The sequence below is a fragment of the Streptomyces sp. NBC_01216 genome (genome assembly GCF_035994945.1).
Classification (GTDB): Bacteria; Actinomycetota; Actinomycetes; order Streptomycetales; family Streptomycetaceae; genus Streptomyces.
Genome location: NZ_CP108677.1, coordinates 4452013 through 4682698 on the forward strand (window position 1 = coordinate 4452013; position 230686 = coordinate 4682698).

185 protein-coding genes, 4 tRNA genes, 3 rRNA genes, 1 other RNA gene, 3 pseudogenes and 1 riboswitch (1 of these 197 cut by a window edge) are annotated in these 230686 nt (G+C 71.7%); of the genes and pseudogenes, 131 read left to right on the forward strand and 65 right to left on the reverse strand.

The annotated features are described in order from the left end of the window. The 4 genes in view from hutU to hutI are tightly spaced (at most 17 nt apart) and all read left to right on the forward strand, a layout consistent with a single transcriptional unit that may run on beyond the window. Window positions 1-276: the end of a urocanate hydratase gene (hutU, locus tag OG393_RS19815; RefSeq protein WP_327376007.1), read on the forward strand. It extends 1389 nt beyond the left edge of the window; only the last 276 of its 1665 coding nucleotides appear in the window; the start codon falls outside the window, past its left edge; it ends in the stop codon at window positions 274-276. Further along, a complete protein-coding gene (locus tag OG393_RS19820) occupies window positions 273-1484 on the forward strand; it encodes an allantoate amidohydrolase (RefSeq protein ID WP_442817331.1) in 1212 nt (403 codons plus the stop codon). The genes hutU and OG393_RS19820 overlap by 4 nt, the downstream gene beginning before the upstream one ends. Further along, entirely contained in the window at window positions 1475-2830 is a 1356-nt protein-coding gene (locus OG393_RS19825; protein WP_327376008.1) for a formimidoylglutamate deiminase, read from the forward strand. Before OG393_RS19820 ends, OG393_RS19825 begins: the two co-directional genes overlap by 10 nt. A 17-nt stretch (window positions 2831-2847) precedes the next feature. Further along, window positions 2848-4092, forward strand: a complete 1245-nt coding sequence (gene hutI / locus OG393_RS19830; RefSeq protein WP_327376009.1) for an imidazolonepropionase — start codon at window positions 2848-2850, stop codon at window positions 4090-4092. A gap of 25 nt (window positions 4093-4117) precedes the next feature. Here the strand turns inward: hutI and OG393_RS19835 are convergent, their stop codons facing one another. Both OG393_RS19835 and OG393_RS19840 read right to left on the reverse strand, forming a co-directional pair. After that, a complete protein-coding gene (locus OG393_RS19835; RefSeq protein ID WP_327376010.1) occupies window positions 4118-4465 on the reverse strand; it encodes a VOC family protein in 348 nt (115 codons plus the stop codon). Between the two features lie 275 nt (window positions 4466-4740). Beyond that, window positions 4741-5631: an RNA polymerase sigma factor SigF gene (locus tag OG393_RS19840; protein WP_327376011.1), complete on the reverse strand. Its 891-nt coding sequence runs from the start codon at window positions 5629-5631 to the stop codon at window positions 4741-4743. Window positions 5632-5842: 211 nt separating this feature from the next. Between OG393_RS19840 and OG393_RS19845 the strand changes: the two genes are divergently transcribed. Together OG393_RS19845 and OG393_RS19850 are read left to right on the forward strand one after the other, a co-directional pair. After that, on the forward strand, window positions 5843-6211 hold the full coding sequence (locus OG393_RS19845) for an STAS domain-containing protein (RefSeq protein ID WP_327376012.1): 369 nt from the start codon (window positions 5843-5845) through the stop codon (window positions 6209-6211). 89 nt (window positions 6212-6300) lie between these two features. Beyond that, window positions 6301-6777, forward strand: coding sequence for an ATP-binding protein (locus OG393_RS19850; RefSeq protein WP_327376013.1), 477 nt, complete (start codon window positions 6301-6303; stop codon window positions 6775-6777). A gap of 65 nt (window positions 6778-6842) precedes the next feature. On the opposite strand, the gene OG393_RS19855 is transcribed toward OG393_RS19850, so the two are convergent. Further along, entirely contained in the window at window positions 6843-8861 is a 2019-nt protein-coding gene (locus OG393_RS19855) for an NHL repeat-containing protein (protein WP_327376014.1), read from the reverse strand. A 320-nt stretch (window positions 8862-9181) separates the two neighbouring features. On the opposite strand from OG393_RS19855, the gene OG393_RS19860 reads away from it, so the two are divergent. The 4 genes from OG393_RS19860 to OG393_RS19875 are packed head-to-tail and all read left to right on the forward strand — an operon-like array spanning window position 9182 to window position 13105. Beyond that, on the forward strand, window positions 9182-9865 hold the full coding sequence (locus tag OG393_RS19860; protein WP_327376015.1) for a peptidase: 684 nt from the start codon (window positions 9182-9184) through the stop codon (window positions 9863-9865). Further along, entirely contained in the window at window positions 9865-10698 is an 834-nt protein-coding gene (locus tag OG393_RS19865; protein ID WP_327376016.1) for a COG1470 family protein, read from the forward strand. Before OG393_RS19860 ends, OG393_RS19865 begins: the two co-directional genes overlap by 1 nt. Then, window positions 10695-11813, forward strand: a complete 1119-nt coding sequence (locus OG393_RS19870) for a hypothetical protein (protein ID WP_442817332.1) — start codon at window positions 10695-10697, stop codon at window positions 11811-11813. The genes OG393_RS19865 and OG393_RS19870 overlap by 4 nt, the downstream gene beginning before the upstream one ends. A gap of 14 nt (window positions 11814-11827) precedes the next feature. Further along, complete coding sequence (locus OG393_RS19875) at window positions 11828-13105, forward strand: hypothetical protein (RefSeq protein ID WP_327376018.1); 1278 nt, start codon at window positions 11828-11830, stop codon at window positions 13103-13105. Window positions 13106-13186: 81 nt separating this feature from the next. On the opposite strand, the gene OG393_RS19880 is transcribed toward OG393_RS19875, so the two are convergent. Next, window positions 13187-14707: a peptide MFS transporter gene (locus tag OG393_RS19880; RefSeq protein WP_327376019.1), complete on the reverse strand. Its 1521-nt coding sequence runs from the start codon at window positions 14705-14707 to the stop codon at window positions 13187-13189. Between the two features lie 431 nt (window positions 14708-15138). Between OG393_RS19880 and OG393_RS19885 the strand changes: the two genes are divergently transcribed. Then, a complete protein-coding gene (locus tag OG393_RS19885) occupies window positions 15139-15816 on the forward strand; it encodes a response regulator transcription factor (protein ID WP_327376020.1) in 678 nt (225 codons plus the stop codon). A gap of 117 nt (window positions 15817-15933) precedes the next feature. Further along, on the forward strand, window positions 15934-17202 hold the full coding sequence (locus OG393_RS19890) for an ATP-binding protein (protein ID WP_327376021.1): 1269 nt from the start codon (window positions 15934-15936) through the stop codon (window positions 17200-17202). Between the two features lie 121 nt (window positions 17203-17323). Here OG393_RS19890 and OG393_RS19895 read toward each other — a convergent pair whose 3' ends face one another. Further along, entirely contained in the window at window positions 17324-17839 is a 516-nt protein-coding gene (locus OG393_RS19895; protein ID WP_327376022.1) for a GtrA family protein, read from the reverse strand. Window positions 17840-18002: 163 nt separating this feature from the next. On the opposite strand from OG393_RS19895, the gene OG393_RS19900 reads away from it, so the two are divergent. From OG393_RS19900 to OG393_RS19915, 4 genes are all read left to right on the forward strand, one after another. Then, window positions 18003-19142: a 5-(carboxyamino)imidazole ribonucleotide synthase gene (locus tag OG393_RS19900; RefSeq protein WP_327376023.1), complete on the forward strand. Its 1140-nt coding sequence runs from the start codon at window positions 18003-18005 to the stop codon at window positions 19140-19142. After that, window positions 19139-19678, forward strand: coding sequence for a 5-(carboxyamino)imidazole ribonucleotide mutase (purE, locus tag OG393_RS19905; RefSeq protein ID WP_327376024.1), 540 nt, complete (start codon window positions 19139-19141; stop codon window positions 19676-19678). The genes OG393_RS19900 and purE overlap by 4 nt, the downstream gene beginning before the upstream one ends. Beyond that, entirely contained in the window at window positions 19675-20922 is a 1248-nt protein-coding gene (locus tag OG393_RS19910; RefSeq protein ID WP_327376025.1) for a dipeptidase, read from the forward strand. The genes purE and OG393_RS19910 overlap by 4 nt, the downstream gene beginning before the upstream one ends. Before the next feature lie 170 nt (window positions 20923-21092). After that, a complete protein-coding gene (locus OG393_RS19915; protein ID WP_327376026.1) occupies window positions 21093-22013 on the forward strand; it encodes a membrane dipeptidase in 921 nt (306 codons plus the stop codon). 132 nt (window positions 22014-22145) lie between these two features. Here the strand turns inward: OG393_RS19915 and OG393_RS19920 are convergent, their stop codons facing one another. Together OG393_RS19920 and OG393_RS19925 are read right to left on the reverse strand one after the other, a co-directional pair. Continuing rightward, window positions 22146-23474 carry a UDP-glucose dehydrogenase family protein gene (locus OG393_RS19920; RefSeq protein ID WP_327376027.1) on the reverse strand — a complete coding sequence of 443 codons (1329 nt, stop codon included), beginning with the start codon at window positions 23472-23474 and terminating at the stop codon, window positions 22146-22148. Window positions 23475-23669: 195 nt separating this feature from the next. Continuing rightward, a complete protein-coding gene (locus OG393_RS19925) occupies window positions 23670-24947 on the reverse strand; it encodes an LCP family protein (protein ID WP_327376028.1) in 1278 nt (425 codons plus the stop codon). A 142-nt stretch (window positions 24948-25089) separates the two neighbouring features. Between OG393_RS19925 and OG393_RS19930 the strand changes: the two genes are divergently transcribed. Then, window positions 25090-25623: an acyl-CoA thioesterase gene (locus tag OG393_RS19930; RefSeq protein ID WP_327376029.1), complete on the forward strand. Its 534-nt coding sequence runs from the start codon at window positions 25090-25092 to the stop codon at window positions 25621-25623. Between the two features lie 109 nt (window positions 25624-25732). Here the strand turns inward: OG393_RS19930 and OG393_RS19935 are convergent, their stop codons facing one another. Further along, complete coding sequence (locus OG393_RS19935) at window positions 25733-27208, reverse strand: LCP family protein (protein WP_442817333.1); 1476 nt, start codon at window positions 27206-27208, stop codon at window positions 25733-25735. Between the two features lie 169 nt (window positions 27209-27377). Here OG393_RS19935 and OG393_RS19940 point away from each other — a divergent pair, with 169 nt between their 5' ends. After that, entirely contained in the window at window positions 27378-28397 is a 1020-nt protein-coding gene (locus tag OG393_RS19940; protein WP_327376030.1) for a glycosyltransferase family 2 protein, read from the forward strand. 107 nt (window positions 28398-28504) lie between these two features. Here the strand turns inward: OG393_RS19940 and OG393_RS19945 are convergent, their stop codons facing one another. The 4 genes from OG393_RS19945 to OG393_RS19960 form a co-directional block, all read right to left on the reverse strand. Further along, window positions 28505-30223 (reverse strand): LCP family protein, encoded by a 1719-nt coding sequence (locus OG393_RS19945; protein ID WP_327376031.1) that lies wholly within the window; start codon window positions 30221-30223, stop codon window positions 28505-28507. A gap of 50 nt (window positions 30224-30273) precedes the next feature. Then, entirely contained in the window at window positions 30274-32091 is a 1818-nt protein-coding gene (locus tag OG393_RS19950; protein WP_327376032.1) for an LCP family protein, read from the reverse strand. A 236-nt stretch (window positions 32092-32327) separates the two neighbouring features. Continuing rightward, complete coding sequence (locus OG393_RS19955) at window positions 32328-33533, reverse strand: LCP family protein (RefSeq protein ID WP_442817334.1); 1206 nt, start codon at window positions 33531-33533, stop codon at window positions 32328-32330. A 195-nt stretch (window positions 33534-33728) separates the two neighbouring features. After that, on the reverse strand, window positions 33729-34481 hold the full coding sequence (locus tag OG393_RS19960; RefSeq protein ID WP_327376034.1) for a TIGR03089 family protein: 753 nt from the start codon (window positions 34479-34481) through the stop codon (window positions 33729-33731). A gap of 136 nt (window positions 34482-34617) precedes the next feature. On the opposite strand from OG393_RS19960, the gene OG393_RS19965 reads away from it, so the two are divergent. From OG393_RS19965 to OG393_RS19975, 3 genes are all read left to right on the forward strand, one after another. Continuing rightward, window positions 34618-35997 (forward strand): peptidoglycan recognition protein family protein, encoded by a 1380-nt coding sequence (locus tag OG393_RS19965; protein WP_327376035.1) that lies wholly within the window; start codon window positions 34618-34620, stop codon window positions 35995-35997. A gap of 112 nt (window positions 35998-36109) precedes the next feature. Beyond that, a complete protein-coding gene (locus OG393_RS19970; RefSeq protein ID WP_327376036.1) occupies window positions 36110-37192 on the forward strand; it encodes an NDP-sugar synthase in 1083 nt (360 codons plus the stop codon). A gap of 129 nt (window positions 37193-37321) precedes the next feature. Continuing rightward, window positions 37322-38350, forward strand: coding sequence for a DNA-3-methyladenine glycosylase family protein (locus tag OG393_RS19975; protein WP_327376037.1), 1029 nt, complete (start codon window positions 37322-37324; stop codon window positions 38348-38350). 39 nt (window positions 38351-38389) lie between these two features. Here the strand turns inward: OG393_RS19975 and OG393_RS19980 are convergent, their stop codons facing one another. The 3 genes from OG393_RS19980 to OG393_RS19990 all read right to left on the reverse strand — a co-directional run bounded on the left by OG393_RS19980 (window position 38390) and on the right by OG393_RS19990 (window position 41303). Beyond that, the gene (locus OG393_RS19980) at window positions 38390-39751 is read right to left on the reverse strand and encodes a coenzyme F420-0:L-glutamate ligase (protein ID WP_327376038.1); all 1362 of its coding nucleotides are present in this window, start codon (window positions 39749-39751) and stop codon (window positions 38390-38392) included. Further along, window positions 39748-40704 (reverse strand): 2-phospho-L-lactate transferase, encoded by a 957-nt coding sequence (gene cofD, locus OG393_RS19985; RefSeq protein ID WP_327376039.1) that lies wholly within the window; start codon window positions 40702-40704, stop codon window positions 39748-39750. The genes OG393_RS19980 and cofD overlap by 4 nt, the downstream gene beginning before the upstream one ends. A gap of 89 nt (window positions 40705-40793) precedes the next feature. Next, window positions 40794-41303, reverse strand: a complete 510-nt coding sequence (locus OG393_RS19990; RefSeq protein ID WP_327376040.1) for a cysteine dioxygenase — start codon at window positions 41301-41303, stop codon at window positions 40794-40796. A gap of 666 nt (window positions 41304-41969) precedes the next feature. Between OG393_RS19990 and OG393_RS19995 the strand changes: the two genes are divergently transcribed. The 3 genes from OG393_RS19995 (at window position 41970) to OG393_RS20005 (ending at window position 47658) form a co-directional block, all read left to right on the forward strand. Continuing rightward, entirely contained in the window at window positions 41970-42233 is a 264-nt protein-coding gene (locus tag OG393_RS19995; protein WP_015033978.1) for a WhiB family transcriptional regulator, read from the forward strand. A gap of 194 nt (window positions 42234-42427) precedes the next feature. Beyond that, the gene (locus OG393_RS20000) at window positions 42428-46120 is read left to right on the forward strand and encodes a glycosyltransferase family 2 protein (protein ID WP_327376041.1); all 3693 of its coding nucleotides are present in this window, start codon (window positions 42428-42430) and stop codon (window positions 46118-46120) included. Further along, window positions 46117-47658 (forward strand): DUF5719 family protein, encoded by a 1542-nt coding sequence (locus OG393_RS20005; protein ID WP_327376042.1) that lies wholly within the window; start codon window positions 46117-46119, stop codon window positions 47656-47658. The genes OG393_RS20000 and OG393_RS20005 overlap by 4 nt, the downstream gene beginning before the upstream one ends. Before the next feature lie 48 nt (window positions 47659-47706). On the opposite strand, the gene OG393_RS20010 is transcribed toward OG393_RS20005, so the two are convergent. Then, window positions 47707-48219 (reverse strand): metallopeptidase family protein, encoded by a 513-nt coding sequence (locus OG393_RS20010; protein WP_327378486.1) that lies wholly within the window; start codon window positions 48217-48219, stop codon window positions 47707-47709. A 306-nt stretch (window positions 48220-48525) separates the two neighbouring features. Here OG393_RS20010 and OG393_RS20015 point away from each other — a divergent pair, with 306 nt between their 5' ends. From OG393_RS20015 to OG393_RS20050, 8 genes are all read left to right on the forward strand, one after another. Further along, complete coding sequence (locus OG393_RS20015; RefSeq protein WP_327378487.1) at window positions 48526-48957, forward strand: DUF3499 domain-containing protein; 432 nt, start codon at window positions 48526-48528, stop codon at window positions 48955-48957. A gap of 233 nt (window positions 48958-49190) precedes the next feature. Continuing rightward, a complete protein-coding gene (locus OG393_RS20020; RefSeq protein WP_327376043.1) occupies window positions 49191-50558 on the forward strand; it encodes a phosphomannomutase/phosphoglucomutase in 1368 nt (455 codons plus the stop codon). 117 nt (window positions 50559-50675) lie between these two features. Further along, entirely contained in the window at window positions 50676-50858 is a 183-nt protein-coding gene (locus OG393_RS20025; RefSeq protein WP_327376044.1) for a Trm112 family protein, read from the forward strand. 370 nt (window positions 50859-51228) lie between these two features. Further along, window positions 51229-52380 carry an SIS domain-containing protein gene (locus OG393_RS20030; protein WP_327376045.1) on the forward strand — a complete coding sequence of 384 codons (1152 nt, stop codon included), beginning with the start codon at window positions 51229-51231 and terminating at the stop codon, window positions 52378-52380. Window positions 52381-52425: 45 nt separating this feature from the next. Next, window positions 52426-53577 (forward strand): mannose-6-phosphate isomerase, class I, encoded by a 1152-nt coding sequence (gene manA, locus OG393_RS20035; protein ID WP_327376046.1) that lies wholly within the window; start codon window positions 52426-52428, stop codon window positions 53575-53577. Between the two features lie 95 nt (window positions 53578-53672). Continuing rightward, window positions 53673-54650, forward strand: coding sequence for a cation diffusion facilitator family transporter (locus tag OG393_RS20040; protein WP_327376047.1), 978 nt, complete (start codon window positions 53673-53675; stop codon window positions 54648-54650). 431 nt (window positions 54651-55081) lie between these two features. After that, complete coding sequence (gene ahcY, locus OG393_RS20045; protein WP_327376048.1) at window positions 55082-56539, forward strand: adenosylhomocysteinase; 1458 nt, start codon at window positions 55082-55084, stop codon at window positions 56537-56539. A gap of 173 nt (window positions 56540-56712) precedes the next feature. Beyond that, window positions 56713-57336: a hypothetical protein gene (locus tag OG393_RS20050; RefSeq protein ID WP_327376049.1), complete on the forward strand. Its 624-nt coding sequence runs from the start codon at window positions 56713-56715 to the stop codon at window positions 57334-57336. Window positions 57337-57405: 69 nt separating this feature from the next. Here OG393_RS20050 and OG393_RS20055 read toward each other — a convergent pair whose 3' ends face one another. Next, window positions 57406-58350: an RDD family protein gene (locus tag OG393_RS20055; protein ID WP_327376050.1), complete on the reverse strand. Its 945-nt coding sequence runs from the start codon at window positions 58348-58350 to the stop codon at window positions 57406-57408. Window positions 58351-58486: 136 nt separating this feature from the next. Here OG393_RS20055 and OG393_RS20060 point away from each other — a divergent pair, with 136 nt between their 5' ends. The 4 genes from OG393_RS20060 (at window position 58487) to rrf (ending at window position 65255) form a co-directional block, all read left to right on the forward strand. Next, window positions 58487-59494 carry a stage II sporulation protein M gene (locus tag OG393_RS20060; RefSeq protein ID WP_327376051.1) on the forward strand — a complete coding sequence of 336 codons (1008 nt, stop codon included), beginning with the start codon at window positions 58487-58489 and terminating at the stop codon, window positions 59492-59494. Window positions 59495-60123: 629 nt separating this feature from the next. Then, a 16S ribosomal RNA gene (locus OG393_RS20065) occupies window positions 60124-61649 on the forward strand. Window positions 61650-61937: 288 nt separating this feature from the next. Beyond that, window positions 61938-65058, forward strand: a 23S ribosomal RNA gene (locus OG393_RS20070). 80 nt (window positions 65059-65138) lie between these two features. Then, window positions 65139-65255, forward strand: a 5S ribosomal RNA gene (gene rrf, locus OG393_RS20075). The 16S, 23S and 5S rRNA genes sit together here, the layout of an rRNA operon. Window positions 65256-65395: 140 nt before the next feature. Here rrf and OG393_RS20080 read toward each other — a convergent pair. From OG393_RS20080 to OG393_RS20100, 5 genes are read right to left on the reverse strand one after another with little or no spacing between them, the layout of a single operon-like run. After that, window positions 65396-66709: a DUF58 domain-containing protein gene (locus OG393_RS20080; RefSeq protein WP_327376052.1), complete on the reverse strand. Its 1314-nt coding sequence runs from the start codon at window positions 66707-66709 to the stop codon at window positions 65396-65398. A 12-nt stretch (window positions 66710-66721) separates the two neighbouring features. After that, a complete protein-coding gene (locus OG393_RS20085) occupies window positions 66722-67723 on the reverse strand; it encodes an AAA family ATPase (RefSeq protein ID WP_327376053.1) in 1002 nt (333 codons plus the stop codon). Then, a complete protein-coding gene (locus OG393_RS20090) occupies window positions 67720-68925 on the reverse strand; it encodes a DUF4350 domain-containing protein (RefSeq protein ID WP_327376054.1) in 1206 nt (401 codons plus the stop codon). Before OG393_RS20090 ends, OG393_RS20085 begins: the two co-directional genes overlap by 4 nt. After that, window positions 68922-69617 carry a DUF4129 domain-containing protein gene (locus OG393_RS20095; RefSeq protein ID WP_327376055.1) on the reverse strand — a complete coding sequence of 232 codons (696 nt, stop codon included), beginning with the start codon at window positions 69615-69617 and terminating at the stop codon, window positions 68922-68924. Before OG393_RS20095 ends, OG393_RS20090 begins: the two co-directional genes overlap by 4 nt. Window positions 69618-69621: 4 nt before the next feature. Further along, complete coding sequence (locus tag OG393_RS20100; protein ID WP_327376056.1) at window positions 69622-70830, reverse strand: DUF7544 domain-containing protein; 1209 nt, start codon at window positions 70828-70830, stop codon at window positions 69622-69624. 509 nt (window positions 70831-71339) lie between these two features. Here OG393_RS20100 and mtrA point away from each other — a divergent pair. The 6 genes from mtrA (at window position 71340) to OG393_RS20130 (ending at window position 78877) form a co-directional block, all read left to right on the forward strand. Then, window positions 71340-72017, forward strand: a complete 678-nt coding sequence (gene mtrA, locus OG393_RS20105; protein ID WP_053727253.1) for a two-component system response regulator MtrA — start codon at window positions 71340-71342, stop codon at window positions 72015-72017. A 1-nt stretch (window position 72018) separates the two neighbouring features. Further along, a complete protein-coding gene (gene mtrB / locus OG393_RS20110) occupies window positions 72019-74028 on the forward strand; it encodes an MtrAB system histidine kinase MtrB (RefSeq protein ID WP_327376057.1) in 2010 nt (669 codons plus the stop codon). Window positions 74029-74209: 181 nt separating this feature from the next. Continuing rightward, complete coding sequence (locus tag OG393_RS20115; protein ID WP_327378488.1) at window positions 74210-75982, forward strand: LpqB family beta-propeller domain-containing protein; 1773 nt, start codon at window positions 74210-74212, stop codon at window positions 75980-75982. 100 nt (window positions 75983-76082) lie between these two features. After that, entirely contained in the window at window positions 76083-76895 is an 813-nt protein-coding gene (locus OG393_RS20120) for a ComF family protein (protein WP_327376058.1), read from the forward strand. Window positions 76896-77239: 344 nt separating this feature from the next. After that, window positions 77240-77920 carry a ribosome hibernation-promoting factor, HPF/YfiA family gene (gene hpf, locus OG393_RS20125; protein WP_442817426.1) on the forward strand — a complete coding sequence of 227 codons (681 nt, stop codon included), beginning with the start codon at window positions 77240-77242 and terminating at the stop codon, window positions 77918-77920. Window positions 77921-78121: 201 nt separating this feature from the next. Continuing rightward, window positions 78122-78877, forward strand: coding sequence for a response regulator transcription factor (locus OG393_RS20130; protein WP_327376059.1), 756 nt, complete (start codon window positions 78122-78124; stop codon window positions 78875-78877). Between the two features lie 127 nt (window positions 78878-79004). On the opposite strand, the gene OG393_RS20135 is transcribed toward OG393_RS20130, so the two are convergent. Together OG393_RS20135 and OG393_RS20140 are read right to left on the reverse strand one after the other, a co-directional pair. After that, window positions 79005-80168 carry a winged helix-turn-helix domain-containing protein gene (locus OG393_RS20135; protein ID WP_327376060.1) on the reverse strand — a complete coding sequence of 388 codons (1164 nt, stop codon included), beginning with the start codon at window positions 80166-80168 and terminating at the stop codon, window positions 79005-79007. Window positions 80169-80198: 30 nt separating this feature from the next. Continuing rightward, on the reverse strand, window positions 80199-80780 hold the full coding sequence (locus OG393_RS20140; RefSeq protein ID WP_327376061.1) for a GNAT family N-acetyltransferase: 582 nt from the start codon (window positions 80778-80780) through the stop codon (window positions 80199-80201). A gap of 240 nt (window positions 80781-81020) precedes the next feature. On the opposite strand from OG393_RS20140, the gene secA reads away from it, so the two are divergent. Continuing rightward, window positions 81021-83834 (forward strand): preprotein translocase subunit SecA, encoded by a 2814-nt coding sequence (gene secA / locus OG393_RS20145; RefSeq protein ID WP_327376062.1) that lies wholly within the window; start codon window positions 81021-81023, stop codon window positions 83832-83834. A 57-nt stretch (window positions 83835-83891) separates the two neighbouring features. On the opposite strand, the gene OG393_RS20150 is transcribed toward secA, so the two are convergent. After that, window positions 83892-84443 carry an Rv3235 family protein gene (locus OG393_RS20150; protein ID WP_327376063.1) on the reverse strand — a complete coding sequence of 184 codons (552 nt, stop codon included), beginning with the start codon at window positions 84441-84443 and terminating at the stop codon, window positions 83892-83894. A gap of 334 nt (window positions 84444-84777) precedes the next feature. Here OG393_RS20150 and OG393_RS20155 point away from each other — a divergent pair, with 334 nt between their 5' ends. Together OG393_RS20155 and OG393_RS20160 are read left to right on the forward strand one after the other, a co-directional pair. Continuing rightward, on the forward strand, window positions 84778-85284 hold the full coding sequence (locus OG393_RS20155; RefSeq protein WP_327376064.1) for a DUF6912 family protein: 507 nt from the start codon (window positions 84778-84780) through the stop codon (window positions 85282-85284). Window positions 85285-85385: 101 nt separating this feature from the next. Continuing rightward, window positions 85386-86057: an HAD family hydrolase gene (locus OG393_RS20160; RefSeq protein WP_327376065.1), complete on the forward strand. Its 672-nt coding sequence runs from the start codon at window positions 85386-85388 to the stop codon at window positions 86055-86057. Window positions 86058-86134: 77 nt separating this feature from the next. Here OG393_RS20160 and OG393_RS20165 read toward each other — a convergent pair whose 3' ends face one another. Continuing rightward, window positions 86135-86692, reverse strand: a complete 558-nt coding sequence (locus OG393_RS20165) for a DJ-1/PfpI family protein (RefSeq protein WP_327378490.1) — start codon at window positions 86690-86692, stop codon at window positions 86135-86137. Window positions 86693-87106: 414 nt separating this feature from the next. Between OG393_RS20165 and OG393_RS20170 the strand changes: the two genes are divergently transcribed. Beyond that, window positions 87107-92077 (forward strand): NAD-glutamate dehydrogenase, encoded by a 4971-nt coding sequence (locus OG393_RS20170; protein ID WP_327376066.1) that lies wholly within the window; start codon window positions 87107-87109, stop codon window positions 92075-92077. A 120-nt stretch (window positions 92078-92197) separates the two neighbouring features. Here the strand turns inward: OG393_RS20170 and OG393_RS20175 are convergent, their stop codons facing one another. The 5 genes from OG393_RS20175 to OG393_RS20195 form a co-directional block, all read right to left on the reverse strand. Next, window positions 92198-93574: a glycosyltransferase 87 family protein gene (locus tag OG393_RS20175; protein ID WP_327376067.1), complete on the reverse strand. Its 1377-nt coding sequence runs from the start codon at window positions 93572-93574 to the stop codon at window positions 92198-92200. Window positions 93575-93658: 84 nt separating this feature from the next. Then, window positions 93659-94462, reverse strand: a complete 804-nt coding sequence (locus tag OG393_RS20180) for a carbohydrate ABC transporter permease (protein ID WP_327378491.1) — start codon at window positions 94460-94462, stop codon at window positions 93659-93661. 74 nt (window positions 94463-94536) lie between these two features. Beyond that, on the reverse strand, window positions 94537-95871 hold the full coding sequence (locus tag OG393_RS20185) for a carbohydrate ABC transporter permease (RefSeq protein ID WP_327376068.1): 1335 nt from the start codon (window positions 95869-95871) through the stop codon (window positions 94537-94539). A gap of 4 nt (window positions 95872-95875) precedes the next feature. After that, window positions 95876-97255 carry an ABC transporter substrate-binding protein gene (locus tag OG393_RS20190; RefSeq protein ID WP_327376069.1) on the reverse strand — a complete coding sequence of 460 codons (1380 nt, stop codon included), beginning with the start codon at window positions 97253-97255 and terminating at the stop codon, window positions 95876-95878. A gap of 257 nt (window positions 97256-97512) precedes the next feature. Next, window positions 97513-101103: an FHA domain-containing protein gene (locus tag OG393_RS20195; protein WP_327376070.1), complete on the reverse strand. Its 3591-nt coding sequence runs from the start codon at window positions 101101-101103 to the stop codon at window positions 97513-97515. Between the two features lie 455 nt (window positions 101104-101558). Here OG393_RS20195 and OG393_RS20200 point away from each other — a divergent pair, with 455 nt between their 5' ends. The 4 genes from OG393_RS20200 to OG393_RS20215 all read left to right on the forward strand — a co-directional run bounded on the left by OG393_RS20200 (window position 101559) and on the right by OG393_RS20215 (window position 107318). Next, window positions 101559-103304 carry a serine/threonine-protein kinase gene (locus tag OG393_RS20200; RefSeq protein ID WP_327376071.1) on the forward strand — a complete coding sequence of 582 codons (1746 nt, stop codon included), beginning with the start codon at window positions 101559-101561 and terminating at the stop codon, window positions 103302-103304. A 107-nt stretch (window positions 103305-103411) separates the two neighbouring features. After that, on the forward strand, window positions 103412-104647 hold the full coding sequence (locus OG393_RS20205) for a serine/threonine-protein kinase (RefSeq protein ID WP_327376072.1): 1236 nt from the start codon (window positions 103412-103414) through the stop codon (window positions 104645-104647). Between the two features lie 200 nt (window positions 104648-104847). Then, window positions 104848-105954: a peptide chain release factor 2 gene (gene prfB, locus OG393_RS20210; protein ID WP_327376073.1), complete on the forward strand. Its 1107-nt coding sequence runs from the start codon at window positions 104848-104850 to the stop codon at window positions 105952-105954. A 467-nt stretch (window positions 105955-106421) separates the two neighbouring features. Further along, window positions 106422-107318, forward strand: coding sequence for a hypothetical protein (locus OG393_RS20215; protein WP_327376074.1), 897 nt, complete (start codon window positions 106422-106424; stop codon window positions 107316-107318). Window positions 107319-107394: 76 nt separating this feature from the next. On the opposite strand, the gene OG393_RS20220 is transcribed toward OG393_RS20215, so the two are convergent. After that, window positions 107395-107586: a hypothetical protein gene (locus tag OG393_RS20220; RefSeq protein ID WP_327376075.1), complete on the reverse strand. Its 192-nt coding sequence runs from the start codon at window positions 107584-107586 to the stop codon at window positions 107395-107397. A gap of 236 nt (window positions 107587-107822) precedes the next feature. Between OG393_RS20220 and ftsE the strand changes: the two genes are divergently transcribed. From ftsE to ssrA, 5 genes are all read left to right on the forward strand, one after another. Beyond that, window positions 107823-108512: a cell division ATP-binding protein FtsE gene (ftsE, locus tag OG393_RS20225; protein WP_147978208.1), complete on the forward strand. Its 690-nt coding sequence runs from the start codon at window positions 107823-107825 to the stop codon at window positions 108510-108512. A gap of 20 nt (window positions 108513-108532) precedes the next feature. Beyond that, window positions 108533-109450, forward strand: coding sequence for a permease-like cell division protein FtsX (ftsX, locus tag OG393_RS20230; RefSeq protein ID WP_327376076.1), 918 nt, complete (start codon window positions 108533-108535; stop codon window positions 109448-109450). Between the two features lie 78 nt (window positions 109451-109528). Further along, window positions 109529-110728, forward strand: coding sequence for a S41 family peptidase (locus OG393_RS20235; RefSeq protein WP_327376077.1), 1200 nt, complete (start codon window positions 109529-109531; stop codon window positions 110726-110728). An 18-nt stretch (window positions 110729-110746) separates the two neighbouring features. After that, window positions 110747-111277, forward strand: a complete 531-nt coding sequence (smpB, locus tag OG393_RS20240; protein WP_327376078.1) for an SsrA-binding protein SmpB — start codon at window positions 110747-110749, stop codon at window positions 111275-111277. A 140-nt stretch (window positions 111278-111417) separates the two neighbouring features. Beyond that, window positions 111418-111810: a transfer-messenger RNA gene (gene ssrA, locus OG393_RS20245) on the forward strand. A gap of 176 nt (window positions 111811-111986) precedes the next feature. Here ssrA and OG393_RS20250 read toward each other — a convergent pair. Further along, window positions 111987-113354 (reverse strand): MFS transporter, encoded by a 1368-nt coding sequence (locus OG393_RS20250; protein ID WP_327376079.1) that lies wholly within the window; start codon window positions 113352-113354, stop codon window positions 111987-111989. Window positions 113355-113436: 82 nt separating this feature from the next. Here OG393_RS20250 and OG393_RS20255 point away from each other — a divergent pair, with 82 nt between their 5' ends. From OG393_RS20255 to OG393_RS20265, 3 genes are all read left to right on the forward strand, one after another. Next, window positions 113437-114492, forward strand: a complete 1056-nt coding sequence (locus tag OG393_RS20255; protein WP_327376080.1) for a LysR family transcriptional regulator — start codon at window positions 113437-113439, stop codon at window positions 114490-114492. Window positions 114493-114746: 254 nt separating this feature from the next. After that, complete coding sequence (locus OG393_RS20260) at window positions 114747-116114, forward strand: nitrate/nitrite transporter (RefSeq protein ID WP_327376081.1); 1368 nt, start codon at window positions 114747-114749, stop codon at window positions 116112-116114. A gap of 75 nt (window positions 116115-116189) precedes the next feature. After that, entirely contained in the window at window positions 116190-117329 is a 1140-nt protein-coding gene (locus OG393_RS20265; protein WP_327376082.1) for a uroporphyrinogen-III synthase, read from the forward strand. A gap of 53 nt (window positions 117330-117382) precedes the next feature. Here OG393_RS20265 and OG393_RS20270 read toward each other — a convergent pair whose 3' ends face one another. Then, window positions 117383-117883: an anthrone oxygenase family protein gene (locus OG393_RS20270; RefSeq protein WP_327376083.1), complete on the reverse strand. Its 501-nt coding sequence runs from the start codon at window positions 117881-117883 to the stop codon at window positions 117383-117385. A 138-nt stretch (window positions 117884-118021) separates the two neighbouring features. On the opposite strand from OG393_RS20270, the gene OG393_RS20275 reads away from it, so the two are divergent. The 7 genes from OG393_RS20275 to OG393_RS20305 all read left to right on the forward strand — a co-directional run bounded on the left by OG393_RS20275 (window position 118022) and on the right by OG393_RS20305 (window position 126054). Beyond that, window positions 118022-118564, forward strand: coding sequence for a GNAT family N-acetyltransferase (locus OG393_RS20275; protein WP_327376084.1), 543 nt, complete (start codon window positions 118022-118024; stop codon window positions 118562-118564). A gap of 178 nt (window positions 118565-118742) precedes the next feature. Continuing rightward, window positions 118743-119294, forward strand: a complete 552-nt coding sequence (locus OG393_RS20280) for a CGNR zinc finger domain-containing protein (protein WP_327376085.1) — start codon at window positions 118743-118745, stop codon at window positions 119292-119294. A 127-nt stretch (window positions 119295-119421) separates the two neighbouring features. Then, a complete protein-coding gene (locus OG393_RS20285) occupies window positions 119422-120009 on the forward strand; it encodes a sigma-70 family RNA polymerase sigma factor (RefSeq protein ID WP_327378492.1) in 588 nt (195 codons plus the stop codon). Next, window positions 120006-120860 (forward strand): zf-HC2 domain-containing protein, encoded by an 855-nt coding sequence (locus tag OG393_RS20290; protein WP_327376086.1) that lies wholly within the window; start codon window positions 120006-120008, stop codon window positions 120858-120860. Before OG393_RS20285 ends, OG393_RS20290 begins: the two co-directional genes overlap by 4 nt. 61 nt (window positions 120861-120921) lie before the next feature. Continuing rightward, the gene (locus OG393_RS20295) at window positions 120922-123363 is read left to right on the forward strand and encodes a HelD family protein (protein ID WP_327376087.1); all 2442 of its coding nucleotides are present in this window, start codon (window positions 120922-120924) and stop codon (window positions 123361-123363) included. Between the two features lie 663 nt (window positions 123364-124026). Next, window positions 124027-125463: an NAD-dependent malic enzyme gene (locus OG393_RS20300; RefSeq protein WP_327376088.1), complete on the forward strand. Its 1437-nt coding sequence runs from the start codon at window positions 124027-124029 to the stop codon at window positions 125461-125463. A gap of 309 nt (window positions 125464-125772) precedes the next feature. Beyond that, entirely contained in the window at window positions 125773-126054 is a 282-nt protein-coding gene (locus OG393_RS20305; RefSeq protein ID WP_017237029.1) for an HU family DNA-binding protein, read from the forward strand. Between the two features lie 93 nt (window positions 126055-126147). On the opposite strand, the gene murA is transcribed toward OG393_RS20305, so the two are convergent. Next, window positions 126148-127488, reverse strand: coding sequence for a UDP-N-acetylglucosamine 1-carboxyvinyltransferase (gene murA / locus OG393_RS20310; protein ID WP_327376089.1), 1341 nt, complete (start codon window positions 127486-127488; stop codon window positions 126148-126150). 254 nt (window positions 127489-127742) lie between these two features. Between murA and OG393_RS20315 the strand changes: the two genes are divergently transcribed. From OG393_RS20315 to OG393_RS20380, 14 genes are all read left to right on the forward strand, one after another. Beyond that, complete coding sequence (locus OG393_RS20315; protein ID WP_327376090.1) at window positions 127743-128303, forward strand: YqgE/AlgH family protein; 561 nt, start codon at window positions 127743-127745, stop codon at window positions 128301-128303. 72 nt (window positions 128304-128375) lie between these two features. Then, window positions 128376-128666, forward strand: a complete 291-nt coding sequence (locus OG393_RS20320; protein WP_327376091.1) for a DUF3039 domain-containing protein — start codon at window positions 128376-128378, stop codon at window positions 128664-128666. A 458-nt stretch (window positions 128667-129124) separates the two neighbouring features. After that, the gene (locus tag OG393_RS20325) at window positions 129125-130789 is read left to right on the forward strand and encodes a beta-N-acetylhexosaminidase (protein WP_327376092.1); all 1665 of its coding nucleotides are present in this window, start codon (window positions 129125-129127) and stop codon (window positions 130787-130789) included. A 222-nt stretch (window positions 130790-131011) separates the two neighbouring features. After that, window positions 131012-131887 (forward strand): FAD binding domain-containing protein, encoded by an 876-nt coding sequence (locus OG393_RS20330; protein ID WP_327376093.1) that lies wholly within the window; start codon window positions 131012-131014, stop codon window positions 131885-131887. Then, on the forward strand, window positions 131884-133344 hold the full coding sequence (locus OG393_RS20335) for a 2Fe-2S iron-sulfur cluster-binding protein (RefSeq protein WP_442817335.1): 1461 nt from the start codon (window positions 131884-131886) through the stop codon (window positions 133342-133344). The genes OG393_RS20330 and OG393_RS20335 overlap by 4 nt, the downstream gene beginning before the upstream one ends. Continuing rightward, entirely contained in the window at window positions 133341-135650 is a 2310-nt protein-coding gene (locus OG393_RS20340; RefSeq protein ID WP_327376094.1) for a xanthine dehydrogenase family protein molybdopterin-binding subunit, read from the forward strand. Before OG393_RS20335 ends, OG393_RS20340 begins: the two co-directional genes overlap by 4 nt. A 117-nt stretch (window positions 135651-135767) precedes the next feature. After that, window positions 135768-136277 (forward strand): hypothetical protein, encoded by a 510-nt coding sequence (locus tag OG393_RS20345; protein ID WP_327376095.1) that lies wholly within the window; start codon window positions 135768-135770, stop codon window positions 136275-136277. Between the two features lie 46 nt (window positions 136278-136323). Continuing rightward, window positions 136324-137859: a hypothetical protein gene (locus tag OG393_RS20350; RefSeq protein WP_327376096.1), complete on the forward strand. Its 1536-nt coding sequence runs from the start codon at window positions 136324-136326 to the stop codon at window positions 137857-137859. Window positions 137860-137876: 17 nt separating this feature from the next. Beyond that, on the forward strand, window positions 137877-139097 hold the full coding sequence (mycP, locus tag OG393_RS20355) for a type VII secretion-associated serine protease mycosin (protein ID WP_327376097.1): 1221 nt from the start codon (window positions 137877-137879) through the stop codon (window positions 139095-139097). A gap of 306 nt (window positions 139098-139403) precedes the next feature. Further along, window positions 139404-140894, forward strand: a complete 1491-nt coding sequence (locus OG393_RS20360; protein ID WP_327376098.1) for an MFS transporter — start codon at window positions 139404-139406, stop codon at window positions 140892-140894. Between the two features lie 139 nt (window positions 140895-141033). After that, window positions 141034-141414: a type II toxin-antitoxin system death-on-curing family toxin gene (locus OG393_RS20365; protein WP_327376099.1), complete on the forward strand. Its 381-nt coding sequence runs from the start codon at window positions 141034-141036 to the stop codon at window positions 141412-141414. A 108-nt stretch (window positions 141415-141522) separates the two neighbouring features. Further along, window positions 141523-143313 (forward strand): DEAD/DEAH box helicase, encoded by a 1791-nt coding sequence (locus OG393_RS20370; RefSeq protein WP_327376100.1) that lies wholly within the window; start codon window positions 141523-141525, stop codon window positions 143311-143313. Window positions 143314-143728: 415 nt separating this feature from the next. After that, window positions 143729-144370: an IclR family transcriptional regulator gene (locus OG393_RS20375; RefSeq protein ID WP_327376101.1), complete on the forward strand. Its 642-nt coding sequence runs from the start codon at window positions 143729-143731 to the stop codon at window positions 144368-144370. 223 nt (window positions 144371-144593) lie between these two features. Then, window positions 144594-145388 carry a S16 family serine protease gene (locus tag OG393_RS20380; protein WP_327376102.1) on the forward strand — a complete coding sequence of 265 codons (795 nt, stop codon included), beginning with the start codon at window positions 144594-144596 and terminating at the stop codon, window positions 145386-145388. A 20-nt stretch (window positions 145389-145408) separates the two neighbouring features. Here the strand turns inward: OG393_RS20380 and OG393_RS20385 are convergent. The 4 genes and pseudogenes from OG393_RS20385 to OG393_RS20400 form a co-directional block, all read right to left on the reverse strand. Beyond that, window positions 145409-146436 (reverse strand): annotated as a pseudogene (locus OG393_RS20385) (MFS transporter); the annotation flags it as partial. Further along, window positions 146433-146618: a hypothetical protein gene (locus OG393_RS20390; RefSeq protein WP_327376103.1), complete on the reverse strand. Its 186-nt coding sequence runs from the start codon at window positions 146616-146618 to the stop codon at window positions 146433-146435. The gene OG393_RS20390 and the pseudogene OG393_RS20385, both read right to left, overlap by 4 nt. 195 nt (window positions 146619-146813) lie before the next feature. Next, on the reverse strand, window positions 146814-147395 hold the full coding sequence (locus OG393_RS20395; protein ID WP_327376104.1) for an ArsR/SmtB family transcription factor: 582 nt from the start codon (window positions 147393-147395) through the stop codon (window positions 146814-146816). Window positions 147396-147529: 134 nt separating this feature from the next. Then, complete coding sequence (locus tag OG393_RS20400; RefSeq protein ID WP_327376105.1) at window positions 147530-148006, reverse strand: Lrp/AsnC family transcriptional regulator; 477 nt, start codon at window positions 148004-148006, stop codon at window positions 147530-147532. Window positions 148007-148142: 136 nt separating this feature from the next. Here OG393_RS20400 and hppD point away from each other — a divergent pair, with 136 nt between their 5' ends. After that, window positions 148143-149282, forward strand: coding sequence for a 4-hydroxyphenylpyruvate dioxygenase (hppD, locus tag OG393_RS20405; RefSeq protein ID WP_327378494.1), 1140 nt, complete (start codon window positions 148143-148145; stop codon window positions 149280-149282). Between the two features lie 163 nt (window positions 149283-149445). On the opposite strand, the gene OG393_RS20410 is transcribed toward hppD, so the two are convergent. Continuing rightward, window positions 149446-151056, reverse strand: coding sequence for a tetratricopeptide repeat protein (locus OG393_RS20410; protein WP_327376106.1), 1611 nt, complete (start codon window positions 151054-151056; stop codon window positions 149446-149448). Window positions 151057-151165: 109 nt separating this feature from the next. Here OG393_RS20410 and OG393_RS20415 point away from each other — a divergent pair, with 109 nt between their 5' ends. Next, the gene (locus OG393_RS20415) at window positions 151166-152545 is read left to right on the forward strand and encodes an FAD-binding oxidoreductase (protein ID WP_327376107.1); all 1380 of its coding nucleotides are present in this window, start codon (window positions 151166-151168) and stop codon (window positions 152543-152545) included. Between the two features lie 148 nt (window positions 152546-152693). Here the strand turns inward: OG393_RS20415 and OG393_RS20420 are convergent, their stop codons facing one another. After that, window positions 152694-153185, reverse strand: a complete 492-nt coding sequence (locus tag OG393_RS20420) for an SsgA family sporulation/cell division regulator (RefSeq protein WP_327376108.1) — start codon at window positions 153183-153185, stop codon at window positions 152694-152696. 389 nt (window positions 153186-153574) lie between these two features. Here OG393_RS20420 and OG393_RS20425 point away from each other — a divergent pair, with 389 nt between their 5' ends. Both OG393_RS20425 and OG393_RS20430 read left to right on the forward strand, forming a co-directional pair. Next, entirely contained in the window at window positions 153575-155023 is a 1449-nt protein-coding gene (locus tag OG393_RS20425; protein ID WP_327376109.1) for an RDD family protein, read from the forward strand. Window positions 155024-155463: 440 nt separating this feature from the next. Continuing rightward, a complete protein-coding gene (locus OG393_RS20430) occupies window positions 155464-156207 on the forward strand; it encodes an RDD family protein (protein ID WP_327376110.1) in 744 nt (247 codons plus the stop codon). 115 nt (window positions 156208-156322) lie between these two features. Here the strand turns inward: OG393_RS20430 and OG393_RS20435 are convergent, their stop codons facing one another. After that, a complete protein-coding gene (locus OG393_RS20435; protein ID WP_327376111.1) occupies window positions 156323-156610 on the reverse strand; it encodes a hypothetical protein in 288 nt (95 codons plus the stop codon). A gap of 419 nt (window positions 156611-157029) precedes the next feature. Between OG393_RS20435 and OG393_RS20440 the strand changes: the two genes are divergently transcribed. Together OG393_RS20440 and OG393_RS20445 are read left to right on the forward strand one after the other, a co-directional pair. Next, window positions 157030-159459 carry an immune inhibitor A domain-containing protein gene (locus tag OG393_RS20440; RefSeq protein WP_327376112.1) on the forward strand — a complete coding sequence of 810 codons (2430 nt, stop codon included), beginning with the start codon at window positions 157030-157032 and terminating at the stop codon, window positions 159457-159459. A 123-nt stretch (window positions 159460-159582) separates the two neighbouring features. Further along, window positions 159583-159885: a hypothetical protein gene (locus OG393_RS20445; RefSeq protein ID WP_327376113.1), complete on the forward strand. Its 303-nt coding sequence runs from the start codon at window positions 159583-159585 to the stop codon at window positions 159883-159885. A 45-nt stretch (window positions 159886-159930) separates the two neighbouring features. On the opposite strand, the gene OG393_RS20450 is transcribed toward OG393_RS20445, so the two are convergent. Both OG393_RS20450 and OG393_RS20455 read right to left on the reverse strand, forming a co-directional pair. Continuing rightward, window positions 159931-160527: an isochorismatase family protein gene (locus OG393_RS20450; protein ID WP_327376114.1), complete on the reverse strand. Its 597-nt coding sequence runs from the start codon at window positions 160525-160527 to the stop codon at window positions 159931-159933. 116 nt (window positions 160528-160643) lie between these two features. Further along, complete coding sequence (locus OG393_RS20455) at window positions 160644-162023, reverse strand: nicotinate phosphoribosyltransferase (RefSeq protein WP_442817336.1); 1380 nt, start codon at window positions 162021-162023, stop codon at window positions 160644-160646. A gap of 104 nt (window positions 162024-162127) precedes the next feature. On the opposite strand from OG393_RS20455, the gene clpS reads away from it, so the two are divergent. The 9 genes from clpS to OG393_RS20500 all read left to right on the forward strand — a co-directional run bounded on the left by clpS (window position 162128) and on the right by OG393_RS20500 (window position 168352). Next, window positions 162128-162433: an ATP-dependent Clp protease adapter ClpS gene (clpS, locus tag OG393_RS20460; RefSeq protein WP_260229635.1), complete on the forward strand. Its 306-nt coding sequence runs from the start codon at window positions 162128-162130 to the stop codon at window positions 162431-162433. After that, window positions 162433-163011 (forward strand): DUF2017 domain-containing protein, encoded by a 579-nt coding sequence (locus OG393_RS20465; RefSeq protein ID WP_327376115.1) that lies wholly within the window; start codon window positions 162433-162435, stop codon window positions 163009-163011. The genes clpS and OG393_RS20465 overlap by 1 nt, the downstream gene beginning before the upstream one ends. 130 nt (window positions 163012-163141) lie before the next feature. Beyond that, window positions 163142-163582, forward strand: coding sequence for a M67 family metallopeptidase (locus OG393_RS20470; protein WP_327376116.1), 441 nt, complete (start codon window positions 163142-163144; stop codon window positions 163580-163582). 138 nt (window positions 163583-163720) lie between these two features. After that, a riboswitch (cobalamin riboswitch) is annotated at window positions 163721-163838 on the forward strand. 39 nt (window positions 163839-163877) lie between these two features. Beyond that, entirely contained in the window at window positions 163878-164849 is a 972-nt protein-coding gene (locus OG393_RS20475) for an ABC transporter substrate-binding protein (protein WP_327376117.1), read from the forward strand. Window positions 164850-164905: 56 nt separating this feature from the next. After that, window positions 164906-166006 carry a FecCD family ABC transporter permease gene (locus OG393_RS20480; RefSeq protein ID WP_327378496.1) on the forward strand — a complete coding sequence of 367 codons (1101 nt, stop codon included), beginning with the start codon at window positions 164906-164908 and terminating at the stop codon, window positions 166004-166006. Further along, complete coding sequence (locus tag OG393_RS20485) at window positions 166003-166800, forward strand: ABC transporter ATP-binding protein (RefSeq protein WP_327376118.1); 798 nt, start codon at window positions 166003-166005, stop codon at window positions 166798-166800. The genes OG393_RS20480 and OG393_RS20485 overlap by 4 nt, the downstream gene beginning before the upstream one ends. A 44-nt stretch (window positions 166801-166844) precedes the next feature. Then, complete coding sequence (locus OG393_RS20490) at window positions 166845-167018, forward strand: putative leader peptide (protein ID WP_327376119.1); 174 nt, start codon at window positions 166845-166847, stop codon at window positions 167016-167018. A 101-nt stretch (window positions 167019-167119) separates the two neighbouring features. Further along, a complete protein-coding gene (locus OG393_RS20495) occupies window positions 167120-167398 on the forward strand; it encodes a MoaD/ThiS family protein (protein WP_327376120.1) in 279 nt (92 codons plus the stop codon). Window positions 167399-167401: 3 nt separating this feature from the next. After that, window positions 167402-168352, forward strand: coding sequence for a PLP-dependent cysteine synthase family protein (locus OG393_RS20500; protein WP_327376121.1), 951 nt, complete (start codon window positions 167402-167404; stop codon window positions 168350-168352). A 52-nt stretch (window positions 168353-168404) separates the two neighbouring features. Here OG393_RS20500 and OG393_RS20505 read toward each other — a convergent pair whose 3' ends face one another. Further along, window positions 168405-168863: a type II toxin-antitoxin system PemK/MazF family toxin gene (locus OG393_RS20505; RefSeq protein WP_327376122.1), complete on the reverse strand. Its 459-nt coding sequence runs from the start codon at window positions 168861-168863 to the stop codon at window positions 168405-168407. A 211-nt stretch (window positions 168864-169074) separates the two neighbouring features. Between OG393_RS20505 and OG393_RS20510 the strand changes: the two genes are divergently transcribed. Continuing rightward, on the forward strand, window positions 169075-169827 hold the full coding sequence (locus tag OG393_RS20510) for an MBL fold metallo-hydrolase (RefSeq protein WP_327376123.1): 753 nt from the start codon (window positions 169075-169077) through the stop codon (window positions 169825-169827). A 200-nt stretch (window positions 169828-170027) separates the two neighbouring features. On the opposite strand, the gene OG393_RS20515 is transcribed toward OG393_RS20510, so the two are convergent. Both OG393_RS20515 and OG393_RS20520 read right to left on the reverse strand, forming a co-directional pair. Then, complete coding sequence (locus OG393_RS20515) at window positions 170028-171293, reverse strand: PTS transporter subunit EIIC (RefSeq protein WP_327376124.1); 1266 nt, start codon at window positions 171291-171293, stop codon at window positions 170028-170030. A 273-nt stretch (window positions 171294-171566) separates the two neighbouring features. Next, window positions 171567-172868: a PTS transporter subunit EIIC gene (locus OG393_RS20520; protein ID WP_327376125.1), complete on the reverse strand. Its 1302-nt coding sequence runs from the start codon at window positions 172866-172868 to the stop codon at window positions 171567-171569. A gap of 158 nt (window positions 172869-173026) precedes the next feature. On the opposite strand from OG393_RS20520, the gene OG393_RS20525 reads away from it, so the two are divergent. The 4 genes from OG393_RS20525 to rdgB all read left to right on the forward strand — a co-directional run bounded on the left by OG393_RS20525 (window position 173027) and on the right by rdgB (window position 175316). Then, a complete protein-coding gene (locus OG393_RS20525) occupies window positions 173027-173332 on the forward strand; it encodes a PTS glucose/sucrose transporter subunit IIB (RefSeq protein ID WP_327376126.1) in 306 nt (101 codons plus the stop codon). 142 nt (window positions 173333-173474) lie between these two features. Further along, window positions 173475-174206 (forward strand): ribonuclease PH, encoded by a 732-nt coding sequence (rph, locus tag OG393_RS20530; protein ID WP_327376127.1) that lies wholly within the window; start codon window positions 173475-173477, stop codon window positions 174204-174206. A gap of 77 nt (window positions 174207-174283) precedes the next feature. Continuing rightward, a complete protein-coding gene (locus OG393_RS20535; protein ID WP_327376128.1) occupies window positions 174284-174661 on the forward strand; it encodes a hypothetical protein in 378 nt (125 codons plus the stop codon). Window positions 174662-174713: 52 nt separating this feature from the next. Further along, on the forward strand, window positions 174714-175316 hold the full coding sequence (rdgB, locus tag OG393_RS20540; protein WP_327376129.1) for an RdgB/HAM1 family non-canonical purine NTP pyrophosphatase: 603 nt from the start codon (window positions 174714-174716) through the stop codon (window positions 175314-175316). A 73-nt stretch (window positions 175317-175389) separates the two neighbouring features. On the opposite strand, the gene OG393_RS20545 is transcribed toward rdgB, so the two are convergent. Beyond that, a tRNA-Leu gene (locus OG393_RS20545) sits at window positions 175390-175472 on the reverse strand. A 128-nt stretch (window positions 175473-175600) separates the two neighbouring features. Then, entirely contained in the window at window positions 175601-176068 is a 468-nt protein-coding gene (bcp, locus tag OG393_RS20550; RefSeq protein WP_327376130.1) for a thioredoxin-dependent thiol peroxidase, read from the reverse strand. A gap of 121 nt (window positions 176069-176189) precedes the next feature. On the opposite strand from bcp, the gene OG393_RS20555 reads away from it, so the two are divergent. Then, window positions 176190-176510 carry a DUF3618 domain-containing protein gene (locus OG393_RS20555; protein ID WP_327376131.1) on the forward strand — a complete coding sequence of 107 codons (321 nt, stop codon included), beginning with the start codon at window positions 176190-176192 and terminating at the stop codon, window positions 176508-176510. A gap of 46 nt (window positions 176511-176556) precedes the next feature. Continuing rightward, window positions 176557-176895 (forward strand): GroES family chaperonin, encoded by a 339-nt coding sequence (locus OG393_RS20560; protein ID WP_327376132.1) that lies wholly within the window; start codon window positions 176557-176559, stop codon window positions 176893-176895. A 137-nt stretch (window positions 176896-177032) separates the two neighbouring features. On the opposite strand, the pseudogene OG393_RS20565 reads toward OG393_RS20560, so the two are convergent. After that, window positions 177033-178018: pseudogene (locus OG393_RS20565) on the reverse strand (IS5 family transposase). Between the two features lie 661 nt (window positions 178019-178679). Between OG393_RS20565 and OG393_RS20570 the strand changes: the two are divergent. From OG393_RS20570 to OG393_RS20580, 3 genes are all read left to right on the forward strand, one after another. After that, on the forward strand, window positions 178680-178973 hold the full coding sequence (locus OG393_RS20570) for a hypothetical protein (protein ID WP_327376133.1): 294 nt from the start codon (window positions 178680-178682) through the stop codon (window positions 178971-178973). Between the two features lie 88 nt (window positions 178974-179061). Further along, a complete protein-coding gene (locus OG393_RS20575; RefSeq protein ID WP_327378430.1) occupies window positions 179062-180297 on the forward strand; it encodes an IS701 family transposase in 1236 nt (411 codons plus the stop codon). A gap of 127 nt (window positions 180298-180424) precedes the next feature. Then, complete coding sequence (locus tag OG393_RS20580) at window positions 180425-180745, forward strand: DMT family transporter (RefSeq protein WP_327376134.1); 321 nt, start codon at window positions 180425-180427, stop codon at window positions 180743-180745. A gap of 52 nt (window positions 180746-180797) precedes the next feature. On the opposite strand, the gene OG393_RS20585 is transcribed toward OG393_RS20580, so the two are convergent. Continuing rightward, on the reverse strand, window positions 180798-183197 hold the full coding sequence (locus OG393_RS20585) for a transglycosylase domain-containing protein (protein WP_327376135.1): 2400 nt from the start codon (window positions 183195-183197) through the stop codon (window positions 180798-180800). A gap of 362 nt (window positions 183198-183559) precedes the next feature. On the opposite strand from OG393_RS20585, the gene OG393_RS20590 reads away from it, so the two are divergent. The 5 genes from OG393_RS20590 to OG393_RS20610 all read left to right on the forward strand — a co-directional run bounded on the left by OG393_RS20590 (window position 183560) and on the right by OG393_RS20610 (window position 189882). Beyond that, window positions 183560-184918: a DUF445 domain-containing protein gene (locus OG393_RS20590; protein ID WP_327376136.1), complete on the forward strand. Its 1359-nt coding sequence runs from the start codon at window positions 183560-183562 to the stop codon at window positions 184916-184918. Between the two features lie 308 nt (window positions 184919-185226). Continuing rightward, window positions 185227-185679, forward strand: a complete 453-nt coding sequence (locus tag OG393_RS20595; RefSeq protein WP_327376137.1) for a very short patch repair endonuclease — start codon at window positions 185227-185229, stop codon at window positions 185677-185679. A gap of 143 nt (window positions 185680-185822) precedes the next feature. Next, a complete protein-coding gene (locus OG393_RS20600) occupies window positions 185823-187931 on the forward strand; it encodes a helix-turn-helix domain-containing protein (RefSeq protein WP_327376138.1) in 2109 nt (702 codons plus the stop codon). Next, window positions 187928-188914: a hypothetical protein gene (locus OG393_RS20605; RefSeq protein WP_327376139.1), complete on the forward strand. Its 987-nt coding sequence runs from the start codon at window positions 187928-187930 to the stop codon at window positions 188912-188914. Before OG393_RS20600 ends, OG393_RS20605 begins: the two co-directional genes overlap by 4 nt. Beyond that, a complete protein-coding gene (locus OG393_RS20610; protein WP_327376140.1) occupies window positions 188911-189882 on the forward strand; it encodes a DUF6339 family protein in 972 nt (323 codons plus the stop codon). The genes OG393_RS20605 and OG393_RS20610 overlap by 4 nt, the downstream gene beginning before the upstream one ends. On the opposite strand, the gene OG393_RS20615 is transcribed toward OG393_RS20610, so the two are convergent. The 5 genes from OG393_RS20615 to OG393_RS20635 form a co-directional block, all read right to left on the reverse strand. Continuing rightward, window positions 189873-190886, reverse strand: a complete 1014-nt coding sequence (locus OG393_RS20615; protein ID WP_327376141.1) for a DNA cytosine methyltransferase — start codon at window positions 190884-190886, stop codon at window positions 189873-189875. The genes OG393_RS20610 and OG393_RS20615 overlap by 10 nt on opposite strands. Before the next feature lie 231 nt (window positions 190887-191117). Beyond that, complete coding sequence (locus OG393_RS20620; protein ID WP_327376142.1) at window positions 191118-194111, reverse strand: Z1 domain-containing protein; 2994 nt, start codon at window positions 194109-194111, stop codon at window positions 191118-191120. 48 nt (window positions 194112-194159) lie between these two features. Further along, window positions 194160-195143, reverse strand: a complete 984-nt coding sequence (locus OG393_RS20625) for a PD-(D/E)XK motif protein (protein ID WP_327376143.1) — start codon at window positions 195141-195143, stop codon at window positions 194160-194162. After that, entirely contained in the window at window positions 195136-196683 is a 1548-nt protein-coding gene (locus tag OG393_RS20630) for an ATP-binding protein (protein WP_327376144.1), read from the reverse strand. Before OG393_RS20630 ends, OG393_RS20625 begins: the two co-directional genes overlap by 8 nt. 94 nt (window positions 196684-196777) lie before the next feature. After that, complete coding sequence (locus tag OG393_RS20635; RefSeq protein WP_327376145.1) at window positions 196778-197791, reverse strand: SEC-C domain-containing protein; 1014 nt, start codon at window positions 197789-197791, stop codon at window positions 196778-196780. A gap of 63 nt (window positions 197792-197854) precedes the next feature. Here OG393_RS20635 and OG393_RS20640 point away from each other — a divergent pair, with 63 nt between their 5' ends. The 4 genes from OG393_RS20640 to OG393_RS20655 all read left to right on the forward strand — a co-directional run bounded on the left by OG393_RS20640 (window position 197855) and on the right by OG393_RS20655 (window position 200914). Next, a complete protein-coding gene (locus tag OG393_RS20640) occupies window positions 197855-198634 on the forward strand; it encodes a class E sortase (RefSeq protein ID WP_327376146.1) in 780 nt (259 codons plus the stop codon). Between the two features lie 172 nt (window positions 198635-198806). Continuing rightward, complete coding sequence (locus tag OG393_RS20645) at window positions 198807-199100, forward strand: DUF6412 domain-containing protein (protein WP_442817337.1); 294 nt, start codon at window positions 198807-198809, stop codon at window positions 199098-199100. A gap of 89 nt (window positions 199101-199189) precedes the next feature. Next, window positions 199190-199918, forward strand: coding sequence for a YidC/Oxa1 family membrane protein insertase (locus tag OG393_RS20650; protein ID WP_327376148.1), 729 nt, complete (start codon window positions 199190-199192; stop codon window positions 199916-199918). Between the two features lie 138 nt (window positions 199919-200056). Continuing rightward, on the forward strand, window positions 200057-200914 hold the full coding sequence (locus OG393_RS20655; protein WP_327376149.1) for a fumarylacetoacetate hydrolase family protein: 858 nt from the start codon (window positions 200057-200059) through the stop codon (window positions 200912-200914). A gap of 132 nt (window positions 200915-201046) precedes the next feature. Here the strand turns inward: OG393_RS20655 and OG393_RS20660 are convergent, their stop codons facing one another. Further along, window positions 201047-202141 carry a Gfo/Idh/MocA family oxidoreductase gene (locus tag OG393_RS20660; protein ID WP_327376150.1) on the reverse strand — a complete coding sequence of 365 codons (1095 nt, stop codon included), beginning with the start codon at window positions 202139-202141 and terminating at the stop codon, window positions 201047-201049. A gap of 56 nt (window positions 202142-202197) precedes the next feature. Here OG393_RS20660 and OG393_RS20665 point away from each other — a divergent pair, with 56 nt between their 5' ends. The 10 genes and pseudogenes from OG393_RS20665 to OG393_RS20710 all read left to right on the forward strand — a co-directional run bounded on the left by OG393_RS20665 (window position 202198) and on the right by OG393_RS20710 (window position 211289). Then, a complete protein-coding gene (locus OG393_RS20665) occupies window positions 202198-203412 on the forward strand; it encodes an ROK family transcriptional regulator (RefSeq protein ID WP_327376151.1) in 1215 nt (404 codons plus the stop codon). 203 nt (window positions 203413-203615) lie between these two features. Continuing rightward, window positions 203616-204620 (forward strand): hypothetical protein, encoded by a 1005-nt coding sequence (locus OG393_RS20670; RefSeq protein ID WP_327376152.1) that lies wholly within the window; start codon window positions 203616-203618, stop codon window positions 204618-204620. Window positions 204621-204713: 93 nt separating this feature from the next. Beyond that, window positions 204714-205502, forward strand: coding sequence for a GntR family transcriptional regulator (locus OG393_RS20675; protein WP_327376153.1), 789 nt, complete (start codon window positions 204714-204716; stop codon window positions 205500-205502). A 361-nt stretch (window positions 205503-205863) separates the two neighbouring features. Further along, the gene (locus tag OG393_RS20680; RefSeq protein WP_327378497.1) at window positions 205864-207000 is read left to right on the forward strand and encodes a TIGR03364 family FAD-dependent oxidoreductase; all 1137 of its coding nucleotides are present in this window, start codon (window positions 205864-205866) and stop codon (window positions 206998-207000) included. Between the two features lie 5 nt (window positions 207001-207005). Further along, the gene (locus OG393_RS20685) at window positions 207006-207752 is read left to right on the forward strand and encodes a phosphonatase-like hydrolase (RefSeq protein ID WP_327376154.1); all 747 of its coding nucleotides are present in this window, start codon (window positions 207006-207008) and stop codon (window positions 207750-207752) included. A gap of 44 nt (window positions 207753-207796) precedes the next feature. Beyond that, window positions 207797-208270: an ATP-binding cassette domain-containing protein gene (locus OG393_RS20690; protein ID WP_442817427.1), complete on the forward strand. Its 474-nt coding sequence runs from the start codon at window positions 207797-207799 to the stop codon at window positions 208268-208270. Further along, window positions 208222-208844 (forward strand): annotated as a pseudogene (locus OG393_RS20695) (hypothetical protein); the annotation flags it as partial. The gene OG393_RS20690 and the pseudogene OG393_RS20695, both read left to right, overlap by 49 nt. 245 nt (window positions 208845-209089) lie before the next feature. After that, a complete protein-coding gene (locus OG393_RS20700; protein ID WP_327376155.1) occupies window positions 209090-209869 on the forward strand; it encodes an HAD-IIA family hydrolase in 780 nt (259 codons plus the stop codon). Window positions 209870-210009: 140 nt separating this feature from the next. Then, window positions 210010-210624 (forward strand): hypothetical protein, encoded by a 615-nt coding sequence (locus OG393_RS20705; RefSeq protein WP_327376156.1) that lies wholly within the window; start codon window positions 210010-210012, stop codon window positions 210622-210624. Continuing rightward, window positions 210621-211289 (forward strand): class F sortase, encoded by a 669-nt coding sequence (locus OG393_RS20710; RefSeq protein ID WP_327376157.1) that lies wholly within the window; start codon window positions 210621-210623, stop codon window positions 211287-211289. Before OG393_RS20705 ends, OG393_RS20710 begins: the two co-directional genes overlap by 4 nt. A gap of 462 nt (window positions 211290-211751) precedes the next feature. On the opposite strand, the gene OG393_RS20715 is transcribed toward OG393_RS20710, so the two are convergent. Further along, a tRNA-Lys gene (locus tag OG393_RS20715) sits at window positions 211752-211825 on the reverse strand. 204 nt (window positions 211826-212029) lie between these two features. Here OG393_RS20715 and OG393_RS20720 point away from each other — a divergent pair. The 3 genes from OG393_RS20720 (at window position 212030) to OG393_RS20730 (ending at window position 217099) form a co-directional block, all read left to right on the forward strand. Further along, on the forward strand, window positions 212030-213364 hold the full coding sequence (locus tag OG393_RS20720; protein ID WP_327376158.1) for a peptidoglycan-binding protein: 1335 nt from the start codon (window positions 212030-212032) through the stop codon (window positions 213362-213364). 1581 nt (window positions 213365-214945) lie between these two features. Continuing rightward, window positions 214946-216358 (forward strand): SPFH domain-containing protein, encoded by a 1413-nt coding sequence (locus tag OG393_RS20725; protein WP_327376159.1) that lies wholly within the window; start codon window positions 214946-214948, stop codon window positions 216356-216358. Between the two features lie 150 nt (window positions 216359-216508). Continuing rightward, on the forward strand, window positions 216509-217099 hold the full coding sequence (locus OG393_RS20730) for a lytic polysaccharide monooxygenase auxiliary activity family 9 protein (protein WP_327376160.1): 591 nt from the start codon (window positions 216509-216511) through the stop codon (window positions 217097-217099). Between the two features lie 410 nt (window positions 217100-217509). Here the strand turns inward: OG393_RS20730 and OG393_RS20735 are convergent. Together OG393_RS20735 and OG393_RS20740 are read right to left on the reverse strand one after the other, a co-directional pair. Further along, a tRNA-Lys gene (locus OG393_RS20735) sits at window positions 217510-217583 on the reverse strand. 159 nt (window positions 217584-217742) lie between these two features. Further along, window positions 217743-218501: an IclR family transcriptional regulator gene (locus tag OG393_RS20740; protein ID WP_327376161.1), complete on the reverse strand. Its 759-nt coding sequence runs from the start codon at window positions 218499-218501 to the stop codon at window positions 217743-217745. A gap of 358 nt (window positions 218502-218859) precedes the next feature. Between OG393_RS20740 and OG393_RS20745 the strand changes: the two genes are divergently transcribed. Both OG393_RS20745 and OG393_RS20750 read left to right on the forward strand, forming a co-directional pair. Continuing rightward, window positions 218860-219930, forward strand: a complete 1071-nt coding sequence (locus OG393_RS20745; protein ID WP_327376162.1) for an LLM class flavin-dependent oxidoreductase — start codon at window positions 218860-218862, stop codon at window positions 219928-219930. A gap of 256 nt (window positions 219931-220186) precedes the next feature. Further along, the gene (locus OG393_RS20750) at window positions 220187-221887 is read left to right on the forward strand and encodes a glycosyl hydrolase family 18 protein (protein ID WP_327376163.1); all 1701 of its coding nucleotides are present in this window, start codon (window positions 220187-220189) and stop codon (window positions 221885-221887) included. 152 nt (window positions 221888-222039) lie between these two features. Here the strand turns inward: OG393_RS20750 and OG393_RS20755 are convergent, their stop codons facing one another. Next, window positions 222040-223986 (reverse strand): putative bifunctional diguanylate cyclase/phosphodiesterase, encoded by a 1947-nt coding sequence (locus OG393_RS20755; RefSeq protein WP_327376164.1) that lies wholly within the window; start codon window positions 223984-223986, stop codon window positions 222040-222042. Between the two features lie 326 nt (window positions 223987-224312). Here OG393_RS20755 and OG393_RS20760 point away from each other — a divergent pair, with 326 nt between their 5' ends. Then, the gene (locus OG393_RS20760; protein ID WP_442817338.1) at window positions 224313-225596 is read left to right on the forward strand and encodes a M6 family metalloprotease domain-containing protein; all 1284 of its coding nucleotides are present in this window, start codon (window positions 224313-224315) and stop codon (window positions 225594-225596) included. 80 nt (window positions 225597-225676) lie between these two features. Here the strand turns inward: OG393_RS20760 and OG393_RS20765 are convergent. From OG393_RS20765 to OG393_RS20780, 4 genes are all read right to left on the reverse strand, one after another. Next, window positions 225677-225750: transfer RNA gene (locus OG393_RS20765), tRNA-Lys, on the reverse strand. Beyond that, window positions 225741-226412 (reverse strand): bifunctional DNA primase/polymerase, encoded by a 672-nt coding sequence (locus tag OG393_RS20770; protein WP_327376165.1) that lies wholly within the window; start codon window positions 226410-226412, stop codon window positions 225741-225743. The genes OG393_RS20765 and OG393_RS20770 overlap by 10 nt, the downstream gene beginning before the upstream one ends. A gap of 231 nt (window positions 226413-226643) precedes the next feature. Further along, the gene (locus tag OG393_RS20775; protein ID WP_327376166.1) at window positions 226644-227000 is read right to left on the reverse strand and encodes a hypothetical protein; all 357 of its coding nucleotides are present in this window, start codon (window positions 226998-227000) and stop codon (window positions 226644-226646) included. A 79-nt stretch (window positions 227001-227079) separates the two neighbouring features. Further along, on the reverse strand, window positions 227080-227694 hold the full coding sequence (locus OG393_RS20780) for a TetR/AcrR family transcriptional regulator (RefSeq protein WP_327376167.1): 615 nt from the start codon (window positions 227692-227694) through the stop codon (window positions 227080-227082). Between the two features lie 70 nt (window positions 227695-227764). On the opposite strand from OG393_RS20780, the gene OG393_RS20785 reads away from it, so the two are divergent. Next, window positions 227765-228358, forward strand: coding sequence for a peroxiredoxin-like family protein (locus tag OG393_RS20785; RefSeq protein WP_327376168.1), 594 nt, complete (start codon window positions 227765-227767; stop codon window positions 228356-228358). 237 nt (window positions 228359-228595) lie between these two features. After that, complete coding sequence (locus tag OG393_RS20790) at window positions 228596-230215, forward strand: recombinase family protein (protein ID WP_327378500.1); 1620 nt, start codon at window positions 228596-228598, stop codon at window positions 230213-230215. The last annotated feature ends 471 nt before the right edge of the window (window positions 230216-230686 follow it).

The window sequence follows — 230686 nt, forward strand, 5'->3', positions numbered from 1 at the left end:
TGGCCGCTGCTGAACGCCATGGTCAACGTCGCCTCCGGCGCCTCGTGGGTCTCGCTGCACCACGGCGGCGGCGTCGGCATGGGCCGCTCCCTCCACGCGGGCCAGGTGACGGTCGCCGACGGCACCCCGCTGGCCGGCGAGAAGATCCGCCGCGTCCTGACGAACGACCCGGGCATGGGCGTCATCCGACACGTCGACGCGGGGTACGACATCGCCGAGGAGGTCGCGGAAGAGAAGGACGTCCGCGTCCCGATGCGCGAGGACGGCCTCGCGTGAGCGACTCCTTCCACGCCATGTGGCGGTCGCTGCGGCCCATCGGCCGCAGCGCCGCCTCGGGCGGCTACCGCCGCTACGCCTGGACCGAGGCCGACGCCGACTGCCGGCTCTGGTTCCGCATGCAGGCCGAGGCCCGCCGCCTGGACTACGAGGTCGACCGGAACGGCAACCAGTGGGCCTGGCTCGGCGACCCCACCGCAGGCGACGCCGTCGTCACCGGCTCCCACCTGGACTCCGTACCCGACGGCGGAGCCTTCGACGGCCCGCTCGGCGTCGTGTCCTCCTTCGCCGCGCTCGACGAACTCCGCTCCCGCGAGGTCCGCTTCACCCGCCCGCTCGCCATCGTCAACTTCGGCGACGAGGAGGGCGCCCGCTTCGGTCTCGCCTGCGTCGGCTCCCGGCTCACCGCCGGGCAGCTGACCAAGGAGAACGCCTTCGCACTGCGCGACGGCGACGGCACCAGTCTGCCGCGTGCGATGGAGGCGGCAGGCTACGACCCCGAGACCATCGGGCCCGACCCCGAGCGCCTCGCCCGGATCGGCGCCTTCGTCGAACTCCACGTCGAACAGGGCCGCGCCCTGGACCTGTCCGGGGATGCCGTCGGCCTCGCCTCCGCGATCTGGCCGCACGGCCGCTGGCGGTACGACTTCGCCGGTGAGGCCAACCACGCCGGCACCACCCGCCTCGTCGACCGCCGCGACCCCATGCTCGGTTACGCGGAGACCGTTCTCGCCGCCCGGCGCGAGGCCGAACTCGCGGGCGCCGTGGCCACCTTCGGCAAGATCGCGGTCGAACCCAACGGCGTCAACGCCATCCCGTCCCTGGTCCGCGGCTGGCTCGACGCCCGAGCCGCCGACCAGGAGTCGCTCGACACGGTGATCGCCGGCATCGAGAGCGCCTCCCGCGCCCACGCCGCCCGGCACGGCGTCGACCTCACCGTCGTCCGGGAGTCCTTCACCCCGGTCGTCGAGTTCGCCCACGCGCTGCGCGACGAGATGGCGGCCATCCTCGGGGAGAAGACCCCGGTCCTCGGCACGGGTGCGGGACACGACGCCGGAATCCTCTCCGGTTCGATCCCGACCGCCATGTTGTTCGTACGGAACCCCACCGGCGTCTCGCACTCTCCGGCCGAGTCCGCGGCCGAGGACGACTGCGTGGCCGGCGTCCTCGCACTCGCCGACGTACTGGAAGGGCTGGCGTGCAGCTGACGACCTACTGGGCGGAGTACGCCTGGCTCGACCAGCGGGTCGAGCCAGGCGTGGCCCTCGACGTGGCGGCCGGCCGGCTCGCAGCCGTGCGCACGGGGGTCGCGGAGCCCCCGCCGGGCGCCGTCGTCCTGCGCGGCCTGACCCTCCCCGGCCTCGCCAACGCCCACTCGCACGCCTTCCACCGCGCCCTGCGCGGCACGGTCCAGGTCGGCTCGGGCACCTTCTGGACCTGGCGCGACGTGATGTACGGCGTCGCCTCCCGGCTGACCCCGGACACGTACCACGCGCTCGCCCGGGCGGTGTACGCCGAGATGGCGCTGGCCGGCATCACGGCCGTGGGCGAGTTCCACTACCTCCACCACGCTCCCGACGGCACTCCCTACACCGACCCCAACGCGATGGGCGAGGCGCTGATCGCGGCGGCGGCCGAGGCCGGTATCCGGATCACCCTCCTCGACACGGCCTACCTCTCCTCGGGCTTCGGAGCCGCCCCCGAGCGGCACCAGCTCCGCTTCTCGGACGGGACCGCGGACGCCTGGGCGCGGCGGGTCTCGCTGCTCGATGAGCACCGCACCGGCGGGGACGAGTCCGCCGTACGCGTCGGCGCGGCGATCCACTCCGTACGGGCCGTCCCCGCGGACCAGTTGGCCACGGTCGCCTCCTGGGCGGCCGAGCGCGGTGCCCCGCTGCACGTCCACCTCTCCGAGCAGACGGCGGAGAACGACGCCTGCCTCGCCGCCCACGGACGCACCCCGACCCAGCTCCTCGCCGACCACGGGGTGCTCGGCCCCCGGACGACCGGCGTCCACAGCACCCACCTCACGGACACCGACATCGCGCTGATCGGGTCGTCGGCCACCGGCACCTGTATGTGCCCCACGACGGAACGCGACCTCGCGGACGGTATCGGCCCGGCCGTCGCCCTCCAGCGGGCCGGCTCCCCCCTGTCGCTCGGCAGCGACAGCCACGCCGTCGTCGACCTGCTGGAGGAGGCCCGCGCGATGGAACTGAACGAACGCCTCCGCACCCGGACCCGCGGCCACTGGACGGCCGCCGCCCTGCTGACGGCCGCCACCGCCGACGGTCACGACGCGCTCGGCCGGCCCGACGCGGGCCGCATCGAGGCCGGAGCGCTCGCCGACCTGACGACGATCTCGCTGGACTCGGTCAGGACAGCGGGAGCGCTGCCGCGTCTGGCAGCCGAGACGGTGGTATTCGCAGCGTCGGCGCCGGACGTCCGGCACACGGTCGTGGGCGGCCGTCACGTCGTACGGGACGGGGCCCACCGGTCCGTACCGGACGTGCCCCGGGCCCTCGCGGACTCGATCGCCGCCCTGCGCGGCTGAAGGAGACAGCTCTGACCATGAACGGCCCCGTGGCAACGAACAGTCCGGTGGCGACCTCCGCCCCCGCCCACGCGAAGAGCACCGTGGCGACGCCCGCCACGGCCATCGTCAACATCGCGAGTCTGGTCACCAACGATCCCTCCCTCGGTGATGGAACGCCCCTGGGCCTGATCCAGGACGCGGCCGTCGTCATCGAAGGCGACCGTGTCGTCTGGGTCGGTGGATCCAGCAAAGCACCGGCCACTGACAACCGGGTCGACGCGGCCGGCCGGGCGGTGATCCCCGGATTCGTCGACTCCCACTCGCACCTGGTGTTCGCCGGCGACCGCACGGCCGAGTTCAACGCCCGGATGTCGGGCCAGGCGTACGCGGCCGGCGGCATCCGCACCACGGTCGCCGCGACCCGGGCGGCCTCGGACGCGGACCTGGAACGCAACGTCACCCGCTACCTGGCGGAGGCCCTGCGCCAGGGGACGACCACCTTCGAGACCAAGTCCGGCTACGGCCTCACGGTCGAGCACGAGGCACGCGCTCTGCGGATCGCCGCCGCCCACACCGACGAGGTGACCTACCTCGGCGCCCACATCGTCTCGCCGGACTACGCCGACGATCCGGCCGGATACGTGGCCCTGGTCACCGGTGAGATGCTCGACGCCTGCGCTCCGTACGCCCGTTGGATCGACGTGTTCTGCGAGAAGGGCGCCTTCGACGGGGACCAGGCCCGCGCGGTCCTGGCCGCGGGCAAGGCGAAGGGCCTGCACCCCCGGGTGCACGCCAACCAGCTCTCCTACGGCCCCGGTGTCCAGCTCGCCGTGGAACTGGACGCGGCGAGCGCCGATCACTGCACACACCTGACCGACGCGGACGTCGACGCGCTGGCCGACTCCGCGACCGTGGCCACGCTGCTGCCCGGCGCCGAGTTCTCCACCCGCGCCGCGTGGCCGGACGCCCGCCGCCTCCTGGACGCGGGCGTGACGGTGGCCCTGTCCACCGACTGCAACCCGGGCTCGTCGTTCACCTCCTCCGTCCCGTTCTGCGTCGCGCTGGCGGTACGGGACATGCGGATGACCCCGGACGAGGCCGTCTGGTCCGCCACCGCGGGCGGTGCGGCGGCACTCCGCCGTACCGACGTCGGCCGGCTGTCACCGGGCGCGTACGCGGACCTCACCGTCCTGGACGCTCCGTCGCACGTCCATCTGGCCTACCGGCCGGGCGTGCCCCTGGTGGACCAGGTCTGGCGCCGCGGCGTCCGCGCGGTCTGAACGGGACGCCCCGGGCCCGGGACGGTCAGCGGTGCCCCAGGACGTTCACCACCCGGCCCGCGGGGTCCCGCACGAAGAACCGCCGCACACCCCACTCCTCGTCACGGAGCGGGTGGACGATCTCGGCGCCGCGAGCGCGCAGCAGCGCGTACGCGGCGTCGACGTCGTCCACCTCCACGCTGAGATCCGGGTCGACGGGCGCCGTCCGGTCGCCGCTCATGAGACTGATCTGAGCGGTGGGCGCCTCGGGCGGGGCGAGGGTCACGATCCAGCCGTGGTCCATGACCGGCCGGAACCCCAGCAGTCCGTAGAACTCGGCGCTCGCGGGGAGGTCTTCGCTCCGGAGGTTGGGGACGACGCGTCGGACGGTCATGGCGTACTCCTGGCGGGGGAAGGGAAGGGAAGGGGAGGCGGATGCCGATAGGCCCCACTCTGCCGCCGCTCGCGTGACGTGCCGGCCGTTTTCCCCGGAACTCCCGGCCGCGCCCCCCCCCGCGCGTGTGCCGGAGGGGGGGGGGGACCGGGCCCGATGCCTCCGGGGGCCGCGCGCCGTGTCCGTCCGCACGGAAGGGCCCGTCCGCGCGGACGGGCCCTTTCCCGTGTCCTTCGGTGGCGGCCGGGGCAGGACGGTGCCCGGTCCGCCCGGGGTCATTCCTCCAGGGTCAGACCCTTGCGCAGCCTGCCGAGGGTGCGGGTGAGCAGGCGGGAGACGTGCATCTGCGAGATGCCGAGTTCCTCACCGATCTCGGACTGGGTCCGGCCGGCGACGAAGCGGAGCGAGAGGATGCGCCGCTCACGCGCGGGCAGCGCGGCGATCATCGGCTTGAGGGACTCGACGTACTCGACGCCCTCGATGGCGTGGTCCTCGTAACCGATCCGGTCGGCGAGCGCGCCCTCGCTGTCGTCCTCGTCCGCCTGGGCGTCCAGCGAGCTCGCCGTGTAGGCGTTGCCCGCCGTCATGCCCTCGACGATCTCCTCGCGGCTGAGGCCGAGCTCCTGGGCGAGTTCTCCGACGGTGGGCGCGCGGTCGAGCTTCTGGGCCAGCTCGTCGCCGGCCTTCGCGAGGTCGAGGCGGAGTTCCTGGAGCCTTCGCGGGACGCGCACGGACCACGAGGTGTCGCGGAAGAAGCGCTTGATCTCGCCGACGATCGTCGGCATCGCGAAGGTGGGGAACTCGACGCCCCGGGAGAGCTCGAAACGGTCGATGGCCTTGATCAGGCCGATCGTGCCCACCTGGACGATGTCCTCCATCGGTTCGCTGCGGGTGCGGTACCGGGAGGCGGCGAACTTCACCAGGGCGAGGTTGAGTTCGACCAGGGTGTTGCGGACGTAGGCGTACTCGTGGGTGCCCTCCTCAAGCGTGTCGAGGCGGGCGAAGAGGGTCTTGGAGAGGGCCCGCGCGTTGACGGGTCCGACCTCGTCGAAGGGCGGGATCTCGGGCAGGTCCTCGGGAAGGCCGAGAGCGGGGGCCGGAGTTGCTGCCGACGGCGCGTCGGGGGTACGCGTGGCGTCGAGCCGGGGTGACATGGTCTCCTCCATCAGTTCGTCTCGCTGCGGTTTGCGGCGCCTCCAAAGCCGGCCGTGTCGGATGTTCCTTACTAGCCCTACCCGCTCGACAGGGTCGGTCGCAAGTGCCAATTGTCTGATTTGTATGACTATGTGGCGGAGTTCGGGTACCGTAGAGGGCTTTGAACTTGTATGGTTCTTCGCACGTCAACGGGCATCCGCGACAGCGAGAAGAGGCACGGACATGGACCGCCAGAGCGTCGGCAGCGCGCAGCCGGGACGGCTGCGGGTCGAGGTCCGGACCGAGGGGGTGAGCGAGATCCTGACGCCGGTGGGTGAGCTCGATCACCACACCGCCGAACTGTTGAGTACGCCACTCGACAGGGCGCTCGCCGCCGGTCGCTCACGGCTCGTGGTCGACTGCTCACGGCTCGACTTCTGCGACTCCACCGGGCTCAACGTGCTCCTCGGGGCCCGCCTGAAGGCCGAAGCCGCGGGGGGCAGCGTCCACCTGGCCGGGATGCGGCCGGTCGTCGCCCGGGTCTTCGAGATCACCGGTGCGGATGTCGTCTTCACCGTGCACGACTCGCTCGCGGCGGCCCTCCCCGGTTGAGCGGGTGTTTTCAGGAAGAGATCGGGCAGGAGAGCCCCGATCGGGTGCGTTGTCGGTGATATCGGTCGAATCGGTGAGGTGAAGCGCTGATGGACACTGCCGCTGGGGGCAGGAAGGTCGAGGACGTCGTGGGCCCGGTCGCGGGCACCGCCGCCGATCTCGACGTACGGACGCTCGCGCTCGGCGCGACCAGCGGCACCGTCCCGCTCGCCCGTGACTTCACGCGGTCCGCCCTCTACACGTGGGGCTGGCTGCCGGCCGTCACCGCGGACGCGCGCGCCGCCGCCGAGGACGTCCTGCTCGTCGTCTCCGAGCTCGTCACCAACGCCTGCCTGCACGCCGGCGGCCCCGAGGAGCTGCGCGTCCGGCGCCGCCCCAAGGTGCTGCGCCTGGAGGTCACCGACCGCGGGGCCGGTCAGCCCGCGCCCCGTTCCCCGCAGCGGGTGGGGCGCCCCGGCGGCCACGGCATGTTCATCGTGCAGCGGCTCTGCCTCGACTGGGGCATCCAGCGCACCCCGGGAGCCCCCGGGAAGACCGTCTGGGCCGAACTGGCCGCTCCCGCGTAGACGCGGCGGGAAGCGGCCGGGTGGCGGGCCCCGGCACTGCCGGACGACCCGCCATCGGGGCTCCCTCAGAAGTGTCGCGGCGCGCCGATGAGCGGCGTGCGTACCGGGGTGGCCACCCCGATGAAGACCACCATCTCGTGGCCCCCCGGGTTGGTCTGCACGGGAACGGTCCGCCAGTTGTTGGCCAGCCACACGTTGCCGGAGGGGTCCACCTGGATTCCCGTGTTCCGGTCGAGCCCGTCGCTGGTGTAACCGGTGTCGGCCGGCGAGATCGGATCGCCGGTCCGCACACCGGGCGGGCAGGCCGACGTCCTGGCGCCGCAGAGGTGGGCGATGCGATGCCCTCCGAAGTTGGCCACCCAGACGTTGTCACTGCCGTCGACGGCGATGCCCCACGGCAGGAAGAGGCCGTCGTTGACGAACGGCCGGGCCGGCGTCGTGCCGTCGGAGCGGATCATGGTCACCGAGGCGTCGACGTGCCGGGTGACGATCTGCGCCACCGCCTCCGCCAGCATCGCCGGCGTGGTCCCCTCGCAGGGAGCCACCACCGCACCGCCGTTGGACACCCAGACGTTGCCGAGGCTGTCGGTGGCGACGCCCATCGGACGCTTGATGCCGCCGCCGCTGACCGTGCGCCGGGGTTCGCCCGTCGGGGACAGCATCGTCACGTTGTCGCTGCCGTTCCCGGTGACCCAGGCCCGGCCCGAGGTGTCGACGGCGATGCCGAACGGTTTGACCAGCGAGTCGCCGCCCGGGGCGATGTTCCGGGCCCCCTCGGGCCGGCCGTGCGGAATGCGCGTGACGCTGCGGCCACCGCAGTTGGCCACCCAGACGTTGCCCCGCCGGTCCGTGGCGAGTCCCTGAGGCTGGAGGATGTCGCCCTGCCGCCAGCCGCGCCGCGGCGAGAGGGCCCGGCCGTCCGGGGCGAACTGGGACACGCTGCGGTAGAGGCGGTCCGCGTCCAGCGCGCACCCGGTGCCCTGGAAGCCGAAGTTGCCGACCCAGACGCTTCCGCGGGGGTCCTGCGCGATGCCGAAGCCCGCCCCGTAGAGCCCCCCGCCACTGAAGGGCGCCCCGGGGGCGCTCCGGCCGGTGGGGGTGAGTTTCGAGAGGACGCGTGAGCCGCAGGCGGTGTTCCGCGGGTCCGGATCGTACACGTAGTTGTTGGGGATCCAGGCGTTGCCCTGGGCGTCGAACGCGATGTTGCCGGGACCGTCCAGTTCGTGGCCGTTGCCGACGTACCGCAGCGCGATGGTCCACGCGTCGGGAGCCGACCTCAGCGCCGGCCGGTAGCGCGGCGCGGCGGACGACAGCGCGAACAGGGCCGCCACGTCGTGCCCGGGGGCGCGGGCGATGTCCGCCGCCGCCTGGAAGGTGTCCCGTGGCGCGGGCTGTCCGGGGCGCCGGGCCAGCCGGAACAGCTCGTCGCAGGTCCGGCCCTCGGTACAGCCCGCCAGGATGTCGGACAGAGTGTTGAACGTGCGCAGTGCCGAGGTCCGGTCCCCGTTCGGGGGGGTGGACAGGGTCTTGGCGACCTTCCCGGTCGTGATGTCGGCCAGGTTGTGCGCGACGGCGGCGGCGTTCTGCAGCCCGGGGTGGGGCCCGGACACCTCCGCGCCCTCGGTGAACTGCGCCAGCGCGAAGCCGGCCGCCACCGTGGTCCGCTCGTTGAGCACCACCTTCCCGGCCCCGCCGCGGTGCTCGCGCGCCGTGCCGAGCACGGTCACCAGGCGGACCGGCGGCGTCCGGTGCGCGCCCGTGCCGCGGCGCGGGGGGCGTCCGGAGTCGGCGGTCAGGTACAGCACGGCCGACGGGTCGTCCGGGCGCCGGTACGCGACGTGGAAGCGGCCCCGGCCGTCGCTGCGGGTCCGGGCGAGGCGCCGGGGGGCGGAGCCCTTCTCGTCGCCCGCCTGGTAGACGCTCACCTCGGCCGACGGGACCGGGGTGTCTCCGCTCAGCACGGTTCCGCTCTGTCCGGTCATGCCGTGGCCGGGCGGGTCGCCGGTCACTTCCGCCAGGGAGGAACCCGCCGACAGGGACATCAGGGCGGCTACGGCCACGAGGGTGAGGGTGCGACGGCGCACGGCTACTCCGTTTCTCGCGCGGGGGCGGGCCGCCCCGTCCGCCGTGGCGGCCCTCGGCTCCGCAAGGAACCCTCATGTTTCCGGCGTCGCGTCGGCGCGGGACCGCGCGACGCGGACCGGCGTCCCGCGTGCCCCCAACGGGTGACCGGAACAGCGCGTCCGGAGTACGTTCCCGGTCACGTGCTCCGGGCGGCCGGCCCTCCGGCGCGCCTGTCCCGCACTCCGCCCGTCCCTCGGTCTTCCCTCCTCGACGCCCCGGGCGTACCTTGAGCGCCCGATCTGATAAACCGTCAGTAATGTTGCGGTGAGGGGTGCTTGGGGTGCCGTACCGGAGGAGAACGGCTGCCGCGCTGGCAGCGGCGGCGGGCTCGGTGGCGCTGGTCTCCGCGCCCGCCGCACAGGCCGCCGTCGTGGACGTCGACTACGCCTGCGAGACGAAGATCGGGCCCAAGAACGCCGTGTCGCCCGTCGACATCACCGCCGTGCGCAGCGGCGGCGGCTACACGGTCACCATGTCCTTCGAGAAGGGCGTCTCCGACAGCCCCGTCGAGCTGCCCAAGGGCGTCATGACCCCGCGCGCGGAACTCGTCCTGGGCGGCGCGGAACAAGGGAGAGTGAAGGTCACGGGAACGCCGAACACCGCGGCGATACCGCCCGACACCCCTATCGCCATCGGCAGGCTGACGGGCACCTACACACCGAAGAAGAGCGGCAAGGTCACTTTCACGGCCGGTGTGCTCACCGTCCACGCGCTCGGGATGGACGCGGCCGTCTGCACGCCGGGGAACACCCCCGCACCGGCGCTGGAACTCCAGGTGACCGCCCCCGGCGGAGCCTCCCCCGCCCCCGGCGGAGCCTCCGCCGGAACCCAGTCCTCCGCCGGCGGGGAGCTGCCCAGGACCGGCCCGCTCGACTCCGCTCCGGCCCTCGCCACCCTCGGCGGCACCGTGCTGCTGACCGGTGTGGCCGGGGTGCTCTGGCTCACGCGCCGTACGGCGCGCTGATGCGCGGCGCGTGGGCCGGGCTCGGAGCGGCCGTCACGCTGCTGGGAGCGGTGGCGGCGGCCCCCGCCCCGAGATGGAGCGCCGGACCCGCCGAGGGGCGGCCCTACGTCTACCTGGAGGGCGCCGCGGGCAGCGTCCTTCAGGACACCCTGTCCGTGACCAACCCGGGAGCGAAGCCGCTCACGGTCCGGCTGAGCGGCCGGGGCATGCCCGTCGCCTTCGCCGCGCGGACCGTGACCATACCGGCCAGGACCCGCGCCGACGTGCCCTTCGCCGTGACGGTGAGCGCCGCCACCCCGCCCGGCGAGCACACGGGCGCCCTGCTCGCCACGGCCGGCGGGCGGGAGGCCCGGGTGCCGGTGCACCTGCGGGTGAGCGGGCCGAGGCTGGCGGCGCTCACCGTCGAGAACGTGCGGATGGACCGCTCCGGCACGCTGCACTACACGCTCGTCAACCGCGGCAACACCGTCCTGAGGCCGCACCTCGCCGTCAGGGCCGAAGGGGTCTTCGGCACCGTCCTCGACCGGGCCGCCCGCACGGTGCCGGCCACCCTGGGACCCGGCGAACGAGCCACCCGCGCCGAGCCCTGGCCCGATCCGCCCGCTCTCGACTCCGTCACCGTCCGGCTGAGCGCCACGGCCGCCGGCGCCCCGCCCGCGACCGCCGCCGCCGAGGGGATCTTCGTCTCGGGCCCGGCCCTCGCCGCCGCGTCGGCGGCACCGCTCGCGGTGGCGGGCGCCCTCGCATACGCCGTCCGCAGACGCCGGGCCCGGCCGCCCGCGGACCCGGCGGGGGAACACCCGCGGGCGGCGGCGACGGGAGAAGGACGATGACCCGGAGGCCGCACGCCTGCCGGGCCACGGCGGTTGCGGGGCGGTCCGACTCCCCTCGGGGCGTGGCCTTCTGCCTGCTGCTCACCGCGCTGGTCCTGGCCCTCCTCCCCGCCCTCCGGGCGGGCGCCGCGCCCGCGCCCGGACCCACCGTCGCCCTCTCGCGCGGCGAGGGAGGCACCGGTGGGGAGATCACCGTCAGCGGCGCCGGCTGGAAGCCCGGTGCCCTGCTCATGCTGCTGATCTGCGGTCAGGCGGAGCCCGGCAAGGGGGTCATCGGCGGGACCAACTCCTGCGCCAACACCGAGGGCCGGGCCGCCACCGTCGACGCCGAAGGAGCCTTCAGCCGGCGGATGCCGGTCGCCGAACCGCCCCGTCCCTGCCCGTGCGTGGTCCACGTGGCCGGGGTGACGGGCCGGCAGGACGTCGTCGACGTGGCGTTCACCGTCGCGGGCCACCCCGTCGCCCCGCTGCCCGAGGCCACCGGCGACGGCCGGCTCGCCGTGCTCGCCTCGGCACGCCTCGACGGGTCCAGCGGCGTACTCGTCTGGTTCGGCGCTCCCGCAGCGCGGGAGGTCGTCTTCACGGTCGGCAACCTCGGCCGGACCGCCGTGAAGAACCCGGTCTTCCAGGTCGGTACGAGCCACGGCGTCTTCTCGGCGCAGTACGAGGAACGCCGGTGGCGTGGCACCGTCGGACCGGGCGGGAAGGCCCGGATCCGGCTGCCCGTCGAGCTGCCCGCGGGCGCGCACGGCGACTACCGGGTCTCGGTGCGGTACGCGGGCGAGGTCCTCGTCGAACAGCCCTGGGGCGTCGGCCGGCCCTGGGGCGTGACGCTGTTCTGGGTGCTGCTCGCCCTGGTCGTCCCGGCCGCGCTCTTCCGCGCCGGCATGGCGGTGGTGGACCGGACGCGGCCGTCCGGCGACGTCCGTGCCGCCGGCCGACCGCGGCCCGGCCCGGTCCCCGGGCACCGCCGGCGCCGCGCCCGCCTCCACGTCTTCCCCCGCTCCCGCCGGCCCGTCCCCGCGGCGGACGACGCCCCCACCACGGCTCTGCCGTGGTTCGCCCCGGACTCCGCACCGTCGGAGAACAGCCCCACGACGAAGGGACAGGCGTGAACACGCAACGGAGGATGAGCGCGGCGGGAGTCGTGCTGATGCTCGGCGGCGCGGGGATCCTGCCGGCCGCCGGACCCGCCCGGGCCGCCGAGGTCGCCTACGACACCGAGTGCCTTCCGCCGCCCATCTCCGGCCTTCCGCCGGTGCGGGGCACGACGAAGGCACTGATCACCGCGCCGGCGGAGGCGAAGGTCGGCGACGAGGTCGAGATCGTGTGGAAGACGGTCGAGGCCGCGTCCAGGAACCCCGACGTCCTCGACCTGGGCGAGGACACGGTCAAACCCACCGGCACGATCACCCTGGGCGGCGCGGCGAGCGGGACGCTGACCGTGACCGGCCCGCGGCAGAACCCGCCGATCCCGAAGAACAGCCCGATGGTCCTGCCGGACATGAAGGGGAGGCTGAAGCTGGAGAAGGCGGGTGAGATCACGCTGACGCCGGGCGCCTACACGATCAACGTCTCGAAGCCGTTGTCGACGGATACGAAGTGCACGCCGAAGGAGACGCCGGCGGCCGGCGCGACGATCAGGGTCTCGGCGGACGGCGGTTCGTCCGGCGGCACGAGCGCCGCGGGCGGCACGAGTACGTCGGGGGGCTCCGGTTCCTCGGGCGGGACGACCACCTCCGGCGGGACGACCACCTCCGGCGGCTCCACCGGTGGCGGCGGACAGACGGACTTCACCGGGAAGGAGGTCGCGGTCCGTTTCTCCTGCCGGTCACCCGGCCCCGCGACCATCGCCTCCAAGGTGACCGTCGACGCCAGGAGGAACGGCGGCTCCTTCGCCCTGACCGTCAGGACCGCCAAGGGCGTCATGGACAGCCCCGCCCCGCTTCCGGCGGGGGCCCTCAAGCCCAGCATGGCGATCGGGATCGGCGGCGCCGACAGCGGCACCGTGACGGTCACGGGGCCCGCGAACTCCGCCCCGCTGGAGCAGGGCAAGCCGGTCGACCTGCCGGACATGAAGGGCACCTACCGCCCCGGAGCGAGCGGCAGGTCCACCCTCACCCCCGGCGCGCTGACGATCAGCGTCTCGCTCGGCGGCTCGCCGATCGTGATCCCCTGCCGGGTCGAGGGCGTTGTCGAGGCGTCCCTGGAGCTGGACACGACCCGGCAGGAGGGCGGCGCGGCGGGTGGCGGCGGCGCCGCGGCAGGAGGCGGCTCCGGCGGACTCGCGGCCACCGGAGCGGAGGACGAGGGCGCCCTGCGCGCGCTCGCCCTGGTCGCCGGAACGGTGATCCTGCTCGGCGGAGCGGTCTTCACCCTCACCCCGTGGGCGCGCCTGCGGAGGTGAGGCCCGGGAGCGCGGCGGAGGGCCGCCGCACCGGTTCCGGTGCGGCGGCCCTCCGTGGGTACGGCGCGGTCCGCGGGTGCGTCAGTGCACGCCGCCCATGAGGGCCTGGACCTTCTTGCGGTACATGTAGATCGCGAAGCCCGCCAGGGCGGCCAGTGCCGCCTGCATCGCGATGATCCCGGTGCCGTTGAGGTCCACGCCGGCCAGCGACAGCAGGCCCGTGGTGCAGTCGCCGGCGGTGACGGCGAGGAACCAGACGCCCATCATCTGGGAGGCGTACTTCTGTGGCGCCATCTTCGTCGTGACGGAGAGGCCGACCGGGGAGAGGCACAGCTCGCCGATGGTCTGGATCATGTAGATCGTGACCAGCCACATCGGGGACACCTTGGTGCCGTCGCCCGCCATGTTCATCGGGACGATGAACACGAAGAAGGACGCGCCGATGAGGACCAGACCCATCGCGAACTTCACGATGGTGTTCGGCTCCTGGTTCTTGCGCGCCAGCCACAGCCACAGCCAGGCGAAGACCGGGGCCAGCGCCATCACGAAGAGCGGGTTCAGCGACTGGTACCAGGTGGCCGGGAACCCGAAGCCGAAGACGGTGTCCGCGGTCTTGTCGTCCGCGAACAGCGATAGGGTCGAACCACCCTGGTCGTAGATCATCCAGAAGATGGCGGCGGCGACGAAGAACCAGATGTAGCCGGTCATCTTCGACTGCTCGGTCCGGTCGAGGTCGCGGTCGCGCTTGATGCGGACCAGGACGGCGATCGGGATGACCAGACCGGCGAGGGTGATGGGGACGAGGGCCCAGTTCAGGGTGTACACGCCCAGGGCGACGACGACGCCGTAGAACGCGGCGGCGAGGGCGAAGACCAGGGCGGCCTTGACCAGGACGCCCCTGCGCTCGGCCGGGGAGAGCGGGTTCGGGACGAGGCTGCTCTTCGGGTTCAGGTTCTTCGTGCCGACGAGGAACTGGACGAGGCCCAGGCCCATGCCCAGCGCGGCGAGCGCGAAGCCGAGGTGCCAGTTGACCTTCTCGCCGACGGTGCCGACCACGAAGGGGGCCACGAAGGCGCCGAGGTTGATGCCGACGTAGAAGAGTGTGAAGCCACCGTCACGGCGCGGGTCGTCCGGGCCGTCGTACAGGTGGCCGACCATCGTGGAGATGTTGGCCTTGAGCAGGCCGGAACCGGCGGCGACCAAGGCCAGGCCGACGAAGAACATCGCCTGCCCGGGCAGGGCCAGCGAAGCGTGGCCCGCCATGATCACGAATCCGGCGATGGTGACGGTCTTGCGGGCGCCCCAGACGCGGTCGCCGAACCAGCCGCCCGGCATGGCCATCAGGTAGACCATCGAGACGTACACCGAGTAGATGGCCGTCGCCGTGGCCGCCGTCATGGCGAGGCCGCCGCCCTGGCTGCCCGTGGCGGCGTCCGCGCCGCCGGAGACCAGGTACAGAACGAGAAGGGCACGCATGCCGTAGTAGGAGAAGCGCTCCCACATCTCGGTCATGAAGAGGGTGGCCAGGCCGCGGGGGTGGCCGAAGAACGTCTTCTCGGAACCAGAGGCTCCGGTGGAAGCCGTCGTCAGGCTGGACGCCATGTCGATCCTTGCTCTGTCGGGACGCGCGCTGGGTTGAGCGATGTGCGCCCGGTGGGGGAGGCCGGCACCGGGGGGAGCGTTCGCGTCCCACCGGGATCCACGCCCAGGGAGCGCCGGTACGCGCTTCCGGGACCCGGCCCACAGGTCGTTCGCCGTCGTCGAGAGGGCCGGGGCCCGCCTCGTGCAGAAAAGAGACCCTTGGCGTGTGAAGCGAGCCAAAGGTCCACGATTACCGCTACTGACGTCTCGCCACCATACGGCACGACACCGCATGAAATAAAAGGACTTGAGATATGGATCACAGGTGAAGTTGGAACCAGGGTGCGCTGTTCGAAGGTCATAAGTCGTTCGCAAGCACTGAACCAGAGGGGATGGGGCCGGGGGGGGCGATCATGCCCCGGGGTGTCGCCCGTCCGGACTACCATCACCTCATGACCCGTGTACTGCTGGCCGAGGACGACGCATCCATCTCGGAACCGCTGGCCCGTGCGCTGCGGCGAGAGGGATACGAGGTCGAGGTGCGCGAGGACGGGCCCACCGCCCTCGACGCCGGGCTCCAGGGTGGGGTCGACCTCGTCGTACTGGACCTGGGGCTGCCCGGCATGGACGGCCTGGAGGTCGCCAGGCGGCTGCGTTCCGAGGGCCACGCGGTGCCCATCCTCGTGCTGACGGCCCGCGCCGACGAGGTGGACACGGTGGTCGGCCTGGACGCGGGCGCCGACGACTACGTCACCAAGCCGTTCCGCCTCGCCGAGCTGCTCGCCCGGGTCCGGGCCCTGCTCCGGCGCGGCGCGACCGAGCCGGCCGTGGCGCCCACCACGCACGGCGTCCGTATCGACGTCGAGTCGCACCGCGCCTGGATGGGCGAGGAGGAGCTCCAGCTCACGGCCAAGGAGTTCGACCTGCTCCGCGTCCTCGTGCGCGACGCGGGCCGCGTGGTGACGCGCGACCAGCTGATGCGGGAGGTCTGGGACACCACCTGGTGGTCGTCGACGAAGACGCTCGACATGCACATCTCTTGGCTCCGCAAGAAGCTCGGCGACGACGCGGCGAACCCGCGGTACATCGCCACGGTCCGCGGCGTCGGCTTCCGCTTCGAGAAGAGCTGACCGGCCTCGTAGCCCCCCGGCCGGGAACGGCCTGTCGCGGCCCGGCCCGGCCGCCCGCCGGCGCGTCGTAGGCTCCACGGGTACCGGTACCCCGTACTCCCCGGCCCGGAGGGCAACGTGCGCCGCCGTCTGATCAACTCCACGCTCGCCGTGGTGCTCGTCGTCATCGCCGTGTTCGGGGTGTCCCTCGTCATCGTCGAGACCCGCACCATCTCCGACAGCGCCCAGGAGAGCGTGGACTCCGAGGCACTGCGGCTCGTCTCCATCGTCGACAGCCGGCTGATCGGCGGGGAGCCCGTCAATCCCGACATCCTCGCCGAGCAGATCGACCCCAACCGGTTCGCCGAGATCCTGATCCCCGGCCGCGAGGCCATCGAGATCGGCACCCGGCCCGAGGGAAGCGTCATCCGCTCCTCGGCCGAGGGCGAGCGCGGCGAGACCGTGAACGTCGAGGAGTCCCGGTCCACCGTCACCGCCGAGGTCGGCCGCACCCTGCTGATCATCGGTGCCGTGGCCCTGCTCGCCGTCGTGGCCGCGGTGCTGCTCGCCCTGCGCCAGGCCAACAGGCTGGCGTCCCCGCTCACCGACCTCGCCGAGACCGCCGAACGCCTCGGCTCCGGCGACCCGCGCCCCCGCCACAAGCGCTACGGGGTGCCCGAACTCGACCGGGTCGCGGACGTCCTGGACGCCTCCGCCGAACGGATCGCGCGGATGCTCACCGCCGAGCGCCGACTCGCCGCCGACGCCTCCCACCAGCTCCGCACACCGCTCACGGCCCTCTCGATGCGCCTGGAGGAAGTGGCCCTCTCCGACGACCTCGACACCGTCAAGGAGGAGGCGACGATCGCGCTCACCCAGGTCGAGCGCCTCACGGACGTCGTGGAGCGGCTCCTCACGAACTCCCGCGACCCCCGCACGGGCTCCGCCATCGCCTTCGACCTCGACGAGGTGGTCAAGCAGCAGCTGGAGGAGTGGCGGCCCGCCTACCGCAGCGCGGGTCGGGCCATTGTCCACTCCGGCAAGCAGCGGATGCGGGCCGTCGGCACGCCCGGGGCCGTGGCCCAGGTGCTCGCCGCCCTGATCGAGAACTCGCTCATGCACGGCGGCGGAACCGTCGCCCTGCGCACCCGGGTCACCGGCAACCAGTCCGTCATCGAGGTCACCGACGAGGGGCCCGGCGTCCCGGCCGACCTCGGCGCGCGGATCTTCGAGCGGGCGGTCAGCGGTCGCAGCTCCACGGGCATCGGCCTCGCCGTCGCGCGCGATCTCGCGGAGGCCGACGGCGGGCGGCTCGAACTGCTCCAGCAGCATCCCCCGGTGTTCGCGCTGTTCCTGGGCCGCGAGGTCCACGGCGGCCGGGACGAGCCGGAGCGCCCCGTCCGCTGAGGGCTGTCCCCTGAGGCCGGGTCGCGGCGGAGCCGGCGGCCGACGCCGGGACCCGAGCCTGTCGGGTGTCTTCGGTCGCACGTGTCTTCGGCCGCACGGTCAGAGGCCGCCCAGCAGGCTCTCAGACGCGGTCGGGCTGCCTGCGGGACGCCTGCCGCGGCGCGTGCTCCAGGAACGATTCCGCGGTCTGTACGGCCTCCCGGGCCGGCAGCGTACGGAACACCCAGGTCCGGTAGGACCAGAAGCGGAACAGCGTCGCGACGCCGATACCGAGGAACTTGAAGACGTTGCTCTGCAGCGGCGTGTCCCACCCGAAGCCGTAGGTCGCCGCGTAGAGGATCCCGTTCTGGACGACCAGGCCGATCACACTGAACAGGAAGAAGAGCGACAGCTCCTTGGCCCGGCTGCTCTTGTCCCGGTCCCGGTAGGTGAAGTAGCGGAAGCCGACGTAGTTGAAGGCGATCGCGACGACGGTCGCGATGATGCTCGCCCGGACGACCGGCACCTCCGTCAGATGCCGTACGAGGTTGAACACGCCGAGGTCCACCAGGAGCCCCAAACCACCGACCGCGCCGAACTTGGCGAACTCACGCGTGAGCCGGTCGAGCCGCGCGCGCAGTGCGCTTCGTTCACCCATAGTGATCGTTCAGCCCCGTCCGTTCGGATGTGTCGACCCAGCCATGCTAACCAGCGCCCCTGTCGACTGCCCGAGGACGTGGGATTCCACGGGAAACGGCGGCCCGTCTGTGCCAAAGCACAGGCGGATGGGCCTCCGCGCCTCGTGCGGATACCCTAAGAGGGTGACGTTCCCGGTAGTAGGCATGGTCGGCGGCGGCCAGCTCGCCCGTATGACCCACGAGGCAGGCATCCCCCTCGGCATCAGGTTCAAGCTCCTCAGTGACACCCCGCAGGACTCGGCGGCGCAGGTGGTGAGCGAGGTCGTCGTCGGCGACTATCGCGATCTGGCTACGCTCCGTGAATTCGCGCGTGGCTGCGACGTGATCACCTTCGATCACGAGCACGTCCCGACCGAACACCTGCGGGCCCTGGAGGCGGACGGCATCCCCGTCCGCCCGGGGCCCGACGCGCTGGTGCACGCCCAGGACAAGGGGGTGATGCGCGCCCGGCTCGACGAGATCGGCGTGCCGAGCCCCCGGCACCGCATCGTGGCCGGTCCGGCCGACGCGGCGGCCTTCGCGGAGGAGGTGGGCGGATTCCCGATCATCCTCAAGACCGTGCGCGGCGGCTACGACGGCAAGGGTGTCTGGTTCGTCCGCGCCGAGGAGGACGCCCGGGACCCCTTCCTGGCGGGCGTCCCCGTCCTCGCCGAGGAGAAGGTCGACTTCGCCCGTGAGCTCGCCGCGAACATCGTCCGCTCCCCGCACGGGCAGGCCGTCGCCTACCCGGTCGTCGAGTCCCGGCAGGTGGACGGCGTCTGCGACACCGTCGTCGCGCCCGCGCCCGACCTGTCCGACGAACTGTCGGGCCAGGCCCAGGAGCTGGCCCTGCGGATCGCCGAGGAACTCGACGTCGTCGGCCACCTGGCCGTCGAGCTCTTCGAGACCACCGACGGACGCATCCTCGTGAACGAGCTCGCGATGCGCCCCCACAACTCCGGTCACTGGACGCAGGACGGCGCGATCACCTCGCAGTTCGCCAACCACGTCCGGGCCGTCCTCGACCTCCCCCTGGGCGACCCGCGCCCGCGTGCGCGGTGGACGGTCATGTGCAACGTGCTGGGCGGTGACTACCCCGACATGTACTACGCGTACCTGCACTGCATGGCCCGGGACCCCCAGCTCAAGATCCACATGTACGGCAAGGACGTGAAGCCCGGCCGCAAGGTCGGCCACGTCAACACCTACGGCGACGACCTCGACGACGTGCTGGAGCGCGCCCGTCACGCCGCCGGCTACCTGCGAGGAACGATCACCGAATGAGCAGCAGTCCCGACACCACGCCCGTCGTCGGCATCGTCATGGGTTCGGACTCCGACTGGCCGGTCATGGAGGCCGCGGCGCAGGCCCTCGACGAGTTCGAGATCGCCTACGAGGTCGACGTCGTCTCCGCGCACCGGATGCCGCACGAGATGATCGCCTACGGCGAGCAGGCCGCCGCCCGCGGTCTCAAGGCGATCATCGCGGGCGCGGGAGGCGCCGCCCACCTGCCCGGCATGCTCGCCTCCGTCACCCCGCTCCCGGTGATCGGCGTGCCCGTGCCGCTCAAGTACCTCGACGGCATGGACTCGCTCCTTTCGATCGTGCAGATGCCGGCCGGTGTGCCGGTGGCCACCGTCTCCGTCGGCGGCGCGCGCAACGCGGGCCTGCTCGCGGCCCGCGTCCTGGCCGCGCACGATCCCGGTCTGCTCGACCGGATGCGGGCGTTCCAGCAGGAACTCAACGCCCAGGCGACCGAGAAGGGCAAGCGGCTGCGGGCCAAGGTCGAAGGCGCGGACTCGTTCGGCTTCGCCAAGTGAGCGCGGCGGGCGCGACCGGGACGCGGCCGGCGGCGGAGCGTCTGGCGGAGGCGCTCGACCTGCTCGCCGGGCACCCGGTCGTGGACGGGCACAACGACCTGCCGTGGGCGCTGCGGCAGCAGGCCCGCTACGACCTGGACCGGCTGGACATCGGTGCCGACCAGACCGCGTCGCTCCACACGGACCTCGCCCGGCTGCGGGCCGGCCGGGTGGGTGCCCAGTTCTGGTCGGTCTACGTGCCCTGCGCGCTCACCGGGGACGACGCGGTCAGCGCCACCCTGGAACAGATCGACGCGGTCGACCAACTGCTCGTGAGGTACGCGGCGGACCTGGCCCCGGCACTGACCGCCGACGACATGGAGGCGGCCCGACAGCAGGGCCGTATCGCCTCGCTGAAGGGCGCCGAGGGCGGCCACTCCATCAACGACTCGCTCGCCACCCTGCGGGCCCTGCACGCGCTGGGCGTGCGGTACATGACACTCACCCACAACGACAACACCGCGTGGGCGGACTCGGCGACGGACGAGCCGCGCGCCGGAGGGCTCACCGCCTTCGGGCACGAGGTCGTCCGGGAGATGAACCGTGTCGGCATGCTCGTCGACCTCTCGCACGTCGCCGCCACCACGATGCGGGCCGCGCTCGCCACGTCCGTCGCACCGGTGATCTTCTCGCACTCCTCCGCGCTGGCCGTCTGCGACCACCCGCGGAACATCCCCGACGACGTGCTGGCCCAGCTCCCGGCCAACGGGGGCGTGGCGATGGCGACCTTCGTGCCGAAGTTCGTCCTCCCCGCCGCGGTCGAGTGGACGGCGCGGGCGGACGAGAACATGCGGGCGCACGGGCTGCACCCCCTCGACACCACCCCACGGGCGATGAAGATCCACCGCGCCTTCCAGGAGGAGAACCCACAGCCGGTCGCCACCGTCGCGACGGTCGCCGACCACCTCGACCACATGCGCGAGGTCGCCGGCATCGACCACATCGGCATCGGCGGCGACTACGACGGAACGGCGTTCACCCCGAGCGGCCTCGACGACGTGGCGGGTTATCCGAACCTCGTCGCGGAACTGCTCACGCGCGGCTGGTCGCACGCCGACCTCGCCCGGCTCACGTGGTCGAACGCGGTCCGCGCGCTGCGGGACGCGGAGGCCGTCTCGCGTGATCTGCGGGCCGCGCGAGGCCCGTCGAACGCGACCATCGAAGCGCTGGACGGTCCCGACTCGCCCGAGGGCGACCGGCCCTGACGGTGCGACACGGGAAGGCCCCGCCTCGGCGGGGCCTTCCCGCCGTCCGGGCCGGGTCCCCCGGACGGAGCAATCCGCCGCGACCGGGAAGGACGGCGATGGCACGGTGGAGCGTACCGCCCCGCCGCCCACGGCCGGGCGGTACTGCATCGCCGAATTCGGAGTAACACATGGCAGGTCTGCTCGACGATCCCCACACCCTCTCCGCCGTTCCTGCCGCCGCCGGCGAGACCGACCCCCCTGAACCACCTCCACCACTCGACGAGTCGGCGCGTGCGCGGGCACTGCTCGCGGCGCAGCCGGTGGTCGAGGGGCGCGTGGAGTTCCCGACGGGACTCGACCCCGAGGACTTCCCCCCGGTAAGGGCACCGGAGGCGGGGGCCCAGTTCTGGTCCGTGCACGTCGGCCCCGGGGAGGGCGTGGTGGGCGCCCTGCGCCGGATCGACGCGATCCGCGCGCTGGTGGCCGCCTGCCCCGAGGACCTGCGCCTCGCCCACGGCACCACGGAGATGGCCCAGGCCCTCAACCACGGGCGGGTGGCGGCGCTGCTCGGTCCCGTCAGTGCGAACGCCCTCGGCGGCTCGCTCGCCACGCTCCGGGCCTACCACGCGCTCGGGGTACGGGCGGTGACGCTCACCGGCTTCGACCGCTTCGTCCGGGACGCGGTACGCGAGATGAACCGCCTCGGCCTGGCCGTGGACCTCTCGGGCGCGGCCCCCGACACGGTCCGCGAGGTCCTGGCGGTGGCGAAGGCCCCCGTCCTGATGACCGAGGGCGACCCCGCGTCGCTGCCGGACGAGGTGCTCCGCCTGCTGGGCGGCAACGAAGGCGTCTGCATGGTCCCGGTCGCCGAGGACCCGGCGGCCACGGCCGACGTCCTGGACCGCGTCCACACTCTCGCGGGCTCCCACTCCGTGGGCCTCTCCCACGCGAAGGACCCGGTCGACGGCTACGTCCCGCTCTTCGCGGAACTCCTCCGCCGCGGTTGGCCGGCCCAGGACCTGGTCCTCCTCGCCCACGCGAACACCACGCGGGCCCTGCGCCAGACGGAGTTCCGCTCGCGGGCCACCCGGCTCCGCACCGCCGCCTGACCCGCACGCACCGGGGCCCGCGCTCCGGTGCGGGGTACGCCCCGGGTACCGCGCCGGCACGGCGCCGCACCCGGGGCGTCGTGCCGCCGCGCCGGCGCGTGACCGCCCGGTCAGAGGCCACCCGCCAGGCGCTCAGGCCCGCGGGCGCCCCATGGCCCGGTACAGCCAGCCCGCCTCGCGCCAGCGCTCCGCGTCCAGCGCGTTGCGGCCGTCGAGGATCACCCGCTCGCGCACCGCGGCGCCCAGCTCCGCCGGGTCCAGCTCCTCGCGGAACTCGCGCCACTCCGTCAGGTGCAGCACCGCGTCCGCGCCCCGTACCGCCTCCAGCACCGACCCGGCGTACGCCAGCGTCGGGAACAGCCGGCGCGCGTTGTCCATGCCCTTCGGGTCGTAGACCGTCACCTGGCCGCCCTGGAGATGGATCTGGCCCGCCACGTTCAGCGCCGGCGAGTCCCGTACGTCGTCGGAGTCCGGTTTGAACGTCGCGCCCAGCACCGCCACCCGCTTGCCCAGGAACGAACCGCCGCCCAGCGCCTCGCGCGCCATCTCGACCATCTGGCCGCGCCGCCGCATGTTGATCGAGTCGATCTCGCGCAGGAACGTCAGTGCCTGGTCCGCGCCCAGCTCGCCGGCCCGCGCCATGAAGGCGCGGATGTCCTTCGGTAGACAGCCGCCGCCGAAGCCGATCCCGGCCCGCAGGAACTTGGACCCGATCCGCTCGTCGTAGCCGATCGCCTCCGCCAGCTTCACGACGTCGCCGCCCGCCGCCTCGCACACCTCCGCCATCGCGTTGATGAAGGAGATCTTCGTCGCGAGGAAGGAGTTCGCCGCCGTCTTCACCAGTTCCGCCGTCGGGAAGTCGGTCACCACGAACGGCGAGCCCTCCCCGACCGGCCCCGCGTACACCTCGCGCAGCAGCTTCTCCGCTCGCTCGCCGCGCACACCGACCACCACCCGGTCCGGGTGCAGGGTGTCCCGGACGGCGAAGCCCTCACGCAGGAACTCGGGGTTCCAGGCGAGCTCGACCCCCTCCGGCAGCAGCTTCGCCAGTCGCTCCGCCGAGCCGACCGGAACGGTCGACTTGCCGACGACCAGCGCGCCCGAGCGCGCCACGGTGGCCAGCGAGGCGAAGGCCGCGTCCACGTAGGACATGTCGCAGGCGTACTCGCCGTGCTTCTGCGGAGTGTTCACACAGACGAAGTGGACGTCGCCGAAGGCGCCGACCTCCTCCCAGGAGGTCGTGAAGCGCAGCCGGCCGGTCGAGCCCTCGATCCCCGCCACGTGCCGGGCGAGCAGGTCCTCCAGGCCCGGCTCGTACATCGGCACCCGGCCGGTCGCGAGCATCTCGACCTTCTCGGGCACGACGTCCAGGCCGAGGACCTCGAAGCCCAGTTCCGCCATGGCCGCCGCGTGTGTCGCGCCGAGGTAGCCGGTGCCGATCACGGTGATCTTGAGGGCCATGCGGGACTCCATGTGCGTACGGGCGGGAAAATGCCTGCCCGAGCATAGTCGGGCCCGGTGGGCGGGGCTCCGGCCGTGTCGGGAACACCCTCGCCCGGGGCCGCGCCCGGTTCCCCTCCCCGGAGCGGCCGACGGGCCCCCGCCGTCGAGGCGGGGGCCCGGTCCCGCGGCCCCGGGTGTCCGGGGCGGCGGTGCTCAGCGGTCCGAGGTGACGGTGACCTTCTCGTCGTTCTGGATCTGCCGCACGAGCTCCTTCACCTTCGGCATGTCCCACTTCAGGGAACCCTGCGGCGCCGTACCCGCGAGCGGCATGTTCATCGACGTGCCGTCGCCGCCGCTGATGCCCTTCATCGCGAAGAACATCCTGCCGAGGTCGTACAGCGACATGTCCTTGTCCACGATCAGGGTGTCCAGGCCCGCGCCCAGCGTCGGGTAGAGCGTGAACGGGTCGAGGATGGTGCCGGGCGTCGCCGCCTGGTTGGCGAGCGTCGAGAGGAACTTCTGCTGGTTCTTCGTCCGGGCCAGGTCCGACTCCGCGAAGGCGTACCGGGTACGGACGAAGGCCAGGGCCTGCTCTCCGTCGAGGGTCTGCTTGCCGGCCTTGAAGTCGGCGCCGGAGTTCTTGTCCTTGAAGCCCTTCTCGATGTCCATCTCCACGCCGCCGAGCGCGTCCACGATGTTCGCGAAACCGGCGAAGCCGATCTCGGCGTAGTGGTCGATGCGCAGCCCGGTGTTGAACTCGACCGTGCGGACCAGCAGTTCGGCGCCGTCCATCGCGTAGGCGGCGTTCAGCTTGGTCGCGCCGCGGGCCGGGTACTTCTTGCCGGACTCCGAGCCGACGAAGGAGGGGATGGTGACCCAGGAGTCGCGGGGGAGGGAGACCATCGTGTTGCCGCTGCCGCACGCCGCGAGGATCATCATCGAGTCGGTCCGCTTGCCCTCCGCGGAGCCGGTGTGCAGCTTCTTCTTGTCCTCGGCGGACAGCCCCTCACGGCTGTCCGAGCCGACGATCAGGTATGTCGTGCAGTCGCCCTCGGACGGCCGCTCGATGACCTTCGCGAGGTCGACCTCGTTGCGCATCCGGGAGGCGGCCCAGGCGTAGGTGCCGATGCTCCACCCGAGCAGCGCCACCACCAGCACGATGGAGCCGATCTTGATCCGGCGACGCCAGTCGGGCGCCGGACGGCCCGGCTGGGGCGCCGGGTGGCCGGGGCCGGCCGGGGGCTGCTGCTGGCCGCCGCCGTAGCCGCGCTGGCCGTAGACCTGCCCCGTGTTGTAGCCGGAGCCGTACCCCTGGCCCGGGGCCTGCCCGGGCACCCGGCCGTGGCCGTCGTCGTACACGGGAGGCTGCTGCGGTTGCTGAGGGACCTGCGGGCGCTGCACATGACGCATCACGCGGGCCCCCTCGGGCTCGCTGCTTCCGCCGTAGCCGCGGTCGCGATCGTTGCTCCGCCCATCGGGCCAGTCATTCATGCGGTCCAGTGTGCAGTTCGGTGCCGGAGCCCCGACAGGGGTGGTGGGGTATCGGGTCGAGGCCGTTGCGAAGCTGATGCAAAGGGGACCGTGCCGGTACCCGTCACGGAGGGCGCGGGCAACCCGGCATAAGGTGGAGGCCATGACAGATCAGGGCGATATTCCGGGCAAGCCCACCTCCGCGTCGCGCACCACTCTCAGCCACATCATGACGAGCCACGACACCAACCTGCTGGGCACGGTCCACGGTGGCGTGATCATGAAGCTGGTCGACGACGCGGCGGGGGCCGTCGCCGGACGCCATTCGGGCGGCCCGGCCGTCACCGCCTCCATGGACGAGATGGTGTTCCTGGAGCCGGTGAGGGTCGGCGACCTGCTCCATGTGAAGGCCCAGGTCAACTGGACCGGCCGGTCTTCCATGGAGGTCGGTGTCCGGGTCATGGCCGAGCGCTGGAACGAGTCCACTCCGGCACAGCAGGTCGGGTCCGCCTATCTGGTGTTCGCGGCGGTCGACGCGGACGGCAAGCCGCGCGCGGTCCCGCCGGTGGTCCCCGAGACCGACCGCGACCGGCGCCGCTACCAGGAGGCCCAGATCCGCCGCACCCACCGGCTGGCCCGCCGGCGCGCGATCAAGGAGCTGCGGGAGCGCCGCGCGGCGGAGGGCTACGAGCACTGACCGCCCGGTACGGGCACGGACGGCAGCCGGTTCGGACACCGAGGTCCGCCGCCACGAGCGCCCAGGCCCACGGGCCCGGCCGGACGGCGGCCGGGCAGCCGCCCGCCTCCTACGGACACACCACCTGGTCCCCGGTCACCGCCTCGAAGCGGCCCGAGGGCTTCTCCTCGGCCCGGACCGGAGTCACCCCCCGGTAGTCCGTGCCCGCCGTCACCCTCAGCGTCGCGCCGCGTCCCTTCACCGCCCGTAGCTCCGCTCCCGGCAGTGCCGCCGCCAGTGACTTCGCCGACCGGTCCCAGCGCGGGTCGTACTCCACCCGCGTGCGGGTGACCTCCGGCCCGTCGCCGGTGCGCGGCGCGCGGGTGGTGTCGAAGCCCGTCGCCCGCAGCGCGTCGTCCACCCTGCCGCCCAGGCCGTCCGTCCGTGTGCCGTTGTACACCTGCACACGGATCGTCTTCGGGGCCACCTCGACCGTGACCGTCTCGGGCTTCCCGGCCGCCTTGGCGTCGGCCTTCGGCTCGGCCAGCGGCCTGTCCTCACGCAGGGCCTCGAAGAGCCGCTGTGCCCTGGGCGCGTCCCATTTGACGGTCGAGCCGATGCCCTTGACCGGGAAGCTCATGTCACCGACCGGTACGGAGACGAACTCCGACGACGCGGGGGTGAACCCCCGCATCGCCTTGGCGAGGGCCAGCATCTGCTGTGTACCGAAGCCGCGGTCGGCGCGCACCGAACCGAGCATCGTGGTGGCGACCTCGCGGAACCGCACGGGATTGAGCAGGACCCCGCTGCTCGTCGTCCGGTGGATCAGCGCCGCGAGGAAGCGCTGCTGGCGCTGCATCCGGGCGATGTCCGCCGCCCCGTCGACATGGCGTGAGCGCACGTACTGGAGGGCCTGCCCGCCGTTCAGGTCGTGGGAGCCGGCCGCGAGGTCGAGCCCGGTGTACGGGTCCTTCATGGGGCGGGTCGTGCAGATCCGTACCCCGCCGACGGCGTCGACGGTCTTCATGAAGCTGGTGAAGTCGACCTCCAGATAATGGTCGATCTTGACCCCCGTCATCCCCTCGACGGTCCGCACGGTCAGGCCCGGCCCGCCCTCCGCGTAGGCGGCGTTCAGTTTCACCGGGTGCGCGTGGTGGCGTTTGCCGGTGGTCCCGTCGACGTGTTCGGGCAGCTCGGCGTAGGAGTCGCGGGGGAGGCTCACCACGCTCGCCCGTTCCCGGTCCTCGGAGATGTGCACCAGCATCACGGTGTCGGTGCAGTGACAGGGCGCCCCGCCGAGCCGGTAGGCGCGCCGCTGCTCCGGAGTGATCTTGTCGCGCCCGTCGGTGCCCACCACCAGGACGTTCATGCCGTGCCCGGCCCGCGGCCGGTTCTTCATGTCCCGGAAGGGGTCGACCCGGTCGATCCCGGTGTCCAGGCCGGTCACCAGGGCGTGCCCGAGTCCGCCGGCCCCGAGGACCAGGACGGACAGGGTCGTCGCCATCCGCAGGCCCCACCGTGGCCGGGCGGCCCGTCTCGCGCGGCGGGCCGGTGCGGGACGCGTCGCCACCGGTCGGGGACGGCGCGGTCGGGGCGGTGGGGGCACCGGGGGACACCTCCGCGGGTGTGACGAGGGGACCGTGAGCACGGTAGGCCCATACGATCAGCGCCAGCGCGCACCGGACCCCGCGGCGCGCGAAGCTGTCCCCCGTTCGCGGTAACGTGGCGCGCGTACCGCTGTCCCCTGGGGGCCACCCCCGGACCCCGAGGAAGTCATGACCGCCTCCCTGCCGCCCGTCTCCGTGATCATGCCGGTCCTCAACGAGGAGAGGCACCTGCGCGACTCGGTCCGCCACATCCTGGAACAGGATTACGCGGGCGAGATGGAGGTGGTGGTCGCGCTCGGACCGTCCACGGACCGTACCGACGAGATCGCCGCGGCACTCGTCCGCGAGGACCCGCGCGTCCACACCGTGCCGAATCCCACGGGCCGCACGCCCGCCGCCCTCAACGCGGCGATCAAGGCGTCCCGTCACCCGATCGTGGTACGCGTCGACGGGCACGGCATGCTCTCGCCGGACTACATCGCCACGGCGGTCCGTCTCCTGGAGGAGACCGGCGCGCAGAACGTCGGCGGCATCATGCACGCCGAGGGGGAGAACGCCTGGGAGGACGCGGTCGCCGCCGCGATGACCTCGAAGGTCGGCGTCGGCAACGCGGCGTTCCACACGGGGGGCGCGGCGGGCCCGGCCGAGACCGTGTACCTCGGCGTCTTCCGGCGCGAGGCGCTGGAGCGGCAGGGCGGCTACAACGAGGAGTTCATCCGCGCCCAGGACTGGGAGCTGAACTTCCGGATACGCGAGGCGGGCGGGCTGATCTGGTTCTCGCCGGAGCTTCGGGTCCAGTACCGGCCGCGCCCGAGCGTGCGCGCGCTGGCCAGGCAGTACAAGGACTACGGCCGTTGGCGCCACGTGGTGGCCCGCTACCACCAGGGCTCGATCAACCTCCGTTACCTGGCCCCGCCGGCGGCCGTCTGCGTGATCGCGGCCGGCCTGGTGGTCGGTGCGGCCGTCACCCCACTCGGTTTCGTGATCCCGGCGGGCTACCTCGCGGCGATCACGGCGGGCTCGGTCCCGGCGGGCCGGGGCCTTTCCCCGAAGGCCCGCCTCCGTATCCCGGTGGCCCTGGCGACCATGCACATGTCCTGGGGCTACGGCTTCCTGACGAGCCCACGCTCGCTGGCGAGGAAGGTCATCGCGAGCAAGCGGCCGGCGGTGCGGGAACCGCGGGTCTGAGGCGGGCCCCGCGGGCGGGGCGGCCTGCGGGGGCGGGGGCCTTCCGGTCCCGCCCCCGCCGCCGCGCCGTCACCCGGGGCCCGGCCCCGGACAGCGAGCGGGGGACGTCAGCTCTTCCCGTCCCACTTGTAGACGGAGTAGATGTCCATGCAGTCCGTCTTGTCGGCCGCCCCGTCCGGGAGGTCGCCCGCTGTCGTCTTCGGCTTCTTGTAGGTGGCGCCCTCGCGCCAGTCCGCCCCGACGACGAGCGTCAGGCCCTCGGCCCTCTCGTCGGCCCGGACCGTCGCGTCGGGCAGTCCCAGCGCCTTGGCGATGGACAGGGCGTCCGACTTCCCCTGGTCGCCGTCCGCCTTCGGGTACTTGATCACCGTGTCCTTGCGGGGATCGGCGGTCCGCACGGACTCGGCCCGGGAGAAGCCCTTGTCCTGGAGGGTCCGCGCGAGGCTGCCGGCCCGGCCTTCCACGGACGGCTCGCCGTTGCCGTTCGTGCCGTTGACGACACTGATGGCGAGGGTGTCCGGCGCCTGGGCGGGCACCTTCGGCTGGGCCGGCGCGGACGGCTTGGCGTCGGCCGGATCACCGTTCTTGTCGAAGGCGACGTCCTCGCGGAGCATGGTCCAGATCTTCTCGGCGGACGACGGGATCAGTTGAAGCCACGCCGCCGGGTTGGGCGGATACTCCGACGTCGGGACCGTCGCCGTGGTGAGCCGGTCGAGCTTCACGTTCTTGAGCTGCATCGACAGGTCGAAGAGCTTCGCGACGGTGCTGATCTCCTCGGAGACCTGGACCGACTTCGTGGCGGTCTCGGCCAGGCCCATCAGACGACCGGTGTCGCTCCAGGCGCTCTGCTCCTGAAGCTTCTTCATCATGCCGTTCATGTACATGTGCTGGGCCTTGGCGCGGTTCTGGTCGCTGCCGAAGGCGTGCCGGGTGCGCAGCCACTGGAGGGCCTGCTTGCCCTTGATGTCGTGCTCGCCGGCGGTGAGCTTCAGCCCGGAGCCGCCCTTCTGCTGCGGGGTCGACCTGTCGTAGACGCCGTCCTTCACGCAGACCGTGACACCGCCGACCTCGTCCGCCATCGCGACCACACCGGCGAAGTCGATCATCATCCAGTGGTCGATGTAGACGCCGGTGAGACTCTCCCAGGTGGTCAGGGTGCAGCCGGGACCACCGCGCTGCAGGGTCTCGTTGATCGGCCGGCTGGTGGTGGCGGCGAAGTTCTCGCCGCTCTCGGGGTCGCTGCACTTCGGGATCGGGACGACCGTGTCACGGGGTATCGAGATGATCGAGGCGTTCTTCCGGTCCGCGGAGATGTGCAGCAGCATCTGCACATCGGCGAGCCCCTTGCGCTCGCGCTCGTCCTTGCCGCCGCCGAGCGCGACGTTCCTGGCGTCGGCACGGCTGTCGGAGCCGATCAGCAGGATGTTGAGCGGGGTGTCGCCGAGGGCGTTGGGCGCCGCCTTCTTCACGCCGCTCTCGCCGCCGCTGCGCCCGCCGCTGCGAATGTTGCCGTTGAGGTGCTCGTAGTAGAGGTATCCGGCGCCGGCCGTGCCGAGTACCAGCAGGGACACGGTCGCGGCGACCCACCGGAGTATCTTGCGTTTACCCCGTTTCCTGGCACGTCGGCGCGGGCCTCTGCGGCGATGGCCCCGGCCCCCGCCGCCCTCGCCGCCCGAGGGCGCGGAATCCTTCGTACCGTCCGCGGTGCGGGTGCCGACAGCGGCCCCCTCGCCGCCGTCGGTGTACAACTCCTCGTCCCAGCCCAGTTCTCGGGCGTGCGGAACGCGCTCACGCGTCCCCTCCCTGCGCACGCTGCTCTGTCCCACCCCAGGTCCCCTCATCGGTCAGGAGCGTCCCGAGACCCGGCGTATACGGGTCACTGGGCGCACACCGTCTTGTCGGCTTCCACCTTTTCGATGTCCGGCGCCTTCGCCGGACCGGTGATGGGCACCCCCGCGCCCTTGAAATCCGCACCGAGGACCAGCGACATCGGCTCGCGCTCCCCGGCGTCCTCCGTGCCCTGCTTGAGCGCCGTGGCCGGCAGCCCCATCAGGTCCGCCAGCTTGCGTGCCTGGTCGGCCTGGTTCGGTGCGTAGGTGAGCGTCGTCCTGGCCAGCTTCTCGGGCGCGTTGGCCTTGTTGCTGGACCGGGTGACGCCCTGGTCGTTCTGGAGCCATTCGATCGTCTTCTGCGCCGCGCCCTGGAGGGAGCTGCCGTTGTAGACGTCGACGCGGACGTCGACGGCCTCGGCGCGCGGTCCCTGCAGCAGCTTCGCCTCGGCCTGCGCCTGGGCGTTCTTGGTGTCCTGCTGCTGCTTCTTCACCTCGGTGAAGGAGACGTCGTTCTTGACCATCTCGAAGACCTGCGGGGCCTTGACCGGATCGAGGACGACGGTGGCCCTCCGGTTCGGCGGCTCGTCCGGGTTGTCGATCACCGGAACGGTCATGAAACTGATGTTCTTCAGGTCGATCTTGCCGAGTTCCTTGGCGAGCGAGGTGAGCTTCAGCGCGCTGCCTATCCCGCTGTCCACGGTGAGCGCCTTGGTCGCCGCGTCGGCGACCGCGTACAGCTTCGTCGGGCTGTCCAGCGTCTCTTCCTTGAGCTGCCGGATCATGGACGCCAGGAACTGCTGCTGCATCTTGATCCGGTCCAGGTCGCTCTCGTTGCCGAGGCCGTGGCGGTTGCGGAGGAAGGCGAGCGCCTCCTCACCCTGGATCCGGTGCTCTCCCTTGCTGAGGTTGAGCTTGGAGTAGGACTTGTCGTTGATGGGCTTGTTCAGGCAGACCTTCACGCCGTCGACGGCGGTCGACAGCGTCTTGACGGCGTTGAAGTCGACCATCATGAAGTGGTTGATCTCCACGCCGCCGGTGAGCGCCTTGACGGTGCGCATCGTGCAGCCCGGGTCGCGGCCGTTCACGCCGAAGGACTCGTTGAACTTGGTGGTCGTCGCGGACCCGGGGATGACCTTCGTCGATCCGTCCGGCTGCTTCGTGGGGCAGTCCGGAATCCTGATCTTGAGGTCCCGGGGGATGCTCACCGCCGTCGCGTTGGTGCGGTCCTCCGAGACATGGAAGAGCAGCGTCGTGTCGGCGTGCCCGGTGACGTTGTCCTTGTTGCCGTAGCTCTCGTTGCCCTCACCGGTGCGGATGTCGTTGCCGATGATGAGGATGTTGAGGGGCCCGTCCAGCGACGGGTCGCCGGCGGCGTCGCCGACGTCGACCGTCTTCAGGTTGCCGTCGAAGTGGTTGTACAGGGCGTAGGCGGCGGTGGCACCGGCCACCAGGACGACGGCCATCGAGCCGCCCGTCCACAGCAGCACCTTCTTCTTGCGGCCGGCCTTGGACCGGGCCGGCTTGCCCCGGCGGCGGCCGGGCGAGGGCGGTCCGCCGGCCGGCTCCGGGGCGCGGCGGCGTCGCTGCCCGGGGACAGGCGACTCGGTGGAGGTCCCGCCCCGCTCGCCGGTCCGGCCGGGCTCGGTCGCACGGCCCTGCCCGTCGGCGTGGCCGGCCCGGACACCCCGCCCCTGGCCGGAGGTTCTCTGGCCGGGAGGGGTGGCGCTGCGGGGGCGGGGCGATGACGTCGACTGCTCACCGGAGTGGTTCAGTCGCAGTTCGTAGTTGCCGGTCTGCGGGTTGAGGACCCACTGGTCGGCGGGGTCGATCTCGTCCGCCCGTCCACGGCTGTGCGCGTCCACGGTTACTCGAATCCTCCGTCGGTGCCACGCGAGGCGCCTCCCCCGTCGGGCGCTCGGTCCTTCGATCCGTTCAGTGCGTGAGCGCGGGGGCGCAGCACCGGATCGCGTCACAGTATCCGCCCAGTTCAGCGTGGAGCGACGTGCGTGACAAATTCCACGCTCCTTACACCTGGGCAATTTGCCCAAACCCCATGTGGAGCCGCCCTCCCCTTGGACTGCGCTTTACTCACCCCCCTCTAGGAGCACACTCCCTCGGCCGCGTTCCGCCCCGAGAAGGTCGGTGTCGGCGAGGGCGTGGCCGTCCCCGCGGACGACGGCGCGGTGGTCTTCTCGCTCGGCGGGGTCACCGCCACCGGCTCGTCCCGCCGTAGCTGATCGAAGAGTTGACTTGCGGCGGGTTGTACGAGTTCGTCACGGTTCGGGTCATATCGGTAGGAACGTCGCGGCACGGTCAGGAACTGCACCTTCTCCGTCGGCACGCTCCGCATGGTGCGGGCCAGGTCGTACAGGTCCCGCAGCGAGTCGAGCCCGGGGTCCGTCGTGATCGACTTGGTCGCCGCGTCCAGGACCGGGTAGAGCCGGGCCGGGTTGAGCAGCACGCCGTTGCTCTGCATCTTGTTGACCAGCGCCCCCAGGAACTGCTGCTGCCGGTCCATGCGTTCCGTGTCGCTGCCGTTGCCGAGCGACTTGCGGGCCCGGACGAAGCCCAGCGCCTGCTCGCCGTCGAGCGTCTGCGGTCCGGCCGGCAACTTCAGGTGGGCGTCGGCGTCGTCGATCGGTTCCTTGAGGCAGATCCGCACCCCGTCCACCGCGTCCACCATCTTCTTGAAGCCCCGGAAGTCGATCACCATGTGGTGATCGATCCGGATCTTGGTCATCCGCTCCACGGTGCGGATCGTGCAGGCCGTGCCGCCGAACTCGTACGCCCAGTTGAACTGCGCGAACTGCTCCCGGGTGCGGGTGCCGTCCGACCTGCGGCAGCTGGGCAGCTCCGTCATCAGGTCGCGCGGGATGGAGACGGCGGTGACGCCGGAGCGGCCCGCCGCGATGTGCAGCAGGATCGTGGTGTCGGAGCGCTGCGTGCCCTCGTCCTGCCCGTACTTGCCGTTCCCGGCGCCCGCCCGGGTGTCGGAACCGATGAGCAGGATGTTCTGGGCGGCGGTGGCGACGGCGGTCGGGCGTTCGCTCTCGTACCGGCGCAGCTCGTCCGCGGCCGTGGTGTCGGTGGTGATGTTGCCGTCGAGTTTGCGGTAGAACCACCATCCGACGCCGGCCGCGGCGAGAACCACGACCGAGACACCGAGCGCCGTCCAGCGCAGCCAGTGACGCGTGCGGCCCGGGACCCCCTCCGGGGTCCCGGTACCGGTCCCTCCGTCGGTGCTGGGCGTCTCGTCCTCGCCCGGTCCGTCCGGTGCGGGGGGCGTGCCAGCACTGTCCGTCACGTCTGGGTCCATCCTTCATGGCGTCGGCGGCGCGCCGGGCCGCCGGTCGCAGTGGTAGACGGCTGAACCAGACGCTTGGTTGTGCGGAGGACGATTCCTCCAGCCGATCATGTACCGCGGACGCCACGCGGACCCGGGGGCTCGGCGAGTCGCTGCGCCGAACGGGTGGACCTCCGACGCACCGTCACATCGCCGTCACCTCAGGGTCGAGGTGACGCGCTCGCTCTCCACCCGCTTGTCGAGCTCCCCGGGGGCCAGCCGGTCCAGGTTCCGGCACAGGACCACGGAGGCGCCGGCGGCCAGCGGCGCGTAGAGCCCGGCGGAGACGCCCTCCCATCCGCCGAAAGGGCGCCCCGAGAGCAGCCGCGACCCGGGCGCGAGACCGAGCGCCCCGGCGTCCGCGCGGGCCCGCTCGACGAGCTGGGCACCCGTCAGTTCCGCACCGCCGGCCAGGAGGGCCGGAGCGGAGGCGTCCACCGGGACGAAGGGGGCGAACCGGTCGCCCTGGCTCGGTACCTCGACGGCGTAGTCCGCGTACCCCGCGGGCGGGGCGGGGAAGCGGCGGCCGAGCGGGGCCAGGGAGAGCGCGATCCGCTCTCCCCGGCAGACCCGTCCCGCGTCCAGGGAGTCGGGGCCGGAGACGACGAGATCGGCGTCCGCCGGATCGCCGCCGAGTTCGGCGGTCACGCCGACGGAGGAACAGGCGATCAGCCAGACCGCGGTCTGCCAGTGCGCCGGCAGCAGCAGCGCGAGCCGGTCGCCGGGGGAGGCGGACAGTTCGCCCTGGAGCAGATTGGCGGTCTTGGCCACCCAATTGGCGAAGGTGGCGACGGACAATTCCACACGCTCACCGGTGGCGTCGTCGTAGAAGGTGATGAAGGGGCGGGCGGGGTCCGCGGCGAGCGCGGATCGCAGCAGGTCGGCGGGGGTGCGGTCGCTGGCGTTCACGCGGGCAAGGGTACGCGGACGGGTGGCCGCGCGACCGCCGTACCGGTGACGACGTCCTCCGGTCGGCCGACGGGTCGTCAGTTGCCCTGCCCTGCCCCGCCGCGCGAAACCCCCCGCGGCTGCGGACGATCGCCTCATGCGTGCCTACCTCTCTTCCTCGATCGCCGTCACCTGCGCGGCGGCCCTCGCCCTGCCCCTGTCCCTCGCCACTCCGGCCGCGGCGCAGTCGCTCGGCCGGCCCGCCGCGCCGGTCGCGCTGAGCGCCGGGGCGGAACCGCGGCTCGCCGGGTCCACCCAGTCCCTTCCGCTCGGCCCCGTGGCCGGAGGTGAACGGGCCCTCGGCGCGACCGGGGCCGGCCCGGTCCAGGGCCTGACCCGACGGGACGTCAGACCCTTCTCGCTCGTCGGGGTCGTCTGGGACGACGCCCGGAAGGCGCTGCACGGCACGGTCCAGGTCCGCACCCGGGCCGCCGGGAGCGGAGTCTGGTCGGACTGGCGGGCTCTGGAGACGCACGACGACGAGCACGGGGCCGACCCCGGTACGGCCGAGGACGCGGCGAGCGGCTCCCGCGGGGCCACCGCGCCGCTGTGGGTCGGACATTCGGACGGCGTCGAGATCCGGGTCTCGCCTGAGCGGTCCGGGGAGGAGGCGGACGGCCCGGCACCCGTCGCGGCGGACCGCGCCACGCGGGCGGCGACGCTGCCGGACGGGATGCGCCTCGAACTCGTCGACCCCGGCCCCGAGCCGGAAGGCCCGCGGGCCCGCGCGGCCACGGCGTCCACCGCCGCGGAGGCCGTCGCCGCCGAGGGCGGCACCGGCCTCGCCCCGGCCGGCGCGGCGGAGCTCCCCGCCCTGTCGCGGGCCGCGACGCGGGCGTCCCTGGCCGGCGCCGCGGCGGCGAAGCCGTACATCGGGCCCCGGCCGAGGATCGTCACCCGCAAGGGCTGGGGGGCCGACGAGCGGCTGCGCGCGCGGAGCTTCGTCTACACCAAGTCGGTCAAGGCGGCGTTCGTCCATCACACCGTCACCGGCAACCGCTACACCTGCAAGCAGGCGCCGTCCATCCTGCGCGGCATCTACCGGTACCACGTGAAGAGCCTGCGCTGGCGGGACTTCGGCTACAACTTCGCCGTCGACAAGTGCGGAAACATCTACGAGGGCCGCGCGGGCGGTGTGACCCGGGCCGTGCTCGGCGCCCACACCCGCGGGTTCAACACCAACAGCATGGGCATCGCGGTCCTCGGCACCTACGGGTCGGCCACTCCGCCGGCCGCCGTGGTGAACGCCGTGGCGCGTCTGACGGCGTGGAAGCTGGGCCTGTACGGAGTCAACCCGAAGGGGACCACGTCCCTCGTCTCCGGCGGCGGAAACCGCTACAAGAAGGGCAGGAAGGTCACGTTCCGCACCATCGCCGGTCACCGCGACGGCTATGCCACGGAGTGTCCGGGCAAGCGTCTCTACGGCAAGCTCGGCACCGCCCGCTCGACCTCCGCGAAGTACCAGGGCCGTAGGTGAGGGAACCGGTACCCGGACCGTCTGCATAAACTGACCGGTCATATCGCACGGATGGGCGATGTGACCGGCCCGGAACCAGGCCGGCCCCCGCACAGGAAAGCAGAGACGACAGGTGACAGAAGCGATCCTCCTGGTCGGTGGCAAGGGCACGCGCCTGCGTCCCCTGACGGTCAACACGCCCAAGCCCATGGTTCCGGCGGCAGGGGTTCCGTTCCTGACCCACCAGCTCGCGCGGGCCCGGGCGGCCGGTGTCGAGCACATCGTCCTCGCGACCTCGTACCTGGCCGAAGTCTTCGAACCGCACTTCGGGGACGGCTCGTCGCTCGGCCTGAGCCTGGAGTACGTCACCGAGGAGGAGCCGCTCGGGACGGGCGGTGCCATCCGCAACGTCGCCGAGCGGCTGCGCTCCGGCCCGGACGAGCCGGTCCTGATCTTCAACGGCGACATCCTCACCGGCCTCGACATCGGCGCGCTGGTCGCCACGCACGAGTCCTCGGGCGCGGACGTCTCGCTCCACCTGACCCGGGTCGAGGACCCGCGGGCGTTCGGCCTGGTCCCGACGGACGAGACCGGGCGCGTCACCGCCTTCCTGGAGAAGCCGCAGACGCCCGAGGAGATCGTGACCGACCAGATCAACGCGGGGGCGTACGTCTTCCGACGGTCGGTCATCGACACCATCCCGGCCGGACGGCCGGTGTCCGTGGAGCGCGAGACCTTCCCCGAGCTGCTGGCCCAGGGCGCCCACCTCCAGGGCATGGTCGACTCCACCTACTGGCTCGACCTCGGCACCCCGCAGGCGTTCGTCCGGGGCTCGGCCGACCTCGTCCTGGGCCGCGCCCCCTCGCCGGCGGTGCCGGGCCGCGGCGGTGACAGCCTGACGCTCCCGTCGGCCCGGGTCGCCCCGGACGCCAAGCTGTCGGGCGGCACGGTCGTCGGCGCGGACGCCGTGATCGGCGAGGGCGCCCGCATAGCGGGTTCCGCCATCCTGGCCGGCGCGGTGGTGGAGCCGGGCGCGGTGATCACCGACTCCCTCATCGGCGCGGGTGCCCGGATCGGGGCGCGCGCGGTGCTGACGGGCGCGGTCGTCGGAGACGGCGCGCACGTGGGCCCGGACAACGAACTCCGCGACGGCATCCGCGTCTGGTGCGACGCACGGCTGCCGGCCGGATCGGTCCGCTTCTCCTCGGACCAGTAGCGGGCCCCGCACCGCTCCGGAACCGCCGCTCCCTCCGGGCGAGCCCCGACGGCGGGCGGGCTCCCCGGCGGCGAGACCGGGCTGTCCCGCCGGGCGAAGGCCGCCTGACGCGGCACTAGGCTCGTCCCCATGGCCGGCCGCTTCGCTCCCCGCCCCGTCCCCACCCGCACCACCGTGCGCGGGGGACACCTCGCCGTACCCGGGGCCCGGCCGGCGACGGCCACGGCGTGCCGCCCCTCGGCGCTCGGAGTCACACGCCGCTGGACACCGCCCGCCCCCACGGATCTCGGCCTCGTCCTCGGCCCGTTGCGCCGCGGCCCCGCCGACCCCACCTTCCGCGCGACCTCCGACGGCTCGGTCTGGCGGGCCACCCGCACACCCGTCGGGCCCGGTACCCTGCGCGTCGCCCTGCGCCGCGGCGAGGGCGTCGCCGAGGCCGAGGCATGGGGCCCCGGTGCCCAGTGGCTCCTCGACGGCCTGCCGGGGCTTCTCGGCGCGGACGACGACCCGGCGGCGTTCACGCCCCGCCACCGGCTGCTCGCCGCCACCCACCGCCGGCGCCCCGGCCTGCGTCTGACCCGCACGGGCCTGGTCGTGGAGTCGCTGATCCCCTCGATCCTGGAACAGAAGGTCACCACGGACGAGGCGTACCGGGCCTGGCGCCTCCTCGTCCGCACGTTCGGCGAACCCGCGCCCGGACCCGGCACACCCCCGCTCCACGTCATGCCCGACGCCCGGACCTGGTCCCGCATCCCCTCCTGGGAATGGCACCGCGCGGGCGTCGACGACAAACGGGCCTCCACGATCCTGCGTGCCGTGAAGGCGGCCCGCCGGATGGAGGAGGCCGCGCTGATGGAGCCCGGACAGGCCCTGCGGCGACTGGAGCTGATCCCCGGTGTCGGACCGTGGACCTCGGCCGAGACGATCCAGCGGAGCAACGGCGCACCCGACGCCGTCACCGTCGGCGACTACCACCTGCCCGGCATCGTCGGATACGCCCTTGCGGGCGACCGGACCACCGACGACGCGGCCATGCTGGAACTCCTCGCGCCCTACGCCGGCCAGCGCCACCGCGCGGCCCGGCTCGTCCTTCTCAGCGGCCGGACCCCGCCCCGTCGCGCGCCCCGGATGACCCCGGGGAACATCGCGGCGCTCTGACCCGCCGGGGCCTCCCGGGCCCGGCGGCCCGGGAAGCGTTCACCGCACCTCGACGAACCGCGTGACCTGCCGCACCGGACGCTCCTTCGGCGCCTTCGCCGCGTGCCCGATCGCCACCGCGCCCATGGGGTCCCAGTCCTCCGGCAGCCCGAGGACCTCCCGGACGGCCTCGCGGCAGAACATCGTCGAGGACACCCAGGCCGAACCGAGCCGCTCACCGGCCAGCGCCACCAGGAAGTTCTGCACGCCGGCGCCCGCCGCGACCACGAACATCTCGCGTTCGGCCGCGTCCCGGCGCGGGTCGCCGTAATGGTGGGAGCCGTCCATGACCAGGCACGGAACCGCCAGGTAGGGCGCCTTGCGCAGCACGTCGCCGCGGCGCACCCGCTTGGCGACGGACTCCTCCGACCTGCCGTCCCGCCGCAGGTCCTCGATCCACGCCGCCCGCATCGCGTCGAGCAGCCGGGTGCGGGCCTCCGCCGACTCCAGCAGGACGAAGCGCCACGGCGTCGTGTGGTGCGGGGCCGGCGCCGTGACCGCCGCGGCGACCGCGCGCCGGACCGCACCGGGGTCGACCGGCTCGTCGGTGAACTCCCGGACGGTACGCCGCAGGGTCACCGCCTCCCGCACCGCCTCCGAGGTGCCCAGCCGGAACATGTCGTCGGCCGCGCCGCGCACCAGCCTCCGCGCGCCCTCCTCCCCCGCGCCCTCCACGAGATGACCGAGACCGCGCACGACGGCGACCGGCAGCCCGGCCGTCTTGCCCTTCACCAGGTCGCCCGCCGCGGCGAGTTCGTCGGCGACGGCGACGACGGTCGCGCTCAGCGGATTGCCGTGCGCGTCGGTGCCGCCACGCAGATCGTCCAGCACCCGTACCCCGGCCGCTCCGATCGCCACGTCCGTCAGGCCGCTGCGCCAGGGACGGCCGAAGGTGTCCGTGACGACGACCCCGACGTCGACGCCGAGAACCTCGCGCAGCCCGTCGCGCAGGGCGCGGGCCGAGGCGTCCGGGTCCTCGGGCAGCAGCAGCACCGTTCCGGCCGGGGTGTTGGAGGCGTCGACACCGGCCGCGGCCATGACCAGGCCCTGCCGGTTCTCGACGATCCGCAGCGGCCCGCGCCGCGCGACCACCCGCACGGTCTCGGCGTCGATCGCCTCCTCACGGTCGTCGGCGGCGACCACCCGGCCCTCGGCCTTGCTCACGATCTTGGAGGTGACGAGGAGCACGTCGCCGTCGGCGAGACCGGGAGAGACGGAGGCGACGAGTTTCGCGAGGTCGTCCCCGGGCCTCACCTCGGGCAGTCCCTGGAGCGCCCACACCCGGAAGTCCGGTGTGCCGCCGGGAGCGTCCGGCCCTGGGCCGGCCCCGCCGTCCGCCGCGCCGCCCTCGGGACGCGTCATCCCCGGACCTCCTCGGCCAGTGCCAGCGCCTCGCGTGCCATCGTGGCCGTCGCGTCCGGGCCGGTCATCATCAGCGGCACCGCGCGGCAGCGGATCCCCACCGCCTCGACGTCGGCCACCGCGTCCGCGTCGACCGTGTCGACCAGCCAGCCGTCGAGCAGCCCGGAGCCGTAGTGCCGGGCCACCGCCGCGGCCGTGGACTCCACGCCGACCGCCGCGAGCACCTTGTCGGCCATGCCCCGCACGGGTGCGTCGCCGACGATCGGGGAGAGGCCGACCACCGGCACCTCCGCCTCCGCGATCGCCTCGCGGATGCCCGGCACGGCCAGGATGGTGCCGACCGAGACCACCGGGTTGGACGGGGGGAAAAGCACGACGTCCGCCTCGGCGATCGCCTCCAGCACACCCGGCGCGGGCTTCGCGGTCTCCGCGCCGACGGGCACCACCGCCCGCGCCTCCACGGACGCGCGCAGCCTCACCCAGTACTCCTGGAAGTGGATGGCACGGCGCTCGCCGTCCAGGTCGACGGCGACGTGCGTCTCGACGCGGTCGTCCGACATCGGCAGCAGGCGCACGCCCGGCTGCCAGCGGGCGCACAGCGCCTCGGTGACGGCGCTCAGCGGATATCCGGCGCCCAGCATCTGCGTGCGGACGATGTGCGTCGCGAAGTCGCGGTCGCCCAGGCCGAACCACTCGGGGCCCACGCCGTAGGCCGCGAGTTCCCCCTTCACCGTGAAGGACTCGTCGGCGCGCCCCCAGCCCTGCTCCTCTTCGATGCCGCCGCCGAGGGTGTACATCACCGTGTCGAGGTCGGGACAGACCTTCAGACCGAAGAGATGGATGTCGTCACCGGTGTTGCCGATGACCGTGATCTCCGCGTCCGGTGCCGCCTGCTTGAGGCCGCGAAGGAAACGGGCACCGCCGATGCCACCTGCCAGAACCACAATGCGCATGCGGATCAGTCTGTCAGAGCCCGTCGCCCGGCCGGCGGCCACCCGACAGGCTCTCGGGGCCTGTCGGGTGGCCTTCGGCCGACGGGCCCTCAGGCGGGCAGGGCCTCGGGAGCGGCCGGGGCGCACCGCGCCCGGAGCGACTCGTGCATCGGCATCTCGGTGAGGCCCGGGTAGTAGACGTGCAGGCTGACCGCCGGTTCCAGCGAGTCGTTGACCACCTCGTGGACGTACCCCGGCGCGAAGACGCGCTGCGCGCCCTCCGTGAGCGTCCGTACGCCCCGGTTCGTGCGTTCCGTCAGCTCGCCCCGGAGGACGGTGAGTACACCGGACGAGGGGCCGTGGCCGTGCGGCTCGCTGCCCTGGCCGGGCACCCAGGAGAGCAGCCAGACCTCGTACCCCGGACCGGTGCGCAGCCGGTGGTACCAGCGGGTGGTGGCGTCGTACTCGACGTGCGGTGCCCACTGCGCGCGGTCGGCGGCGACGGCGCGGGCGAGGCCGACGAACTCGGCCACGGTGGACGGGTGCTCGCGGGCGGGCTGGAGCAGGTGCTGGACCTCGAGGAGGTCGCCGGCGATCTGGAGGTCGCTGTCGCTGTTCATGGGTGCGGTGGTTCCTCGGCGGAAGCGGGGGAGCGGTGCGGGGGTGTCGCGGGGGTCCCGCGGACGGGGCGCGGGTACGCGGAGGTGACGATCGCGTGGAGGGAGCCGGAGCGCGGGGGCGTCAACAGCTGGAACAGCAACAGCGACAGCGCGCCTGGACAGCGCCGCGGAACCCACCGGTGTGGGTCGCGAAGGGCGCTGAGGTCGCTGGCATGGCATCAAAGGTGGCGGGAGAGAGTCCCGACTGTCAACCCAATGACCGATATGGCGGCAATGTTTCACCTCATCCGGTTGCAGTGCCGGGAGAAAGGTTTGTGCAGCCGCGGGGCGGGAGACATGGCGCAGCATCCGGCCCCTAAACATGGTGGGGGTTCTGTGATCAGACTGTGATCTCCATCGCTTCCGCGGTGGGGGCGCAACAAGATCGATGTGCGGGACGTCCTCCTTCGCGAGGGGGGTGGCGCGGTCAGGCCGGTGGCATGTGTCAGGTTTTTGGCGATTTGAACACTTTCCGCATAGCCTTGGTTCCGCAGAGTGAATACCGGACCCAATAGCAGATTCCGGCTTGACTCGCACAGAGCACAAACTTGTAACTTCACTCGTGTCGTTCGGCCGGAATCGGTGACGGCAACATCACGGGGACGCGAAGACAGACGAGGGGCGCACATGACCGAGTTGTTCCAGGAACTGCTGGTCGAGGACGCGGACGAGGAACTCGGCTGGCAGGAGCGCGCGCTGTGCGCCCAGACCGATCCCGAGTCCTTCTTCCCCGAGAAGGGCGGCTCGACCCGCGAGGCCAAGAAGGTCTGCCTCGCCTGCGAGGTCCGCTCCGAATGCCTCGAATACGCCCTCCAGAACGACGAACGATTCGGTATCTGGGGCGGACTGTCCGAACGCGAACGCCGCCGCCTGAAGAAGGCCGCGGTCTGAGCCGGACCGGCTCGCCCCGCGCCCGCCCGGGCCGCGCGGCAATCCGCGCACACCCGTACACAACGAACGATCCGCCGCCTGTGCCATGTCCACAGGCGGCGGACCCGTTTCTTGGCAGCCGTTAGTGTGGGGCCCCGTCCGAGACGCACCCAAGCCCCCTGCGGGCGACCCCCGGCCGGAGGGCCCGTACCTCGATGTCCTCAACTCCCGAGTTCCCGCGACACGTCGTCACCGCCGTGCTCGTCTCCCACGACGGCGCCCGCTGGCTGCCGGACGCCCTCGCCGGGCTGCTCGCCCAGGAACGCCCCGTACAGAACGTCGTCGCCGCCGACACCGGCAGCGCGGACGACTCCGCGCAGCTCGTCGCCGACGCGATCGGCGCCGACCGGGTGCTGCACCTCGCGCGCCGCACCGGCTTCGGCGCCGCCGTCGAGGAAGTCGTCCGCACCACACCCCTGCTCGGACCCGAGGACCTTCCGTACCTCAAGCGTCCCAGCGGCTGGGACCCGGTCAGCCGGACCTGGCGCGACGACGCCTACGACATGCCCGAACTCCCGCACGGCGAGCCCGTGCAGTGGCTCTGGCTGCTCCACGACGACTGCGCCCCCGAGCCCGACGCCCTCACCGAACTACTGCGTGTCGCCGACTCCGACGCCCACGCCGCCGTCGTCGGACCCAAGCTGCGCGGCTGGTACGACCGCAGGCAGCTCCTCGAGACCGGCGTCTCCATCGCCCGCAGCGGCCGGCGCTGGACCGGCCTCGACCGCCGCGAACAGGACCAGGGCCAGCACGACCAGGTCCGCTCCGTGCTGTCCGTGTCCAGCGCCGGCATGCTCGTCCGCCGGGACGTCTTCGAGGCACTCGGCGGCTTCGACCGGCGCCTTCCCCTGATGCGCGACGACGTCGACCTGTGCTGGCGCGCGCACGCCGAGGGCCACCGCGTCCTCGTCGCCCCCGACGCCGTCCTGCGACACGCCGAGGCATCCGCCCGCGAGCGCCGCACCGTGGACTGCGCCGGCCGCTCCGTGGCCAACCCGCACCGCGTCGACAAGGCCGGCGCCGTCTACACGCTGCTCGCCAACACCCGGGGCCGCGCCCTCCCCTACGTCCTGGTGCGCCTCGTCATCGGGACCCTCCTGCGCACCCTCACCTATCTCGTCGGCAAGGTACCCGGCCAGGCCGTCGACGAGGTCATGGGCCTGCTGGCCACCCTGCTGCGCCCCGAGAAGATCCTCGCCGCCCGCCGCCGGCGCAAGAACCCGGCCGTCCCCGCGAGCGAACTGCGTCCCCTCTTCCCGCCGCCCGGCGCCACCGTCCGCGCCACGGCCGAGCAGGTCGTCTCCCACTTCGGCGGCTCCGACGCCGACACCGGCGGCTCGCGCCACGGCGCCGTCGAATCCGGACCGGGCGGCGACGACGCCGACTTCCTGGAGATCGAGCAGTTCGCCCGGCTGAAGAAGATCGCCCGCAAGCCGGGCCCCGTCCTCTTCCTGCTGCTCCTGGTCGCCTCCGTGGTCGCCTGCCGCGCCCTGTTCGGCGGCGGCTCGCTCGCCGGCGGCACCCTGATGCCCGCCCCCGACTCCGTCTCCGGGCTGTGGGCGCGCTACGCCGACGCCTGGCACGCCGTCGGCACCGGCGGAACCCCGACCGCACCGCCCTACCTCGGCATCCTGGCCGCGCTCGCCGCCGTCTCCCTGGGCTCCACCTCCCTCGCGCTGACCCTGCTGCTCGTCTGCTCGGTCCCGCTGGCAGGCTTCACCGCCTACTTCGCCGCCCGCGGCATCGTCGAGTCCCGCCTGCTGCGCGCCTGGGGCGCCATCGCGTACGCCTTCCTGCCCGCCGTCACCGGAGCGCTCGCCACCGGCCGCCTCGGCACCGCCGTCCTCGCGATCCTCCTCCCGCTCATCGCGCGCGCCGCCGTCGCCGCGCACGGCCTGCGGGGCGAGGAACGCGGCAGCTGGCGCGCCACCTGGGCGTACACCTTCCTGCTGACCCTCACCATGGCGTTCACACCGGTCGTCTGGCCGCTGGCCCTGGTCCTCGGTATCGCCGTCCTGGTCCTGCGCCGCTCCGACCTCACGGCGTACGCCCCGCGCTTCCTCACCGCTCTCGGCACCCCGCTGCTCGTCCTCGCCCCCTGGTCGCTCGACCTGCTGACCGAGCCCTCCGCCTTCCTGCGGGAGGCCGGCCTCGACATCCGGACCGGCACCGCCACGCCCCTCGACCTGCTCGGCACCAGCCCCGGCGGCCCCGGCACCACCGGCGGCCTGCTGCTCATCGGCTTCGTCCTCGCCGCCCTGGCCGCGCTGCTGCGCGAGGAACGCCGGTTCGCCGTCCGTGTCGCCTGGGCCGCCGGCCTCGCCGGACTCCTGTTCGCCGTCCTGTCCAACGGCGCCGGAGGAACCGGCTGGGCCGGACCCGCCACCCTCGTCTACGGCGCGGCCCTGCTCGCCGCCGGCATGATCGGCGCGGAGGGCGGACGCACCCGGGTCGCCGCGCACGGCTTCGGCTGGCGCCAGCCCGCCGCCGCCCTCATCGCCCTCGCCGCCGCCGTCGGACCCGTCGCCGCCGCCGCGGCCTGGACGATCGGCGGAGCCGACGGCCCGCTGACCCGCCGCGACCCGGTCCAGGTCCCGGCGTTCGTCGCCGAGGAGAGCGGCACCCGTGACCAGCCCCGCACCCTCGTCCTCGGGGGCACGTCCGGTGAGGTCGCCTACACCCTGGTCCGCGGCTCCGGGGGCCGTCTCGGTGACGCCGAGCTGACCGAGGCCGCCGGCAGCGACCCCGCCCTGGACAAGGTCGTCGCCCATCTGGTCGCCGGCTCCGGCGCCGACCAGACCGAGGAACTCGGCGGCTTCGCGATCCGCTACGTCCTCGTACGGGACGGGGCGCCGCGCGAGACGAGCCGTGTCCTCGACTCCACCCCCGGCCTCAGCCGTCTCAGCCAGCTCGACGGCAGCGCCCTCTGGCGCGTCGACCGCGAGGTCGCCCGAGTCATGATCGTCCCCACCGCGAAGACCGGCGACGAGGCCGCCGCCCGCCCCGTCGCCGTCGCCTCCGGCCCCGTCGAGGCGCACACCGAGATCCCCTCGGGCGCCGCCGGGCGCGTGCTGCGCGTCGCCGACCGCGCCGACGACCGCTGGACCGCCACCCTCGACGGCGAGGAACTGAAGCGCACCACCGTCGACGGCTGGGCCCAGGGCTTCGCCCTCCCCGCGGGGGGAGGCCGCCTCGACCTGACGTACGACGAGCCGCTCACCCACTCGGTGTGGATCTGGACGCAGGCCGGCCTCGCCGTCGTCCTGCTCGTCCTGGCCCTGCCCGGCCGGCGCCGTGAGATCGACGACGACCTGCCGGAGGAGGAGGTCGTCATCCCCGCCCAGGCGATGGAGGGCGACGGCCGCCGGGCGCGCCGTCTGCGCGCCGCGGCCGAGGCGGCCGAAGCGGCGCAGACCGCGGAGCGCTCCGCGGACGCCCCGCCCGCGGAGACCGCCGGGGAGCATCCGTCGGCCCCGGTGCCGGCCGAGGCGTCCGCGGAACAGGTCTACGACCCGGCGGGCTGGGACGGAGCCTACGACCCCGCACACGGGCAGCAGTCGAGGCAGCCGTCCCAGGAGCAGGAGTACGCGTCGCAGGGCTACTACCCGGACCCCTCCGCCGATCCGTACCAGCAGCAGCCGCGGCCCTACGCGCAGCAGTCCTATGAGCAGCAGTCGTACGAGCAGCACGCGTACGACCCGCAGTCCTACGACCCGTACGCGCAGCAGCAGTCCTACGAGCCGCCGGCCTACGACCCGCAGCAGCCGTACGACCCGTACACCTACGGCTACGGCGACGGCCAGGGCCACGAGACCGAGCAGCGTCCCGACGGGAGCAGCAACCAGTGAAGCGCACCACCCTCTCCCTGATCGCGGTGGTCACCGCCCTCGCCGCCGTCACCGGCTTCGCCGCCCTGACCGCACCGGACGGGACGCCGGCCGCCGGTGGCGGAGCCCCGGTCCGGCTGCCCGTGGAGCGCTCGAGCCTGCTGTGCCCCGCGCCGAGCACGTCCGAGGTGGCCGAGACCGTCTACACCTCGTACACCCCGGCGGGGAAGGACTCCGCGGCGAAGGACCCGAAGGGCGCGACGGACGCCGGGAAGTCCGGCACCGCCGAGGCCCGGCTCGCGCCCGCCCCGGCCGGAGTCACGGCCGGTGAGACCCCGCCGAAGAAAACCTCGGCCGCCAAGCCGCCGGCCACCGTCACCCGGCCCGGCACCCCCGTCGGGGCCGAGGCGAACGGCGGCACGGCGCCCGCCCTCACCGGCACGGCCACCGGCACGCTCGCCCCCGGCTGGACGGTCCAGCAGACCACCCTCGTCCCGGTCGGCGGCGCCCGCGGACTCCTCGGCGTCACCTGCGTCGCCCCCGACACCGACCTCTGGTTCCCGGCCGCCTCCACGGCCAAGGAGCGCCAGGACTACGTCCACCTGACCAACCCCGACGACACCGCCGCCGTCGCCGACGTGGAGCTCCACGGCCCCGAGGGCGCGCTCGCGTCCCAGCTGACCGAGGGGATCGCCGTCCCGCCCCACTCCAGCGTGCCGGTCCTCCTCTCCACGCTCACCGCGGACGCCGCGACGGCCGACATCACCGCCCACGTGACCACCCGCACCGGCCGCGTCGGCGCCGTGATCGGCGTGGCGGACGACAAGACCGGCAGCGACTGGCTGCCCGCCTCCGCCGACCCGGCGGGCACCCTGGTGCTGCCCGGCATCCCCGCGGACGCCACCTCGGTACGTCTGGTGGCCTACGCCCCCGGGGACGACGACGCCGACCTGAAGATCCAGCTGGTCGGTGCGACCGGCACGATCGTCCCCGCGAGCGCGCAGTCCCTGCGCGTGAAGTCGGGCATGACCGCGGCCGTCGACCTTCCGGACCTCACCCGGGGCGAGGCGGGTTCCCTGCTGCTCAGTCCTGCGGACCCCAAGAAGGCCACCCCCGTCGTCGCCGCCCTGCGCGTGGTCCGCGGCAAGGGCGACAAGCAGGAGGTCGCGTTCATCCCCGCCACCGCGGCGATCACCGCCCGCGCCACCGTCGCCGACAACCGCTCGGCCGGCTGCACCCTCTCGCTGACGGCGCCCGCGGCGGCGGCCACCGTCAAGGTGACGGCCTCGGCGGGAACCCAGGGCGGCACCCCGGTCACCAAGACCGTCACCGTCAAGGCGGGCACCACCACGGCGATCACCCCCCCGGTCCCCGAGGGACTCAAGGGCTCCTACGCGCTGACCGTCGAACCGGTCTCCGGCGGCCCGGTCCACGCGGCGCGCACCCTGGCCCTGCCGAAGGACGGCATCCAGATGTTCACGGTCCAGACGCTCACGGACGACCGGGGCACCGTCGCCGTCCCGGTGGCCCGACAGGACCTGTCAATCCTCGACGACTGACGGACCCCGCGCGGGGCCGCGCCGTGTACCCCGCGCGGGGTACACGGGTCAGTCCTGTCCGTACCGCGGGTCGACCGATTCGGGGGAGAGGCCCAGCAGCTCCGCCACCTGCTCCACCACCACCTCGTGCACCAGCAGCGCCCGTTCGTCGCGGCTCTTGGACCGGAGCTCGACCGGCCGCCGGTAGACCACGACCCGCGCGGGTCCGTCCTTCGCCGCGGGCGCCGAGCCCCCCAGTGGCACCGACTCGCCCGACACCGTCGGCGGCACGTCGAGCACCAGGAACTCCACGTCCGCCAGCTGCGGCCAGCGGCGCTCCAGCCGCTCCACCGAGTCCAGGACCAGATCGCGGAAGGTGTCCGCCCGGCTCGCGGACAGCGGTACCTGCGGCGGGGCGACCGGTCCGCGCATGCCGCGGCCGTGCCGGTCGCGCCGGCGTACCCGGGGGTCGCCCGCACCCGGCCGGGAGTCCGCCGGACGGGACTCGCCCGGACGGGACTCCGCCGGAACCGGCTCGGCCGGACGGGAGGAGGAGGGGCGCGGCGGCACAGGACTGTCCATCACTGACGCAGCGTAACTCTCCACGGTGCTCACGGACCGTGGCGCGCCCCGTTCCGACCGTGTCCCCCGTGCTCCTCCGTCCGCGCGGTGCGCCGGGCTGTCGTTTCTCGAGCATTCCGGCCAAGCGCGGGCTCGATTCGATGGGTATCGGAGATCGGCCATCTGGCGGGCAATGACCGGATTCCTTTCGGACGATGTCCGGATCGGTCACCGCCCCCGTCCACGGCCCCGTTCTTCCTCGCAGGTCAGGACGGTCGCCCCGAGGAGGGCCGTGTCGGACGTCACAGCGCGACACGGGCGAGTGACCTGAGGGAGAGTCGTCGCGGCCCGCTCAAGAGTGCGGTACCGTCCAACGTCGTGAGCCCTGTACGTCGCTGTTCGCGCACCGCGTGCGGCCGCCCTGCCGTCGCGACACTGACGTACGTCTATGCCGACTCGACTGCGGTCCTCGGCCCGCTCGCCACCTACGCCGAGCCCCACTGCTACGACCTGTGCGCCGAACACAGTGAGCGCCTCACCGCGCCGCGCGGCTGGGACGTCGTGCGGCTCACCGACTCGTCGGCCCCGACCCGCCCCAGCGGCGACGACCTGGAAGCCCTCGCCAACGCCGTGCGCGAGGCGGCCCGGCCCCGGGAACGCGCGGCCGAGGCCGGCGGCAAGGGCGGAGGCCGCGGTGCGGACCCGATGGAGGTCGGACGCCGCGGGCACCTCCGGGTCCTGCGCTCCCCCGACTCCTGAGCTTCCCCGTCCCGGGCCGCCCGGGTCCCGGCCCCCAGCCCCGGCTCCCCGGGGGCCGTGCCTCCCGCGCGTCCGGGCCACCGCACTCCCCGCCGCCTCCGGCCGTGGGCCCCACCGACCGCGCACCGCGGCCGGTACCGACCCCTCGGTCTGCTCCACCCCGACCCGCCCCGGGTAGTTTGAGCGTTCCGTACACGTGCATACGCGTGCCGAGACCTCAGGAGGCTTGTTCCGTGGCTGCTGATCTGTCGCAGATCGTGAAGGCGTACGACGTCCGCGGGGTGGTGCCGGATCAGTGGGACGAGACGCTCGCCGAGCTCTTCGGCGCCGCTTTCGTCCGGGTGACGGACGCGGACGCGATCGTCGTCGGTCACGACATGCGCCCCTCGTCGCCCGGCCTGTCCGCCGCCTTCGCGCGCGGCGCGGCCCGCCTCGGCGCCGACGTCACGCTGATCGGGCTCTGCTCGACGGACCAGCTCTACTTCGCCTCCGGACAGCTCGACCTGCCCGGCGCGATGTTCACCGCCTCGCACAACCCCGCCCAGTACAACGGGATCAAGATGTGCCGGGCCGGCGCGGCCCCCGTCGGCCAGGACACCGGTCTCGCCGAGATCCGCGGCCTCGTCGAGCAGTGGTCGGAGCACGGCGCCCCCGAGGCCGTCGACACCCCCGGCACGGTCACCGAACGCGACACGCTGAAGGACTACGCCGCCTACCTGAGGTCGCTCGTCGACCTCACCTCGATCCGACCGCTCAAGGTCGTCGTGGACGCCGGCAACGGCATGGGCGGCCACACCGTCCCCACCGTCTTCACGGACCTCCCGCTGGACACGGTGCCGATGTACTTCGAACTCGACGGCACCTTCCCGAACCACGAGGCCAACCCGCTCGACCCGAAGAACATCGTCGACCTGCAGGCCCGCGTCCGGGCCGAGGGCGCCGACCTGGGCCTGGCCTTCGACGGCGACGCCGACCGCTGCTTCGTCGTGGACGAGCGCGGCGAGCCGGTCTCCCCGTCCGCGATCACGGCCCTGGTCGCCGCCCGCGAACTGGCGAGGACCCCCGGCGGCACCGTCATCCACAACCTGATCACCTCCTGGTCCGTGCCCGAGGTCGTGCGCGAGAACGGCGGCATCCCCGTCCGCACCCGCGTCGGCCACTCCTTCATCAAGGAGGAGATGGCGAAGACCGGCGCGATCTTCGGCGGCGAGCACTCCGCGCACTACTACTTCAAGGACTTCTGGAACGCCGACACGGGCATGCTCGCCGCGCTCCACGTGCTCGCGGCCCTCGGTGGCCAGGAGGGCACCCTCTCGGACCTGACCTCGGCCTACGACCGATACCGCGGCTCCGGCGAGATCAACTCCACCGTCGCCGACCAGGCGGCCAGCGCGGCCAGGGTCAAGGCGGCGTACGCGTCCCGCGACGACGTCACCCTCGACGAACTCGACGGCCTGACGGTCACCGCCGCGGACTGGTGGTTCAACCTCCGCGCCTCCAACACCGAGCCGCTGCTCAGGCTGAACATCGAGGCCCGGGACGAGACCACCCTGGCCACGCTCCGCGAAGAGGTCCTGGCCCTGGTCCGGGCCACCGACTGACGCCGCTGCCCGCCGGGGTGACGGGCCGGGCGCCGAGCCGCGTGCGCCGTCCCCCGGCGGTAGGCTGACCTGGCCCGAAGGGCAGCACCACCACCGTTTGTTCGAAGGGACCACCTCATGCCGCTCGAAGCCGGCCTCCTGGAGATCCTCGCCTGCCCGGCCTGCCACGCGCCGCTGGACGACCGCACGACGGCCGACACGCCCGAGCTCGTCTGCACCGGCGGGGACTGCGGCCTGGCCTATCCGGTCCGCGACGGCATCCCGGTCCTCCTCGTCGACGAGGCCCGCCGCCCGGCCTAGCACCGCCTCTGGCGATGCTCGCCGTCGAGGAGCGGTGTCCGGTGCGGTGGATCGCAAGCCGCCGGATCGACCTCGCAGGGGGCCTGCTCGGTTGACGCGGCGACGCCGCGAGCCGCCGTGCCGGGCGTCTCGACGGGGCGAAGGCCGCCTGCGCGGCACTGATGCCCGTCCCCTCGTCGCCGGCCGCACGGACCGCCCCGCCGGAGCCGAGCCACGGCCCCGGCTCCGCCCTGTACCGGTCCCGCCGCAGGGCTCGACGGCGCCGGCTCCGGCACCACCGACGTACGGCACCACCCCAGCTCCACGGCAGCACCACGGTCGACCCGCCACCCCAGCTCCGCACCCGCCCCGCACCCGCCTCGGAGGCCCCATGCTGGACGAGACCCTCCTCGACGCACCGGAAGCCCTCGCCCTCGCCGACCGCCGCAATCTCCTGCGCGGCGCCGCCGAAGCAGGCGCGCGGGTACGCACCGCCGCCCGGCACGCCGCCGAGGCCGGCATCACCGGGCTCCAGCCCGAGGGCCGCCCCCGCGCCGTCCTCGTCGCGGGCCCCGGCACGGCCGCGGCGGCCGTCGCCGACCTCGTCGGCGCCCTCGCCGGGGCCGCCGCCCCCGTCATCCGCCTCCACCCCACCGGCGTCGCCCCCGCGGCCGGCGCCCTGCGCTGGGCACTCCCCGGCTGGGCGGGCTCCGTCGACCTGCTCCTGATCCCGACCACCGACGGCTCCGAACCCGGCCTCGCCCTGCTCGCCGAGCAGGCATACCGCCGCGGCATCAGCGTGGTCGCCGTCGCCCCCAGCACCTCGCCGCTCACCGAGGCGGTCAACGGCTCCCACGGCATGTTCGTCCCGATGGCGTCCGCCCCCTACGAGAGCGCCGAGGAGTACACCGAGGTCCTCGCCGCCGGTCCCGGCGCGCTGTGGGCCCTGTTCACCCCGCTTCTCGCCCTGCTCGACCGGGTCGGCCTCCTGGAAGCGCCCGCCGAAGCCCTGGAGAAGGTCGCCGACCGCCTCGACCGGACGGCCGAGCGCTGCGGCCCGGCCATCGCCACGTACAGCAACCCCGCCAAGACCCTCGCCGCCGAGCTCGCCGACTCGCTCCCGCTGATCTGGACCGAGGGCGACGCCGCCGGACCCGCGGGCCGTCGCTTCGCCGCCGTCCTGGCCGAACTCGCCGGACTCCCGGCCCTCGCCGCCGAGCTTCCCGAGGCCCTGCCCGCCCACGGCGTCCTCCTCGCGGGCGACTACGCGGCCGGCGCGGACCCCGACGACTTCTTCCGCGACCGCGTCGAGGAGCCCCAGGCCCTGCGCGCCCGTGTCGTCCTGCTCCGAGACCGGCCCACGACCGGCCTGACCGCCGCTCCCGCCGCCCGTGAGCTGGCCCTCAGCCACGACACGGCCATCAGCGAACTCGAACCGGAGGAGGGCACCGAGCTGGAGGCACTCGCCGAGCTCCTCGCCGTCACCGACTTCGCCGCCGTCTACCTCTCCCTGGCCTCGGCTGGCATCGCGCCGCCCGCGTGACGCCCGCACCGTCGCACGCGCACCGAGAAAAAGCTGGAAGGCTCCATGGACCGCCTCGTCAACACCGTCCGCCCCTACGCCTGGGGCTCCACGACGGCCATCCCGGAACTGCTCGGCATCGCCCCCACCGGTGAGCCCCAGGCCGAGATGTGGATGGGCGCTCACCCCGCCGCCCCCTCCCGGACCGGGCGTGGTTCCCTCCTGGACGTCATCGCCGCCGACCCGGCACGCGAACTCGGCGCGGCGACCGTCGGGAGATTCGGCCCCCGGCTCCCCTTCCTGCTCAAACTGCTCGCCGCCGGGACCCCGCTCTCGCTCCAGGTCCATCCGGGCCTGGCCCAGGCCCGGGCCGGCTTCGCCGCCGAGGAGGCCGCGGGCATCCCGATCGACGCACCGGAGCGCAACTACAAGGACGCCCACCACAAACCCGAGCTGATCTGCGCGCTCACGCCCTTCCACGGCATGTGCGGCTTCCGCCCCCCGGCCGAGGCCGCCGCCGCCCTCGCGGCCCTCGGCATCGACTCCCTCGAGCCGTACGTCGACCTCCTGCACGCCCGCCCCGAGGAGGCGGCACTGCGCGAGGTCCTGACCGCCCTGCTGTCCGCGGACCGCGACGAGATGGCCCCTACCGTCGCCGAGGCCGCCACGGTCGCCGCCCGGCTGGGCGGCACCCACGCCCCTTACGCCGTGCTCGCCCACCACTTCCCCGACGATCCAGGCGTCCTGGCCGCCATGCTGCTCAACCACGTCCGGCTCCAGCCGGGAGAAGCCCTCTACCTCGGCGCCGGAGTCCCACACGCCTACATCGGCGGCCTCGGCATCGAGATCATGGCCAACTCCGACAACGTGCTGCGCTGCGGCCTGACGCCGAAGCACATCGACGTGCCCGAACTGCTCAGGGTGACCCGCTTCGCCCCGGGCGAGCCGACCGTGCTGCGCCCCGAGGCATCGCCCACGGGCGAGGAGCCGTACGCGATCCCCGTCGACGAGTTCCGGCTCTCCCGCTTCGTCCGGGCGGAGGGCGCCGCTCCGAACGACGTCACCACCCAGGCCCCGCAGATCCTGCTCGCCGTCGCGGGCCGGCCCCGGGCGGGTGCCGAGACCCTCGCTCCCGGCGAGTCCGTGTTCGTACCGGCGGGGGAGCCGGTCGCGCTGACGGGAGCGGGGACGGTTTTCAGGGCCACGGTCGCCGCCTGATGCGACAATGTGCGGCCGGATCAAGGGCAAAGGCCCACGGGACCGGACCGCACCACGGCACAGCCGGGGCACCGACGAAGGGAACACGCACACCCATGAGCGCGTCAGGCGGGACCAAGGCGATCGTGGCGGCACTCGCAGCCAACCTCGCGATCGCGGTAGCCAAGTTCGTGGCGTTCCTCTTCAGTGGATCTTCCTCGATGCTCGCCGAGAGCGTCCACTCGCTCGCCGACTCCGGCAACCAGGGCCTGCTCCTCCTCGGCGGCAGGAAGGCCAAGCGCGAGGCGACCCCCCAGCATCCGTTCGGCTACGGTCGCGAGCGCTACATCTACGCCTTCCTCGTCTCCATCGTCCTCTTCTCCGTCGGTGGCATGTTCGCCGTCTACGAGGGCTACGAGAAGATCAAGCATCCGCACCCCATCGAGGCTTGGTACTGGCCGGTGGGCGTCCTCGTCTTCGCGGTCATCGCCGAGTCGTTCTCCTTCCGCACGGCCATCAAGGAGTCCAACGAGATCCGCGGCGGGCTGTCCTGGACGCAGTTCGTCCGCCGGGCCAAGGCACCCGAACTCCCGGTCGTCCTCCTGGAGGACCTCGGCGCGCTCGTCGGTCTGGTCCTGGCCCTCGGAGGCGTCGGGCTGGCGCTCGCCACCGGGGACGGCGTCTGGGACGGCATCGGCACCCTCTGCATCGGTGTCCTGCTCATCCTCATCGCCCTCGTGCTCGCCGCCGAGACCAAGTCGCTGCTGCTCGGCGAGGCGGCCGGCACCGATCAGGTGGCGAAGATCGAGGCCGCGGTCGTCGACGGCGACACCGTGACCCGGCTCATCCACATGCGCACCCTGCACCTCGGCCCGGAGGAACTCCTCGTCGCCGCGAAGATCGCCGTCCAGCACGACGACACGGCCGCCGAGATCGCCCGCGCCATCGACGCCGCCGAGGCACGCATCCGCGCCGCCGTCCCCATCGCCCGCGTGATCTACCTCGAACCGGACGTCTACGACGAGCAGGCCGCCGCGGCCGGTGCCGACCCCGCGGCGACACCGGGCGGAGAGGGTCCCGAATCCGCCCATTGAACCGCCCGGCACCCGTGCCCGGCGGCCCGCCGGAAGCAGCGTCCCGCCCGGCCGTTCCCGGGAGCCCGCGCCGCCGCGTCGCGCGGGCTCCCGGGAACGGCGCGGCACCCCCGGCCCCGCCACCACGGAAGCGGTGAGCGCGCCGAGAGGCCGCACCTCCCCAGGGCTCTCACTCCTGTCCAGACCGGATCCGGCCGAATCACGGCCCCGGGCGGACTGTGGGCCGCCGGGCCGACCGGTGTAGATTCGAGACAGCCAGACGTCGCTGCTGATGGCGGTCGGGCGGCCCTCCGGGCCGGCCGAGGGAGAGAGGGCCTCCGACGACTGCACCGCGGGAACACCGGGCATCCGTATGCCTGTGCGCGCCCGAGCTGCGGTGTCAGGCGCCTCAACCGAACCCTCGCAACCGATCCACGAGGAGCAGCCCAGTCATGACGACTGTCGCCAACCAGCAGGACTTCAAGGTCGCCGACCTGTCCCTTGCGGCCTTCGGCCGTAAGGAGATCACCCTCGCCGAGCACGAGATGCCCGGACTGATGTCGATCCGCCGTGAGTACGCGGCGCAGCAGCCGCTCGCCGGCGCGCGCATCACCGGCTCGCTGCACATGACCGTGCAGACCGCGGTGCTGATCGAGACCCTCGTGGCGCTGGGCGCCGAGGTCCGCTGGGCCTCCTGCAACATCTTCTCCACCCAGGACCACGCCGCCGCGGCCATCGCCGTCGGCCCGAACGGCACCCCCGAGGCACCGGCCGGCGTCCCGGTCTTCGCCTGGAAGGGCGAGACCCTGGAGGAGTACTGGTGGTGCACGGAGCAGGCGCTGACCTGGCCGAACACCCCCACCGGCGGCCCGAACATGATCCTGGACGACGGCGGTGACGCCACCCTCCTCGTCCACAAGGGCGTCGAGTTCGAGAAGGCCGGAGAGGCCCCGGACCCGTCCACGGCGGACTCCGAGGAGTACTCCTACATCCTCACCCTGCTCAACCGCACGCTCGCCGAGTCCCCCCAGAAGTGGACCCAGCTCGCGTCCGAGATCCGCGGCGTGACGGAGGAGACCACCACCGGTGTCCACCGTCTCTACGAGATGATGACCGAGGGCACGCTGCTGTTCCCGGCCATCAACGTCAACGACGCCGTGACGAAGTCGAAGTTCGACAACAAGTACGGCTGCCGTCACTCGCTGATCGACGGCATCAACCGCGCGACCGACGTCCTGATCGGTGGCAAGACCGCCGTCGTCTTCGGCTACGGAGACGTCGGCAAGGGCTGTGCCGAGTCCCTGCGGGGCCAGGGCGCCCGGGTGATCATCACGGAGATCGACCCGATCTGCGCGCTGCAGGCGGCGATGGACGGGTACCAGGTCGCGACGCTCGAGGACGTCGTCGAGACGGCGGACATCTTCATCACGACCACCGGCAACAAGGACATCATCATGTCCACCGACATGGCCCGGATGAAGCACCAGGCCATCGTCGGCAACATCGGTCACTTCGACAACGAGATCGACATGGCCGGTCTGGCCCGGATCCCCGGGATCGTGAAGGACGAGGTCAAGCCGCAGGTCCACACCTGGACGTTCGAGGACGGCAAGGTCCTGATCGTCCTGTCCGAGGGCCGGCTGCTGAACCTGGGCAACGCGACGGGGCACCCGTCCTTCGTGATGTCGAACTCCTTCGCCGACCAGACGCTGGCGCAGATCGAGCTCTTCACGAAGCCGGAGGAGTACCCGACGGACGTGTACGTGCTCCCCAAGCACCTCGACGAGAAGGTCGCCCGCCTGCACCTGGACGCGCTCGGCGTCAAGCTGACGACCCTGCGCCCCGAGCAGGCCGCCTACATCGGCGTCAAGGTCGAGGGCCCGTACAAGCCGGACCACTACCGCTACTGACGCCGCGGGCGACGGCATGCGTTCCCTGACACACGCTCGTCCCCGTCAGCCGTAGAGGAGAAGGCAGGCCCCCGCACCCCCGTGCCGGGGGCCTGTCCCGTCCCCGGAGGTCGCACCGCCGAGCGCGGTGCGACCCCTGGACCCATTTCACCGAGGAAGCACCCCGAGGACCCATGCCCCGCGGCCGCTACGCGCTCCACGACCCGCACGATCACACCCCCCTCGGAGAAGAACACTTCCAATGCGCACCCGGCCCCTCCGGCTGGCGCTACGTCTCGCAGACGACCACCCCCGCGGGTGACCACGCCGGCTCCGTCGACCTGGCGGTCGACGCGCTGGGCCGGCCCCTCCGCCTCGAACTCCACGCCGCGAGCTGGCAGGTCCGCGGCGCGGCCCTCGACGGCGTCACCTGGGTCCGTACCGACCCCACCGGCACGCGGGCCACCGAAGGCAACGTGCGCGCCCATGCCTTCACCGGCACCTCTCCGGCGTTCCTCGTCGCCGTCACGCGACTGCTCCGTCTCACCCCCGCTTCCCCCGCCGCCCGCGTACGGCTCGTCGCCTTCACCGATCCGGTGCTCGCCCCGCGCACGGTCGACCAGTCCTGGGCCCTGGTGAAGAGTGAAACGCACACCACTGACAACGGGACGCTGATGGTGGACGAGTACCGCGTCGACGCCCTGGACACGGGGGAACGTCACACCGTTCACCTCGCCGGGGACGTGGTGCTCGCCGCCCCCGGAATCGAACTCGAGGACCTGGAGTCCCCGCCGTCCGTGTTCCCCGACACCGTGTGAGCGGGGTCGGGGAACCGTGCCGTGCGAGCCGTCGACCCGTGCCGTGTCGGCCGGCCCCCGCGGGGCCGCTCACGCGGGCGGGACGAAACCCGTCGTGGAAGCCGGTGACCCGCCTTCGGGCCTCGTGCCGGATGGGCCGGAACCGGCCTGAGCCGCGGAGTCGGTAGGCCCGACGGGCGCCTCGGCGGGTGTGACGAGGGGCGGCGCAGCGGGCGCCACTCCGCCCGGCCCTCCCGTGGCCCCCGGAGCCCTCCCGGCCTGCCCGGCCGCCTCGAACACCCGTCGTGCCTCCCGCGTCCGCCGCTCGGCGACCACCCCTGCCAGGTAGGCCACCGCCGGTACCCCGGCCGGCGCGGGCGTACCGGTCCGCGTCACCAGCTCACCGGCCAGCCGCTCCGCGAGCCGACGCCCCACCTCCGGGTCCAGCTGCGGCGCACGCGTCAGACACTGCCGTATCCCGAGCCAGAGGGAATCCGGCACGGCCGAGAGATCCAGCTCCGCGAACCGCCCCACCAGCTCCGGCGGAGGTGGCGGGACGGCGGTGGTCCGCGCCGTGGGCAGGCGCTCACGCACGACCAGCGTCCCGGCGAACACGTCACCGATCCGCCGCCCGCGCGCCGACACGAGCGAAGCGGCGCAGGCCACCACCCCGAAGGTCATCAGGATCTCCACGACGCCCATCGCCCCGCGCACCAGCGCGTGCCGGAAGCGAATCGGTCCGCCGTCGTCCCGTACGACCCGCAGCCCGCACGCCAGCTTCCCGATCGACCGACCGTGTGACAGCGTCTCCACCGCGATCGGAGCCCCGACGAACACCAGCAGGAAACAAGCGAGGGAGGCCGCCGTCCGCGCCGCCTCGTCCAAGGACGACGTGGCGACCGTGAGGCCGATACCGATCAGCAGATAGACGGCCCCCACCACCACCAGGTCGAGGAACAGCGCCAGCGCCCGGCTCGGCAACCGCGCCGGCCGCAGGTCCAGTACGACGGCGTCCCCCGTCACCACCCCGGTCACGGCACCCACCCTTCTCCGGCCTTCCCGGCCCGCCGGTACGACAGTCTGCCAAGCTGACCCGCAGTGCGCCGCAGTCACCCCGTCCCCGACCCGTCCGCGTCCCCGTCCGCACCCGCGCCTGGAGCAGCAGCCGATCATGGACCTCGACGTCTACGTCACCGCCCACCGCGCCGAGTGGGAGCGCCTCGACCAGCTCCTGCGCAGGGGCGGCAGGCTCACCGGCGCGGAGGCGGACGAACTCGTCGCCCTCTACCAACGCACCGCGACGCACCTGTCCCTGATCCGGTCCAGCGCCCCGGACCCGCTGGTCGCCGCCCGGCTCACGCAACTCGTGGCCCGCGCCCGTGCCACGGTCACCGGCACCCGCCGTTCCTCCTGGCGTGACGCGGCCGGATTCCTCACCGCCGGCTTCCCGGCGGCCGTCTACCGGTCCCGTCACTGGTGGATTCCGACGGCCGTCCTCTCCACGCTCGTCGCCGTGCTCATCGGCTGGTGGATCGGCGGTCACCCGGAGGTCCAGTCCGCCATCGGCGCCCCGGCCGACCTGCGGGAGATGACCCGCCCCGGCGGTGAGTACGAGACCTACTACTCCAGCCATCCCGCGGCGTCCTTCGCGGCCCAGGTCTGGACGAACAACGCCTGGGCCGCCGCCCTCTGCCTTGTCCTCGGCGCCTTCCTCTGCGTTCCGGTGCTCTGGATCCTCTTCCTCAACATGCTGAACCTGGGCGTCGGTATCGGGCTGATGGCCTCCGCCGGCCGTCTCGACGTGTTCCTGGGGCTGATCCTGCCGCACGGCCTGTTGGAACTGACCGCGGTCTTCGTCGCCGCCGGTACGGGACTGCGTCTGGGCTGGACCGTCGTCGACCCCGGTCCGACGACCCGCCGCACGGCCCTCGCCCGGCAGGGCCGCTCCGCCGTGGGCATGGCCATCGGCCTGGCATTGGTCCTCTTCGTCTCGGGCCTGATCGAGGGCTTCGTGACTCCGTCGGGCCTGCCCACCTGGGCGCGCATCGGCATCGGAGTCGCTGCCGAGCTGGCGTTCCTCGTGTACGTGTACGTCCTGGGAGGGCGTGCGGCACGCGCCGGAGACACCGGAGACGTGGAGGAGTCCGACCGGAGCGCGGAGCTTCCCTTCGCCGCGTGATCCCTGATGTGCGTCAGGCCCGCTGACCTGCTAGTGTCCTCTTCGCCCGCAAAAGCCGTTGACACGGTCAGCGCGGGGAGGTATATTTAAACGGTTGCCTCGAACTGGACAAGTTCGATGGACAACCAGTAGAGTCACCCTCGCTCCGGTCGGGACAATGATTTCCACGGAGCCATCCCGATTCCTTATTCGAATCACGAAAGTCGCCGATTAGGTCGGCCGAAATGATTCTGATAAAGTCGGGTCCGCCGGAAAGGAAAGCGCGAGAGCGAATTCCCGGAAGGCAACCCGCTCCAGCGGGTGGCAGAAACGAGGAATCGGGTCTGCTAAGCTGGAAACACGAAATACCGAAGGGAAAATGCCCGGAGGAAAGCCCGAGAGGGTGAGTACGAAGGAAGCGTCCGTTCCTTGAGAACTCAACAGCGTGCCAAAAATCAACGCCAGATTAGTTGATACCCCGTCCATCTTCGGATGGTCGTGGTTCCTTTGAAAGTCCTGTCGGCCCTTGTGGTGGGCAGGCGACATACACAGCGAGGACGCTGTGAACGACCGGTCTTATTCCGACTGGTCGTTCCGCTCTCGTGATGTGTGCACCCGCGGCCCTTCATCGGGCATTGGTCGGGTAAACATTCACGGAGAGTTTGATCCTGGCTCAGGACGAACGCTGGCGGCGTGCTTAACACATGCAAGTCGAACGATGAAGCCCTTCGGGGTGGATTAGTGGCGAACGGGTGAGTAACACGTGGGCAATCTGCCCTTCACTCTGGGACAAGCCCTGGAAACGGGGTCTAATACCGGATAATACCGGCTTCCGCATGGGGGTTGGTTGAAAGCTCCGGCGGTGAAGGATGAGCCCGCGGCCTATCAGCTTGTTGGTGGGGTAATGGCCTACCAAGGCGACGACGGGTAGCCGGCCTGAGAGGGCGACCGGCCACACTGGGACTGAGACACGGCCCAGACTCCTACGGGAGGCAGCAGTGGGGAATATTGCACAATGGGCGAAAGCCTGATGCAGCGACGCCGCGTGAGGGATGACGGCCTTCGGGTTGTAAACCTCTTTCAGCAGGGAAGAAGCGAAAGTGACGGTACCTGCAGAAGAAGCGCCGGCTAACTACGTGCCAGCAGCCGCGGTAATACGTAGGGCGCAAGCGTTGTCCGGAATTATTGGGCGTAAAGAGCTCGTAGGCGGCTTGTCACGTCGGGTGTGAAAGCCCGGGGCTTAACCCCGGGTCTGCATTCGATACGGGCAGGCTAGAGTGTGGTAGGGGAGATCGGAATTCCTGGTGTAGCGGTGAAATGCGCAGATATCAGGAGGAACACCGGTGGCGAAGGCGGATCTCTGGGCCATTACTGACGCTGAGGAGCGAAAGCGTGGGGAGCGAACAGGATTAGATACCCTGGTAGTCCACGCCGTAAACGTTGGGAACTAGGTGTTGGCGACATTCCACGTCGTCGGTGCCGCAGCTAACGCATTAAGTTCCCCGCCTGGGGAGTACGGCCGCAAGGCTAAAACTCAAAGGAATTGACGGGGGCCCGCACAAGCAGCGGAGCATGTGGCTTAATTCGACGCAACGCGAAGAACCTTACCAAGGCTTGACATATACCGGAAAGCATTAGAGATAGTGCCCCCCTTGTGGTCGGTATACAGGTGGTGCATGGCTGTCGTCAGCTCGTGTCGTGAGATGTTGGGTTAAGTCCCGCAACGAGCGCAACCCTTGTCCTGTGTTGCCAGCATGCCCTTCGGGGTGATGGGGACTCACAGGAGACCGCCGGGGTCAACTCGGAGGAAGGTGGGGACGACGTCAAGTCATCATGCCCCTTATGTCTTGGGCTGCACACGTGCTACAATGGCCGGTACAAAGAGCTGCGATGCCGTGAGGCGGAGCGAATCTCAAAAAGCCGGTCTCAGTTCGGATTGGGGTCTGCAACTCGACCCCATGAAGTCGGAGTTGCTAGTAATCGCAGATCAGCATTGCTGCGGTGAATACGTTCCCGGGCCTTGTACACACCGCCCGTCACGTCACGAAAGTCGGTAACACCCGAAGCCGGTGGCCCAACCCCTTGTGGGAGGGAGCTGTCGAAGGTGGGACTGGCGATTGGGACGAAGTCGTAACAAGGTAGCCGTACCGGAAGGTGCGGCTGGATCACCTCCTTTCTAAGGAGCACAGTACCGATTGCAGGCAAATGTTCTGCACGGTCAGCTCATGGGTGGAACGTTGATTAGTTGGCACAGTGGGTTTGGACGAGTTCGTTAGTACTGCTTCGGCGTGGAACGCGGTGATCGTCTGGACTGGCTGTGTTTGGCACGTTGTTGGGTGTCTGAGGGTGCGGCCGTGAGGTCGTTGCCTTCGTGATGCCGGCCCCAGTGAACCTGTTGCTTGTCGACGGGGTGATGGGTGGCTGGTCGTTGCTTGAGAACTACACAGTGGACGCGAGCATCTGTGGCCAAGTTTTTAAGGGCGCACGGTGGATGCCTTGGTACCAGGAACCGATGAAGGACGTGGGAGGCCACGATAGTCCCCGGGGAGCCGTCAACCAGGCTTTGATCCGGGGGTTTCCGAATGGGGAAACCCGGCAGTCGTCATGGGCTGTCACCCATGCCTGAACACATAGGGCATGTGGAGGGAACGAGGGGAAGTGAAACATCTCAGTACCCTCAGGAAGAGAAAACAACCGTGATTCCGGGAGTAGTGGCGAGCGAAACCGGATGAGGCCAAACCGTATGCGTGTGATACCCGGCAGGGGTTGCGCATGCGGGGTTGTGGGATCTCTCTTTCACAGTCTGCCGGCTGTGAGGCGAGTCAGAAACCGTTGATGTAGGCGAAGGACATGCGAAAGGTCCGGCGTAGAGGGTAAGACCCCCGTAGCTGAAACATTGACGGCTCGTTTGAGAGACACCCAAGTAGCACGGGGCCCGAGAAATCCCGTGTGAATCTGGCGGGACCACCCGCTAAGCCTAAATATTCCCTGGTGACCGATAGCGGATAGTACCGTGAGGGAATGGTGAAAAGTACCGCGGGAGCGGAGTGAAATAGTACCTGAAACCGTGTGCCTACAAGCCGTGGGAGCGTCGCATGCAAGCTTGCTTGTATGTCGTGACTGCGTGCCTTTTGAAGAATGAGCCTGCGAGTTTGCGGTGTGTTGCGAGGTTAACCCGTGTGGGGAAGCCGTAGCGAAAGCGAGTCCGAATAGGGCGTTTGAGTAGCACGCTCAAGACCCGAAGCGGAGTGATCTAGCCATGGGCAGGTTGAAGCGGAGGTAAGACTTCGTGGAGGACCGAACCCACCAGGGTTGAAAACCTGGGGGATGACCTGTGGTTAGGGGTGAAAGGCCAATCAAACTCCGTGATAGCTGGTTCTCCCCGAAATGCATTTAGGTGCAGCGTCGTGTGTTTCTTGCCGGAGGTAGAGCACTGGATAGGCGATGGGCCCTACCGGGTTACTGACCTTAGCCAAACTCCGAATGCCGGTAAGTGAGAGCGCGGCAGTGAGACTGTGGGGGATAAGCTCCATGGTCGAGAGGGAAACAGCCCAGAGCATCGACTAAGGCCCCTAAGCGTACGCTAAGTGGGAAAGGATGTGGAGTCGCAGAGACAACCAGGAGGTTGGCTTAGAAGCAGCCACCCTTGAAAGAGTGCGTAATAGCTCACTGGTCAAGTGATTCCGCGCCGACAATGTAGCGGGGCTCAAGCGTACCGCCGAAGTCGTGTCATTGCAGTATGTACCCCCAACGGGGACTGTGATGGGTAGGGGAGCGTCGTGTGCCGGGTGAAGCAGCCGCGGAAGCGAGTTGTGGACGGTTCACGAGTGAGAATGCAGGCATGAGTAGCGATACACACGTGAGAAACGTGTGCGCCGATTGACTAAGGGTTCCTGGGTCAAGCTGATCTGCCCAGGGTAAGTCGGGACCTAAGGCGAGGCCGACAGGCGTAGTCGATGGACAACCGGTTGATATTCCGGTACCCGCTTTGAAACGCCCAGTATCGAGCCCATTGATGCTAAGGCCGTGAAGCCGTCCTGGATCCTTCGGGTGAAGGGAAGTGGTGGAGCCGCTGATCCAAGGTGGTAGTAGGTAAGCGATGGGGTGACGCAGGAAGGTAGTCCAGCCCGGGCGGTGGTTGTCCCGGGGTAAGGGTGTAGGCCGTGTGATAGGTAAATCCGTCGCACGTTAAGGCTGAGACCTGATGCCGAGCCGATTGTGGTGAAGTGGATGATCCTATGCTGTCGAGAAAAGCCTCTAGCGAGTTTCATGGCGGCCCGTACCCTAAACCGACTCAGGTGGTCAGGTAGAGAATACCGAGGCGTTCGGGTGAACTATGGTTAAGGAACTCGGCAAAATGCCCCCGTAACTTCGGGAGAAGGGGGCCATGTCTGGTGATGAGTCTTGCACTCTGAGCTGGGTGTGGCCGCAGAGACCAGCGAGAAGCGACTGTTTACTAAAAACACAGGTCCGTGCGAAGCCGTAAGGCGATGTATACGGACTGACGCCTGCCCGGTGCTGGAACGTTAAGGGGACCGGTTAGTGATCTTTCGGGGTTGCGAAGCTGAGAACTTAAGCGCCAGTAAACGGCGGTGGTAACTATAACCATCCTAAGGTAGCGAAATTCCTTGTCGGGTAAGTTCCGACCTGCACGAATGGCGTAACGACTTCTCGACTGTCTCAACCATAGGCCCGGTGAAATTGCACTACGAGTAAAGATGCTCGTTTCGCGCAGCAGGACGGAAAGACCCCGGGACCTTTACTACAGTTTGATATTGGTGTTCGGTTCGGCTTGTGTAGGATAGGTGGGAGACTTTGAAGCTGTGACGCCAGTCATGGTGGAGTCGCCGTTGAAATACCACTCTGGTCGTGCTGGATGTCTAACCTCGGTCCGTGATCCGGATCAGGGACAGTGTCTGATGGGTAGTTTAACTGGGGCGGTTGCCTCCCAAAGAGTAACGGAGGCGCCCAAAGGTTCCCTCAGCCTGGTTGGCAATCAGGTGTTGAGTGTAAGTGCACAAGGGAGCTTGACTGTGAGACCGACGGGTCGAGCAGGGACGAAAGTCGGGACTAGTGATCCGGCGGTGGCTTGTGGAAGCGCCGTCGCTCAACGGATAAAAGGTACCCCGGGGATAACAGGCTGATCTTCCCCAAGAGTCCATATCGACGGGATGGTTTGGCACCTCGATGTCGGCTCGTCGCATCCTGGGGCTGGAGTCGGTCCCAAGGGTTGGGCTGTTCGCCCATTAAAGCGGTACGCGAGCTGGGTTTAGAACGTCGTGAGACAGTTCGGTCCCTATCCGCTGTGCGCGTAGGAATATTGAGAAGGGCTGTCCCTAGTACGAGAGGACCGGGACGGACGAACCTCTGGTGTGCCAGTTGTCCTGCCAAGGGCATGGCTGGTTGGCTACGTTCGGGAGGGATAACCGCTGAAAGCATCTAAGCGGGAAGCCTGCTTCGAGATGAGTATTCCCACCTCCTTGAGAGGGTAAGGCTCCCAGTAGACGACTGGGTTGATAGGCCGGATGTGGAAGCCCAGTAATGGGTGGAGCTGACCGGTACTAATAGGCCGAGGGCTTGTCCTCAGTTGCTCGCGTCCACTGTGTTAGTTCTGAAGTAACGAACTCGCCTTTTTGCTGGCTGGAGTTTGTTTTCTTCATAGTGTTTCGGTGGTCATAGCGTTAGGGAAACGCCCGGTTACATTCCGAACCCGGAAGCTAAGCCTTTCAGCGCCGATGGTACTGCAGGGGGGACCCTGTGGGAGAGTAGGACGCCGCCGAACAATTTTTAGCCTCAGTCCCCGGACCTCGTGTCCCGGGGACTGAGGCATTTTCGCGTTCAGGGCCCGTTACGACACAACCGCGTAGGCCAGGCCACAGGGCTCTGGCATGGCTGGACGAGCGTGCACCCAGGACCACGCGATCAGAGCCGGCCGGCGGCCTTCAACGCGAGATACGCGTCCGCCAGCGCCGGAGCGAGATCGTCCGGGCCGGCGTCCACGACCGTGACCCCGTACCGGCGCAGCCGGTCCGCCGTGCGACGACGCTGGGCCTGGTCCTGAGCCGCCGCGGCAGCCGTGTACACACCCTCCGGCGTGCCCCGGCTCTCCGCCGCCATGCGAGCGGTGTGAGGGTCCGCAACCGAGGCCACCAGGACCGTGTGCCGCTGGACGAGCCGCGGCAGCACAGGGAGCAGCCCCTCCTCGACCGGGGCCGCGTCCAGGCCGGTCAGCAACACCAGCAGCGAACGCCGCGGTGCCTGGGCCAGCGCGGTGGCCGCCAGCGCGCGCGTATCCGTCTCCACGAGCTCCGGCTCCAGAGTAGCCAGGGCATCGACCACAGCGGGCAGGACGTCGCCCGCCGACCTGCCGAGCACCTGGGCACGGACACCGCGGTCGTGGGCCAGCAGGTGCACCCGGTCGCCCGCGCGGGAGGCGAGAGCGGTGAGGAGCAAGGCGGCGTCCATCGCCGCGTCCAGCCGTGGCACGTCACCGACACGACCCGCCGAGGTACGGCCGGTGTCGAGGACGATCAGGACGTGCCGATCACGCTCGGGGCGCCAGGTACGCACGGCGACCGTGGCCTGCCGTGCGGTAGCCCGCCAGTCGATGGAGCGGACATCGTCCCCCGGCACGTACGCGCGCAGACTGTTGAACTCCGTACCCTCCCCACGGGAGAGCACGGACGTACGGCCGTCGAGTTCACGGAGCCGCGCCAGCCGGGACGGCAGATGCCGCCGGCTGGCGAAAGCGGGCAGGACGCGCACCGTCCACGGAACCTCGTGCCGGCCCTGGCGGGCGGCCAGACCCAGCGGGCCGAAGGAGCGCACGGTGACCCGCTCCGCCCGGCGGTCGCCCCGGCGGGAGGGCCGCAGGACCGTGGTCGTCCGGCGCCACTCACCCGCCGGAACCGTAAGCGGCGGACGAGCCCCGGCCCGCTCCGCTCCGGATGCCCCACCGCTCGGAGGCCAGGCGTCACGCAGCTGGGCGCGCAGCCGGCGACGCGACGGGTTGGCCACCGTCAGATGCACCTCGGCCTCGTCACCCAGTCGAACCTTTGTGTCACCACTTCGGGTGAACCGGAGCGTTCGCACTGGCGCGGCCAACGCGTAGTCGCACAGAATTGCGAGGGAGAGGGGTGCGTTGACCGCGAGAATCCCCGCCCAGCTGGGGGCGAGGACACCGACGGGAAGCGACCCGAGGGCGGCGAGGAGTGCGGTACGTCCGGTGAGGGCCATGGGATGCCGTCCTCAACGGGGTACGGGGACGTGAGCGAGTACCGAGGTGATGACGGAGTCGGCTGTGACGCCCTCCATCTCCGCCTCGGGACGCAGATGGACGCGATGACGCAGGGTGGGCAGGGCGAGGGCCTTCACGTCGTCCGGGGTGACGTAGTCCCGGCCCGTCAGCCAGGCCCAGGCGCGGGCGGTGGAGAGCAGGGCGGTGGCACCTCGGGGGGAGACGCCGAGGGCGAGCGAGGGGGAATCACGCGTGGCACGACAGATATCGACGACATAGCCGGTGATCTCGGGAGAGACCGTGGTCTTGGCGACGGCGTCGCGGGCGGCCCCGAGTTCGGCGGGCCCGGCGACCGGGCGGACGCCGGCGGCGCGGAGGTCACGCGGGTCGAAGCCGTCCGCGTGGCGGCCGAGGACGCTGATCTCGTCCTCACGTGAGGGAAGCGGGACCGTCAGTTTGAGCAGGAAGCGGTCGAGCTGGGCCTCGGGTAGGGGGTAGGTGCCCTCGTACTCGACGGGGTTCTGCGTCGCGGCGACGAGGAAGGGGTCGGGCAGCGGGCGGGGTGTCCCGTCCACGGTCACCTGATGCTCCTCCATCGCCTCCAGCAGAGCGGACTGCGTCTTGGGAGGGGTGCGGTTGATCTCGTCGGCGAGCAGCAGATGGGTGAAGACCGGGCCCGGCTGGAAGGAGAAGGCGGCGGTGCCGGAGTCGTAGACGAGTGAACCGGTCACGTCGCTCGGCATCAGATCGGGGGTGAACTGAACGCGCTTGGTATCGAGGTCGAGAGCGGCGGCGAGCGCACGGACCAGCAGGGTCTTGGCGACACCGGGGACGCCCTCGAGCAGGACGTGCCCTCGGCAGAGTAGGGCGACGACGAGTCCGGTGACGGCGGGGTCCTGGCCCACCACGGCCTTCGCGATCTCGGTGCGCAGGGCCTCCAGGGACGACCGGGCGCCGTCCGAGGTCGTAGGGGTCGTAGGGGTCGTAGGGGGCGCGGGGGTCGGGGCGCTCATGAGGCGCGTACCTCTCTTTCGAGGGCGTCGAGGTCGTCCGCCAGACGGACGAGGGCGGTGTCGTCGGCGGGAGCCGGGCCGAAGAGCAGTTCGCGGAAGGGCGCCGTGTCTCCGGTGGTTGCGGCGAGGCGGGCGGAGAGCGCGGGGAGCAGTACCTCGGGGGAGTGTTCCCGGGCGGGGACGCCCAGCAGCGGCGCTATCCGGTCACGGGTCGCGGTGCGCAGGACGGAGGCCGCTCGGTCGCGGGCCTTGGCCTTGCGGTAGAGGCGGGCTCGGCCCTCCGTGGCCTCGGAGGCCCGGACGACGACCGGAAGGGGCTCGGTCACCAGGGCTCCGAACCGGCGGGCACGCCAGACGGCGGCGAGGACCGCGGCGACGGCGAGCTGCAGGGCGCCCCAGAGCCAGCCCGCCGGGATGAGGGAGAGGAAGCCGCCGGTGGGGCTGTCTCCGGACGCGTCGTCCACGGCGGAGGCGTCGTGTGGCGAAGGGAGGTACCAGACGAGATGAGGCCGGGAGCCGAGAAGGTGCAGGGCCAGCGAGGCGTTGCCGCGCTGGGCGAGGCGGTCGTTGCGGAAGATGTCGGGGGAGCCGACGAGTACCGTGTCGCCGGCGCCGGGGCGTGTGAGCGAGACCAGGGTCGGCAGACCGTCGGCGCGATAGCAGGAGTCGGACGCGAGCTCCCCCGCGCTGTAGCGCTCACCGCCGAGGTCGGCGCTGCCGGCGCGGGCGGCGCCGGGCAGGGAGCAGTCGGGGGCGCGGCTCCGCACCGGCACGCTGGTGGCGGAGGCGACCCCGGGGGCCAGCACCGGGACCGATGCCTCGCCGGCGCCGACGAGGACGGTGCGGCCCGCGGAGCCACCCATGGCCCCGTGGAGGGTGACCTGCTGAGAGCCGGTCAGCAGGTCCGGTGCCGTGACGAGAAGTGTGGTGTCGTCGCCGGTCGCCGCGGTGGCCTCGTCGAGCGTGGTCGTGACGCGGAGCGTGACGCCCTGGGCCCTGAGGATCTCGGCGACCGCGCGGCTGCCGTCCGGGGCGGCGGACCGAGGGTCGAGCAGGCCCTGCGGTCCGGCGGACCGGACGGTCGCCAGGGTGAGCCCACCGATCAGGACCAGGGCGAGGACGAGGAGCACACCGCGGGCCCGCGACCACAGTTGGCGGGGGGTGAGGGAGGCGGAGGTGGCGCTGGTGCGCGGACGGTTCACCCGGCGGCCCCTGTCGCGCCGGGATCGAGAGAGTCAAGGGAGGGGCGGGTCCGTTCCAGGGAACCGTCCAGCTCCTCGACGCGGCGGTACGCGGCCTCGTCGGCCGTGCGGCCGCCGTAGGTGACGTCGTCGAAGGCGCGGGCGGCGGAGCGCAGTTCGTCGGCGCGGGTGGGAAGCGCACGACCCGCCTCCGCTGCCGCCTCGTCGGCGGTCCGGCCCGGACGGGGGGCGAGCAGGGCGCGTTCCTCCAGCGAGCGGACGATGGCCCGCATCCGCTCCTGGACCGCCTCGTTCCAGCGGCCGGCGGTCGCGTGCCGGTCGGCGGCCGACCGGTGTGCTCCGGCCGTGCGCGGACCGTCCTGGAAGAGCGAGTCCCCGGCGGGGACGGCACGGTGGGGAGTGCCGAGCCGCCACCACAGCGCGCCGAGCGGGGCGAGGACGAGGAGGGCGAGGACGAGCAGGCCCGGGACCCCGCCGAGGGAGGCTCCCGACGCCTGGTCGAACAGCTCGCCGACCCAGTCCCAGAAGCGGTCGAGACCGCGTTCGAGCATGCTGGGATCGTGCTCGTGATAGATCCGTCGGGACAGTTCCCGCTCCGCCGCCTCCCGGGCGGGGTCGCGGGGGATGTCCACCGGAACGCCGTCGGCGCGGATCGTGAACCGCGCGACGGACGCGCCCCCCGTGGCCGTCACCCCGTCAGCCCCCGGAGGTGTAGCCGGGAACGCCGGCGGCGCGGGCGAGTTCGAGGTCCAGCGCCTCGCGGCGGATCCGTTGGTCGACGTAGAGGAGCACGGTCACTCCGGCGGAGATCGGATAGATCACCGCGTTGGTGATCACGCCGCCGACTCCGGTGATGAGGAGGAACGACCATCCGGTGGTCGCGGCGCCCGGGTCGTCGAGGAAGTGGCCGAAGCCGCCGTCGGCGATGAGGGCGACAGCGGCGAACGGGATCGAGATGACCATCGCGACGATGAGGAGCAGCAGCTGCGTCAGCAGCGTGATGCCGAAGATGCGCCACCAGGAGCCCTGGACCAGTTTGGCCGAGCGCTTGAGTGACCGGATGACACCCTGGCGTTCCAGCATCAGGGCGGGGGAGGAGAGACTGAAACGGACCATCAGCCAGACGACGGCGACCAGTCCGGCCAGACCGCCGAGGGTGGCGAGCGCGTAGCCGCCGGCGTCGCCGATGAGCAGTCCGGGCAGCAGGCCGACGCACATGATCACCACGCTCATCAGCGGCAGGAGCAGCGTCAGTCCGAACAGCTGGAGCAGCCGGGGTCGGGCCTCCCGCCAGGCCGTGCCCACCGTGACCGGGCGGCCGAGGACCGCGCGGCTGATCACGACGGTGAGCAGGGCGGCGCAGACGAGACTGGTCATGATCATGATCAGCAGTGCGGGCACCGTGTCGATCAGGGCGGCCCGCATGGACGCCAGGGACTGGTCGAGTGCCTCCGCGGGTGTCGCGTTCGGGTCGATCGTCGGTGGGGCCTGCGTGAGGTAGCGCTGCGTCAGGACGTCGGCGGTCTGGGAGATCACCGCGACGGTCACGGAGACGGTCAGCACGGTGCGCCAGTAGGCGCGCAGGGTCGACACGGCGCCGTCGAGGATCTCGCCCAGGCCGAGCGGGCGCAGCGGGATCACGCCGGGCTTGGCGGCCGGTGGCCTGCCCCACTGGCCGGGCTGGGGAGGTCCTCCCCAGCCGGGACCGGGCGGCGGAGGCGTGGGGGCGTGGCCCGGGGCGGAGCCGCTCGGCGCGGACCACTGGCCCGCTGGCGGCTGGTCCTTGGACCACTGCGGGACGGAGCCGTTCGCGTCGACAGGCTCGGCCGGCCGGGGTACCCCGGCACCGTCCTGGTCGTCGGCGGGAGCGGACCCGGGCGAGGTCCAGCCCGGAGTGTCGTTCACGGTCGTCCACCTCGAGGAATGGTCGCGGGGCCGGATCGGCGAGCCGGCGCGGTTTCGGTGGCCGTCCGGCCCGGGGTTTCCGTCCCGGCGGCCGACCGTGAGCCATCGTGCCACGCGGGTCCCGCCCGCGGACCGGCGCCGGAGGACGACGCCGACCCCGGCCGGGCCGGGAGGGTCCCTCGACAGCGGGGCCGCCGGGCCGGGCCGTCGCGACGCCGCCGGGCCGCGTCTCACGGGTGGACGGCGTGCCGGCGACGCACCCGCCGTCCCCGCCCGGCGGGTGGGCTTCCGGCCGAAGATCGTCGAACCGCGAGGTCATGCGGCTATGGGCGGCGGAAGGGCGGCCGGGGTACGGTTCAGGGCGGCTACGGGGGTGACATCACCACGCCCGGCATCAGTGACCACACGCGCCAGGGCGGCCGCCGGTGACGATCACGGACGTCGACGCTGGTCAGTGAGCTATCTCACCAGCCGCCTTGAGACTGATACGGAAATGGGATGATGTCGATATGAAGGGACGCGTTCTCGTCGTCGATGACGACACCGCACTGGCCGAGATGCTCGGGATCGTGCTGCGAGGTGAGGGCTTCGAGCCGTCGTTCGTGGCGGACGGTGACAAGGCGCTCGCCGCATTCCGTGACGCCAAGCCGGACCTGGTGCTGCTGGACCTGATGCTGCCCGGACGGGACGGCATCGAGGTGTGCAGGCTCATCAGGGCCGAGTCGGGTGTGCCCATCGTCATGCTGACGGCCAAGAGCGACACCGTCGACGTGGTGGTGGGACTGGAGTCCGGGGCCGACGACTACATCGTCAAGCCGTTCAAGCCGAAGGAGCTCGTCGCCCGTATCCGGGCGCGGCTGCGACGGTCGGAGGAGCCCGCGCCGGAGCAGCTCGCCATCGGTGACCTCGTCATCGACGTGGCCGGTCACTCCGTGAAGCGGGACGGGCAGTCCATCGCCCTGACCCCGCTCGAGTTCGACCTGCTCGTCGCGCTGGCCCGCAAGCCGTGGCAGGTGTTCACCCGCGAGGTCCTGCTGGAGCAGGTCTGGGGCTACCGCCACGCGGCCGACACCCGGCTGGTGAACGTGCACGTCCAGCGACTGCGCTCCAAGGTCGAGAAGGACCCGGAGCGGCCGGAGATCGTGGTGACCGTCCGAGGCGTCGGTTACAAGGCGGGGCCGAGCTGACATGAGCATAGGCAGTACTGCTCCGAAGCCCGGCGAACCGGGGGTCCGGACGGGGCGGACTGCCGGACCGAGGCGGGGGGGCTCGCGATTCGGCCGTCTGCTCCACGGAGGACGACTCCTCCAGGACGGAGCGCCGAGTGGCCCCCTGCTCCGGCTGTTCACCCGCTGGATCCGCCGCCCGCTGCTGCCGGCGGTAAGACTGTGGCGCCGCAACATCCAGCTACGGGTGGTCGCGGGCACCCTCCTGATGTCCCTCGGCGTGGTGCTGCTGCTCGGCCTCGTCGTCATCGGCCAGGTGCGCAACGGCCTGCTCGACGCCAAGGAGAGGGCCGCCCAGAGCCAAGCCGCCGGCGGCTTCTCCGCCGCCCAGGACAAAGCGGCCACCACCCCCTCCGTCCCCGGTGAGCCGGACGGCGGACGGGCCGGCGCGTCCGTGAACTGGCGCTCCACCCTGGTCGAACAGCTCGCCAGCGGCGGCCAGAGCGCCTTCAACGTCGTGGCGCTCTCCCTGGAACAGTCGGAGGGGACCGCGAGCCGCGGCGCCCGCGCCTCCGGCGAGGTCGACCCGGTCACCAGCATTCCCGCCGAACTGCGGTACTCCGTGGCGCAGGGGACGGGCACCTTCCAGACGTACACACGGATCCACTACACCGGCGGCAAGCACTCCGAGCCCGGTCTGGTGGTCGGCAAGCGGCTCAACGACGCCGAGGGGAACCAGTACGAGCTGTACTACCTCTTCCCGCTCAGCCAGGAGGGCGACTCCCTCGCCCTGGTGAAGGGCACGCTGGCCACCGCCGGCCTGTTCGTGGTGGTGCTCCTCGGCGCCATCGCCTGGCTCGTGGTGCGCCAGGTGGTCACCCCGGTGCGCATGGCGGCCGGGATCGCCGAGCGACTCTCGGCCGGCCGGCTCCAGGAACGCATGAAGGTCACCGGCGAGGACGACATCGCCCGGCTCGGTGAAGCCTTCAACAAGATGGCGCAGAACCTCCAGCACAAGATCCAGCAGCTGGAGGACCTCTCGCGGATGCAGCGCCGTTTCGTCTCCGACGTCTCGCACGAACTGCGGACGCCGCTGACCACCGTGCGCATGGCCGCCGACGTCATCCACGAGGCCCGTGTCGACTTCGACCCGGTCACCGCGCGCTCCGCGGAACTGCTCGGCGACCAGCTCGACCGCTTCGAGTCCCTCCTCGCCGACCTGCTGGAGATCAGCCGCTTCGACGCGGGCGCGGCGGCCCTGGAGGCCGAGCCGATCGATCTGCGTCAGGTCGTCCGCCGGGTGATCGGCGGCGCCGAGCCGCTAGCGGAGCGCAAGGGCGGGCGGATCGTCGTCGTCGGCGACGAGCAGCCGGTCGTGGCCGAGGCGGATGCCCGCCGCGTCGAACGCGTGCTGCGCAACCTCGTCGTCAACGCGGTCGAGCACGGCGAGGGCCGGGACGTCGTGGTCAAGCTCGCCGCCGCGGGCGGGGCCGTCGCGGTCGCCGTGCGCGACTACGGCGTGGGGCTCAAGCCCGGCGAGGCGACCCGGGTCTTCAACCGCTTCTGGCGCGCCGACCCGGCACGCGCGCGGACCACCGGCGGTACCGGCCTGGGCCTGTCCATCGCCGTGGAGGACGCCCGGCTGCACGGCGGCTGGCTCCAGGCATGGGGCGAGCCGGGCGGGGGCTCCCAGTTCCGGCTGACCCTGCCCCGGACGGCCGACGAGCCGCTGCGCGGATCGCCGATACCGCTGGAACCCGAGGACTCACGGCGCAACCGCGAGCAGGCCGCCTCCGGGCAGCCGCAGGAGACCGGAACGCGCCTGACATCGGTGCCCGTGCAGCACGCCGGGGACCGGGCCGCCCTGCCCGTACCGCCGCGGATGCCCGGGGCGCCGCGCGCCACCGCGGACCCGACCGCCCTGCCGGGCAGCGGCGCACGGGTGGTGGCCCGCCCCACCGGCGAGAGCGGCGGCGGAGAGGCGATGGCGTCGACGAACGCCGAGGGGGAGGACGGACGACGTGGGCGCTGATTCCCGAGACGAGCGGCACCGGGCCGACGGGCACCCGGAGACGAGGACGGGGCGCGAGACGCTCCCGTTCGCCCGCGGGACCGCGCGGGGCCGGTCGCGGGCACCCGTTCGCGCGGGGCGACGCGCCCGGACGAGCGTGCTGCTCGCCTGCGGCGGTCTGCTGGTCGCCGGGTGCGCCACGATGCCCGACACCGGGGACGTGGAGAGCGTGAAGGCCGCCGGTCTGGGCGACTCACAGGTCCGGGTCTACGCCGTGCAGCCGCGCGAGAACGCGGACCCGGACGAGATCGTCGACGGCTTCCTGGAGGCCATGACCAGTGACGACCCCGGCTTCGCCACGGCACGGAAGTACCTGACGGAACAGGCCGCGCGGGACTGGAAGCCGGAGGCGAACATCACGGTGCTCGCCACCGCCCCGGACCGCGGACAGGCCGTCGACATCACCGATCCGGAGAACCACGGCCGCTCCTTCCCGATCAAGGGAAGGACAGTGGCGACCGTGAACGAGTACCACGCCTACAAGCCGACCGACGGCGCCGAGTTCCAGGACGCCATCCACGTGGTGCAGCAGCCCGCGGAGGACGGCAAGGACAAGGAATGGCGCATCGACCACCTGCCGGACGGGCTGGTGCTCAGCGAAGCCGACTTCCAGCGGAACTACCGGTCGGTCAACAAGTACTACTTCGCCTCGGGGGAGGACTGGGTCGTCGCCGACCCGGTCTACATCCGCCAGCGGCAGGACCCCATCACCCGGATGGACCCGGTGACGCAGACGATCAAGGCACTGCTCGAAGGACCGTCGAGCTGGCTGGACCGTGCCGTCGTGTCCCGCTTCCCCTCCGGCACGCAGCTGAAGGAGGACGTCACCGCGCTCGCCCCGGACGACCAGTCCTCGCTGAAGGTGCCGCTCAACGGCAAGGCGGACCGGGTGAGCCCGGAGGTGTGCCGGCGCATGGCGGGGCAGCTCCTGTTCACGCTCGGCGACCTGACGTCCGTACGCGTCGAGCGGGTGGAGCTGCAGGGAGACGACGGAAGGTCGCTGTGCGCGCTGGGCAAGCGGCAGGCGCAGGACGAGTTCGCCGCCGTCCCGGCCTCCGACCGGCCCGAGAACCCGTTCTTCGTCGACGAGCGAGGCAAGCTCATGACGCTGCTGGTGGGCGGCAAGGAGGCCGAGGAACCGCAGGCCACCCCCGGGCCCTTCGGCAAGGGCACCGTGCCGCTCCGGTCGGTCGCCGTGAACCGCGACGAGAGCCGGGCGGCCGGCGTCGCCAAGGAGGGCCGCGAACTGCGGGTCGCGTCCATCGTCTCCGACGAGGAACTGCGCCCCGCGGTCGTCACGAGCAACGCCGCGCGTCCCGAGGACCGGCTCTCGGCACCGACCTGGGACGGCCGCGGCGATCTCTGGGTCGCCGACCGCAACCCCGTCCGGCCGCGCCTGTGGATGGTGCCGGACGGCAGCGGGGAGCGGATCGAGGTCTCCGCGCCCTGGCTGTCGGACGGCGTCCGGGTGGAGGCGATGCGGGTCTCCGCCGACGGTGTCCGGATGGCGCTGCTGCTCAAGGGCGGGGACGGCCGCACCACGCTCCACATCGGACGGGTGGTGCGCGAGGGCGGCGGGACCCAGCAGACCGTCTCCGTCGACGAGCTCCAGCGCGTGGCCCCGCGCATGGAGACGGTCACGGCCGTGTCCTGGGCCGGTCCGAGCCGGCTGATCGTGGTCGGCAAGGAAGCCGGCGGGGTGCAGCAGGTCCGGTACCTCCAGACCGACGGCGCCACCTCCTCGTCCTCGCTGCTGCCCGGTCTCAACGGTGTGACGGCGGTGGCCGCGCCGAACGACGACCGGTCCCCGGTCGTGGCGGACTCGGGCAACGACGGCATCGTGCGCCTGGTTCCCGGCGCGAACTGGCAGCGCCTGGGCAAGGCCCTCGGGACCTCGCCCGTCTACCCGGGCTGATCCGCGTGCGCCGGACCCCGGGCACGGGTCCAGGCGTCCCCGGTCCGGCCGTCGTCCACAGGGGTGGCCCCGAGCGGTCGCCCGGGAGGACAGTGGAGCCATGCGGGGGTGGTGGCGGGAGACGACCGGGCTGGTGCTGCCGGTCTCCTGCGCGGGCTGCGGCGGACCGCGCGAGCAGGTGTGCCCGGCGTGCGAGGCGGAGCTGACGGGGTCCGGACCGCGCGGGGTGCTGCCCCGGCCCGCGCCCGCCGGGCTGCCGGAGGTGTACGCGGCCGCCCCCTACGCGGGCCCCGTGCGCTCCCTGCTCCTGGCCCACAAGGAGCGGGGCGCGCTGGCGCTCGCCCGGCCCCTCGGCGTCGCGCTGGCAGGTGCCGTGGAGGCGGCTGCCGCGCCCTGTGAGGCTTTCGGGCCGGTTCCGCTGCTCCTCGTGCCGGTGCCCTCGTCACGACGCGCCGTACGGGCACGTGGCCACGATCCGACCCGGCGGATCGCGCTCGCCGCGGCCGGGCGGCTGCGGCGGGCGGGGCGAGCCGCCCGGGTGGTCCCGGTCCTGCGCCACGGCCGCCCCGTCGCCGACCAGTCGCAGCTCGGCGCGCGGGGCCGGTTCGCCAACCTGGCCGGTGCGCTGGAGCTCGTGCCGGGCGGGGCGCGGCTGCTGGCGGCCGGACGGGTGGTCCTGGTGGACGATCTGATGACCACGGGCGCCTCGCTGGCCGAGGCGGCGCGCGTGGTCGGCGCCGTACGCCCGCCGACTGCCGTACGCCCGGGTCCACCGTCCGCCGGACGTCGGCATCCACCGGCCGTCGTCCACCCCCCGTTCACCGCGCCCCCGTGCGCGGGCGACGCGGTGAGGGGACGGCACGGCCCCCCGGCGGCGGCGGTGGTCGCTTCTTCTCTCTCGTCGTTCGAATGAAACCGGAACTGGCGGGGAACCTGCATCGTTGCAGGTGATGAGAGGTGGAAACACCCGTACGGAGGTATGTGGCTGCAGCGGGTGCCGACACCCGTCCGAAAGAGCTATGTTCGGTTGTGAGGAATGGCGAACGCCATGGCCTCGCCGAATGCACGGGTGCGCCTCCAGGACAGGAGTTCAGGGCGAATCAACCTCAGGTTGGTGGGGTGGGGATCTTGCCGACTGGGGAGGAGGAGGTGAAAGTCGCCAAGTCCGAGACTCCGGTGAACACCGGGGTTCTGGTGCAAAGGGAGATGCCCGGCGGCCAAGGAGCCGATCCGGGCGATCCGGGAACGGAGTTCTGCGTGGACATCGTCGTCAAGGGCCGCAAGACCGAGGTGCCCGAGCGGTTCCGCAAGCACGTGGCCGAGAAGCTGAAGCTGGAGAAGATCCAGAAGCTCGACGGCAAGGTGATCAGCCTCGACGTCGAGGTGTCCAAGGAGCACAACCCGCGGCAGGCCGACCGGTCCGACCGCGTGGAGATCACCCTCCACTCCCGAGGCCCGGTGATCCGGGCGGAGGCGGCAGCAGGCGACCCGTACGCGGCACTCGACCTCGCGAGCGACAAGCTCGAGGCACGACTGCGCAAGCAGCACGACAAGCGATACACCCGCCGTGGCAACGGCAGGCTCTCGGCGGCCGAGGTCGCAGACGTGGTGCCGGGAGTCGCCCAGCTCAACGGCAACGGCGAGCTGGTGAGTGAGGAGTCGGGCAAGGTACCCACCACGATGATGGGTTCGATCGAAGTCCAGGGCGAGGGACCGCTGGTGGTCCGGGAGAAGACCCACAAGGCCGCCCCGATGACCCTCGACCAGGCTCTCTACGAGATGGAGCTGGTCGGGCACGACTTCTATCTGTTCGTCGACTCCGACAACAAGCAGCCGAGTGTCGTCTACCGGCGACACGCGTACGACTACGGCGTCATCCACCTGGAGAGCGACCCGCTCGCAGAGGGCGGCGGCGCCGGTGGTGCCCTGGGCGGCTGACCCTCGGCCGCGCCACACCCGACTGTCCCCAAGGTGCCCCTGGAGCGCCCCGCGCGCCCCCAGGGGCACCCCCGCGACACCACGGGATCACCGCATCGCCGCCCGGGCATGAAACTATGTCGTGCACGCCAACCGGTGCTTCGTGAGCAGCGGTTGGAGGACCGACCACGACTTCAGGCCACGGCCTCAGGGGGAGGAACGATGGCGCACAGCTTCGGGCCGGTGCAGGGCGGGCGGGAGCCCGACCGGGCGGCCACCCCGGAGGGATCGGATTCGGACACCGACGCACGTCGGGCGGAGCCGATCAGGGTCCTCGTGGTGGACGACCACGCCCTCTTCCGGCGCGGACTGGAGATCGTCCTCGCCCAGGAGGAGGACATCCAGGTCGTGGGCGAGGCGGGAGACGGGGCGGAAGCGGTCGACAAGGCCGCCGATCTCCTGCCCGACATCGTGCTGATGGACGTCCGAATGCCCAAGCGCGGCGGCATCGAAGCCTGCACCTCCATCAAGGAGGTGGCCCCCAGCGCGAAGATCATCATGCTGACGATCAGCGACGAGGAGGCGGACCTCTACGACGCGATCAAGGCGGGCGCGACCGGCTACCTCCTCAAGGAGATCTCCACCGACGAGGTGGCCACCGCCATCCGCGCGGTCGCCGACGGCCAGTCGCAGATCAGCCCCTCGATGGCGTCCAAACTCCTCACCGAGTTCAAATCGATGATCCAGCGGACGGACGAGCGTCGGCTCGTGCCCGCGCCCCGGCTGACCGACCGGGAGCTCGAAGTCCTCAAGCTGGTCGCGACCGGAATGAACAACCGGGACATCGCCAAGGAATTGTTCATCTCCGAGAACACCGTGAAGAACCACGTCCGCAACATTCTGGAGAAACTCCAGCTGCATTCCCGCATGGAAGCGGTCGTCTACGCGATGCGGGAGAAGATCCTCGAGATCAGGTGAGGCGGACCCGGGCGGCCGGTCCCTCCCACCCCGGGGCCACCCGTCAGGCTCCCGGGCCCGTCACGCTCCGGGCCCGACAGCCAAGCGCGGCCGTCAGCCAAGCGCGGCCGTCAGCCGAGCGCGGCCGTCAGCCGAGCGCGGCCGTCAGCTCCGCGGCCACCGAGGGCCCGTCCGCCCGCTCGATCCGCACGGCATCACAGCCCACCCACTCGGCCGCCTCCCGCAGGGCCCGCGCCATCGGCCCGATCGCCTTCGAGGAGTCCACGGACACCTGCCTGGCCACCAGCGTCCGGCCCTCCCGCGCCGGGTCCACCCGGCCCAGCAGCCTGCCGCCGGCCAGCAGCGGCATGGCGAAGTAGCCGTGCACCCGCTTCTGCTTCGGCACGTACGCCTCCAGCCGGTGGGTGAAGCCGAAGATCCGCTCCGTGCGGGCCCGCTCCCAGATCAGCGAGTCGAAGGGCGACAACAGCGTCGTCCGGTGCCGGCCGCGCGGCTCGGCCGCCAGCGCCGCCGGATCGGCCCAGGCGGGCTTGGCCCAGCCCGCGACGGTGACCGGCACCAGTCCGGCGGCCTCGACCACGGCGTCGAACTGCTCGCCCTTGATCCGGTGGTAGTCGGCGATGTCCGCGCGGGTGCCGACGCCCAGCGCCTCGCCGGCCTGCCGGACCAGCCGCCGCACGCACTCGGCGTCATCCATGTCGTCGTGGAGCAGGGCGTCCGGGATGGCCCGCTCCGCCAGGTCGTAGACCCGCTTCCAGCCCCGGCGCTCGGTGCAGACCACCTCGCCGTACATCAGCGCGCGCTCCACGGCGATCTTCGACTCCGACCAGTCCCACCACTCGCCCTTGTTCTTCGCGCCGCCCAGCTGGGTCGCCGTCTGCGGGCCCTCGGCGCGCAACTGCCGCACCACCGCGTCGTACGCGCCGTCCGGCAGCCGGTGGTGCCAGTGGGGCCGGTCGCGGTAGGCACGGCGACGGAAGGCGAAGTGCGGCCACTCCTCCACCGGCAGGACACAGGCCGCGTGCGACCAGTACTCGAAGGCGTGCGTCTCGGTCCAGTAGGCGTCCTCGACGGTGGAGCGGCCCACCGCGCCCAGACGCGCGTACGGGATCAGCTCGTGCGAACGGGCCAGGACGGAGATGGTGTCGAGCTGGACCTGTCCGAGGCGTCGCAGCATGCCCCGGACGCCGGCGCGGCGGTCGGGCGCGCCCAGGAATCCCTGCGCGCGCAGCGCGATCCGGCGGGCGTCGTCGGCGGACAGTTCGGCGGCGGGCGGCGGCACAGTCGTCATGGTCCGCACCCTAGAGGGCGGCACCGACAGTCATCCGGTGTTCCGCGGCGCCGGCAGGTGGGGCATCGGGCCCGGCAGCCCGAGGTCCGAGGGGAGCAGCGAGCCGACCCAGGCGTCCCGCAGGGTGCCGTGGTGCGGCAGGCCCGCGCGGAGCACGCCCTCGACCGTGAAACCGGCCCTCTCGGCGACCGCCCGGGAACCCGCGTTGCCGACCTCGGCCCGCCACTCCAGACGGACGCAGGCCAGGTCCGTGAAGGCCCAGCGGGCCAGCGCGAGGACCGCCTCGGTCACGAAGCCGCGCCCGCGGTGCTCCCTGGCGGCCCAGAAGCCGACCTCCCAGCAGCCCGACCGAGGGTGGTGGAGGCCCGCCGCCGCCAGGATCGGGCCGCCCGCGTGGGCCCGCACGGCGAAGTTGTACTCGGTGTCGTCGCGCCAGCCGACCGGGACCACGTGGGTGAGGAAGTCGTGGGCGTCCTGCCGGGTGTAGGGCGAGGGCACCGTGGTCCAGCGCTGGATGCCGGGGTCCTGGCAGACGGCGAAGACCTCGTCGGTGTCCTGCGGGACGAAGGTGCGCAGTGTCAGGCGGTCCGTGGTGAGGGTGAGCGGCTCCATGGGCGGATTCTTCGTCGGCGGGACGCCTCGAAGCGAGCACTTTTCGGGCCTGGCGGCACCTTCCACCCCCCTCGTGCGTTGTCTTTCCGGGCGACAGTGGCCCTCCGGCACCGCGGGCCTCCCGGGGCGGCGGCGGTCTCGCTTACGATGGCCGTTGCGGTGGGGACCACCTGCCGTGCCCGCGCCCGAGTCCATCACACGACCCAGTGCCAGGCCCGACCGGCAAGGAGACCAGCCTCAGTGTCCGTCTTCAACAAGCTCATGCGTGCAGGCGAAGGCAAGATCCTGCGCAAACTGCACCGCATCGCGGACCAGGTCAACTCCATCGAAGAGGACTTCGTCAACCTCTCCGACGCCGAGTTGCGGGCGCTCACCGAGGAGTACAGGCAGCGGTACGCCGACGGTGAGAGCCTCGACGACCTGCTCCCCGAGGCCTTCGCGACCGTCCGCGAGGCCGCCAAGCGCGTCCTCGGCCAGCGCCATTACGACGTCCAGCTCATGGGTGGTGCCGCGCTCCACCTCGGCTACGTGGCCGAGATGAAGACCGGTGAGGGCAAGACCCTCGTCGGCACGCTCCCGGCCTACCTGAACGCGCTCTCCGGCAAGGGCGTGCACCTGATCACGGTCAACGACTACCTGGCCGAGCGCGACTCCGAGCTGATGGGCCGCGTTCACAAGTTCCTGGGTCTGAACGTCGGCTGCATCCTCGCCAACATGACGCCCGCGCAGCGCCGCGAGCAGTACGGCTGTGACATCACGTACGGCACGAACAACGAGTTCGGCTTCGACTACCTGCGCGACAACATGGCGTGGTCCCAGGAGGAGCTCGTCCAGCGCGGCCACAACTTCGCCTGCGTCGACGAGGTCGACTCGATCCTGGTCGACGAGGCCCGTACGCCGTTGATCATCTCCGGTCCGGCCGACCAGGCCACCAAGTGGTACGGCGACTTCGCCAAGCTGGTCACCCGCCTCACCAGGGGCGAGGCCGGAAACCCGCTCAAGGGCATCGAGGAGACCGGCGACTACGAGGTCGACGAGAAGAAGCGCACGGTCGGCATCCACGAGTCCGGTGTCGCCAAGGTCGAGGACTGGCTGGGCATCGACAACCTCTACGAGTCGGTGAACACCCCCCTCGTCGGGTACCTGAACAACGCCATCAAGGCCAAGGAGCTCTTCAAGAACGACAAGGACTACGTCGTCATCGACGGCGAAGTCATGATCGTCGACGAGCACACCGGCCGTATCCTCGCCGGCCGCCGCTACAACGAGGGCATGCACCAGGCGATCGAGGCGAAGGAAGGGGTGGACATCAAGGACGAGAACCAGACGCTCGCCACGATCACCCTGCAGAACTTCTTCCGCCTCTACGACAAGCTCTCGGGCATGACCGGTACGGCCATGACCGAGGCCGCCGAGTTCCACCAGATCTACAAGCTCGGTGTCGTCCCGATCCCGACGAACAAGCCCATGGTCCGCAAGGACCAGTCGGACCTGATCTACCGGACCGAGGTCGCGAAGTTCGACGCGGTCGTCGACGACATCGCGGAGAAGCACGAGAAGGGCCAGCCGATCCTCGTCGGTACGACGTCGGTCGAGAAGTCCGAGTACCTCTCCCAGCAGCTGTCCAAGCGCGGCATCCAGCACGAGGTCCTCAACGCCAAGCAGCACGACCGTGAGGCGACGATCGTCGCCCAGGCCGGCCGCAAGGGCGCTGTGACCGTCGCCACCAACATGGCCGGCCGAGGCACCGACATCAAGCTCGGCGGCAACCCGGACGACCTGGCCGAGGCGGAGTTGCGCCAGGCGGGGCTGGACCCGGTCGAGCACGTCGAGGAGTGGGCGGCGGCCCTGCCGGGCGCCCTGGAGCGTGCGGAGCTGGCGGTCAAGGCGGAGTTCGAGGAGGTCAAGGATCTCGGCGGGCTCTACGTCCTCGGCACCGAGCGCCACGAGTCGCGGCGCATCGACAACCAGCTGCGCGGTCGTTCCGGCCGTCAGGGCGACCCGGGCGAGTCCCGTTTCTACCTCTCCCTCGGCGACGACCTGATGCGCCTCTTCAAGGCCCAGATGGTCGAGCGGGTCATGGCCATGGCCAACGTGCCGGACGACGTGCCGATCGAGAACAAGATGGTGACGCGCGCGATCGCCTCGGCGCAGTCGCAGGTCGAGACGCAGAACTTCGAGACCCGTAAGAACGTCCTGAAGTACGACGAGGTCCTCAACCGTCAGCGCGAGGTCATCTACGGCGAGCGTCGCCGCGTCCTGGAGGGCGAGGACCTGCACGAGCAGATCCAGCACTTCATGGACGACACGATCGACGACTACATCCGCCAGGAGACCGCCGAGGGCTTCGCGGAGGAGTGGGACCTCGACCGCCTGTGGACCGCCTTCAAGCAGCTCTACCCGGTGAAGGTCACCGTGGAGGAGCTGGAGGAGGCGGCCGGCGACCGCGCGGGCATCACCGCCGAGTTCATCGCCGAGTCCGTCAAGGACGACATCCACGAGCAGTACGACGCCCGTGAGAAGTCGCTCGGCTCGGACATCATGCGTGAGCTGGAGCGCCGTGTGGTGCTGTCCGTGCTCGACCGCAAGTGGCGCGAGCACCTCTACGAGATGGACTACCTCCAGGAGGGCATCGGCCTGCGCGCCATGGCGCAGAAGGACCCGCTGGTCGAGTACCAGCGCGAGGGCTTCGACATGTTCACCGCCATGATGGAGGGCATCAAGGAGGAGTCCGTCGGCTACCTGTTCAACCTGGAGGTCCAGGTCGAGCAGCAGGTCGAGGAGGTCCCGGTGCAGGACGCGGTGCCGTCGCTCGACAAGCAGGACGCGGTTCCGGCCGGGGCCGGCCGTCCGGAGATCCGGGCCAAGGGCCTCGACGCCCCGCAGCGGCCGGACCGTCTCCACTTCTCCGCCCCCAAGGTGGACGGCGAGGGCAGCATCGTCGAGGGCGACTTCGTCAGCGACGACGTCCAGGGCGAGGGTGGCGGCATGACCCGCGCGGAGCGCCGCAAGGCGCAGAAGAGCGGTGGCGGCGGTCGCCGTCGCAAGAAGTAGTCGCGGCACGGTCCGTACGGCGTGTGGGCCGGGTACCCGAGGGTGCCCGGCCCTTCGTCATGCCCGCCCGGCACCCGCCCGGCCGGAGCGCGACTGGGCCGGCACCCGCGCGTGGAGTCCGTCCAGCTCGACGGCGGCGCAGCGCCAGCGGCCGTCCGCGCCGCGCTCCAGGCGGAAGGCCATCGCCCTGATCCGCTCGCCGGTCGCGATACTCGCGAACGCCTCGACCACTCCCGGCCGGGGCGGATGGACCGCGCAGCGGCGCAGCACGGGCCGGGAGCCGACGGACCTCAGGGGCGTCTGCGGGGCCAGCCGGACGAGCTGCTCGTACGCCGCGCCGACGGTCTGGCCGAGCATCCAGTGGACGGGCCGGTCGCCGCTCAGGACGGCGAGCAGGCGCTCGGCGAACATCGTGTGCGGCGGCAGCGCGCAGGGCACCGCGGGGACCTGTGCGGGGACGGCCGGGCGGGTGCCGGCCCGGCCGCGCGGGCCGGTGCCGGCGGAGCCGCGGGGAGCCGTGCGGGGGCGCGGGGTCCGGGGCCGGGTGGTGGCCGCCTCGGGGGTGCGGGCCGGTGCGGTGGGGGAGGTCGTCGTGGCGGTGGTGTCCATGGGCGTTCCCGTTCCCTCGCGCCCGATCGACTACCGGGCGGTAACTTCTGTTGGGGATCTTGTACGGGGGCGATCGGCGCGGTCGCAAGGCGGCGGGGCGGCCGAGCGGCCGACCGGCGGGTTCACCTATCAGAGTGAGCGACGGCTCGGCGCCGCCCGCGAGCGCGGGTCCGGGGTATGTCCCGGGTGGACCGCCGAGGAGACGACCGGACACCCCGAAGGGGTACTCCGGACGTATCCTGGGAGCCTGTCGGGTGTCCTCCGGCCGTGCGGTCACGCCCGGCCCGAGGACACCCGGCCTGAGGGCGTCTCCCCCTACGAAAGCGGCCGAGCCATGCGCGTGTACGTCCCCCTGACCCTTCCCGGTCTCGCAGAGGCGCACAAGGCGGGCGAGCTGGGTCCCGGCCCGCTGACCGCCTTCGCCGTCACCCCCGCCCTGCGCGAGTGGTACGTCTCCGACGACATCGAGGAGCTCGAGTACGCGGCCCTCAGCCGGGCCGCCGCCGCCTCGCTGCGGCTGCTCGCGGGCGACCCCTCGGCCGCGCGGCGCCGGATCGTCGTCGCCGTCGACGTGCCGGACAAGGACGCGGTCGTCGACCCGGACCGGGGGCTGGACGCGAGTTCGCTCGGCGAGGTGCGGATCGCCCGGCCCGTCGCGCTCGCCGAGGCCGCGGCGGTGCACGCCGACGCCGACGACGCCGAGCCGGACGTCTCGGCCGCGGCGGACGCGCTCGGGGCGGCGGACCTGGGCGACGACGACGCACAGTTCACCGTGGACGGCGCGGAGGACCACGAACTGCTGTGGTTCGGCATCCAGGAGATCCCCGGACTTCTGGGCTGAGCGCCGCCGACGGGTGCCCGTCCCCCGGGGGCCGGGCCGGGCGGGCCCGGCGGTACTCGGCGCCCCTGCCCCTTGTCGGCGGCTGCCGGTACCGTCGTCGCATGGGGAAGCACGGAGCGCGGCACGGCAGGCATCTGGTCTGGGACTGGAACGGGACCCTGCTCGACGACATCCACGCCGTCATCGGCGCGACGAACGCGGCCTTCGCGGAACTGGGCCTGGAGCCGATCACACTCGCCCGCTACCGCGATCTCTACATGGTGCCGGTGCCGAAGTTCTACGAGCGGCTGATGGGGCGGCTGCCGACCGACGCCGAGTGGGAAGTGATGGACGTCGTCTTCCACCGGCACTACTGGCAGCGGGCCGAAGGCTGCGGGCTGACGGCCGGTGCGGCGGAGCTGCTGGCCGCGCGGCAGGAGTCCGGCCACACCCAGTCGCTGCTCTCCCTCGCGCCGCACGTGGAGCTGGTGCCGCTGGTGCGCCGGCACGGGATCGAGCAGCGCTTCGTCCGGGTCGACGGCCGGGTCGGTTCCTCGACGGAGGGCAAGACGGCGCACATGGTGCGGCATCTGACGGCCCTCGGCGACGTCCCCGCGGAGCGGATCGTCGTCATCGGGGACGCGGCGGACGACGCCCGGGCGGCGGCCCACGTGGGTGCGCGGGCGGTCCTGTACACCGGCGGTTCGCACAGCCGGACCAGCCTGGAGGCGGTGGGGGTGCCGGTGGTGGACTCCCTCGCGGAGGCGGTCGCGGTGGCGGAGGAGCTGCGCTGAGAGCCTGTCGGGTGGCCTTCGGCCGGCAGCGTGCGTGCCAGGGCGTGACCGCCCGGTCAGAGGCCACCCGCCCTGTCTCAGCCCCGTTCGCGCAGGACCTTCAGGAACTCCCGCATCCAGGCCGGGTGGTCCGGCCAGGCGCGGGAGGAGACCAGGGAGCCGTCCACGACCGCCTCGGTGTCCTGGAAGGTCGCGCCCGCCGCCTGCATGTCGAGCTCCAGCGCGGGGTAGGCCGTCACGCGGCGACCCTCCAGTCCCCCGATCGCCGCCGTCAGCAGCGGACCGTGGCAGATCTGGGCCACCGGCTTGTCCGCGTCGAAGAAGGACTTGAGGATCTTGCGGAGCTCCGGGTCGTTGCGGAGGTACTCCGGCGCCCTGCCGCCCGGGACCACCACCGCCAGGTAGTCGCCCGGGTCGACCTCGTCGAAGGCCAGGTCGGCAGGCCAGGTGTACCCGGGCTTCTCGGTGTACGTGTCGTAGCCCGGCTCGAAGTCGTGCACCACGAACCGCAGCCGTTTGCGCGCCGGCGCCGCGATGTGCACCTCGTATCCCTCCTCCAGCAGCCGCTGGTACGGGTACATGACCTCCAGCGATTCCGCCGCGTCACCGGTCACGATCAAGATCTTCGCCATCACGACTCCCAGATCCCAGACATCGATGGTGCCCGCGGTACACACTTCCCGCGCCGCCCCGTTCTGCCAAGAGGACATGTGTCGCTGTCCATAACGTCAAACTTCCACCCCGTCTTTTGTACACATACGGACCATGACGGTCCGGGGGTGGCAAGCGATAGGCTTTTCCCGTGATCAGCGCGATACGCCGTGGGGGCAGCGAAGCCCCCGGCCTTCGCCCGGTCCGCTCCGGCGGCCGGGCCGACACGGCGTTCGCTGTTCTTCTCCGTCCGGGCGCCTCGCCCAGGTTGGCCGATACCGGCTCGGACATCTCTCATCGCGGCATAACGTCGACTCCGACCGGTAGCCCCGCGTCGTGGCGTTGTGTCCTTTCTTCCACCGACGTCACGCAATGGCGCGCGACAGGAGCCAGAGGACATGCAGACCAAGCTGGACGAAGCCAAGGCCGAGCTGCTCGCGAGGGCGGCCCGGGTAGCTGAGAACAGCCCGGCCGGGGGGCGACTTCCGACGGGGCCAGAGAACGGGAAGCAGCCCGACCGGGGCACCCTTCTCGACTACCTCCAGCGCTACTACCTGCACACGGCGCCCGAAGACCTCGCCGGCCGTGACCCGGAGGACATCTTCGGCGCCGCCCGCTCCCACTACCGGCTCGCGGAGAACCGCCCCCAGGGCACCGCGAACGTCCGCGTGCACACCCCGACGGTCGAGGAGAACGGCTGGACCTCCAGCCACTCCGTCGTCGAGGTCGTCACCGACGACATGCCGTTCCTCGTGGACTCCGTCACCAACGAGCTGTCCCGCCACGGACGCGGCATCCACGTCGTGATCCACCCGCAGGTACTCGTCCGCCGCGACGTCACCGGCAAGCTCATCGAGGTGCTGGCCCACGAACGGTCCGCGGGCAAGGCCGACCTCCCGCACGACGCGCTCATCGAGTCCTGGATCCACGTCGAGATCGACCGGGAGACCGACCGCGCCGACCTGAAGCAGATCACCGTCGACCTGCTGCGTGTCCTGTCCGACGTCCGCGAGACCGTCGAGGACTGGGAGAAGATGCGCGACGCCGCGCTGCGTATCGCCGACGGCCTGCCCGAGGAGCCCGTCGCCGACGACCTGCGCCCCACCGAGGTGGAGGAGGCCCGCGAGCTGCTGCGCTGGCTCGCCGCCGACCACTTCACCTTCCTCGGCTACCGCGAGTACGAGCTGGTCGACGGCGACGCCCTGGCGGCCGTCCCCGGGACCGGCCTCGGCATCCTGCGCTCCGACCCGCAGCACGGCACCACGGACGACAGCCACCACGTCCCCGTCTCGTCGTCCTTCAGCCGGCTGCCCGCCGACGCCCGCGCCAAGGCCCGCGAGCACAAGCTGCTGATCCTCACCAAGGCCAACAGCCGTGCCACGGTGCACCGCCCCTCCTACCTCGACTACGTGGGCGTGAAGAAGTTCGACGCCGACGGCAACGTCATCGGCGAGCGCCGCTTCCTCGGCCTGTTCTCCTCCGCCGCGTACACCGAGTCCGTGCGCCGCGTCCCGGTCGTCCGCCGCAAGGTCCAGGAGGTCCTGGAGGGCGCCGGTTTCTCGCCCAACAGCCATGACGGCCGCGACCTGCTCCAGATCCTGGAGACCTACCCGCGCGACGAGCTCTTCCAGACCCCGGTCGACGAGCTGCGCTCCATCGTCACCTCCGTCCTCTACCTGCAGGAACGCCGCCGGCTGCGGCTCTACCTGCGCCAGGACGAGTACGGCCGCTACTACTCCGCCCTCGTCTACCTGCCGCGCGACCGCTACACCACCGGTGTCCGCCTGAGGATCATCGACATCCTCAAGGAGGAGCTGAGCGGCACCAGCGTCGACTTCACGGCCTGGAACACCGAGTCGATCCTCTCCCGGATCCACTTCGTCGTCCGGGTCGAGCCCGGCACCGAACTGCCGCAGCTCTCCGAGACCGACAAGGAGCGCATCGAGGCCCGGCTCGTCGAGGCCGCCCGCTCCTGGGCCGACGGCTTCGGCGAGGCCCTCACCGCCGAGTGCGGCGAGGAGCGCGCCGCCGAACTGCTGCGCCGCTACGGCAACGCCTTCCCCGAGGGCTACAAGGCGGACCACTCGCCGCGTGCCGCCGTCGCCGACCTGGTCCACCTGGAGCAGCTGACCGGCAGTGGAGAGGAGTTCGCCCTCTCGCTGTACGAACCGGTCGTCACCGGCCCCGGCGAGCGCCGCTTCAAGATCTACAAGACCGGCGAGCAGGTCTCCCTCTCCGCCGTCCTTCCGGTCCTCAACCGGCTCGGCGTCGAGGTCGTCGACGAGCGTCCCTACGAGCTGCGCTGCGCCGACCGCACCCACGCGTGGATCTACGACTTCGGCCTGCGGATGCCCGCCCCGGCGGGCAACGCCGGCGACTACCTCGCCGACGACGCCCGTGAGCGCTTCCAGGAGGCGTTCTCCGCCAGCTGGACCGGCGCCGCCGAGAACGACGGCTTCAACGCGCTGGTGCTCTCCGCCGGTCTCGACTGGCGCGAGGCGATGGTGCTGCGCGCCTACGCGAAGTACCTGCGCCAGGCCGGCTCGACGTTCAGCCAGGACTACATGGAGGACACCCTCCGCAACAACGTCCACACCACCCGGCTGCTCGTCTCCCTGTTCGAGGCCCGGATGTCCCCGGAGCGCCAGCGCGCCGGCACCGAGCTGATCGACGGGCTGATGGAGGAGCTTGACGGCGCCCTCGACCAGGTCGCCAGCCTGGACGAGGACCGCATCCTGCGTTCCTTCCTCACCGTCATCAAGGCCACGCTCCGGACGAACTTCTTCCAGCGCGCCGCCGACGGCGCCCCCCACACCTACGTGTCGATGAAGTTCGACCCGCAGGCGATGCCGGACCTCCCGGCGCCGCGCCCGGCCTTCGAGATCTGGGTGTACTCCCCGCGCGTCGAGGGCGTCCACCTGCGCTTCGGCAAGGTCGCGCGCGGCGGTCTGCGCTGGTCCGACCGCCGCGAGGACTTCCGTACCGAGATCCTCGGCCTGGTCAAGGCGCAGATGGTGAAGAACACCGTCATCGTGCCCGTCGGCGCCAAGGGCGGCTTCGTCGCCAAGCAGCTCCCGGACCCCTCCGTCGACCGCGACGCCTGGCTGGCCGAGGGCATCGCCTCCTACAAGACCTTCATCTCGGCGCTGCTCGACATCACCGACAACCTGGTCGCCGGCGAGGTCGTGCCCCCGCGCGGCGTGGTCCGCCACGACGAGGACGACACCTACCTCGTCGTCGCCGCCGACAAGGGCACCGCGACCTTCTCCGACATCGCCAACGCCGTCGCCGTCGACTACGGCTTCTGGCTGGGCGACGCCTTCGCCTCGGGCGGCTCGGCCGGCTACGACCACAAGGGCATGGGCATCACCGCCCGCGGCGCCTGGGAGTCGGTCGAACGGCACTTCCGCGAGCTCGGCCACGACACCCAGACCGAGGACTTCACCGTCGTCGGTGTCGGCGACATGTCCGGCGACGTCTTCGGCAACGGCATGCTGCTGTCCGAGCACATCCGTCTGGTCGCGGCCTTCGACCACCGCCACATCTTCGTCGACCCGACCCCGGACGCCGCCGTCTCGTACGCCGAGCGCCGCCGCCTCTTCGAGCTGCCCCGCAGCTCCTGGGCCGACTACGACACCGGGCTGCTCTCCGCGGGCGGCGGCATCCACCCGCGCAGCGCGAAGTCGATCCCGGTCAACGCGCAGATGCGGGCGGCCCTCGGTATCGAACCGGGCGTCGCCAAGATGACCCCCGCCGAGCTGATGCAGGCGATCCTCCACGCACCGGTCGACCTGCTGTGGAACGGCGGCATCGGCACGTACGTCAAGGCGTCCACCGAGTCGCAGGCGGACGTCGGCGACAAGGCCAACGACGCCATCCGCGTCAACGGCGAGGACCTGCGGGTCAAGGTCGTCGGCGAGGGCGGCAACCTCGGTCTGACGCAGCTCGGCCGCATCGAGTTCGCCCGCAGGGGCGGCCCCGACGGCGTGGGCGGCAAGGTCAACACCGACGCCATCGACAACAGCGCCGGCGTGGACACCTCCGACCACGAGGTGAACATCAAGATCCTGCTCAACGGGCTCGTCACCGAAGGCGACATGACCGTGAAGCAGCGCAACCGCATCCTCGCCGAGATGACGGACGAGGTCGGCACGCTGGTGCTGCGCAACAACTACGCGCAGAACGTGGCCCTGGCCAACGCCGTCGCCCAGTCGCCGTCCCTGCTCCACGCCCACCAGCGCTTCATGCGCCGCCTGGGCCGCGACGGAGCGCTGGACCGCTCGCTGGAGTTCCTGCCCAACGACCGGCAGATCCGCGAACTGCTCAACGCCGGCAAGGGTCTCAGCCAGCCCGAGCTCGCCGTCCTGCTGGCCTACACCAAGATCACGGTGGCCGACGAGCTCATCGGGACCGGGCTGCCGGACGACCCTTACCTGCTGGGCCTGCTGCACGCCTACTTCCCCGCGCAGCTGCGGGAGACGTTCACCGCGGCGGTCGACAACCACCCGCTGCGCCGCGAGATCGTCACGACCGTCCTGGTCAACGACACGGTCAACACCGGCGGCTCCACCTTCCTGCACCGCCTCCGCGAGGAGACCGGAGCGTCGATCGAGGAGATCGTCCGCGCGCAGACCGCGGCCCGCGCCATCTTCCGGCTCGGCACGGTCTGGGACGCGGTCGAGGCGCTCGACAACCGGGTGCCGGCCGACGTCCAGACCCGGATGCGCCTGCACTCCCGCCGGCTGGTCGAGCGCGGCACGCGCTGGCTGCTCGGCAACCGCCCGCAGCCGCTCCAGCTCCAGGAGACGATCGAGTTCTTCGCGGAGCGCGTGGAACAGGTCTGGAGCGAGCTGCCGCAGCTGCTGCGCGGAGCCGACCAGGAGTGGTACCGGTCGATCGTGCGGGAGCTGACCGACCTGGGTGTGCCGGAGGAGCTGGCCCTGCGGGTCGCCGGCTTCTCCTCGGCCTTCCCGATCCTGGACGTCGTCGCCATCGCGGACCGCACGGTCAAGGACCCGATGGCGGTGGCCGAGGTCTACTACGACCTCGCCGACCGGCTGCGGATCTCCCAGCTGATGGACCGGATCATCGAACTGCCGCGCACCGACCGCTGGCAGTCGATGGCCCGCGCCTCCATTCGAGAGGACCTGTTCGCCGCGCACGCCGCTCTGACCGCCGACGTCCTGGCGGTGGGCGACGACACCGCGACGCCGGAGGAGCGGTTCAAGTCCTGGGAGGAGAAGAACGCGGCGATCCTGGGCCGCGCGCGCACGACGCTCGAGGAGATCCAGGTGTCGGAGACCTTCGACCTGGCGAACCTCTCGGTGGCCATGCGCACCATGCGCCAGCTGCTGCGGGCGCACAGCTAGTGCCGCGTCAGGGCGAAGGTCGCCTGACGCGGCTCTAGGCCGACGCTCGCGCGGCGGGAACGCCGCGTCGGCCGTGGCCCCCGGCACGTCCTCCGGCGTGCGGGGGGCCGTGGCGGCCCTTCAGCGCGGCGGTGCCACCGTCGAGGTCCACAGCCGCCTCGCGGCGAGCAGCGCCGCCGCGAGGAGCAGCCCGTTGCGGAGCGCGACGACCGTCACGCCGGGCCAGGAACCGGTGAGCAGGTCCTCGTACAGGACGGGGTAGGCGAGCGAGCTCAGGGAGGCCGCCGGCAGGAGGAGCAGCGCCACCGGCCGCATCACGGTCGCCCGCGAGGTGAGGCACACGGCGGCCAGACCCAGCAGCCAGATCATGTACTGGGGGCTGATCACCCGGCTGGTGACCGTGAACAGCAGGACGGCGGCGAGCGCGGCGTCCAGCGGGGTCGCCGCGGTCCACCGGGCGGCCCGGACCCGCCAGACCACCAGCCAGCAGAAGGCGAGGACGGTCAGAAGCAGGGCGAGCCGGCCCACACTGGAGACGTACGGGCCGACGTACTCGAAGGCGCCGTAGCGGTACCGCACCCGTCCCGTCCACAGACCGGTCGCCCGCGCCACGGCCAGCGCCGTGCCGCCCAGGGACTCGATCTGCACGCCCCGGTCGCCCTGCTGGCGCAGGAAGCCGAAGGCGTGCGAGAAGGAGAGGGCGAGGGCGACCAGGAGCGCCGCCGCGGTGACGGCGGCGCAGACCCAGGCATCGCGGGTGGTGCGGCCACGGGGCGTTCCGATCAGCGCCAGCACCGGCCACACCTTGACCAGGGCGCCGACCGCGGCGAGCGCCCCGCCGAAGCGGTGACCGAGGACCGAGCGGGAGCTCAGCGCCAGCAGGGAGAGCACCGCGAGGGCGGTGACCTGGACGTCGTACCGGGCGAGCGGCAGGTGCAGGAGCAGCGGGAGCCCGCAGACCCAGAGCCAGGCCCCGTGGGTGACGCGCCGGCGGTCGGCGCGGGCGAGCGCGGCGGTCACCACCGCGTCGGCGAGCAGGGTGAGCGCGACGAACGCCTGGACGTACGTGAGCCAGGGCAGCGCCGCCGGCGAGACGATGACCAGTGCGGCGCCCGGCGGGTACTGCCAGGTCACGTCGTTCACCGGGAAGGTGCCGTGGGTGAACTGGTCGTACCAGAACTGGTAGAGAACGGACACCTCACGCCCCACGCCACCGATGCCCAGGCTGTCGCGGACCAGGAGCAGCAGCATCCCGGCCCGGGTGAGGAGCCAGAGTGTGACGAGCGCCAGCAGCGGGCCGCGGCCCACGGTGACGAAGGTGGCCGAGGTGAAGGTGGGCGAGTCGAACGGCGATCCGGTGAGCGCCGGGGGTGCCGGCGCGCAGGCCGGCACCGCGCCGGCCGCCGACGCCGCCGACGGCGAGGGCGCGTTCCCGGTGCCGGTGCCCTCGCCGGCCTCGGGCGAGGGGGGCGGAGTGGGGTCTCGATGCGTCGTCATCGAGCCGCACTCTATGCCGTATTGAGCGGTTTCCCTTACTTTTGTCCGAAGTTCCCGGTGAACCGCTCGTCCTCCGCCGCCGCGTCACTTCACCGCGCCCGCCATCACCCCCGACACGAACTGGCGCTGGAAGGCGAAGAACACCGCCAGCGGAATCACCATGGAGACGAACGCGCCCGGCGCCAGCACGTCGATGTTGTTGCCGAACTGCCGGACCTGCTGCTGGAGCGCCACCGTGATCGGCGGTGACTCGGAGTCCGCGAAGATCAGCGCGACGAGCATGTCGTTCCACACCCACAGGAACTGGAAGATGCCGAGCGAGGCGATCGCCGGACCGCCCAGCGGCAGGACGACCCGGGTGAAGAGGCGGATCTCACCCGCCCCGTCGAGCCGGGCCGCCTCCAGCAGCTCACGCGGGATCTCCGCGAAGAAGTTCCGCAGCAGGAAGATCGCGAACGGCAGTCCGAACGCCGTGTGGAAGAGGACGACGCCCAGCGTCGTCTCGAAGAGGCCGACCGCGCCGAACAGTTTCGACACGGGCACCAGCGCGACCTGGACCGGGACCACGAGCAGACCCACGACGACCAGGAAGCACCAGTCACGGCCGGGGAACTCCAGCCAGGCGAAGGCGTATCCCGCCAGCGAGCCGACGACCACGACGAGGACGGTGGCCGGCACGGTGATCAGGACCGTGGACAGCAGCGAGCGCGTGAGGGTGTCGTCGGCGAGCAACTGGGCGTAGTTCTCCGTGGTCAGCTGCGCGGGCCGGGTGAAGACCGTCCACCAGCCGCTCTCGCTGATGTCGGACGGCGCGCGCAGCGAGGACAGCAACAGGCCGGCCGTCGGCATCAGCCAGAAGAGAGCGATCAGCACGAGGAAGACCCGCATCACGCCGCCGGCGGCGACGGCCGCCAGCCGCCCGCCCGTACCGCCTCGCCGGGGTGTGCCTCGCTCGGATGCCGTCACCGGCGGGCCTCCCTTCGCATGCGGCGGATGTTGACGGCCATCACCGGGATGACCAGCAGCAGGAGCAGTACGGCGATCGCGGAGCCGATCCCGAGATCCGCGTCCGTACCGAAGGACGAGCGGTACAGCTGGAGCGCCAGGACGTTCGCGTCGTCCTGCGCGGAACCCGGAGCGATGATGAAGACCAGGTCGAAGACCTTGAGCACGTTGATCATCAGCGTGACCAGGACGACCGCGAGGACGGGCGCGAGCAGTGGGACGGTGACGCGGCGGAAGACCTGCCACTCGTTCGCGCCGTCGACCCGGGCGGCTTCGAGGAGTTCGCGCGGCACGCTCGCCAGACCGGCGGCGATCAGCACCATCGCGAACCCCGCCCACATCCACACGTAGCTGCCGATCACCGCCGGGGTGACGAGCGAGGGACCGAGCCAGGACACGCCGTCGTACTGCTCCCGGAAGTTGCTCACGGGGAGCCGGAGCACCGCCCCGTCGGCGGCGGCCGGGAGCCGGAAGGTGCCGTCCGCCGCGGCCGTGGTGCTCGCGACGACCCGGCCGTCCTTCACCGCCTCGATGCGCAGACCCTTCAGGCCGAGTTCGCCCGGGTCGACGGCGTTCTGCCGCCCGCCGCCCCCCTTGGTGAAGTCCAGCCAGGCGGTGCCGGTGACCAGACCGTCCTCGACGGCCGGATCGCGCGCGGGCCGGGCGCCCTCGGGCATCCGCGCGGGCGCCACACCGATCAGCGGCAGCCTGGCGGTCTCCCCGGCGCGCACCGGCCCCTTGGTGACGTATCCGCCGCCGTCGGCCGCCGCCAGCGGATGGACGGGCAGCGGTCGGGCCCGGGGGAAGCCGGACGACTCCGCGAAGGTGTCGTGGACGCCGACCCAGACGGCGTTGGCGACCCCGCGGTCCGGGTCCTGTTCGTAGACGAGCCGGAAGATGATCCCCGCGGCGAGCATGGAGATCGCCATCGGCATGAAGATGATCAGCTTGAACGCCGTCCCCCAGCGCACCCGTTCGGTGAGCACGGCGAAGACCAGGCCGAGCGCCGTCGCGACGGTCGGCGCGAGAACCACCCAGATCACGTTGTTCTCGACCGCGGTCAGCAGGGTGTCGTCGGTGAAGAGCTCGACGTAGTTGCCGAAGCCGGCGAAGGAGTCGCCGGACTTGTCGAAGAAGGAACGCCGGACGGAGTACCCGATCGGGTAGACGACGAGCGCACCGAGCAACAGCAGGGCGGGGAGCAGGAAACCCGCCGCCACCACCTTGCGGCTGCCGGTGACACTCTTGCGGGGGGCGGCCTTCGCGGGCCGCCCAGCGGGCGCCGAGGTCACGACGTCAGCTCTGGTACGCCTTGGCCGCGTCGGCCTCCAGCCGTGCCTGGGCGCCCGCGACGTCCTTCGGGTTCTTCAGGAAGTCCTGCAGCGCCTTCCACTCGCCCTTGCCGGGCGTTCCGCCGAACGACTGCGGCATCTGGTCCGACATGTCGAAGCGGAAGTCGTCCCCGGCGCCGATGAGCGCCCGGGCGATCTCGCGCTGGACGTCGTTCGGGTACGCCGCCGGGTCCAGGCTCTTGTTGGGCGACAGGAAACCGCCCGCTCCCGCCCAGATCGCCGCCGCGTCCGGGGAGGCGAGGAAGGTCAGCAGCGCCTGAGCGCCCTCGGTGTCCTTCAGGGCCACCGCCGCGTCGCCCGCGGTCACGACCGGCGCCTGCCCGCCCGAACCGACCGCCGGGAACGGGAACACCTTCGCGTCCGTGCCGATCTCGGCGTCGGTCTGCGCGATGTTGACGGCGGCGAAGTCGCCCTCGAACACCATCGCGGCCTTGGGCTGGTCGCCACCGGTGAAGGTCTGGGTGACCGAGACCGGGTACTCCGTCTGCAGCGCGCCGTCCGCGCCGCCCGCGATCAGCCGCGGCTTGCCGAACAGCTCCCCGAGCGTGGTCAGGGCCGCGGCGACGGAGGGGTCGGTCCACTTGATCTCGTGCCGGGCCAGCCGGTCGTATGCCGCCGGACCCGCCTGCGACAGGTAGACGTTCTCGAACCAGTCGGTGAGGGTCCAGCCGTCCGCGCCGCCCACCGACACGGGGGTGACGCCGGACGCCGAGATCGTCTCGGCGGTGGCGAGGAAGTCCTTCCAGGTCTTCGGCTCGGCGGCGCCCGCGTTCTCGAAGGCGGCGGAGTTGTACCAGACCAGGGACTTGTTGGCGGCCTTGAAATAGACGCCGTACTGCGTTCCGTCGACGGCGCCGAGGTCCTGCCAGCCCTTCGTGTAGTGGGCCGAGAGCTGCGCCCTGGCCTCGGGCCCGGCCGGCTTCACCCACTTCTGGGCGACGGCCTGCCGGATCGCGCCGACCTGGGGGAGCATGGCCACGTCGGGCGGGGAGCCGCCCGCGATCTTCGTCCCGAGGAAGTTCACGATCGGGTCCTGGGCGGGCACGAACGTGACGGTGGCCCCGGTGCGCTTCTCGAACTCCTTCAGGACCTTGGTGAAGTTCTCCTGTTCGGGGCCGGTCCAGACGGCCGCGACCTCGATCTTCTGGCCTTTGAGGGACGGTAAGGAGACGGTCCCCCCGTCGCCGTCCGGACCGGCGCTCCCCGAGGCGCCCGGCTTCTCGGCGGGCTCGTCGCCGCCGCACCCCGTCAGGGTCAGTGCGGTGGCCGCGGCCAAGGCGGCGATCATCGTCACGGCCTTGCGTGTACGAAGAGTTGTACGCATGACTGCCCCGTCTCTTCCGTGCGCGTGCTCGTCCCGGTCCCGACAGGTCTACGCCGGGCGTCCGGACCCCGCAATACCGCCTTCGGCGGGAAATCGGAGATCGTGATCGGCTCGTGACGTGCGGTCAGGGCGCGAGAGAACCGGTATCCGGGCACGGGGACCGGCCTCGGCCGGGCGGGGAGCCGCGGCGGGCGGAGGAGCGGGTACGCGTCGGGCCGGGTCCTCCGGGGGAGGCCCGGAGGGCCATCGAGGATGCGTCAGGGGCGGACGGCGGGGGTCAGCGGGGACACCGGCGTCGCCTCGACGGAGCGGGCAGCCCTCTCCAGCGCGGAGGCGAGCAGCGCCAGGTCGGTCGGTCCGTTGCCCAGTTCGCGCACCGGTCTGCGGGTGGGCGGGTCGCCCATCCGCTCCCATTCCAGCGGGACCACCGTGGGCCGCAGGGTCGCCGTGCGCGGGATGCGGCCGGTGACCCGGCCCGCCTGGAACGGGGTCACCCGGCCGTCCGGGTGGCCGAGCCGCCCCCGGCCAGGTGCCGGACCGTCGGGACCGGACGCGACGGGCGGCGCGTCGAGCACGATCCGCAGCCGCGCCCCGTGGGCCGGCTCCGTGTCCGCCGTCCGGTCGGGCCGGGCCGAGGTCGCGACGAGGTGCACGCCCAGCCGGGCGCCGCCGCGCGCGACGGCCTCGAGGGCCCGCACCACCGAGCCGGCCGCGGGCCGCCCCGGCGCTCCGAGTGCGGGTGCCACGAGTGCGTCGTAGTCGTCGACCAGCACGACGAGCCGGGGGAGCCCGTCCGCCTCGGCGGCGCCGGGCGCTTCGGCGCCCCGGGGAACCCGGCTCCGGAACCGGTCCTCCGGGCCGGTCTCGTCGACCCGGACCACGCGCCCGCTGGGCCGGTCGCCGAGGTCGCCGGAGGCGGCCCTCGGAAGGCGTCCGGAGGAGCGGTCTTGGGGACCGGACTCCTCGCGCAGCGGCAGCCGCCCGGAGGGGCGGTCGCCGAGGTCGCCGTCCGGCACTCGCGGGACGCGCCCGCCGGGCCGGTCGGTGAGATCGGCGGCCCCGGCGCGCGGGACACGTTCGCCGACGGGCCCCTCGCCCGTCCGCAGGGTCCGGCCGCTGGGCAGGTAGGTCAGGTCGTCCGCCCCGGACCGCGAGGTCCGGCCGCTCGGGCGTTCGTCGAGGCTGCCGTCGCCGGGGCGGCCGGTGCCCGTCCGGGCGTCGGGAATCCGGGTGGTGACCCGGGCCGAGACGGGAAGCGTCTCCGCCGCGCTCGGCGGGCGCTGCGCGATCAGACGGCCGGTGGCCCGCCGGTCGGCGAAGTGCCCGTCACCCAGCAGCTCCGCGCGCCGCTTCAGCTCGGCGCCCAGCGCCTGGGCGAACGCCCGCATCCGCACCGGGTCGGAGGCGACCAGGTGCTCGGTGACGTGCGGCAGCTCCGTGCAGACGCCCAGGCCCTCGCCGCGTTCGCCCCCCGCGCCGTCGACCAGCAGCAGACCCAGGCGGTCGGGTCGGCCGCCGGCCGCCAGCGAGGCGGCGACCGACCGCAGCAGCTCCGTCCGTCCGCTGCCCGCCGGCCCCTCGATCAGCAGGTGCGGGCCTTCCTCGGCCAGGTCGACCGAGACCGGTCCGCGCGGGCCCGCGCCGAGTACGGCCGTGCCGTCCCCTGCCGAGGCCCAGCGGGCCATCAGGGACGCGGGAGTGGCCCGAGCGAGACCGAGTTCGTCGAGCAGCCTCGCGGAAGGCGGGAGCGCCGCCGCGGTGGCCCGGCCGTGCGGGGCCTCGGACTCGGTGCGCAGCGGCGCCAAGGCGCGGCCGAAGCGGTCCGCCCAGGCCACCGACACCGCGTCCACCACACCGATGGTGCCGTGCCCCGCGGCCCGGCCGCCGGCCGTCCGCAGCAGCCGGAGCGCCGTCGCCACGTCGCCGCTCAGCAGGGCGACCGCCCCACACTCGCGGAAGGCCAGGGAGGCCGCGCAGGCACTCTCGTACGTCGCGGCGACGGGGGACACGGGGGAAGCGGTCGGCGCCTCGGCCAGACAGACCAGATGGATACCGGCGGCGGCGCCCGCACCCGCGAGCCGTGCCGTCGTCTCCCGCAGCGCCGCCGTGCCGGGGTCGCCGTCCACGATCACGACCGTGACCGGTCCTTCGTGGCGGGCCGCCGCCTCGGCGACGGCCGTGCGGTCGGCGCTCGGCCAGCCGGGTCCCAGCGGTCCCTCGTCCAGCCTCCGGGTGAGCTCCGCGGCGCGCGCCTGCGCCTGGTCCCGGTCGTAGGCGAGGAGGAGCCGGCAGTCCTGGCCGTGCGCCGGGCGCAGATGGGGGAGCCAGCCGAGCCAGGCCCAGGCGCGGCGCCGTTCCTCCAGCGGCCGGGCGCGGTCCGCGCTGATGAGCACGATCTCCAGGTCGGCGGGAGAGTGCAGGGCGGCGAGCTGGGCCACGACCGAGCGGGCGAGTCCGGCCAGACGGTTCCCGGGGCCCGCGAGCCCGAGCGACCCCACCTCGCGCAGGCCGACGGTGACCGGGACGCCGGACAGCGCGGCGCGGTCGGCCGTGCCGAGCCGGACCACGAGGGACTCGGGGTGGTCGGGGCCGCGCTCCCAGAGCCGGGGCCCGGGGCCCAGCACGGTGAGCAGCACCGCCGCCGGATCGGGCCAGGTGTCGGGGGCGGGCCAGGTACCCGCCGCGGCCGGCGGGGTCGTGGGCGGCGCACCGGTTCCGGTGGCCGCGTGCGGTGTGTCCTCCCTGCCGCCGGCCAGGCGCCGGGCCCAGGCCCCTATTCCTCGCCGGCCGCGGGTCGGCGGGGGCCGGCGCCGGGTCCTGCTGTGGGCCTCGGACTCGTCGGCCGGGGGGTCTGAGGCCCGTGCGTGGCCGAACGCGCCGCCGTGGTCCAGCCCGCCGCCGTGGGTGGCGTCGGCACGGGTGCCGTACGGGCCGTGGGTGCCGTGTTCCTCGCCGTGCTGGCCGGGGAGAGGGGTCCTCCCGGTCCGGCTGCCGGGGCCGTCCCGGCCGTCAGTGGTCCCGGAGTCGGAGTCGGCCGGGTGGGACACCGCGCCCGGCCCGCCCCGGAACCCCGCCCCGTGGGCGAGGGCCGGCTCCGCGTCGGCGGGGGCCGTGTCCCACGCCGGTCCGCCGCCGGCATCCGGGACGGCCCCGCCCGGATCGGTGGTGATGCCCGCGCCCGCGAGACCCGTCCCCGCGGGGAAGCCCACCCTCAGGTGTCCCTCGCCATCCGGCGTCGTCGGCAGCGTGTCCGCGCCGCCGACGTCGGGACCCGTCAGGCGCAGGGCGGACTCGCCGAGGCGCAGCAGGGCGCCGGGGCGGAACCGCACCGGGCGGTCGCCGACCGGTGTGCCGTCCAGTGTGGTGCCGTTCGTGGAGCCGAGGTCCGCGACGGTGACCCGGCCGTCCTCGCCCACCGTGACCGCGCAGTGCATCCGCGAGACGTCCGGGTCGTCGAGCGGAACGTCCGCGTCCATGGAGCGCCCGACCCGGATCGGCCCGCCGTGCAGCAGGTGTACTCCCCCCGCGTCGGGCCCCGCGACGACGTGGAGCCGGGCCGCGGCGCCCGCGCCGGTCCGCTCGTCCTCGCCCGGGACCTGGAGCGTGATCACGGCGCCGTCCACGAGCGGGGGCTCGCCCAGGGCCGAGCGCTGTCCGTCGAGACGTTCCCGGCCCGCGTAGAGGACGGTGGTGCCGGAGGTGGGGGTGTCGGGCCCGGAGACGGCCGCGGCGAGAGCCGAGGCCACGGCGGCCAGCGCGGTCCCCGCCGGAGCGGTGACGAGCACGTCGCAGGAGCGCCCCGCGCCGTGTCCGGCGTGCGGTGCGAGGACGGTCAGCCGGATCTGCATCGCCGTCAGCGGTCCCTTCTGCGCGTGTGCTCGGCAGGGGAGTCGCTGTGAGTCTCCCCCCGCCCGGCACCGACGCGTCGTCCGGTTCAGGTCAGCGCGGCGCGGGGGCTCCCGACCCCGATGCGACGTGCTGTGGGCATCCTCGCACTTGCCACGGACAACACGCCCACGGGTCGGCCTCAAGTGATCTTGAATGGTCGGCTGTGGACGTAAAAATGCCTGGTTGAGCACACCCTGTGTCGCACGCGGCAACCACGGGTACGGCTGACGCGTCTTGTTTTCGGACAAGTCCGGCGCCTGAAGGTAAGGAATCGGCCATAGGGTGCTCGGCCGTGCGATCGACCGTTGACTCGTTCGGCGGCACTAAAGTGGGTCGGACACCCGGACGGGTCACCACAGACGACAGGAGCCCGGGACCACCCCCCCAGGACCACGATCAGCAGGGAGCGCGTGACGTGCGGCCTATCGGCAGCAAGTACCTGCTCGAGGAGCCGCTCGGCCGCGGCGCCACGGGCACCGTCTGGCGAGCCCGCATGGGGGCGCCCCCAGGCGAGTCCGCCGTGCCGGGCCGGCCCGGCGAGACGGTCGCGATCAAGGTCCTCAAGGAGGAGCTGGCCAACGACGCGGACATCGTGATGCGCTTCCTGCGCGAGCGGTCCGTACTGCTCCGGCTCACCCACCCCAACATCGTGCGCACCCGGGACCTGGTCGTGGAGGGCGACGTCCTGGCCCTGGTCATGGATCTCGTCGAGGGGCCCGACCTGCACCGCTACATCCGGGACAACGGCCCGCTCACCCCGGTCGCCGCCGGTCTGCTCACCGCGCAGATCGCCGACGCGCTCGCCGCCAGCCACGCCGACGGTGTCGTCCACCGCGACCTCAAGCCCGCCAACGTCCTGCTCGCCGAGCAGGACGGCCGGATGCACCCGATGCTCACCGACTTCGGCATCGCGCGCCTGGCGGACTCGCCGGGACTGACCCGCACGCACGAGTTCGTCGGCACCCCCGCCTACGTCGCGCCCGAGTCCGCCGAGGGCCGCCCGCAGACCTCCGCTGTGGACATCTACGGCGCCGGCATCCTCCTGTACGAGCTGGTCACGGGCCGTCCGCCGTTCGCGGGCGGTACCGCGCTGGAGGTCCTGCACCGGCACCTCAGCGAGGAGCCGCGGCGCCCCTCGACCGTCCCGGGTCCGCTGTGGACCGTCATCGAGCGCTGTCTGAGCAAGGACCCCGAGCGCCGGCCCAGCGCCGAGAACCTGGCGCGCGGCCTGCGTACGGTCGCCGCCGGCATCGGAGTGCACGCCACCCCCGACCAGATCGAGGCCGCCGACGGCGTCGGGGCGCTGCTCGCCCCCGACCCGGCGCCGGCGCCCGTCCCGCCGGCTCCCGGCGTGGACCCGGCCGGCGCCACCCAGGTGCTGCCCGGGGCGCCCTCGTACGATCCCTCCGCGGCGACCAGCGTCCTGCCCACCGGCGGCGGGCCCGCCGCGGCCGACCCCACCGCGGTCATGCCGCCCGTTCCCCCGCCCTCCTCGCAGAACGAGGAACCGCACCCCTGGCAGAGCCAGCTGCGTGCCGCCCGGGACCGCAACGAGCAGACGCAGGTGCAGTACCTCGACCCGGGCGAGGACCCGCTTCGACGTCGCCCGCAGCGCCGGCCGCAGCCGCCCCGGCACCAGCCCCCGCAGTCCCAGCCCCCGCAGTCCCAGCCCCCGCAGTCCCAGCCGCGGCAGTACGAAGGCCGGCCACCGCAGCCGTACCAGCAGCCCCCACAGCCCTACCGGCAGGAGCCGCAGCGGCAGCAGCAGTACCCCCCGCAGTACCAGCAGCCGCCGCAGCCGTACCAGCAGCCGCAGCAGCCTCCGCAGGCCCGGCCGTACACGCCTCCGCGGCAGCAGTACACCCCTCCGCAGCCGCCGCCCCCGGCACCGGCTCCGCGCGAGCCGCGCGCGCCCCGCCCGCGCGGCGCCAACCCGATGCGGATCCCGGGGCTCGGCTGCCTCAAGGGCTGCCTCTTCACGGTCGCCCTCTTCGTGATCGCGGGCTGGCTCGTCTGGGAGCTCACCCCGCTCGCGGACTGGGTCGACCAGGGCAAGGGCTACTGGGAGGCCATCGGCGACGCGATCACGTCCGTCAGCGACTGGGTCTCCGAACTCAGCGACACCGGCGGCGGTGGTGCTACCGACGGTACGGGACAGTAGTACCGCCGATTTATCGACTTCCGAGGGATGAATTCCCCTCGGAAGTGAGTTCCGGCGCCGGGGGGCGCGTAACTTTGTCGAGACCGCCAGTCGCTGAGGGAGCAGTCTTGGCACGGAATATCGGCAGCCGCTACAAGGCCCACCAGATCCTCGGGCGGGGCAGCGCCGGCACGGTATGGCTCGGCGAGGGTCCGGAGGGACCCGTCGCCATCAAGCTGCTGCGTGAGGACCTGGCCTCGGACCAGGAGCTCGTCGGCCGTTTCGTCCGGGAGCGCACCGCCCTGCTCGGACTCGACCACCCCCATGTGGTCGCCGTCCGCGACCTCGTCGTCGACGGAAACGACCTCGCGCTCGTCATGGACCTGGTGCGCGGCACCGACCTGCGGACACGACTCGACCGGGAACGCAGGCTGGCCCCCGAGGCGGCCGTCGCGATCATCGCCGACGTCGCCGACGCCCTCGCCGCCGCACACGCCGCCGGCGTGGTCCACCGCGACGTCAAGCCGGAGAACATCCTGCTCGACATGGAGGGCCGGCTCGGGCCCGGCGGTGCCCACCCGGCACTCCTCACCGACTTCGGCGTGGCCAAGCTGATCGACACCCCGGGCCGCACCAAGGCGACCAGGATCATCGGAACCCCCGACTACCTGGCCCCCGAGATCGTGGAGGGCCTGCCGCCGCGCGCCGCCGTCGACATCTACGCGCTGGCCACCGTCCTGTACGAACTCCTCGCCGGCTTCACACCCTTCGGCGGCGGCCACCCGGGCGCCGTCCTGCGGCGCCATGTCACCGAGACCGTCGTCCCGCTGCCGGGCATCCCCGAGGAACTGTGGCAGCTGGTCGTCCAGTGCCTGGCGAAGGCCCCCGCGTCACGCCTGCGGGCCTCGGAACTCGCGGCCCGGCTGCGCGAGGTCCTCCCGCTGCTCGCCGGCATCCCGCCCCTCGACGTGGACGAGCCGGACGCCGAACCCGCCCCGGAGCCCTCCGGCGAGGAAACCGGCGCGACGACGACGGCCGACGGAAGCTCGCCGCGCCGGTTGGCCGTGCCGCTGGTCCCCGGCGCCGCGCCGGACTCCAACCGCGACACCCACACCTCCATGCGCGTCCCGGCCCCCGACGAACTCTCCGGCGGACCCCTGGGGACCGCCCGCGCCCCCCGCGCCGCGGGTGCCCGCCGCCCCGGTTCCGCCCGCCACAAGGCGGAGGCGGTCCGCAAACGGCGTATCACCCTCTCGGTCGCCGCGGTCGTGGTGACCGGTGCGCTCGCGGCGGGAGGCTATCTCGCGAGCGCCGGGGACGGCGAGGCACCGCCACAGGACTCCAAGACCTCCTCCGGGCCCTGAACCGTCCGGGGCGCGGGGCCACGCCCGCGCACCCGCCCGGGAGGCGACGCGCCCCGGGCCGCCCCGGCCCGCCCGGGGTCCTCCGTACGGACCCGGCGACCGCCGTGCGGCCGGTCCGGCGGCCGTGAGCCCGGTGCGATCGGCGCGTCACCTCCCGGGCGGGGGGCCGGGGATTCGCGGCGAGCCGTTACGCTGGACGCGTGGCAGTCGTCGATGTATCCGAAGAGCTGAAGTCCCTCTCCTCGACCATGGGGTCGATCGAGGCCGTCCTGGACCTCGAACGGATGAGGGCAGACATCGCCGTGCTCGAAGAGCAGGCCGCGGCCCCGTCCCTCTGGGACGACCCGGAGGCGGCGCAGAAGATCACCAGCAAGCTTTCGCACCTCCAGGCGGAGGTCCGCAAGGCCGAGGCCCTGCGCGGCCGGATCGACGATGTCGGGGTGCTCTTCGAGCTCGCCGAGGAGATGGACGACCCGGACACCCGCGCCGAGGCCGAGACGGAGCTGACCTCGGTCCGTAAGGCCCTGGACGAGATGGAAGTCCGCACGCTCCTGTCCGGCGAGTACGACGAGCGTGAGGCACTGGTCAACATCCGTGCCGAGGCGGGCGGCGTCGACGCCGCCGACTTCGCCGAGCAGCTCCAGCGCATGTACCTGCGCTGGGCCGAGCGGCACGGCTACGGCACCGAGGTCTACGAGACGTCCTACGCCGAAGAGGCCGGCATCAAGTCGACCACCTTCGTGGTCAAGGCCCCGTACGCCTACGGCACGCTCTCCGTCGAGCAGGGCACGCACCGCCTGGTGCGGATCTCTCCCTTCGACAACCAGGGCCGCCGGCAGACCTCCTTCGCGGGCGTCGAGATCCTCCCCGTCGTCGAGCAGTCCGACCACGTCGAGATCGACGAGTCCGAGCTGCGCGTGGACGTCTACCGCGCCTCGGGCCCCGGTGGCCAGGGCGTCAACACGACCGACTCGGCGGTGCGCATCACGCACATCCCGACCGGCATCGTGGTCTCCTGCCAGAACGAGCGCTCCCAGATCCAGAACAAGGCGAGCGCGATGAACGTCCTCCAGGCCAAGCTGCTGGAGCGTCAGCGTCAGGAGGAGCGCGCCCGGATGGACGCGCTGAAGGGTGACGGCGGCAGCTCCTGGGGCAACCAGATGCGCTCGTACGTCCTGCACCCGTACCAGATGGTCAAGGACCTCCGCACGGAGTTCGAGGTCGGCAACCCCCAGTCGGTCCTGGACGGGGAGATCGACGGCTTCCTGGAGGCGGGCATCCGCTGGCGCAAGCAGCAGGAGAAGTAAGGCCGTTCTGCGCGTCGGCGCCGGGCCCCTCACACGTGGGACGTGTGAGGGGCCCGGCGCTGTATCGGCCACTGCCCGGGTCCCGTGCCGGTGCGGGACCCGGTGTGCGTCCGGGGCCGACGTCCGTGTGCGCCGCAGGCGCGCGCCGGAGGGCGAAACGATTCGCGTGCGCAAGCGATCGGTCGGCAGCTCTGACGCTTTGTCGACATGGGAACTACCCCCGGAGCAGCGGGAGTTCCAGGTCTACGTCACAGTTGCACCCCGTATACCTGTCAATTGATGATCTTTCGGGCATCGCACGCGCAACGACCTTGACGCGTCTGCGGAAACTCGGAAGTGTGGCGAGCGGCATGCGTATCTCCGGGGCGTGTGTGAGCGGGGGCGAGTCGAGTGAGGACGCCGCCCGCGATGCCCGCAGCCCCGAGCGCAGCCCCATGACGAGTTGAGCTACTGGGGGTAGCAAGCACATGACGAAGAAGACGCGCGTCCGCGTTGCGCGCATAGCCGCCGGCGCCGTGATCGCCGCCGGTGCGTCGCTCACCGCGGCGGGTGCCGCGCAGGCTGTCGGTATGTCCTTCGGGTCCGAGGTGAACGACGGCACCGTCGAGGTCCAGGCCGAAGGCGAGACCGAGGGCGGCGACAACGGCGGCAACACGTCGCTCGGCTCCACCGAGGGCAGTGAGTCCGGTGGTGGCCAGACCGGTGGCAGTGAGACCGGTGGTAGCGAGACCGGTGGTAGCGAGACCGGTGGTAGCGAGACCGGTGGTAGCGAGACCGGTGGCAGTGAGACCGGTGGCAGTGAGACCGGTGGCAGTGAGACCGGTGGCAGTGAGACCGGTGGCAGTGAGACCGGTGGTAGCGAGACCGGTGGTAGCGAGACCGGTGGTAGCGAGACCGGTGGCAGTGAGACCGGTGGTAGCGAGACCGGTGGTAGCGAGACCGGTGGCAGTGAGACCGGTGGCAGTGAGACCGGTGGTAGCGAGACCGGTGGCAGTGAGACCGGTGGCTCGTCCACCACTGGCGGAACCACCGGTGGCAGCCAGACCGGCGGCTCGTCCACCACTGGCGGAACCACCGGTGGCAGCCAGACCGGCGGCTCGTCCACCGATGGCGGCTCGTCCACCGACGGTGGCGCCGGCACCTGCACCGTCGACCTCGACGGCGCCGAGTGCGTCGACAACAACACCGGCACCAACAACGCCGGATCGCAGCCCGTCGAGCAGGGCAAGGCCAAGGAGGAGCTGGCCGAGACCGGCGCCGCCGAGACCTCGTTCCTGATCATCGGCGCCGCGACGATGATCGCCGGCGGCATCGGCTTCCGGATGCTGCCCCGCCTTGTCAGTGGTGGCGCCACCACTGCCTGAGCGACCCGCTGAGGCATGCGGACGGGCCGGGGGCAGTGCCCCCGGCCCGTCCGTTTTCCGGCTCGTATGCGAAGCGCTACGCGGTCTGCAGCGCCGCGAGCAGCGCCACCGCCGCGATCAGGGCGACCACCAGCGCCAGCAGCATCGCCGGGGTCAGGCCCGCGGGGCCGTTCTCCTTGAGGCGTTCGCGGTTCGCGCGGCAGACGGGGCAGCGGCCCTCCGCGACAGGGGCCGCGCAGTTGGCGCACACCAGTCGGTCATAGGTCATGCGCTCTCCTCCTCCCGCACAGGGATCCACACCAGCGACAACGCTCGGCGGCACCCGGGCGTTCCCCCTACCACTCTGCCAGCTTCCGGGCTTTTCGGCGCGCCTCGCCGGATCGCGCTTCGCCCTCCCAGGAGGACGAAAAGGATATAGCGCACAAGCGCGGACCGCGACTGCGCGGTGCATCCCCGGTCGCGTAAGGTCGCGCACACCTACTCCCGGCCGACCGTGGTGCATCCGTGATCCGATTCGACAACGTCTCCAAGTCCTATCCGAAGCAGAACCGCCCGGCCCTCCGGGAGGTCTCCCTGGAGATCGAGAAGGGGGAGTTCGTTTTCCTCGTCGGTTCCTCCGGCTCCGGAAAGTCGACCTTCCTCCGGCTGATCCTGCGGGAGGAGCGCGCCAGCCACGGGCAGGTGCACGTCCTCGGCAAGGATCTCGCACGGCTGTCCAACTGGAAGGTGCCCCACATGCGCCGCCAGCTCGGGACCGTCTTCCAGGACTTCCGTCTCCTGCCGAACAAGACCGTCGCCGAGAACGTGGCCTTCGCCCAGGAGGTCATCGGCAAGCCGCGCGGCGAGATCCGCAAGGCCGTTCCCCAGGTCCTCGACCTCGTCGGCCTCGGCGGTAAGGAGGACCGGATGCCGGGTGAACTCTCCGGCGGTGAGCAGCAGCGCGTCGCCATCGCCCGCGCCTTCGTCAACCGGCCCATGCTGCTGATCGCCGACGAGCCCACCGGCAACCTCGACCCGCAGACCTCCGTCGGCATCATGAAGCTGCTCGACCGGATCAACAGGACAGGGACCACCGTCGTCATGGCGACCCACGACCAGAACATCGTCGACCAGATGCGCAAACGCGTCATCGAACTCGAAAAGGGCCGTCTCGTCCGCGACCAGGCGCGCGGCGTCTACGGCTACCAGCACTGAGCGGGCGGGAGTAGACACACATGCGCGCTCAGTTCGTGCTCTCCGAGATCGGTGTCGGTCTCCGGCGCAACCTCACGATGACCTTCGCCGTCATCGTCTCCGTGGCCCTCTCGCTCGCCCTCTTCGGCGGGGCGCTGCTCATGCGTGAGCAGGTCAGCACGATGAAGGACTACTGGTACGACAAGGTCAACGTCTCGATCTTCCTCTGCAACAAGAACGACGCGGCCACCTCGCCCAAGTGCGCGAAGGGTGCCGTGACCGGCCAGCAGAAGGAACAGATCCAGGCCGATCTGAAGAAGATGGACATCGTCGACACCGTCCAGCACGAGACGACCGACGAGGCGTACAAGCACTACAAGGAGCAGTACGGCGACACGGCCATCGCCACTGTCATCACGCCCGACCAGATGCAGGAGTCGTTCCGGGTCAAGCTGCACGACCCGGAGAAGTACAAGGTCGTGGCGACCGCCTTCGCGGGACGTGACGGGGTGGAGTCCGTCCAGGACCAGCGGAACATCCTGCAGAACCTCTTCGACCTGATGAACGGCATGAACATCGCCGCGCTCGGCGTCATGGCGCTGATGCTGGTCATCGCGTTGATGCTGATCGTCAACACGGTGCGCGTCTCCGCCTTCAGCCGACGGCGCGAGACCGGCATCATGCGGCTGGTCGGAGCCTCCAGTTTCTACATCCAGATGCCCTTCATCATGGAGGCCGCATTCGCCGGTCTCCTGGGAGGTGCCGTCGCCTGCGTCATGCTGCTGGTCGGCCGGTACTTCCTGATCGACCACGGCATCGCCCTCGCCGACAAGATGCAGCTGGTCAACTTCATCGGCTGGGACGCTGTCCTCGCCAAGCTGCCGCTCGTCATCGCCATCGGCCTGCTGATGCCGGCCATGGCCGCGTTCATCGCTCTGCGCAAGTACCTCAAGGTGTGAGAAGCGCCGCTTGAGTCCTCGGGGCGCCGTGCGGTCAACCACCGTACGGCGCCTTTCGCTTGTCCTAGAGTGGGCGGCATGCCGGCCGGCCCGGGGCTTCGCCCCGACCTCTGTCTCAGGCCCCGTGGAGTTCTCCGTGGGGCCGCTCTCACGTTGGTCTTCACCGGTGTCCTGGCCGCCGCCGCGGTCACCGGATCGCTGCCCCGGCAGGAGCACGTCGACGCGAAGGCCACCCTGCCCGTCCCGTCCGGCGGCACCGTCGACCGGGACGCGCTCGCCCGCGCCGCCGCCGAGGCGATGGCCGACGGCAAGTCCGGCAAGAAGGCCGCCGAGGAGTTCGTCAGCCGCAGCGGCGACCGCTGGGGAGCGGTCTACGGTCCGGCGGAGTACGAGGAGTTCGAGCAGGCCCTGGACGGCAGCTACACCGGGGTCGGCCTGTCCGCACGCCGGGTCGAGCGGGACGGCGGGCCCCGGATCGAGATCACCCGACTGCGGGCCGGTGGGCCCGCGGCCCGCGCCGGACTGCGGGTGGGCGACCGCATCGACTCGGTCGACGGCCGAGCCGTCGCCGCCCTCTCCGCCTCCGAGGTCGTCTCCCTGCTGCGCGGCGACGGAGTGGCCGGCAGCCCCGTCGCGCTCGGTGTCCGTCGCGGCTCCGCGGCCTGGACCGAGACCCTGCGCCGGGCCCGCCTCGCCACCGAGGACGTCACCGTGCGGCGCCTCGACGACGGAGCCGTACTGATCAAGGTGTCCGCCTTCACCAAGGGTGCCGGTGAGCGGGTACGGAAGGCCGTACGGGCCGCTCCGGCCGGTGTTGGAGTCCTGCTGGACCTGCGGGGCAACCCCGGCGGGCTGGTCACCGAGGCCGCCGTCGCCGCCTCCGCCTTCCTCGACGGCGGGCTGGTCGCCACCTACGACGTCGACGGCGAGCAGCGGGCCGTCTACGCCGAGGGCGGCGGTGACACCGCCCGGCCCGTCGTCGCTCTGGTCGACGGCGGCACCATGAGTGCGGCCGAACTGCTCACCGGGGCTCTCCAGGACCGGGGCCGGGCGATCACGGTCGGGTCCCGCACCTTCGGCAAGGGCTCGGTGCAGATGCCCAGCGAACTGCCCGACGGTTCCGTGGCCGAGCTGACCGTCGGCCACTACCGGACACCCGCCGGGCACGGCGTCGACGGACGGGGCATCACTCCGGACCTGGACGTCGCCGGAGCGACCGAGGCGCGGGCCGAGGCGCGGGCCAGAACGGTATTGAGTGGCCTCGGAGGGGCCTCGTAGTGCGAAAATGGCCGCACTATGGCAAAGGGACTCGTGAACGTGCAGGGCAAACCTGCCAAGAAGAACCAGGACAAGGGGCCGGAGCGCAAGCTCGTCGCGCAGAACAAGAAGGCGCGGCACGACTACCAGATCATCGACACCTATGAGTGCGGTCTCGTGCTCATGGGTACCGAGGTGAAGTCGCTGCGCATGGGCCGGGCGTCGCTCGTCGACGGCTTCGTCCACATCGACGGCCACGAGGCGTGGCTGCACAACATCCACGTGCCCGAGTACACCCAGGGCAGCTGGACCAACCACTCGGCCAAGCGGAAGCGCAAGCTGCTCCTGCACCGGGCCGAGATCGACAAGCTGGAGTCGAAGGCGCAGGAGACGGGTCACACGATCGTGCCCCTCGCGCTGTACTTCCTGAACGGCCGGGTCAAGGTCGAGATCGCGCTGGCCAAGGGCAAGAAGGAGTACGACAAGCGGCAGACGCTCCGCGAACAGCAGGACACGCGCGAGACGCACCGCGCGATCGCCGCGGCGAAGCGGCGCCAGCGGTCCGCGTAGGCGTCCCGGGTTTCCCGGGGACCCGCCGGGTCCGCCCGGGACGCGTGCCGCCCGCCGGAATACGCTGGCGACGCCGCCCGTCGGTCACGTACGATGGGTCCTGCACCTCACAGCGGGTGCGCGCATTGAAAAATCAACATGGGGATGATCGGTTTCGACAGCGGATGTCGAAGCAGGGGAAGCGTGTCGAGGAAGCGGCAATGATCTCGTAAACCATATGTCGCAACCAATAATCGCCAACTCCAAGAGCGATAACTCCCGCTTCGCCCTCGCTGCCTGATCTCAGGTAACGAGTAGAAGCCTCTGTGAGGAGCGTCAGCCCGGGGATGGTCCCGACCCGGATCCTGGCGTCATCAAGGGATCTAAACCTCTAGCCCCGGTCACGGGGGCCTGAGGGAAATCAAACAGTGACTGAGCCCGTCGGAGACTTGTCCGCGTGATCTCCGGGGCTGAGAAACTCGTAGCGGACTGCACACGGAGAAGCCCTGATTCCGCACCGTTGGACGCGGGTTCGATTCCCGCCATCTCCACTCATCCCATGTGGGCAAAAACCCTCTGACCTGCGATAACTTCGCCAGGGCGGGGGGTTTTCGTCATGAGGGAGCACGGCGATTCAGCTGGGAAGAGGCCGCATGCCCGTCCCGCGGGTCGCCCGCCGTGCCGCTCCGGGGCGAGCCGACGCACCTGAGGGTGTCGTCGACCGACTCGATCAGCTGCCGCACCGGCCTGAGGAGGTTCTCGCCCTCGCGTCCGTCGTACCCGGGCGGCGTCCGTCGTTCCGCAGCAGCGCCAGGGTGAGGGCGAGTGTGGCCGCGCCCACCGGGGCAAGGAAGGCGTACGTCGTCGTCGGGGCGTGCTCCGCCGTCCAGCCGCCGACGGCCGAGCCGGCCGCGATGCCGGCGAGCAGGGCGGTCACGGCGAGGGTCATGCCCTCGTTGAGCCGCGCGGCCGGGGTCAGTCGCTGGACCAGGGTCATGCCCGTGACCATCGTCGGGGCGGTCGCCATGCCGGCCGCGAGCAGTCCGCCCGACAGAGCGAGCAGCGAGCCCGTCGAGGCGCCCAGCAGCGGCAGGGCCATCAGGGTGGCCATCGCCGCGAGACAGGCCGGCAGGGCCGCCCGGCGCCGGGCCCGTCCGTAGAGGAGGCCGGCCGCGCAGGACCCCGCGGCCTGCAGCGCGAGGACGGGACCTGCGGCCGGGCCGTCCACGTGTGCCAGCGTCGCGACCTCCATCGCGCCGAAGACCGCGCCGGTGGCCAGGAAGACGCCGAGCAGCGGGACCAGGCCCGGCGTCCGCGTCAGCGAGCCGGCGGTGACGCGGGGCGCGACCGGCGGTTCGGTGGCGCGCTGCGCGGCGAAGAGCAGGGTGCCGGTGAGCAGCAGGACGGCGCCGGTCAGCGTGCCCGCCTCGGGGAAGAGCGCCGAGCAGAGGAGGGCCGCGAGCATCGGGCCGAGCATGAAGCACAGTTCGTCGACGGCCTGCTCGAAGGCGTTGGCGGTGTGCAGGGCCGCCGGGTCGTCCCGGTGGAGGTGGGCCCAGCGGGCTCGGGACATCCCCCCGGTGTTGGGTGTGGTGGCGGTCGCGGCGTACGCGGCGAACAGGGTCCAGGCGGGTGCCTCGTAGTGGACGCAGAGCAGCAGGGTGAGCGAGCCGAGCACGGCCAGCGCGGTCGCGGGGACGGCGACCCGGGCCTGGCCGTAGCGGTCGACGAGCCGCGCGGTCCACGGGGCGACGACAGCGGTGGCGGCCAGGCCGGTGGCGGTGACGGCCCCGGCGAGAGCGTAGGAACCGTATGTGCCGGCGATCATGATGACCGCGCTGACGCCGAACATGCCCATGGGCAGGCGGGCGACGAGGTTCCCGAGCGTGAACGCGCGGGTGCCGGGGGTGGCGAAGAGCCGTGCGTACGGACGGGAGGCGGGGGCGCGGTCGCCGTGGCCGGTGCCGCCGGGGGGTGCGGGACGGGCGGTGTGTGAGGGACGGCCGCGGGGTGAGGGACGGGCGGTGTCGTCCGGCGGGCCGAAGCGAGGGGCGAGCGTGGGGCCCGCGGGTGTCAGGACGAGGTCGTGAGGCGGCATGGGACAAGCGTCACGGGCCGGCCCCCGGACGGTCCAACACCTGATCCGTGGCCATTGACGCACCTGTGTTGTTGAATACCGCGTGGCTTCTTCCCCGCGTCCGCACGACATCGAACCCCGGCTCCTGCGCGCCTTCACCGCCGTCGCCGAGGAACTCCACTTCACCCGTGCCGCCGCCCGGCTGTACGTCGCCCAGCAGGCGCTCAGCAGGGACATCCGGCGCCTGGAACGCGAGTTGGGCGTGGAGCTCTTCCTGCGGACCACCCGGCAGGTGGCCCTCACCCCGGACGGAGAGCGCCTCCTGCCTTACGCGCGCCGGGTGCTGACCGCCTGCGACGCGCTGGCCGACGCCTTCCGCACCGAGGCCCGCCCACTGCTCGTCGACCTCAACAGCGCGGGCCTGGCCCACGGCCGCGTCCTGGAACGTGCCCGTGAGCTCGCCCCGGACCACGAGCTGATGGCGCGCTTCGAGAGCGGTCTGACCGGTGCAGCCGCCCAGATCCTCACGGGCGCCCTGGACGCGTCCTTCGGGCGCTACGGCGGCCTCGCCCCCCGGCTGCGGGCGGGGCTCGCCTCGCAGTTCGTCAGGTACGAGCCGATGGCGGTGGTGCTGCCGGAGGACCATCCCCTGGCGGAACTGCCCGCCGTCCCCCTGGCCCGGCTCGCCGGCGAACGGATCTACGCGGGCGCCGGCAACGACCGGACCGCGGAGTGGACCGACCTCGCCACCCGGCTCTTCGCGGGCCGTGACATCACCGTCGCCCCGCCCGCGCCGATGGCCGTGGGCAAGGAGGAGTTCCGTCGGCTCATGGCCAGGCACCGGACCCCGGTCCTCGCCGTCGTCGACTTCCCTCCCATGCCCGGGAGCGTGCGGAGACCCCTCGTCGACCCGGTGCCCCTGTCCCCGGTCAGCCTGGTCTGGCGCAAGGGGCTGCGCCACCCGGGGCTGGACGCCCTGCGCGCCGCCGCCGCGGAGATCGGTGCCCGGGAGGGCTGGCTGCGGCGCCCGGCCGGCTCCTGGCTCCCGGACGGCGAACCAGGCGTCCCGGAGGCCGGGCCGGGAGTTCCCCGGCAAGCGCCAGGGGTTCTGGAGCCCGGCCGGGGAAGTCCCGCGTCCCGTGCCCTTCCACCCGGCTGACGGTCCCGGCCCCGCGGGACCCGGCGGGAAGCCCCGCCGCCCGGTACGCCGGATGCCCGGTCCTCATCCCGTCCGCACCCCGCCGGGACCGGAGCGTCCGCCCCGTACTCACATCCCGCCACGGTGCCGGGTGAGAGCAAGGTTCCGTACCCGTCACTTCACGCCACCGGTCTGAAACGCGGCCTGCCTAGCGTCGACGCCACGAGGTCCGGAGCATCCGGACGCTCGGGACCCCGACTCCGTGGAGGTACGTGATGGGCGGCCGGTGGATCGAACGGTGGGAGCCGGAGGACGAGACCTTCTGGCGTGAACGAGGAGAACGGATCGCCCGGCGCAACCTGGCCTTCTCGGTGTTCTCCGAGCACATCGGCTTCTCCGTCTGGAGCCTGTGGTCGGTCATGGTCCTCTTCATGGGACCGCAGTACGGCGTCGACCCGGCGGGGAAGTTCTTCCTGATCGCCGCCGCCACCTTCGTCGGCGCGCTCATCCGCGTTCCCTACACCTTCGCCGTCGCCCGGTTCGGCGGCAGGAACTGGACCGTCATCAGCGCGCTGATGCTGCTCCTGCCGACCGGTCTCGCCTACCTCGTCATGGAGCCCGGGACCTCGTACGGCGTCTTCCTGCTGGTCGGCGTGCTCACCGGCGTCGGCGGCGGCAACTTCGCCTCCTCGATGACCAACATCAACGCCTTCTTCCCGCTGCGCAAGAAGGGCTGGGCCCTCGGCCTCAACGCGGGCGGCGGCAACATCGGCGTCGCCGTCGTCCAGCTCGTCGGCCTGCTCGTCATCGGCACCGCCGGAGCCGCCCACCCGCGGATCGTCCTCGGCGTCTACATCCCGCTCATCGTCGTCGCGGCCCTCTGCGCCGCGCTCTTCATGGACAACCTCGCGCCCGTCAGGAACGACACCGGAGCCGCCTGGGAGGCCGCGAAGTCCGGCCACACCTGGATCATGTCCTTCCTGTACATCGGCACCTTCGGCTCCTTCATCGGCTACAGCTTCGCCTTCGGACTCGTGCTCCAGACCCAGTTCGGGCGCACCCCGCTGCAGGCCGCCTCGCTCACCTTCATCGGCCCGCTGCTCGGCTCCCTCATCCGGCCCGTCGGCGGCTCGCTCGCCGACCGGTACGGCGGCGCCCGCATCACCCTGTGGACCTTCGCCGCGATGGCCGTGTCGACCGCCGTCGTCGTCTACGCCTCGGTGACCGAATCCCTGGCCGTCTTCCTCGTCGGCTTCATCGGCCTCTTCGTGCTCAGCGGCCTCGGCAACGGCTCCACCTACAAGATGATTCCCGCGATCTTCCTCTCCCAGGGGCACCGCAAGGGTCTGTCCGGCGACGCCGCGCAGGCGTACGGCCGCCGGCTCTCCGGGGCCTCCATGGGGCTGATCGGCGCGGTCGGCGGACTCGGCGGACTCGGGATCAACCTCGCCTTCCGCCAGTCCTTCCAGACCGCCGGGACGGGCACCGCGGCCTTCGTCGCCTTCCTGCTCTTCTACGGCGCGTGCATGGCCGTGACCTGGGCGGTATACCTTCGGCGGCCCGCCGCCGCACCGGACACCGCCGAGGGCGCCGTGATGGCCTCCGCCGGAGCCACGCCGCGGCCCGGATACGCCGAGGTGTGATCCGGAGTGGTCCGTAACGGCGAGGAAATACCGGTGAACCGAGTCTGTCACGCGACACCGTCAGGCTCGGTCGCCATGTACGAGCAAGAGCATGGCCCCCTCGCCGGCTTCACTGTCGGAGTCACCGCGGCGCGGCGCGCGGACGAGCTGGCCGCGCTGCTGCGCCGCCGCGGCGCCGCCGTCGTCCACGGTCCCGCGCTGCGGATCGTGCCCCTGGCGGACGACACCGAGCTGCTCTCCGCCACGCGGGACCTCATCGCCCACACCCCGGACGTCGTCGTGGCCACCACCGCGATCGGCTTCCGGGGCTGGGTCGAGGCGGCGGACGGGTGGGGCCACGGGGAGGCGCTCCTCGCCTGTCTGGGGAGAGCCGAACTCCTCGCCCGCGGGCCCAAGGTCAAGGGCGCGGTACGCGCGGCGGGACTGACCGAAGCGTGGTCGCCCTCCTCGGAGTCGATGGCCGAGGTCCTCGACCGGCTCCTCGCCGAGGGTGTGGCCGGGCGACGGGTCGCGCTCCAGCTGCACGGCGAGCCGCTGCCCGGCTTCGTGGAGGCGCTGGCCGAGGGGGGCGCGGAGGTCGTCGGCGTTCCCGTCTACCGCTGGATGCCGCCGGAGGACATCGGCCCGCTGGACCGGCTGCTCGACGCCGTCGTGCACCGCGCCCTGGACGCCGTGACCTTCACCAGCGCCCCGGCCGCCGCCTCGCTGCTGACCCGGGCGGCGGACCGCGGGGTGAAGGACGAACTGCTCGCGGCGCTGCGCCACGACGTGCTCGCCGTGTGCGTGGGACCGGTCACGGCCGTGCCGCTCCAGGCACACGGCATCGACACGCTCCAGCCCGCACGCTTCCGGCTCGGGCCGCTGGTGCAACTGCTCTGCCAGGAACTGCCCTCCCGGGCGCGCAGCCTGCCGCTGGCCGGGCACCGGGTCGAGATCCGCGGCCACGCGGTCCTCGTCGACGGCCGTCTGCACCCGGTCCCACCCGCCGGGATGGCGTTGCTCGGCACCCTCGCACGGCGCCCCGGCTGGGTGGTCTCGCGCGCCGACCTGCTCCGCGCCCTGCCGGGCGCGGGCCGCGACGAACACGCGGTGGAGACGGCGATGGCCCGGCTCCGGACGGCGCTCGGCACGCCGAAACTCATCCAGACGGTGGTGAAGCGCGGATACCGGCTGGCGCTGGACCCGGCGGCGGACGCCAAGTACGCCGACGGCTGACACGCGCCGCGAAGCCCCGCCGTACGGACCCCTGGTCTTGCCGACCCCCGGCCCTACGGAGCCCTTGCGGGCTCGGTCCGTTCGTCACCGCGCGCGACGAACGCGCCCAGCAGGCACCCGAAGGCGGCCGTCGTCAGGACCGCGCGGACGAGGTTCCAGGTGACCCAGGGCGTCTCGAAGTCCGCGCGCGCCCGCACCGGGTCACCCGCCGCCGCGAGCGCGTCGTTCAGCGGGACACCGACCGCCGAGGTGATCAGGAAGACCGCCCCGTACAGGACCAGCGCGGCGAGCGTCCACCCCCTCCTCCGCGTGCCCCGGGACCGCCACGCCGCGACCGCCGTCAGGAGCAGGGCCCCGAAGAACGGGGTGAGGAAGACCGGGTTCTGGATCACGTCGTTGATGTTCCGCATCACCTCCACGAAGACCCGGTCGTCGCTGCGCCCCAGCGCGGGCATCACCGAGCAGACATACGCGAGCCACACTCCCGCGACCAACCCCGTGGTGCCCGTCGCCGCGACCAGTACCGCCCCGCCCCCGCCGTCCGTATCCGCCATGCCGTCAGTCAAACGGCCGGCCGCCACCGGGACCATGGGCGAGCGTCCAGCCTCCATGCGCCGTCGTCCACGGCCCGCCCGCGCGCACCCCTCCGCACCTCGGCGCGCCCCGGGCCCGGCAGCCCGTACCGTGGAGGGGTGCCAAGCATCCGCCCCGCGGTCCCGGAGGACGCCGCCGCGCTCGCCGCCGCCCTGCTGCGCAACCGCGCCTTCATGCGCCCCTGGGAGCCGCGCCGGACCGAGGCGTACTACACCGCCGAGGGGCAGGCGGCGCGGCTCGCCGACGGCGGCATACGGTGGTTCGCCGTCGAGGCGGAGACGGGCGGGGGAGGGGAGACCGGCGAGGACGGGGAGACGATCGTCGGAGCCGCCACGCTCTCCGGCATCGCCCTCGGCCCCTTCCGCAGCGCCTCGCTCGGCTACTGGGTCGACTCCCGGTACACCGGGCGCGGCCTGGCGAGCGCGCTCGTCCGCGAAGCCTGCCGGGCGGCCCGGGAGGATCTCGGCCTGCACCGTGTCGAGGCCGGTACCGTCCTCGACAACCACGCCTCCCAGCGCGTCCTGGCGAAGAGCGGCTTCGAGCGGATCGGCACCGCGCCCCGCTACCTCCACATCGACGGCGCCTGGCGTGACCACCACCTCTACCAGCGCGTCCTGCACGACGAACCTCCGCCGAGGTAGGACTCCCACAAGGTGGCTCCTCCGCCTTGTGATCGCACGCACCAGACGCCGCGGGCCCCGCCCTCCGGGCGGACGGAGCCACTTCCGGAACACGCCCTAGCCGGACCGGTCGCGGGTGGGCACTCTGGTCGCAGTGCCCGACGCGGGCACCGGCCGACCGCGAGGTGGTGACAGGGTCATGACCGTACGGTTCGACTCCGGGCGGATCTGCCTGGACCTGGCGGCGCTGCCGCTCGACCGCACCGAACATCTCGACCTGTACCTGCGGACCACCGGACTCGTCCCGGCCGCCACCGTGCTGCGCACCCTCGACAGCCGCTGGGTCGTCCGCTTCCGCGAACTGCGCGACTGTGTCGCCGTCTTGGTCCACGCCCAGCTCGACGGGCGGCGCGCCGATCCCGCGCTGGAGCGGCTCAACACCCTCGCAGCCGCCTCGGCGCCGCCCGCCCCGCGCGCCGTCCGGTCCGAAGCCGGGCTGCTCGTGCGCGTGTTGAACGACGAGCCCGACTGCCGTGCGCTGCTCGCCGCGGTCGCCCGGGACGCCGTCGAGCTGCTCACCGATCCGGCCGCCCGGTCCCTGCTTCGCCGGTGTGAAGGCGACAACTGCCGGCGCTGCTACCTCGACACCTCCCGCGGGCGCCGGCGCCGCTGGTGTTCCAGCGAACTGTGCGGAAACCGTGAGCGTGTTGCCCGGCATCGGGCAGCACGACGCGGAACGAACGCCGCCTGAGGCGATCCGGGTCCCGGAGGGCACGTCGCGCGGAATCCCGCGCGAGAAAGTTCGCGCGCCGTTGAGCGGATCACGGCCCGGCTCCGTACCCCTGCGTGACAGACAGGGGCTCGACCGGGAGGTTCAGGTGCGCAAGGATGCGGCCGTGGCCGATGAACGTCCGCATCGGGCCCGGCATCGCAATGAGGTGACCCGCCTTCGACCCTCCGTCCCCGACGAGGAGTTGATGCGGGCTCTCTATCGCGAACATGCCGGACCGTTGCTCGCCTACGTACTACGCCTCGTCGCCGGTGACCGCCAGCGCGCCGAGGACGTCGTACAGGAGACGCTCATTCGTGCCTGGAAGAACGCCGGCCAGCTCAACCGTGCGACCGGCTCCGTCCGACCCTGGCTGGTGACGGTCGCCCGGCGCATCGTCATCGACGGCCACCGAAGCCGGCAGGCCCGGCCGCAGGAGGTCGATCCGTCACCGCTCGAGGTCCTGCCCGCGGAGGACGAGATCGACAAGGCGCTGTGGCTGATGACCCTCTCTGACGCGCTCGACGATTTGACCCCGGCCCACCGGGAAGTGTTGGTCGAGACCTACTTCAAGGGGCGTACCGTCAACGAGGCCGCCGAAAGCCTCGGCATACCCGCCGGGACCGTGCGGTCCCGGGTGTTCTACGCACTGCGTTCGATGAAGCTCGCATTGGAGGAGAGGGGGGTAACGGTATGACGTCGCCACACGATGCGGCGGGCGCGTATGTGCTCGGCATCCTGGACGCCGACGATGCCGCCGCGTTCGAAGCTCATCTTGTGGGCTGTGAGGTGTGTGCCGCGCATCTGGAGGAGTTCGCGGGCATGGAGCCGATGCTGGCCATGCTCGCGGACACGACATCCCCGTCCCCCGGGGTCCTCCTCCCGACCGGGCCCTCCGGCGTCGACCCCTACGCCGACGGCGCCTTCGACGCCTTCGCGCCCCGCCCGCCCGTGCCCCTGGCAGCCCGCAGGCACGACGAGCCGCCGGCGGCCGCGCCACCCGACCCACAGCTCCTCGACCGCCTCGTCGACGAGGTCGGAGCGCGGCGGGCCCGGTCCCGGCGCCGCACCTTCCTCCTCGCCGCCGCGGCGGCCGTGCTCGTCGTCGGCGGTCCCGCGGTAGCGGTGGTCGCCACCTCGGGAGGGGAGCAGCGGAACGTCGCCGTGGACCCGCACCCCACCAGCCCGGCCGAGGACGCCTTCTTCCACCACATGGAGGAGAAGGTCCAGGCCACCGACCCGTCCACGCTGGTCAGTGCCACCGTCGGCCTGGAGAAGAAGGGCTGGGGCACCCACGCCGTCCTGGAACTGAAGAACGTCAAGGGCCCCCTGAAGTGCCGACTGGTCGCCGTCTCCAAGAGCGGGGAGGAGGAGGTCGTCACCTCCTGGGCCGTCCCGAAGTGGGGGTACGGCATCCCCGGCGCCACCACCGAGAGCGCGCGGAACCCGCTCTACGTCCACGGCGGAGCCGCCATGGACCGCGACGACATCGACCACTTCGAGGTCCGCACGTTCGACGGGGAGCGCCTCGTGGAGGTCGACGCCTGACACGAGCCCCTTCCGTGGCATAAGCTCGACGGCTGCCCATGCACGTCAGAAGGGGGCCTCGGTGGCCGCGCAGGAAGCCGTCGGTGTGGTCGACACGGTCCGTGACCGCGAGATCGGCGTCGAGCAGAAACATCTGGATCAGGTCTACCGCCGCCTCGAGGAGAAGATCCACGAGGCGGAGTTCCTGATGAACGACGCCGCCCAGCGGGGGCAGGTCGGCACGCCCGGCGCCCTCGCGGAGCGGGACGCCCAGGTGTTCCGGGCGGGTGTCCACCTGAACCGGCTCAACAACGAGTTCGAGGACTTCCTCTTCGGCCGGATCGACCTGCTGCGCGGGAAGGACGGCAAGAAGGGCCCCGACGGCGCGTACACTTCCGTCGAACCCGCCGAGGACGCCGTTCGCTCGGACGGCACCGGCCGGTACGCGGAGATCGGCGAGACCCTCCACATCGGCCGGATCGGGGTCCTCGACTCCGACTACGCCCCGCTCGTCATCGACTGGCGGGCCCCCGCCGCCGCGCCCTTCTACCGCTCGACCCCGGTCGACCCCGGCCGCGTGGTGCGCCGCCGCGTCATCCGCTCCAAGGGCCGCAAGGTCCTCGGCGTCGAGGACGACCTGATGCGCCCCGAGCTGAAGGCGACCCTCGGCGGACGTGAGCTGCCGGTGATCGGCGACGGCGCCCTGATGGCCGCGCTCGGCCAGGCCCGCAGCCATTCCATGCGCGACATCGTCTCCAGCATCCAGGCCGAGCAGGACCTGGTCATCCGCGCTCCCGCCTCCTCCGTCACCTACGTCGAGGGCGGCCCGGGCACCGGCAAGACCGCGGTCGCCCTGCACCGCGCCGCCTATCTGCTCTACCAGGACCGGCGGCGCTACGCCGGGGGCATCCTGATCGTCTCCCCGACCCCACTGCTCGTCTCGTACACCGAGGGCGTCCTTCCCTCCCTCGGCGAGGAGGGCCAGGTCGCGATCCGTGCCGTCGGCAGTCTGGTCGACGGCGCCGAGGCCACCGCCTACGACGAGCCGGCCGTGGCACGCGTCAAGGGCTCCTCCCGCATGGTCGCGGTGCTGCGCAAGGCGGCCCGCGGGGCACTGGAGACTCCGGTCCCCGCCCGGACCGGCGGCGCATCCGGCCAGGACGCCCCGGACCAGCTCGCCTTCGACGACGAGGAGGAGCCGCCGGCCGTGCCCGCCGGGACCCCCGTCCTGCTGCGTGTCGTGGCCTTCGGCCGCCGCGTCGAGCTGGAGGCCGACGAACTGCGGCGTATCCGGCACAACGTCCTGGGAGGCTCCGCCCCGGTCAATCTGCTGCGCCCGCGGGCACGCCGGCTGCTGCTCGACGCGCTGTACGCCAAGTCCGGTGCCGCGGCCCGCCACAGCGACCCCGAACTCGCCGCCGAGCTGCGGTCCTCCTTCGACGAGGACGTCTCCACGGAGGACTCCTTCCTGTCCTTCCTCGACGCCTGGTGGCCTGAGCTCACCCCCCGCCAGGTCCTCGACGCGATGGCCGACGAGAAGCGACTGGGCCGCTGGGCCCGGCGGATCCTCAACCCGGGCGAGGTCCGCCGGCTCGCCCGCTCGCTGCGTCGTGAGGCCCTGTCCGCGCACGACGTGGCACTCCTGGACGAACTGCACACGCTGCTCGGCGCGCCGGCCCGTCCCCGCAGGAAGCGCGAGTACGACCCGCTGGACCAGCTGACCGGTCTGGACGAGCTGATGCCGGTACGGGAGGAGACCCAGCGGGAGCGGGCCGAACGGCTCGCTGCGGAGCGCACCGAGTACGCGCACGTCATCGTCGACGAGGCGCAGGACCTCACCCCTATGCAGTGGCGGATGGTGGGCCGCCGCGGCCGGCACGCGACCTGGACCGTCGTCGGCGACCCGGCGCAGTCCTCCTGGTCCACCCCGGACGAGGCGGCCGAGGCCCGTGACGAGGCGCTGGGCAGCCGCCCGCCCGGCTCACCCTCCCGGCCTTCCCGGGAGGGTCTCGCGGGCCGCCCCGCGCGTGGCCGGCGTTTCGAGCTGACGGTCAACTACCGCAACCCCGCGGAGATCGCCGAACTGGCCGCCAAGGTGCTGGCACTGGCGATGCCCGGCAAGGAGTCCCCGCGTGCGGTCCGCTCCACCGGGGTGGAGCCGAGGTTCGTCCCGGTGTCGGCGAAGGCAGATCTGGCCGGAACCGTCCGGTCCGAGGCGCGCCGGCTGCTTGAGCGGGTGGACGGCACCGTCGGTGTCGTCGTCGCCATGAACCGACGCGAGCAGGCGGCCCGGTGGCTGGCCGAGCTCGGCGACCGAGTGGTGGCGCTCGGCTCGCTGGAGGCCAAGGGGCTGGAGTACGACGCCACGGTGGTCGTCTCGCCCGCGGAGATCGCGGACGAGTCCCCGGCGGGCCTGCGGGTGCTGTACGTCGCCCTGACCCGGGCCACCCAGCAGCTGACGGTGGTCTCGGGGGCCAGGGACATGCCCGACGCGGACGGCGTCCCGGACCTGCTCAGGGACTGAGAGCCTGTCGGGTGGCCTCTGACCGGGCGGTCACGCCCTGGCACGCACGCTGCCGGAGTTGCCGGCATGCCCCGGTAGCTCCGTTACAGCGGCATCGGGGCGCCTTGGAATCACACGCACCAGACCGCGCCCGCCTTTCGATCGAAGGTCACCCGACAGGCTCTCAGGGTCGTCCCGGAGCGGACGTCATGAAGGTCCGGGTGCGCCCACCGCGTGGGCCGGGCGCGCCACGGCCCGCCGGCGGGGTCGGCGCCGATGCGGGCCACCGGGCCGGGCCGGGAGGAGTGATTTCCGGCCGACCTGCGTTGTAGGAATCGCTCGCCGGAGTGGTTTGTTAGCCTGGTCGTGGCACCGGCTCGATCCAAGCCCCCGGGCCCAACCTTCGTCCCTCAGAGGGACCACTTGCCGCGAGGCGAGCATGGCGGGTCGGTGCCACTCAGGACACTCTTCGTGCTTACGTACGAAGTCGAGGCCCCGTCACCCGTGGTGACCGGGGCCTCTTCTGTTTCCCGTCACCTTCTCGTATGGTGGAAACTACTTTCCGAAAACAAAATGACCGCATTACCTGCTACCGGCAGGTAGGTGCGACCATCGGAGGGCGCCGCCGGGCAACCAGCCGGGGCGGCGTAGCAACGAAGCTAGGGAAAGCGAAGGAACTCGGCCATGGCAACGGCGCCCAGCGTCTCGTACTCGATGACGGTCCGGCTGGAGGTTCCCGCGAGCGGGACCGCGGTCTCCCAGCTCACCACGGCGGTGGAGTCCCACGGCGGTTCCGTCACCGGCCTCGACGTGACCGCCTCCGGCCACGAGAAGCTCCGGATCGACGTCACCATCGCCGCGACCTCGACCGGGCACGCCGACGAGATCGTCGAGCAGCTGAGCCGCATCGGGGGCGTCGTCCTCGGCAAGGTCTCCGACCGTACGTTCCTGATGCACCTCGGCGGCAAGATCGAGATGGCGTCCAAGCACCCGATCCGCAACCGTGACGACCTCTCGATGATCTACACCCCCGGTGTGGCGCGGGTGTGCATGGCGATCGCCGAGAACCCCGAGGACGCCCGCCGCCTCACCATCAAGCGCAACTCCGTCGCGGTCGTGACGGACGGTTCCGCCGTCCTCGGCCTGGGGAACATCGGCCCCAAGGCCGCGCTGCCCGTCATGGAGGGCAAGGCGGCCCTCTTCAAGCGCTTCGCCGGCATCGACGCCTGGCCGCTCTGCCTCGACACCCAGGACACCGACGCCATCGTCGAGATCGTCAAGGCGATCGCCCCCGGCTTCGCCGGCATCAACCTGGAGGACATCTCGGCGCCCCGCTGCTTCGAGATCGAGGCGCGGCTGCGCGAGGCCCTCGACATCCCCGTCTTCCACGACGACCAGCACGGCACCGCGATCGTCGTCCTCGCCGCCCTCACCAACGCCCTGCGCGTGGTGGGCAAGGGCATCGGTGACGTACGGGTCGTCATGTCCGGTGCGGGCGCGGCCGGTACGGCCATCCTGAAGCTGCTGATCGCCGCCGGCGTCAAGCACGCGGTCGTCGCCGACATCTACGGCGTGGTGCACGCGGGCCGCACCGACCTGGTCGACGCCGCTCCCGGTACCCCGCTGCGCTGGATCGCCGACAACACCAACCCGGAGGGTGTCACGGGCACCCTGAAGGAGGCGGTGGCCGGCGCGGACGTGTTCATCGGCGTGTCCGCCCCGAACGTGCTCGGCGCCGACGACGTCGCCGCCATGGCGGACGGGGCGATCGTGTTCGCGCTCGCCAACCCGGACCCCGAGGTGGATCCGGCGATCGCCCGTCAGACGGCGGCCGTCGTGGCCACGGGCCGCTCGGACTTCCCCAACCAGATCAACAACGTGCTGGTCTTCCCCGGCGTCTTCCGGGGCCTGCTGGACGCCCAGTCCCGCACGGTCAACACGGGCATGATGCTGGCGGCGGCCGAGGCCCTCGCCGACGTCGTCACCGAGGACGAGCTGAACCCGAACTACATCATCCCCTCGGTCTTCAACGACAAGGTCGCGGGTGCCGTGGCGGGGGCCGTCCGGAATGCCGCCAAGGCGGCCGGCGCGGGCGCGGACTCGTCCTCGATCGGGCTGTGACGGGCCCCACGTCCGGCTGAGGAACGGCGCGTCGCGCGTCGTCGCGCCGTAAACCCGCCTTTAGGGTTGCTGTTCGGCTCCAAAGGGTCCCGGCGGAGTCGACGGAACGTCACCCTGCCGGAGGCCGGGGCGCTTTTCGTGTGACCCCGGAGAGTGCCGGATTGGCGTTCCCGCCGCTGGTGGGGGCAGGATGCCTATTCGGGCGCGAGGGTCTGTCAGCAGACCCGGGTCCGGGGACTGTCCGAGGGCCCTGGCAGCATCGGCTTCGATCTCACGCCTCACAGGCAAGAAGAACACGGGAGTAACAACATGAACCGCAGTGAGCTGGTGGCCGCCCTGGCCGACCGTGCCGAGGTGACCCGCAAGGACGCCGACGCCGTGCTGGCCGCTCTCGCCGAGACCGTCGGCGAGGTCGTCGCCAAGGGCGACGAGAAGGTCACCATCCCCGGCTTCCTGACCTTCGAGCGCACCCACCGTGCCGCTCGCACCGCTCGTAACCCGCAGACCGGCGACCCGATCAACATCCCGGCCGGTTACAGCGTGAAGGTCTCCGCGGGCTCGAAGCTCAAGGAAGCCGCCAAGGGCAAGTAAACGCCCCGGGGCCTCTGACCGGGCCTGCAGGCGACGAAAGGGCGGCCACCCTGTCAGGGGGTGGCCGCCCTTCCGTTCGTCCGTCTACGGGCCCTACACCAGGGCGCTGCCCGGCAGCTCGACCTTGGCGCCGAGTTCGACGAGCTTCCGCATGAAGTTCTCGTAGCCGCGGTTGATCAGGTCGATGCCGTGCACCCGGCTGGTGCCCTGCGCCGCCAGCGCGGCGATGAGATACGAGAAGCCGCCGCGCAGGTCGGGAATGACCAGGTCGGCGCCCTGGAGCCGGGTCGGCCCCGAGACGACCGCGGAGTGCAGGAAGTTGCGCTGGCCGAAGCGGCAGTCCGAACCGCCCAGGCACTCGCGGTACAGCTGGATGTGCGCCCCCATCTGGTTGAGCGCCGAGGTGAAGCCGAGCCGCGACTCGTAGACCGTCTCGTGGACGATGGAGAGGCCGGACGCCTGCGTCAACGCCACCACCAGCGGCTGCTGCCAGTCCGTCTGGAAGCCGGGATGCACGTCCGTCTCCAGGGCGATGGCGTTCAGCTGCCCGCCCGGGTGCCAGAAGCGGATGCCCTCGTCGTCGATCTCGAAGGCGCCGCCCACCCGCCGGTAGGTGTTGAGGAAGGTCATCATCGAGCGCTGCTGGGCTCCGCGCACATAGATGTTGCCCTCGGTCGCCAGCGCCGCCGACGCCCAGGAGGCGGCCTCCAGGCGGTCCGGGAGCGCCCGGTGGGTGTAGCCGTCGAGCCGGTCGACACCGGTGATCCGGATCGTCCGGTCGGTGTCCACGGAGATGATCGCGCCCATCTTCTGGAGCACGCAGATCAGGTCCTCGATCTCCGGCTCCACCGCCGCGTTGGAGAGCTCGGTGACGCCCTCCGCGAGCACGGCCGTGAGCAGGACCTGCTCCGTCGAGCCGACTGAGGGGTACGGCAGGCGGATCTTGGTTCCGCGCAGCCGCTGCGGGGCCTCCAGATACTGGCCGTCCTCCCGCTTCTCGATCGTCGCGCCGAACTGCCGCAGCACGTCGAAGTGGAAGTCGATCGGCCGGCCGCCGATGTCACAACCGCCCAGGCCCGGGATGAAGGCGTGGCCGAGGCGGTGCAGCAGCGGCCCGCAGAAGAGGATCGGGATGCGCGAGGAGCCGGCGTGGGCGTCGATGTCGGCCACGTTGGCGGACTCGACGTGCGTCGGGTCGAGGATCAGCTCGCCCGGCTCGTCCCCCGGGCGGACGGTGACGCCGTGCAACTGCAGGAGCCCGCGCACCACTCGGACGTCCCGGATGTCGGGCACGTTGCGCAGCCGGCTCGGCCCGCTGCCGAGGAGGGCGGCGACCATCGCCTTGGGCACGAGGTTCTTCGCGCCGCGAACGCGGATCTCGCCCTCCAGCGGGGTTCCGCCGTGGACAAGCAGTACATCGTCTGTGCCGGTCATGAATCTCGCGTTCCGGAGTCGTCGGGCAGGGGCCAGGCAAATAGGGTAAGGGCCGATCACCCCCGTTCCGGTAGAGCCGGGGGCCCGTGCAGATGTAATGAATTCGGCACAACACACTATGCTCATGTGATCTTGCGGAGTGTCACCGTCCGTTTGTGGATCCGGGCACCCGCCGCAGCCGCCCTGAACTGCGCCGGTCGTCCGCCCGGCCGGAGGGGCCCCGCGAACGCCGAAGATGCGGGATCATGTGTCGCATGACCGAGGTGTCCTCGCTCACAGGGCGACTGCTCGTGGCCAGCCCCGCCCTGGCCGATCCGCATTTCGACCGCGCGGTGGTGCTTCTCCTCGACCACGACGACGAGGGCTCCCTCGGCGTGGTCCTCAACCGGCCCACCCCTGTGACGGTCGGTGACATCCTCGAGCCCTGGGCCGCCCTCGCCGGCGAGCCGAGCGTGGTCTTCCAGGGCGGCCCGGTCTCCCTGGACGCGGCCCTCGGGCTCGCGGTGATCCCCGGCGACGAGGGGCCGCTGGGCTGGCGCCGGGTGCACGGCGCGATCGGCCTGGTGGACCTGGAGACCCCGCCCGAGCTCCTCGGTCCCGCGGTGGGTGCCCTGCGGATCTTCGCCGGCTACGCGGGCTGGGGGCCCGGCCAGCTGGAGGCGGAACTGGGCGAGGGCGCCTGGTACGTCGTCGAGTCCGAGCCCGGCGACGTGTCCTCCCCGCACCCGGAGACGCTGTGGCGGTCGGTGCTCCGCCGCCAGCGCGGCGACCTGGCGATCGTCGCGACGTACCCGGACGATCCCTCGCTGAACTGAGCCGGCCCGGCGGCGGACCGCGGACCCCGGCGGGGCGCGGGCACCCGCGGAGCTTCAGTACCCTTGGCTGTTATGAGCACTCTCGAGCCCGAGCGCGGGGCAGGTACGGGAACCCTCGTCGAGCCGACGCCGCAGGTGTCCCACGGTGACGGCGACCACGAGCGCTACGCCCATTACGTCCAGAAGGACAAGATCATGGCGAGCGCCCTCGACGGCACTCCCGTGGTGGCGCTGTGCGGCAAGGTCTGGGTACCGGGGCGCGACCCCAAGAAGTACCCGGTCTGCCCCATGTGCAAGGAGATCTACGAGTCCATGGGCTCCTCCGGCGGGGACAAGGACAAGGGCGGCAAGGACAAGAAGTAGGACGGCTCCCTCCGTACGGGCACGGCCCCCGGCTCGCGTACTTCCGGTACGCGCGGCGGGGGCCGTTCTCGTGGGGCGGGTCGGCCGGGGCGTTGCACGGGGCGCGTTCGCCGGTCACGGAGTGGTGGAGACCACTTGTCGGGATGGTGGTGTGGCCCTAACCTCCAGCGTGTTGTGCAGAGCGACACGCCCGTTGCGTATACCGCAACGCCGAGGGGTGGGAGCCCGCATGAAGTCTTCTGCCGGTATCGCCGCCATGCTCGCCGCCCCCACCGCCACCCGTGCCCCGCCGCCCACGCCCAGATGGGCGGCGGCGCGACCGTCACCGCCCTCACCTCCGGCAGGGCCGCGCCCCGGCGACCCGTCCCCGGGAAGAGCCCCCGCGGCACCCCCGAATGTCCCCGAACACCCCCCGACGCGTTCGGACGTGACGCGGACCCACCCGGAAGGCCGAACCCATGGATGTCATTCCCGCACCGCGCGGTGCGCGGACCGTCCCCGCCGCCGGCGACTCCGTCCTCGACGAGAGCACCGTCGTGGACGCCGCCCCCGGCACGGAAGGCGTCGCCCTGCTGCTGCGCCGCATGATCGGGGCGGCGACCGGACTGCCGCTCCCACCCGCCCGTGCCCACGCCGACGGTGAACCCGGCACCGGCGACGACGAGCGCGGTACGGCGATCCGCCTGCGGATCGCCCGGGACGACGACGGCCGGCTCGGCCCCGAGGGATACACGCTGCGGGCCGGGCGGGACGGCGTCACCGTGCGGGGAGGCGGCCCCGCCGGGGTGTTCTGGGGAGTCCAGACCCTCCGTCAGCTGCTCGGTCCCGACGCGTACCGCCGGGCGCCCGCGGACCCGGCACGGCGATGGACCGTACCCGCCACGGTCATCGAGGACGCCCCGCGGTTCCGCTGGCGCGGACTCATGCTCGACGTCGCCCGGCACTTCCTGCCCAAGGACGACGTCCTGCGGTACCTCGACCTCCTCGCCGCGCACAAGCTCAACGTCTTCCACTTCCACCTCACCGACGACCAGGGCTGGCGCCTCGAGATCAAGCGTCACCCCCGGCTCACCGAGACGGGCTCCTGGCGGTTGCGTACGAAGTGGGGCCACCGGGCCTCGCCCCTGTGGAACGACACCCCGCACGGCGGTTTCTACACCCAGGACGACATCCGGGAGATCGTCGCCTACGCGGCCGAGCGCCACATCACGGTCGTCCCCGAGATCGACCTCCCGGGCCACTCGCAGGCAGCCATCGCCGCGTACCCCGAACTCGGCAACGGGGACGTCGTCGACACGGCCTCCCTCACCGTCTGGGACACCTGGGGTGTCAACCCGAACGTCCTCGCCCCCACCGAGGCCACCCTGCGTTTCTACGAGGGCGTCTTCGAGGAGGTCCTCGACCTGTTCCCCTCGACGTTCGTCCACGTCGGCGGCGACGAGTGCCCCAAGGACCAGTGGCGGCTGTCCCCGACCGCCCAGGCCCGCATCGCGGAGCTCGGCCTCGCCGACGAGGACGAGCTCCAGTCCTGGTTCATCCGCCACTTCGACCGCTGGCTCGCCGACCGCGGCCGGCGCCTGATCGGCTGGGACGAGATCCTGGAAGGCGGCCTGGCGCCCGGCGCCGCCGTGTCCTCCTGGCGCGGCTACGCGGGCGGTGTCGCCGCCGCCGAGGCCGGCCACGACGTCGTCATGTGCCCCCAGCAGCACGTGTACCTGGACCACCGCCAGGCACCGGGCGACGAGGAGCCGGTGCCCATCGGCTTCGTCCGCACCCTGGAGGACGTGTACCGCTTCGATCCCGTACCGTCCGCCCTCCCGCCCGAGGCCGCCGCGCACGTCCTCGGCACCCAGGCCAACGTCTGGACCGAGGCCATGGAGAACCGGTCCCGCGTCGACTACCAGGTCTTCCCGCGTCTCGCCGCCTTCGCCGAGGTCGCCTGGTCGACGCTGCCCGCCCCCGCCGACCGCGACTTCGCCGACTTCGAACGCCGCATGACCGCCCACTACCGACGCCTCGACGCCCTCGGCGTCGACTACCGCCCGCCCACCGGCCCGACACCCCGGCAACAGCGCCCCGGCGTACTCGGCCGCCCGATCGAAGGAGCGCCCCCGAACGTGTGAGGCTCCGCACCCGCACCGTCACCCGGGAGCGTAAAGCGGATGTTCCAGCCGGTCGTGGACGTATAGGACGTATCCGTCCTTCGCGGACCCTCGCGCCGGTCGGCTGGGAAGATGTGCCACAGTTGCCACGTCCGCGCTGTGAGCACGTACGGTACGGCCACACAGGCGCGACGGCCGGGACGGAGTCGGGGACCGCCGGGGACACCGGGAAGGGGCAGCGGGTTGACCACGCACGCACCACAGACGGCGCAGTCCGTGACGCTGCCCGCCTCGCTCGACGAGGCCGTGGCGGCGCTGACCGCCATGCCCGCGGCGGTGCCCGTCGCGGGCGGCACGGATCTGATGGCCGCAGTCAACAAGGGCCAGCTCCGGCCGGCCGGACTCGTCGGCCTGAACCGGATCAACGAGCTCCGCGGCTGGCAGTACCAGGACGGTCACGCCCTGCTCGGCGCGGGACTCACCCACGCCCGGATGGGCCGCCCCGACTTCGCCGCCCTCATCCCCGCCCTGGCCGCCGCCGCGCGAGCCGCCGGCCCGCCCCAGATCCGCAACGCGGGCACCCTCGGCGGCAACATCGTCACCGCCGCCCCCACCGGCGACTCCCTGCCCGTCCTGGCGGCCCTGGAGGCCGACCTGGTCGTCATGGGGCCGCTCGGCACCCGCGAGATCCCCGTCTCCCACCTGCTGGCCGGCCGCGACCTGCTGGCCCCCGGCGAGCTGGTCGCCTTCGTACGGGTGCCGCTGCTGCACGCCCCCCAGGTCTTCCTGAAAGCCACCGGCCGCACCGGCCCGGCCCGCGCCACCGCCTCCGTCGCCGTGGTCCTCGACCCGGCCCGGCGCGGGGTGCGCTGCGCGGTCGGCGCGATCGCCCCGATGCCGCTGCGCCCGCTGGAGGCCGAGCACTGGATCGCGACCCTGGTGGACTGGGACGGGGACCGCGGACTGGCCCCGGAAGCGCTGACGGCCTTCGGCGAGTACGTCGCCGCCGCCTGCATCCCGGACCCGCAGGGTGACGAGCAGCTGCCGCCGGCCGTACTGCATCTGCGGCGCACCGTCGCCGCGCTGGCCCGAAGGGCACTGGGGAGGGCGCTGTCGTGAGCAACGGACACCACACCCACGAGCGTGACGGCGACGGCCGCCGCGCCGACGGGAACCGGTACGGCGGCCCGGACGAGTACGCGGGCGGCTGGCAGCCGATCCCGCAGAGCGAGGGGTACGACGGCGACGCCACGGCCTTCGTGCAGCTGCCGCCCGACTTCATGCTCGACGGCGTCCCCCTGGAGGCGCCGGGCCACGGCTACGTGCCGCCGATGATCACACCGCTGACGCCGCTGCACCCCGCTCCGAGCGCCCCGTCGGAGCAGGACCCGCGGGCGACCGGTCAGTGGAACTTCACGGAGGCCGTCGGGGCCGGGGCACCCGGGGAGACGGACTCCCGGCCGCTGCCCGGGGCCCCGTCGGAGCAGGACCCGCGGGCGACCGGTCAGTGGAACTTCACGGAGGCCGTCGAGGCCGCATCCCCGTCCACGGGCCAGTGGCGGATCCCGGTCGCCGAGGACGGCTCGGACGAGTCCGGCGAGTACACGACGTCCATGCTCGCGCAGTACGCGGGCGGGGATGCGGCCTCGCCGCCGGGCGGAGCGCCCGAACCGTGGGCGCCCGCGGAGACGGCGGAGCCGCACGCCACGACGGACCCCGCCGTGGACCCCGCCGCCCGCGGCGCCGAGCAGGGGTCCGGCCCCGCGCCCGATGCCGAGCCCGCTGACGCGCCGGATGCCCGGAACGACTCGGACGACGCCTTCCCGGAGGAGGCCGGCGCTCACGAGGCCGGCGCCGACGGGACCGGCGCCCCCGGCGCCCCCGCCTCCACGGCGCACGCCGAGCCCCCGCACCCGGACGCCCCCCTGGAAGACGCCCCCGCCGCCGGCGTCGTGGCCTACGGGTCTCCCCCCGACGAGAGCCCCGTCGCCCTGCCCGTCAGCAGCAGCGCGGACAGCGACGAACACCCGCACACCTCGTACGTCCTGCGCGTGAACGGTGCCGACCGGCCGGTCACGGACTCCTGGATCGGCGAGTCCCTGCTCTACGTCCTGCGCGAACGCCTCGGCCTGGCCGGCGCCAAGGACGGCTGCTCACAGGGCGAGTGCGGCGCCTGCAACGTCCAGGTCGACGGCCGGCTTGTCGCCTCCTGCCTCGTACCCGCCGCGACGGCCGCGGGCAGCGAGGTACGCACGGTGGAGGGCCTCGCCCACGACGGCCGGCCATCGGACGTCCAGCGCGCCCTGGCCCGCTGCGGCGCCGTCCAGTGCGGCTTCTGCGTCCCCGGCATGGCCATGACCGTCCACGACCTCCTCGAGGGCAACCACGCCCCCACCGAACTGGAGGCCCGCCAGGCCCTCTGCGGGAACCTGTGCCGCTGCTCCGGATACCGCGGCGTCCTCGGCGCCGTACGGGAGGTCGTCGCCGAACGCGAGGCCACCGCCGCGGCCGAGTCCGCCGACGACGCGCACATCCCGCACCAGATCCCGCACCCGCACGACGGAGGCACGGCGTGAGCAGCGACGACGCGACCACCGCCACCCCGGCGCTCGACCCCCGCCAGGAACTCCCCCCGCACGGCCTCGGCACCTCACTGCCGTCGTCGGACGCGCGGGCGAAGACCGAGGGCACCTTCCCGTACGCCTCCGACCTGTGGGCCGAGGGCCTGCTGTGGGCCGCACTGCTCCGCTCACCGCACCCGCACGCCCGGATCCTCTCCGTCGACACCACGGCCGCGGCCGAGATGCCCGGCGTCCGGGCCGTCGTGACCCACGCCGACATCCCGGGGGCGGCGACGTACGGCCGCGCCGTCGCCGACCGTCCGGTCTTCGCCTCCGAACTCGTACGGCACCATGGCGAGGCCATCGCCGCCATCGCCGCCGACCACCCCGACACCGCACGCCTCGCGGCGGCCGCCATCGCCGTCGAGTACGAGATCCTCGAACCCGTCACCGACCCCGAGAGGGCGTTCGAGGCCGAACCGCTGCACCCGGACGGCAACCTCATCCGGCACATCCCGCTCCGCTTCGGTGACCCGGAGGCCGTCGGCGAGGTCGTCGTCGAAGGGCTGTACCGGATCGGCCGCCAGGACCCGGCACCGATCGGAGCCGAGGCGGGGCTCGCCGTGCCGCGCCCCGACGGCGGCGTGGAGATCTACACCGCCTCCACCGATCCCCACACCGACCGCGACCTCGCGGCGGCCTGCTTCGGCCTCTCCCCGGACCAGGTCAAGCTCGTCGTCACCGGTGTCCCGGGTGCGACCGGCGACCGTGACGACCCCGGCTTCCAGATCCCGCTCGGCCTGCTCGCCCTGCGCACCGGCTGCCCGGTCAAACTCAGCGCCACGCGCGAGGAGTCCTTCCTCGGCCACGCCCACCGCCACCCCACACTGCTGCGCTACCGCCACCACGCGGACGCGGAGGGCCGGCTGGTGAAGGTGGAGGCGCAGATCCTGCTCGACGCGGGCGCGTACGCCGACGCCTCGTCCGAGTCGCTCGCCGCCGCCGTCTCCTTCTCCTGCGGCCCGTACGTCGTCCCGCACGCCTTCATCGAAGGCTGGGCCGTCCGCACCAACAACCCGCCGTCCGGACACGTCCGGGGCGAGGGCGCGATGCAGGTGTGCGCCGCCTACGAGGCACAGATGGACAAGCTGGCCTCGAAACTAGGCATGGACCCAGCCGAACTGCGCCTGCGCAACGCCCTGGCCACGGGCGACATCCTGCCCACCGGACAGACCGTCACCTGCCCGGCGCCGGTGGCCGAACTCCTCTCCGCCGTAAGGGACTTCCCGCTCCCCGCACTGCCCAAGGACTCCCCGGAGGACGACTGGCTGCTCCCGGGCGGCCCGGAAGGCGCGGGCGAACCGGGCGCCGTGCGCAGGGGCGTCGGCTACGCCCTGGGCATGGTCCACATGCTCGGCGCCGAGGGCACGGACGAGGTCTCGACGGCGACCGTGAAAGTCCAGGACGGTATCGCGACGGTCATCTGCGCGGCCGTGGAGACCGGTTCGGGCTTCTCGACCCTCGCGCGCCAGATCGTCCAGGAGACCCTCGGTATCGATGAGGTGCACGTCGCCTCCGTGGACACGGACCAGCCGCCGGCGGGGCCCGCGACGCACGGTCGGCACACCTGGGTGTCGGGCGGTGCGGTGGAGCGTGCGGCGAAGATGGTCCGCACCCAGCTTCTCCAGCCGCTGGCCCATAAGTTCGGCATGTCGACGGAACTGCTCCAGATCACCGACGGCAAGATCACCTCGTACGACGGCATCCTGTCGATGACGGTCGCGGAGGCCCTCGACGGCAAGGAACTCTGGGCCACGGCCCAGTGTCGCCCGCATCCGTCGGAGCCGCTCGACGGGTCCGGCCAGGGTGACGCCTTCGTCGGTCTGGCGTTCTGCGCGATCCGTGCGGTCGTGGACGTCGACGTGGAACTGGGCGCGGTCCGCGTGGTGGAGATGGCGGTGGCCCAGGACGTCGGCCGCGTCCTCAACCCGGCCCAACTCGCCACCCGCATCGAGGCGGGAGTCACCCAGGGTGTCGGCGCGGCTCTCACGGAGAACCTCCGCACGGCCCGGGGCCTGGTCCGCCACCCGGACCTGACGGGCTACGCACTCCCGACATCGCTGGACGCCCCGGACATTCGCATCGTGAAACTCGTCGAGGAACGCGACGTGGTGGCGCCCTTCGGTGCGAAGGCGGCGAGCGCGGTCCCGGTGGTCACCTCCCCGGCGGCGGTCGCCGCGGCAGTACGCGCGGCGACCGGACGCCCCGTCAACCGCCTCCCGATCAGGCCCCAGGCGGCGGTCGCCGTACCCAACGCGTAGCCGTGTGATCTGCGTTGCTTGTGCAACCCCGAAGGTGCGTGTTGTCGGTGGTCCTCGATACAGTGAACTTCTAGACTTTGTATGGTCTGTTGTTTCAACGGGGGAGGGACGGCACTGATGGCGGAGGCCAGGGAGCCGATGTCCGGTAGCGAGCGCTCGCTGAGGGCGGTCAATCCGGCGTTGGCGTCCACTCTGTACGACTACGAGTCCATCGCCGACTTCAAGACCAGGATCGACGACCTGATCACCAAGCTCAACGAGTCCCCCGCCGGCGCGAGGAACGTGGCTGCCGAGCCGGTTGCCCGGACGCAGTTCGGTGGCGGGGGCGAACTCTGGCGAGAGGCGTCAAGTGTCTTCGGTTCGTACGGGACGGTGCTCGCGAAGCTGAAGGAACTCTCCGGGATTCTGGGCGACTGCCTGGAAGGCATGGGGATCGCGGTCGTGGCGGCCAGCGACGGCTTCGCCCAGGTGGACGAGGAGAACCGGCGCCGGATGGCCGCCATCTTCGCGCGTACGCATACGGCCAAGGAGGCGGCCGAGAAGGCGGCCCGGCGGGAGCACGGCGCGGACGGTTCGGAGCGGGTCCAGCCCGAGCAGACCGCCAGCGACACCACGCTCGGCGAGTAGCGCTCGACGCGCGAGGACGTCAGGGAAGCGGGGGAAGAGACGGCACATGGAAATCAACGACAACGGTGGCGGCGGGGGTGGAACAAACTTCCGCTCCATGTCCCACCAGCACATGCTGGAGTGGCTCGACGCGGCCAGCAGCTTCTACGTGAAGGAGGCGGCCGACAGGCTGTCAAGCGCCGCCGCCGAGATGCGTGACATCGCGCAGCAGTTGCGGTTCCGCCCTGAGCGGGTGAACTGGAAGGGCGAGGCCCCGACCGCGCTGGTGGAGTGGGGAGCGAGCCTCGCCAAATCCACCTTCAGCCTCGCGGACTACAGCGACAACGCGGCCACGTGGATGAACGAGGCGTCCAACGCCATCGCCACCGCGCAGAGCGCCATTCCGCGCTACACCTCCCACGCGGAAGCCAAGGAGAACCTGGAGGCCGCGCGGAAGTACCACAACGACCCCGACTCCCAGACCATCGCGCGCAACGCACAGTCCTCCATGGCGGCGAGCGAGGAGGCCAAGGCGATCGCCGCGAAGGAAGAGGCGAACCGTCAGGCTGCGGCAGCCGAGATGGAGAAGCTGTCGCAGGCGTACTCCTGGTCCGAGGACCGGATGAAGAATGGCGCGACGCCGCCGACGTTTCCGCCGCCGCCTTCGGAGTACAAGCCGCCGCCTTCCCTTCGTAAACGTGACCAATATTCGTCGGAATACATCTATCCGAATGGGAGTAGCGGCTTTGCCGCAGAGCCTGGTGCTGGAGCCGCACCCTCTCAGGGCGGCAGTTCAGCCATGGGTGTTGGCGCGGTGTCTCCCGCGGCTGACAGCACTCTGTCTACTCGCCAGGCGCGACCCGAGGTTCCTGCGGACCTCGGTATCGACAGTGTGGGCACCCTGCCGCCCACGACAACGACGCCCTCTCCGACGTCGAACGGTCAGCCCCCGCTGGGTCGGCCGGACGGCGGTGTGACGCTACCGGCCATCGGGGGCACGGGCGTGCTCCCGCCTCCCGTGAGTGGTGGAACCACCGGAGGCGCGTCTCCCGGGGGTTCGCGTTCGCAGTCGGGTCTCGGCGGTCGGAGCGGTCTCGGGCACACCGGGCCTCTGGGCGGTACGGCGCGCGAGGGTATCTCCGGTGGCCGTGCCGTTCCGCAGGCTTCGGGGCGAGCGGCCACAGGCATCCCGCGCGGCACGGTGATCGGAAACGAGCACGGCACGGGCACCGGTCGCGCGCCCATGGGTCATGGGATGAGCGGTGGCCAGATGGGTTCGGGCGGTGGGCAGAGCGGCATCAGCGGCGGTCGTCGGCTCGCTGTCGAGTCGGGCGGCGTCGTGGGTGGCCGGTCGCAGCAACCGGGTACCGCGAGCGGACGCCCGTTCACACCTGGCGGTTCGGGTCTCGTCCGTGGTGGTACGCAGGGTGACGCTGCCCGGGGAGCCGGTCAGATGGGGCGCGGTGGAATGATCTCCGGCGGCACGCGCGGCTCGGATTCCCGCCGGGACGAGAACAACGGAGAGCGGCCGGACTACCTCGTCGAGGACGAGGAGACCTGGCAGCAGGGCGGCCGTCGCATCGCGCCGCCTGTCATCGACTGAGTAGCCAGAGGAACTAGATGCGTACCAGCAGTATTCGTTCGGACCGCGGTCGGGCCGTCGCTTCGGCCGCTCTGGGGATGCTGCTGGTGGGCATCGCATCCACCCCGGCGCACGCGGAGTCGGTTCGTTCTCGGCAATGGCACCTGGACATCATGAGCGCCGAGAAGATCTGGGAGATCACCACGGGTCGGGGCGTCACGGTCGCCGTGATCGACAGTGGTGTGGACAAGGACAACCCGGACCTCCGGGGCCGTGTTCTCGACGGCAAGGACTTCTCGCCTGGGGACCCGGGTGACGAGCACACTGATACGACGGGGCACGGCACCGGGATGGCCGGTCTCATCGCCGGTACGGGTGAGGCCAACGGAGGGGACGGCGCATTCGGCCTCGCGCCGGGGGCGAAGATCCTTCCGATCCGGATGCCGAACCCGGACCAGAACCAGAGTGCCAAGGTCGCCGATGAGCAGTTCAATGATGAGGTGTCACAGGCCATCCGGTTCGCAGCCGATTCCGGTGCCAAGGTCATCAACATTTCTCTCGGCGCGACGGAGGGATCGCAGCAGCTCACCGATGCCGTGAAGTACGCCTTGGACAAGGGCTCGCTGGTCTTCTCCTCCGTGGGGAACAGCGCCGACAAGGGTAACGAGGTCGAGTATCCGGGGGCCACCCCTGGAGTGGTCGGTGTCGGAGGCGTCGACAAGAAGCTGTCGCGGGTCAAGAGCTCCCAGTACGGCCCGCAGGTGGATCTGACCGGCCCGGGGGAGAAGACCCTCCACGCCTGTGGCGCCAATTCGGGTCTCTGTGAGTCGACCGGGACCAGTGACGCCACCGCGCTCGCCTCGGCCTCCGCCGCTCTCATCTGGTCCAAGCATCCCGAGTGGACCAACAACCAGGTCCTCAAGGTCATGCTCAACACCGTCAACCCGCCTGCCGGCAGCGGAGAGCGCAACGACTACCTGGGCTACGGTGTGATCCGCCCGCTTCGCGCGCTCAAGACCCCCGGGGACCCCGGTCCCGCCGATGTCCGGCCGATTCCGGATCTGCCCGCCCCGGAGTCCCCGTCGCCGTCTGGTGCGCCTTCCCAGCCGTCCGAGCAGTCCGGCGCCGCCGCGCCGGGCTCCGTTGCCCAGGAGGAGAGTGGCAGCAAGTCCGGCCTCTGGGTCGCCCTCGGTATCGGCGCCGCCGTGCTCGTCGGTGCGGCGGTCGCCGTGCCGGTCGTGCGTTCCCGGCGTCGTTGACGGCCGACAGGACCCAACGGTTCCCGCGGAGGGACCTGGCAGGCCCTTCGTAGGTCTCCTCGCGATCTGCGGAAGGGCCGCCAGGGGGCCGGCCGCGGGTCCTCACCGGCCGGTACGGCCGTTCCGCGGCGGGGACGCCACGTTCGGGCGTGACGGTTCCGCCCGCGAGTCCCCCTGCCGGCCGCCCCGGCGCCGGACCACTCGCCGCCCCACCGCCTCGGGGTGGTCGGTCCTACGACCAACGGACGAGGGCGTCGCGACTCGCGACAGGGCCCATTCCGCTGGTCGACCCTTACTCTGAGGGGCATGAGTGTCCTGGAGCCCCGCGACGCCGACGTCGCCCCGGCCGGAGAACCCGACGTCGTCCGGGCCGGAGAACCCGCAGCTCCTCCGAGTGCCGGAGGCTCCGTACTCGACCGGGACCACCGGGCGCTCACGACCGGCGTCGTCTGCGTCGTCCTCCTCATCGCCTTCGAGGCGACGGCCGTCGGCACCGCCATGCCGGTCGCGGCGCGGGAACTGCACGGCATCCCCCTCTACGCCTTCGCGTTCTCCGCCTACTTCACCACCAGCCTCTTCGGGATGGTCCTGGCCGGGCAGTGGTCGGACCGCGGCGGCCCGCTCGCGCCGCTCACCACGGGCATGTCCGCCTTCGCCGCGGGGCTCCTGCTCGCCGGCACCGCGAGCGGCATGTGGCCCTTCATCCTCGGCCGGGCCGTGCAGGGCCTCGGCGGGGGACTGGTGATCGTCGGGCTGTACGTGGTCGTCAGCCGCGCCTACTCCGAGCAGCTGCGGCCCGCGATCATGGCCGCCTTCGCGGCCTGCTGGGTCGTCCCCTCGGTCGTCGGACCCCTCGTGTCCGGAACGATCACCGAGCATCTCGGATGGCGCTGGGTGTTCCTCGGGATCCCCGCGCTCGTGGTCCTCCCGCTGGCGGTCGCCCTGCCCGCGATCCGTCGCACCGCCTCCGGCCCCGCCGATCCGGCCGCGCCGGTGCCGCCGTACGACCGGCGGCGCATCCGCCGCGCGCTCGCCCTGTCCGCCGGGGCGGGCCTGCTCCAGTACGCGGCGCAGGACCTCCGCCCGTTCTCACTGCTTCCGGCCGCCGCCGGGGCCGCGCTCCTCGTGCCCGCGGCCCTCGGACTGCTGCCGCGCGGCACCTACCGCGCGGTGCGCGGGCTGCCCGCCGTGGTGCTCCTGCGGGGTATCTCGGCGGGGGCCTTCATCGCCGCCGAGTCCTTCGTCCCGCTGATGCTGGTCACCCAGCGTGGCCTGAGTCCCACCCTGGCCGGCCTGTCACTGGCGGTCGGTGGCGCGACCTGGGCACTGGGCTCCTACGTGCAGTCCCGGCCCTGGACGGAGCCGTACCGCGAGCGGCTCGTGGTGATCGGCATGCTGCTCGTCGCGACGGCGATCGCGACCGCGCCGAGCGTGTTGGTCGCCTCGGTGCCGGTGTGGACCGTCGCGGTGGCGTGGGCGTTCGGCTGCCTGGGGATGGGCCTGGTGATCGCCTCGACGAGCGTGCTGCTCTTGAAGCTGTCCGCGCCCGCGGAGGCGGGCGCCAACTCGGCGGCCCTCCAGATCTCGGACGGTCTGTCGAACGTCATCCTGCTGGCGGCCGGCGGCGCGGCCTTCGCGGCCCTCGGTGGTGGGGCGATCGGGCACGGGACGGCGGCGGCCGCCGGTACCGTCTCGCATCCGTCCGCGTTCGTGGTGGTCTTCCTGCCGATGGCGGGCGTGGCGGCGGTCGGGGCGTGGGTGGCGACGCGGCTGGGCGGCCCGGCACCGCGTCCCTGAGACCGTCGGCAGGCGGACGAGCCACGCGCCACAGGGCCGAAGCCCTGCGCCGCCACGTGTCCCTGGAGGCCACGCTCGTCCGGGGGGCCGCCCTGCGACTGGCCGCGCGGCACGCTCCCCTGCTGCGCAGACTCGGCGAATGAACAGCCGCTTCCTCACCCTCGCCGAGGTGACGGAGATCGCCGGGGTCGCCTTCGGCGGCGAGGCCGCGCCCGAGCTCCGGGCGCCGGGGCTGCTGGAGTCCGCCGTACACCGGCCCCGGGCCCGGATGTTCGGACAGAGCGCCTACCGCGACCTGTACGAGCAGGCCGCCGCCCTGCTGCACGCCGTCGCCACGAACCACCCCTTCGTCGACGGGAACAAGCGCGCGGCCTGGCTCTCCGCCGCGGTCTTCCTGGCGGTCAACGGAGTCGATCTCGCCGAGGTGGATCAGGACCGGGCGTATGCCCTGGTCATCGATGTCGCCGGTGGCGTGCAGACGGACATTCCGGGTATCGCGGAGCGACTGCGGGACTTGTGAGGACCGTCTCACAGGCCCCGGCCACGGCCTTGTACGCGCCGGGTCGCGGCGACCGCACCGGTAGGGTGGCCCGGTTGTCATATCTGGACGAGCGTCGAACCGGAGACCGTGACTACCACCGCCACCTCCTCCCACCACCTCTCTCCCGCCTTCCCGGGCCGTGCCCCCTGGGGTACCGCCAACAAGCTGCGTGCCTGGCAGCAGGGCGCCATGGAGAAGTACATCCAGGAGCAGCCCCGCGACTTCCTCGCGGTCGCGACCCCCGGGGCCGGAAAGACCACCTTCGCGCTGACCCTCGCGTCCTGGCTGTTGCACCACCACGTCGTGCAGCAGATCACCGTCGTCGCGCCCACCGAGCACCTGAAGAAGCAGTGGGCCGCGGCGGCCGCCCGGATAGGGATCAAACTCGATCCCGACTACAGCGCCGGACCGCTCAGCAAGGAGTACCAGGGCGTCGCCATCACCTACGCCGGTGTCGGTGTCCGCCCGATGCTGCACCGCAACCGCTGTGAACAGCGCAAGACCCTGGTGATCCTCGACGAGATCCACCACGCCGGTGACTCCAAGTCCTGGGGCGAGGCGTGCCTGGAGGCGTTCGACCCGGCCACCCGTCGACTCGCCCTCACCGGTACGCCCTTTCGCTCCGACACCAACCCCATCCCCTTCGTCACCTACGAGGAGGGCAACGACGGGATCCGGCGGTCCTCCGCGGACTACACCTACGGCTACGGCAACGCCCTCGGCGACGGGGTCGTTCGGCCCGTGATCTTCCTCAGCTACAGCGGCAACATGCGCTGGCGCACCAAAGCGGGAGACGAGATCGCCGCCCGTCTCGGCGAGCCGATGACCAAGGACGCCGTCTCCCAGGCATGGCGCACCGCCCTGGACCCGCGCGGCGACTGGATGCCCAACGTGCTGCGCGCCGCCGACCAGCGGCTTACGGAGGTCAGGAAGGGTATCCCGGACGCCGGCGGCCTCGTGATCGCCTCCGACCAGGACTCCGCGCGTGCCTACGCCAAGCTCATCCGGGAGATCACCGGCAGCAAGGCCACGGTCGTCCTCTCCGACGAGGCCGCCGCCTCGAAGCGGATCGACGAGTTCAGCGGGAACGACGACCGCTGGATGGTCGCCGTCCGCATGGTGTCCGAGGGTGTCGACGTGCCCCGCCTCGCCGTCGGCGTGTACGCCACCACCATCTCGACCCCGCTGTTCTTCGCGCAGGCCGTCGGACGTTTCGTGCGTTCGCGCAGGCGCGGCGAGACCGCGTCGGTGTTCCTTCCCACGATCCCCAACCTCCTCGGCTTCGCCAACGAGATGGAGGTCGAGCGCGACCACGTTCTCGACCGGCCGAAGAAGGACGGCGAGGAGGACCCCTACGCCGAGTCCGAGAAGGAGATGGCGGAGGCGGAGAAGCAGCAGGACGAGGACACCGGCGAGCAGGACATGCTGCCCTTCGAGGCGCTGGAGTCCGACGCCGTCTTCGACCGCGTCCTCTACGACGGCGCCGAGTTCGGCATGCAGGCCCACCCGGGAAGCGAGGAGGAGCAGGACTACCTCGGCATCCCCGGGCTCCTCGAACCCGATCAGGTGCAGCTGCTCCTCCAGAAGCGCCAGGCCCGGCAGATCGCACACAGCCGGAAGAAGCCGGACACCGAAGCGGACCTCCTCGAACTTCCCGCCGAACGGCGACCCGTCGTGTCGCACAAGGAACTCCTGGAGCTGCGCAAGCAGCTCAACACGATGGTCGGGGCGTATGTCCATCAGAGCGGCAAACCGCACGGGGTCGTCCACACCGAACTGCGCCGGGTGTGCGGCGGGCCGCCGAGCGCCGAGGCGACGGCCGGACAGATCCGCGAGCGGATCAAGAAAGTACAGGAATGGGCGACCCGCATGCGCTGACCTGCGGGAACAGGAGGATCTCGGGCCCGTGCGCACCGCTGCGCACGGGCCCTTTCCCGGTGCGCGGCGGAGGCTTCGGGGGAGTGGTCCGAGCGCCACGGCGGGGCTCCGGCCGCGGCCCGTGATGCCCGGCCGACATAGTCGATCTTGTCCGCTGAAGTCCGCAGTCCGAACGACTTTGTTCGCTAATCGCCTCTATCCGGTCGCCCGCGCCCGGATTCTGGACGAGGTCTTCCGCTGAGCGGAGTGGGTCGCTACTGTCCCCCGCAATGCAATCGCCCCGTGGCAGCGCCGCCGCGGAGCGCAGCCGGTGCGCATGGCCTGCCGGCGGCCTCTGACGTGCGTCGCCGACGGGACCGGTGTCGCAGCTCTCGTTTGAAGGACCGCCGTCACTCACTCCGAAGGAGAGGGCGTCGTGACCGCGGAAACCTCCCAGACGCTCGACCGGGGACTCAGAGTCCTCAAACTGCTCGCCGACACCGACCACGGCCTGACCGTCACCGAGTTGTCCAACAAACTCGGGGTCAACAGGACCGTCGTCTACCGTCTGCTCGCCACACTCGAACAGCACGCTCTGGTGCGCCGCGACCTCGGCGGGCGTGCCCGCGTCGGTCTCGGCGTGCTCCGGCTGGGCCGCCAGGTCCATCCGCTGGTACGCGAGGCGGCGCTCCCGGCGCTGCGCTCGCTCGCCGAGGACATAGGTGCCACCGCCCACCTCACCCTGGTCGACGGGGCGGAGGCGCTGGCGGTCGCGGTCGTCGAACCGACCTGGACCGACTACCACGTGGCCTACCGGGCCGGTTTCCGGCACCCGCTGGACCGGGGCGCGGCGGGCCGGGCCATCCTGGCCGCCCGGCAGGGCAACCTGATCGAACCGGGCTTCACGCTCACCCACGGCGAGCTGGAGGCCGGCGCGAGCGGCGCCGCGGCACCCCTGGTCGGGATCACCGGCATAGAGGGCAGCGTGGGTGTCGTGATGCTCGCGGACGCCGTACCGGAGCGCGTCGGCCCGCGCGTGGTGGACGCCGCCCGGGAAGTGGCGGACGCACTGCGCTGACGGTCACGCGCGGAAGAGGCCCGCACCGCTCTCCCGGCACCCGCGCTCCACGCCAATCCAGCGCCACGCCCGGTCGCACCCCCGCCGCGTCCGTCCGGGCTCCGGGGACCCCGGAGCAGGCGTCCCCGGACGCGCTCCGGGGAAGCGGCGGCGGGCCCACCGGCGAGCGGGCCGGTCCGTGGCCCCGGGCCGTACACGGCGGGCCGACCAGTAGATTGGGGGCGTGCTCTCCCGTCTCACGCGCCCCCGTGCTCTCGCGCTCTGTGCCCTGCCCGTCGCCGCGCTCTTCGCGTTCGTCGGCCTGGCGCCGCTGCCGTACGCCATCGCGCAACCCGGATCGACCGCCGACGTACTCGGTGTGAACAAGGGGCGCCAGGTGATCACCATCACCGGCGTGCCGGTCCGCGAGACGAAGGGCGAGCTGCTGATGACGACGATCCTGGCGACCGGACCGGGTGTGGACAACGACCTCGCGGACGTGGCCGACGCCTGGATCCGGGCCGACCGGGCCGTGCTGCCGCACGACCTCGTCTATCCGCCGGGCAAGTCGGACGCCGAGGTCGAGAAGTACAACCTCGGGCAGATGAAGGAGTCCCAGGACGCCGCGACCCTCGCCGCCCTCGATTACCTCGGCCTCGACCCGAACGACGTAGAGGTCAGGCTCGAGCTGGCCGACGTCGGCGGACCGAGCGCCGGTTTCCTCTTCTCCCTCGGGATCGTCGACAAGCTCGAAGGCGACGGTTCCGGCGGCGATCTGACCGGCGGCCGGACCATCGCGGGCACGGGAACCATCGAGCCGGACGGGACCGTCGGGGCGGTGGGCGGGGTGTCCCTGAAGACCCAGGCCGCAGGCCGGGACGGGGCGTCGGTCTTCCTCGTCCCGCTGGCCGAGTGCTCCGACGCCCAGGCGGAGCTCCCCGAGGGCATGCGGCTGATCCCCGTCTCCACCCTCAGCGACGCGATCGAGTCGCTGAAGGCATTGCAGCAGGGCAGTGAGACGGGGGTCCGGCACTGCTGACCGGGGAGCAGGGGCGGTACCGCCACGTCCGTCCCACGCCGGCACGGGAAGACGACCGGAGCGAGCGTGGCGAGGAGGTAGGCGCCGGCGGCCGCGAGCAGCGCCGTCGTCGGACCCGCCCGTTCGATCAGCAGTCCGGCCGTCAGACCGCCCAGCGGGGTCGTCAGGAGTACCCCGGCCGTGGTCGCGCCCGACACCCGGCTCCTCAAGACGTCGGGTACCTGCTCGTAGATGACCGTCGTGAGGATCGGGTTCAGCACACCGGCCCCGAACCCGGCCAGGGCCATCGTGACGAGCAGCGGCGGCGTGGTGTCGCCGAACGCCGCCACGACGAACGGCGGAGCGCCGCACACCAGGAATCAGCGTGATACCGAGCGGCAGGCGTGAGCGGAACAGGAAGGCGTCCCCCTCGCGCAGGTCCGCGCGGTAGCGGGAGAGTGAGAAGGCGGTGGCGCCGCGGCCCGGCGAAGGCCACCGTGCGTATGCCCGTCAGGACGAGCATGGCGGAGAGCGTGAAGGTCGCGGCGTCGACGAGCAGGACCGTGTCCGCCCCGATGAGAGCGACCAGGACGCCCGGGAGGGCGGCACCCGTCATCCTGGCCCCGCGCGCCACGGCGTCGTACAGACTCGCGACCCGGGGAACGGCGTCCCGGCGAGACGGGCCAGGTCGGGCATCAGGACGTGCCGGGACATCTCGCCGGGCGCGTGGAACAGTCCGGTCACCGCCATCAGCGTGCACAGCATCCAGAACTCCAGCAGCCCCGCGCGGTGCAGGAGTGGGATCGCCGCGAGTGCGAGCGCGCAGACGAGGTCGGAGCCGGCGCTGACCCGGAGGCGTCCGATCCGGTCGATGACAGGGCCGCCGCCGATCGCGGCGAAGCCGACGGGGACGGCCGCGCAGAACGCGACCAGCCCCGCCTTCCCGGGGCTTCGTGAGCTCGAGCGCGAACCACGGGACGCCGATCAGGGCGAGTGAATTGCCCGTGATCGACATGGCGTTGGCGGCCAGAAGGGCCGTCAGCGGAGTGCGTCCCCCCGGTGTGGTCATGCCGCGACCGTGTACGCCTCGCTGCTCGGGCGGCCGGGGGTCACGGCGAGCATGAGTCCCCACTCGACGAGCTTCCAGCCCAGCTGGACACGGACAGGGGTGGACGGCGGCCGGACTGCCGCCTCGCGTCGCAGTGCGGCGGACTTCAGGTGGTGCAGCTGGAGGTGAATGTCGGGGTGCATGACTCCGGGTCCTTCCGTGCAGGGCTGAGGCACCCGTGGCCGTGCCGGCCACGGATCGTTACGCGTGCTGCGGTGCTGCGGTGCTGCGGTGCTGCGGTGCTGCGGTGCTGCGGTGCTGCGGTGCCGGGGGCTTCATGCCCGCAGCCGGGAGCCGTGGCGGCGGGCATGTGCCCGGACCTCGGCCGGGAGCGCGGCTCAGCGCTCCCGCTGGGGGAAGGCGTGCAGGTGCATCCGTACGCGGTGGGCTTCGGGGGCCTCGGCCTCGGCGTCCTCGCGGTAGCTGTCGATGAGTTCGTGGACCTTCTCGTTGAGCTCGCGCAGCTTCCCGGGCGGGAGCCGCAGCGTGAAGTCGCTCATGTCCGAGGCCGCGGCCCAGTCGTCGTCCCAGTCGCGGCGCGTCCCGAGCCAGGTCGACAGCTCCTGCGTGTGGATCGTCGCTATCTCGTGCAGGAAGATCTCCACGGCACCCTGCACCTCGGGGTCGGGGTTCTCGTAGAGCGCCGAGTCGAAGGCCGTCCCCTGCTGGGCGGCCTTCCACCACCGCTCCCGGCCCTTCCCCTGGGACGGGTCGTCCTCGACGAAGCCGTGGGCGGCGAGCTGACGCAGGTGGTAGCTCGTGGCGCCGCTGGACTCGCCCAGCCGATCGGCCAGCTGGGAAGCCGTGGCCGGCCCGTGGTGCCGCAGGGCGCGCAGCAGTTGTATGCGTAGCGGATGTGCCAGTCCGCGCAGGGATCGAGGGTCCAGCGTGCGGCTCAGGAACTCTTCGGGCTCGGACATGACTCAAGGCTAGAGTTGCAAAGAAGCAGTTGCAAGAGGTTCTTTGCATAGATTCTTTGCATGGTCCGCCGAGGTGTCCGGACAGGCGGCGCCCCCCACGCCGGTCCGCGACCGCCCCGCCCCCGGACGCGGGCCTACAGCGGCTCGTCCCCCGCCGCCTGCTCCACCAGGGGAATGACCCGCAGCGGCACCGGATTCTCCATCACGATCGCCGTGGACGCCCGTACGATTCCCTCGAAGCCGACGACCCGGTCGATGACCCGCTGGAGGTCGGCGTTCGAGCGTGCGACCAGGCGGCACAGCATGTCGCCGTGCCCCGTGGTCGTGTGCAGTTCCAGCACCTCGGGCACGGTGGCCAGGTGGGCCCGTACGTCCTGCCCCTGGCCCTGCTTGATCTCCAGGGTCGCGAAGGCCGTCACGGGGTAGCCGAGCGCGGCCGGGTCGACCTGCGGCCCGAAGCCTCGGACGACACCGCTGGACTGGAGCCGGTCGAGCCGCGCCTGGACCGTTCCGCGCGCCACACCGAGCCGCCGCGACGCCTCCAGGACCCCGATCCTCGGCTCCCGCGCGAGCAACACGATCAGGCGGCCGTCCAGATGATCGATCGCCATAGTGACCTCCCGATGGGCATCGTGTACAGATAGCCCGCCCATATTGGTCTTTCGCTGTGCAGATTGACCAGCCTCCAGGCGAACTATTGCGCATCTTGTGGATCGGCGGGACTCTGCCGCTATGGCAGACAACTCGATGACCATCGACCCCACCCCTTCCACGGCGCGGCAGGCCGATCCCTTCCCCGTGAAGGGAATGGACGCGGTCGTCTTCGCCGTCGGCAACGCCAAGCAGGCCGCGCACTACTACTCCACGGCCTTCGGTATGAAGCTCGTCGCCTACTCCGGACCGGAGAACGGCAGCCGCGAGACCGCCAGCTACGTCCTCACGAACGGTTCCGCCCGCTTCGTCTTCACCTCCGTCGTCAAGGTCTCGACCGACTGGGGCCGCTTCCTGGCCGAGCACGTCGCCGAGCACGGTGACGGCGTGGTCGACCTCGCGATCGAGGTGCCGGACGCGCGCGCCGCGTACGCCTACGCGGTCGCGCACGGCGCCGCCGGCATCACGGAGCCGTACGAGCGCAAGGACGAGAACGGCACCGTCGTCCTCGCCGCCATCGCCACCTACGGCAAGACCCGCCACACCCTCGTCGAGCGCTCCGGCTACGACGGCCCGTACCTCCCCGGCTTCGTCCCGGCCGCTCCGATCGTCGAGCCGCCGGCCAAGCGCACCTTCCAGGCCATCGACCACTGCGTCGGCAACGTCGAGCTCGGCAAGATGAACGAGTGGGTCGGCTTCTACAACCAGGTCATGGGCTTCACGAACATGAAGGAGTTCGTGGGCGACGACATCGCCACCGAGTACTCCGCCCTGATGTCGAAGGTCGTCGCCGACGGCACGCTCAAGGTCAAGTTCCCGATCAACGAGCCGGCGATCGCGAAGAAGAAGTCGCAGATCGACGAGTACCTGGAGTTCTACGGCGGTGCGGGCGTCCAGCACATCGCGCTCGCCACGAACGACATCGTCGCCACCGTGCGGGCGATGCGGGCGGCGGGCGTCGCGTTCCTCGACACCCCCGACTCGTACTACGACACCCTCGGCGAGTGGGCGGGCGAGACCCGCGTGCCGGTCGAGACGCTGCGCGAGCTGAAGATCCTCGTCGACCGCGACGAGGACGGCTACCTGCTCCAGATCTTCACCAAGCCGGTCCAGGACCGTCCGACCGTGTTCTTCGAGATGATCGAGCGGCACGGCTCCATGGGCTTCGGCAAGGGCAACTTCAAGGCCCTGTTCGAGGCCATCGAGCGCGAGCAGGAGAAGCGCGGAAACCTCTGATCCGACGCCGCCCCGGCCCCGCCCGGAGCACCCCGAGAACCCGGGACACCTACCCGGACGCCGTACCCGGGACCGCGTACGGCATCCGGGACCCCGGACAGATGTGGCCCCCACGGAGACCCTGACCCGTGGGGGCCGCTTCCGCCTGGAACCCCGTCGGGCCCTACGGCCGAGGCTCCCCCGGAACCTCCCGCGAAGCGGACCGCTCCGCTCGCGCTGTCCCGGGAACCCCCGGCGTCTCGGGCGCACCCGGCGCCTCCGCGTCACCGGACGAGGTGCCGCCCGTCCTGGCGGCGCCCGCCGCCCCACTCCCCGCCGCCGGGTTCCTCGCCGGTGCCTTCTTCTCCGTCCCGGTCTTCGCCGGTCCCGCTTCCGACTCCGGACGCAGTTCCTCCGGCAACTCGTCCGACGGGGCACCGAGCGCCGCCACCGCCTCCCGTGCCCGCGGCGCCAGCAGCGGCGAGAAGTACGGATTGATCCGCAGCGCCTCCGCGAGGTGCCGACGGGCCGGCCCGTACTCCTCAAGAGCCTGCTCGATGACACCCCGGTGGTAGGCGAACAGCGCGCTGCGCATGCCCTCCTCCGTCGCCCGCTTCGCGTAGGGCAGTGCCTCGCGCGCCCGGTCCGCGCGGTAGAGCGCCCAGCCCAGCGCGTCCGCCACCTGCATCGAACCGTGCCCGCGCGCCCATTCCGCCTGCAGCCGCCGCACCGCAGCCGCCGGGTCCCCGTGGTCCGCCTCGTACAGACCCAGCACCACCTGCCCGTCGGCGCCGTTGCGCCACGCCTCCGTGCGCAACCGCTCGTACAGCGAGCGAGCGTCACCGTCCAGCCCCATCGACTCGTGCAGTTCGCCGGCCGCCAGGACGTACTCCGGAAGGGGCGACTTCTCCAGCACGGTGCGGTAGTCGCCCGCCGCCTCGTCGGTACGGCCCAGCGCCGCCCGAGCCCGCGCCCGCCCGGCCAGCGCCGGACCGTGCCCCGGCACGACGCGCAGCGCGGTCCCGTACTGGGCCAGCGCCTCCTCCGGCTCGCCCCGCTCCCAGGCCAGATCACCCAGCCGGGCCAGCGCCGCCGCCTTCTCCGGCGGCGTGCCCGCCAGCGCGGCCGCGTGCTCCGCGTCCGCCCAGGCGTCCTCCCGCCAGCCGTGATCGCGGTGCACCCGCGCGGCACGCGCGCTGACCATCGCGCCCGAACGCAGCTTCTCCAGCGTCTCCATGGCCTTCCGGGCGGACGTGTAGTCGCCGATGCCGCTGTAGGCGTCGATCAGCACCGGATACGTCGACCAGCGCTTGGGGTTCGCCTTGCGGACCTGCTCGGCGAACGTCCGCGCCGACTTCCACTCGCCGCGCGCGTTCGCCAGCAGCCCGAGTCCGAGCTGGGCGTCCAGGTTCCCGCCCGCGGCCGACCGTTCCCTCAGGGAACGCCGCAGGGCCTGTTCCGCTTTCGGAAAGGACGCGGCGTCACCCAGGCGGGCACCCCGCTCCGCGTAGGCGGCGCCGAGCACCGCCCAGGAGGCGTCGTCGTCGCCGTGTTCCGCCAGCCACTTCTCCCGGTCGTCGATCAGCGCGGCCAGATCGGGCAGTGCCGCCGGGGCGCCGGTCCGGGCCGCGAGCGTCGCCCGCGCGGCGGGGCCGTTCGCCGCCGGCGCCCCGTCGTCGAACAGGCCGGGCAGGAGTGCCGGGAGGTACACCAGTGCCGTGGCCGCGCACACCGCGCCCACCCCGGCGACGAGAATCCTCCGCGACACGTTCTCCGTCTTCATGACGCGCTTCATGGCGCTCACTGTGCGGCAGTACGAAGAGCACACGAAGCGTCCACTCCGCTCGGCCAAGTCGAACGTCCGGCGGGTTCACACCGATGGCCCCGGGTGCCAGGCTGGACGTATGGACGATCTTCTGACGCGGCTCCACGAACGCCTTTGCGCGGGACTACCCGCCGAGGCGGTCCTCACCGACCCGGACGTCACCGCCTCCTACAGCCGCGACATGGCGAGCTTCTGCGCGGCGGGGAACCCCGCGGCCGTCGTGCTCCCGCGCACCGTCGAGCAGGTCCGGCACGTCATGCGGGTCGCGACCGAACTCCGCGTACCGGTCGTCCCCCAGGGCGCGCGTACCGGCCTGTCCGGTGCCGCGAACGCGTCCGAAGGCTGCATCGTGCTCTCCCTGGTCGCAATGGACCGGATCCTGGAGATCGACCCGGTGGACCGGATCGCCGTGGTGGAGCCGGGGGTGGTGAACGCCGCGCTGTCGCGCGCGGTGAACGAGTACGGCCTCTGCTACCCTCCTGACCCCTCCAGCTGGCAGACGTGCACCATCGGAGGGAACATCGGCACCGCGTCGGGCGGGCTGTGCTGCGTGAAGTACGGGGTCACCGCCGAGTACGTCCTCGGCCTCGACGTCGTCCTCGCCGACGGCCGGCTGCTCTCCACCGGCCGCCGCACCGCCAAGGGCGTCGCGGGATACGACCTGACCCGGCTCTTCGTGGGCTCCGAGGGCAGTCTCGGCATCGTGGTCAGGGCGGTGCTGGCGCTCCGTCCCCGGCCGCCACGACAGCTGGTGCTGGCGGCCGAGTTCCCCTCGACCGGGGCCGCCTGCGCGGCGGTCTGCAGCATCATGGAGCGGGGCCACACCCCCTCACTGCTGGAGATCATGGACCGCACCACGGTGCGCGCCGTCAACAAGCTGGCCCACATGGGGCTTCCGGAGACGACCGAGGCGCTGTTGCTGTGCGCCTTCGACACACCCGAACCGACGGAGGACCTGGCCGCGGTCGGGGAGCTGTGCGCGGCGGTCGGGGCGACCGAAGTGGTGCCGGCCGCGGACGCCGCCGAGTCCGAACTGCTCCTCCAGGCCCGCAGGCTGTCACTGACCGCCCTGGAGGCGATCAAGACGGCGACGATGATCGACGATGTGTGCGTGCCCCGTACGAAGCTCGCCGCGATGCTCGACGGCACGGCCGCCATCGCGGAGAAGTTCGGGCTGACGATCGGTGTGTGCGCGCACGCGGGCGACGGCAACACCCATCCGGTGGTCTGTTTCGACCACACCGACGAGGACGAGTCGCGTCGGGCACGGGAGTCCTTCGACGCGATCATGGCACTGGGCCTGGAACTGGGCGGCACGATCACCGGCGAACACGGCGTGGGCACTCTGAAAAAGCAGTGGCTGGCAAGGGAGTTGGGTCCGGTGGGGATGGAACTGCAGCGTGGTATCAAGCGCACCTTCGACCCTCTCGGCCTGCTGAACCCCGGAAAGCTCTTCTGAGCCCCGGAGCACTCCGCCGCACCACGAGGGTCCGGCCGACCGCCGACCGTTGCCGCACGGCCGCCGGTTCGCGGTCGGCCGGGCCCCGGGCGTCCCCGGGAACCCCGTCCCGCTCCGACACCGCGCTCCGCGACCGTGCTCAGCCCGCTCACCTCTCTCCGTCCTGCGACTCGTCCGAGGGCCAGGGGTCGCCCATCCACAGCTCGTCGGCGATCACGGTCGCGGCGAGGAGTTCCGCCAGCCCCTCGTCGATGCCGAGCCGCTCCGACTCGGTGCCGGGCGGGACGGCGCGCATGGTCCGCTCCAGCCAGGCGGACACCTGCGCGGCCGGTGCCTCGAGCAACGCGTCGCCGTCGGGGGAGGACAGCGCCATCAGGACGACGTTGCGGCCGTCCACCTTCGTCGGCCAGATCCGCACGTCCCCGTGACCACAGGGCCGGAAGACGCCCTCGACGAGCAGCTCGCGGGCGAACGTCCAGTTGACCGGGTGGTCCGAGCCGATGTGGAAGACGATGTGGACGGCATAGGGCTCGTCGGTCCGGTAGGCGAGCCGGGCGGGCACCGGGATGCTGCGCTCCGGGGACAGCACCAGCTTGAGTTCCAGTTCCCGCTCGACCTCGGTGTTCTCGGTGTTCTGCATGGGGTGACGTCCTCTCCGGTACGGGGCCCCGGGCGGGCCCGCACGGGGAGAGACAGCGGTCCCCGCCGGTCATGACGCGACTTCGGCAACTTTTTTCCGGAAGTTCCCCCGTCCGCCGCCGAGCGAGCACCGTCCCCGGCGCGAACCGGGCGACGGGCGGGCTCCTCGACGGCGAGAGGGGCCACGCTGCGTGACGGCGCATCCGGCGGAACGCATCGGCGAGCCCCGCCCTGAACATGACGGTGAGTCGCCGAATCCGCCGGATGTCCCCCGAAGGCGGCCTTTCTCTCCGGCTCCTTCCTCCCTGGGCGGCGTTCTTCGTTACTGTCCTCCTTGGGCCGACGGGCCCGATGGTCCAATCAGCGTTGTAACGGAACGGAGTCGGGGCAGTGGCTACTCCTCCTGGAGGCGGCGGAGAGGTACCGCAGGCCGGGTACTACCCGGACCCGTCCATTCCCGGGTACATCCGGTACTGGAACGGGGCCGCCTGGGTTCCCGGGACGAGCAGGCCCGCGCCCGGGGACGGTGAGGCCCCGCCGGCCGCGCCCGCCTCCTCGATGCCCGCGGGACCCACACCGGCACCCGGCAGGGCGCCCGCTCCGACGCCCTTCCCCGCTCCGGCACCCGTCCCCGCCCCGGCGCCCGCACCGGCCGTGGACGAGACCGGTCCCGTCTTCTTCGACGAGGAACCACTCGCCGGGACGCGCTCCGCACCCGAGCCCGCCTCGGCATGGCAGGCGGACGCCTCCCGCCAGACAGGCTTCGGCGGCGACCGCGACCAGCGGGTCTCCTGGGGCTCACCCGAGGCCGACCCGAGGACCCCCGCGGCGCACCCCGGCCCGCTCGGCGCTCCGACGCCGGAGGAAGCGGCCCAGGACCACGGTCCGCGCGTCCCCGCCCAGGACCCCCGGGCCGCCGTCCCACCGGAGGCACGGGCCGCCACGCCCGAGGCGCGCCCCGAACCCGCTCCCGCCGCCCGCCGGCCGGCGTCCTCGCCCGCCCGCCTCGGTGGCATGCCGGTGAGCCCTGCCCCGGCGGCCGATCCGACGGGCGGCGCGCTGCCCGGCGTACGGCAGCCCGCGCACCCCCGTCCACCCGGCGACGGTGCCCTGAAGGGCCGTCCGGCGGGCGCGTCACCCTCCCCGGTGTCCCCCGCCCCGCAGACATCCCAGGCCCAGGCGTCCCCGGCGCCCGTCGCCACCGGGCCCGGTGGCGGCGCTCCCTCCTGGCCGCAGCAGGTGCACCAGCTCGCCCAGCCCGGCGCCCAGGCCCCGGCGGCCGGCTCCGATCAGCCCGCCCCGCCCTGGAAGCCGCCCGTCGAGGATCCGTTCCTCCAGGCCGCGCGCGCCCAGGCCGCCGCCCGTCCCGCCGGTCTGGGCAGGAGGCTGGCCGCCCGTCTGGTCGACACGCTCGTGTTCGGGGCGATCGCCGGAGGCGCCGCCTTCCCCTTCGTCACCCGGGCCGTCGACCACATCGACGCCAAGATCGAGGCGGCCAAGCAGACCGGCACGACGGTGCAGGTGTGGCTTCTGGACGGCACCACCTCCGTCGACCTCGGGATCGCGCTCGCCCTGTTCCTGGTGCTGGGCGTCGTGTACGAGGCACTGCCCACCGCACGCTGGGGCCGCACGCTGGGCAAGAAGCTCTGTGGCCTGGAGGTGCGGGACATCGAGGCCCACGAACCGCCGACCTTCGGTGCCGCGCTGCGCCGCTGGCTTGTCTACGGTGTCCTCGGGCTGCTCGTCCTCGGCGTGCTCAACGTGCTGTGGTGCCTCTTCGACCGTCCCTGGCGCCAGTGTTGGCACGACAAGGCGGCCCGTACCTTCGTGGCCGGCTGACCGGGTGGCCGGGCCGTGTCAGCCTGTCGTCCGAAGGTCCCCTGACAGCTCTGAGCCGAGAGCCTGCCGGGTGCCTTTCGAGCGCGCGGGCGTCGGCTCGACGACGACCTTCGCGACCCCGCCGGGGTGACTCCGGGGCGACGGCGGGGTCCTCCTTCGGGTCTTCCGTCCGCCGTCGCGCGTGCCCCCGGCCTTTGCCCCAGCCCCGGTCTTGGCCCCTGATCCGCCTTGGCCCCAGCCCCGCCGTCGTGCGTTCCGTCAGCAGCCGTACGTCCCCCGGCGGCTGACGCCGTGCACCCGTACGGTTCGGTCGAGAGAAGCCCCGGGGCGCGTCCCGTCGGCGGACCCCCGCCGTGGCCGGTGACGAAGGCCCGTTCGGCGGTCCCCCGGACGGGCCGCGAATCTTTGCGGTGTCCCGGCCCCCGGGGTGCACTGCCCCCATGAGCAACGACCAGCCGACGTCCGGCCAGCCGCCCGAGGACGACCCGTTCCTCAAGAAGCCGCAGGACCCCACGCCGCCGTCGACGGGGCCGGGTTCCCCTTACGGGAGCGGGTCTCCCGAGGGCCGGCCGCCGGAGGGTCCGCCCCCCGAGGGGCCTCCCCCGGGGGGCCCGTACGGATCGCCGTACGACAACGCCCCGCCGCCCCCGCCCTCTGGGTCCCCCTACGGCGACGGGGGTGGCTACGGCCCTACCGATCCGCTCGCCGGGATGCCGCCGCTCGCCGATTCCGGACGGCGCATCCTCGCCCGCGTCATCGACTGGCTGATCATCGCCGTGCCGCTCGCGATCATCGGCATCCCGTTCGACGTCTACCAGCGGGCGACCGACAACAACGCCGACTTCGGCGACACCGTGAACAGTTTCAACGGGGGCAGTCAGCTCGTCTTCCAGCTCATCACCATCGTGGCGTATGTCGCCTACGACACCGTGATGAACGCCAAGGCTGGTCAGACCCTCGGCAAGAAGCTGCTGAAGCTGCGGGTCGCGATGCTCAACGACGGCTCCACGCCACCGATGAACGCCTCACTGATCCGCGCCGTCGTGCTCTGGCTCCCGGCGCTGATCTGCTGCGCCTGCCTGTGGCCGCTGCTCCTGCTGATCCTGATCCTGGTCGACAAGCCCTTCAAGCAGGGTCTGCACGACAAGGCCGCCAAGACCGTGGTGGTGTCCGTCCCCCAGTAGTCGCGGGAGGCGGGGCCGCTCCTCGGCGGGGGCGGGACGCGCCGGTGTCTCGCGGGCGGAGCCGGGACGCCTGCCCGGCACTCGGGGAGGACGGTAGGGAGCGAGGGCAGGGGAGTCAGGAACCGATCCGGGTCTCGGCCCCCGCGCCCGCGTGCACGGCCGGCACCCGGACCTCCTCGTCCGGGGTGCTCCGCGGGACGGGCACGGCCGTCATCGGGACGGCCGGTGTCCGACGCCGCGCGGGCATCGTGACCGCCACGAGCAGACCCGGAAGCAGTCCCGCCACGCAGATCACGGCGATCCCGAGCGTGGTCGTGGCGCGGGACAGCAGGAGCAGGGCGACGGTCGAGAAGACGACGGTGGCCGAACCGTAGGCGAGCTGTGCGGCGTTGGGACGCGGCATGACGGGTACCGTCCTCGAAGCATCGGGTGCGTCGGTTGCATCGGTGGTGGATCGTCGGGGTCGCTCACGGCCACCGCGGAGCGGTGCCCCCTCGAACGACTCTACGACGGTGGATGCCCGAGAGGAACCGTTGGTAAGCGTGACCTAACCCACGGTACCGATGCACGGGGGGCGCATGGATTCACCGACTCCGCCAACCCGGCCGCGCAGTGCGCCGGTTACCCGTTCGGAAGTCGTTCGGGTGGCGTTCGGATATCGGGAAGGCGCTCCTGCATAGTGCAGTTGGCCTGTGCAAGTCAAGATCTGTCTTTTCTCGCGTAACTCCGGTCGAATGTCGTCACTTGTGACGCGCGACCCCGCCCGCGGACATCACCCCACCTCCGGTTCGCGGAAACGGGCGCCGGGGAGGACAACATCAAGTGACCAACAGACGACGGGCGATCAGAGCGTCCGCAGTCGTCGTGGCGCTCGCGGCCACCGCCGCCACCGCCTCGACCTTCACCACCGCCTGGGCGGGCAGCAACGCCCGGCTGAATCCGGCCGACGTCCGCCAGGACCCGGCACCGGGCAACGACGTGGACAAGACCACGGTCGACCACGACCTCGACGGCCCGTTCAGCAAGCAGCAGGAGGCGCAGCGCAAGGCCGCGCTCGAGCAGGTGCTGAGCGGCGAGTCCAAGGTCGAGCGCCGTGGGGGTTCCCAGGTCGTCAAGCTCGGCGCCAAGAAGTACGTCGAGCTGGGCCGCGAGAAGACCGACAAGATCTTCACGATCCTGGTCGAGTTCGGCGACAAGGTCGACAACACCACGATGGTGGACCGCGCCGACGACGACACGGACGAGCCGAAGCCGAAGTACGGCGGCACGCCCGGCCCCCTGCACAACCAGATAGCCCAGCCGGACCGTAAGAAGGACAACTCCACGGCCTGGCAGAAGGACTACGACCGCGCGCACTTCCAGGACCTGTACTTCGGTACCGGCAAGGACGCCAAGGGGAAGCCCAAGCAGTCGCTGAAGACCTACTACGAGCGCACCTCGTCCGGCCGTTACTCGGTCGACGGCGGCGTCTCCGACTGGGTCAAGGTCGAGTACAACGAGGCCCGTTACGGCTCGAACTACTGCGGCAACAGCAACTGCGCCAACGTCTGGGACGCCGTTCGTGACGGTGTCACGGCGTGGTCCGCGGACCAGAAGGCCAAGGGCCGCACCGACGCCCAGATCAAGGCCGACCTGGCGCAGTACGACCAGTGGGACCGGTACGACTTCGACGGCGACGGCAACTTCAACGAGCCCGACGGGTACATCGACCACTTCCAGATCGTCCACGCGGGCGAGGACGAGTCGGCGGGCGGCGGCGTCCAGGGCGGCGACGCCCTGTGGGCCCACCGCTGGTACGCCTACGGCACCAACGCGGGCAAGACCGGCCCGGCGGACAACAAGGCCGGCGGCACCCAGATCGGCGACTCCGGCATCTGGGTCGGCGACTACACGATGCAGCCCGAGAACGGCGGCCTCGGCGTCTTCGCCCACGAGTACGGTCACGACCTCGGTCTGCCGGACCACTACGACACCGCCGGCGGCGAGAACTCGACCGGCTTCTGGACGCTCATGTCGTCCGGTTCGTGGCTCGGCGCGGGCAAGGACTCGATCGGCGACCTGCCCGGCGACATGAACGCCTGGGACAAGCTGCAGCTCGGCTGGCTCAACTACACCAAGGTGAGCAACACGCAGCGCGCCAAGAAGTCCACCCACACGCTGGGTGTGTCGGCGTACAACACCAAGCGCCCGCAGGCGCTGGTCGTCGAACTGCCGAAGAAGCAGGTCACCACCGAGGTCGTCCCGCCCGCCGAGGGCGCGACGCAGTGGTGGAGCGACATGGGTGACGACCTCAAGAACACCCTGACCCGATCCGTCGACCTGACCGGCAAGTCCTCCGCCTCCCTGGAGCTCCAGGGCTGGTACGACATCGAGCTGGACTACGACTACCTCTACACCGAGGTGTCGACGGACGGCGGCTCCAACTGGAACGCCCTGGACGGCACCGCCGACGGTGTCGCCCTCCCGCGTGACGCGAGCGGCGCCCCGGCGCTGACCGACGTCTCCGGCACGCACAAGAAGCTGGTCTACCCGCTGGACGCCTACGCGGGCCAGAAGTTCGACCTCCGCTTCCGCTACCAGACCGACGGCGGCGCGGGCGGCAAGGGCTTCACCGCCGACGACATCAAGCTGACCGCCGACGGTGCCGCCGTCTTCACGGACAACGCGGAGAACGGCGACAACGGCTGGGTGGCCAAGGGCTTCTCGCGCGTCGGCGCGGGCTTCACGAAGGAGTACGAGCAGTACTACCTCGCGGAGAACCGTCAGTACGTCTCCTACGACGCGACCCTCAAGGTCGGCCCGTACAACTTCGGTTTCACGGGTGACAAGTCGAGCTGGGTCGAGCACTACCCGTACCAGAACGGTCTGCTCATCTGGCTGTGGGACACCTCGCAGAAGGACAACAACACCTCGGTCCACCCGGGCCAGGGCCTCGTCCTTCCGATCGACGCCCACCCGACCCCGCTGAAGTGGGCCGACGGCACCCTGATGCGCAACCGCATCCAGTCCTACGACGCGCCGTTCGGCCGCTACCGGACCGACAGCATCACGCTGCACAAGGCGGGCGTCGCGGCGAAGGTCAGGTCGCAGTCCGGCAACCCGGTCTTCGACGACCGTCGTGGCACGTACTGGTACCAGGAGAACCCGCGGGCCGGCGTCAAGGTAACTGACACCAACACCAAGATCCGGGTCGTCAAGGAGCCGAAGAACGGCCAGACGATCAAGGTCCAGGTGGGTCCGTCCTCGAAGTAATCTGCATCATTGCAGGTCAGAGCGTGATCGGCCGTCGCCCTCTAGCGGGCGGCGGCCGATCGTGTTTAGGTGCGTCAGACGCATCTCTTATTGACAGTGAGTACACGGGGGAGTGGGATCGGCATGCCCGGTGGAGGGTTCTGCAAGTTGCCAGGCGGAAGTGTCGTCGTCGCGATCGGGCTGCCCAGCCCGGCGGGCGACGGCGCCACGGTCCGCTTCCTGGTCCATGCCGCGAACCGGGCCCGCGCCCTGACCAGGCTGCGGAACCTGGGGCTGCGCGCCGTCTACCTCCGCGGGAACGCGGAGCCGCCGACCCCGGACGAGATAACCGCCGTCCTGCACCACCCGGACGGGCTGCTGTGGCGGTCCACCCCGGGAGCGGCCCAGGAGCTGTGGCATCCGGTGCGGTCGCTGCCGACCGGCTGAGCGACCTCCGGGGTGGCCGGGGGATCGGGGTGGCGACAGGCTCTCTCAGACGGTCGGTGTCCCGGTCAGCTCGACCCCGGCGGCACGCAGCTCGCGCAGCGCCGACTCGGTCGTCCCCTCGGCCACCCCGGCGGTGAGGTCGAGCAGGACCCGCACCCGGAAGCCCTCGTGCGCCGCGTCCAGCGCCGTGGCCCGTACGCAGTGGTCCGTGGCGATCCCGACCACGTCGACCTCGCCCACCTCGCGCTCCCGCAGCCACGTCGCCAGTGTCACGCCGTTCTCGTCGCGCCCCTCGAAGCCGCTGTAGGCCGCCTCGTACGCGCCCTTGTCGAAGACCGCCTCGATCGCCCCGGAGGCGACCGCCGGCGCGAAGTTCGGATGGAAGCCGACCCCCTCGGTGCCCGCGACGCAGTGCACGGGCCAGGAGGTGACGTAGTCCGGCTCCCGGCCCTCCGGGGCGAAGTGGTCACCCGGGTCCACGTGGTGGTCCCGGGTGGCCACCACGTGCCGGTACGCGGCCCCCGCCGTCTCGCCGACCAGGTCGGTGATGGCGGCGGCGACGTCCGCGCCCCCCTTCACCGCGAGGCTGCCGCCCTCGCAGAAGTCGTTCTGAACGTCCACAACGATCAATGCGCGGTGCATGGCGGGTGTCCTTAGCCGGTGGGTGGGAGGCTGGTGTCGGAGGGCGGTCGGGGGACGGGTTCGAGCCTAGAGACTTCCCCCTCCGTTCGGGAGGGGGCCTTGCCCGGGGCGGGGTGCTAGCGGTATTCGGTCGGGAGCACCGGCTCGCCGCGGGACAGCTGGATCGCCGACATCGGCAGCCCGGCCCGCGCCGCGATGTGCCGCGACCTGGCAGCCTCCAGAGGTTCGCGGGCGACCACCTCGCCGCCCTTGACCAGCTCGACCAGGAGCTGTCGGCCGACCAGCTCCGGCGGGACCTCGCCGGTGCCGATCACCTCCGCCTCGGCGGTACCGTCCGCGTCCGTCCGGCGCGCCGCCCACTTGCGTCCGCCGACCGATGCCTTGCCGCCCAGCGACTTCTTGGCGACCGCCGTCAGCGGCGCCCCCGGGTCGGCCGACGTGGCGCGGGCGACCAGCTTGTAGACCATCGAGCAGGTCGGGTGTCCGCTGCCGGTGACCAGCTGGGTCCCCACGCCGTACGCGTCGACCGGCGCGGCGGCCAGCGAGGCGATGGCGTACTCGTCCAGGTCCGAGGTGACCACGATCCTGGTGTTCCGGGCACCCAGGTCGTCGAGCTGGGCGCGCACCCGGTGGGCGACGAGGAGCAGGTCTCCCGAGTCGATCCGAACGGCCCCGAGCGCCGGCCCGGCGACCTCCACGGCGGTGCGGACGGCCTCCGCCACGTCGTAGGTGTCGACGAGCAGGGTCGTCCCGCCGCCCAGGGAGTCGACCTGGGCGCGGAACGCGTCCCGCTCGTGGTCGTGCAGCAGGGTGAAGGCGTGCGCGGAGGTGCCGACGGTCGGGATGCCGTAGCGGAAGCCCGCCGCCAGGTCGGAGGTGGAGTCGAAGCCGCCGACGTAGGCGGCGCGGGAGGAGGCGACGGCGGCCAGCTCGTGGGTGCGGCGGGCGCCCATCTCGATGAGCCGCCGGCCGCCGGCCGCCGCCGACATCCGCGAGGCCGCGGCGGCGATGGCCGAGTCGTGGTTGAGGATGGAGAGGATCACCGTCTCCAGGAGCACGCATTCCGCGAAGGAGCCCTCCACCCGCAGGACGGGGGAGCCGGGGAAGTACACCTCGCCCTCGGGGTAGCCCCAGATGTCGCCGGAGAAGCGGTGGTCGGCCAGCCACCGGAGCGTCGCCTCGTCGACGATGCCCGCCTCGCTCAGGAAGCCGAGCTGGTCCGGGTCGAAGCGGAAGTTCTCGACCGCGTCCAGGACGCGTCCGGTCCCGGCCACCACTCCGTAGCGTCGTCCCTCGGGCAGCCGGCGGGTGAAGACCTCGAAGACGGAGCGCCGGTCGGCTGTGCCGGCCCGCAGGGCCGCCTGGAGCATGGTCAGCTCGTACTGGTCGGTGAAGAGCGCGGTCGACGGCACGCCGACCCGTCGTCCGCCGTCCCCCTTGTGCCGGAGCGCGTCACGCGCGCCTTCTTCCTGGAGCCCAGGGTCCGCAGCGTTCATGTCGGCGATGCTACCCCGAATACTCGTCAGAGTGACGATTTCTAAGGCCCGCGGTGTGACCCCCGTTTGTGCGACGGGCCACAGAGAGTGGCAGCATGGGGTGAGTGAGCGTCGCGCCTATTGAGATCGAACGCACGGAATCGGCAGAAGAGACCTTCGCCGTCGTCGAACCGGACGTGCCGTGGGTGACCCTCGTCCACAACGACCCCGTCAATCTGATGAGCTATGTGACCTACGTCTTCCAGGCGTACTTCGGTTACTCCAAGGACAAGGCGCACAAGCTGATGCTCGACGTGCACCACAAGGGCCGCGCGGTGGTGTCCAGCGGCACCCGTGAGGAGATGGAGCGGGACGTGCAGGCCATGCACGGCTACGGACTGTGGGCGACCCTCACGCAGGACCGCGGCTGATGGCGGGGCGTTTCGAGGCACTGGCCGGCGGTGGTGCGGCCGTCACGCTCGACGAGGTGGAGGTCTCGATCCTCCGGTCGCTCGCCGTCCAGCTGATGGAGCTGATCGGCCCCGGGGACGAGCCCGTCGAGGGGGAGGACCCGCTGGCGGCGCTCTTCGCCGAGGGGCCGAGCGAGCCCCCGTCCGACCCGGCCCTCAAGCGGCTCTTCCCTGACGCGTACGGCGACGAGGACGAGGAGCTGCGCGCGGCGGCGGCCGATTTCCGTCGCTTCACCGAGAACGACCTGCGGACCCGCAAGCGTGAGGACGCCCTCGCGGTCGTGCGCTGTCTGGACGCGCTGCCCCCGGCAGGGGAGGGCGGTGCGGTGCTCAAGCTGACCGCTGACGAGTGCCGGGCCTGGCTCGGGGCGCTCAACGACCTGCGGCTGACCATCGGGACCCGGCTGGAGGTCACCGACGAGGACGGGGGCGAGGGGCTGTACCGGCTTCCGGACTCCGACCCGCGCAAGCCGATGGTGATGGCCTACCTCTGGCTCGGCGCCCTGCAGGAATCCCTGGTCGAGACGCTGATGTCGTAGCCGCGCGGCCCCTGGAGGCCGCGCCCCGGGCGGCGCGGCCTCCGCCGCGCCACCCTCCGTCGTCTCGCCATCCGGGCCGTCGCGTACCACACCTCGGGACGCGGTGGCCCGCCCGCATATCCTGTCCGACATGCTGACCATCACTCGGGCCCTGTACGACCAGATCGTGGAACACTCCCGCGCGGACCACCCCGACGAGGCCTGCGGCGTCGTCGCGGGCCCGGCCGGCACCGGCCGCCCCGAGCGGTTCATCCCGATGCTGAACGCCGCGCGCTCGCCCACGTTCTACGAGTTCGACTCCGCCGACCTGCTGAAGCTGTACCGCGAGATGGACGACCGGGACGAGGACCCCGTGATCGTCTACCACTCGCACACGGCGACCGAGGCGTACCCGTCCCGTACCGACATCTCCTACGCGAACGAGCCCGCCGCCCACTACGTGCTGGTCTCCACCGCGGACACGGACGGCGCCGGCCCCTTCCAGTTCCGCTCCTTCGGCATCGTGGAGGGCGTCGTCACCGAGGAAGAGGTCCGGGTCGTCGAGACCTACGCGGAGACCTCCGGGGCCTGAGGGCCTGTCGACCGAAGGCCACCCGACAGGCTCTGGGCTGAGAGCCACCGCGCCCCTGCGCGGAGCGCGTGATCCGCACCCCGCCGCGGCGGGTGACCGGGAACCCGGCCCGGCCCGGCCCGCGTGATGAGAGACTGACCGGACATCAGGGCGGCAGGACCCAGGAAGCCGGTGCGAATCCGGCACGGTCCCGCCACTGTGACCGGCTCCCCGCGGGAGCCGGAAGCCAGGAACTGACCTGCCGCCTTCTCACCACCGACCGGGGACGTGGAAATCCCCGTCAGGAGGAACGTCCGTGTCGACCCGGCGCCGTTCGCCGCTGCCCGCCGCTGCCCTGCTCCCGCTCCTCGTCGCCTGCTCCGCGCCCGCCGCCGGGCCCTCCCAGGACAAGGCCGCGCCGGGGTTCCCCTACACCGTCTCCAACTGCGGTGTGAAGACCACCTTCCAGGCCCCGCCGAAACGCGCGGTGACCATGAACCAGCACGTCACCGAGATCATGCTGGCGTTGGGCCTGGAGAAGTCCCTGGTGGGCACCGCCTACCTCGACGACCGGATCCTGCCCGCCTACAAGAAGGCGTACGACACCGTCCCCGTGCTCGCCGAGAAGTACCCGTCGAAGGAACGGCTGTTGGCCGCCGCCCCCGACTTCGTGTACGGCGGATACTCCTCCGCCTTCGACGCCAAGGCCGGCCGCAGCCGGGACGACCTCAAGGCCGCGGGCATCGGTACCCGGCTGAACATGGAGTACTGCCCCTCCGGCACCTCCTCGCTCGCCGACCTCTACCAGGAGGTCGACGAGGTCGCCCGCACCTTCGGCGTCCCGGAACGCGGCGAGCGGTGGACGGCGCGCGCCGAGGAGACCGTCGCCGCGACCGAGAGCGCCCTCGCGGACGTCGCCCCGGTCTCCGTCTTCGTCTACGACAGCGGCGACAAGACCGCGTTCACGGCCGGCGGCACGGGCATCGGCAACGAACTGATCACCCGGGCCGGCGGCCGCAACGTCTTCGCCGATCTCGGCAAGCCCTTCGGCGACGCGACCTGGGAACAGGTCGTCGCCCGCCGGCCCGACGTCATCGTGATCTACGACTACGGCTCCACGACCGTCGAACAGAAGAAGAAGCGACTGCTGCAGGATCCCGCGCTCCAGGACGTCCCGGCGATCCGGAACCGCCGCTTCGCCGTCCTGCCGCTGTCGGACGCCGTCCTCGGCGTCCGCGTCCCCGCCGCCGTGGACAAGCTCGCCGCCCAGCTCCACCCGGCACGGTGACCGCGCCCCCGAAGGGCTCCGTCCACGCACCCGCCGGGCCCGCACCCGCACCCACCATGCCCGCGGACCCGGCGGACGGGCCGGCACCCGCACACCCCGCGCCCGGCTCGGGCGGAGCCCCGCGCGGCCCGGTCCGCGGACCCGCGGCGTACGGCCTCGTCGTCGCCGGGCTCGCCACCGCCCTCACCCTCGCCGTCGTGGCCGGGGTCGCGCTCGGTTCCGTGAACATCCCGGTGGACGAGGTCACCCGCATCCTCACCGGGCGCGCCGCCCCCTCCCCGTTCCGCACCATCGTCCTCGACGTCCGGCTGCCCCGCGTCCTGCTCGGTGCCGTCGTCGGCGCCGGCCTCGCCGTCGTCGGCACCGTCCTCCAGGCACTCGTCCGCAACCGCCTCGCCGACCCCTTCCTGCTCGGGATCTCCTCCGGGGCGTCCACCGGCGCGGTCCTCGTCCTGGTGCTCGGCATCGGCAGCGGCGTCGGCATCACCTCGACCCTCGCCCTGCCCGCCGGAGCCTTCGGCGGCGCCCTGCTCGCCCTGGTCCTCGTCTACGCTCTGGCCCGTCGCGGCTCCACCATGACCGGGGCCCGGCTCGTCCTCGCCGGCGTGGCCGTCTCCTACATCCTGTCCGCGCTGACCACCCTCCTCCTCGTGCTCGCCGGCCGGCCCGAGCACTTCCAGGAAGCGATGTTCTGGTCCCTCGGCGGCCTCGGCAGCGCCCGCTGGGACACCCTCGTGCTGCCCGCCGCCGCCCTCGCCGTCGGTGTGGCCGCCCTCCTCACCCTCGCCCGCCCCCTCGACCTGCTGCTCGTGGGGGAGGAGGGCGCGACCGTCCTCGGCCTGGACACGGCCCGCTTCCGCGCCGTCGTCTTCGTGCTCGCGTCCCTCGTCACCGCCGTCATGGTCGCGGCCAGCGGAGCCGTCGGCTTCATCGGCCTGATGGTCCCGCACGCCGCGCGCATGGCCGTCGGCGCCCCGCACCGGCGCCTCCTCCCGGTCGCCGCGCTCGGCGGCGCGCTCGCCCTCGTCCTCGCCGACCTGGCCGCCCGGACCGTCGCCGCACCCCAGGACATCCCCGTCGGCGTCCTCACCGCGCTGACCGGCGGCCCGTTCTTCCTCTGGCTGATGCGCCGCCGCGCGGAAGGGAGCCCGGTATGACCGAACTCAGAACCGAGGCCCTGTCCTACGGGGCCCGGCTCCGGGCCGTCGACGTCATCGCTCGCCCCGGCGAGACAGTCGGCCTCGTCGGCCCCAACGGCAGCGGCAAGACCACCCTCCTGCGCTGCGTCTACGGCACCCTGCGCCCCACCTCGGGACGGGTCCTGCTCGACGGCGACGACCTGCACGCCCTCACCCCCAAGGCACGCGCCCGCCGGGTCGCCACCGTCCCGCAGGACGGCTCCGCGGAGTTCGAGCTGACCGTCCGGGAGGTGGTCGCCCTCGGCCGCTCCCCGCACAAGCGCTTCTGGGAGGGCGACACGGGCGACGACCGTGAGCGGGCCGAGGCCGCCCTGGCCCGTGTCGGCATCGCCGGGCTGGCGGACCGCCCCTTCCCCACCCTCTCCGGCGGCGAACGGCAACGTGCCCTGGTCGCGCGTGCCCTCGTCCAGGCCCCGGCCCTGCTGGTCCTGGACGAGCCGACCAACCATCTGGACATCCGCTACCAGCTGGAAGTCCTGGCCCTCGTCCGCGACCTGGGCACCACCAACCTGCTCGCCCTGCACGACCTCAACCTCGCCGCGGCTCACTGCGACCGGCTCTACGTCCTCCAGGACGGCCGGATCGTCACCCATGGCGCCCCCGAGGAGATCCTCACGCCCGGACTGCTCGCGGGCGTCTACGGTGTGGACGCCGAGGTCGTCCCCCATCCGGTCACCGGAACCCCGACCGTCCTCTACCTCCCGGCGGGCACCCCGCGTCCACCAGCCGAGCATGAGATGTCCGTCATGTGAGATCACATTCCGGAACCCGGACCGGGAATCGATACGATGAGCGCATGGTTCCCCATGACGTGAGCGAACAGACGCCGGGCACACGCCTGCCCGCCTCGGTCGCTGACGCTCCCTCCGCCTCCGCGTTCCTCGGGGTCTTCGGAGGCGGAGCGGCGCGGCTGCACGTCGACCTGTGCCGCCTCGCCGGCGCGATCTGTACGTCCCGCGCCGCGCTCTGACCCTCCGGGCCACGCCGAGCGCATCTCACCGCACCAACCCCCCTCGCGCGGGGGGCCCAGCCGCGCGCCCACCACGTCAGTTCCCGACAGGAGCCCACGCCATGGCCATCGAGGTCCGCATCCCGACCATCCTCCGCACCTACACCGACGGCGCCAAGGCCGTCGAGGGCAGCGGTGAGACCCTCGCCGAGCTCTTCGCCGACCTGGAGTCCCGCCACACCGGGATCGAGGCCCGCATCGTGGACGACGGCGCCCTGCGCCGCTTCGTCAACGTGTACCTGAACGACGAGGACGTCCGCTTCCTCGAAGGCATCGACACCAAGCTCGCCGACGGCGACAACGTCACGATCCTGCCGGCCGTCGCCGGCGGCATGGTCTGAGTCATGCGTTACGACTCCCCGCTGGCGGCCGTCGGCAACACGCCGCTGGTCCGCCTGCCCCGGCTCTCCCCCTCGGACGACGTCCGCATCTGGGCGAAGCTGGAGGACCGTAACCCCACCGGCTCCGTCAAGGACCGCCCCGCGCTCCACATGATCGAGCAGGCGGAGAAGGCGGGCCGGCTGACGCCCGGCTGCACGATCCTCGAACCGACCTCCGGCAACACGGGGATCTCCCTGGCCATGGCGGCGAAGCTCAAGGGTTACAAGATCGTCTGCGTCATGCCGGAGAACACCAGCGAGGAGCGCCGCCAGCTGCTCGCCATGTGGGGAGCCGAGATCATCTCGTCCCCCGCGGCGGGCGGGTCGAACACCGCGGTCCGGGTCGCCAAGGAGCTGGCCGCCGAGAACCCCGACTGGGTGATGCTCTACCAGTACGGCAACCCGGACAACGCCGGCGCCCACTACGCCACCACCGGCCCCGAGATCCTGGCCGACCTGCCCTCCATCACCCACTTCGTGGCGGGTCTGGGTACCACCGGAACCCTCATGGGGGTCGGCCGCTACCTGCGCGAGCACAAGCCGGACGTCAAGATCGTCGCCGCCGAGCCCCGCTACGACGACCTTGTCTACGGCCTGCGCAACCTGGACGAGGGCTTCGTGCCGGAGCTCTACGACGCCGCCGTCCTCACCACGCGTTTCTCCGTCGGCTCGGCCGACGCGGTGACCCGCACCCGGGACCTCCTCCAGCAGGAGGGCATCTTCGCCGGGGTCTCGACGGGGGCGGTACTGCACGCCGCCATCGGTGTCGGGAAGAAGGCGCTCAAGGCCGGCGAGAGTGCCGACATCGCCTTCGTCGTCGCGGACGGCGGCTGGAAGTACCTCTCGACGGGCCTCTACACGGCCGCCACGACCGAAGAGGCCATCGAGACCGTCCAGGGCCAGCTCTGGGCGTAGGCCCCGAACGCTCCACGGCGGTCCCGGCGCGGGCGGGGAGCCCGGGGCCCGGTCAGGTGAGACGGCGGACCTGGTCCCAGACGACCGGGTCCGCCGTTCCCACCCTCCGGCGGAAGTCCCGCACCGCGACCTCCCGCAGCTCGTCCGTCTCCAGAAAGCTCGGCCGCCCCCGCGCGTCGCCCACCGCCCCCGGCGGCAGCGCGATCACTCCCGGCCGCTCGTCGTGGTACCGACTGGTGATCTTCACGACCCGCGCCCGGTCCCCGCGCAGCGAGAGCACCAGGCACGGCCGGTCCTTGGAACCGGGGCCGTCCTCGTAGGGCACGTCCGCCCACCAGATCTCGCCCGGCCGGGGGAGCCGCGCGGGCCGTTTCCCCGGTGCCGCCGGACGCCCCGGTGGCCGGGTCCGGCCGCCGGGGCGACGGCCCGCGCGCAGGCGCCCGTCGCTCACCGCCACCACGAGGGCGAGTACCACGACGGCGACCAGCGCCGGCCACCATGACGTGTCCATACCGCATGACGGTACCGGCGCCCCGCGACCCGCGCTCCGCCACCCCCGGGACCATCCGAACCGGTGACAGAGCCCGTGAGTTCGCACACAACGGGCCACTGCGGAGGAGCGACGGGCCCTCACGCACCGTACGCTCGTCAGATCGCACGACCTCCCCCTCAGCGACTGTCCCGCCCGTCCACGGACGCCCTTCCACGGAGGTTCACGCTCCATGAAGCTCACCGTCGTCGGCTGCTCGGGGTCGTTTCCGTCCGCGGATTCGGCCTGTTCGAGCTACCTCGTCGAGGCCGACGGCTTCCGGCTGCTTCTCGACATGGGCAACGGTGCCCTGGGTGAGTTGCAGCGTCACATCGGTCTGTACGACCTCGACGCCATCTTCCTCAGCCATCTCCACGCCGACCACTGCATCGACATGTGCGGCTACTTCGTCGCCCGGTACTACCGCCACGAGGGAGGCCGCTGTGACGCCCTCCCCGTCCTCGCTCCCGAGGGCGCCGAGCAGCGCCTGACGACCGCCTACGCCGACACGCCTTCGGACAAGGCGATGAGCGAGGTCTTCGACTTCCGTACGCTGACCTCCGGTTCCTTCGACCTCGGCCCGTTCCGGGTCCGCACGGAGAAGGTCTGCCACCCGGTCGAGGCGTTCGGCATCCGCCTGGAACACCAGGGCCGTTCGCTCACCTATTCCGGTGACACCGGGGTGTGCGAATCCCTCCACGAGCTGGCGGACGGCACGGATCTCTTCCTGTGCGAGGCGTCCTTCACCCACGGCAAGGAGGACATCCCGGCGCTTCATCTGAACGGCCGGGAGGCCGGCGCGGAGGCGGCCCGCTCCTCCGTGGGCCGCCTGGTGCTGACCCACATCCCGCCCTGGACCGACGGGGCGCAGAACCTGGCGGACGCGCGGGCGGTCTTCTCCGGCCCGGTGGAACTGGCGCGTCCGGGCGCGGTGTACGAGATCTGAGGACCCGGCCGCCGTGGGCCGGGCGTGCGCACCGTCCGACCGCGCGGGAGGCGGCGCGGCAGCGGGGCTCCCGCGCGTGAACCGTCTTCCCGGGGTGCCTCGCCTCCGGACGGTACAGCCCGGTGGGGCGCGGTACGGGAAAGCCCCCGGAGGTCCGCCGACGGCGGTTCCGGGGGCCTTCGTACGAGGTCACTCGAGGCTCACGCCTTGGTGAGGTCCTCGAGCTCCTCGTCGGGCTCGCGGCCCGGCGTCGGAAGGTTGAACTTGGTGATCGCGAAGCGGAAGACCACGTAGTAGATCACCGCGAAGACCAGGCCGATCGGGATGATCAGCCACGGCTTGGTGGCGAGGTTCCAGTTCAGGCCGTAGTCGATCAGGCCGGCGGAGAACGTGAAGCCCGCGTGGACACCCAGGGCCCAGGTCACGGCCATCGAGACCGCGGTCAGCACGGCGTGGATCACGTAGAGGACCGGCGCGATGAACATGAAGGAGAACTCGATCGGCTCCGTCACACCGGTGACGAACGAGGTCAGCGCGAGCGAGAGCATCATGCCCATGACGGCCTTGCGGCGCTCCGGGCGGGCGGAGTGCGCGATGGCGAGAGCGGCGGCCGGGAGGCCGAACATCATGATCGGGAAGAAGCCGGACATGAACAGACCGGCGCTCGGGTCACCCGCGAAGAAGCGGTTCAGGTCGCCGTGGACGACTTCGCCGGCGGCGTTGGTGAAGTCACCGATCTGGAACCAGGAGACGGTGTTCACGAACTGGTGCATGCCGACCGGGATCAGCGCGCGGTTGATCAGGCCGAACAGGCCGGCACCGCCGGCACCGAGGCCCGTCATCCACTCGCCGAAGTTCGAGATGACGTCGCCGATGGGCTCCCAGACCAGGCCGAAGAGGACACCGACCGCGGTGCCGACGAAGGCCATGATGATCGGGACGAGGCGGCGGCCGTTGAAGAAGCCCAGCCAGTCGACCAGCTTGGTGCGGTGGAACCGCTGCCACAGCACCGCGGCCAGCAGACCCATCAGGATGCCGCCGAGGACACCCGGGTTGTTGAAGGTCGCCGCTACGTCGACGCCCTTGTTCTCGGTCGTGTTGACCACGGCCTCGGTCACCGGGAACGCCTTGAGGACGTTCTGGTAGACCAGGAAGCCCACCAGGGCGGCGAGCGCGGTGGAGCCGTCGGCCTTCTTGGCGAAGCCGATGGCCACGCCTATGCAGAACAGCATCGGCAGATTGTCGAAGACCGCGCCGCCGGCGGTGGCGAACACCGAGGCGACCTTGTCCCAGCCGAGACCGTCGGCGCCGAAGACGTCCGACTGGCCGAGGCGGAGCAGTAGACCGGCGGCCGGCAGCACGGCGATCGGCAGCTGCAGGCTGCGACCGACCTTCTGCAGGCCCTGGAACAGGCCGGATCCGCGCTTCTTCGCGGGAGCGGCGGCCTGGGCGGTGGCCGTACTCATCAACTTCCTCCAGTAAGGCAAGGCGTCGCCGGCGACAGGGGAACGGGGGCGTGGCGACGTCTCGTGGAACGCGGTGGTCTGGACCGCGTGGTCTACACCAATGAGTGGTGTAGACCAGTTGTAGCACGTGTGACTTAGATAAGGAACCTTCGAATTTTGTGGGCTGAGCCATAGCCGGAAATGCACGACATAAGGCCCCCGGACCGTGAGGTCCGAGGGCCTGGGAAAGCCTTCGCGAATCGGGTGAATCCCCCGTGGCGGGCGGTGTGGGGCCTATGCCTTGGTCACGTCCCGCTCCATCTCCTCGGCCAGTTCCTCCGGCTCGCGACCCGGCGTCGGGAGATTGAACGTGGTGATCGCGAAACGGAAGATCACGTAATAGAGGACCGCGAACGCCAGCCCGATCGGAATGATCAGCCACGGTTTCGTCGCGAGATTCCAGTTGATCACGTAGTCGATCAGGCCGGCCGAGAAGCTGAAGCCGTCCTTCACCCCGAAGGCCCAGGTCACGGCCATCGAGACGCCCGTGAGAAGGGCGTGGATGACGTACAGCGCCGGGGCGATGAACAGGAACGAGTACTCGATCGGCTCGGTGATACCCGTGACGAACGAGGTCAGGGCGACCGAGAGCATCAGGCCGCCGACCTCCTTGCGCCGGTTCGGCCGGGCGCAGTGCGTGATCGCCAGAGCCGCGGCCGGCAGTGCGAACATCATGATCGGGAAGAAGCCCGTCAGGAACTGGCCCGCGTTCGGGTCACCCGCGAGGAACATCGGGATGTCACCGTTGACCGTCGTGCCGTCCGGCTTGGTGTACGTGCCGAACTGGAACCAGATCGGCACGTTCAGGAACTGGTGCAGTCCGATCACCAGCAGTGCGCGGTTGGCGACTCCGAAGATGCCCGACCCCCACGAGCCCAGCCCCACCAGCCAGTCGCTGAAGTTCTCCAGGGCGTCGCCGATCGGCGGCCAGACCCACAGGCACAGGGCCGCGAAGGCGATGGCGACGAAGGTCATGATGATCGGCACGAGCCGGCGGCCGTTGAAGAAGCCGAGCCAGTCGACCAGCTTCACCCGGTGGTATCGCTGCCAGAACCAGGCCGCGAGCAGGCCGATGACGATACCGCCGAAGACGCCCGGGTTCTGGTACGTGTAGCCGCTGAACGCCTGCTCGGGCGCCAGGCAGCCGCCGTTGATGTCCGCCGTTCCGGAAGGGCACTCCTCGGGGAACTGGCGCAGCACGTTGTAGTAGACGAGGAAGCCGACCGTGGCCGCCAGGGCCGTCGAGCCGTCCGCCTTCTTCGCCAGACCGATCGCCACGCCGATGCAGAACAGCAGCGGCAGCCCCAGGTTGCCGTCGAGCAGCGCGCCGCCCGCGCCCGCCATCACCTTCGCGACGTCGTCCCAGCCCAGGCCGTCGGCACCGAAGACGTCGGGCTGTCCCAGGCGGTTGAGGATGCCGGCCGCCGGCAGCACGGCGATGGGGAGCTGCAGGCTGCGTCCCATCTTCTGCAGTCCCTGGAAGAGGGTGCCCCAGAACGGCTTCCTCGCCGGCGCAGTGCCGCTGTCGCTGCTCATCCGCATCCTCCCTCGGCCGGAACCGGCCCGTCCCCGCGGTCGCTGCACACTGGTGTAGACCAGTTGCGATAGGCTCCCGGAGCCCGCTGCGGGCAGGGCGCCCGTGATCGTCATCATTCGTCAGAAGGCGGTTGCCCGCTCGCGAAGTTGGGCCAACCGTGGGTTACCGTGACAACGCGGACCTCCGGTGCGCCGAGACTCACGTTCTTCGAACGGACAGGGAGAAACACATGGCCAGCAAGGCTGAGAAGATCGTCGCCGGGCTCGGTGGCATCGACAACATCGAAGAAGTCGAGGGCTGCATCACCCGACTGCGCACCGAGGTCATCGACCCCGGCAAGGTGGACGAAGCCGCGCTCAAGGCGGCCGGCGCCCACGGCGTCGTCAAGATGGGCACCGCGATCCAGGTCGTCATCGGCACCGACGCCGACCCGATCGCCGCCGACATCGAGGACATGATGTAACGCACCGCCACGACCGGCCCGAGCACCGCCCGCACGCCTCACGCCGGCGCCGCTCCCCCGCTCACGGCCCACCGCTCACCTGAAAGAGGGCCCGTTCCCCCACCGGAACGGGTCCTCCTTCTCGTACGGCTAGGCTCCACCCATGTCTCGAATCGACGGCCGTACCCCCGAACAGCTCCGCCCCGTCACCATCGAACGCGGATGGAGCAAGCACGCCGAGGGCTCCGTCCTCGTCTCCTTCGGCGACACCCGGGTCTTCTGCACCGCCTCCGTCACCGAAGGCGTCCCGCGCTGGCGCAAGGGCAGCGGCGAAGGATGGATCACCGGCGAGTACTCCATGCTCCCGCGCGCCACCAACACCCGCGGCGACCGCGAATCCGTCCGCGGCAAGATCGGTGGACGCACCCACGAGATCTCCCGCCTCATCGGCCGCTCACTGCGCGCCGTCGCCGACTACAAGGCACTCGGCGAGAACACCGTCGTTCTCGACTGCGACGTCCTCCAGGCCGATGGCGGAACCCGCACCGCCGCCATCACCGGCGCCTACGTCGCCCTCGCCGACGCCGTCCACTGGGCTCAGAACAAGAAGCTCGTCAAGGCCGGCCGCAAGCCCCTCACCGGCACCGTCGCCGCCGTCTCCGTCGGCATCGTCGACGGCACCCCCCTCCTCGACCTCTGCTACGAGGAAGACGTCCGCGCCGAGACCGACATGAACGTCGTCTGCACCGGAGACGGCCGCTTCGTCGAGGTCCAGGGCACCGCCGAGGCCGAGCCCTTCGACCGCAAGGAACTCAACGCGCTCCTCGACCTCGCCTCCGGCGGCTGCGCCGAACTCGCCGAGATCCAGCGCAAGGCACTCGAAGGAACTCTCTGACCCCCCGGGACGTCATGGAACACGGGCGCACGGCCTGAACCCGTGCGCCCGTTCCATACCTCAGGGGAGGACCCGACTTGAAGCGCCGACTCGCACTCGCCGTCGCCACCGCCGCCACGCTGACCACCCTCGTCGGCTGCGGAGCCCTCGACAAGGCACTCGACTGCGTCCAGACCGCCGACGCCATAGCCACCAGCGTCGACCGGCTCCAGCGAGCCGTCTCCAGCGCTTCCAACGACGCCACCCAGCTCAGCGAAGCACTGGACGACATCACCACCGAGCTCGGCAACCTCAAGAACACGACGGACAACGCCGACCTGTCCAAGGCCGTCGACGACCTGTCCCAGGGTGTCGACTCCGTCCGCACCGCCGTCAACAACGGCGACACCAGCCCCGACATCACGCCGGTCACCGAGGCCGCCGCCGAGGTCGGCAAGGTCTGCACCCCCGGGTGACCGCACCACGGCCCGGCCGGGCACCCCGCGCCCAGGGTCGATAATCGAGGACATGACCCGTCTCATCCTCGCCACCCGCAACGCCGGGAAGGTCACCGAACTCCACGCGATCCTCGCCGACGCGGGACTCACCCACGAACTCGTCGGCGCGGACGCGTACCCGCAGATCCCCGACACCAAGGAGACCGGTGTCACCTTCGCCGAGAACGCGCTCCTGAAGGCCCACGCCCTGGCCCGCGCCACCGGCCTGCCTGCCGTCGCCGACGACTCCGGCCTCTGCGTCGACGTCCTCAACGGCGCCCCCGGCATCTTCTCCGCCCGCTGGTCCGGCACCCACGGCGACGACCGCGCCAACCTGGAACTGCTGCTGGCGCAGCTCTCCGACATCGACGTTCCCCACCGCGGCGCCCACTTCGCCTGCGCCGCCGCACTCGCTCTCCCCGACGGCACCGAACGCGTCGTCGAGGGCACGATGCCCGGTACCCTCCGCCACCTCCCGGCCGGCACGAACGGCTTCGGCTACGACCCGATCCTCCAGCCGGAGGGCCACGAGGTGACCTGCGCGGAGCTGACGCCGCGGCAGAAGAACGCGATCAGCCACCGCGGCAAGGCATTCCGGGCCCTGGTGCCGGTGGTGCGGGAACTGCTGGGCTGACACACGCACGCGAAACACGCACGCGAAAGCACGAACGCGGCCTTCGAACCGGGGGTCCGAAGGCCGCGAGAAGTGCGGCCGGAGGGATTCGAACCCTCACGGGTGTTAACCCACTGGGACCTAAACCCAGCGTGACTGCCATTCCACCACGGCCGCTCGCCGCATGTCATGGTAGCGGGCATGGGGCAGCGGCCCCCTGGCGGTTCGGCACCGGGGCGCCTCGGCCGTCCGCCCCCGCGCGGCCGTCCGTGACGAGCTGGTCCGGGTCGGATACGTCGGGTACGTCAGATACCCAGGTCCTTGATGATCTTGGCTACATGGCCCGTCGCCTTCACGTTGTACAGGGCGCGCTCGACCTTGCCGTGCTCGTCGACGACGACCGTCGAGCGGATGACGCCCGTCACCGTCTTGCCGTACAGCTTCTTCTCGCCGAAGGCGCCGTACTCCTCCAGGACCTTCTTGTCCGGGTCGCCTACCAGGGTGACCTTCAGGGACTCCTTCTCGCGGAACCTCGCCAGCTTCTCCGGCTTGTCCGGGGACACGCCGATGACGTCGTAGCCGGCGCCCGCCAGCAGGTCGAGGTTGTCCGTGAAGTCGCATGCCTGCTTCGTACAGCCCGAGGTGAGGGCCGCCGGGTAGAAGTAGACGATCACCTTCCGCCCCCGGTGGTCGGCGAGCGAGACCGCGTTGCCGTCCGCGTCGGGCAGGGTGAAGGCGGGGGCCTCGTCGCCGGGCTGAAGTCGCTCGCTCATGGTTCTCCTCGGAGTATGGACGCGTACACGCCCGAGCCTAATGGGGGCCTGAGACGGACCGCGGGCGGCGAAGCTGACAGACTGTCCGTCAACGACCGATAACGACTACGGAGGCAGCGCGGTGTCGGATGCCAGGACCCCTGCGCAGATCGAGGCGGACATCGTCCGCCGGCGCGACCAGCTCGCCGTCACGCTCGACGAGATCGGCATTCGGATGCACCCGAAGACGATCATCGGTGACGCCAAGGCCAAGGCGACCTCCACGGTCGACCACACCGCCGGACGGGTGTTCGACGCCGTGAACCGAGCCGTGTCCGGGGTGAAGGCCCGCTTCACCCACGAGGACGGCGCCCCGCGCCTGGAGCGGGTGGTGCCCGCGGCCCTGGCCGTCGTGGCCCTCGTCGGGGTACTCGCGGTCTCGTCCCGGAAGCACAAGGCATGACCCCTCCCGGGTACGGGTGGCCCGTCCCGGCAGGTAGGTTCGACTGGTGAGCGAGAACACCCACGACAAGCTGCCCATCCGGATGCTCCACGACCGCGTCCTGGTCCGGACCGACTCTCCCGAGGGGGAGCGGCGTTCGGGCGGCGGCATCCTGATTCCTGCCACCGCCGCCGTCGGGCGCAGGCTGGCCTGGGCCGAGGTCGTCGCGGTCGGCCAGAACGTCCGTACGGTCGAGACCGGGGACCGGGTCCTCTACGACCCGGAGGACCGCGCCGAGGTCGAGGTGCGGGGCGTCGCGTACGTCCTGATGCGGGAGCGCGACCTGCACGCGGTGGCCGCCGACCGCTTCCAGGGGACGACGGACTCCACAGGGCTGTACCTGTAGGGCGGTGGCCGCCGGCGCCCCGGCCGCACGTCCGCGACAGAGCCTGGTGACCATGGTCACCAGGCTCTGTGTCTGCCGGTTGCCTGATGCGGCACCAGTAGGGCGTGTCGCGGAAGTAGGTCCTGTCTGGAGTTTGATCACGAATGTGGTGCGATGCTGCGGAGCCAGAGCATCGCACCACAAAGGTGGAGCCCGGCCTCGTAGCTCTGCGGGGTCTTGTCGAAGCGGGTCGCTATGCCGCGCCAGTTGCGCAGGCGGTTGATGCACCGCTCCACGGTGTTGCGTTCGGTGTACAAGTCCGCGTCGTGGCTGACGGGGCGGCCGCCGCGCGAGCCGCGCTTCTTGCGGTTGGCGGCCTGGTCCACCTTCTCCGGAATCACCCCCCGGATCCCCCGTTTCCGCAGGTAGCGGCGGTTGCGGCGGGAGGAGTACGCCTTGTCGGCGGCCACCGCGTCCGGCCGGGTCTTCGGACGTCCGACCGGCCCGCGTACCTTGATCCGCTCCAGGACCGGGATGAACTGCGGGCTGTCGCCGGCCTGTCCGGGCGTGAGGACGAACGCGAGCGGGCGGCAGCGCCGGTCGGCCGCCAGGTGGATCTTGCTCGTCAACCCGCCCCGGGAACGCCCCAGCTCGGCGGCCTTCAAGCGAGCGCGCTGCCGTCGGCGGATCCGGCGCCGTTCGGCTCGCTCGCCGTCGTCGGATTGCCCCTCTCGCGGCTCTTGTTCCTTCGAAGCGCCCCCTTTTCCGACTCGACGGCCGCTTCCAGGGCTGCCAACTGCTCCGCTTCGAGGATCATCCCGGCGGCGTGGTGGTGGGCCCGGGACGTCGCGGAGTCCACGCTGACCAGGCCCATGTCGGTCTCCCCGCGAGCGGCCGCCTCGGCGATCACCGCCTCCATCAGCTGCTGGAAAGTGCCCTGCCCCACCCAGATGCGGAAGCGGTCGTAGGTGCTCTGCCAGGGCCCGAACTCGCTCGGCAGGTCGCGCCAGGGGCTGCCGGTGCGGAACCGCCACATCACCGCGTTGAAGTGTTTCCGCAGGTCGGGGATGGGCCCGACCGCGGCGATCGGGAGATGGGGCTCGATCAGGGCCCATTGCTCGTCGGTGAGATCGCCACGCGCCATGACTGACGATCTATCAAGACCGGGCCGCGGTGCGCAGGCGATCCACCGAATCGTGATCCGAATTCCAGACAGGACCTAGCTGCGTCCGCCCGGAGGGCGGGGCCCGCGGCGCCTGGTGCGTGCGACCGCGAGGCGGAGGATCATCCTCGTACCGGGCGTACTCGGATGACTCCGACAACGCGGGGAGCGTGCGTGCCAGACGTCACGGGCCAGGACGGACTCTCGCGACACGTCCTAGTACTCCAGTTGTAGATCGCGATCTTCATGTCCGGTCGACTTAGCATTGATAGTGGCTGGCCTGAGATCTGGCCTGGTGGCGGCATCGCCAGCGGGACCAGACGAAACGGTGGGCCGCGTCATGGACGGACTGGACGATGATGGTCATGAATACCGCTGGATTTCGTTGCAGGACTGCGGGATCAGGTCGGTGGGGCCGGCCACTGTGGGCGCTTCTCCCTACCCGCCTTCGACTCCATGAGTCATCCACCATGCCTGGCCTGACCTACTTTGACAGGGCATGGGGGTACACCTCCGAGTACAGGGGTCAATTCGCGCCACCAAGCTGACTTCCGGCCCTCTTCTCGAGAGTGATGGACTGGTGCCGCTCCGTGATGCGACGCTCTGGCCGGGTCGGTATTGCGCCGGCAAGCAAGGAGAGGCCATGACTGAGACCACGCCCGACGCAAAAGGACCGGCCCCGGTTCAGCTCACACCTGAAACAGCGGTTCCGGCGCCGATCTCGGCTGACGAGGTCAAGCCCGAAGACGTGGGCACACTGTCGATCGAGTACCGCGACAGCAAGCCCGTGATCGTCGTTAGCGGAGGTAAGTACCTTCCGGCGGGGCTCATGGTCGTGAACGAGTCTGGGCCTGTTGCGATGTACAAGGCAGAGCTTGTCGCCGCGCGCGTGGCCACCTGGCCCACGAATTTGATCGTTTTCGACAATTACCGGTGATCATCGGTGTGTGAAGACAGAAGATCAGACGGTGGCCGCGGGTCACAGTATAGATCCTGCCCGTTGGCAGGAGGCGTTCGAGGCCCTGATGGGCCGTATTGCGGGACGGTTCGTCCGGGTGGAACCCCGGCGCCGGGCACGGGCGTTCGTGCTCGGGTTGTTGTCGGGCCTGCCGCGCAAGAACTGCTGGACGCTCGCCGAGCATGCTGGGGACGCGGCCCCGTACGGTCTGCAGCACCTGCTGTCGAGGGCCAGGTGGGACGCCGACGCGGTACGCGATGACATCCGCGGCTTCGTCGTTGAGTACCTGCACCACGAGGACGCGGTGCTGGTCGTGGACGAGACCGGCGACCTGAAGAAGGGCACCGGCACGGTGGGCGTGCAGCGCCAGTACACCGGCACCGCAGGCCGCATCGAGAACAGCCAGGTCGCCGTCTACCTCGCCTACTCAACCCCGCTCGGGCACGCGGCGATCGACCGGGAGCTGTATGTTCCGCGCTCCTGGACCGAGGACCCGGCCCGCTGCCGGGCCGCCGGGATACCCGACGCCGTCGGCTTTACCACGAAACCCGCCCTCGCCGCCCGCATGATCGGCCGCGCCCTGGATGCCGGCGTTGCCGCATCCTGGGTGGCGGGCGATGAGGTCTACGGAGGCAACCCGCATCTGCGGACCGAGCTGGAGAGACGCGAGACCGGCTACGTGCTCGCCGTGGCCTGTGACCACCAGATCGCCACCCGAGCGGGCAAGCTCCGCGCCGACGCCCTGGTCAAGATGCTGCCGAAGCGGGCCTGGCAGAAACTCTCCGCTGGTGCCGGCGCCAAGGGGCACCGCTTCTACGACTGGGCCCTGGCCGACATCGCCGACGACCGGCCGGGCCACCGTCAGCTGCTCGTCCGCCGCAACCGGCGCACCCGTGAACTTGCCTTCTACCGCTGCTACTCGGCAATCCGGGTTCCGCTGTCCACTCTGGTGCGGGTCGCCGGGCGCAGATGGACGGTCGAGGAGACCTTCCAGTCCGGCAAGGGCCTGGCCGGACTGGACGAGCACCAGGTCAGACGCTGGACGTCCTGGCACCGCTGGGTCACCCTCGCGATGCTCGCCCACGCCTTCCTCACCGTCGTCCGCGCCGACGAACATGCCCGCCACTCGAAGCCGGACGGGCTGATACCGCTCACCTGCAACGAGATCCAGCACCTGTTCACCGCGCTCGTCGTCCGGCCCGTCCACGACGCGGCTCACCGGCTCGACTGGTCCCACTGGCGACGCCGCCACCAGGCCCGATCCCAGGCCAGCCACTATCAGCGACAAGCCGCCCAGACATGAAGATCGCGATCTACAACTGGAGTACTAGGCTTGGGGCACCCGACGAGACGCGCCGTACCGGGCCCCGCGCACCACAGGCAAAGACGACGCACCCCTGTTGTTCCGTCTCGCGGAGGTTTTCGTCGTCATGGCCTGGGTTCTCCTCACCGTCGCCGGTCTGCTCGAGGTCGGCTGGTCGGTCGGCATGAAGTACACCGACGGGTTCACCCGTTTCTGGCCCAGCGTGTTCACCGGCGCCGGGATCGTCGCTTCGATGCTGCTGCTCTCACAGGCCGCCAGGACACTGCCGATCGGTACGGCGTACGGCGTCTGGGTCGGCATCGGCGCGGCCGGCGCGGCGGTGTTCGGCATGGCGGTGCTCGGCGAGCCGGCGACCGCCGCCCGGATCTTCTTCGTCTGTCTGCTGCTGGTCGCCGTCGTCGGGCTGAAGGCGACCTCGGGGCACTGAGGGGCCGGACAGCGGTCACCCGAGGGTCCCTGAGGCTGTCCGGCCGAGACCCTCAGGGCTGTCGGTCGGGCCGTGGCGCCGGCGGCGCGGGTGGTACCTCGGGCGGCCGGGGTGTGTCCTGTGCCGGGTCGGCGCCGTGGAAGGGGGGTGCTCCGGCGCGTCCGGGGGACGGGGCCGGGGTATCGCCGTCCGCGGGGCCGGTTCCTCCGCCGGGCGCGGTCCGCGTGTCCGGTGCCCCCTGGGGGGCGGGCAGCCGCGGCGGCAACGGGGGGCGCGGCGGATGCTGTGGGCCGAGTGCCTGTTGGCCGTCGGGGCCGTCATGGTCCCGCTGTCCGTCCTGTTCCCGGGGGTCCTGCGGTCTTCCGTCGGGTCCGTCGGGCAGCGGCGGGTTCAGTGGGTCGAAGATCCCCTCGGAGCCCGCGCCCACCTGGAGTTCGAAGTACTCCGGGTCGGAGCCGGCCAGTGCCTCGCGGGTGAACTGGGCCCAGATCTCCGCGGGGGGTCCGCCGCCGTCGACGCGGGGAAGGCCGAGCGCCCCGTACAGGGATCGCTGTTCGCCGGTCTCCGGGTGCTGGCCCATCAACGTGACCACCGTCGCGAGGTCGGGGGTGTAGCCGGCGAACCAGGCGGCGCGGTCCTCCTCGGCGGTGCCCGTCTTGCCTGCGGCGGGCCGGCCGGCCGAGAGCGCCGCCGTGCCCGTGCCGCCTTCGACGACGCTGCGGAGGATCGCGGTCGTGGTGTCGGCGGCCTCCCGGGTGACGGCCTGTGTGCTTTCGGGGGCGGGCAGGTGCAGTGCGCGGCCGTTCCTGCTGACCGAGCGGACCAGGATGTACGGGTGGTGTGTGCCGTGGTGGGCGAGGGTGGCGTACGCCTCGGCCAGGTCGAGGACGCTCGCGGTGGCGGGGCCGAGCGCGATGGAGGGGGAGGCCGTCAGGTCGGGTGTGGTGGCCGGCAGCCCCAGGGCGACGGCGGTGTCGCGGACCGTGGCCGGGCCGACGTCGACCGCCATCTGGGCGTAGACCGCGTTGACGGACAGGTCGGTGGCGGCCCGGACGGTCAGGTCGCCGTACGAGGCGTGGTCCTCGTTGGCCGGGCCGTAGGGTTCGCCGGGCCAGCCGTCCACGGGGCGGCGGTCGGTGCCGTCGTAGTTCGTGTTCGGGGTGATCGGGCGGCCGTCCTGGGTCTGCGCGCCGTTCTGGACGGCGGCGGTGAAGACGAAGGGCTTGAAGGTGGAGCCGACCTGGTAGTCACGGCGGGTGGCGTTGTTGACGTACTGCTTGGTGTAGTCGACGCCGCCGTAGAGAGCGAGGACGTGTCCGGTGGCCGGGTCGACGGCGGCTCCACCGACGCGGACGAAGCGGTCGACCGGGTTGCGGTCCGGGTCCAGCCGAGACGCGACCTGGTCGTGGACCGCGGTGACGAAGGCGTCCTGCTTCGTCCGGTCGAGGGTGGTGGTGATCCGGTACCCGCCGCGGGCCAGCGTCTTCGCGTCGATGGCTCCGCTGCCGGTGAGGTGGTCCTCGACGGCCCGCACGATGTATCCGCGCTGGCCGGAGAGGCCGGTCGTGGTGCGGGTGGTGCGCGGCACGGGGAAGGCGGCGGTGGCCCGGGTGTCGGGGCGCAGCCACTTCTCCTTGACCATGCCGTCGAGGACGTAGTTCCAGCGGGCGAGGACCTTGGGCCGGTTCTCGGGGTGGGCGACGATGTCGTACGCGGTGGGCGCGTTGAGCAGTGCGGCGAGGTACGCGCCCTCGGTGGTGTCGAGGTTCTCGGCGTCCTTGCCGTAGTAGGCGCGGGCGGCGGCCTGGATGCCGTAGGCGTTGCGGCCGAAGTAGCTGGTGTTGAGGTACCCCTCGAGGATCTCGTCCTTGCTCTTCTCGCGGTCGAGCCGGATCGCGATGAAGAACTCCTTGACCTTGCGGGTGACGGTCTGTTCCTGGCCGAGGTAGTAGTTCTTGACGTACTGCTGGGTGAGGGTGGAGCCGGACTGTCTGCCTTTGCCGTTGAGGGTGTTCCAGGCGGCGCGGACCATGGCCTTGGGGTCGACGGCACGCCCGGAGTAGAAGTCCCGGTCCTCCGCGGCGAGGACGGCCCGCCGGACACCGAGGGGGACGCGGTCGAGGCGGATGCTCTCGCGGTTGACCTCGCCGTCGCGGGCGATCTGCGTGCCGTCGCGGTAGAGGTAGACGTTGGACTGCGCGAGGGCGGCGGAGTTGGCCGGCGGGATGTGGACGAGCAGGTAGCCGGCGACGAAGGCGCCGGCCGCCAGCAGGGTGCCGAGGAGGAACAGGCCGAAGAGAGTCCGCAGGACACGTCGTCGGCGGGGGCGTGCGCGGGCCGTCCTCCGGTCGCGGGTGCGGCGCTCGGCCGTGGTCCGGGCCGTGGCGGGCCTGGTGGGGAGGGTGGGGTCCTTTGGTTCCCAGCCGGGGTGCGGTGGCTGGCCGTCGCTCATGAGTGGAGCTCCCGTACCGGACGAAGGGGATGGCCTCCCCATACTGCATGCAGAGCGACAAAAGCCGAGAACACGACTCGACATACACTCGCGAAGGTCGTGCGGGGCCGCTGGGGTCGGGCGCTGTGGTGCCGTGGGCGGGCGCGCCGAACCGGGACTCCCGGTCCGGAGACCGGAGGGAGGGGTGGTGTGCTGCGCTTGCGTCCGACGGTCGCCACGGGCGGTTTCCTCCGTACCGTTCCGGGCGCAGGACGCCGCCGAGGCGACATCGAGGCCGTGATCGCGCAGATGCACGGAGAGGGCGGTGGCGCGCGGGAACTCGGGGTGCGCGTGGGGAGTCCCTGATGTAGGGAGGTCAGGTGATGAGCGAGACGAGGACCGAGGCGGGGCCGGCGGACGGGCCGGGGGACGCGGCCCGTGTCTCCGGTGCCCGTGCCGGGGCGAGGAAGCCGCTGGCGGCTTTCGCGTACACGGCGGCGGACGAGGAGAAGAGCCGCGGGGTCCGCCGGATGAAGACCTTCGCGACGGGCCTGCTGCTGTTCGTGGCCCTCGTGTACGCCGTGGCGACCTGGGCGGGGAACGAGGGAGGGGGAGCCTGGACCGGGTACGTCGCCGCCGCGGCGGAGGCGGGCATGGTGGGCGCGCTCGCGGACTGGTTCGCGGTGACGGCGCTCTTCCGACGCCCGCTGGGGCTGCCGATTCCGCACACGGCGATCATCCCCACGAAGAAGGACCAGCTCGGAGCCTCACTCGGCTCCTTCGTGGGCGAGAACTTCCTGTCGGCCGACATCGTACGGGGCCGGCTGCACGGTCTGGGTATCGCGGGCCGGCTGGGCGCCTGGCTCGCCGAGCCCGCGCACGCGGACCGGGTGACGAGAGAGCTGGCCACGGCGCTGCGCGGGGCGTTGACCGTGCTGCGGGACGCCGACGTGCAGGCGGTCGTCGGCGAGGCGATCACCCGGCGCGCGGAGGCGGCGGAGATCGCGCCGGGCATCGGCAAGACCCTGGAGAAGATCGTCTCGGACGGTTCGCACCGCCGGGCCGTGGATCTGGTGTGCGTCAAGGCGCACGACTGGCTGGTCTTCCACGCCGACTCGGTGATGGACGCCGTCCAGGGCGGGGCGCCGGGGTGGACGCCGCGTTTCGTGGACCGCCGGGTGGGCGAGCGGGTCTACAAGGAGCTGCTCCGCTTCGTCACGGAGATGCGGGACATGCCGGGCCACCCGGCGAGGTCGGCGATCGACCGCTTCTTGAGGGACTTCGCCGCCGACCTGCAGGGCGACACGGACACCCGGGCGCGGGTGGAGCGCCTGAAGTCCGAACTGCTGGCCCGGCCGGAGATCCAGGACGTCATCGCCTCGGCGTGGTCGTCCGTACGGAACCTGATCATCGCGGCGGCCGAGGACGACAGGAGCCAGTTGCGGCTGCGGGCGCGGGCCTCGCTGATGTCGCTCGGCGGCCGGCTGGTGACGGACGGCCGCCTGCAGGCGAAGGTGGAAGGCTGGGCAGAGGACGCGGCGGCCTACGTGGTCACCACGTACCGGGGCGAGATCACGTCCCTGATCAGTGACACGGTCGCGAGCTGGGACGCGACGCAGACCTCCCGCAAGATCGAGGCGAACATCGGCCGCGACCTCCAGTTCATCCGCGTCAACGGCACGGTCGTCGGCGCCCTGGCCGGCCTGGCGATCTACACGGTGAGCCACGCCCTGGGCGGGTGAGGCACCTCCGACAGGGGGCGGGAGACGCGGCGCCGGAGAGCCGGCGGGCGGGTCGGCCGGTCGACGGGCGCGCGGGCCGGGGGTGCGGCGGGGACACGGGACGGGCGGGGTGTGTGCCGGGCGGGTGAGTTCCGGCTCACCCGCCCGGCGACTGCGGGGAGGTGCTGTGTAGTACGCGCGCCGAGCCGCCCGTGTTCAACCCGCCGCAAAAAACCGCGCGGCGGGGGCACTTCCTGGTCGGCCCGAAGCGCGGACGTCCGGCGCTGGGTCGTACTCCGGCCCGCCGCAACCGCGTCACAATGGCCGGCATGAAAGCCCTGGACACGACGGTGCAGACGAGCTCCCGGATGAGTAAGCAGCGCAGCCGGGACACCGACGTGGAGATGGCCCTGCGTCGTGCCCTGCATGCCTCGGGGCTCCGCTATCGAGTGCACCGCCGCCCCCTCAAGGCGGTACGGAGGGAAGCGGACATCGTCTTCGGGCCCGCCAAGGTGGCGGTGTTCGTCGACGGTTGCTTCTGGCACGGCTGTCCGGAACACGCGACGTGGCCGAAGAGGAACTCGGAGTTCTGGCGGCAGAAGATCGAGAAGAACCGGGCACGGGACGCGAACACCGATGCCCGCCTCAAGGAGGCGGGCTGGTTGGCAGTGCGCGTCTGGGAACACGAGAGCGCGGACAAGGCCGCCGCACGCGTCGCAGCCGTGGTCGCCGAGCGGCGGGCGCTCCGTCGGACGGGGAGGGCGTCAGGCGACGTCACCTGAGCCGAGAGAGCGGCCGGGATGGTCCGCCGACCCCTGTGGCATCGGTCATTCCGCCGACCGGCCGGTGGTAGCGTGGCCGGCGCGTGGGCCGTCGCGCTTCCGGGTGCGCGCCCACTGGGCGGTGAAGGGCAAAATCCGGGGGGATGCGCGTGAGGGAGCCGCAGGGCGAGGATTTCGGCACCTGGCTGCGGAGCCGACTGGAACAGGCCGATATGGAGCCGATGGATCTCGCGCAGCGCCTCGGAACCACACCAGCTGACGTCTCCGCCTGGACCGCCGGTCGTTCCGAACCACTCGAAGCGGTCAAGCAGGCCATCGTGGATGCTCTCGACGTCGGGCTCGCCTCGATCTCCTGCCGGACCGGGGACCTCGCCGCCGCTTCTCCACGGCGGTGGCACCATCGACCGGCTCACAGCGACGGCGGACGGGAGTACGGCAACGCCGCTGCCTTCGCGTTCGACGCGGATCTCTCCGTCCTCGCCCGCGAGGCCACACAGAATTCACTCGACGAGCGCCTCGACCCCACGATGCCGGTCCGTGTGCGCTACGTCCTGCACGAAATCACCGGTGACCACCTCGACGCGTTTCTCGCCGCCATGCGGTGGGACGAACTGCGCCCGCACTATGAGGCCGCCGCAGGCGGCGGCCAGAAGGTCTCCCGAAGCCTCCAGGCCGCACTCGACGACCTGGACGTGCAACGCTCTCTGCTCCTTCTCCGTGTGGAGGACTACAACGCTGCCGGTTTGACCGGCCCGGAGTATCAGGACGGCCGCTACGCCGCTGTCGTGCGTCGCCAGCTCGACAGCCACAAGCAGATCGGCGGACGCGCCGGTGGCTCTTACGGACTGGGCAAGGCCACCCTCTGGGCCACCAGCCGTATGGGCCTCGTCCTCGTCAACTCCACCCTCTCCGAGGCTCACGAAGGGCGTTCCGCGCGCCGTGTCGTCGGACGGCTGGATCTGCCTTGGCACGAACTCGACGGAGCCGCGTTCGCGGGCCCCGCGTGGTTCGGAGAAGCGGAACCCGAGCCGGTTCACGAGGGCGTGTCCCGATCCTGGTGGGCGGACGAGGACGAGGTGCGGTCCCTTCATCTGGACCGACGGAGCGCCGCGCCCGGTACCTCCTTCCTCATTGTCGGAGCCCATGATGCCTCGGGAGACGCGGCATGCCTGCAGGAGATGCACGAGAAACTCGTCCGATCGCTCGCCGACGGGTTCTGGGCTTCCATGATCGGCGGCAAGTCGGCCGGTGCGTTGCTGGAGGCGACCGTCACCACACTGCGTGACACCCGGACCGTGATTCCCGAGGAGCGAGTCGACCCCCACGCTCACCACCCCGCGCTGGGCCGTGCGTTTCGGGCGTACCTCGACGGGGATACGGTCGGTGAGCTGACCTCCGCCGATCAGGTCGCACGCGCGGAGGTCCCCCTCGTCGTCTCTCCGTTGAAGGGGCGTGGCCGTTCCCGGGACAAGGGCCGCGAGCATCCCGCGGTCCTTCTGCTCACCACGGCCGCCGACCGAGACGAGCGGCACAGCCGGGTCGTCTGCATGCGTGGCAATCGAATGACCGTCACCGAACAACGCCCCCGGGAACTCCCTCTCGGCACGGCGCCGTTCCAGGCCGTCCTGCTCGCCGGCTTCGCCACCGGCCGAGAGGGCGAGGACGTCGAACTCGCGGAGGCGTTCCTCCGTGCCTCCGAACCACCGGAGCACGACCGCTGGGACCGTACTGAGGAACTCACCACTCTCTACGAGCGTGGCGCCCTCTCTCGACTCAAGGAATTCCGGAGTGAGATCGACAAGGCGGTACGCGGTCTCGTCGGGCGTCGAGAGGCCGCTCGCACCAACGGCCCTGCGGCGCTCCGCGAGCTGCTCAGGCTGGACGGCGGCGGATCCGTCGCCGGTGGGAGGCGGGTACACGGCTTCCCCGTCGTGCGCAGCGTTCAAGCCTGTGTCCAGGACGACGGCGCCTGGCACGTCACGGTCGGTCTCAAGCTCCCCGACGCCGTGGACTCCTGGGTGCTGACTCCCGTGGCCAAGTTCGACGTCCGGTCGGGCGGACGCCCCGCCGTCGAGTGGGCCGCGCTCGACGCCTCCGAGGACTGCCGTATGGAGAACGGCAATCTCGTCGTCGACCCCGGCGTGCGGACCGCTGTGTTCACCGGGGTGACCGAACCCGCCACCCATCCTGTCCAGGGTGGCTTCGCCCGGCTCGTGGTCGATGTCCAGAAGGCTCGTGGAGGAGCGACGTGAAGTCCGTCTACCCTTACCCGACACTCTTCGGTGACATCTCCCTCGACGTACTCGCGATCGCGGTGGACGGGACGTCGCCGCTTCCGTACGCCCATGTGTCCAGGCCCGAGAGGACCGTGGCGCTCCACCAGTCCGGTCGGGAGAGCTGGGAGTACTGCACGCTTCGTCTCCAGGCGTCCCTCCCGGCGGCGGAGCTCGCCGACGGAGCCTGGACGGATCTGGTCTGCCTGGCCCATCTCACCGAGAAGGCGACCAATGCCCGCAGCACGGCAGTGCTCAGGCGATCACCCGAGGGCGGCGTCTGGAGCGGGAGCATCGACCTGTTCCGCGATCGTCATCTCAACCGTGCCGTCCTTGGCCTGACCGTCGTCGCCACCGTAGGCGGGGTCGAGGGTCGGGTGATCGGAACCACCGAACAGGACTGGTATCTCGACCTCAAGGCGGTCACCCCGGTACGCCAACGGGAGATCGAGATCGTCGAGGTGGACTTCCACGGGGGAGCGGAGGCATGGCTCCGGCCGTACAAGGACGCCCCCTGGATCGTCGAGACCACCGGCGACGTACCCACGGTCTACCTCAACACCGGTTCGGCCGAGGGACTGATCGCCCTGCTCGGCGGCAGCGGAGGAGGCCCGGCCGAGAAGCTGCTGCGCGAGATGGTGTCCAGTCAGATCGCCCAGGACGCGTGGACCGCGATGTTCCACACCGCCGTCGGCGATCTCGACGTCGACGAGGACGGAACCCCCGTCATGCCGACGGGCTGGCGCGAGACCGTTCTCCGGATGATGTTGCCCGATGTGCTTCCGGGGCGTCAGCTCACCGACGCGCTGTACGACATCGAGGAACGCCGGGCCAAGGGGTTCGGCTGGTCAGAGCTGCAGACGACCGTCCAGTACGCGGCAGGCAGACGAAGCAGGATCGCCAAGAAGTTGACCAACGCGGTCCGCGTAGTCGATCGTGCGGACAGGGACGACACCCGATGAGCCCCCTCACCCCTGTCGAGCCGCCGTCCGTGCTCGCGCTCCTGCCCGACGCCGCCGTCGCCAAGTACCTCGGCCGAGGTGTCCAGTCCGGCCGGGAAACCCCGCCACAGGTCGCGCTCGCCCGTGCCTGCGTCGCATACGACGGTCGGACTGCGGAGCGGCGGCGTACCGAGCCGGTGCGTGAACTTCTCGATGAGGCCGTGCGACGGTTCGTGGACGATCGTCACGCCGTCGACGGCTGGCTCGCGCCTCGTCTGCACGCCACCCTGAGGATGACCCGTGCGGAGGCTGCCGACGGCCGTCTTTGGAACCACCTGGCCATGATCGTGGCTCCGGACTACGTCGTCTGGAGACACAAGGGCGCCGACAAAGCAGAAGGCCCCGGCATCGCCGCCGCCGCTCGGTTCAGCGGACCCCACTACACCCAGACCTTCTCCCGCCTCTGGTGGGCCGCCGAACTCTTCCGCGACGGCGACGACTACGGCCCGGTCGTCACGGCCTGCCGTATCCAGGACGTCCTCAACACCACGATGCGCCTGGACGTCATCGACCACCGTCCCACCGCCCAGGCCATGATCCGTGTCATCGGCGGACTCCTCGACTCGGGCACTCCTCGCCCCGGCGATCACGTCAATGCCTTCTCCTCCGCGGTGAACGCGGCCGGCAGCACGCTGATGTACGACGTTCTGGCACGCGACGTCGCCCCCGACGTGGACGAACTCCACGACTGGATCGAAGGCGGCGCCGGCGCGACAGTGGATTGGGACCACCTGCCGGAGGGCCCGCTCGACGGCCGCGTCGAGGAGACGGCCGTCGCAGCCCTGCTTCCTCTCTTCGAGAGGTTGAGGTCCGAGGCTCCGGTGCGCCGACGGACGAAGAGTTTCGCGTCGGGCACGGAGCAGCGAGGGGCCGTCCCGGCACCCAGGGTCCCGGGAGTCAGCCTGGCCAAGCCTTCGGATCACGCGTGAGCGCGTGATCCGCCCTCGTACTCTCCCGCCGTCCCGATCGCGGCCTTCAGCACCGCCTTGCCCAACAGAGGCGGGATCGCGTTGCCGATCTGCTGGGCGATGGCTCGGCCCGACCAGGGGTAGTCGGCGGGAAACGTCTGCAGAACGCCGGCCTCGGCATCCGAGAAGCGGGGCAGCTCCGTGCCGTCTCCGGCGACGACTCGATTCCGGGAGACCTTGCCGGTGACGGTGAACGCGGGCTGGTCCGAGGACCTGCGGCCCCGGGCCTTGGGATCGCCCCCCGTGCCGTAGTTCGAGACCACCTCGAAGGGAGTCGGACGGTCGAGGACCTCCGACATAGGGACCCACGGCTTCAGGAGAGGGTCGCCCTGATCGCGCGGGACACCCTTGCGATACGGACGGTGAGAGGGCCGCGGCAGCTCGCCGATGCCGTTCAGACGGGCCACGAGGATGGCGCGACGTCGCGTCTGCGGGACGCCGAACTGTTCCGTGTGCAGTACCTCGGGCTCGGAGACCCGGTAGCCCTGCTGCGCCAGGACCTTTCCGTACTCCCGCCATACGGGGAGGACGGCGGGCACCTGTTCCAGGACGATCGCCTCGTAGGGTCGATCGTCACGGAGTGCCTCCAAGGCCCAACGCAACGGTTCGAGGACGAGACCGGTGCGTGCGTCGTCGAGCACGGCGAGGTCGGAGCGGACGTCCTCGCCGCGGGCCATCCGCTTGACGAAGCCGATCACCTCGTCCAGCGCACGGCGGCCCGCGCCGGTGCCGGCCAGGGTGAACGTCTGACACGGAGGACCACCGGCGAGCACAGTGGCGTTCGGGAACTTGTGCGGCCCGAAGTCCTGGACATCACCCTGCAGGGTGGCGAGTCCGGCGGCGGTCCGCGTATCGCACGCGTCCTGATCGAACTCGATCCCCGTCACCTCGAAGCCGAGGTCGCGTGCCGCCACGTCGAGCCCGCCCGGTCCGGCGAACAGGTCGACAATCTCGGGGCGTGGCACGTGATCTCCAGGAGTGGTGTGTGGACGAAGGGGACCGGGAGAACCCAGCAGCGCCTCAGATTACCCGGCGCCGCACGTCGAGCGGTGTTGCTGTCAACCTTGCCCCAGGGTGGTCGAAGGCTGACGATCTTGTGCCACGCCGAGATCCGCCGCGTCCGCCGCGAAGCGGTGCAGGTCCTGGCCGAGGTGCGACAGCTCCTCGGCCAGGTACTCCCGGATCGGGGCGTACGATCACGATCTCCGTCGGTCGGTGGCCCCTTCGGGATCGGTGTCGATGATGGCGACTCCCTCCTGAGCGGAGTCGACGGTCGTGAAGCGCAGGACTCGGCCGTCGTCGCTGCGCGCCGAGGCCGGTGCGACGAAGGCGAAGGCCATCACGATCCGACCGGGATCGAGCGTGCCGTCCGCCGTGACCGTGCTCCGGTGCGCGGACTCGATGATCGGGTAGAGGACGATCACTCCTCGCCGCGGAGCGGTGAGGTCCTCGACGGCGGTGTCGCCTGAGTCGGCGAGGGACCCCGCGATGCGCATCGCCGCCGCGCGGTGCTTGACGTCGCTGATGGCGCCGAAGAGCGGGTCACGGCGCCGGTCACGAGCGAAGTAGGAGTACAAGCGGTCGGAGCCGCTCAGCCGGAACCGCCGTTTCGGCTGGGCATGCTGCGGAGCGAGTACCACCCAGTCGTCGACCTGGGCGGGTGTCCCGGAGGTGATTTCCCGCAGGTAGTCGAGGTGGGGGGCGAACTGGGACGGTGCGCCCCAGCGGACACGCGATGCCAGATCATGGAACGAGGCGGCGCCCATTCGCCCGGTCAGCGCGGAGAAACGGTGAGTGACGCCCTCCTCGCGGAAGTGGTATCCGAGCTGCGTCGGCTCTGCGGACAGCGTGTCCAGGACGGGCGTCCACAGACCCGTGTTCTGCCGCAGGTCGGAGACCTTCGTCGGGTACGCGGTGGGTTCCTGCCACTGGCCGGGGGAGCGGAGCGTCACCAGGCGCGAGTTGTACATCTTGTTCGGGCTGGTCGGCTTGAGCCACGGGATGTGTTGCGAGACCAGTGGAGGTACCTTGTCCGGGGTCACCTGCGGGCGGCCGTCGACCGTAACGGAGTACTGCTCCAGCTCGGCGCGGAACGTCTCCTCGTCGCGGCAGATCGCCGCGAAGCCGTCGTAGAGGTCGATCTCCTTCCTGCCCATGGTCTCCTGGCGGCCCAGGTAGAGGCGAACCAGGTCTCGGTAGCCCTTGCGGAAGCCGAACCAGCGACCCATCTGCATGAGCGTGGAGGCGTTGCCCGTACGACGCCGGAAGTAGGAGACGGTCAGACCTTCGACGGTGAACCCGCGTGCCAGCTTCTGTCCGCCGATGAGAATCTTCCAGATGGACCGCTTGTCGAAGTCGGCCTCGCCCGTCTCGAGGTCCTTGTCACCGTTGACCACGATGATCGGCTTGTCATCGCCACCGATTCGGATCGCCGCGGGGCCGACGTAGGGGGCGAGTTCGTCGAACGAGCCGGGGACGGCCTGACCGTCGGCGCGCACCGCGGAGACGAGGGCGACGTCCGAGTCGAACAGGCGGCGGAGCCGCTCGTGACCGCGGGCCCCGATATAGCCGGCGTTCCACCACAGCCGAGTGACCCTGCCGAGCAGCTCGCGGTGTACGTCCTGGCGGACGGACTCGTGGATGAGCATCGTGTGGTGCTGGAAGTACCGATCGCCGAGGCCGCCCTTGTCCTCGCGGTACAGCTTCATCGCGGCCGTCAGCACGAACATGTCCATGGCTCGTTCGAGGCATGTGTCGTCCTCGTCGTCCTCCACCACGATGTCGCGGACGTGCGCCTTCTCGTTGGAGTTCGCGTACGTCCGCTCCTCCTCCGACAGAGCGGAGTCGAGATCGTGGAAGTCACGGGCGCCCATGTACTCGGCCGGACGCGGCAGGGAGATGATGAAGTCCTTGGGGAAGATGTCCTCGGTGTCGCTGGGGTCGATGAAGACGTTGGCGAAGGGCGTCGCGGTGTAGCCCACGTACTGGGCGCGGGGCAGCATCCGCAGCAGCTCGGAGATCTTCTGGTTGATCGCGGTCCGCTCGGCGTTCGGCTTGGCGAGGTCGGAGGTGTTCACCGAGGCCTCGTCGGACTCGTCGTCCACGATCAGGACCGGGATCTCGGAGAGGGGTGTCTTGATCTTCCGTAGATCCTTCACCAACTTGGTGAGTACCTGCTTGTTCTTCTTGACCACCATCAGGCGGGCCGCGGCCCGGTGGAGGTTGTGCGGGTCGTACAGCGGCAGGCCGGGCTGCTGTTTCTCGTATTCGAGGGCGACGATTCCCTGCAGGAGGCTCTGGTAGTCGTCGTCCCGGGTCGTCATGCGGTGGATGTCGAAGTTGCCGAGCGTGGAGGGCAGCGCGCCGAAGGTCGCGAATTTGCCCTGGCTCCAGGCGGGGTCGTCGGCGTAGTCCGACTCGTACTCGCTCGCGCCGCGCACGATGTTCTCGCGGCCGACCAGCTCCATGTCGAGGCGACGCTGGGTCTGGGCCCGCAGCATGTTGAGCGTGCCGCCCAGCACGATGACCAGGCGATAGCCCGCGTCGATCGCCTTGGCGATGACACCGGCGAAGTTGGCGGTCTTGCCGGACTGGACGTAGCCGACGACCAGACCCTTCGACTGGTACGCCTCGAGCGCCGTCGGGTCGGCCAGTCGTTCCACCACCCGGTCGGTCGCCTCGTCGAGTCCGGCGACGACCTCTTCGGGCCAGCCCTTGTCCGTCAGCAGACGCCGGTACGCGGGCCAGTAACAGCGGCGTCCCTGGAGGGACTGCGGTGTGTACCAGGGTGTGTGCTCGGTGCTGATGACGACGGCCCCGCCGGCCTTGTGTACGGGCACGAGCGCGTCGAGGAGTTTGCCGCTCTCGTCGCCGATGCCGAGCAGCTCGTACACGTCGGTCCGCCGCTCCTCGGTATGCGGCGGGTGCGAGGACCAGGCGACGTTCTCCTTGTAGTCCCAACGGGTGAGCTGCTTGCGCCACACCTCGACGAGCCGGTCGGTGGCGTGTGCCTCGCGGAGGGCGGACAGGAAATCGGCCTCGGTGGCGTACGCCATGGCTTCCGGCGCGAGATCCTCGGCCTGGTACTCCAGGGCGCGCGCGAGTCGTCTCGGTTTTCCCGCGCTCATGTCGCCGAGAGCCCGGGCGTGCAGGTCGAGACGGATGCCGGCGGCGGTGTCGGGATGGGTCATCGGCGGTTCCTCGGCTGTCGGGGCGAAGAGAGACGGTCGGGGGAGGTTCTACGGGAGACGGAGCGTGGAAAGGCCGTCCGGGGCGCCGACGGCGGGCGTGAGCCCGGTGACGTCCGTTTCGTAGCGCACCGACGAGATGCGCTCGAGCATGGCGGCGGCAAGCAGCTCGGGGGTGAGGCGTGGGACGGTTTCGGCCGCGAGGACCAGTGCGTCGTCCCGAGGCGTCCAGCGTTCGTCGTCCTCATGGTCGGCCGACCAGCCGGTCCGCTCCAGCGCGGAGTTCAGCCGAGCGAGGGCGGACGGGGCTTGGTCCGTCACGGCACCGCGAACCGCTCGGACCGACTCGGCGAGTGTGCGCCCGCCCGCGCCGCCCCGCGTCAACCGGAGCGAGGCGAACCACAGCGGCCGATCGGCAGTGGGCTGCAGTTGTCCGATCCCGTGGATCACGTGACGTCGACGCTCTGCCACGGTCGTCTTCACCTCGATGTCGAAGTCCGTCAGGGCGAAGTCGTGCTGCTCGCCGTAGGGACCGGTCCACGCTTCGACGGCGGTGGCCCAACCGTACGTCTCGGAGAGGCGGGACAGCATCGAGAGTTCGCCCAGGAGGCCGATCCGACGTTGGACGCTCAAGCCCTGTGGACGGCCGAGCAGCGCGCTCCAGCCGTCGATCGTCTCGGCGAAGGCACGGTCCAGCGGGCGGTTCTTCGAGACGATGCGATCGGCCATGGCGAGCACCATGTCGTGGAAGTCGCGCATCGATTCGACCCGAGTGGTGTGGATGCGTGCCATCCGACGGCCCTTGTCCGAGGCCACCTGATCGACGCGTACGGCCTGCAGCGGGGAGCGCGGCGGCTGCCGGTTGCGGTCGAGTTCGACGCACAGGGCGATGTCACGACCGCCGTGGCCTATCTCGTACGTGACGACGGGGTGTCCGTCGGCGGTGGAGAGGCGGTAGCTCGTGCCGAGCCCTTCTCCCAGGTAGTGCTCGACCGTGGACCAGGCGAGCGTCACGCCGGCTGCCGGGTCAGTCATCGTCCGTCACCCGATCCAGTTCGGCGCGGGCTGCCGCGACCAGTACGGACTGCCAGAGTTGCAGGTTGTCCTTCTCCCGACTGCCGCTGTACTCCTTCTCGAAGATCCGATGGAGCAGCAGGTACATGAGCGACTTGAGGGTCGGGGCGTCGTTCAGCCCGCCGCGCCGACCGCCGAGGATCGCCGCACGATAGTGGTCGTTGAGGATGATCGTGCGGGTCTCGCGGTCGATCTCGAAGAACGTGCTGTTGTCGATCTTCCGCCAGCGGACGGAGATCGGTTCCTCACCTGGTATGAGCGGCAGCTCGTCCTCGATGGCCTCTCGTACCGTCGGCGCGATGCCCTTGCCCGCGGGGATCGCCGGCTTGCGGCTCGTACCTGTCCGCTTCCGTGCCTCCCGGTACGTCGCGTCCGCGTCCGTCATGTACTGGGAGAAGGCGCGTCCGTAGGGGTCCACCGCCGACTCCAGGGCCGTCACGAACTCCGGCGAGGTGTCGACGCCGTCCTTCTTCACCGTGAGACGGAACACCTCGGAGGCCACGGGATCCTCCGGGAGGTCGACGGCGACGCGCGCGAGCGCGAGATGCTGCTCGGGCTGCCGGAAGTTGTTCCAACCACCGGCTTGCACCAGGCGGTCGCGGCGGTAGAAGTAGAAACCCTGCCGGTCGATGACGGTCCCCACCGCTTTGAACTCGTCTTGGTTCGACTTCGGTGGCCAGATGTGCGCGGCCATGGTGACTGGGCCAAGGGAGGCGAGCACGGCGACGAACTCGCGAGCGTAGTCCGGGTGTCCGCTGATCGGATACGCGAACGGGTCGAGTGGTTGGACACCGAAGTTCATGTACTCGACGCCGGTGGAGACGTCCTCGACCGCGATGGTGATGTTGAAGTCGTCGCGAGCCAGAAACCGGTGTAGATGCAACCCCAGGTGGAGTCCCAGCTTGTTGATGGTGCGATGCAGATAGCGATCCGTCTGGCTGCCGCCGCCGGTCCGAGGGAAGTTCTTGACGGCGTCCCAGCGGATGACCGTTCCTTGCCAGACGATCGGACAGTCGTAGTAGCGGTCGATGAGCCGCTGCGCGTAGTCAGGTGCGACGATGTCGCACTGGTATCCGGTCACGGCCCGTTCCATCGTCCAGCGGCGCCCTGCCGGCGCCGCGGCCCGTGTGCGCCGCACCTTGCTGACGACGGTGACGGCGCCCGCGTGGCTCAGCGAGGCGGACTTCAATCCGGTACCGAACATTCCCAGGGCCGTGGAGTCGTAGTCGCGTCGACCACCGACGGTCATCGCGACGTCCAGCTCCTCCTCGTCCATGCCCTTTCCGTCGTCGACGATCAGCAGGCTGACGAGCCTGTCCCCGTCGCGCAGGAAGTGGATCACGACGTCCTTTGCCCCGGCGTCGATGGAGTTGTCCACGAGGTCCGCGATCGCAGCCTCGAAGCCGTAGCCCTGACTGCTGAGGGCCTCCATGTAACGACTGTCCGGAGGCAGGCACTTGCTGCCGGTGGTGGGTACTTCGAACTGCCACTCAGTCGTCATGTCTCGCCTTGGGATGCGCACGCCACAGCTGATCAGGCGACTTTAGTGGACGGCGCGGACCTCGATGGGCACTCACGGAAAGCCGCCGGTGCGGCTACCCCTCGTCCCCTCCATGGCACTCCCCGTACCCCCGCCCCGACCCGCACCAGCAGGCCGTGCCGCGGGCCGGGGGCCAGGGGGTCGCACGGCCGCGGGCCGCGAGCGTCGTGGCGTACTGGGGGAGCAGGTCCGCGTCGGCGGGCGAGGATGCCTCGGAGGCCGCGAAAGCCTCGTACGAGGGGACCGTCGCCGGGACGATGCCGAGGTTCGGGGTGCCGGCCGCCGCGAGCTCGCGGAGGGACGCCTCGATGTCCGTCAGGTGCGCGCGGTAGGTGGGGTACTCGGCCTCCAGTTCCGGGTAGGCGGCCAGCAGCTCGTCCAGTTCCGGTTCCGGCCAGTGGAGCACCGCCACCGGGAAGGGGCGGGAGAGGGCCGTCCGGTACGAGCCGAGTTCGCTGCGGAGACGGGCGATCTCCGCCTGGAGCTCGGCCGGGTCCGAGGAACCGAGCGACCACAGGCGCTTCGGGTCGTGGAGTTCGTCCAGCGGGACGTCCGCCGTGTGCAGGGCGTCGGCCAGCATGTCCCAGTCGTCGTGCGGCAGCGCCAGCATCCGGCGCACCCGGTGGCGGGACAGCAGCAGCGACTGGGTGGCGTACGGGAGGGCGTCCCCCGCAGCGTCCGCCGGGATCAGAAGCCCGGCCGCCTGGCTGAAGGTCGCCTCCGACTCCTCCAGTTCGTCGTGGGCCTCCAGCGTCTCCGCGACGATCGCCCACGGGGACGCCTCAGCGGGCCCGGCCGCCCGGACCCCGTCGATGATCGCCCGCGCCTCCGCCTCGTGGCCGTACTCCCACAGGTTGGCCGCCTTCAGCGCGCGGATCAGGTGCGCGTCCCGCGGGTCCGACGCCAGCAGGCCGTCGTAGAGGCCGGTCGCCCGCTCCCGGTCGCCGGCCAGTTCCAGGTGGGCCGCCGCGCGCAGCAGCAGCGGCTCCCGGTCCTCGGGGTACTGCGCGGCGGTGCGCAGCAGACGCTCGGCTTCGGTGGCGTGGTCGGCAGACGTATCGGGGCGCATGGGGAACACCGTACTGCTGTACGGCCCTGGAGAGTTGGCGCGTCAGCCCCTATCGTGCCCCGGGTGCGGTACAGGGGGCCGGTCGTCGTCCGGGCGCGCGGGGTGCGGAGCATCGCCGCCCGCGCCCTGTGGGCCGGTGCCGAAACCGTCGTCACCTGCGGTGTCGTCCTTCTGCTCCTCGTCGCCCACCAGCTTTGGTGGACCAACCGCGAGGCCCGCGCCGATGCCCGGCGCCAGGTCCGAGCGCTGGAGCGTGCGTGGGGGGAGTCACCCTCTCCCGGTGCCCCCGGACTTCCCTCGGAGTCCTCCGGCGGTGCCGGGGCGGATGGGGCCGCCGCGCCGTCGTCCCGGTCCGAGCCCCCGCGTCCCGCTGCCCCGGCCCCCGCGGGGCCATCCGTCTCCGCCTCGTACGCCGTCCTGCGCATCCCCCGGATCGGCCTGACCGCGCCCGTCGCCCAGGGCGTCGGAAAGGCGTCGGTTCTGGACAAGGGCTATGTCGGCCACTATCCGGGTACCGCCGCTCCGGGCCGGCCCGGCAACGTCGCGCTCGCCGGGCACCGCAACACCCACGGCGAACCCTTCCGCCATCTCGACCGGCTGGAGCGCGGGGACGAGATCACCGTGCGGACCAGGGAGGCGACGTACACCTACCGCGTGGACCAGGTCCTGCCGCGGACCGCGCCCCGCGACACCGGTGTCATCGCTCCCGTCCCGCGGTCACTGGTCAAGCCCTCCTACGGCTACTCCGCGCCCGGCTCCTACCTGACGCTCACGACCTGCACGCCGGAGTTCAGCTCCTCCTATCGGCTGGTGGTGTGGGCGAGGCTGGTGCCGGCCCGGTGACCGGACGCGGCGCCGCCCGCTCCCGCCCCCGGTGAAAGCGGTCGTGTGCGGCGAAACCGATCGTGTATAACGGCGGGGAGGCGGTGACGGGGGCCGGGGACCGCCCGCGGCCCCGGAACGCCGCCCGGGCCGCGAGAATCCGAAGCGGCGGACGGTACGAGAGGAGACGGTGGTGATCCGAGCCGTGTTCCTGCGTGTCATCGCCCCGCTCTTCTTCCTGCTCGCCCTCGCCGACCTGCTCCTGTCCGACGGCGCGAGCGTCTCCGCCGCCGTCGCCCTCGCCGCGACCACGGTCGTCTGCGCCCTGATCGGCGCCTCCGTGGCGCCCTCCGTGCCGCCCACCCGGGTCCGTACCGCCCTGCGCGACCGCGAGCAACGCACCGCCTTCCTGTCACAGCGCGATCCCGACGCCTCCGGTCGCCGTAGACCGCGGGCACCCGGCCGTTCCTTCCCGACGGCCGCGTAGAGGTACCCGTAACGCCCCTGTACCGCGCGGTTCCGTCATGCCGACCCCGTTCCAGTCCCGGCACGACGACAGACCCCCGGAGGGCTCCCATGTCCGTTTTCGCCACCCTGGTCGAGCGGCTCGCCGACCTGCTCCAGCCGCTCTTCGCCACCACCGCGACCGCCGCCGCGATCGTGCTCTTCACCGCGCTCGTCCGGCTCGCGGTCCACCCCTTGTCCCGTGCCGCCGCCCGCGGCCAGAAGGCCCGCACCCGGCTCGCCCCGCAACTCGCCGAGCTGCGCAGGAAGCACGCGAAGAACCCCGCGCGCCTCCAGGAGGCGACGCTGGAGCTGCACGCCCAGGAGAAGGTGTCTCCGCTCGCCGGCTGCCTGCCCAGCCTGCTCCAGATGCCGGCGCTCTTCCTGATGTACCACCTGTTCTCCAGCGGCCGGATGACCGGTCACACCCTCTTCGCCGCCCCGCTCGGCGACCACTGGGCGGACGCCCTCGCGCACGGCGGAGCCCTCGGCCCGGCCGGCCGTGTGTACCTCGTCCTCTTCGCGATCGTCGCCGCCGTGGCCACGTACAACTACCGCCGCACCAAGCGTCAGATGGCGGCGGCCCCGCCGATGGCCGGACCGCAGGCGCCCGGCGCGGGCGCGATGACGGCCATGACGAAGGTCATGCCGCTGCTCTCCTTCCTCACCCTGGTCTCGGTGGCCGTCGTCCCGCTCGCCGCCGCGCTCTACATCGTGACGAGCACCACCTGGACCGCGGTCGAGCGGGCCTTCCTCTACCGGGACATGCCGGCGGCGGGGGCGCTCGCTACCGCCGCGTAAGGGTCCAGCCCGTGAACGGGGTATTGCGGAGTGGTCGTCGCTCTTGGAGGATTGACCAATCCTCCGATGGCCGCACTCCATCGGCCGGGGCTCAGCAGGGCCCGCCCCCGGGCCCACCTCGACCACAGGGAGAAGACCATGAAGTTGCTGCGTGTGGGCCCGGCGGGGGCCGAACGCCCCGCCCTGCTCGACCAGGGCGGGACCCTGCGCGACCTGTCCGCGCTGGTCGACGACATCGATGGAGGACTGCTCGCCGACCCGTCCGCGCTCGAGCGGATACGGGCCGCGGCCGGCGCCGGAGTGCTGCCCGCGCTCGACGCGACCGGGCTGCGGGTCGGCCCGCCCGTCGGCCGGATCGGCAAGGTCGTGTGCATCGGGCTGAACTACCACGACCACGCCGCCGAGACCGGCGCGGCGACCCCCGCTGAGCCGGTCGTCTTCCTCAAGGCCGCCGACACGGTCGTCGGACCGGACGACACCGTGCTCGTGCCGCGGGGCAGCGCCAAGACCGACTGGGAGGTCGAGCTGGCGATCGTCATCGGCCGCACCGCCCGCTACCTGGAGACCCACGAGCAGGCACGGGCGCACGTCGCCGGTTACGCGGTCGCCCACGACGTCTCCGAGCGAGAGTTCCAGATCGAGCGCGGAGGCACCTGGGACAAGGGCAAGAACTGCGAGACCTTCAACCCGCTCGGCCCCTGGCTGGTCACCGCCGACGAGGTGCCCGACCCGCAGGCGCTCGGCCTGCGGCTGTGGGTGAACGGCGAGCTCCGGCAGGACGGCAACACCGCCGACCAGATATTCCCGGTCGCGGAGGTCGTCCGGTACGTCAGCCGGTTCATGACCCTGTACCCGGGCGACGTGATCAACACCGGCACGCCGGCGGGCGTGGCGATGGGACAGCCGGAACCGAAGCCGTATCTGCGGGCCGGTGACGTGGTGGAGCTGGAGATCGAGGGGCTGGGGCGTCAGCGCCAGGAGCTCAAGGACGCCTGAGCGTCCACGGGTCCGCAGGTCCGGGGGCCCGGGAGCGCGCGGTGCCACGGGACACCCACGCTACCGGGCCGCCGCCCCGCCCGGCGCCCTCGACCGCGAGCGGGGAGGAACCGCCATGGGCGGCGACCTCGCTCACCCGTCGATCTCCACGGTCACGCCCTCGCGGGCGGACCGCTTCGCCGCCTCCAGGACGTCGAGGGCGGCGGCGGCCTCGTGCGCGGTGACCGGATTGGCACCGTCGCCGCGCAGCGCCGCGGCGACGGCCGCGTAGTACGCCGGGTAGTCGCCCGGGAGGGTCTCGACCGGGGTCCCGCCGCCGGTCAGCGGGGACTCCCCGGCGCCGAGGGTGCCCCACATCGACTCCGGTTCCATGCCCCACGGCCTGCCGGCCACCGGCCGCAGGCCCTCGCGGAGGGCCGCCTCCTGCGGGTCGAGCCCGTACTTCACCAGGCCGGCGTTCTGACCCAGAACCCGGAAGCGGGGGCCGAGCTGGGCGGTGGTGGCGCTCACGTACAGGTGGGAGCGGACATCGTTCGCGTGGGTGAGGGCGAGGAAGGTGTCGTCGTCGGCCTCCGCACCCGGGCGGCGGACGTCCGACTCGGCGTACACCCGGACGACCGGGCCGAACAGCACCAGGGCCTGGTCGACGACATGGCTGCCCAGGTCGTAGAGGAGCCCGCCGATCTCCTCCGGCGCGCCCGACTCCCGCCAGCCGCCCTTCAGCCGCGGACGCCAGCGCTCGAAGCGTGACTCGAAGCGCTGGACCTCTCCGAACGCGCCGTCCGCGAGCAGCGCGCGCAGGGTGAGGAAGTCGTTGTCCCAGCGGCGGTTCTGGAAGACGGAGAGCAGCAGGCCGCGCTCCTCGGCGAGCGCGGCGAGCGCGCGTGCCTCCGCCGCGGTGCCGGCGACGGGTTTGTCCACGACCACGGGCAGGCCGGCTTCGAGGGCGGCGGTGGCGAACGGGACGTGGGTCTTGTTGGGGGAGGCCACGACGACCAGGTCGAGCTCGGCCGCCCGAGCCCACAGCTCCTCGGGGGAGCCGGCCACCCGGACACCCGGATACGCGGCGCGGGCCTGCTCCCGGCGCCCCGGGTCGCCGGTGGTGACCGTGTCGAGGACGAGCCCCTCGGTGGCGGAGACCAGCGGGGCGTGGAAGACGGAGCCCGCGAGGCCGTAGCCGACGAGTCCGACGCGAAGAGGGGTGCGGGAGTCGGTGCTGCCAGTCATGGACGCCACTTAAGCAACGCTGTTGCCGAAGTGCAAGCGCGGGAGACAATGACCGGGTGAAGAGGGACTTGGGTGGAGCGAACCTGCCGGCGCTGCGCAGCCACAACACGGCGCTGGTGCTCGATCTGCTGCGGGAGGCGGGAGAGGCGGGCGTCAGCCGCCTGGAGCTGGCGGAGCGGACCGGCCTCACACCGCAGGCGGTCAGCAAGATCACGGCCCGGTTGCGCGCGGAGGGGCTGGCCGGCGAGGCGGGTCACCGGGCCTCCACCGGCGGCAAGCCCCGTACGGTGCTGCGGCTGGTGCCCTCGGCGGCCTGCGCTGTGGGGCTGCACCTGGACCGGGACGAACTGACCGCGGTCCTCGTCGACCTGGCCGGCGCCCCGGTCGTCACCCGCCGGGCCCCCCTCGACCTGGGCGCGGGCACCGAGGCCGTGCTGTCCGTGGCGGTCCGCGAGGTGCGGGAACTGCTCACGGGCGCGGGGCTCGCACCGGACGGTGGGAGCGGTGGCCCCGCGCGACGGAGCGGGGCCACCGGTGCGGAGCCCGGCGGCCCTCCCGGCTCCGACGGCGCACCCGGTCCCGGAGACCCATCCGGTCCCGATGGCCGTCCTCCCGGTCCCGAAGGCGCGCCCGTCGTGCTCGGCGTCGGGGTCGCGATGCCCGGGCCGCTGGACCATCCGGCCGGGACGCCGGGCCGGATCACCGGATATCCGCAGTGGGACGGGTTCCCGGTACGGGACGTCCTCGCCCGGTCGCTCGGGCGGCCCGTCGTCCTCGACAAGGACACCAACGCCGCCGCTCTCGGGCTCGCCCTGCGGTCGCCCGCCGCCGACTCGTTCGCCTACGTCCATCTCGGGAGCGGTCTCGGTGCCGGGCTCGTGCTCGACGGTCGGGTGCTCCGGGGGGCCAGGACCGGCGCCGGCGAGCTCGGGCACCAGACCGTTCAGCTCGACGGACCCCCGTGCGACTGCGGTGGGCGCGGCTGCCTGGAGGTCCTGTGCCTGGCCGCCGTCGCGCGCGGCGACCTCGCCGGGGCGGCGCGTGTCCTGGGCGCCGGTGCGGCCAATCTCGTACGGCTCCTGGACATCGACCGGCTGCTCCTGGGCGGCCGTGCCGTGCTCGCCGCTCCCGAGGCGTTCGTGCTCGGTGTGGGCGAGGTCCTCGCCGGTCTCGGACTGGCCGCCGAGGTCGCCGTCACCCCCTACGCCATCGCTGAAGGGGCCGCCCAACTCGTCCTGGCTCCGGTCTTCGGCAGACAGTCCACGGCCTGACATCCGCCCTGCCCCGGGGTGCGGGCCGAGGTATGCCCCGGTCCGTGCCTCGGCACACCCGGGACGGTGTCGAAAATACGCTGATCAGGTGGAATGGCCGGGCCGTACGGGGTGGCCCGCCGCGTCGGTCCGCCCTCGTAACCGACGGCCGTGGCAGCGTCGCGGCCGTCCCGTACGCTCGCGAGCAGCAAAGGCCCCGTCCCATGCGACTGCGCAACGCCCTCGCCCTCGGCGTGACCGCGGCGACTGCCGGAACCGCCGTTCTCGCGCTCGCCGTGGTCCCGTCCGCGGCCGAGCTCGGCACCCAGGCCGCTCCCCGAGTCGGCCCCCCTCCCGGCGCGGACACCGGACCCGGCTCCAGCCCTGGCATCGGCCTCCGTACCGCTCCCGGCCTCCGTACCGCTCCCGGGCTCGGCACCGGTACCGGCCTCGGTACGGCTGGCACCGGTCTCGCGACAGGTGCCGGTGCCGGTGCCGATTCGGGAGTTCCGGCCGAGCTCCGCGACAAGCCGCCCACCTGTGGAAAGGCCGCCGATCGCGACTTCCCGATCGACGCCCGGATCCACGGCGGCCCCGCCGACTACGTCCCCGGCGGGGCGTTCTCGACCTGGACCATCGAGCTCACCAACACCACGACCGAGCCCTGCCACGACATCCACCCGGTGCTCGCCCTCACCGACCGCGACCGGGTGCTCCAGCCCGCGCAGATCCGGTTCGACTTCTACGACCCCGCCGCCCGGAGCTGGCGCCCGGTCACCTTCGAGGGGACCGAGGAGGCCGAGAGCATCGGCGCCCTCACCGGCTTCCCCGGCTTCGTCGTGCCCGCGGGCGGCACCGTCTCCGTCTCCGTCCGGCTCGCCTTCCGCGCCGACACCGCCCCCGGCGAGGTCGTCGCCCACGCCGCCATCGTGCAGCGCCGGGGCGACGACGGCGACTGGGTCGGCGAGTCCGCGGGCTACCGTCTCGCGATCGGCGACGCCGTCGCGGCGGCGGACGCCACCCGCCCGGAAGGCGAGGCCACCGGTCCCGCTCCGTCGGCGACCCCCCCGCCCACCGGGGCCGTCCGCCTGCCGCCGGGCCGTCCGCGATCCGAACTCGCCCTGACGGGAGATGTCTTGGTGTTCCTCATGGCCCCGGCCGCCGGTGCGCTGATCCTCGCCGGTACGGCCCTGCTGCTCATGGCCCGCCGCGGACGGCGTCCGCGCTGAGCGGACCGGGGGCGCGCGCCTCGCCCGCGCCGAGCCCCCGGGCCACGCTCCGTACACCTTCGCGTTCACTCCCGCCTGCGACCATCCCCCCCCGTGGACTACCCGAACGACCAGGCACCCGGCTCCCCCGTCCGCTCCGGCATCCCGGAGCACGGCCGCATTCCCAAGTACTACGCGGTGAAGGCCAAAGTCGCCGCATTGATCGACGAGTTGGGTGAGGGAGGACCGCTCCCCACCGAGCGGGCACTCGCCGTGCGCTACGAGGTCTCCCGGGAGACCGTACGTCAGGCCCTGCGCGAACTGCTCCTCGAAGGCAGGCTGCGCCGGCGGGGGAGGGGCACCGTCGTCGCCGGGCCCAAGCTGGAGCAGCCGCTCTCCCTCGCCGGCTACACCGAGGGCGTCCGCCGCCAGGGCCGGCGGCCCGGCCGTACGCTCATCTCCCTCGAGCGCTTCCCCTGCCCGGACGCCCTCGCCCCCGAGATCGGCGTCCGGCGGGGCGAGACCGTCTGGCACATGGAGCGTGTCCTCCTCGCCGACGACGAGCGGGTGGGACTGGAGAGCACCTATGTGCCCGAGGCGCGCGCCCCGCGCCTCGACGCCGACTTCGACCCGGACTCCTCCTTCTACGCCTACCTGCGAGAGCGGCTCGGCATCGCGTTCGGTGACGCCGACGAGCGGATCGAGACCGTGCTCGCCACCCCCCGCGAGGCCCTGCTCATCGGCACCCCGCCGGCCCTGCCCATGCTGCTGATCCACCGCCTCTCCCGCGACACCGCGGGGCGCCCCCTGGAGCGCGTCCGCACGCTCTACCGGGGCGACCGCTTCAGCTTCACGGCGCATCTCGGCCGAGACCGGGACCGCGCCGGCCGCGGTCGGCTCTGAGCGCCTGTCGGGTGGCCTCTGGCCGGGCGGTCACGCCCTGGCACGCACGCTGCCGATGTTGCCGATGCGCCCCGGTAGCTCCGCTCCGGTGACCTCTCGGCGCCTTGGAATCGCAAGCACCGGACCGTGTCCGCCAGTTGACCGAAGGTCGCCCGGCAGGCTCTGAGCGGGGCGAACCGGCCGCGATCGGGCGTACCGGGTCCCGGCCCATCGTGCGCCCGGACCCTGGTCGCGACCCGTTCAGGCCGCGAGAATAAGATCACGAGAAGATAACGGGTCTAGTTCATCCTTGTCGGGTCGTTCATCGCTCCGTCGCCCTTCGGACGCGTCCGGTCCACCGGCCCCCAGGAGCGTGAACGTCATGAAGGTGATCGTCGTAGGGGCCGGCGTGGTGGGAACCCTGCACGCCTGGCACGCGGTGGAACGCGGCCATGAGGTCGTACACATCGAGCGCGAGACCGAGGCGCGCGGGGCGTCCCTCCGCAACTTCGGCCAGATATGGGTCAGTGGACGGGCCGGCGGGGAGGAACTGGACACCGCCCTGCGGGCCCGAGAGCTGTGGGAACGCATCGGCGCCCGCGTCCCCGGGATCGGCTTCCGGGCGATCGGCTCCCTCACTCTGGTGCGCAACCCGCTCGAACAGGCCGTCGCCGAGACGGCGTTGAGCCGGGTCGACGCGGCCGACCGCGGCTACGCGCTGCTGACGGCCGCTGAGGCGCGCGGGATCAACCCCGCCCTGCGGGGCGACTTCGCCGCCGCCCTGTGGTGCGAGCGGGACGCGGCCGTCGAGCCGCGCGTCGCCCTGCTCGCGCTTCGCCGGGCGCTGCTGGCCACCGGCAGATACGCCTTCCTGCCCGGCCGTGAGGTACGGGAGGTCATCGAGGCCCGGGGCGCCGGGAGTGCCGGGGTGCGGGACGACCACGGTGACACGCACCGCGGTGACGTCGTCGTCCTCTGCACCGGCGCCTGGCTCGGCGGCCTGGTCCGCGAACTCGCCGGGGAACTTCCCGTCCGTCGCGTCCGCCTCCAGATGATGCAGACCGATCCGCTCGGCGAACCGCTCACCACCTCCGTCGCCGACGCCGACTCCTTCCGTTACTACCCGGCCTACGCCTCCCCGGCTCTGGACGCGATGAACGCCGGCCAGGCACAGGACCCGGTCGCCGCCGAGCACCGGACGCAACTGCTGATGGTCCAGCGCCTCGACGGCGGACTGACCATCGGCGACACCCACGCGTACGAGCACCCCTTCGCCTTCGACACCCTCGAAGACCCCTACGAGCACCTCACGCGCGTCGTCGGGTCCTTCCTCGGCCGCCCGCTGCCGGCGATCCGGCGCCGCTGGGCCGGCGTGTACGCCCAGTGCGCCGACACCCGGCGGGTCGTGTACCGCAGGCAGGTCCGCGACGGCGTGTGGCTGGTGACCGGACCCGGCGGACGCGGCATGACCTGTTCCCCCGCCATCGCCGAGACGACCGCCGACGAACTGGGCTGGTGATCCCCATGACCTCTTCCCCCACGCGCCCCTCCACGATGCCCCCCACGAACGCCCCCAGGATGAACCTCGTGGTCCTCGACATGGCGGGGACCACCGTCGCCGACGACGGCCTGGTCGAGCTGGCGTTCACCGCCGCGGCGGAACGCCTCGGCGAGGACCCCGCCGCGATGATCGACTACGTACGGGCCACCATGGGCGAGTCGAAGATCTCCGTGTTCCGTCACCTCCTCGGCGGCGACGAGACCCGCGCCCACCAGGCGAACCTGGCCTTCGAGGAGGCTTACGGCACGCTGGTCTCCGAGGGCCGGATCGCGGCGCTCCCGGGCGCGGCCGGGACGATCGCCGCGCTGCGGGAGCAGGGCAGGACGGTGGTGCTGACCACCGGCTTCGCCCGGGTCACGCAGGACGCGGTCCTCGACGCGCTCGGCTGGCGGGACCTCGTCGACCTGACCCTCTGCCCGGCGGACACGGGAGGCCGGGGCCGCCCTTGCCCGGACATGGTCCTCGGCGCACTCCTCCGGACCGGTGCCGTCGACGACGTCCGCCGGACGGTGGTCGCGGGCGACACCTCCTACGACATGCTCAGCGGGGTCCGGGCGGGTGCCGGGATCGTGGCGGGGGTGCTGACGGGTGCCCACGACGAGGCGGCGCTCCGACGCCACGGAGCCACGCACGTCCTCGCCTCGGTGGCCGGCCTCCCGGCGGCGATCGAGGCGGCGGAGGCGGCCGGAGGCACGGGGGCGGGCCGGTGAGCCGCGACCCGTCCACCGTCCAGCCGTCCGCCTCCGCGCCCCCGATGACCCACCGCAGCGGGATCCGGTTCGACGCCGTCACCGTCGCGTACGGCCGGAACACCGTCCTCGACGCCTTCGACCTGAGCGTGGAACCCGGCGAGGTGATGGCCCTCCTCGGGCCCTTCGGCTCCGGCAAGACCACCGCCCTGCGGGCGGTCGCCGGCTTCGTCCAGCCGCTCTCCGGGCGGGTGTTCATCGGCGACCGGCACGTCACCGGACTTCCTCCGTACAAGCGCGGCATCGGGATGGTCGTCCAGCAGTACGCGCTCTTCCCGCACCTGAGTGTCGATGGAGAACGTGGCCTTCGGCCTCACGGCCCGCGGGACACCGAAGCGCGAGACGGCCGGGCGGGTCGCCGACGCCCTGGAGGCGACCGGAATGGCCGCCTGCGCGAAGCGGTACCCCGTGAGCTGTCCGGTGGGCGGCCACCCTCGGAGCCGACGCCACGCTCGTCCTCGACAACGACTACGCCGTGAACGACCTCAGGATCACCGAGACCACCGAGGAGACCTGAGGCACCAGAACCCGGACATCCTCTTCGTCTACTTCGGCGAGACCGACGAGGTCCGCCACAACTCCGGTGTCACCGGTGCCCGCCCCGCCGACACCCGCCCGGTGGACGTCGCCGCCACCGTCTTCCATCAGCTCGGCATCGTCCCCGACCCCTCCTGGGGCCTGGACGGCAAGCCCGTCAAGCAGCGCTCCACCGCCCCCTTCGAGACACTGCACGGCTCGCTCTCCGGCCGTGTCGACGAGACCGGGATCCCCGTCGGCCTCCTCGGCTTCACCCACACTCCACCCAGCGGCTGGGCCGTCGTCAACAACGCCATGGGCCGGCAGGAGGGCGGTCAGACCGCACGGGTCCTGGCCGCCTTCAACGGCGGGACGCCCACCGTCGTCAGGAGCTACACCGCCGACGTGCTCTCCCAGCCCCAGTCGCTCACCGCCGACGTGCCGGCCGGCGCCGTCAACGTGAGCTTCCGGTTCCACTACACCGGTTCCAACGACTGGTATTGGGCGATCGACGGTATCGCGGTCACCGCGTCCTGACGCGTGCCGCAGCGGCCGGCTTCCGTCCCGTCGCGACACCCGTCACGGCACCGCGTTCCGTCGCCGTCCCGTCCGGGCAGGCAGGCCGCGAGGCCGGTCCGACGCCGTGCGGTCCACCCCGCGGGACGCCGCTCCTCGACGGGGTGACCCCGGCCGACGCGAGATTAGGCTGGGGGCGTCGCCACAGCGTTGTCGCGGCGTCCCCAGCACCCCGCACGATTTCTGTACGGCAGGAGTCCCCGCACATGGCAGAGCGCAAGCCGATCGAATCCTGGCTCACCGACATGGACGGCGTCCTCATCCACGAGGGCGTGCCGATCCCCGGCGCCGACGCGTTCATCAAGAAGCTGCGGGAGACCGGGAAGCCCTTCCTGGTCCTCACGAACAACTCGATCTACACCGCGCGCGACCTCCACGCCCGTCTCGCCCGCATGGGTCTGGACGTGCCCGTGGAGAACATCTGGACCTCCGCCCTCGCCACCGCGCAGTTCCTGGGCGACCAGCGGCCCGGCGGCACCGCCTACGTCATCGGCGAGGCCGGACTGACCACCGCGCTGCACGACATCGGCTACGTCCTCACCGACCACGACCCGGACTACGTCGTCCTCGGCGAGACCCGTACGTACTCCTTCGAGGCCATGACCAAGGCCGTGCGGCTCATCAAGGCCGGCGCCCGGTTCATCTGCACGAACCCCGACGAGACCGGCCCCTCCCTGGAGGGTCCGCTGCCGGCCACCGGCGCGGTCGCCGCCCTCATCACCAAGGCCACCGGCAAGGAGCCGTACTTCGCGGGCAAGCCCAACCCGCTGATGATGCGTACCGGGCTCAACGCCATCGGAGCCCACTCCGAGTCCAGCGCCATGATCGGCGACCGGATGGACACCGACATCCTGGCCGGTCTGGAGGCGGGCATGCAGACCTTCCTGGTGCTCACCGGTCTGACCACGCAGGCGGAGGTCGACCGCTATCCGTTCCGCCCGTCCAGGATCGTGGACTCGATCGCGGACATCGTCGACCGCGTCTGAGAGCCTTTCGGGCGGCCTTCGGCCGGCAGGCTCCGAGCCGGGGGAGTCCGCCGGACGGCCCCCTGATCGGGGGCCCGTCCGGCCCCTGCGGATGCGAAACGATCGGAACCGGGTGAACCTGCCAGTACCAGGAGGTCACGATGCGTTCAGGTTCCCTTGCTCTCCGTGCCGCGGGGGTGGCCGTCGTCCTCGCGCTGGCGCCCGCGGCCGGCGGCGCGTACGCCCACGACGGCGTGCGCGTCACGGTCACCCCCGCCACGGCCCGCCCCGGCTCCGACGTCGAGGTCCGGGTCGCGGGCTGCGAGGGCGCCACCGGGGTCGCGACCTCCCCGGCGTTCGTCGCCGAGGCCGAGCTGACCGGGCGCGGCGGGGACGGCCACCCGCTGTTCGGCGACACCACCGCGCGCTCGGGCCTGAAGGACGGCACGTACCAGGTCGCTGTGCGCTGCGACGGGCACGACCACCGGGACGCGGGCACGATCCGCGTCCAGGGTCACCCGCCCACACGGCACCCCACCGACCAGCCCACGCACGAGCCGAGCCCCCTCGCGCCGGTCCGTGCCGGAGGCGGCGGCGCAGCGGCGTTCGCTGCCCCCGCCGCCCCGGGCGTAGCGCAGACGGTGGCCGGGAGCGGCCTGGGCACCCCGTACACCCTGGTGGGCCTTGCGGGTGCCGGAATCGCCGCGGTGGCCGTCGCCTGCCGCAGCGCACGCCGCCGCCGCGCCGACACGGCCCCGCGCGCGGACCGAGGGTGACCGCCGGAGACGCTCCCGCCGGGACCGGACGGCTGGTGGCCGGCGTCGCCTGGGCCCTCCTCGTCCTGGGGATGTGGCTTTGGGGCCGGGAGGCCACCGAAGGCCCGGGCACCGGCCCGGCGCCGGCCGGCGGCGACATCGCCGCCGTCGCCCCTCCGCCCGGCGTCGGGCTGCCTCCGGCGCACGACCCCCTGGAGCCCGCGGTCCCGCGGCGGGTGGAGATCCCCTCGCTGGGCATCGCGGCACCGGTCCTCCCGCGCGGTCTCGACGAGACGGGCGCGGTGGACCCGCCCCCGTACGAGCTGCCGCGGTCGGTCGGATGGTTCGACCGGGGTACCCGGCCGGGCGCGGACGGCGCCGCCCTCCTTGTCGGCCACGTGGACACCGAGACCCGGCCGGCCGTCTTCTACAGCCTCGGCTCCGCCCGGCCGGGGGCGAAGGTCGCGGTGAGCAGGTCGGACGGCTCGGTCGCCGAGTTCACCGTCGACGACGTGCGCGTCGTCCCCCGCGACCGCTTCGACGCCCACCAGGTGTACGGGCAGCGGCTGCCCGGCCGCGCGGAACTCCGCCTCATCACCTGCGGCGGCGCGTTCGACCGCGCGGAGGGTGCCTACACGGCGAACGTGGTCGTCTCCGCGTACCTCACCGGTGTGACGCGCGCCTGACCCATACCGGGGCGCGTCCGTCCCCGGTCGTGCGCGCCTCGTGCGGGTCCGTGCCGTGCCGTCCCGTGCCGTGCCGTCCCGTGCCGTCCCATGCCGTCCGTCGGCCTCGGGGGAGGGGCCGACGTGACCCGTCCGGGCGCACGGTGCGGGCCTCCGCGGTTCCGGGCTCCCGTCCTCCCGGCCGTCCGCGCCACCGGGCGGAGGGCACGGCGGTCCGTCCCGGCACCCGGACGATTCCCCGAGCGATGCCGATGGCGTCCACGGGCGTCCACGGTGACCGAACCCGAACCCGAGGCGAAGGCCGTGGTGTGGGAGGCGGAGGGAGAGACGGTGGCACCGGCGGCGGGCCGAAGGCGGGGGAGTGCCGGAGCGGGCCGAGGCGCGCCGTGGGCACGAGGGTGCGCAAGACCTCGGAAACGAGCGAGGCCCTCTCACCATCGGTGAGAGGGCCTCGCATGCGCGTGCGCCGCCAGGGACTCGAACCCCGGACCCGCTGATTAAGAGTCAGCTGCTCTAACCAACTGAGCTAGCGGCGCCTGCTGACCTGCACAACTCTACCCGACGCGCGGGAGTGCTCCGGACCGCGGCCCCGGGCATGGCCAGGATCGATAGCCCTCCCCGGCCTGTCGGATGGTCGTTTCGTAGCTTCGATCCGTCAAAATGCGATTTGTCCAGACAGTTGAGACACTGACGCCCGTGCACCAGCGCCAGAAGATCTTGACGAGTGTGGAGGGAATCCCATGAGTGTGCCGATCTTCGAGGAGTACGAGCCCGCGGCCGACTGCGTCTGCGCGGGCTGCGCCCGGCAGCGGCGTGACCTGGCCCTCGGTCTTCCCGTGCGTGCGGGCGGCCACCCGGCGGCACACAGGGCGCGCCGTGCGCTGGTCCTGGTGACGGCGGCGGGTGTGGCCCTGGGCGGCGGTGGCGCGAGCGCACTCGCCCGGCCCTCGGGCGCCACCGCCCCGGTCGCACCGGTGGGAGACGGCCCGAATCCCGACACCCCGCAGGGAGGAGCCGGCCCGCTGCACGGGACGTCCGTCGCGGGGACGAAGCCGGCGTCCCCGGCGGCGTCTCCGACGACGGGTCAGGTTTCGCTCGACTCGCTGCGCCGTACGACCCGGACCGAGATCATCAACCGCGCCAAGCGATGGGTCACCGCCAAGGTTCCGTACTCGATGGAGAAGTACTGGACGGACGGATACCGCCAGGACTGCTCCGGCTACATCTCGATGGCCTGGAACCTGAGCGCCAACGAGTGGACCGGCAGCCTCGACCGGTTCGGCGTGCGGATCGACCGCAAGGATCTGCAGCCCGGCGACATCCTGCTCTTCCACAACCCGGCCAACCCGACCAAGGGCTCCCACGTGACGCTCTTCGGAGGCTGGACGGACTACACCCACACCTCGTACATCGCCTACGAGCAGACCAAACCGCGGACGCGGAAGCAGGCCACACCGCTGGCGTACTGGAACAACTCCGCCCGCTACGTGGCCTACCGCTACAAGGGGATCGTGAGCGGCTCCACCGCCGGAAGCTCCTCGACGTCGACCGCCTACCCGGGGATCGCGATGTTCGGACCGGGCGCCCGCAACGCGTACGTCACGCAGCTCGGGCGGCTCCTCGTCGACCGCGGCGGAAAGAAGTTCTACAGCCGGGGCCCTGGCCCGGACTGGGGTGAGGCGGACCGTCGCGCGACGCGGGCATTCCAGCAGGCCCAGGGGTGGAAAGGCGCCGAGGCGGACGGCCTGCCGGGTCCGCACACCTGGCGTCTGCTGGTGACCGGACAGGGCAGGAACATCGGCGGTTCGAGTGGTTCCGGGGGGTCGAGCGCGAACGCGACGGCGTTTCCCGGGCGTGGCTACTTCCGTCCGGGCCAATCCAACGCATATGTGGAGAAGCTGGGCAAGCAACTGGTGAAGCGGGGCTACGGCAAGCACTACCTGTCGGGTCCCGGTCCGCGCTGGTCCGAGGCGGACCGTCGCAATGTCGAGGCGTTCCAGCGGGCCCAGGGATGGCGTGGCGGCGCGGCCGACGGCTACCCCGGCCCGGAAACCTGGCAGCGCTTGTTCCGATGACCCCGAGAGCATGAGGTGGACCGCATGACCGCACCGAACCCGAACCCACTGGGCCTGCCGGGAGACTCCGGTCCCGCGGCGACGCGCGACGCGGCGCGCACGGCCCGGCGTCTGACCGACGAGCCCCGCACCCCGCGCTCGTCTCCCCGCCCGCCGGGCGAGGGAACGGGGCCGGACACCGATACGGAGGCGACCGGAACCGACGCGGTTGCCGGGGCCGTCGCCGACCGGGGTGCGGACGAGGCGGTTCAGAAGCCTTCGGGCGACGGCGACGCGCGTACGGCGGTCACCGACGCCCTCGCCGGTGACGCGGCCATCGGTGACGCGGCCATCGGTGGCGTGGCCGGTCCGGCGGCCGGACCGGCCACGGTGAGCGGAGGGCGGCCCGTCCCGGCGGCCACCGTCCCGGCGTCCCCGGCCGGGGACGGACCTCGCGCCGCGGTGGCCGCCGGGTCACCTCCCGCGCCGTCGCCGGCTTCCGGTACCGACGGGGCTTCCTGTACCGGGGACGCCCGTTCCTCCGGGACTCCGGAGGAACTCCCGTCTCGTCCGGTGGGGAGTGAGGAGTCGGGTCACCGCCCCGGCCGGACCACCGCGGCGTCCCGGCCGGTCGGGGCGACGGCGCTGTCCGCCGCCCCGCCCCGACCGCAAGGCACGAGCGTCACGGCCGGTCGCCCGCGAGCCGCGGCCCCGGGCGGCGAGGGCCGGGAGACCACCGTGTCCGTGCCGTCGGCCCCGCCGTCGACGGGTCCGGCACCGGACGGGGGCGCCGCGGCCCCGTCCGGTCCGTCGGCTCCGGGCGGAGAAGCCGTCCGTCCCGGTACGGCCGAAGGCGCGACGCCGACGTCCCCTCTCCCTCCGGTAGCTCCGGTCAGCTCTCCGGCGGCCGGACTCCCGGCCGCCCCGTCGGTCGCCGGACCGGTCCGGGAGCGGTCGCCCGGCACCCCGCCGGACGGTCCGGCTGCCGGAGGTCCGGGCGAGAACAGCCCGAGGAGTCCCGGACTGCGCCCGGGTGACGGTCCGCTCGGCGTGGGTATCGCCGCCGCCGGTGCCGTGGCGGGCGCAGCCCCGGCGGGGACCCGTCAGCAGCCGGACCGCGCTTCGGCGGACCGCGCGCGGCCGGGGCCGGAGAGGCGGCCGCCCGGGGCCGCCGCCCGGCCCGCCCCGGCCGGGGAGCCTGTCGCGGTGTCACGGCCCGTTTCCGCGCGGGCGGTCGACGAGGAGAAGACCGACGGCGCCGCCGGTACCGTCGCGGCTCGGGTCGCCCCCGGGCCGGACACCCGGGCCGGTGCGGAGACGGGCCCATCCATCGCCGTCCCATCCATCGCGGTCCCATCCACTGCGGGTGAACCCGCCGTGGGTGAATCAGCCGTGGGCGCCCCGGAACCGGCCCCGTGTACGCCCCGAACCGGCCCCGTCACCGCCGCGGCCCCGGCCCGCTCGGCCGCCCCTGCCCCGACCCCGTCCAGAGGGCTGACGCCCTCCGCCCCGGTCGCGTCCGCCTCGACCTCCTCTCCGACCCCGTCCCCGGTCGCGTCCACCCGTTCCCCGATGTCGTCGCCGGTCCCTGTCTCTTCCCCGATGTCGTCGCCCGCCCCGTCCGACGCCTGCCCGGCCCCGTCCGCTCCGGCCCCGTCGGCTCCGGCCCCGTCCGTCCCGGCCGACGGCGATGCTTCCTCCGATGCCGGGACCGCCCACACGACCTGCGGGGGCACGCTCATCCGGGTCCGTGACATCGGGCGGATCATCGAGGCGCCTGGTGGTGTCATCGCCGTGCCCGTGGCCGCGGAGGTGGCCAGGGCCGCCGCCCCGGCCCCGGTGCGGACCGGCGCCAGGCGGAAGAACGTGATCGGGGCCGAGACGACCGGGTCGATCCCCGTGCACCTGCTCTTCCGGGACGAGCCCGACGCGTCCGCGCCGACGGCGACCGGTCTCCGCGGCGGCGCGGACGAGGACGGCGGCCCCGCCACCGTCGCCCTGGCCGTCCCCTTCGCCTCTCCGGCTTCCGCCCCGCCCGCGGCCCCCGCCGCCAAGGCCAAGATCCCCCAGCCCGCCCGTGCCCGGGTGCCCCGCCCGGCTCCCCCCTCCGACCCCGAGCTCGTCGAGCGGCCCGGCCCCGTCCTGCCGGGCTGGATCGGGGTACTCGCCGGTCTCCTGGCCCTCGCCGCCTGCGGGACCATCGTGTGGTGGGCGGGCGCCGTGCCGGAGCCGCTCGGGCAGCTGCTGCGTCTGCCCTCCCGTCCGTACCACGGCATCCACCTCGGACTCTGGGCCATGCTCGCCCTCGGAGTGCTCCTCACGCTCTTCGCCTTCGGCGGGCTCGGCCGCGGACGCGTCGGCCAGGCATACGTCCTGACCCTCTTCGGCGACTACCGCGGTACCGTCCGCCGTACCGGTCTCCACTGGATCAGCCCGCTCCTGCTGCGTCGCCGGGTCGACGTCCGGCTGCGGCACTGGCGCAGCGAGCCGCTCGCCGCGGTGGACGCCAAGGGCACCGCGCTCGACGTCACCGTCCTGGTCGTCTGGCGCGTCCGGGACACCGTCCGCGCCGCGCTCGGGGTCGACGGGCACGAGGAGTACCTGCGAGAGCAGGTCGAGGCGGCCATGGCCCGGGTTCTCTCGCAGCTTCCGGCGGACGCCTTCCACGAGGACGCCCCGACGCTGCGCGACGCGGAGGCCGTCGGCGAGGCTCTGACCCGGATGCTCTCGTCCGAGTGCGCCCCGGTCGGGATCGACGTGTTCTCGGCGCAGCCGACCCGGATCGAGTACGCGCCCGAGATCGCGGCGGCCATGCGGCGCCGGCGGATCGCGGCGATCGACGCGAAGCACCGGGACAGTGTGCTGACCGCCGTCGTGGACGCGGTGGACGACGTGGTCCACCGACTGACCACGCGTGGTCTGGTCGAGTTGGACGACTATGACCGCAAGGCGCTGGTCAAGGACCTGACGGTGGCGTTCTACACCGGCCGGACGGGTCCGGGAGGCGGGGCGTGAATCCCGCGATTGGTATGGACATGTTCAACTTCTGTCCATACCTTGGTACTTGGTCTAGACCGGAATAGGTACCGCATCAACCACGGCCGAACCATCCGCACGCGTGCAGCACGGGCCACGGAACTCCCCACGTTCTCCTGGAGCGACAGCATGCGCAAAAAGACAGGTGTGGCGGCGGTGGCGCTCGGCGTCGCGGCCGCCACCCTCTTCGCCACGAGCAGTGCCGGAAGCCACGGCTACACCGACTCGCCGATCAGCCGCCAGAAGCTCTGCGCCAACGGCACCGTGAACAACTGCGGCCCCATCCAGTGGGAGCCGCAGTCGGTCGAGGGTCCCAAGGGCTTCCCTGCCGCCGGCCCCGCCGACGGCAGGATCTGCTCCGCCGGACTCTCCCAGTTCGCCCCGCTCGACGACCCGCGAGGCGGCAACTGGCCCGCCACCCACGTCACCGCGGGGCAGAGCTACGGCTTCCGCTGGCAGTTCACCGCCCGCCACCGCACCACCGACTTCCGGTACTACATCACCAAGAACGGTTGGGACCGGACCAAGCCGCTCACCCGGGCGGCCCTCGATCCGCAGCCCTTCCTGACCGTCCCCTACAACAACCAGCAGCCGCCGGGCACGCTCTCGCACTCCGGGACCATCCCGGCGGGCAAGACCGGCAAGCACCTGATCCTGGCGGTCTGGACGATCGCGGACACCGCGAACGCCTTCTACGCCTGCTCGGACGTCCAGTTCTGACACCGTGTCGGCTGCTGTCCGGCGTATGACCGTGGCGGGGCTCGTACAGCGTCGGCGGGGCGACCACCGGACCGGCCTGAGGAGCCGGGACCTGGTTCTCGGCCGTCACCGGAACGCCGCCGGAGCCGTCGCGCGGGCCTCGGTGGTGGTGGAGCCGCTGCCCCGGGGTGCCGAGCCGCACCTCGGGGTGCTCCTCGACGACACGCCGGCATTCCCCCCGCGGCTGAGAGCCTGCCGGGTGGCCTCTGGCCGGGCGGTCACGCCTTGGCACGCACGCTCCCGGCGTTGCCGGGATGCCCCGGTACCTCACGGGTGGGCGCGAGCAGGTCCCGGTAGGCGTCGCTGACAGTCACGATGAGGCGGGAAGCACGAAGAAGCCCCCCGCTCACGCGAGGGGCTTCTTCCGTCTGTGCGCCGCCAGGGACTCGAACCCCGGACCCGCTGATTAAGAGTCAGCTGCTCTAACCAACTGAGCTAGCGGCGCCTGCTGACAGAGAAAATACTACCCGCTTCTCGGCGGTGCTCACGACCACGCCACTGAGGGACGCTTCCGGCCGCTCCGCGACCCGTTTCCGGCGTCCCGGCGGACTCCGGCCTTCCAGGCCCGGACGGGACCAGGGCGTCCGGGCCTGGGAAGCGGGCCTCAGATCGCCAGCGAGAGCACCACCGGGGCCGCTTTGCGGTTCAGCGTGTCCGCCGCCGAGCGCAGCCGATGGGCGTGTTCGATCGGCAGGGAGAGCGCGAGGCAGCCCACGGAGGCGCCCGCCGTCAGCGGGACCGCTGCGCACACCGTGCCCACCGCGTACTCCTGGAGGTCGAGCACCGGGACGGTCGGAGGCTGGCTGTCCAGTTTGGAGAAGAGGATCCTCTCGCTGGTGATCGTCCGGGAGGTCAGCCGGGCGATCCGGTGCCGGGCGAGGTGATCGCGGCGGCCGTTCCGGTCCAGCTGCGTCAGCAGGCATTTGCCGACCGCGCTGGCGTGCGCCGCCGACCGGAAGTCCACCCACTCGTTGACCTTGGGTGTGCGCGGGCCGTCGGCGAACTGGGTGATCTTCACTTCGCCGTCGATGTACCGGCTGATGTAGACGGCCGCGCCGACGGAGTCGCGGAGTTCGGTCAGCGTCTCCTGGAGCTTGCTCTCGAGGGCTTCGCGGCGGGTCATGCCGGACCCGAGCAGGACCAGCGAGTCGCCGATCACATAGGCGCCGTCGCTGACCTGCTCGACATACCCCTCGCGGCGCAGCATCAGCAGAAGGGACGACAGATGAGCGGTCGGCAGACCCGTCTCCCGCGCGATCTGGACGTCCGTCACCCCGCCGCCGTGCCGTGAGACCGTCTCCAGCACGCGCAGGGCGTATTGCACCGAGTGGAACGGCGCGGTGGGCTCGGGCTTCAGCGCCACGGCTTCCCCCTACCAGGTTGTGACCGCAAGCTTCCGTACTTCCGTACCACGATAGCCGTCAAGCGCCGTTTCCGGGGCGGCTGTTGGCGAGATAAATACGGCGCGGCAGGGCCGCACGCTGGGCCTCACCACCCTGGCATATGTCAGGGGCATGAGTGGGTCGAAGATTCGGTGGTCAGGGCACCGTACGGACGCTCTCGGGCACGCGTTCGGGCCGAGAAGTCGAGAATAATTCTTCGGAGAATCGGACTCGATCATCCCCGGCGGCCTGGTCCGCGCACCCCCGGGGGAATAAGCGGAGACCCCCTCCTGTTGTGGCCCGGCGTACCTCCGTCACAGCACAGAAGGGCCGCCCACGGTGAGCGACGCGATTCGAGGCACGGCACGCGGGGAGTCGCCCGTTCCGCTGTCCGTACTGGACCTGGTGACCGTCGGCAGCGGGCGGACCGCGACGCAGGCGCTGGCCACCAGTGTCGAGATCGGCAGGCTGGCCGAGCGCCGCGGCTACCACCGGCACTGGGTGGCCGAACACCACTCCATGCCCGGCGTCGCCTCCTCCTCGCCGGCTGTGATCCTGGCCCATCTCGCCGCCCACACCCGCGGTATCCGGCTCGGCTCGGGCGGCGTCATGCTCCCCAACCACGCCCCCCTGGTGATCGCCGAACAGTTCGGCACCCTGGAGGCGCTCGCGCCGGGCCGCATCGACCTCGGGCTCGGTCGTGCCCCGGGCACGGACGGCGCCACCGCCGCCGCCCTGCGCCGGAGCCGGACCCCGGACGAGGGGGCGGACGACTTCCCGCGGCAACTCGCCGAACTGACCCGCTTCCTGGACGACGACTTCCCGGACGGGCACCCGTACGCCCGCGTCCACGCGGTACCGGGACCGGTGCAGGGGCCCGCGGGCCGTCCGCCGATCTGGCTGCTCGGCTCCTCCGGCTTCAGCGCCCGCCTGGCCGGGACGCTCGGGCTGCCGTTCGCCTTCGCCCATCACTTCTCGGCCCGGAACACACTTCCGGCGCTCGATCTCTACCGCGAGTCCTTCCGCCCCTCGGAGGCGCTCGACGCCCCGTACGCGCTGATCGGCGTCTCGGCGCTGGCCGCCGAGGACGAGAAGGAGGCGCGCCGCCAGGTCCTCACCGGTGCGCTGTCGATGCTCCGGCTGCGCACCGGACGGCCCGGCCTGATACCGACGCCGGAGGAGGCGGAGGCGTACCGGTTCGCCCCGGCCGAGCGGGAGTTCGTGGACGGCTGGCTCGCGAACGTGGTGCACGGCACGGCCGACGCGGTGCGCTCGGGGCTGGACGGTCTGCGTGAGCGGACGGGTGCCGACGAGCTGATGATCACGGCCAACGCGCACGGCGGGGAGGCCCGGTCGCGGAGTTACGGGTTGATCGCGGACGCGTACGGGCTCCCGGACGGTCCCGGGTAAAACCTGGATTTCCGCGAGGGGTTGGTTCACCGTCGAACGAACCGGCCGCATAGTCCTAAGTGAACCTTAAACCGCTCGTCACCTGTGGTGGCGAGCGGCTCCGTTGTGTGCTGCATCCCTCTGACGAGGGCTTTCCTTGGCGAATTGGTCTAGTCCTCAATCTGGTTCAGACCATTGACGCACCGTTCACGCGCGGGCTATCACTGCTCCAGTTCCTGTACGGCATCACCCCCAGCACTCCCCTCGGAGGCCGCACGTGCACCCCCGCAGATCCCTTGTCGCCGCGCTGGTGAGCTCGGCGCTCGCCGCCGGTACGCTCGCCGTGACCGCCGGACTCGGCTCCGCCCAGGCGGCCGACGCCGCCACGCCCTCCGCCGGGGGTGTGAAGATCGCGTACTACGACCAGTGGAGCGTGTACGGGAACGCCTTCTATCCCAAGCACCTCGACGAGCGAGGCATCGCGGCCGAACTCGACATCATCAACTACTCGTTCGGGAACATCCACCCGACCGACCTCACCTGCTTCGAGGCCAACAAGGCCGCCGGCGACGACAACAACCCCAACGCCGGTGACGGCGCGGGCGACTCGTACGCCGACTACCAGAAGTCCTTCTCGGCCGCGGACAGCGTCGACGGCGTGGCCGACAAGTGGGACCAGCCGATCGTGGGCGTCTTCAACCAGTTCAAGGAGCTGAAGGCGAAGCACCCCAATCTGAAGATCAACATCTCGCTCGGCGGCTGGACCTACTCCAAGTACTTCTCGGACGCGGCCAAGACCGACGCGAGCCGCAAGAAGCTCGTCGCCTCCTGCGTCAAGCAGTACATCCAGGGCGACCTGCCGGTCGAGGGCGGTTTCGGCGGCCCCGGCACCGCGGCCGGCGTCTTCGACGGCATCGACATCGACTGGGAGTACCCGGGCTCGCCCGACGGCCACCTGGGCAACCACTACGCCCCCGAGGACAAGCAGAACTTCACGCTCCTGCTCGCCGAGTTCCGCAAGCAGCTCGACGCGTACGGTGCCGCCCACGGCGGCAAGAAGTACCTGCTGACCGCCGCTCTGCCGGCCGGTCAGGACAAGATCAAGCACATCGAGACGGACAAGATCGGCGCGTACCTCGACTACGCGAACATCATGACGTACGACATGCACGGCGCCTGGGACGGCGACGGGCCGACGTACCACCAGTCCCCGCTCTACTCCGGCGCCGACGACCCGACCGACCCCATCAAGCCGGGCACCGAGAAGTACTCGATCGACAACGCCATCGACTCCTGGATCGACGGCAAGCCCGCCTACGGCATCACCGGCGGCTTCCCGGCCGACAAGCTGACCCTCGGCTACGAGTTCTACTACCGCGGCTGGAAGGGCGTCCCCGCCGGCTCCGCCAACGGTCTCGCCCAGCCCGCCACCGGTGCCTCCGGCGCGCGTCCGCTCAGCCAGCAGCCCGGTATCGCCCACTACAAGGAGCTCGGCGGCATCGTCGACAACCCGGCGACCACCTTCTGGGACGACCAGGCCAAGTCCGCCTACTTCTACAAGGACGGCGAGTTCTTCACCGGTCTCGACCAGCGCACCATCCAGGCCCGCGCCGACTACGCCCACCAGCGTGGTCTGGCCGGCGCCATGATGTACTCGCTCCTCGGCCTCGACGCCGACGCCACGCTCTTCAAGCAGATCGTGACCGCGGTCGGCTCCTCCCCGACGAGCCCGACGACGCCGCCCACCACCCTGCCCACCACCCCGCCCACCACCCCGCCCACCACTCCGCCGACGACCCCGCCGACGACCCCGCCCACCGGCTGCGCCTCCCCGGCGTACGTGGCCGGCACGATCTACACCGGCGGCTCGCTGGTCTCCCACCAGGGCCACACCTGGAAGGCCCAGTGGTGGACCCAGAACGAGGAGCCGGGCACGACCGGCGAGTGGGGCGTCTGGAAGGACCAGGGCGCCTGCTGACCACCGGCTGACACTCCCACATGACCGCCGCCCCCGCCCGGATGTCCCTCCGGCCGGGGGCGGCTTCCATGCGTCCGGAGGGCCTTCCCGGCAACGCCGGCAGCGCGCGTGCCAGGGCGTGACCGCCCGGTCGGAGGCCACCCGGCAGGCTCTCAGGCCGGCAGCGGTGCCACGCCGATCAGCTCCGCGATCCGGTCCGGGGCCACGGCCCGGGAGTAGAGCCAGCCCTGACCGGTGTCGCAGCCGATGCGCCGCAGCCGGGTCGCCTGCCCCGAGGTCTCCACGCACTCGGCGGTGACGGTCAGGCCGAGGCGGTGCGCCAGCTGGACCAGCGCCTCCACGATCAGTTCGTCCGCGGGGTTGGGGTGCGCCTCGTCCTGGAAGCCGCGGACGAAGGAACCGTCCAGCTTGAGCGCCGAGACCGGCAGCCGGCTCAGGTAGGCCAGGTTCGAGTAGCCCGTGCCGAAGTCGTCGATCGCGATCTGGACCCCCATGTCGCTCAGCGCCTGCAGCGCCTGCAGCGGCCGGCCCGCCGAGCCCATCACCGCGGACTCGGTCAGCTCCAGTTGGAGCAGGTGCGGGGGGAGTCCGGTCTCCGCCAGGATGCCCGCCACGTCAGCCACCAGGTCGGAGTCCCACACCTGGCGCACAGCCACGTTGACGCTCACGAACAGCGGACGCTGCCGCGGATGGTCCTGCTGCCAGCGCCTGGCCTGGCGGCAGGCGGTCCGCAGGACCCACCGACCCAGCTCGACGATCGAGCCGTCCTCCTCGGCGATCCCGATGAACCGATTCGGCGGGAGCGAACCGAACTGCGGGTGGTTCCAGCGCACCAGCGCCTCGACACCGCGCACCGCACCGTCCGCCAGTCCCACCAGCGGCTGGTACTCCAGCGCGAACTCACCGCGCTCCACGGCCGGCCGCAACGTCGAGCCGAGCGCCTGCCGGGTCATGCGGTGCGCGTTGCGCTCCGGGTCGAAGAGCGTCCAGCGGGCCTTCCCGTCGGCCTTCGCCCAGTACAGGGTGGTGTCCGCGGCCTGCATGAGGCCCGTCGCGGTCGTCCCGCGGGCCGTTCGCTCCACCACGCCGATCGAGGCCGAGACCGACAGTCGCTGGCCTGCCAGGTCGAAGGGCTGCTGGAGCGCGGTCAGGACCGACCGGGCCAGATCCGCCAAGTGTTCCGTGCCCGCCGAGTCCTCCACCAGGATCGCGAACTCGTCCCCGCCGAGCCGCGCCACCAGGTGCCCGCCGCTCCGGCTGTACCCGTCGTTGTCCGCGCACTCCGTCAGTCGGGCGGCGACAGCGGCGAGGAGCCGGTCGCCGACCCGGTGTCCGAGGGTGTCGTTGACGGCCTTGAAGCCGTCCAGGTCGAGGTAACAGAGACCGATCCGCCCTGTTCCGCCATGCCGGTAGGACTCGTAGGACGAGCCGCGGTCCACGGCGCGGTCCCCCTGGGAACCCGCCTCCAGGGCCGCCGACAGACGCTCGAAGAACAGGGTGCGGTTGGGCAGCCTGGTGACCGGATCGTGCATCTGGAGGTGGCGCAGCCGCGCCTGGAGTTCGCGCCGGTCGCTGATGTCGGCGATCGACAGCAGGACACGACGGCTGCCGGGCACGGGGGAGATGGTGACCTCGGCCCACAGGGAGCGCCCGTCCGGGTGCTTCAGGCGGCGGGTGCAGCGGAAACGGGAGCGCCGGCCCCGCAGTACCTCGTGGTACGCGTGCCAGGTGCGGCCGTCGGAGGCGAGGTCGACGAGATCGGCCGCGGCCCGTTCCCGCAGGGCGCGTGGCTCCGTCCCGAGGAGGGAGCCGAACGCGTCGTTGGCGGAGATCACGAGGCCGTCTCGGCCGACGACGGCCATGGCCAGCTGGGCGGCCCGGAAGGCGGCGCGGTAGTCGCGGAGGCCGGCCTCGGACCGCCGCTCGCCGCTCGTGTGGTGTTCGGACTCCGCGAGGTGGGCGCCGTCCGTCCGGGGGCCGCCGTCCGCCCGCGACGCCCCGGAGACCGAAGGGTGAGGATGACGCTCCGTAGTCGGATGCGTGGGCTCCCGTGCGGGCGAGCGCTCGGTGTGCGCCGGTTGTTCGGGGGTTCCGCTCACCGCTCGCTCCCGTAGTGCAGTCGGGGCCGTACAGATGGGGTTCGGGATGGTCGACCTGGAAAGTGTGCCGATCATAGAGCCAGCCGCGGGGGCCGTTCCAGCTCCGTGACGGAGCTCCCGGCCCGCACCGGTCGTGAGCGCCCCGGCCGACCCCGCCCGGCCGATCGTTTCTGCGCGGGTCTGACATGGGGCGTCGACGACCTGACCGAATGTGACTTTCCGTGAGCTGAAGCCCGCCCGTGTCGCGTCGACCTCGTGTCGCCCGCTCACCCGACTGGGGCAGCGGAAACGTGCGAAACACCTCAAACCATCACAAGGTGGGTGAGGTGTCCCACATTCCGGAGCCGGAGGTCTACGTGAGGGGTCAGCAGACACCCGAGGGGGTGGAGCGACCGAGGCTGCGCGCGGTCTCGGCGGCGTTCACCTCCCTCGTGGCGCTCGCCGCGACCGGGCTGGTGGCGGGACCGGCCGTGGGCGCCCCCTCCGCCGGGCCCTGCGCCCTGCCCCGTACCTCCGCCCACCACTCACTGGGGCTCGACACCTGGAACGGGTCGTACCCGAAGCCCGTCGACTCCCTCGACGCGGTCATGATCTTCCTGTCCTTCCCGGACTCCACCCCGCTGACCACCCCCGAGGAACTGGCGGCGGACTACTTTCCCGGCACCGACGACTTCTTCCGGCGCGCCTCCTACGGGCGCTTCGCGCTGCGCCCGCATCTCCAGCGCGCGTGGACGCCGATGCCGCGGCCCTCCTCCGCCTACGAGATACAGCGCGACTGGGACAGCGGCCGGCGCACCGCCTACCTGCGCGACGCGGTCGCCGCGGCCGACGGGCAGGTCGACTTCTCGCGGTACGACATCGTCTACCTGGTGGCCGACCCGGACGCGCCGGGAGTCGACTCCGACGCCACGAAGGTCGTCAACCTGGAGCGCGGGCTGGACGTCGACGGCACGGAGATCAAACGCGTCGTCACCGTCTTCGAGCGTCACCCGCCGGACCGCAACGTGCTGGCCCACGAGACCGGGCACGTTTTCGACCTGCCCGACCTCTACCACCGGCCGGCGGACGGCAAGGGCGACTGGGACACCCATGTGGGGGACTGGGACGTCATGGGCAGCCAGTTCGGCCTCGCCCCCGACCTCTTCGGCTGGCACAAGTGGAAGCTGGGCTGGCTCGACCGCGACCAGGTGACCTGCGTCCGGGGTCCGGGCACCCGGGTGCTCAGCCTGGAGCCGATCGCGGCGCCGCCGGTGGCCGGCGGCACGCTCGGCAACCGCCTCGTGGTCGTCCGGACGGGCGCGGGCAGCGCGCTGGCGATCGAGGCGCGCGGCGCGACCGGAAACGACCGGGACACCTGCACGGAAGGAGTGCTGATCTACCGCGTGCGGAACGAGGCGGCCTCCGGGGACGGGCCGATCGAGGTCGTCGACTCCCATCCGCACACCGAGGCGTGCTGGGACCGCTCGGTGTATCCGCCGCTCGCGGACGCGCCGCTGGGCGTCGGGGAGACCGTCACCGTGGCGGACGCGGGGACGCGGGTCGAGGTCGCGGACCGGACCCGGGCGGGCGTGTGGACCGTGAAGATCACGGTGGGCGAGGACAGGCTCTGAAGCGTGGGCGCCCCGCCGGCCGGACTCGGAGGGCGACAGCAAGAAGGCCCCTCACCTGGGTGAGGGGCCTTCTTCGTCTGTGCGCCGCCAGGGACTCGAACCCCGGACCCGCTGATTAAGAGTCAGCTGCTCTAACCAACTGAGCTAGCGGCGCCTGCTGACGTCGTAGACCTTAGCACTCTGATCGGCGGGAGGGAAAATCGATACCCGCACGTCCGCTGCGGAGGCGGCCCGGACCGCCCGGACGCAGGCCCAGAGCATGACCTCCGGTCCGGGAAGCCAGGGGTTGCGCGTGTCGGGGGCGACGACCCAGCGGGGCCCGGAGGGCTGGAGCGGTGTGAGCGGCGGGATGGTCACGGCGTCCCCGACGCCGTGACACAGCGGGCGCGGCACGGCCTCACCCCACTCCTCCCAGTCGAGCAGGAACGGCAGCCGCTGCGCGGTGCCTGTGGCGGCGAAGAGCAGCATCCGGCCGCGGTGGATGGCCACCGGCCCGGAGCCGGGCCCTTCCGACCAGAGCCGTTCCAGCATCCGGCGCCCGAAGACCGCGTCCACGTTCACCACGTCGAAGGCGGCACCGCAGGGCAGCACCGCGGGGGCGGTGGGCCGGGCCTCCCACAGCGCGAGGGTCGACCGAGGGGAGGCGGCGGCGGAGGCGAGCCAGCCCGCGCCGGACGCCGTCACGCGAGCGATGTGATGGCGCCCCTCGTCCCGGTCCGGCAGGAAGCCGAAGGCGTCGCACCGGTCGGTGCGGCGCTCGTCGGTGTCGCACTGGGCGGGGCTCAGGGGGAATTCGTCTCGCAGCCATGCGCTCATACCGCAAGGTGTACCGGGAGTGACGATTCGGTTTCCGAGGGTTGAGGAAATCCGGACAGGACGACTGCGGAAGGGGTATCTTTCGCCCCGGCATATGCCCCTCGGCATCGCCGCGGGCGTTCGCCCGGGGCCCGCGCAGGGCCGTGACGGCGGTCGCCTCCCCTTGCCGGGCCGTCCGGGCCGCCCGGTCGTCCCCCGTCCCGGGCCGTCCGTGATCCGGCCCGACCGTGCTCAGTCCTCCGCCGGACCGCTTCCCGTGCGGATCAGGTCGCGGCCGAACTCGATCATCTTCCGGGCGTAGTCCTCGGTCCACTGGGCCCGCTCGGCGACGTCCGCCGGTGTCAGCCGGTCGAACCGGCGGGGATCGCTGAGCTGCGCCGCCGCGATCGCCTGGAACTCCACGGCCCGGTCCGTCGCCGCGCGGAAGGCGAGCGTCAGCTCCGTCGCCCGGGACAGCAGCTCGCGCGGGTCCTCCATCGACTCCAGGTCGAAGAAGTGCTCCGGGTCGGCGGTCGCCTCGGCCGGCTCGAAGACCAGCGGTGCGGGCCGGAGCCGCCGCTGGTCGTTGCACTCCGCGAATTCCGCCATCGTTCGTCTCCTCCTCGCACGCACACGGCCCGGACTCCCGGGCCGCCCTTCCATTGTGGCGCCTCCGCGCAAGGGGGCCTCAATCGTCCAGGCCGCGCAGGAAGGCCGCGAGGCCGTCGAAGAACTCCCGCTCCGTGTCGACCCGCCGGGCGTGCCGGGCCGCGTCGACCGTGTGCGGGAACTCCTCCGGCGACAGTGCCGTTATGGCGGCTGTTCCCGCGCCGGACAGGGCTCCCAGGTGTTCGAGCTGGATCGCCCCGATCACGTACGCGAGCAGCCCACGCAGGGCGACGACCCGGCGCTCGCCCGCGATGCCGGCCTCCGCCAGCAGTGCGAGCACCGCCTCCGACCAGCGCAGCACGCCGGGGGAGCGGTGCCGGTGGGTGACGGTCAGCAGGATCACCCCCGGATGGGCGCCGACCGTGTCGCGCAGGCGCCGCACCAGGACCGTCACCCGGTCCCGCCACGGCGCCTCCGGTGCGGGCGGGCTGGTGTCCACGGAGCTCAGGACGAGTTCGACGACGAGCCCCTCGAGCTCGTAGCGGTCCGCCACGTACCGGTAGAGCGCCATGGTGCTCATGCCGAGTTCCTTGGCGACGGCGCGCATGGACAGACCGGCGTGCCCCTCGCGGTCGAGCACGGCGAGGGCGGCGGAGGCCAGCTGGGTCTGGGTGAGGGAGCGGGGGCGTGGCATGGCGTTTGACAGCGTACGGTATACGCCTAACCTGTAGGTGTACGCCGTACTCTTACGTGAGGGGTGTCCCATGAAGCTGCCCGGAAGGCAGTTGGAGCCCGGTTCCGCGGCCCCTGTCCGCGCGCTCGACACCGTCGGCGGCGCTCGGGTCGCCGTCACCGATCCGGAACGGCTGGTCCACCTCCAGTTCCGGCGCTTCGCGGGCTGTCCCGTCTGTCACCTGCATCTGCGGTCGGTGGCGCGGCGGCACGCGGAGATCGAGGCCGCCGGGATCCGCGAGGTGGTCGTCTTCCACTCGCCGGAGGAGGAGCTCCGGCCGCACCTGGACGACCTGCCGTTCGCCGTCGTCGCCGACCCCGGGAAGCGGCTGTACGCCGCCTTCGGTGTCGAGTCGTCCTCGCGGGCCCTGCTGAACCCGCGCGTCTGGTGGTCCCTGCTCCGGGCGGTGACGCTCGGCGCGGTGGCGATGCTGCGAGGCCGGCAGCGGCCACCGGTGACCCGCCCGAACGGGGGGCGGCTCGGCCTGCCCGCCGACTTCCTGATCGCGGGAGACGGCCGGGTCGCGGCGGTGAAGTACGGCGAGCACGCGGACGACCAGTGGCCGGTCGACACCCTGCTCTCCCTCGCGGCCCCCCTCACCGGCACGGCCGCCGCCCGGTCCTGAGAGCCTGTCGGGCCCGGCCGTCCGCCGACCCGGCCCCGGACCGGATTCCGGGGCGCGGCGCCGGGGTCAGGGGGTCCAGCCGACGCGGTGCTCGGCGAGGTGCGAGAGAACCGTGTGGTTCGCCTCCCAACCTTCGGAAAACATGATCACCATGTAGCCTCATTGGAAGTAGCTGGGGACTACGTAGGGGGTAACGACATGTCGTACCGACCGTCACCGGGTACTCGTGTCCTGAAGATGCGGCGGATCAGCCGGGACTCCGAGGACAGTTCTGCTCTGACGCGTCAGGCTGAGGCCCTGGATGGCGTGGCCGCTGAAGGCCGGTTCGATGTGGTGGGGGACGTAGAGGACTCGTTCATCTCGGGTGCGGTCCGTCCCGAGGAGCGGCCTGGCCTCGGCAGGTGGATGCGTGAGCCGCTCTGGTACGAGTGGGACGCGATCATGGTCACCTCTCTGGATCGCATCACTCGCAACCAGACGCACTGGGAGATGTTCGCGGACAAGTGCTACCAGGGCGGCAAAGACGTCATCTGCCTGGACGACCCCGCGCTGGACATCACCCCCGGCAATGGCCGGATGATCGCCTACATCAAAGCGACGCAAGCGCAGGAGTACCGGGAAGCCATCGTGCAGAAGCGCCGGAACCAGACTCAGTACTACCGTGATGAATCCCTGTGGGGTGGTGGTACTTGGCCCTTCGGCTACCGCCCGGTGCTGACGGAGTACCAGGGCAGGCAGCGCTACAAACTGGTTATCGACCCCGTGACAGGGTCCCTGATCCGTGAGGCGTACGAGCGAATCGGCGTCCAGGGGTGGAGCATGAGTCGCCTCTGCGAGGACTGGAACAAGCGGGGTGTCCTCACGTCGCAGGACTACCAGCGGAGCGTGAACGCAGGCGAGAAGAAGGCCGGCGTCAAGACGGCCGTCAAGGGAACCAGGTGGACGACTTCCACCTTGGGGAAGATTCTGAAGAAGCCGATCCTTCAAGGAATCGCCATGCATAAGGGTGAGCCGCTTCTTCGTGACGGCATTCCCGTGCGGTGGGCAGATCCAATCCTCAGTGATGAGGAATTCGCCAAGTTGCAGGTAGCCGTTACCGCACTCGGTCGGCATCGTGCGGGCATCAAGTCCAACGCATCTCCGATGGCGGGTGTTCTCCGCTGTCCGTGCGGAAAGAAAATGTATGAGAACAGCTCGGTAGGGAAGCTGAACACGGGAGAGATTCGGCCCCACAAATACTTCCGCTGTTCCTCGTGGTCCAACGGCAAGGCGTGTGAGTTCTCCGTCTCCTGGTCACAGGATCACCTCTACGCCATGGCGGAGCATGCATTCCTCGCCAAGTTGGGGAATGAGGAAATCATGGAACGTCAGTATGTCCCAGGTAGGGATAACAGGAAGCAGATCAAGGAACTTGAGCGCGCCATCGACAATCTGGCGCAGTCAATCGCCTTGGCCGCTTCCCCTGCCGTGGTCTCCTCCCTGACCGGGACGATGGAGCGGCATGCAGCCAACCTCGAAGCGCTCATGGGTGAACCCTTCGTGCCGGGGCGGTGGGAGGTCACCAGCACCGGCCAGACCTACGCCGAGAAGTGGTCCACCATGAGAGGTTGGAAGGAACAGGGGCCCTTCCTTCGCGAGGCTGGCTTTCGACTCTTCGTCTGGGGGCACCCCAAGGCGAAGGGGCGAGACTTGGCTGTTTATGTCATCTCTCCGAATGATGTCGCCGAGAGGGCCAGTGGCGCTCTGGCTGGATCTGTTGAGCCGAGTGACGAAGAAGCGTGGAATCTCGAAGCTTTGAAAATCTTCAAAGAAGTCCTGGAGGTGGAGATTGGTCAGTTGAGGGTTAGTTCCTCTTGACGGACCGATCCCCTTCTTCGGGTGGGGGACCGGTTTCCCACTACTGGGACCCTGGTAGTAGATATATAACCAACCGCATAAATAATGTACGTGTCCTCTTGGGGCATCCCGGACAAAGCCTCAGTGAATGAGATGGGGATCACAGGGTCAAAGCGAAGGAGGCGCAAGTGAGACTCCTTGCTCCTGGCCCCTCAGGGATGATGAATCAGAGAAGGGCCCTGAAGGCCCCTCTGGCGACCCCGGAGCGGCCCTGAATCCCTGAAACCCGTACGGGATTCGGGGACGGCTCTCCGTGCGGTTCTCGTCGGGGCGGACCCGATGCGTTACCCCCAGGGTGTAGCGCGCCGTGACGGCGGCGCGTGGTCTCAGAAACCATGGTTTGCGAGACGTTGGGGAGGGCTGCCTCGGGGTGGCTGGAACCGTGTCCGAAACTCGTCTCGAAACCCGCTCCGGGCTCCTGTTGTTTCGAGA

Bases quoted from the DNA above. Each gene is read 5' to 3' on its own strand.
- OG393_RS20685 (WP_327376154.1), top strand. From the start codon at position 207,006: ATGACCTCTTCCCCCACGCGCCCCTCCACGATGCCCCCCACGAACGCC.
- OG393_RS20730 (WP_327376160.1), top strand. From the start codon at position 216,509: ATGCGCAAAAAGACAGGTGTGGCGGCGGTGGCGCTCGGCGTCGCGGCC.
- OG393_RS20080 (WP_327376052.1), bottom strand. From the start codon at position 66,709: ATGGCCCTCACCGGACGTACCGCACTCCTCGCCGCCCTCGGGTCGCTT.
- rdgB (WP_327376129.1), top strand. From the start codon at position 174,714: ATGACCCGTCTCATCCTCGCCACCCGCAACGCCGGGAAGGTCACCGAA.
- OG393_RS20600 (WP_327376138.1), top strand. From the start codon at position 185,823: ATGCGCGTGAGGGAGCCGCAGGGCGAGGATTTCGGCACCTGGCTGCGG.
- OG393_RS19940 (WP_327376030.1), top strand. From the start codon at position 27,378: ATGACCGCCTCCCTGCCGCCCGTCTCCGTGATCATGCCGGTCCTCAAC.
- cofD (WP_327376039.1), bottom strand. From the start codon at position 40,704: ATGCGCATTGTGGTTCTGGCAGGTGGCATCGGCGGTGCCCGTTTCCTT.
- OG393_RS19870 (WP_442817332.1), top strand. From the start codon at position 10,695: ATGACCCGGAGGCCGCACGCCTGCCGGGCCACGGCGGTTGCGGGGCGG.
- OG393_RS20160 (WP_327376065.1), top strand. From the start codon at position 85,386: ATGGGGAAGCACGGAGCGCGGCACGGCAGGCATCTGGTCTGGGACTGG.
- OG393_RS20250 (WP_327376079.1), bottom strand. From the start codon at position 113,354: ATGCCGCCTCACGACCTCGTCCTGACACCCGCGGGCCCCACGCTCGCC.
- OG393_RS20130 (WP_327376059.1), top strand. From the start codon at position 78,122: ATGGCGCACAGCTTCGGGCCGGTGCAGGGCGGGCGGGAGCCCGACCGG.
- OG393_RS20290 (WP_327376086.1), top strand. From the start codon at position 120,006: ATGACGTCGCCACACGATGCGGCGGGCGCGTATGTGCTCGGCATCCTG.
- OG393_RS20485 (WP_327376118.1), top strand. From the start codon at position 166,003: ATGACCGAACTCAGAACCGAGGCCCTGTCCTACGGGGCCCGGCTCCGG.
- OG393_RS20430 (WP_327376110.1), top strand. From the start codon at position 155,464: ATGAGCAACGACCAGCCGACGTCCGGCCAGCCGCCCGAGGACGACCCG.
- OG393_RS19850 (WP_327376013.1), top strand. From the start codon at position 6,301: ATGGACACTGCCGCTGGGGGCAGGAAGGTCGAGGACGTCGTGGGCCCG.
- OG393_RS19975 (WP_327376037.1), top strand. From the start codon at position 37,322: ATGGCCGGCCGCTTCGCTCCCCGCCCCGTCCCCACCCGCACCACCGTG.
- OG393_RS19990 (WP_327376040.1), bottom strand. From the start codon at position 41,303: ATGAACAGCGACAGCGACCTCCAGATCGCCGGCGACCTCCTCGAGGTC.
- OG393_RS20595 (WP_327376137.1), top strand. From the start codon at position 185,227: ATGAAAGCCCTGGACACGACGGTGCAGACGAGCTCCCGGATGAGTAAG.
- OG393_RS20280 (WP_327376085.1), top strand. From the start codon at position 118,743: ATGACCGTACGGTTCGACTCCGGGCGGATCTGCCTGGACCTGGCGGCG.
- OG393_RS20325 (WP_327376092.1), top strand. From the start codon at position 129,125: ATGGATGTCATTCCCGCACCGCGCGGTGCGCGGACCGTCCCCGCCGCC.
- OG393_RS20305 (WP_017237029.1), top strand. From the start codon at position 125,773: ATGAACCGCAGTGAGCTGGTGGCCGCCCTGGCCGACCGTGCCGAGGTG.
- OG393_RS20350 (WP_327376096.1), top strand. From the start codon at position 136,324: ATGGAAATCAACGACAACGGTGGCGGCGGGGGTGGAACAAACTTCCGC.
- OG393_RS20155 (WP_327376064.1), top strand. From the start codon at position 84,778: ATGCGCGTGTACGTCCCCCTGACCCTTCCCGGTCTCGCAGAGGCGCAC.
- OG393_RS20050 (WP_327376049.1), top strand. From the start codon at position 56,713: ATGCCCCGCGGCCGCTACGCGCTCCACGACCCGCACGATCACACCCCC.
- OG393_RS20180 (WP_327378491.1), bottom strand. From the start codon at position 94,462: ATGCGGGTCTTCCTCGTGCTGATCGCTCTCTTCTGGCTGATGCCGACG.
- OG393_RS20260 (WP_327376081.1), top strand. From the start codon at position 114,747: ATGGGCGGCCGGTGGATCGAACGGTGGGAGCCGGAGGACGAGACCTTC.
- OG393_RS20495 (WP_327376120.1), top strand. From the start codon at position 167,120: ATGGCCATCGAGGTCCGCATCCCGACCATCCTCCGCACCTACACCGAC.
- OG393_RS20410 (WP_327376106.1), bottom strand. From the start codon at position 151,056: ATGAAGCGCGTCATGAAGACGGAGAACGTGTCGCGGAGGATTCTCGTC.
- ftsX (WP_327376076.1), top strand. From the start codon at position 108,533: ATGCGCGCTCAGTTCGTGCTCTCCGAGATCGGTGTCGGTCTCCGGCGC.
- OG393_RS20720 (WP_327376158.1), top strand. From the start codon at position 212,030: ATGAGTGTGCCGATCTTCGAGGAGTACGAGCCCGCGGCCGACTGCGTC.
- OG393_RS20510 (WP_327376123.1), top strand. From the start codon at position 169,075: ATGAAGCTCACCGTCGTCGGCTGCTCGGGGTCGTTTCCGTCCGCGGAT.
- OG393_RS20030 (WP_327376045.1), top strand. From the start codon at position 51,229: ATGCTGGACGAGACCCTCCTCGACGCACCGGAAGCCCTCGCCCTCGCC.
- OG393_RS20265 (WP_327376082.1), top strand. From the start codon at position 116,190: ATGTACGAGCAAGAGCATGGCCCCCTCGCCGGCTTCACTGTCGGAGTC.
- hutI (WP_327376009.1), top strand. From the start codon at position 2,848: ATGAACGGCCCCGTGGCAACGAACAGTCCGGTGGCGACCTCCGCCCCC.
- OG393_RS20415 (WP_327376107.1), top strand. From the start codon at position 151,166: ATGGACGATCTTCTGACGCGGCTCCACGAACGCCTTTGCGCGGGACTA.
- OG393_RS20400 (WP_327376105.1), bottom strand. From the start codon at position 148,006: ATGGCGATCGATCATCTGGACGGCCGCCTGATCGTGTTGCTCGCGCGG.
- OG393_RS20635 (WP_327376145.1), bottom strand. From the start codon at position 197,791: ATGCGCCCCGATACGTCTGCCGACCACGCCACCGAAGCCGAGCGTCTG.
- OG393_RS19835 (WP_327376010.1), bottom strand. From the start codon at position 4,465: ATGACCGTCCGACGCGTCGTCCCCAACCTCCGGAGCGAAGACCTCCCC.
- OG393_RS20690 (WP_442817427.1), top strand. From the start codon at position 207,797: ATGACCCACCGCAGCGGGATCCGGTTCGACGCCGTCACCGTCGCGTAC.
- OG393_RS19895 (WP_327376022.1), bottom strand. From the start codon at position 17,839: ATGGGTGAACGAAGCGCACTGCGCGCGCGGCTCGACCGGCTCACGCGT.
- OG393_RS19915 (WP_327376026.1), top strand. From the start codon at position 21,093: ATGGCAGGTCTGCTCGACGATCCCCACACCCTCTCCGCCGTTCCTGCC.
- OG393_RS20300 (WP_327376088.1), top strand. From the start codon at position 124,027: ATGGCAACGGCGCCCAGCGTCTCGTACTCGATGACGGTCCGGCTGGAG.
- OG393_RS20520 (WP_327376125.1), bottom strand. From the start codon at position 172,868: ATGAGCAGCGACAGCGGCACTGCGCCGGCGAGGAAGCCGTTCTGGGGC.
- OG393_RS20190 (WP_327376069.1), bottom strand. From the start codon at position 97,255: ATGCGTACAACTCTTCGTACACGCAAGGCCGTGACGATGATCGCCGCC.
- OG393_RS20115 (WP_327378488.1), top strand. From the start codon at position 74,210: ATGCCCGACACCGGGGACGTGGAGAGCGTGAAGGCCGCCGGTCTGGGC.
- OG393_RS20625 (WP_327376143.1), bottom strand. From the start codon at position 195,143: ATGACTGACCCGGCAGCCGGCGTGACGCTCGCCTGGTCCACGGTCGAG.
- OG393_RS19880 (WP_327376019.1), bottom strand. From the start codon at position 14,707: ATGGCGTCCAGCCTGACGACGGCTTCCACCGGAGCCTCTGGTTCCGAG.
- OG393_RS19875 (WP_327376018.1), top strand. From the start codon at position 11,828: ATGAGCGCGGCGGGAGTCGTGCTGATGCTCGGCGGCGCGGGGATCCTG.
- OG393_RS19995 (WP_015033978.1), top strand. From the start codon at position 41,970: ATGACCGAGTTGTTCCAGGAACTGCTGGTCGAGGACGCGGACGAGGAA.
- OG393_RS20390 (WP_327376103.1), bottom strand. From the start codon at position 146,618: ATGCACCCCGACATTCACCTCCAGCTGCACCACCTGAAGTCCGCCGCA.
- OG393_RS19980 (WP_327376038.1), bottom strand. From the start codon at position 39,751: ATGACGCGTCCCGAGGGCGGCGCGGCGGACGGCGGGGCCGGCCCAGGG.
- OG393_RS20420 (WP_327376108.1), bottom strand. From the start codon at position 153,185: ATGCAGAACACCGAGAACACCGAGGTCGAGCGGGAACTGGAACTCAAG.
- OG393_RS20455 (WP_442817336.1), bottom strand. From the start codon at position 162,023: ATGAACGCTGCGGACCCTGGGCTCCAGGAAGAAGGCGCGCGTGACGCG.
- OG393_RS20140 (WP_327376061.1), bottom strand. From the start codon at position 80,780: ATGGAGCCGCTCACCCTCACCACGGACCGCCTGACACTGCGCACCTTC.
- OG393_RS20700 (WP_327376155.1), top strand. From the start codon at position 209,090: ATGGCAGAGCGCAAGCCGATCGAATCCTGGCTCACCGACATGGACGGC.
- OG393_RS20585 (WP_327376135.1), bottom strand. From the start codon at position 183,197: ATGAGCGACGGCCAGCCACCGCACCCCGGCTGGGAACCAAAGGACCCC.
- OG393_RS20220 (WP_327376075.1), bottom strand. From the start codon at position 107,586: ATGACCTATGACCGACTGGTGTGCGCCAACTGCGCGGCCCCTGTCGCG.
- OG393_RS20480 (WP_327378496.1), top strand. From the start codon at position 164,906: ATGCCCGCGGACCCGGCGGACGGGCCGGCACCCGCACACCCCGCGCCC.
- rph (WP_327376127.1), top strand. From the start codon at position 173,475: ATGTCTCGAATCGACGGCCGTACCCCCGAACAGCTCCGCCCCGTCACC.
- OG393_RS19925 (WP_327376028.1), bottom strand. From the start codon at position 24,947: ATGAATGACTGGCCCGATGGGCGGAGCAACGATCGCGACCGCGGCTAC.
- OG393_RS20435 (WP_327376111.1), bottom strand. From the start codon at position 156,610: ATGCCGCGTCCCAACGCCGCACAGCTCGCCTACGGTTCGGCCACCGTC.
- purE (WP_327376024.1), top strand. From the start codon at position 19,139: ATGAGCAGCAGTCCCGACACCACGCCCGTCGTCGGCATCGTCATGGGT.
- bcp (WP_327376130.1), bottom strand. From the start codon at position 176,068: ATGAGCGAGCGACTTCAGCCCGGCGACGAGGCCCCCGCCTTCACCCTG.
- OG393_RS20610 (WP_327376140.1), top strand. From the start codon at position 188,911: ATGAGCCCCCTCACCCCTGTCGAGCCGCCGTCCGTGCTCGCGCTCCTG.
- OG393_RS20175 (WP_327376067.1), bottom strand. From the start codon at position 93,574: ATGACGACGCATCGAGACCCCACTCCGCCCCCCTCGCCCGAGGCCGGC.
- OG393_RS20135 (WP_327376060.1), bottom strand. From the start codon at position 80,168: ATGACGACTGTGCCGCCGCCCGCCGCCGAACTGTCCGCCGACGACGCC.
- OG393_RS20025 (WP_327376044.1), top strand. From the start codon at position 50,676: ATGCCGCTCGAAGCCGGCCTCCTGGAGATCCTCGCCTGCCCGGCCTGC.
- mtrA (WP_053727253.1), top strand. From the start codon at position 71,340: ATGAAGGGACGCGTTCTCGTCGTCGATGACGACACCGCACTGGCCGAG.
- OG393_RS19965 (WP_327376035.1), top strand. From the start codon at position 34,618: ATGCGTGCCTACCTCTCTTCCTCGATCGCCGTCACCTGCGCGGCGGCC.
- OG393_RS20785 (WP_327376168.1), top strand. From the start codon at position 227,765: ATGAAGCTGCCCGGAAGGCAGTTGGAGCCCGGTTCCGCGGCCCCTGTC.
- OG393_RS19885 (WP_327376020.1), top strand. From the start codon at position 15,139: ATGACCCGTGTACTGCTGGCCGAGGACGACGCATCCATCTCGGAACCG.
- OG393_RS20120 (WP_327376058.1), top strand. From the start codon at position 76,083: ATGCGGGGGTGGTGGCGGGAGACGACCGGGCTGGTGCTGCCGGTCTCC.
- OG393_RS20790 (WP_327378500.1), top strand. From the start codon at position 228,596: ATGCGGCGGATCAGCCGGGACTCCGAGGACAGTTCTGCTCTGACGCGT.
- smpB (WP_327376078.1), top strand. From the start codon at position 110,747: ATGGCAAAGGGACTCGTGAACGTGCAGGGCAAACCTGCCAAGAAGAAC.
- manA (WP_327376046.1), top strand. From the start codon at position 52,426: ATGGACCGCCTCGTCAACACCGTCCGCCCCTACGCCTGGGGCTCCACG.
- OG393_RS20040 (WP_327376047.1), top strand. From the start codon at position 53,673: ATGAGCGCGTCAGGCGGGACCAAGGCGATCGTGGCGGCACTCGCAGCC.
- OG393_RS20515 (WP_327376124.1), bottom strand. From the start codon at position 171,293: ATGAGTACGGCCACCGCCCAGGCCGCCGCTCCCGCGAAGAAGCGCGGA.
- OG393_RS19930 (WP_327376029.1), top strand. From the start codon at position 25,090: ATGACAGATCAGGGCGATATTCCGGGCAAGCCCACCTCCGCGTCGCGC.
- OG393_RS20570 (WP_327376133.1), top strand. From the start codon at position 178,680: ATGACTGAGACCACGCCCGACGCAAAAGGACCGGCCCCGGTTCAGCTC.
- OG393_RS20010 (WP_327378486.1), bottom strand. From the start codon at position 48,219: ATGGACAGTCCTGTGCCGCCGCGCCCCTCCTCCTCCCGTCCGGCCGAG.
- OG393_RS20775 (WP_327376166.1), bottom strand. From the start codon at position 227,000: ATGGCGGAATTCGCGGAGTGCAACGACCAGCGGCGGCTCCGGCCCGCA.
- OG393_RS20770 (WP_327376165.1), bottom strand. From the start codon at position 226,412: ATGAGCGCATGGCTGCGAGACGAATTCCCCCTGAGCCCCGCCCAGTGC.
- OG393_RS19840 (WP_327376011.1), bottom strand. From the start codon at position 5,631: ATGGAGGAGACCATGTCACCCCGGCTCGACGCCACGCGTACCCCCGAC.
- OG393_RS20270 (WP_327376083.1), bottom strand. From the start codon at position 117,883: ATGGCGGATACGGACGGCGGGGGCGGGGCGGTACTGGTCGCGGCGACG.
- OG393_RS19920 (WP_327376027.1), bottom strand. From the start codon at position 23,474: ATGGCCCTCAAGATCACCGTGATCGGCACCGGCTACCTCGGCGCGACA.
- OG393_RS20170 (WP_327376066.1), top strand. From the start codon at position 87,107: ATGCAGACCAAGCTGGACGAAGCCAAGGCCGAGCTGCTCGCGAGGGCG.
- OG393_RS20490 (WP_327376119.1), top strand. From the start codon at position 166,845: ATGGTTCCCCATGACGTGAGCGAACAGACGCCGGGCACACGCCTGCCC.
- OG393_RS20360 (WP_327376098.1), top strand. From the start codon at position 139,404: ATGAGTGTCCTGGAGCCCCGCGACGCCGACGTCGCCCCGGCCGGAGAA.
- OG393_RS19845 (WP_327376012.1), top strand. From the start codon at position 5,843: ATGGACCGCCAGAGCGTCGGCAGCGCGCAGCCGGGACGGCTGCGGGTC.
- OG393_RS20085 (WP_327376053.1), bottom strand. From the start codon at position 67,723: ATGAGCGCCCCGACCCCCGCGCCCCCTACGACCCCTACGACCCCTACG.
- OG393_RS20500 (WP_327376121.1), top strand. From the start codon at position 167,402: ATGCGTTACGACTCCCCGCTGGCGGCCGTCGGCAACACGCCGCTGGTC.
- OG393_RS20705 (WP_327376156.1), top strand. From the start codon at position 210,010: ATGCGTTCAGGTTCCCTTGCTCTCCGTGCCGCGGGGGTGGCCGTCGTC.
- OG393_RS20395 (WP_327376104.1), bottom strand. From the start codon at position 147,395: ATGTCCGAGCCCGAAGAGTTCCTGAGCCGCACGCTGGACCCTCGATCC.
- hppD (WP_327378494.1), top strand. From the start codon at position 148,143: ATGACCATCGACCCCACCCCTTCCACGGCGCGGCAGGCCGATCCCTTC.
- OG393_RS20575 (WP_327378430.1), top strand. From the start codon at position 179,062: ATGGGCCGTATTGCGGGACGGTTCGTCCGGGTGGAACCCCGGCGCCGG.
- OG393_RS20630 (WP_327376144.1), bottom strand. From the start codon at position 196,683: ATGACGACTGAGTGGCAGTTCGAAGTACCCACCACCGGCAGCAAGTGC.
- ahcY (WP_327376048.1), top strand. From the start codon at position 55,082: ATGACGACTGTCGCCAACCAGCAGGACTTCAAGGTCGCCGACCTGTCC.
- OG393_RS20215 (WP_327376074.1), top strand. From the start codon at position 106,422: ATGACGAAGAAGACGCGCGTCCGCGTTGCGCGCATAGCCGCCGGCGCC.
- OG393_RS20680 (WP_327378497.1), top strand. From the start codon at position 205,864: ATGAAGGTGATCGTCGTAGGGGCCGGCGTGGTGGGAACCCTGCACGCC.
- OG393_RS20150 (WP_327376063.1), bottom strand. From the start codon at position 84,443: ATGGACACCACCGCCACGACGACCTCCCCCACCGCACCGGCCCGCACC.
- OG393_RS20650 (WP_327376148.1), top strand. From the start codon at position 199,190: ATGTCCGTTTTCGCCACCCTGGTCGAGCGGCTCGCCGACCTGCTCCAG.
- OG393_RS20655 (WP_327376149.1), top strand. From the start codon at position 200,057: ATGAAGTTGCTGCGTGTGGGCCCGGCGGGGGCCGAACGCCCCGCCCTG.
- OG393_RS20445 (WP_327376113.1), top strand. From the start codon at position 159,583: ATGCCCGGTGGAGGGTTCTGCAAGTTGCCAGGCGGAAGTGTCGTCGTC.
- OG393_RS20505 (WP_327376122.1), bottom strand. From the start codon at position 168,863: ATGGACACGTCATGGTGGCCGGCGCTGGTCGCCGTCGTGGTACTCGCC.
- OG393_RS19865 (WP_327376016.1), top strand. From the start codon at position 9,865: ATGCGCGGCGCGTGGGCCGGGCTCGGAGCGGCCGTCACGCTGCTGGGA.
- OG393_RS20725 (WP_327376159.1), top strand. From the start codon at position 214,946: ATGTCGTCGCCCGCCCCGTCCGACGCCTGCCCGGCCCCGTCCGCTCCG.
- OG393_RS20590 (WP_327376136.1), top strand. From the start codon at position 183,560: ATGAGCGAGACGAGGACCGAGGCGGGGCCGGCGGACGGGCCGGGGGAC.
- OG393_RS20660 (WP_327376150.1), bottom strand. From the start codon at position 202,141: ATGACTGGCAGCACCGACTCCCGCACCCCTCTTCGCGTCGGACTCGTC.
- OG393_RS20315 (WP_327376090.1), top strand. From the start codon at position 127,743: ATGACCGAGGTGTCCTCGCTCACAGGGCGACTGCTCGTGGCCAGCCCC.
- mycP (WP_327376097.1), top strand. From the start codon at position 137,877: ATGCGTACCAGCAGTATTCGTTCGGACCGCGGTCGGGCCGTCGCTTCG.
- OG393_RS20470 (WP_327376116.1), top strand. From the start codon at position 163,142: ATGCTGACCATCACTCGGGCCCTGTACGACCAGATCGTGGAACACTCC.
- OG393_RS20450 (WP_327376114.1), bottom strand. From the start codon at position 160,527: ATGCACCGCGCATTGATCGTTGTGGACGTTCAGAACGACTTCTGCGAG.
- OG393_RS20620 (WP_327376142.1), bottom strand. From the start codon at position 194,111: ATGACCCATCCCGACACCGCCGCCGGCATCCGTCTCGACCTGCACGCC.
- mtrB (WP_327376057.1), top strand. From the start codon at position 72,019: ATGAGCATAGGCAGTACTGCTCCGAAGCCCGGCGAACCGGGGGTCCGG.
- OG393_RS20580 (WP_327376134.1), top strand. From the start codon at position 180,425: ATGGCCTGGGTTCTCCTCACCGTCGCCGGTCTGCTCGAGGTCGGCTGG.
- OG393_RS20320 (WP_327376091.1), top strand. From the start codon at position 128,376: ATGAGCACTCTCGAGCCCGAGCGCGGGGCAGGTACGGGAACCCTCGTC.
- OG393_RS20235 (WP_327376077.1), top strand. From the start codon at position 109,529: ATGCCGGCCGGCCCGGGGCTTCGCCCCGACCTCTGTCTCAGGCCCCGT.
- OG393_RS20000 (WP_327376041.1), top strand. From the start codon at position 42,428: ATGTCCTCAACTCCCGAGTTCCCGCGACACGTCGTCACCGCCGTGCTC.
- OG393_RS20060 (WP_327376051.1), top strand. From the start codon at position 58,487: ATGGACCTCGACGTCTACGTCACCGCCCACCGCGCCGAGTGGGAGCGC.
- murA (WP_327376089.1), bottom strand. From the start codon at position 127,488: ATGACCGGCACAGACGATGTACTGCTTGTCCACGGCGGAACCCCGCTG.
- OG393_RS20345 (WP_327376095.1), top strand. From the start codon at position 135,768: ATGGCGGAGGCCAGGGAGCCGATGTCCGGTAGCGAGCGCTCGCTGAGG.
- OG393_RS20365 (WP_327376099.1), top strand. From the start codon at position 141,034: ATGAACAGCCGCTTCCTCACCCTCGCCGAGGTGACGGAGATCGCCGGG.
- OG393_RS20465 (WP_327376115.1), top strand. From the start codon at position 162,433: ATGGCGGGGCGTTTCGAGGCACTGGCCGGCGGTGGTGCGGCCGTCACG.
- OG393_RS20670 (WP_327376152.1), top strand. From the start codon at position 203,616: ATGCGACTGCGCAACGCCCTCGCCCTCGGCGTGACCGCGGCGACTGCC.
- OG393_RS20780 (WP_327376167.1), bottom strand. From the start codon at position 227,694: ATGCCACGCCCCCGCTCCCTCACCCAGACCCAGCTGGCCTCCGCCGCC.
- OG393_RS20195 (WP_327376070.1), bottom strand. From the start codon at position 101,103: ATGCAGATCCGGCTGACCGTCCTCGCACCGCACGCCGGACACGGCGCG.